213 protein-coding genes and 6 pseudogenes (2 of these 219 cut by a window edge) are annotated in these 227,435 nt (G+C 59.4%); 94 read left to right on the top strand and 125 right to left on the bottom strand.

All coding sequences use genetic code 11. From position 1 onward, the window contains the following. The 6 genes from ACA074_RS10595 to ACA074_RS10620 all read right to left on the bottom strand — a co-directional run. A protein-coding gene (locus ACA074_RS10595) for a type II toxin-antitoxin system RelE/ParE family toxin (RefSeq protein WP_083368636.1) crosses the window boundary here: on the bottom strand, window positions 1-162 show its 5' portion. Its footprint begins 108 nt before the window's first position; 162 of the gene's 270 nt are visible here — the first part of the coding sequence; its start codon is at window positions 160-162; the stop codon falls past the left edge of the window. Beyond that, the gene (relB, locus tag ACA074_RS10600; protein WP_401265770.1) at window positions 152-358 is read right to left on the bottom strand and encodes a type II toxin-antitoxin system RelB family antitoxin; all 207 of its coding nucleotides are present in this window, start codon (window positions 356-358) and stop codon (window positions 152-154) included. The genes ACA074_RS10595 and relB overlap by 11 nt, the downstream gene beginning before the upstream one ends. Window positions 359-658: 300 nt before the next feature. After that, window positions 659-2,110, bottom strand: coding sequence for a curlin (locus tag ACA074_RS10605; protein WP_497678957.1), 1,452 nt, complete (start codon window positions 2,108-2,110; stop codon window positions 659-661). A 27-nt stretch (window positions 2,111-2,137) separates the two neighbouring features. Then, window positions 2,138-2,602: a curlin gene (locus ACA074_RS10610; protein WP_497248363.1), complete on the bottom strand. Its 465-nt coding sequence runs from the start codon at window positions 2,600-2,602 to the stop codon at window positions 2,138-2,140. A 71-nt stretch (window positions 2,603-2,673) separates the two neighbouring features. Beyond that, window positions 2,674-4,905: an Ig-like domain-containing protein gene (locus tag ACA074_RS10615; protein ID WP_497678958.1), complete on the bottom strand. Its 2,232-nt coding sequence runs from the start codon at window positions 4,903-4,905 to the stop codon at window positions 2,674-2,676. Between the two features lie 35 nt (window positions 4,906-4,940). Next, complete coding sequence (locus ACA074_RS10620) at window positions 4,941-6,287, bottom strand: hypothetical protein (RefSeq protein WP_497678959.1); 1,347 nt, start codon at window positions 6,285-6,287, stop codon at window positions 4,941-4,943. Between the two features lie 398 nt (window positions 6,288-6,685). On the opposite strand from ACA074_RS10620, the gene ACA074_RS10625 reads away from it, so the two are divergent. The 5 genes from ACA074_RS10625 to ACA074_RS10645 all read left to right on the top strand — a co-directional run bounded on the left by ACA074_RS10625 (window position 6,686) and on the right by ACA074_RS10645 (window position 15,197). Then, the gene (locus tag ACA074_RS10625; RefSeq protein ID WP_497678960.1) at window positions 6,686-8,134 is read left to right on the top strand and encodes a sensor histidine kinase; all 1,449 of its coding nucleotides are present in this window, start codon (window positions 6,686-6,688) and stop codon (window positions 8,132-8,134) included. Window positions 8,135-8,299: 165 nt separating this feature from the next. Then, a complete protein-coding gene (locus tag ACA074_RS10630) occupies window positions 8,300-11,107 on the top strand; it encodes a multicopper oxidase domain-containing protein (protein WP_497678961.1) in 2,808 nt (935 codons plus the stop codon). Then, window positions 11,104-12,201: an SCO family protein gene (locus ACA074_RS10635; protein WP_497678962.1), complete on the top strand. Its 1,098-nt coding sequence runs from the start codon at window positions 11,104-11,106 to the stop codon at window positions 12,199-12,201. The genes ACA074_RS10630 and ACA074_RS10635 overlap by 4 nt, the downstream gene beginning before the upstream one ends. Before the next feature lie 103 nt (window positions 12,202-12,304). Continuing rightward, window positions 12,305-13,798 (top strand): sensor histidine kinase, encoded by a 1,494-nt coding sequence (locus ACA074_RS10640; RefSeq protein ID WP_497678963.1) that lies wholly within the window; start codon window positions 12,305-12,307, stop codon window positions 13,796-13,798. Further along, window positions 13,767-15,197, top strand: a complete 1,431-nt coding sequence (locus ACA074_RS10645) for a sigma-54-dependent transcriptional regulator (protein WP_401265752.1) — start codon at window positions 13,767-13,769, stop codon at window positions 15,195-15,197. The genes ACA074_RS10640 and ACA074_RS10645 overlap by 32 nt, the downstream gene beginning before the upstream one ends. A 12-nt stretch (window positions 15,198-15,209) precedes the next feature. Here the strand turns inward: ACA074_RS10645 and ACA074_RS10650 are convergent, their stop codons facing one another. Further along, window positions 15,210-15,560 carry a hypothetical protein gene (locus ACA074_RS10650; RefSeq protein WP_489880812.1) on the bottom strand — a complete coding sequence of 117 codons (351 nt, stop codon included), beginning with the start codon at window positions 15,558-15,560 and terminating at the stop codon, window positions 15,210-15,212. A 66-nt stretch (window positions 15,561-15,626) separates the two neighbouring features. Further along, window positions 15,627-15,935, bottom strand: coding sequence for an addiction module antidote protein (locus ACA074_RS10655; protein ID WP_187677027.1), 309 nt, complete (start codon window positions 15,933-15,935; stop codon window positions 15,627-15,629). Between the two features lie 288 nt (window positions 15,936-16,223). Between ACA074_RS10655 and ACA074_RS10660 the strand changes: the two genes are divergently transcribed. Next, entirely contained in the window at window positions 16,224-17,030 is an 807-nt protein-coding gene (locus ACA074_RS10660) for a class I SAM-dependent methyltransferase (RefSeq protein WP_497678964.1), read from the top strand. Between the two features lie 139 nt (window positions 17,031-17,169). Here the strand turns inward: ACA074_RS10660 and ACA074_RS10665 are convergent, their stop codons facing one another. The 17 genes from ACA074_RS10665 to ACA074_RS10745 all read right to left on the bottom strand — a co-directional run bounded on the left by ACA074_RS10665 (window position 17,170) and on the right by ACA074_RS10745 (window position 35,929). After that, window positions 17,170-17,862 (bottom strand): GNAT family N-acetyltransferase, encoded by a 693-nt coding sequence (locus ACA074_RS10665; protein ID WP_489880810.1) that lies wholly within the window; start codon window positions 17,860-17,862, stop codon window positions 17,170-17,172. Between the two features lie 114 nt (window positions 17,863-17,976). Beyond that, window positions 17,977-18,768 carry a ChbG/HpnK family deacetylase gene (locus tag ACA074_RS10670; protein ID WP_187677030.1) on the bottom strand — a complete coding sequence of 264 codons (792 nt, stop codon included), beginning with the start codon at window positions 18,766-18,768 and terminating at the stop codon, window positions 17,977-17,979. Continuing rightward, the gene (locus ACA074_RS10675) at window positions 18,740-19,927 is read right to left on the bottom strand and encodes a GNAT family N-acetyltransferase (RefSeq protein WP_497678965.1); all 1,188 of its coding nucleotides are present in this window, start codon (window positions 19,925-19,927) and stop codon (window positions 18,740-18,742) included. The genes ACA074_RS10670 and ACA074_RS10675 overlap by 29 nt, the downstream gene beginning before the upstream one ends. A 4-nt stretch (window positions 19,928-19,931) precedes the next feature. Next, window positions 19,932-20,621, bottom strand: coding sequence for an N-acetyltransferase (locus tag ACA074_RS10680; protein WP_497617553.1), 690 nt, complete (start codon window positions 20,619-20,621; stop codon window positions 19,932-19,934). Between the two features lie 68 nt (window positions 20,622-20,689). Further along, window positions 20,690-22,612, bottom strand: coding sequence for a hypothetical protein (locus ACA074_RS10685; RefSeq protein ID WP_497678966.1), 1,923 nt, complete (start codon window positions 22,610-22,612; stop codon window positions 20,690-20,692). Further along, window positions 22,609-23,916 (bottom strand): oligosaccharide flippase family protein, encoded by a 1,308-nt coding sequence (locus ACA074_RS10690; protein ID WP_497659217.1) that lies wholly within the window; start codon window positions 23,914-23,916, stop codon window positions 22,609-22,611. The genes ACA074_RS10685 and ACA074_RS10690 overlap by 4 nt, the downstream gene beginning before the upstream one ends. Continuing rightward, the gene (locus ACA074_RS10695) at window positions 23,913-24,914 is read right to left on the bottom strand and encodes a polysaccharide deacetylase family protein (protein WP_401265736.1); all 1,002 of its coding nucleotides are present in this window, start codon (window positions 24,912-24,914) and stop codon (window positions 23,913-23,915) included. Before ACA074_RS10695 ends, ACA074_RS10690 begins: the two co-directional genes overlap by 4 nt. 13 nt (window positions 24,915-24,927) lie before the next feature. Next, complete coding sequence (locus ACA074_RS10700) at window positions 24,928-26,064, bottom strand: glycosyltransferase family 2 protein (protein ID WP_497678967.1); 1,137 nt, start codon at window positions 26,062-26,064, stop codon at window positions 24,928-24,930. Beyond that, the gene (locus tag ACA074_RS10705; protein ID WP_187677037.1) at window positions 26,057-27,025 is read right to left on the bottom strand and encodes a glycosyltransferase; all 969 of its coding nucleotides are present in this window, start codon (window positions 27,023-27,025) and stop codon (window positions 26,057-26,059) included. The genes ACA074_RS10700 and ACA074_RS10705 overlap by 8 nt, the downstream gene beginning before the upstream one ends. Then, a complete protein-coding gene (locus ACA074_RS10710; RefSeq protein WP_497659220.1) occupies window positions 27,022-28,389 on the bottom strand; it encodes an O-antigen ligase family protein in 1,368 nt (455 codons plus the stop codon). Before ACA074_RS10710 ends, ACA074_RS10705 begins: the two co-directional genes overlap by 4 nt. After that, window positions 28,386-29,480 (bottom strand): glycosyltransferase family 4 protein, encoded by a 1,095-nt coding sequence (locus ACA074_RS10715; RefSeq protein WP_497678968.1) that lies wholly within the window; start codon window positions 29,478-29,480, stop codon window positions 28,386-28,388. Before ACA074_RS10715 ends, ACA074_RS10710 begins: the two co-directional genes overlap by 4 nt. Next, entirely contained in the window at window positions 29,477-31,069 is a 1,593-nt protein-coding gene (locus tag ACA074_RS10720) for a GumC family protein (protein WP_187677040.1), read from the bottom strand. Before ACA074_RS10720 ends, ACA074_RS10715 begins: the two co-directional genes overlap by 4 nt. 17 nt (window positions 31,070-31,086) lie before the next feature. Then, on the bottom strand, window positions 31,087-32,109 hold the full coding sequence (locus ACA074_RS10725; RefSeq protein WP_187677041.1) for a polysaccharide biosynthesis/export family protein: 1,023 nt from the start codon (window positions 32,107-32,109) through the stop codon (window positions 31,087-31,089). A gap of 21 nt (window positions 32,110-32,130) precedes the next feature. Next, the gene (locus tag ACA074_RS10730; protein ID WP_008084477.1) at window positions 32,131-32,778 is read right to left on the bottom strand and encodes a CpsD/CapB family tyrosine-protein kinase; all 648 of its coding nucleotides are present in this window, start codon (window positions 32,776-32,778) and stop codon (window positions 32,131-32,133) included. Next, complete coding sequence (locus tag ACA074_RS10735) at window positions 32,778-33,524, bottom strand: sugar transferase (RefSeq protein ID WP_497617566.1); 747 nt, start codon at window positions 33,522-33,524, stop codon at window positions 32,778-32,780. The genes ACA074_RS10730 and ACA074_RS10735 overlap by 1 nt, the downstream gene beginning before the upstream one ends. 18 nt (window positions 33,525-33,542) lie before the next feature. Beyond that, complete coding sequence (locus ACA074_RS10740) at window positions 33,543-34,580, bottom strand: NAD-dependent epimerase (protein WP_489880800.1); 1,038 nt, start codon at window positions 34,578-34,580, stop codon at window positions 33,543-33,545. After that, window positions 34,577-35,929, bottom strand: coding sequence for a UDP-glucose dehydrogenase family protein (locus ACA074_RS10745; protein ID WP_497678969.1), 1,353 nt, complete (start codon window positions 35,927-35,929; stop codon window positions 34,577-34,579). The genes ACA074_RS10740 and ACA074_RS10745 overlap by 4 nt, the downstream gene beginning before the upstream one ends. A 390-nt stretch (window positions 35,930-36,319) precedes the next feature. On the opposite strand from ACA074_RS10745, the gene ACA074_RS10750 reads away from it, so the two are divergent. Further along, on the top strand, window positions 36,320-38,017 hold the full coding sequence (locus ACA074_RS10750) for a sulfatase-like hydrolase/transferase (RefSeq protein WP_497678970.1): 1,698 nt from the start codon (window positions 36,320-36,322) through the stop codon (window positions 38,015-38,017). A 16-nt stretch (window positions 38,018-38,033) separates the two neighbouring features. On the opposite strand, the gene ACA074_RS10755 is transcribed toward ACA074_RS10750, so the two are convergent. Then, window positions 38,034-38,975 (bottom strand): YncE family protein, encoded by a 942-nt coding sequence (locus tag ACA074_RS10755; RefSeq protein WP_497617571.1) that lies wholly within the window; start codon window positions 38,973-38,975, stop codon window positions 38,034-38,036. Window positions 38,976-39,146: 171 nt separating this feature from the next. Here ACA074_RS10755 and ACA074_RS10760 point away from each other — a divergent pair, with 171 nt between their 5' ends. The 5 genes from ACA074_RS10760 to ACA074_RS10780 all read left to right on the top strand — a co-directional run bounded on the left by ACA074_RS10760 (window position 39,147) and on the right by ACA074_RS10780 (window position 44,293). Continuing rightward, window positions 39,147-39,800 (top strand): ABC transporter ATP-binding protein, encoded by a 654-nt coding sequence (locus ACA074_RS10760; RefSeq protein WP_497617573.1) that lies wholly within the window; start codon window positions 39,147-39,149, stop codon window positions 39,798-39,800. Beyond that, entirely contained in the window at window positions 39,797-42,268 is a 2,472-nt protein-coding gene (locus ACA074_RS10765) for an ABC transporter permease (protein ID WP_497617575.1), read from the top strand. The genes ACA074_RS10760 and ACA074_RS10765 overlap by 4 nt, the downstream gene beginning before the upstream one ends. Continuing rightward, on the top strand, window positions 42,258-43,325 hold the full coding sequence (locus ACA074_RS10770; protein ID WP_497678971.1) for a lipocalin-like domain-containing protein: 1,068 nt from the start codon (window positions 42,258-42,260) through the stop codon (window positions 43,323-43,325). Before ACA074_RS10765 ends, ACA074_RS10770 begins: the two co-directional genes overlap by 11 nt. Before the next feature lie 115 nt (window positions 43,326-43,440). Beyond that, complete coding sequence (locus tag ACA074_RS10775; protein ID WP_497678972.1) at window positions 43,441-43,623, top strand: hypothetical protein; 183 nt, start codon at window positions 43,441-43,443, stop codon at window positions 43,621-43,623. A gap of 85 nt (window positions 43,624-43,708) precedes the next feature. Beyond that, window positions 43,709-44,293 (top strand): hypothetical protein, encoded by a 585-nt coding sequence (locus ACA074_RS10780; RefSeq protein WP_497617579.1) that lies wholly within the window; start codon window positions 43,709-43,711, stop codon window positions 44,291-44,293. Window positions 44,294-44,628: 335 nt separating this feature from the next. On the opposite strand, the gene ACA074_RS10785 is transcribed toward ACA074_RS10780, so the two are convergent. Further along, the gene (locus ACA074_RS10785; RefSeq protein WP_497618221.1) at window positions 44,629-45,450 is read right to left on the bottom strand and encodes a glycosyltransferase family 2 protein; all 822 of its coding nucleotides are present in this window, start codon (window positions 45,448-45,450) and stop codon (window positions 44,629-44,631) included. 166 nt (window positions 45,451-45,616) lie between these two features. On the opposite strand from ACA074_RS10785, the gene ACA074_RS10790 reads away from it, so the two are divergent. Both ACA074_RS10790 and ACA074_RS10795 read left to right on the top strand, forming a co-directional pair. Continuing rightward, window positions 45,617-46,441 carry a VanW family protein gene (locus tag ACA074_RS10790; RefSeq protein ID WP_497678973.1) on the top strand — a complete coding sequence of 275 codons (825 nt, stop codon included), beginning with the start codon at window positions 45,617-45,619 and terminating at the stop codon, window positions 46,439-46,441. Window positions 46,442-46,651: 210 nt separating this feature from the next. Next, window positions 46,652-47,622 (top strand): annotated as a pseudogene (locus tag ACA074_RS10795) (IS256 family transposase). Here the strand turns inward: ACA074_RS10795 and ACA074_RS10800 are convergent. The 11 genes from ACA074_RS10800 to ACA074_RS10850 all read right to left on the bottom strand — a co-directional run bounded on the left by ACA074_RS10800 (window position 47,614) and on the right by ACA074_RS10850 (window position 64,420). After that, window positions 47,614-48,009 carry a hypothetical protein gene (locus ACA074_RS10800; RefSeq protein ID WP_497678974.1) on the bottom strand — a complete coding sequence of 132 codons (396 nt, stop codon included), beginning with the start codon at window positions 48,007-48,009 and terminating at the stop codon, window positions 47,614-47,616. The pseudogene ACA074_RS10795 and the gene ACA074_RS10800 sit on opposite strands and share 9 nt — an antisense overlap. After that, a complete protein-coding gene (locus tag ACA074_RS10805) occupies window positions 48,006-52,817 on the bottom strand; it encodes an RHS repeat-associated core domain-containing protein (protein WP_497678975.1) in 4,812 nt (1,603 codons plus the stop codon). Before ACA074_RS10805 ends, ACA074_RS10800 begins: the two co-directional genes overlap by 4 nt. Continuing rightward, window positions 52,814-53,557, bottom strand: a complete 744-nt coding sequence (locus tag ACA074_RS10810) for a DUF4123 domain-containing protein (RefSeq protein WP_497678976.1) — start codon at window positions 53,555-53,557, stop codon at window positions 52,814-52,816. Before ACA074_RS10810 ends, ACA074_RS10805 begins: the two co-directional genes overlap by 4 nt. Further along, window positions 53,547-55,589 (bottom strand): type VI secretion system Vgr family protein, encoded by a 2,043-nt coding sequence (locus ACA074_RS10815; RefSeq protein WP_497678977.1) that lies wholly within the window; start codon window positions 55,587-55,589, stop codon window positions 53,547-53,549. The genes ACA074_RS10810 and ACA074_RS10815 overlap by 11 nt, the downstream gene beginning before the upstream one ends. A gap of 132 nt (window positions 55,590-55,721) precedes the next feature. Further along, a complete protein-coding gene (locus ACA074_RS10820; RefSeq protein WP_007919523.1) occupies window positions 55,722-56,237 on the bottom strand; it encodes an Hcp family type VI secretion system effector in 516 nt (171 codons plus the stop codon). 340 nt (window positions 56,238-56,577) lie between these two features. After that, entirely contained in the window at window positions 56,578-57,966 is a 1,389-nt protein-coding gene (gene hglS, locus ACA074_RS10825) for a 2-oxoadipate dioxygenase/decarboxylase HglS (RefSeq protein ID WP_497678978.1), read from the bottom strand. Window positions 57,967-58,054: 88 nt separating this feature from the next. Beyond that, the gene (gene glcF / locus ACA074_RS10830) at window positions 58,055-59,275 is read right to left on the bottom strand and encodes a glycolate oxidase subunit GlcF (protein ID WP_497678979.1); all 1,221 of its coding nucleotides are present in this window, start codon (window positions 59,273-59,275) and stop codon (window positions 58,055-58,057) included. Window positions 59,276-59,277: 2 nt separating this feature from the next. Beyond that, entirely contained in the window at window positions 59,278-60,327 is a 1,050-nt protein-coding gene (gene glcE / locus ACA074_RS10835) for a glycolate oxidase subunit GlcE (RefSeq protein ID WP_187677059.1), read from the bottom strand. Then, window positions 60,327-61,826 carry a glycolate oxidase subunit GlcD gene (gene glcD, locus ACA074_RS10840; protein ID WP_497678980.1) on the bottom strand — a complete coding sequence of 500 codons (1,500 nt, stop codon included), beginning with the start codon at window positions 61,824-61,826 and terminating at the stop codon, window positions 60,327-60,329. Before glcD ends, glcE begins: the two co-directional genes overlap by 1 nt. A 191-nt stretch (window positions 61,827-62,017) precedes the next feature. Further along, entirely contained in the window at window positions 62,018-62,944 is a 927-nt protein-coding gene (locus ACA074_RS10845) for an alpha/beta fold hydrolase (RefSeq protein WP_497617586.1), read from the bottom strand. 21 nt (window positions 62,945-62,965) lie between these two features. Next, complete coding sequence (locus ACA074_RS10850) at window positions 62,966-64,420, bottom strand: flavin-containing monooxygenase (RefSeq protein ID WP_497678981.1); 1,455 nt, start codon at window positions 64,418-64,420, stop codon at window positions 62,966-62,968. 187 nt (window positions 64,421-64,607) lie between these two features. Between ACA074_RS10850 and ACA074_RS10855 the strand changes: the two genes are divergently transcribed. Together ACA074_RS10855 and ACA074_RS10860 are read left to right on the top strand one after the other, a co-directional pair. Beyond that, on the top strand, window positions 64,608-65,681 hold the full coding sequence (locus ACA074_RS10855; RefSeq protein WP_497678982.1) for a diguanylate cyclase: 1,074 nt from the start codon (window positions 64,608-64,610) through the stop codon (window positions 65,679-65,681). A 115-nt stretch (window positions 65,682-65,796) separates the two neighbouring features. Continuing rightward, window positions 65,797-67,036, top strand: a pseudogene (locus ACA074_RS10860) (M20/M25/M40 family metallo-hydrolase). A 444-nt stretch (window positions 67,037-67,480) separates the two neighbouring features. On the opposite strand, the gene ACA074_RS10865 reads toward ACA074_RS10860, so the two are convergent. The 8 genes from ACA074_RS10865 to ACA074_RS10900 form a co-directional block, all read right to left on the bottom strand. Further along, the gene (locus tag ACA074_RS10865) at window positions 67,481-68,350 is read right to left on the bottom strand and encodes an isocitrate lyase/PEP mutase family protein (protein ID WP_016774123.1); all 870 of its coding nucleotides are present in this window, start codon (window positions 68,348-68,350) and stop codon (window positions 67,481-67,483) included. A 348-nt stretch (window positions 68,351-68,698) separates the two neighbouring features. Beyond that, window positions 68,699-69,733, bottom strand: coding sequence for an arginine N-succinyltransferase (gene astA / locus ACA074_RS10870; RefSeq protein ID WP_497678983.1), 1,035 nt, complete (start codon window positions 69,731-69,733; stop codon window positions 68,699-68,701). A 61-nt stretch (window positions 69,734-69,794) separates the two neighbouring features. Beyond that, window positions 69,795-70,811, bottom strand: coding sequence for an arginine N-succinyltransferase (locus tag ACA074_RS10875; RefSeq protein WP_187677067.1), 1,017 nt, complete (start codon window positions 70,809-70,811; stop codon window positions 69,795-69,797). 117 nt (window positions 70,812-70,928) lie between these two features. Beyond that, complete coding sequence (locus tag ACA074_RS10880) at window positions 70,929-72,278, bottom strand: APC family permease (protein WP_497678984.1); 1,350 nt, start codon at window positions 72,276-72,278, stop codon at window positions 70,929-70,931. A gap of 91 nt (window positions 72,279-72,369) precedes the next feature. Next, window positions 72,370-73,122 (bottom strand): N-formylglutamate amidohydrolase, encoded by a 753-nt coding sequence (locus ACA074_RS10885; RefSeq protein ID WP_497678985.1) that lies wholly within the window; start codon window positions 73,120-73,122, stop codon window positions 72,370-72,372. Beyond that, window positions 73,106-74,437, bottom strand: coding sequence for a type I glutamate--ammonia ligase (locus ACA074_RS10890; RefSeq protein WP_497678986.1), 1,332 nt, complete (start codon window positions 74,435-74,437; stop codon window positions 73,106-73,108). The genes ACA074_RS10885 and ACA074_RS10890 overlap by 17 nt, the downstream gene beginning before the upstream one ends. Then, on the bottom strand, window positions 74,434-75,078 hold the full coding sequence (locus tag ACA074_RS10895; protein WP_401269205.1) for a cysteine hydrolase family protein: 645 nt from the start codon (window positions 75,076-75,078) through the stop codon (window positions 74,434-74,436). Before ACA074_RS10895 ends, ACA074_RS10890 begins: the two co-directional genes overlap by 4 nt. Before the next feature lie 2 nt (window positions 75,079-75,080). Continuing rightward, window positions 75,081-75,935, bottom strand: a complete 855-nt coding sequence (locus ACA074_RS10900) for a MurR/RpiR family transcriptional regulator (RefSeq protein ID WP_187677072.1) — start codon at window positions 75,933-75,935, stop codon at window positions 75,081-75,083. Window positions 75,936-76,265: 330 nt separating this feature from the next. Between ACA074_RS10900 and ACA074_RS10905 the strand changes: the two genes are divergently transcribed. Both ACA074_RS10905 and cobF read left to right on the top strand, forming a co-directional pair. Beyond that, window positions 76,266-76,835 (top strand): histidine phosphatase family protein, encoded by a 570-nt coding sequence (locus tag ACA074_RS10905; RefSeq protein WP_489879991.1) that lies wholly within the window; start codon window positions 76,266-76,268, stop codon window positions 76,833-76,835. Further along, on the top strand, window positions 76,835-77,596 hold the full coding sequence (gene cobF, locus ACA074_RS10910) for a precorrin-6A synthase (deacetylating) (protein WP_497678987.1): 762 nt from the start codon (window positions 76,835-76,837) through the stop codon (window positions 77,594-77,596). The genes ACA074_RS10905 and cobF overlap by 1 nt, the downstream gene beginning before the upstream one ends. Window positions 77,597-77,680: 84 nt before the next feature. On the opposite strand, the gene ACA074_RS10915 is transcribed toward cobF, so the two are convergent. From ACA074_RS10915 to ACA074_RS10925, 3 genes are read right to left on the bottom strand one after another with little or no spacing between them, the layout of a single operon-like run. Continuing rightward, on the bottom strand, window positions 77,681-78,862 hold the full coding sequence (locus ACA074_RS10915) for an acetyl-CoA C-acetyltransferase (protein WP_497678988.1): 1,182 nt from the start codon (window positions 78,860-78,862) through the stop codon (window positions 77,681-77,683). 11 nt (window positions 78,863-78,873) lie between these two features. Beyond that, window positions 78,874-79,539: a CoA transferase subunit B gene (locus tag ACA074_RS10920; RefSeq protein ID WP_221733818.1), complete on the bottom strand. Its 666-nt coding sequence runs from the start codon at window positions 79,537-79,539 to the stop codon at window positions 78,874-78,876. 24 nt (window positions 79,540-79,563) lie between these two features. After that, window positions 79,564-80,262: a CoA transferase subunit A gene (locus tag ACA074_RS10925; protein WP_401269215.1), complete on the bottom strand. Its 699-nt coding sequence runs from the start codon at window positions 80,260-80,262 to the stop codon at window positions 79,564-79,566. Between the two features lie 231 nt (window positions 80,263-80,493). Here ACA074_RS10925 and ACA074_RS10930 point away from each other — a divergent pair, with 231 nt between their 5' ends. After that, window positions 80,494-81,369, top strand: coding sequence for a LysR family transcriptional regulator (locus ACA074_RS10930; RefSeq protein ID WP_187677078.1), 876 nt, complete (start codon window positions 80,494-80,496; stop codon window positions 81,367-81,369). A gap of 24 nt (window positions 81,370-81,393) precedes the next feature. Here the strand turns inward: ACA074_RS10930 and ACA074_RS10935 are convergent, their stop codons facing one another. Next, window positions 81,394-82,236: an NAD-dependent protein deacetylase gene (locus ACA074_RS10935; RefSeq protein ID WP_497678989.1), complete on the bottom strand. Its 843-nt coding sequence runs from the start codon at window positions 82,234-82,236 to the stop codon at window positions 81,394-81,396. 54 nt (window positions 82,237-82,290) lie between these two features. Next, the gene (locus ACA074_RS10940) at window positions 82,291-83,337 is read right to left on the bottom strand and encodes a class I SAM-dependent methyltransferase (RefSeq protein ID WP_497678990.1); all 1,047 of its coding nucleotides are present in this window, start codon (window positions 83,335-83,337) and stop codon (window positions 82,291-82,293) included. Between the two features lie 406 nt (window positions 83,338-83,743). On the opposite strand from ACA074_RS10940, the gene ACA074_RS10945 reads away from it, so the two are divergent. Together ACA074_RS10945 and ACA074_RS10950 are read left to right on the top strand one after the other, a co-directional pair. After that, window positions 83,744-84,583: an HvfB family MNIO-type RiPP peptide maturase gene (locus ACA074_RS10945; protein ID WP_497678991.1), complete on the top strand. Its 840-nt coding sequence runs from the start codon at window positions 83,744-83,746 to the stop codon at window positions 84,581-84,583. Further along, window positions 84,576-85,319: an HvfC family RiPP maturation protein gene (locus tag ACA074_RS10950; RefSeq protein ID WP_497678992.1), complete on the top strand. Its 744-nt coding sequence runs from the start codon at window positions 84,576-84,578 to the stop codon at window positions 85,317-85,319. Before ACA074_RS10945 ends, ACA074_RS10950 begins: the two co-directional genes overlap by 8 nt. Before the next feature lie 59 nt (window positions 85,320-85,378). On the opposite strand, the gene ACA074_RS10955 is transcribed toward ACA074_RS10950, so the two are convergent. Next, a complete protein-coding gene (locus ACA074_RS10955; protein WP_187677083.1) occupies window positions 85,379-86,686 on the bottom strand; it encodes a sensor histidine kinase in 1,308 nt (435 codons plus the stop codon). Next, window positions 86,683-87,423: a response regulator gene (locus tag ACA074_RS10960; protein WP_187677084.1), complete on the bottom strand. Its 741-nt coding sequence runs from the start codon at window positions 87,421-87,423 to the stop codon at window positions 86,683-86,685. The genes ACA074_RS10955 and ACA074_RS10960 overlap by 4 nt, the downstream gene beginning before the upstream one ends. A 306-nt stretch (window positions 87,424-87,729) precedes the next feature. Between ACA074_RS10960 and ACA074_RS10965 the strand changes: the two genes are divergently transcribed. The 4 genes from ACA074_RS10965 to ACA074_RS10980 all read left to right on the top strand — a co-directional run bounded on the left by ACA074_RS10965 (window position 87,730) and on the right by ACA074_RS10980 (window position 90,697). After that, entirely contained in the window at window positions 87,730-87,993 is a 264-nt protein-coding gene (locus tag ACA074_RS10965) for a DUF2790 domain-containing protein (RefSeq protein WP_489879999.1), read from the top strand. Window positions 87,994-88,020: 27 nt separating this feature from the next. After that, complete coding sequence (locus ACA074_RS10970) at window positions 88,021-88,317, top strand: hypothetical protein (protein WP_497678993.1); 297 nt, start codon at window positions 88,021-88,023, stop codon at window positions 88,315-88,317. A gap of 48 nt (window positions 88,318-88,365) precedes the next feature. Next, complete coding sequence (locus tag ACA074_RS10975; protein WP_401269232.1) at window positions 88,366-89,577, top strand: cytochrome c biogenesis protein DipZ; 1,212 nt, start codon at window positions 88,366-88,368, stop codon at window positions 89,575-89,577. Between the two features lie 307 nt (window positions 89,578-89,884). Next, window positions 89,885-90,697, top strand: a complete 813-nt coding sequence (locus ACA074_RS10980; protein WP_497678994.1) for a class I SAM-dependent methyltransferase — start codon at window positions 89,885-89,887, stop codon at window positions 90,695-90,697. A gap of 132 nt (window positions 90,698-90,829) precedes the next feature. Here ACA074_RS10980 and pcsA read toward each other — a convergent pair whose 3' ends face one another. Continuing rightward, window positions 90,830-91,552, bottom strand: a complete 723-nt coding sequence (pcsA, locus tag ACA074_RS10985) for a phosphatidylcholine synthase (RefSeq protein ID WP_103306921.1) — start codon at window positions 91,550-91,552, stop codon at window positions 90,830-90,832. 259 nt (window positions 91,553-91,811) lie between these two features. Here pcsA and ACA074_RS10990 point away from each other — a divergent pair, with 259 nt between their 5' ends. The 4 genes from ACA074_RS10990 (at window position 91,812) to ligD (ending at window position 97,696) form a co-directional block, all read left to right on the top strand. Then, entirely contained in the window at window positions 91,812-92,573 is a 762-nt protein-coding gene (locus ACA074_RS10990; protein WP_401269240.1) for a tellurite resistance TerB family protein, read from the top strand. Window positions 92,574-92,736: 163 nt separating this feature from the next. Continuing rightward, window positions 92,737-94,113, top strand: coding sequence for an iron-containing redox enzyme family protein (locus ACA074_RS10995; RefSeq protein ID WP_497678995.1), 1,377 nt, complete (start codon window positions 92,737-92,739; stop codon window positions 94,111-94,113). Between the two features lie 11 nt (window positions 94,114-94,124). Further along, window positions 94,125-95,078, top strand: a complete 954-nt coding sequence (locus tag ACA074_RS11000; protein WP_401269246.1) for a methyltransferase — start codon at window positions 94,125-94,127, stop codon at window positions 95,076-95,078. A gap of 17 nt (window positions 95,079-95,095) precedes the next feature. Continuing rightward, window positions 95,096-97,696 (top strand): DNA ligase D, encoded by a 2,601-nt coding sequence (ligD, locus tag ACA074_RS11005; protein ID WP_497678996.1) that lies wholly within the window; start codon window positions 95,096-95,098, stop codon window positions 97,694-97,696. Here ligD and ACA074_RS11010 read toward each other — a convergent pair whose 3' ends face one another. The 3 genes from ACA074_RS11010 to sodC form a co-directional block, all read right to left on the bottom strand. Further along, entirely contained in the window at window positions 97,697-98,098 is a 402-nt protein-coding gene (locus ACA074_RS11010; protein ID WP_497678997.1) for a hypothetical protein, read from the bottom strand. It lies immediately after the preceding gene. Window positions 98,099-98,178: 80 nt separating this feature from the next. Beyond that, on the bottom strand, window positions 98,179-98,493 hold the full coding sequence (locus tag ACA074_RS11015) for a DUF2388 domain-containing protein (protein ID WP_187677095.1): 315 nt from the start codon (window positions 98,491-98,493) through the stop codon (window positions 98,179-98,181). Between the two features lie 139 nt (window positions 98,494-98,632). After that, a complete protein-coding gene (sodC, locus tag ACA074_RS11020; RefSeq protein ID WP_401269255.1) occupies window positions 98,633-99,154 on the bottom strand; it encodes a superoxide dismutase [Cu-Zn] SodC in 522 nt (173 codons plus the stop codon). A gap of 247 nt (window positions 99,155-99,401) precedes the next feature. On the opposite strand from sodC, the pseudogene ACA074_RS11025 reads away from it, so the two are divergent. Both ACA074_RS11025 and ACA074_RS11030 read left to right on the top strand, forming a co-directional pair. After that, a pseudogene (locus ACA074_RS11025) lies at window positions 99,402-100,157 on the top strand (MCP four helix bundle domain-containing protein); the annotation flags it as partial. Window positions 100,158-100,289: 132 nt separating this feature from the next. Further along, window positions 100,290-101,015: a methyl-accepting chemotaxis protein gene (locus ACA074_RS11030; protein WP_401269288.1), complete on the top strand. Its 726-nt coding sequence runs from the start codon at window positions 100,290-100,292 to the stop codon at window positions 101,013-101,015. 167 nt (window positions 101,016-101,182) lie between these two features. Here the strand turns inward: ACA074_RS11030 and ACA074_RS11035 are convergent, their stop codons facing one another. Continuing rightward, entirely contained in the window at window positions 101,183-101,614 is a 432-nt protein-coding gene (locus tag ACA074_RS11035; protein ID WP_401269258.1) for a nuclear transport factor 2 family protein, read from the bottom strand. Window positions 101,615-102,148: 534 nt separating this feature from the next. On the opposite strand from ACA074_RS11035, the gene mqo reads away from it, so the two are divergent. After that, window positions 102,149-103,795: a malate dehydrogenase (quinone) gene (gene mqo, locus ACA074_RS11040; protein ID WP_123529021.1), complete on the top strand. Its 1,647-nt coding sequence runs from the start codon at window positions 102,149-102,151 to the stop codon at window positions 103,793-103,795. Between the two features lie 78 nt (window positions 103,796-103,873). Here the strand turns inward: mqo and ACA074_RS11045 are convergent, their stop codons facing one another. Then, entirely contained in the window at window positions 103,874-104,302 is a 429-nt protein-coding gene (locus ACA074_RS11045; protein WP_401269265.1) for a nuclear transport factor 2 family protein, read from the bottom strand. Window positions 104,303-104,474: 172 nt separating this feature from the next. Between ACA074_RS11045 and ACA074_RS11050 the strand changes: the two genes are divergently transcribed. Then, window positions 104,475-104,642, top strand: coding sequence for a hypothetical protein (locus ACA074_RS11050; RefSeq protein WP_187677100.1), 168 nt, complete (start codon window positions 104,475-104,477; stop codon window positions 104,640-104,642). 87 nt (window positions 104,643-104,729) lie between these two features. Then, window positions 104,730-105,176: an NUDIX hydrolase gene (locus ACA074_RS11055; protein ID WP_401269268.1), complete on the top strand. Its 447-nt coding sequence runs from the start codon at window positions 104,730-104,732 to the stop codon at window positions 105,174-105,176. Window positions 105,177-105,193: 17 nt separating this feature from the next. On the opposite strand, the gene ACA074_RS11060 is transcribed toward ACA074_RS11055, so the two are convergent. The 9 genes from ACA074_RS11060 to ACA074_RS11100 form a co-directional block, all read right to left on the bottom strand. After that, window positions 105,194-105,379, bottom strand: a complete 186-nt coding sequence (locus ACA074_RS11060) for a hypothetical protein (RefSeq protein ID WP_489880008.1) — start codon at window positions 105,377-105,379, stop codon at window positions 105,194-105,196. A 149-nt stretch (window positions 105,380-105,528) separates the two neighbouring features. After that, window positions 105,529-106,917: an amidohydrolase family protein gene (locus ACA074_RS11065; protein ID WP_497678998.1), complete on the bottom strand. Its 1,389-nt coding sequence runs from the start codon at window positions 106,915-106,917 to the stop codon at window positions 105,529-105,531. Between the two features lie 13 nt (window positions 106,918-106,930). After that, on the bottom strand, window positions 106,931-108,298 hold the full coding sequence (locus tag ACA074_RS11070) for a nucleobase:cation symporter-2 family protein (protein WP_497678999.1): 1,368 nt from the start codon (window positions 108,296-108,298) through the stop codon (window positions 106,931-106,933). Window positions 108,299-108,646: 348 nt separating this feature from the next. Further along, complete coding sequence (locus ACA074_RS11075) at window positions 108,647-109,690, bottom strand: CobW family GTP-binding protein (protein ID WP_497679000.1); 1,044 nt, start codon at window positions 109,688-109,690, stop codon at window positions 108,647-108,649. 74 nt (window positions 109,691-109,764) lie between these two features. After that, entirely contained in the window at window positions 109,765-110,406 is a 642-nt protein-coding gene (locus ACA074_RS11080; protein ID WP_497679316.1) for a UbiX family flavin prenyltransferase, read from the bottom strand. An 11-nt stretch (window positions 110,407-110,417) separates the two neighbouring features. Further along, window positions 110,418-111,803, bottom strand: a complete 1,386-nt coding sequence (locus tag ACA074_RS11085) for a UbiD family decarboxylase (protein ID WP_497679001.1) — start codon at window positions 111,801-111,803, stop codon at window positions 110,418-110,420. A gap of 221 nt (window positions 111,804-112,024) precedes the next feature. Next, window positions 112,025-112,930: an amidohydrolase family protein gene (locus ACA074_RS11090; protein WP_497679002.1), complete on the bottom strand. Its 906-nt coding sequence runs from the start codon at window positions 112,928-112,930 to the stop codon at window positions 112,025-112,027. 4 nt (window positions 112,931-112,934) lie between these two features. Further along, on the bottom strand, window positions 112,935-113,864 hold the full coding sequence (locus ACA074_RS11095; protein ID WP_123535936.1) for an amidohydrolase family protein: 930 nt from the start codon (window positions 113,862-113,864) through the stop codon (window positions 112,935-112,937). 332 nt (window positions 113,865-114,196) lie between these two features. Beyond that, a complete protein-coding gene (locus ACA074_RS11100; RefSeq protein ID WP_187681328.1) occupies window positions 114,197-115,087 on the bottom strand; it encodes a LysR substrate-binding domain-containing protein in 891 nt (296 codons plus the stop codon). A gap of 118 nt (window positions 115,088-115,205) precedes the next feature. Here ACA074_RS11100 and ACA074_RS11105 point away from each other — a divergent pair, with 118 nt between their 5' ends. The 6 genes from ACA074_RS11105 (at window position 115,206) to ACA074_RS11130 (ending at window position 121,856) form a co-directional block, all read left to right on the top strand. Then, window positions 115,206-115,670 carry a (2Fe-2S)-binding protein gene (locus ACA074_RS11105; RefSeq protein WP_497617642.1) on the top strand — a complete coding sequence of 155 codons (465 nt, stop codon included), beginning with the start codon at window positions 115,206-115,208 and terminating at the stop codon, window positions 115,668-115,670. Then, entirely contained in the window at window positions 115,670-117,883 is a 2,214-nt protein-coding gene (locus tag ACA074_RS11110; RefSeq protein ID WP_497679003.1) for a xanthine dehydrogenase family protein molybdopterin-binding subunit, read from the top strand. The genes ACA074_RS11105 and ACA074_RS11110 overlap by 1 nt, the downstream gene beginning before the upstream one ends. A gap of 6 nt (window positions 117,884-117,889) precedes the next feature. Then, on the top strand, window positions 117,890-118,771 hold the full coding sequence (locus ACA074_RS11115; RefSeq protein WP_187681325.1) for a LysR substrate-binding domain-containing protein: 882 nt from the start codon (window positions 117,890-117,892) through the stop codon (window positions 118,769-118,771). Between the two features lie 178 nt (window positions 118,772-118,949). Beyond that, window positions 118,950-120,443 (top strand): helix-turn-helix transcriptional regulator, encoded by a 1,494-nt coding sequence (locus ACA074_RS11120; protein WP_497679004.1) that lies wholly within the window; start codon window positions 118,950-118,952, stop codon window positions 120,441-120,443. Window positions 120,444-120,580: 137 nt separating this feature from the next. After that, window positions 120,581-120,838, top strand: coding sequence for a DUF1652 domain-containing protein (locus ACA074_RS11125; RefSeq protein ID WP_187681323.1), 258 nt, complete (start codon window positions 120,581-120,583; stop codon window positions 120,836-120,838). Between the two features lie 889 nt (window positions 120,839-121,727). After that, window positions 121,728-121,856: a hypothetical protein gene (locus tag ACA074_RS11130; RefSeq protein WP_497679005.1), complete on the top strand. Its 129-nt coding sequence runs from the start codon at window positions 121,728-121,730 to the stop codon at window positions 121,854-121,856. A gap of 156 nt (window positions 121,857-122,012) precedes the next feature. Here ACA074_RS11130 and ACA074_RS11135 read toward each other — a convergent pair whose 3' ends face one another. After that, on the bottom strand, window positions 122,013-122,780 hold the full coding sequence (locus ACA074_RS11135; RefSeq protein ID WP_034152479.1) for an SDR family oxidoreductase: 768 nt from the start codon (window positions 122,778-122,780) through the stop codon (window positions 122,013-122,015). A gap of 22 nt (window positions 122,781-122,802) precedes the next feature. Further along, window positions 122,803-123,870, bottom strand: coding sequence for a phosphotransferase family protein (locus ACA074_RS11140; RefSeq protein WP_497679006.1), 1,068 nt, complete (start codon window positions 123,868-123,870; stop codon window positions 122,803-122,805). Between the two features lie 190 nt (window positions 123,871-124,060). Here ACA074_RS11140 and ACA074_RS11145 point away from each other — a divergent pair, with 190 nt between their 5' ends. Then, window positions 124,061-124,456 carry a DUF4280 domain-containing protein gene (locus tag ACA074_RS11145; RefSeq protein ID WP_187680231.1) on the top strand — a complete coding sequence of 132 codons (396 nt, stop codon included), beginning with the start codon at window positions 124,061-124,063 and terminating at the stop codon, window positions 124,454-124,456. 143 nt (window positions 124,457-124,599) lie between these two features. Here ACA074_RS11145 and ACA074_RS11150 read toward each other — a convergent pair whose 3' ends face one another. The 11 genes from ACA074_RS11150 to tssB all read right to left on the bottom strand — a co-directional run bounded on the left by ACA074_RS11150 (window position 124,600) and on the right by tssB (window position 137,272). After that, window positions 124,600-125,142, bottom strand: coding sequence for a toxin-antitoxin system YwqK family antitoxin (locus tag ACA074_RS11150; protein WP_401270940.1), 543 nt, complete (start codon window positions 125,140-125,142; stop codon window positions 124,600-124,602). A gap of 13 nt (window positions 125,143-125,155) precedes the next feature. After that, window positions 125,156-127,165 carry a type VI secretion system Vgr family protein gene (locus ACA074_RS11155; RefSeq protein ID WP_497679007.1) on the bottom strand — a complete coding sequence of 670 codons (2,010 nt, stop codon included), beginning with the start codon at window positions 127,163-127,165 and terminating at the stop codon, window positions 125,156-125,158. Between the two features lie 54 nt (window positions 127,166-127,219). Continuing rightward, complete coding sequence (locus tag ACA074_RS11160; protein WP_489880020.1) at window positions 127,220-128,146, bottom strand: hypothetical protein; 927 nt, start codon at window positions 128,144-128,146, stop codon at window positions 127,220-127,222. A 36-nt stretch (window positions 128,147-128,182) separates the two neighbouring features. Beyond that, the gene (locus ACA074_RS11165) at window positions 128,183-128,821 is read right to left on the bottom strand and encodes a YopT-type cysteine protease domain-containing protein (protein WP_497617652.1); all 639 of its coding nucleotides are present in this window, start codon (window positions 128,819-128,821) and stop codon (window positions 128,183-128,185) included. Window positions 128,822-128,878: 57 nt separating this feature from the next. Next, window positions 128,879-131,419 carry a type VI secretion system ATPase TssH gene (tssH, locus tag ACA074_RS11170; protein ID WP_187680235.1) on the bottom strand — a complete coding sequence of 847 codons (2,541 nt, stop codon included), beginning with the start codon at window positions 131,417-131,419 and terminating at the stop codon, window positions 128,879-128,881. 1 nt (window position 131,420) lies between these two features. Next, entirely contained in the window at window positions 131,421-132,446 is a 1,026-nt protein-coding gene (gene tssG, locus ACA074_RS11175; protein ID WP_497679008.1) for a type VI secretion system baseplate subunit TssG, read from the bottom strand. Further along, complete coding sequence (tssF, locus tag ACA074_RS11180) at window positions 132,410-134,203, bottom strand: type VI secretion system baseplate subunit TssF (RefSeq protein WP_497679009.1); 1,794 nt, start codon at window positions 134,201-134,203, stop codon at window positions 132,410-132,412. Before tssF ends, tssG begins: the two co-directional genes overlap by 37 nt. Next, entirely contained in the window at window positions 134,187-134,630 is a 444-nt protein-coding gene (gene tssE, locus ACA074_RS11185) for a type VI secretion system baseplate subunit TssE (protein WP_497617658.1), read from the bottom strand. Before tssE ends, tssF begins: the two co-directional genes overlap by 17 nt. Before the next feature lie 15 nt (window positions 134,631-134,645). Further along, window positions 134,646-135,143, bottom strand: a complete 498-nt coding sequence (locus tag ACA074_RS11190) for an Hcp family type VI secretion system effector (RefSeq protein WP_007911046.1) — start codon at window positions 135,141-135,143, stop codon at window positions 134,646-134,648. Window positions 135,144-135,217: 74 nt separating this feature from the next. Further along, complete coding sequence (gene tssC / locus ACA074_RS11195) at window positions 135,218-136,699, bottom strand: type VI secretion system contractile sheath large subunit (RefSeq protein ID WP_187680239.1); 1,482 nt, start codon at window positions 136,697-136,699, stop codon at window positions 135,218-135,220. 30 nt (window positions 136,700-136,729) lie between these two features. After that, a complete protein-coding gene (gene tssB / locus ACA074_RS11200) occupies window positions 136,730-137,272 on the bottom strand; it encodes a type VI secretion system contractile sheath small subunit (protein WP_249486702.1) in 543 nt (180 codons plus the stop codon). 227 nt (window positions 137,273-137,499) lie between these two features. Here tssB and ACA074_RS11205 point away from each other — a divergent pair, with 227 nt between their 5' ends. Genes ACA074_RS11205 through tssA form a run of 5 tightly spaced genes read left to right on the top strand, consistent with a single transcriptional unit; the run spans window position 137,500 to window position 145,004 of the window. Continuing rightward, window positions 137,500-137,946: a type VI secretion protein gene (locus ACA074_RS11205; protein WP_497679010.1), complete on the top strand. Its 447-nt coding sequence runs from the start codon at window positions 137,500-137,502 to the stop codon at window positions 137,944-137,946. Window positions 137,947-137,992: 46 nt separating this feature from the next. After that, complete coding sequence (tssK, locus tag ACA074_RS11210) at window positions 137,993-139,324, top strand: type VI secretion system baseplate subunit TssK (protein ID WP_401270965.1); 1,332 nt, start codon at window positions 137,993-137,995, stop codon at window positions 139,322-139,324. A gap of 18 nt (window positions 139,325-139,342) precedes the next feature. After that, on the top strand, window positions 139,343-140,107 hold the full coding sequence (locus tag ACA074_RS11215; RefSeq protein WP_497679011.1) for a DotU/TssL family secretion system protein: 765 nt from the start codon (window positions 139,343-139,345) through the stop codon (window positions 140,105-140,107). After that, entirely contained in the window at window positions 140,104-143,925 is a 3,822-nt protein-coding gene (locus tag ACA074_RS11220; RefSeq protein WP_497679012.1) for a type VI secretion system protein, read from the top strand. The genes ACA074_RS11215 and ACA074_RS11220 overlap by 4 nt, the downstream gene beginning before the upstream one ends. Next, a complete protein-coding gene (tssA, locus tag ACA074_RS11225; protein ID WP_497679013.1) occupies window positions 143,922-145,004 on the top strand; it encodes a type VI secretion system protein TssA in 1,083 nt (360 codons plus the stop codon). Before ACA074_RS11220 ends, tssA begins: the two co-directional genes overlap by 4 nt. Here the strand turns inward: tssA and ACA074_RS11230 are convergent. Next, window positions 145,001-145,969: a 2-hydroxyacid dehydrogenase gene (locus ACA074_RS11230; RefSeq protein WP_497679014.1), complete on the bottom strand. Its 969-nt coding sequence runs from the start codon at window positions 145,967-145,969 to the stop codon at window positions 145,001-145,003. The genes tssA and ACA074_RS11230 overlap by 4 nt on opposite strands. 172 nt (window positions 145,970-146,141) lie before the next feature. Beyond that, window positions 146,142-146,525 (bottom strand): tautomerase family protein, encoded by a 384-nt coding sequence (locus ACA074_RS11235; protein ID WP_497679015.1) that lies wholly within the window; start codon window positions 146,523-146,525, stop codon window positions 146,142-146,144. A gap of 612 nt (window positions 146,526-147,137) precedes the next feature. Here ACA074_RS11235 and ACA074_RS11240 point away from each other — a divergent pair. The 4 genes from ACA074_RS11240 (at window position 147,138) to ACA074_RS11255 (ending at window position 149,623) form a co-directional block, all read left to right on the top strand. Continuing rightward, window positions 147,138-147,503 carry a DUF6124 family protein gene (locus ACA074_RS11240; RefSeq protein WP_497679016.1) on the top strand — a complete coding sequence of 122 codons (366 nt, stop codon included), beginning with the start codon at window positions 147,138-147,140 and terminating at the stop codon, window positions 147,501-147,503. 190 nt (window positions 147,504-147,693) lie between these two features. Then, complete coding sequence (locus ACA074_RS11245; protein WP_187680249.1) at window positions 147,694-147,888, top strand: hypothetical protein; 195 nt, start codon at window positions 147,694-147,696, stop codon at window positions 147,886-147,888. Between the two features lie 22 nt (window positions 147,889-147,910). Then, the gene (locus ACA074_RS11250; RefSeq protein ID WP_187680250.1) at window positions 147,911-148,093 is read left to right on the top strand and encodes a hypothetical protein; all 183 of its coding nucleotides are present in this window, start codon (window positions 147,911-147,913) and stop codon (window positions 148,091-148,093) included. A gap of 249 nt (window positions 148,094-148,342) precedes the next feature. Continuing rightward, window positions 148,343-149,623 carry an HAAAP family serine/threonine permease gene (locus ACA074_RS11255; protein ID WP_497679017.1) on the top strand — a complete coding sequence of 427 codons (1,281 nt, stop codon included), beginning with the start codon at window positions 148,343-148,345 and terminating at the stop codon, window positions 149,621-149,623. A gap of 214 nt (window positions 149,624-149,837) precedes the next feature. Here the strand turns inward: ACA074_RS11255 and acnB are convergent, their stop codons facing one another. Then, window positions 149,838-152,447, bottom strand: coding sequence for a bifunctional aconitate hydratase 2/2-methylisocitrate dehydratase (acnB, locus tag ACA074_RS11260; protein WP_489880122.1), 2,610 nt, complete (start codon window positions 152,445-152,447; stop codon window positions 149,838-149,840). Window positions 152,448-152,857: 410 nt separating this feature from the next. On the opposite strand from acnB, the gene ACA074_RS11265 reads away from it, so the two are divergent. After that, window positions 152,858-153,328: a DUF1289 domain-containing protein gene (locus tag ACA074_RS11265; protein WP_187680252.1), complete on the top strand. Its 471-nt coding sequence runs from the start codon at window positions 152,858-152,860 to the stop codon at window positions 153,326-153,328. An 87-nt stretch (window positions 153,329-153,415) separates the two neighbouring features. Here ACA074_RS11265 and uspL read toward each other — a convergent pair whose 3' ends face one another. After that, entirely contained in the window at window positions 153,416-154,279 is an 864-nt protein-coding gene (uspL, locus tag ACA074_RS11270; RefSeq protein WP_497617674.1) for a universal stress protein UspL, read from the bottom strand. 159 nt (window positions 154,280-154,438) lie between these two features. Between uspL and ACA074_RS11275 the strand changes: the two genes are divergently transcribed. The 3 genes from ACA074_RS11275 (at window position 154,439) to ACA074_RS11285 (ending at window position 157,179) form a co-directional block, all read left to right on the top strand. Continuing rightward, complete coding sequence (locus ACA074_RS11275) at window positions 154,439-155,041, top strand: MiaE family protein (RefSeq protein WP_122607119.1); 603 nt, start codon at window positions 154,439-154,441, stop codon at window positions 155,039-155,041. A gap of 142 nt (window positions 155,042-155,183) precedes the next feature. Further along, window positions 155,184-155,891, top strand: coding sequence for a response regulator (locus tag ACA074_RS11280; protein WP_187680287.1), 708 nt, complete (start codon window positions 155,184-155,186; stop codon window positions 155,889-155,891). Between the two features lies 1 nt (window position 155,892). Continuing rightward, window positions 155,893-157,179, top strand: coding sequence for an ATP-binding protein (locus ACA074_RS11285; RefSeq protein ID WP_497679018.1), 1,287 nt, complete (start codon window positions 155,893-155,895; stop codon window positions 157,177-157,179). A 66-nt stretch (window positions 157,180-157,245) separates the two neighbouring features. On the opposite strand, the gene ACA074_RS11290 is transcribed toward ACA074_RS11285, so the two are convergent. After that, window positions 157,246-158,043 carry a MipA/OmpV family protein gene (locus ACA074_RS11290; RefSeq protein WP_497679019.1) on the bottom strand — a complete coding sequence of 266 codons (798 nt, stop codon included), beginning with the start codon at window positions 158,041-158,043 and terminating at the stop codon, window positions 157,246-157,248. A 244-nt stretch (window positions 158,044-158,287) separates the two neighbouring features. Between ACA074_RS11290 and glsB the strand changes: the two genes are divergently transcribed. Both glsB and ACA074_RS11300 read left to right on the top strand, forming a co-directional pair. Next, window positions 158,288-159,196, top strand: coding sequence for a glutaminase B (glsB, locus tag ACA074_RS11295; RefSeq protein WP_187680255.1), 909 nt, complete (start codon window positions 158,288-158,290; stop codon window positions 159,194-159,196). Window positions 159,197-159,335: 139 nt separating this feature from the next. Then, window positions 159,336-160,838: an aldehyde dehydrogenase family protein gene (locus ACA074_RS11300; RefSeq protein WP_497679020.1), complete on the top strand. Its 1,503-nt coding sequence runs from the start codon at window positions 159,336-159,338 to the stop codon at window positions 160,836-160,838. A 66-nt stretch (window positions 160,839-160,904) separates the two neighbouring features. On the opposite strand, the gene ACA074_RS11305 is transcribed toward ACA074_RS11300, so the two are convergent. Further along, window positions 160,905-161,564 (bottom strand): carbonic anhydrase, encoded by a 660-nt coding sequence (locus ACA074_RS11305; RefSeq protein ID WP_497679021.1) that lies wholly within the window; start codon window positions 161,562-161,564, stop codon window positions 160,905-160,907. A gap of 66 nt (window positions 161,565-161,630) precedes the next feature. After that, window positions 161,631-162,098, bottom strand: coding sequence for a cyanase (cynS, locus tag ACA074_RS11310; RefSeq protein ID WP_401265513.1), 468 nt, complete (start codon window positions 162,096-162,098; stop codon window positions 161,631-161,633). Window positions 162,099-162,217: 119 nt separating this feature from the next. On the opposite strand from cynS, the gene cynR reads away from it, so the two are divergent. Further along, a complete protein-coding gene (cynR, locus tag ACA074_RS11315) occupies window positions 162,218-163,105 on the top strand; it encodes a transcriptional regulator CynR (RefSeq protein ID WP_497679022.1) in 888 nt (295 codons plus the stop codon). Between the two features lie 336 nt (window positions 163,106-163,441). On the opposite strand, the gene ACA074_RS11320 is transcribed toward cynR, so the two are convergent. The 3 genes from ACA074_RS11320 to ACA074_RS11330 form a co-directional block, all read right to left on the bottom strand. Continuing rightward, the gene (locus ACA074_RS11320) at window positions 163,442-163,771 is read right to left on the bottom strand and encodes a hypothetical protein (RefSeq protein WP_497617685.1); all 330 of its coding nucleotides are present in this window, start codon (window positions 163,769-163,771) and stop codon (window positions 163,442-163,444) included. A 509-nt stretch (window positions 163,772-164,280) separates the two neighbouring features. Beyond that, complete coding sequence (locus tag ACA074_RS11325) at window positions 164,281-164,784, bottom strand: GNAT family N-acetyltransferase (RefSeq protein WP_401265508.1); 504 nt, start codon at window positions 164,782-164,784, stop codon at window positions 164,281-164,283. 47 nt (window positions 164,785-164,831) lie between these two features. After that, window positions 164,832-166,778, bottom strand: a complete 1,947-nt coding sequence (locus tag ACA074_RS11330) for a DNA topoisomerase III (RefSeq protein WP_497617686.1) — start codon at window positions 166,776-166,778, stop codon at window positions 164,832-164,834. A 221-nt stretch (window positions 166,779-166,999) separates the two neighbouring features. Between ACA074_RS11330 and ACA074_RS11335 the strand changes: the two genes are divergently transcribed. Continuing rightward, window positions 167,000-168,406, top strand: coding sequence for a serralysin family metalloprotease (locus tag ACA074_RS11335; RefSeq protein ID WP_401265502.1), 1,407 nt, complete (start codon window positions 167,000-167,002; stop codon window positions 168,404-168,406). A gap of 125 nt (window positions 168,407-168,531) precedes the next feature. Further along, entirely contained in the window at window positions 168,532-168,900 is a 369-nt protein-coding gene (locus ACA074_RS11340) for a DUF427 domain-containing protein (protein WP_489880041.1), read from the top strand. Window positions 168,901-168,947: 47 nt separating this feature from the next. Here the strand turns inward: ACA074_RS11340 and ACA074_RS11345 are convergent, their stop codons facing one another. Both ACA074_RS11345 and ACA074_RS11350 read right to left on the bottom strand, forming a co-directional pair. Beyond that, complete coding sequence (locus ACA074_RS11345; RefSeq protein ID WP_497679023.1) at window positions 168,948-170,570, bottom strand: MFS transporter; 1,623 nt, start codon at window positions 170,568-170,570, stop codon at window positions 168,948-168,950. A 146-nt stretch (window positions 170,571-170,716) separates the two neighbouring features. Further along, complete coding sequence (locus ACA074_RS11350) at window positions 170,717-172,366, bottom strand: GMC family oxidoreductase (RefSeq protein WP_497679024.1); 1,650 nt, start codon at window positions 172,364-172,366, stop codon at window positions 170,717-170,719. Between the two features lie 133 nt (window positions 172,367-172,499). On the opposite strand from ACA074_RS11350, the gene ACA074_RS11355 reads away from it, so the two are divergent. From ACA074_RS11355 to arsH, 4 genes are all read left to right on the top strand, one after another. Further along, the gene (locus ACA074_RS11355; protein WP_497679025.1) at window positions 172,500-173,387 is read left to right on the top strand and encodes a LysR family transcriptional regulator; all 888 of its coding nucleotides are present in this window, start codon (window positions 172,500-172,502) and stop codon (window positions 173,385-173,387) included. 75 nt (window positions 173,388-173,462) lie between these two features. Next, window positions 173,463-173,810, top strand: a complete 348-nt coding sequence (locus ACA074_RS11360) for a metalloregulator ArsR/SmtB family transcription factor (RefSeq protein ID WP_187680267.1) — start codon at window positions 173,463-173,465, stop codon at window positions 173,808-173,810. A gap of 26 nt (window positions 173,811-173,836) precedes the next feature. After that, the gene (locus ACA074_RS11365) at window positions 173,837-174,307 is read left to right on the top strand and encodes an arsenate reductase ArsC (RefSeq protein WP_401265489.1); all 471 of its coding nucleotides are present in this window, start codon (window positions 173,837-173,839) and stop codon (window positions 174,305-174,307) included. A gap of 12 nt (window positions 174,308-174,319) precedes the next feature. Continuing rightward, window positions 174,320-175,018 carry an arsenical resistance protein ArsH gene (arsH, locus tag ACA074_RS11370; protein WP_497679026.1) on the top strand — a complete coding sequence of 233 codons (699 nt, stop codon included), beginning with the start codon at window positions 174,320-174,322 and terminating at the stop codon, window positions 175,016-175,018. A gap of 28 nt (window positions 175,019-175,046) precedes the next feature. Here arsH and ACA074_RS11375 read toward each other — a convergent pair whose 3' ends face one another. Next, complete coding sequence (locus ACA074_RS11375; RefSeq protein ID WP_401265486.1) at window positions 175,047-175,973, bottom strand: universal stress protein; 927 nt, start codon at window positions 175,971-175,973, stop codon at window positions 175,047-175,049. Window positions 175,974-176,229: 256 nt separating this feature from the next. Between ACA074_RS11375 and ACA074_RS11380 the strand changes: the two genes are divergently transcribed. Continuing rightward, window positions 176,230-177,303, top strand: a complete 1,074-nt coding sequence (locus ACA074_RS11380; RefSeq protein WP_497679027.1) for an NAD(P)-dependent alcohol dehydrogenase — start codon at window positions 176,230-176,232, stop codon at window positions 177,301-177,303. A 51-nt stretch (window positions 177,304-177,354) separates the two neighbouring features. Here the strand turns inward: ACA074_RS11380 and ACA074_RS11385 are convergent, their stop codons facing one another. The 9 genes from ACA074_RS11385 to ACA074_RS11425 all read right to left on the bottom strand — a co-directional run bounded on the left by ACA074_RS11385 (window position 177,355) and on the right by ACA074_RS11425 (window position 185,237). Next, complete coding sequence (locus ACA074_RS11385) at window positions 177,355-177,918, bottom strand: GNAT family N-acetyltransferase (RefSeq protein ID WP_497617693.1); 564 nt, start codon at window positions 177,916-177,918, stop codon at window positions 177,355-177,357. Between the two features lie 90 nt (window positions 177,919-178,008). After that, complete coding sequence (gene fnr / locus ACA074_RS11390; RefSeq protein ID WP_497679028.1) at window positions 178,009-178,758, bottom strand: fumarate/nitrate reduction transcriptional regulator Fnr; 750 nt, start codon at window positions 178,756-178,758, stop codon at window positions 178,009-178,011. A 136-nt stretch (window positions 178,759-178,894) separates the two neighbouring features. Continuing rightward, a complete protein-coding gene (locus ACA074_RS11395; protein WP_497679029.1) occupies window positions 178,895-180,310 on the bottom strand; it encodes an ATP-binding protein in 1,416 nt (471 codons plus the stop codon). Then, the gene (locus ACA074_RS11400) at window positions 180,307-180,969 is read right to left on the bottom strand and encodes a response regulator (protein WP_047295015.1); all 663 of its coding nucleotides are present in this window, start codon (window positions 180,967-180,969) and stop codon (window positions 180,307-180,309) included. The genes ACA074_RS11395 and ACA074_RS11400 overlap by 4 nt, the downstream gene beginning before the upstream one ends. Window positions 180,970-180,980: 11 nt before the next feature. Beyond that, window positions 180,981-181,625, bottom strand: a complete 645-nt coding sequence (locus tag ACA074_RS11405) for a tetratricopeptide repeat protein (protein ID WP_187680276.1) — start codon at window positions 181,623-181,625, stop codon at window positions 180,981-180,983. After that, complete coding sequence (locus ACA074_RS11410; protein ID WP_497679030.1) at window positions 181,622-182,431, bottom strand: SDR family oxidoreductase; 810 nt, start codon at window positions 182,429-182,431, stop codon at window positions 181,622-181,624. The genes ACA074_RS11405 and ACA074_RS11410 overlap by 4 nt, the downstream gene beginning before the upstream one ends. Then, window positions 182,418-183,092, bottom strand: coding sequence for an iron-containing redox enzyme family protein (locus ACA074_RS11415; RefSeq protein ID WP_497679031.1), 675 nt, complete (start codon window positions 183,090-183,092; stop codon window positions 182,418-182,420). The genes ACA074_RS11410 and ACA074_RS11415 overlap by 14 nt, the downstream gene beginning before the upstream one ends. After that, window positions 183,089-184,570, bottom strand: a complete 1,482-nt coding sequence (locus ACA074_RS11420) for an AMP-binding protein (RefSeq protein ID WP_497679032.1) — start codon at window positions 184,568-184,570, stop codon at window positions 183,089-183,091. Before ACA074_RS11420 ends, ACA074_RS11415 begins: the two co-directional genes overlap by 4 nt. Beyond that, a complete protein-coding gene (locus ACA074_RS11425) occupies window positions 184,560-185,237 on the bottom strand; it encodes a thermostable hemolysin (RefSeq protein ID WP_401265471.1) in 678 nt (225 codons plus the stop codon). The genes ACA074_RS11420 and ACA074_RS11425 overlap by 11 nt, the downstream gene beginning before the upstream one ends. A 209-nt stretch (window positions 185,238-185,446) precedes the next feature. Here ACA074_RS11425 and ACA074_RS11430 point away from each other — a divergent pair, with 209 nt between their 5' ends. The 7 genes and pseudogenes from ACA074_RS11430 to ACA074_RS11460 form a co-directional block, all read left to right on the top strand. Then, a complete protein-coding gene (locus ACA074_RS11430; RefSeq protein WP_187680281.1) occupies window positions 185,447-186,001 on the top strand; it encodes a cytochrome b in 555 nt (184 codons plus the stop codon). A gap of 182 nt (window positions 186,002-186,183) precedes the next feature. Further along, complete coding sequence (locus ACA074_RS11435; protein ID WP_497679033.1) at window positions 186,184-186,399, top strand: DUF4287 domain-containing protein; 216 nt, start codon at window positions 186,184-186,186, stop codon at window positions 186,397-186,399. Between the two features lie 13 nt (window positions 186,400-186,412). Further along, a complete protein-coding gene (locus ACA074_RS11440; RefSeq protein ID WP_497679034.1) occupies window positions 186,413-186,892 on the top strand; it encodes a GNAT family N-acetyltransferase in 480 nt (159 codons plus the stop codon). A gap of 128 nt (window positions 186,893-187,020) precedes the next feature. Continuing rightward, the gene (locus tag ACA074_RS11445) at window positions 187,021-187,620 is read left to right on the top strand and encodes a hypothetical protein (RefSeq protein ID WP_497679035.1); all 600 of its coding nucleotides are present in this window, start codon (window positions 187,021-187,023) and stop codon (window positions 187,618-187,620) included. Between the two features lie 96 nt (window positions 187,621-187,716). Next, window positions 187,717-188,238: a GNAT family N-acetyltransferase gene (locus ACA074_RS11450; RefSeq protein ID WP_497679036.1), complete on the top strand. Its 522-nt coding sequence runs from the start codon at window positions 187,717-187,719 to the stop codon at window positions 188,236-188,238. A 451-nt stretch (window positions 188,239-188,689) separates the two neighbouring features. After that, window positions 188,690-189,052 (top strand): DUF6124 family protein, encoded by a 363-nt coding sequence (locus ACA074_RS11455; protein WP_497679037.1) that lies wholly within the window; start codon window positions 188,690-188,692, stop codon window positions 189,050-189,052. Window positions 189,053-189,191: 139 nt separating this feature from the next. Further along, a pseudogene (locus ACA074_RS11460) lies at window positions 189,192-189,671 on the top strand (DUF2235 domain-containing protein); the annotation flags it as partial. A 55-nt stretch (window positions 189,672-189,726) separates the two neighbouring features. Here ACA074_RS11460 and ACA074_RS11465 read toward each other — a convergent pair. After that, window positions 189,727-190,149, bottom strand: coding sequence for a DUF4952 domain-containing protein (locus tag ACA074_RS11465; protein ID WP_497679038.1), 423 nt, complete (start codon window positions 190,147-190,149; stop codon window positions 189,727-189,729). A gap of 74 nt (window positions 190,150-190,223) precedes the next feature. On the opposite strand from ACA074_RS11465, the pseudogene ACA074_RS11470 reads away from it, so the two are divergent. The 6 genes and pseudogenes from ACA074_RS11470 to ACA074_RS11495 all read left to right on the top strand — a co-directional run. After that, window positions 190,224-190,370: pseudogene (locus ACA074_RS11470) on the top strand (cupin domain-containing protein); the annotation flags it as partial. Window positions 190,371-191,319: 949 nt separating this feature from the next. Next, complete coding sequence (locus tag ACA074_RS11475; protein ID WP_497679039.1) at window positions 191,320-191,937, top strand: hypothetical protein; 618 nt, start codon at window positions 191,320-191,322, stop codon at window positions 191,935-191,937. A gap of 4 nt (window positions 191,938-191,941) precedes the next feature. Further along, window positions 191,942-192,691: a hypothetical protein gene (locus tag ACA074_RS11480; protein ID WP_497679040.1), complete on the top strand. Its 750-nt coding sequence runs from the start codon at window positions 191,942-191,944 to the stop codon at window positions 192,689-192,691. Continuing rightward, complete coding sequence (locus tag ACA074_RS11485) at window positions 192,688-193,425, top strand: hypothetical protein (protein WP_497679041.1); 738 nt, start codon at window positions 192,688-192,690, stop codon at window positions 193,423-193,425. The genes ACA074_RS11480 and ACA074_RS11485 overlap by 4 nt, the downstream gene beginning before the upstream one ends. 4 nt (window positions 193,426-193,429) lie before the next feature. Continuing rightward, on the top strand, window positions 193,430-193,981 hold the full coding sequence (locus ACA074_RS11490; protein ID WP_497679042.1) for a GNAT family N-acetyltransferase: 552 nt from the start codon (window positions 193,430-193,432) through the stop codon (window positions 193,979-193,981). A gap of 635 nt (window positions 193,982-194,616) precedes the next feature. Next, a complete protein-coding gene (locus ACA074_RS11495) occupies window positions 194,617-195,480 on the top strand; it encodes a hypothetical protein (RefSeq protein ID WP_497679043.1) in 864 nt (287 codons plus the stop codon). Window positions 195,481-195,635: 155 nt separating this feature from the next. Here the strand turns inward: ACA074_RS11495 and ACA074_RS11500 are convergent, their stop codons facing one another. Further along, on the bottom strand, window positions 195,636-196,742 hold the full coding sequence (locus ACA074_RS11500) for a DNA alkylation repair protein (protein WP_497679044.1): 1,107 nt from the start codon (window positions 196,740-196,742) through the stop codon (window positions 195,636-195,638). A gap of 2 nt (window positions 196,743-196,744) precedes the next feature. Next, on the bottom strand, window positions 196,745-197,350 hold the full coding sequence (locus tag ACA074_RS11505) for a glutathione S-transferase (RefSeq protein WP_497679045.1): 606 nt from the start codon (window positions 197,348-197,350) through the stop codon (window positions 196,745-196,747). 353 nt (window positions 197,351-197,703) lie between these two features. On the opposite strand from ACA074_RS11505, the gene ACA074_RS11510 reads away from it, so the two are divergent. Continuing rightward, a complete protein-coding gene (locus ACA074_RS11510) occupies window positions 197,704-198,969 on the top strand; it encodes a hypothetical protein (protein WP_497679046.1) in 1,266 nt (421 codons plus the stop codon). Window positions 198,970-199,007: 38 nt separating this feature from the next. On the opposite strand, the pseudogene ACA074_RS11515 reads toward ACA074_RS11510, so the two are convergent. Next, window positions 199,008-199,908, bottom strand: a pseudogene (locus ACA074_RS11515) (MurR/RpiR family transcriptional regulator). 401 nt (window positions 199,909-200,309) lie between these two features. On the opposite strand from ACA074_RS11515, the gene ACA074_RS11520 reads away from it, so the two are divergent. The 3 genes from ACA074_RS11520 (at window position 200,310) to ACA074_RS11530 (ending at window position 202,862) form a co-directional block, all read left to right on the top strand. Continuing rightward, window positions 200,310-200,714, top strand: a complete 405-nt coding sequence (locus ACA074_RS11520) for a TraR/DksA family transcriptional regulator (protein ID WP_003225981.1) — start codon at window positions 200,310-200,312, stop codon at window positions 200,712-200,714. Between the two features lie 607 nt (window positions 200,715-201,321). Then, window positions 201,322-202,545, top strand: coding sequence for a methyl-accepting chemotaxis protein (locus ACA074_RS11525; RefSeq protein ID WP_497679317.1), 1,224 nt, complete (start codon window positions 201,322-201,324; stop codon window positions 202,543-202,545). Window positions 202,546-202,658: 113 nt separating this feature from the next. Further along, complete coding sequence (locus ACA074_RS11530) at window positions 202,659-202,862, top strand: hypothetical protein (RefSeq protein ID WP_187681284.1); 204 nt, start codon at window positions 202,659-202,661, stop codon at window positions 202,860-202,862. 6 nt (window positions 202,863-202,868) lie between these two features. Here the strand turns inward: ACA074_RS11530 and ACA074_RS11535 are convergent, their stop codons facing one another. Next, a complete protein-coding gene (locus ACA074_RS11535) occupies window positions 202,869-203,105 on the bottom strand; it encodes a DUF2789 family protein (RefSeq protein ID WP_489880076.1) in 237 nt (78 codons plus the stop codon). Window positions 203,106-203,154: 49 nt separating this feature from the next. Continuing rightward, complete coding sequence (locus ACA074_RS11540; protein WP_497679047.1) at window positions 203,155-203,430, bottom strand: hypothetical protein; 276 nt, start codon at window positions 203,428-203,430, stop codon at window positions 203,155-203,157. A 422-nt stretch (window positions 203,431-203,852) separates the two neighbouring features. On the opposite strand from ACA074_RS11540, the gene ACA074_RS11545 reads away from it, so the two are divergent. The 3 genes from ACA074_RS11545 (at window position 203,853) to ACA074_RS11555 (ending at window position 205,652) form a co-directional block, all read left to right on the top strand. Beyond that, a complete protein-coding gene (locus ACA074_RS11545) occupies window positions 203,853-204,302 on the top strand; it encodes a hypothetical protein (RefSeq protein WP_187681289.1) in 450 nt (149 codons plus the stop codon). A gap of 8 nt (window positions 204,303-204,310) precedes the next feature. Then, complete coding sequence (locus ACA074_RS11550; RefSeq protein WP_401265437.1) at window positions 204,311-204,508, top strand: hypothetical protein; 198 nt, start codon at window positions 204,311-204,313, stop codon at window positions 204,506-204,508. Window positions 204,509-204,635: 127 nt separating this feature from the next. Then, on the top strand, window positions 204,636-205,652 hold the full coding sequence (locus ACA074_RS11555; protein WP_497617710.1) for an ABC transporter substrate-binding protein: 1,017 nt from the start codon (window positions 204,636-204,638) through the stop codon (window positions 205,650-205,652). Window positions 205,653-205,767: 115 nt separating this feature from the next. Here the strand turns inward: ACA074_RS11555 and ACA074_RS11560 are convergent, their stop codons facing one another. Beyond that, window positions 205,768-207,900, bottom strand: coding sequence for a TonB-dependent receptor (locus ACA074_RS11560; RefSeq protein WP_497679048.1), 2,133 nt, complete (start codon window positions 207,898-207,900; stop codon window positions 205,768-205,770). A 92-nt stretch (window positions 207,901-207,992) separates the two neighbouring features. Continuing rightward, window positions 207,993-208,379 carry a DUF2946 domain-containing protein gene (locus ACA074_RS11565; RefSeq protein WP_187680716.1) on the bottom strand — a complete coding sequence of 129 codons (387 nt, stop codon included), beginning with the start codon at window positions 208,377-208,379 and terminating at the stop codon, window positions 207,993-207,995. A gap of 93 nt (window positions 208,380-208,472) precedes the next feature. Between ACA074_RS11565 and ACA074_RS11570 the strand changes: the two genes are divergently transcribed. Continuing rightward, window positions 208,473-208,913, top strand: a complete 441-nt coding sequence (locus ACA074_RS11570) for a DUF3995 domain-containing protein (protein WP_497659302.1) — start codon at window positions 208,473-208,475, stop codon at window positions 208,911-208,913. A gap of 48 nt (window positions 208,914-208,961) precedes the next feature. Here the strand turns inward: ACA074_RS11570 and ACA074_RS11575 are convergent, their stop codons facing one another. From ACA074_RS11575 to ACA074_RS11605, 7 genes are all read right to left on the bottom strand, one after another. Then, window positions 208,962-209,324, bottom strand: coding sequence for a Na+/H+ antiporter subunit G (locus tag ACA074_RS11575; RefSeq protein ID WP_187680714.1), 363 nt, complete (start codon window positions 209,322-209,324; stop codon window positions 208,962-208,964). Beyond that, complete coding sequence (locus tag ACA074_RS11580) at window positions 209,321-209,599, bottom strand: K+/H+ antiporter subunit F (protein ID WP_007910754.1); 279 nt, start codon at window positions 209,597-209,599, stop codon at window positions 209,321-209,323. The genes ACA074_RS11575 and ACA074_RS11580 overlap by 4 nt, the downstream gene beginning before the upstream one ends. After that, on the bottom strand, window positions 209,596-210,084 hold the full coding sequence (locus ACA074_RS11585) for a Na+/H+ antiporter subunit E (protein WP_187680713.1): 489 nt from the start codon (window positions 210,082-210,084) through the stop codon (window positions 209,596-209,598). Before ACA074_RS11585 ends, ACA074_RS11580 begins: the two co-directional genes overlap by 4 nt. After that, window positions 210,081-211,760 carry a monovalent cation/H+ antiporter subunit D gene (locus ACA074_RS11590; protein WP_497679049.1) on the bottom strand — a complete coding sequence of 560 codons (1,680 nt, stop codon included), beginning with the start codon at window positions 211,758-211,760 and terminating at the stop codon, window positions 210,081-210,083. The genes ACA074_RS11585 and ACA074_RS11590 overlap by 4 nt, the downstream gene beginning before the upstream one ends. Beyond that, the gene (locus ACA074_RS11595) at window positions 211,757-212,101 is read right to left on the bottom strand and encodes a Na+/H+ antiporter subunit C (RefSeq protein ID WP_007910763.1); all 345 of its coding nucleotides are present in this window, start codon (window positions 212,099-212,101) and stop codon (window positions 211,757-211,759) included. Before ACA074_RS11595 ends, ACA074_RS11590 begins: the two co-directional genes overlap by 4 nt. Beyond that, window positions 212,101-215,019, bottom strand: a complete 2,919-nt coding sequence (locus tag ACA074_RS11600; protein ID WP_497679050.1) for a monovalent cation/H+ antiporter subunit A — start codon at window positions 215,017-215,019, stop codon at window positions 212,101-212,103. Before ACA074_RS11600 ends, ACA074_RS11595 begins: the two co-directional genes overlap by 1 nt. 215 nt (window positions 215,020-215,234) lie before the next feature. Beyond that, entirely contained in the window at window positions 215,235-216,173 is a 939-nt protein-coding gene (locus ACA074_RS11605) for a DMT family transporter (protein WP_489880077.1), read from the bottom strand. A gap of 85 nt (window positions 216,174-216,258) precedes the next feature. Between ACA074_RS11605 and ACA074_RS11610 the strand changes: the two genes are divergently transcribed. Then, window positions 216,259-216,822, top strand: a complete 564-nt coding sequence (locus tag ACA074_RS11610) for a helix-turn-helix domain-containing protein (RefSeq protein ID WP_401265423.1) — start codon at window positions 216,259-216,261, stop codon at window positions 216,820-216,822. Further along, window positions 216,823-218,235 carry an FAD/NAD(P)-binding protein gene (locus ACA074_RS11615; RefSeq protein ID WP_497679051.1) on the top strand — a complete coding sequence of 471 codons (1,413 nt, stop codon included), beginning with the start codon at window positions 216,823-216,825 and terminating at the stop codon, window positions 218,233-218,235. Window positions 218,236-218,320: 85 nt separating this feature from the next. Here ACA074_RS11615 and ppnN read toward each other — a convergent pair whose 3' ends face one another. Then, on the bottom strand, window positions 218,321-219,694 hold the full coding sequence (gene ppnN, locus ACA074_RS11620; RefSeq protein WP_187680707.1) for a nucleotide 5'-monophosphate nucleosidase PpnN: 1,374 nt from the start codon (window positions 219,692-219,694) through the stop codon (window positions 218,321-218,323). Between the two features lie 224 nt (window positions 219,695-219,918). Here ppnN and ACA074_RS11625 point away from each other — a divergent pair, with 224 nt between their 5' ends. Next, window positions 219,919-220,446, top strand: a complete 528-nt coding sequence (locus tag ACA074_RS11625; protein WP_497659307.1) for a DUF3087 family protein — start codon at window positions 219,919-219,921, stop codon at window positions 220,444-220,446. A gap of 6 nt (window positions 220,447-220,452) precedes the next feature. Here the strand turns inward: ACA074_RS11625 and ACA074_RS11630 are convergent, their stop codons facing one another. Continuing rightward, a complete protein-coding gene (locus ACA074_RS11630) occupies window positions 220,453-221,340 on the bottom strand; it encodes an NAD(P)/FAD-dependent oxidoreductase (protein WP_497679052.1) in 888 nt (295 codons plus the stop codon). Between the two features lie 130 nt (window positions 221,341-221,470). Here ACA074_RS11630 and ACA074_RS11635 point away from each other — a divergent pair, with 130 nt between their 5' ends. Further along, entirely contained in the window at window positions 221,471-221,917 is a 447-nt protein-coding gene (locus tag ACA074_RS11635; protein ID WP_187680705.1) for an Rrf2 family transcriptional regulator, read from the top strand. On the opposite strand, the gene ACA074_RS11640 is transcribed toward ACA074_RS11635, so the two are convergent. Then, on the bottom strand, window positions 221,914-222,297 hold the full coding sequence (locus ACA074_RS11640; RefSeq protein ID WP_497679053.1) for a DUF2784 domain-containing protein: 384 nt from the start codon (window positions 222,295-222,297) through the stop codon (window positions 221,914-221,916). The two genes, ACA074_RS11635 and ACA074_RS11640, sit on opposite strands and share 4 nt — an antisense overlap. Before the next feature lie 151 nt (window positions 222,298-222,448). On the opposite strand from ACA074_RS11640, the gene ACA074_RS11645 reads away from it, so the two are divergent. Continuing rightward, window positions 222,449-222,655, top strand: a complete 207-nt coding sequence (locus ACA074_RS11645; protein WP_187680720.1) for a hypothetical protein — start codon at window positions 222,449-222,451, stop codon at window positions 222,653-222,655. Between the two features lie 46 nt (window positions 222,656-222,701). Here the strand turns inward: ACA074_RS11645 and ACA074_RS11650 are convergent, their stop codons facing one another. Together ACA074_RS11650 and ACA074_RS11655 are read right to left on the bottom strand one after the other, a co-directional pair. Then, the gene (locus ACA074_RS11650; RefSeq protein ID WP_187680703.1) at window positions 222,702-222,974 is read right to left on the bottom strand and encodes a hypothetical protein; all 273 of its coding nucleotides are present in this window, start codon (window positions 222,972-222,974) and stop codon (window positions 222,702-222,704) included. Between the two features lie 270 nt (window positions 222,975-223,244). Beyond that, the gene (locus ACA074_RS11655; protein WP_497679054.1) at window positions 223,245-223,925 is read right to left on the bottom strand and encodes an SOS response-associated peptidase; all 681 of its coding nucleotides are present in this window, start codon (window positions 223,923-223,925) and stop codon (window positions 223,245-223,247) included. 137 nt (window positions 223,926-224,062) lie between these two features. Between ACA074_RS11655 and ACA074_RS11660 the strand changes: the two genes are divergently transcribed. The 3 genes from ACA074_RS11660 to ACA074_RS11670 all read left to right on the top strand — a co-directional run bounded on the left by ACA074_RS11660 (window position 224,063) and on the right by ACA074_RS11670 (window position 226,390). Continuing rightward, on the top strand, window positions 224,063-225,010 hold the full coding sequence (locus ACA074_RS11660) for an ABC transporter substrate-binding protein (protein WP_401265403.1): 948 nt from the start codon (window positions 224,063-224,065) through the stop codon (window positions 225,008-225,010). Between the two features lie 131 nt (window positions 225,011-225,141). Beyond that, the gene (locus tag ACA074_RS11665; RefSeq protein ID WP_497679055.1) at window positions 225,142-226,041 is read left to right on the top strand and encodes a polysaccharide deacetylase family protein; all 900 of its coding nucleotides are present in this window, start codon (window positions 225,142-225,144) and stop codon (window positions 226,039-226,041) included. Window positions 226,042-226,147: 106 nt separating this feature from the next. Next, window positions 226,148-226,390, top strand: a complete 243-nt coding sequence (locus ACA074_RS11670) for a DUF1652 domain-containing protein (protein ID WP_187680699.1) — start codon at window positions 226,148-226,150, stop codon at window positions 226,388-226,390. A 3-nt stretch (window positions 226,391-226,393) separates the two neighbouring features. Here ACA074_RS11670 and ACA074_RS11675 read toward each other — a convergent pair whose 3' ends face one another. After that, window positions 226,394-226,756: an NUDIX hydrolase gene (locus tag ACA074_RS11675; protein WP_497679056.1), complete on the bottom strand. Its 363-nt coding sequence runs from the start codon at window positions 226,754-226,756 to the stop codon at window positions 226,394-226,396. Between the two features lie 144 nt (window positions 226,757-226,900). Next, window positions 226,901-227,140, bottom strand: a complete 240-nt coding sequence (locus ACA074_RS11680) for a hypothetical protein (protein WP_187680697.1) — start codon at window positions 227,138-227,140, stop codon at window positions 226,901-226,903. A gap of 184 nt (window positions 227,141-227,324) precedes the next feature. Here ACA074_RS11680 and ACA074_RS11685 point away from each other — a divergent pair, with 184 nt between their 5' ends. Then, on the top strand, window positions 227,325-227,435 hold the start of the coding sequence (locus ACA074_RS11685; RefSeq protein ID WP_187680696.1) for a hypothetical protein. Its footprint extends 225 nt past the window's final position; 111 of the gene's 336 nt are visible here — the first part of the coding sequence; it begins with the start codon at window positions 227,325-227,327; its stop codon lies beyond the right edge, outside the window.

Below are 227,435 nucleotides of genomic sequence, written 5' to 3' on the forward strand. Positions count from 1 at the left end.
CGCTCGACCTATTCGATAGAGGTGTGGATGTTGAGCAAGGGTAACCGTAGCGCCTTCGATAGCTTGGGAAAGTCTGTCAGCCGCTACTAAGTTCCGGTCACTGATGTAATCAAGGATTTTCAGGAGTTCAGCCCGAGCTTCGGGCTGCCACTCAACCTGCATCGTATTTTTTACGCTTTGCTTCCATCAGGGCACGCATCTCGACCATAACCTGATCATTTGGAATGCTCGGTCGTGGATCATTCATTGAAGCCTGCACTTTGGCGATTAACCAGCGGTCATAGCTCGCGGCTTGCTCTTCAGGGTCAAGATCTGAAACGACTGGGCACAGTGGGTCGATTAAAGACGGGTCGATCATGGCACCTCCGGGTTTAATGCCTCGAAGTCTATTCGGTAAAGCATTTGCTGTCGTCGCTGGCTGGATGAATAGCACGTTTGTCAAGCTCCATGAGGATCAATTTGTCCCGAAGAATCCTAGACGCCGTACTTCCGACCGCCAACCGCCAGAAGTGGTAGGAAAACACCACGGATTTGGTAAAAGCATTCTTTTTTCTGTAGGACTCGGCTGGTCTGGCAAGCCGCGCGTGTGGTTACGTCAGCCCACAAAAAAACCGCGACCCTCTTCACCAGAGAATCGCGGTTCATCAACACTCAACCCTTACTGCTGCAAAACACTCGCCTGGTTAGCCGACCCGAACTGCTGAATGTTCGCCGTCTGCGTCATCCCGCTCTGATCGACATTGGCAATGTTCCCCGTCCCGCCCTGGGTTACATACGCCACGTTCATGGTGTCAGCCTGTTTGACCGTGATCATGTTGTCGCTGCCATACAACTGCGCGGTGTACGCCTGGTTGCCAGTCCCGGATTGATCAAACTCAGCACTGTTGCCGGTGCCGTTCGATGAGCCCTGGATCAGGTTGTTAGTGCCGCGCTGATCGGAGATCAGGATGTTGTCGCTGCCGTTCTGATCGAAGTACAGCTCGTTGTAGGAATCGGCCTGTTTGACCGTGGTTTTGTTGCCGGTGCCGGTCTGGCTGGTGGTCATGATCTGGCCGACGCCATCCTGGGTGAAGTTGGCGATGTTGCCAGTGCCGGCCTGGGTGATGTTGGCGCGCTGGTTGCTGCCGAATTGGCCGCCGGTTTGCGGGCCTTTCCAGTTGCTGGCGTAGACCTTGTTGTCGTTACCCACGGAGGTGGCGTTGAGCACGTGACTGTCGCCGTTCTGGTAGGTGAAGTGCACGTTGCCGTTGCCGACCTGGTACAGCGCCAGGGTCGAGTTGACCGACTCGAACTGGTCGGCATAGATGGCGTTGGTGTTGCCGACCTGGGTGACGGCGGCGGTATTGTTTTCGCCGAAGCTTTGATCGACCACGGTTTCGTTGCTGTCGCCGTACTGGTTGACGGTGGCCTGGCTGGCGAGTTGTGCGTCTTGCCAGATCTCGGTGCCGTTGAGGTTGCCGAACTGGTTGATGGTGATGTTGCCGCCGGTGCCGTCGCGCTGGTCGCCATAGGCGTAGTTGCCTTCGCCAGCCTGGTTGATGCCGATCTGCCCGCCGTTGTGGGTGACCTGTTCGGCGGTGCCGTAGTTGGCGGTGCCGTACTGGGTGATCACCGAACTGTTGCCGGTGCCTTCATAGAGTTGCTCGATGTTGGCTTCGTTGCCGTCGCCGTATTGGAAGGTTTTGGCTTCGCTGCCGTTCTGCGAGTCTTGATAGACGAACGAGAAGTTGCCGGTGCCTTGCTGTTGTTGCAGGGCCTGGTTGCCGGCGCCGAAGCCCAGCGACTGGCTGGCGTGGCTGGTGTTGAACGCGCCGGCTTGCTGCTGGGTGATGACACTGTTGTTTTCGAACAGTTGCTCGGCGTAACCGGCGTTGTAGTCACCGACCGCATCCTGGGTGATCACGCTAGTGGCGTTGTCTTGCAGGGCGGCGGCGTTGTTGCCTTGGCCCAGTTGGGTCTGGGTGGCGGTGCTGAACGGGGCCTGTGTCTGCTTCACATCCGCGATGTTGGCAGTACCGGCCTGGCTCTGGGTGGACAGGCTGTCGTCGGCCATGGCCTGGGCACTGATCATGACCAGGAGGGCGGCGGTGAGGGGCGTCAGTTTGAACATGATTAACTCTCCGATGAGTGCAGTGCTTTAGCGATATTGCTTGACCGAAACGCTCATGCCGTTGCCCGACTGGGTCACGGCGCTTTGCAGCCCCGCGCCGGCCTGCTCGATGCTGGCGTCGTTGTTGTTGCCGTTTTGCGAAATCTGCGCGCGGTTGTGGCTGCCGTTTTGGGTGATCGATGCGGCGTTGCCGGAACCGTTCTGGGTGATCAAGGCCATGAGGTCGCTGCCCTGTTGCAGGATGTAAGCCTCTTGATTGCTGCCCGACTGAACGATCCGCCCAAGCAGCGACTGACCGTTCTGTTGCAGCAGCGCAAGGTTGGCCTGGCCGATCTGCTCGATCAGGGCTTGCTGACCCACCGGTGGGGGCAGTTCGCCGAGGTCGACGCTGCTCGGCGCCAAGTCATCGTTTTCCATCAAGTCGTCGGCGCGCACGCCCGCACTGCCGCACAACAGGAGCAGGCAAAGCAGGGCGGCGGTCGGCGTGTTCATGGCGAAAACCCTGTGTTACGAAAGTGGCCCCACCCAGCCGGCCGCAATCGCCGGTGGGTGGGCGTGGGTGGTTACTGCACGGTGACCGGGACGGTGCGCACGGTGCCAGGCGATGTGCGGATCGTTGCGGTCGGGTTGGCCGACGGCACCACAGTGGTGTTGGTGACGGTCAGTCTCCAGCGGCCGGTCAGCGGCACGGTCGCGGTCCCCAACGTCACCAGTCCGGTCGGGGTGGTGACCTGCACGGTGACGGTGTTGCCGAGGATCACCGACGACGTTCCCGAGAAGTCCCAGGTGAAGCGGTTTCCGGCCCGCGCGGTCACGGTGGCGGCGGTGACGGCGAAGTTCTCCGCTGGCGCTCTCGGCGAGACTTGCACGGTGACCGTGGCCGGTGCCGAGAGAGCGCCGAAGCTGTCACGAGCGACGTAGGTGAAGGTTGTGGTGAAGGCGGTCAGGATGACGGCCGGTGGGGTGTAGGTGACGACCGTGCCATTGGTGGTGACGGTGCCGCGACCCAGCGCCGGTTGGGTGACGCTGGCCACGGCCAGCGGCACGTTGCCTTCCGGATCGGTGTCGTTGGCCAGCACGCTGATCGGCACGGTCAGGCCGGCAGTCGCAATGGCGTCGGCGACGGCCGTCGGGGCCTGGTTCGGCGCGACGGTGATGGTCACGGTGGCCGCTGCAGCCGAGGCCAGACCTTTGGCGTCCTGGGCTTTGTAGGTGAAGGTCGTGGTCAGTGGCGCGTTCACCACGGCTGGCGGGGTGTAGACCACAGCGGTCGAGCCGCTGAGGGCGACGGTGCCCTGGCCGGCAGCCGGCTGTGTCAGCGCGGTGATGCTCAGCGGCGTGTCGCCGTCGGGATCGCTGTCGTTGGTCAACAGGCTGAGGGTGATCGGCACGCCGAAGCTGGTGCTGCCGGCGTCGGTATTGGCGATCGGTGGCTGGTTTTCACCGGTGTTCGGCGCGGTGCCGACCACCACAACAGCCTCGGTGTCGCTGCCGCCGGCGGCGGATTTCACCGTCACGGTGGCGGGTGGCTGGGTCAGGTCGGCGACGGTGATCCGTTGCAGGGTGCCGGTTTTCGACAGACGTCCGTAGCCCTGCGCGACCATGTCCGGCACCGCGACTTCATCGGTCGAAGTGGCTTCGATCAGCAGGGTGTGATTAGCCCAGTTGTAGCGCGCGGTCTGTACTTTGACCACGTCGCTGAGTTTGCTCGACACCGATGTCGGGCGAGTGGTACCGGCCGGGTTGGTCGCTGTCACGACCACCACCGAAGGCAGGCTGCCCGTACCCAGGCGCTGACCGAAGAACAGGCCGTTGTTGTCACCCAACAGACCGGTCTGGCACGGCGTTGGCGGTGGGCCGGGAAGCAGCGCCACGGTTTCCCGGAAGCACAGCGTGGAGCTGCTGTCAGCCTTGGCGAAGACCTCGGCACGGATGCCGGTCGATGTGCGGCGATAGGTAGCGCGGTCGATTTCGACGTGGGTCTGTTGACGACTGTCGAGAACCTTGCCGGCGACGGTAAACAGGCTGGTCTGGATCGTTCCGGCGGGGCCGGTGATGCGTACGAAGTTGGTGTTGAACGGGCTGCCGGTTACCGCTTCGGTGAGGTTCGGATCGCCGACGAAGGTTTCAATGCCACCGGTGTCCGGGTTCACTTCGGTATACGGCCCGTTGATGCTGCGCAGGAACGGCCCGATCGCGCCATTCAATGCACCACTGAAATTGCCCGGCGCACCAATGCCGATGTCTTTGGTGATGTTGATCGCACGCCGGCCCGGGGCAGTGACGTTGACCGTCTCCACGCCATACGGGTGAGTGATGGTGTAGGTGCCGGCGGTGGGCACCGAGACCCGGATGCGAATCCGTGCAAAGCTTTGCTGATCGCCATCGGCAGGGTTTTCCGAAGCGAACGCCGCTTCGATCCCGGCCACGTAGGCGTCCATTTCATAACCGCTGTTGCCAACGGCGGGAATGGTGGTTTCAGCCAGGAACCAGAAAGCTTCCGGCGGCCAGTTGTCGGGGAACACCATCGGTTGTGTGTCGTCGTAGATGCCCGGTTCCGGTAGCAGCGTGCACATGTACGCCGGTGGCGTGCTGACAGGCACTCGCGAACTGGCGGCGCGCGACTGGCAGAGTTCCATCGACAGCAAATTGTTGTCCTGGTACCACATCGGGAATTTCCCGGTGGCGAAGGTGTAGGGGCCGGGGTCGACGGCGGCGAGTTGCGCATAGGCACTGCCGGTCAGCGAGAGAGCAAGCCCGAGCGCGTTGAGCGCAAAGCGTGGCCACTTGTTCATGATGCCTCCTGATACGGATCTGGGCATGTGAGCGTTCATTGCACGATGACCACTTCTTCGGTATCGCTGCCGCCGTTGGACGACGTCACCCGAACCTTGGCCGGTGGTATCGGCGAGATCCCGGTGGCCAGGGTTTTCACCGCGCCGTCGCCGCTCAGGGCGCCAATGGCGGCACCACTGAAGGAGCTGGCGGTGAGCACCGGCGGCGAGGTCTCGTCACTGGTCGAGGCGACCAACGTCAACTGCCCGGAGCTGAGGCTGTACTCGGCGCGCTGGATCACCACCAGGTCGGTCAGGGTCATGGGCAGGGTGGTTGGCGTGCTGCTGGCGATGGCCAAGTGGTTGTCGGCGGTCACTTGCAGGGTGGTCGGCAATGTCGGGTTGACTGCCGATTGCGCGTACCAGGCACCGGTTGAGTTGGCTTCGGTCATGTTCAGCACCGGGGTGCTGCTGGTGACGGCCACGGTGCCCGGTGCGGGCGGCGCTTTCACAAACACGTCCTGCTGGGCCACGGGTGCGCTGTCGCCGGCTTTGCGCGAGTAGGTGCTGCGCTCGGTGATCATTGGCGTTGGCCGCACTACGGTCGACAATTTGCCGGAGACGGCGAAAGTGGTCGAACGCAGATCCAGACCGTTAGGGCCTTCGATCCGCACGTAGTTGGTGTTGAACGGGCTACCGGTGACCGCTTCGTTGAGGTTCGGGTCACCGACAAACTGCTCGGCGGCGCCCGTCACCGGGTTGGTCTCGGTGTAGGGGCCATTGACGCTGCGCAGGAACGGGCCAATGTCACCTTTGAGCGCGCCGTCGTAGGTTTGCGGTACACCGATGCCGATGTCGCGGGTCATGTTGATCGCGCGCCGGCCGGGGGTGTCGATGTTGAACACGTCGACGCCGTACGGGTGGGTGATCACGTAGGTGCCGGCGGTCGGTACATCGACGCGGATACGGATCCGCGCAAAGCTGACCTGATCACCTTCCACCGGTTCTTCGGCAGCGAACGCGGCTTCGATGGCACTGACGAAACCGAGGTCGATCCCGCGTGCGGCATCAATGATGGTGGTTTCGCCGGTGAACCAGAACGCTTCATCGGGGAAGTTGGTCGGGAAGACAATCGGCTGTGCGTCATCGAACACGCCGGGAGTTGGCAGCAGTGTGCACATGTACGAAGGCGCGCCGGGAGCGCTGGGCACTCGCGAGCTGAGCGCTTTGGACAGGCACAGATCCAGGGTACGGCCGTGGGTGTCCTGATACCAACTGGCGAAACCGCCGTTGGCCGGCGTGTACGGACCCGGATCAACGGCGAATAAAGCGGCCTGGGCAATGCCCTGAGCCAAGGCGCTCACGACCAGGACGGTCGCGGTTTTGGACAGTAAAGGGTGCATGAGTTAATCCCTCTATCAAAGTACCTGCCCCTTGGGGGTGGGTCAGTTGCAGAGGGCCTGTACACCTTCCATGCCAAGGTATGGCGAAAGTGCTCGAGAGGCTTGGATTAGAGGGCTTGCGGAGCTTGGAGGTAAGTTGGAGGTTCGGCCTGGATAGGGCGCCAGTCCCCAGGATTGGGGGCGGTGGGGATGCAAAAACTGTGGGAGCGAGCCTGCTCGCGAAAGCGGACTTGTTGCGAAGAAAATGTCGACTGACGCACCGCCTTCGCGAGCAGGCTCGCTCCCACAGGGTTCTGCGGTGTTTGGCGACTAGCGCAATCGGGTAGATGGCCCCGCATCCGGGCAAAGCCCCAACCGTGGGCTATAACCCTATAGGGAAGTATCGGGACGTCGTCGCCATGAACATGCAGTCGAAATCGCTTCCAGTCGAGGACCGCAATCTACGGTTGAGCTCGCGCACGCTGCCGTTCAACCTGTTGCGCTGGTTCTCGCTGATCAGCATGGCCGTGATCGGCACTGTGGCCGTGGCGCTCGGTATGGTGTCGACACGGTTTGTGATCGACGAAAGCGTGCAGCGCGATGCCTTGCTGACGGCGCAATTCATTCAGGCCATCGCCTCGGCCGAAGTGCGTCATGTCTCGATTCCCAACGTGCGGACCATGGGCGAGTTGCTCGATTCACGCCTGGACAAGGATTTTCCCGACGTCGATCCGGCAGCCCGGGCCAATGCCCGTGGGGAATTTCTAGATCACATCGAACACTTGCCGGATGTCATCCTCGCCAATATCTACGCCCCCGATCGATTGGTGATCTGGTCGACGAACCCGGCGTTGAAAGGCACGCGCATTCATTCCGACGAAGACCTCGATCGCGCCTTCAATGAAAAGATTCCGGTGTCGGCCAGTTATCACAACGTCGACAAGGAGCGTGAGGAGCAGAAATTCGTCACCCCACCGGACTACATGTTTATTGAAAACTACATTCCGCTGTTCGACGCCGACGGCAAAAACGTTACGGCGATGGTCGAGATCTACAAGGAGCCCAAAGACCTGATTGCCCGTATCGAACGCGGGTTGACGCTGATCTGGCTGGCCACTGCGCTGGGCGGCGGGCTGATTTATCTGGGGCTGTACTGGATCGTGCGGCGCGCGGCCATTCTGCTTGCGGCGCAGCAGAGACAATTGATTGCCAATGAAACCTTTGTCGCACTGGGCGAGATGTCCTCAGCCGTGGCGCACAGCCTGCGCAATCCGCTGGCGACCATCCGCTCCAGTGCCGAACTGGCGCTGGAGTTCGACGCCGGCCCCGCGCAGAAGAACATCAACGACATCATCGGTCAGGTCGACCGCATGTCGAAGTGGGTGCGCGAGTTGCTGCAGTCGCTGCGCCCGCTCAACGATGACCCGGAACCGGTGAATCTGGTGGCGGCGCTGTACGAAAGCCTCGTCGCGTTCGAGCAACAGATTGCCAGGGCCGGCGTGCAAGTGGTGTTTCAGCCGCAAAGTACACCGATGGTGTTGAGCCAACCGGTGCAACTGACGCAGATCCTCAACAGCCTGTTGGCCAACGCACTGGAGGCCATGGACAAGGGCGGCACATTGACCGTCAGCCTCGAACCCAGCGGCGACCGCGCTGTGTGCGTGGTGCTCAGCGACACCGGCAAAGGCATGAGCGAAGAGCAGCGCAGCATGGCCTTCCGGCCGTTTTTCACGACCAAGTCCGGTGGCCTGGGCGTCGGCCTGGTGCTGGTCAAGCGCATCATGGAACGCTTCGGCGGAGGTGTCACTCTGGATAGCCGTGAAGGCGAGGGGACCACGGTTCGCCTGGCTTTTCGGCGGGTTCCATAACCTCGAAGAGTTTTCTGAACTTTCCCCATCAGTGGGTGTGAGGCCCCAGTCGCCGGGGAGTGGGGCAACCAACAGCAACCCCAAGTCGCTGTTACAACTGGAAATAATATTTTGGCGCGGTAGTTGCAAAAAACCATCACCCCTTCCTTGATGAGGTGGCTGGTGATGGACAGAACAACGCGTGAACCCGGCAATACCTTCCGACTGACGCCTCTGAGCGTCTTTCTGATGTTGACCCTCGGCACCCTGACCGGTGTGCGAGCCAGCCCCATCGATGACGAGAATCAGCCGGAACCCTCCGACCCCTCTTCGTATTACGACGAACCGGTGGATCGCGCCGGCGCGCTGAATGCGATCCTGACCATGCCCGAGGCCAACGAAGACTCCTTCGATTTGCCCGATGGGGTCAAAGGTTCGCGCATTACCCCACGCACGGAAAACATCCTGCCGCCGACGGTGCAGACCAGTTTCAACTACCCCACAAACGGCAAACCGAGCCCGTTGTACGGCGCGCAACCGTTCACTCAGCAACTGCTGTTGTTCGAAGAGTTTGGCCCGGAAAAACTCGACCCGACCACCCCGGCCGCGCCGTTGCCGTTCCCGCCGGCCGCCATCGGCCCGGCACCGGCCCAGGACCCGAACAACATCGCACGCAGTGCGCCACCCGGCACCGCGCTGGATGCGTTCCTGCGCCAACCCGGATTGACGCCATTCCCCAGCCAGTTCTCCAACGTGGTCGACCGCAACCCGTGGCAGGCACAGATCGAAGTGTTCCTCAACCGTCACATCGGCTCGTCCGCCGAAGGGCGGCCACCGGGAAAAGGCTGGTCGCATCAGCGCTGGAACGAGTTTTACCCGCAAGCGGTCTACAAAACCGTGCAGACCGGTGCACGGGTCAACGGTGGCCTGCGTGATGCCCGGCAAATGCACGGCTACGCGGTCGGTGAATTCGGCCCGGGCGGTTTGTACCACAACGTTGCCGGGGTTCCAGTGACCGATGGCACCGCCAGGGGCGTCGACCCCCGTTTCCACCCGGCCATGCCGGCGCAGAACCACAATTCGGTGTGGACCTTCGATGGCACGTTGCCGCCGAAACTGTTGATGGTGCGTTACGGCCAACCGGTGCTGATGCGTCACTACAACGGCTTGCCGATTGATCCATCAGCCAACCGCGGTTTTGGCCTGCACACCATCAGCACCCACGAGCATAACGGCCACGCGCCGGCAGAAAGTGACGGCTATGCCAACGCGTTCTTCTTTCCGGGGCAGTTCTACGACTATCGCTGGCCGATTCAGCTCGCCGGTTACGACAGCATCAACACCAAGGCTGAAGACCCGCGTGCGGCGTTTCCTTGTGCGGCGGGCGAGACCCTGTGGGTCAATGACCTGGCCCCGAGCAAGAAGACCTGCGACCACGGCACCATCAAGATCCGAGGCGACTGGCGCGAAACCATGAGCACCCACTGGTTCCACGACCACATGCTCGATTTCACCGCGCAGAATGTCTACAAGGGCAACGCGGCGATGATGAACTACTACAGCGCCCTGGATCGCGGCAACGAGTCGGTGGACGACGGCGTCAACCTGCGCTTGCCCAGCGGCAGCGCCTTGCCGTGGGGCAACCGCGACTACGACGTCAACCTTGTGTTCGCCGACAAGGCCTGGGATCAGGAAGGCCAGTTGTGGTTCAACCCGTTCAACACCGACGGCTTTATCGGCGATCAAGTGCTGGTCAACTGGCAGTGGAAACCAACCCTCGATGTACGGGCGCGCAGCTATCGCTTGCGCATCCTCAATGGCTCTGTGTCGCGCTACTTCAAACTGGCGCTGGTGCGCGAAGTGAAGGGCAGCGGCGGCGAGTTCCAGGGCCCGAAAAACTCCGGTGTGTCCTACAGTCGTGTGCCGTTCCACATGATTGCCAACGACGGCAACATCATGGAACACAGCGTGCCGTTCGACGGCAGCATGGATCTGGACGCCGACGGTGACAAACAGAACCACAACGCGATCCTGCCGACCCAAGGCATCGCCGAGCGCTTCGACATCATCGTCAACTTCGCGAAAAACGGCATCAAACCGGGGGACAAGCTGTTCTTCCTCAACCTGCAAGCCCATGACGATGGCAAAGGCCCGAAAGAGGTGATCCCGCTGGCGGATGTGCTCTCGGAGAAATACCTGCCGGTACCCAAGCAGACCAGCAAGGGCCCGCAATGGGACAAGGGTGATCCAGCGGTGGGCAAGCTGTTGCAACTCAACGTCAAGGCTTATGCCGGTCAGGATCTGGCGATGAACCCCGCGGCCTACGAACCGGCGAAACCGGGCAAGGCTGAAGGGTTGGTGATGATCCCGCTGAAGATCCACCGTGACAATGCTGCCGACAAGGCGCTATTGGCCAAGGCCCGGCACCGCACCTTCACCTTCGGCCGTTCCGACGGCACCGATGAAGCGCCGTGGACGGTCAAGACCGATGGCGGTTTCGGCTTCCACATGGACCCACGTCGCCTGAATGCCTCAACCCAGTTGTCCAGCGGCCCGACCGATGCCGGTGTCAGCGGTTTCGGCACCCTTGAGGTGTGGAATATCAAGGCCGGCGGCAAGGGCTGGAGTCACCCGGTGCATGTGCACTTCGAGGAGGGCATCATCCTCAGTCGCGGCGGCAAGGCACCACCGGAATGGGAAAAATGGGCGCGCAAGGACGTCTACCGTATCGGGTCGGAAATCGATGGTCTGGACAGCGTCGAGATGGCGATCAACTTCCGCGAGTTTGCCGGGACCTACATGGAGCACTGTCACAACACCCAGCATGAAGACAACTCGATGCTGCTGCGTTGGGACATTGAAAAACCCGGGCAATTTCAGTTGATGCCGACCCCGCTGCCGAGCTGGGACGGGGTGCGCTACGTCAACTCCGCCGCGCTGCCGACCTTCCGTAACGGCGACGGTTTTGGCCCGCAAGTGCTGGTCAATCCATGAACCGCCGGCCTGTCGACCGCCCCGTGCATAACCCGCGCTCTCGGGCGCTGGGCATGCACCTGGTGCTGATGGTGGTGGCCTGTGTGCTCGGCAGTCGCGTGCTGCTGGCGCACCAGCCCGGTGTCGGCGAGCAGTCTGTTGCTGAATCCGCCACCCCGTGGGGCGGCGATTATTTCCCCAACACGTTGCTGACTGATCAGGATGGTCGGCAGGTGCGTTTTTTTGATGACCTGATCAAAGGCAAAGTGGTGGTGATCAACTTCATCTTCACTTCGTGCAGCGACTCCTGCCCGCTGGAAACCGCACGCCTGCGCCAGGTACAGAAACTGTTGGGCGACCGGGTTGGCCAGGACGTGTTTTTCTACTCGATCAGCATCGACCCGCTCAGCGACACACCCGAAGTGCTCAAGGCCTACGCGCAACGCTTCAAAATCGGCCCCGGCTGGAAGTTTTTGACTGGCGAGTTTGAAGACGTCACCGACCTGCGCAAGAAGCTCGGGCTGTTCATCGACGGCGTCGACAACGGCCGCAGCAAGGATCACAACCTCAGCCTGATCGTCGGCAACCAGACCACCGGGCGCTGGATGAAAGCCTCGCCGTTCGAAAATCCGTGGATTCTCGCCGATCAATTGGCCAATACCTTGCAGAACTGGAAACAGCCCAGCATCGAGGAAAGCTACGCCGACGCGCCTGAGATCCGCCCGCCGAGCAACGGCGAAGAATTGTTCCGCACGCGTTGCGCGTCGTGCCACAGCCTAGGCCCGCAGGACGGCCAGGGCATCGGCATGCGCAGTATCGGCCCGGACTTGATTGGCGTGACTCGCAATCGCGATGCGCAATGGCTCAACCGCTGGATTCGCGAGCCGGATCGCCTGCTCGCGGAAAAAGACCCGATCGCGCTGCAACTGTTTGAACAATTCGAGCGAATCCCGATGCCCAACCTGCGCCTGGACGAGCAGTCCGCGCAGGCGATCATCGACTTCCTCAGTGATGAAACCGAGCGTCAGCAGCCGTCCGTCCAACCCTTGGCCGGCGGCGCATTGACGCCAGTAAAACCGGGCGATCCAGCCGCGACGGCAAGTCGTATGCAGTAGCGGCGAAATAGCATCATTGAAACCTGTGTCGCGGTCATAGCCACCTACACTGATTCATGAAGGCGGCTGTAACGGTCCGATACAAGCACTCCAGGGCACTCCCATGCAGAGTCTGGAATCTCCAAAAATACCTGCGCCGGTCGCATCGGCAGCAGCAAGCAAGGGCTGGCGCGAGCGATTCAATCTCCTGCGCTGGTTCTCGATCGCCAGTTTTCTGATCATTGCCGCCGTCGCGTTGGGGCTGGGCTATATCTCCACGCGTTTCGTCGTCACCGAAAGCGTCGAGCGTGATGCGCTGCTGACGGCGCAATTCATTCAGGCCATCGGCGATGCGGAAATCCGCCACGCCGGGATTACCCCCAAACGCACCATGGGCGAAATGCTCGACCCACGTGAGGACAATGCCTTTGCCGACGTCAATCCGGGCTCACGTGCGGCGGCGCGCATCGAGTTTCTCGATCATGTCGAGCACTTGCCGGATATTTTGCTCGCCACCGTGTATGCCGAGGATCGCACGGTGATCTGGTCGACCAATCCTGAGCTGATTGGCGTGCGCATCGAAGACGATGATGAACTGGACGAATCGTTCGAAATGAAAGTGCCGGTGTCCTCCAGCTATCACAAGGTCGATGACGAAAAGCCAGAGCAGCAATTGTTGCGTGAGCCCAAATACCTGTTCATCGAGAACTACATCCCGATGTTCAACGCCGACAAAAGTGAAGTAGTCGCGATGGTCGAGGTCTACAAGGAGCCGTCGGACCTGGTGGCGCGCATTGACCGTGGCTTCGCCTCGATCTGGGCGGCGACGTTCTTCGGTGGCGCTGCCATCTTTCTCGCGCTGTTCTGGATCGTCCGCCGGGCGGCGCAGTTGCTGCAGAGCCAGCAGCAACAGTTGATCAGCAATGAAACCTTTGTCGCGCTGGGCGAGATGTCCTCGGCCGTGGCCCACAGCCTGCGCAATCCGCTGGCGACCATCCGCTCCAGCGCCGAACTGGCGCAGGAAGTCGCCAGCGAGGGCGCGCAGCGCAATATCGGCGACATCATCAGCCAGGTCGATCGCATGTCGCGCTGGGTGCGTGAGTTGCTGGTGTCGCTGCGGCCGATGGGCGAGGAAGGCGAGGCGGTGGATCTGGTTCTGGCGGTCGAAGATACTCTTGGCGCATTCGACGCGCTGATCAAACGCAATGGAGTCGAGGTGCGCTTCAGTCCGCAACCTTGCCCGCCAGTCGTCAGTCAGCGGGTGCTGCTCACGCAAATACTCAATAGCCTGTTTGCCAACGCTCTGGAAGCCATGCCCAAGGGCGGTGTGCTCAGCGTCGAATTCGAAACACAGCAGGCCGACAGCGTGCGCATGACCCTCAGCGACACCGGCAAGGGCATGAGTGCGCAACAGCAACTGTTGGTGTTCAAACCGTTTTTCACCACCAAGCAGGGCGGCCTCGGGGTTGGTCTGGCGTTGGTCAAAAGAATCATGGAGCGTTTTCAGGGCTCGGTCGTCTTGACCAGCAAAGAGCAGGAAGGAACCCGCGTCAGTCTCAACTTCAAAGTGGCATCGGGAGGGGAATATGGAGCACAGCATTCTGCTGGTCGAGGATGATGAACTGTTGGCCGAAAATATTCAGACCTACCTGGAGCGCAAAGACTTCGAGGTGACGGTTTGCCATTCGGCCGAAGACGCGCTGGAGCAATTGGGCAGCTTCATGCCGGACATCGTGCTGACCGACAACTCGCTGCCGGGCATGAGTGGGCACGACCTGATCCAGAAGCTGCGTATCAGCGCGCCGGATCTGAAAGTGATCATGATGACCGGCTATGGCAACGTCGACGATGCCGTGGTGGCCATGAAGGAGGGCGCCTTTCATTACGTCACCAAACCGGTTGCGCTGCCGGAGCTCAAACTGCTGCTCGACAAGGCCTTGGCCACCGAGCGCATGGAGCGCACGCTGTCGTTCTATCAGGAACGCGAGGCGCAGAAGTCCGGCATTCAGGCGCTGATCGGCGAGTCGGCACCGATGCAGTACCTGAAAAACACTATCGGCCAGTTGCTCGATGCCGAACGGCGCATGGCCAACACCGATTTGCCGCCCGTGCTGGTGGAGGGCGAAACCGGCACCGGCAAGGAACTGGTGGCCCGCGCGCTGCACTTCGACGGCCCACGCAGCAAAGGCCCGTTCATTGAATTCAACTGTGCGTCGATCCCGTCGAATCTGGTCGAGTCGGAACTGTTCGGCCACGAAAAGGGCGCGTTCACCGACGCCAAGGATCGTCGCGTGGGGTTAGTGGAAGCCGCTGACGGCGGGACATTGTTTCTCGACGAAGTCGGGGAAATGGATCTGCTGTTGCAGGCCAAGCTGTTGAAGTTGCTGGAGGACCGGACGATTCGCCGGGTCGGTTCGGTGAAGGAGCGCAAGGTCAATCTGCGGGTGATCAGCGCGACCAACTGCAACCTTGAGCAAATGGTCCAGCAGGGCAAGTTCCGTCGCGATCTGTTTTTCCGCTTGCGGATCATTTCGATCAAGGTGCCGCGCCTGTATGCCCGAGGTGAAGACATCCTGATGCTGGCCCGGCACTTCCTCGCCAGCCACGGCAAACGCTACGGCAAACCGAACCTGCATTTCAGCCAGCAGGCCGAAGAGCTGCTGCTCAGTTACACCTGGCCGGGCAACGTGCGCGAGTTGCGCAACATGCTTGAGCAAACCGTGCTGCTGGCGCCGAGCGATACCATCGCCGCGCATCAGTTGAACGTGTGCATGAGCCTGGTCGACGAGCCGCCGCTGCACCTGCACGAAGTGCCGACGCACTACGAACCACGCCCGGCGAGCAACACCGAATCGATGAACCTGCCGGAAGTCGAGCGCGACATGGTGCGCAAGATGCTCGACAAGACCGACTGGAACGTCACCAAATCCGCGCGTTTGCTGGGCCTGAGCCGCGACATGCTGCGTTATCGCATCGAAAAGCTCGGCCTCGCGCGCCCGGACAAACGCCAGTGGTGAACCCACAGTGGATTAGTGTTGCACTTGGCGGCTCAGGCACTCCAGCACACAACTCGGGTCGAGCACCTCGTCATTCACATAAATCCCGCGCTCGGCATCGTACGTGCGGATAAACACCCGCACTGTCGCATCCGCCACCGTCGGCAGTTGCGAGTCGGAGAACACGCGGCGGTCGGGAATGATCACGAAATCCTGCGGCGCCGTGTCATCAAAGGGCCGCGGAGGCGTGGCGTTCAGCGAATACGGGGCAGGGTGGGCGAAGGGCTGGTTCGGCCCGTAGTAAACGAAATTGCTGTCCAGCGCTTGCGCCGAAGTGGCGGCGAGCAGACAGACGGTCAACAACAGCCGATTGAGCATTTGCATGGCGGCACCTGCGAGTGCGGTTTTCCCCAAGGCTATTAACTATAGCTGGCTCTGCCATCCACGAGCTCAAGATGTCGAGTGATTGATCAAATGCCCCGGTTGTGCACAAAGGTCAATGCCAAGGGCATGGATGACCTTCAATACGGTGTCGAAGCGCGGCTTTGCGCCTGGCGCGAACGCCTTGTACAGACTTTCACGACCCATGCCTGCGTCTTTGGCTATCTGCGTCATTCCGCGGGCTCTGAGCACATAACCTATTGCTCGAAGAAACTCCTCGTTATCGCCATCTGCAAGAACCTGGGACAGGTATTCGCTGATGGCCTCGTCACTGTCCAACAATGTCGCCATGTCGAAATTCGTCAAAGTCTGGCTCATGGTTAAACCTCCCTTGCTATTTTTTTTGCGCGCCGGATGTCTGCGCTTTGTGAGGATTTGTCGCCTCCGGCCAGTAGAACGATGACTGCACCTCATTACTGACTGTATCCAAGTAGATACAGATAAGCAGTCGGCCAAGTCTTCTATCGGTCCAGGATAATTCGTCGACACTTGTGGGCGAAAAGCGCCTGTTTTGTAGGAGCGTCGCTTACAAGTTTTCGACAATTACACCTGACAGCCTGATCTAGACTCCGACCGCTCAATCACGAGCATCGTCCGGAGTGCGCCATGGAAGTGCCGAACAATAAAAACGCCATCGAAAGCAATCGTCAGGCGTGGAACGATTCCGCCCGCCACCATCAGGAATCGCCTGACTGGCAGGCGCTGATTAACGACGTCGAACAGGCGGATTTTTGCTGCCTCGACGACACGCTGCGCGGGTTGCTGGAACAGGTCGGTGTCGACGGCAAAGACGTGGTTCAACTGGCCTGCAACAACGGTCGCGAAAGTCTTTCGCTGTTTGCCCTCGGTGCGCGCAGTGTGGTCGGTGTCGATCAGTCGAGCGCGTTTCTCGATCAGGCCCGTGAGCTGAACAGCCGCTCAGCGCACAACGCCGAATTCATCGAAAGCGATATCCATCAACTGCCGGCATCGTTGCACAACCGCTTCGACGTGGCGCTGATCACCATCGGTGTACTCAACTGGATGCCCGACATCGGCGAATTCTTCCGTCACGTTGCGTCGACGCTGAAACCGGGTGGAAAACTGGTGATCTACGAAACCCACCCGTTTCTGGAAATGGTCGACCCCGACGCCGAGGATCCGTATCGCCTCGCGAGCTCGTACTTCCGCGCCGAGCCGTTCGTGCAGGAAGAACCGATTGTCTATGTCGGCAAGGTCGAGCAGCAGGCGGCGAAGTCCTACTGGTTCGTGCATAACCTCGGCGCGATCTTCAGCGGCGCCATCGGGGCAGGGCTGAACATCGCGCACTTCAAGGAATATGCGCATTCGAATCGGGAGGAATTGTATGACAGGTATCTGAACCGGGAGGCGCAGTTACCGATGTGTTTCACCCTGGTTGCCACCAAAGTCTGAGATTCATCAGCGCGGCTACAGGGCTCTTCGCTGGCAAGCCATTTTGTGTCGTACAAAATACCGAGTACACCCAAAACCCTGTGGGAGCTGGCTTGCCAGCGATGGCGGCATCAATGCCGCCATACATTTGTGGATTGGCTCAAGTCTGCGCCGCCGCGCTCACCACCGGCCGCTCCGGTTTGCGCAATGGCTCCAGCCGCGAGCCTTCGTAGCGTGTTTCACGGAAGAATTTCCAGCGGCCGAACAGGCAGTAGACGTGAGTGATGCGCCCCTGTTCCTGGTAGCCCATGCGGATGTGCAGTTTCAGCGCCGGGATATTGTGGGTTTCGCAAACGTCCACGACCTTGTTGCAGCCCTGGGCCGCCATGGCTTCCCAGAGGGCGACTTGCACGTCCACCGACAGGCTGCTACCGAAATAGGCACGGATCATTTCGCCGCCAAACTCGAAGAACTCGCCGGGTTTTACCGGGAACATGCAGCCGTAATAGTGGCGGTCGTGATAGTCGCGAATACTGCCCCAGATAAACCCTACGGCATGACCGTCCGCATCGAGGTACATGTGCCCGGTGTGCCCCTCGGCGGCGAGCTCCGCCATGGTCTCCACGCGGTCACCAAAGTGTTTGCCGAACGCCCCGGCATTTTCCGGGGTGATGTCGACTTTGCGCAGGCCGTCGTAAGGGCGCAGCTTGTGCGGCGGCACCGGGCTGACCAGGTCGCGCTCCATCCACAGCAGTTCCCAATGGAAGAACACGTAGCGTTTCCACATCGTGCCGAAGGTGCGGCCGAGGCCTTTTTGACGGATGCGTTCTTGTAGTTTTTCGATGACGCTCATGATGTCCTCCGTGGCCGAAGCCAGGGTGCTGTGGATGGTGCTTTTGTGGGTATAGATCAAGCCTTCAATTTCATTTCAAAGTGCCATCCTGGAAAGTATTGCAGGGTATGTAAGTCAATCGAGTGCCGTGGCACCACGCACAAACTCCTTGTTCAGATCTGCGTAGGAAACCCGTGGAACGCCCTTCAGCTGCCGCTCTAGCACGCGGCTCAGGGACTCGTCAGTGGGGAGATAGGCATCGCCGAAATCCGACCCAAGCTGAGTCGGATGGGCGACGATTTCCAGCACACCGTCGGTCGGCGCACTGTCGTTGCGCAGGTCCACCGGCGTGCAGACGTAGTCGGCAGTGGCCCCGGCCAAACCTTGCAAACGCCAATTGAGCAGACCTTTGAACACGCGTTTGGGCAGGCTGAGGTTTTGCCCCAGATTGCGCGCCAGCCGAATCGGTACGCCTTGCTGCGCGGCGAAGCGCGCGACGATCTCGCCAATCGGCCAGATGTTGTGAACGTGCTGATGCGAGTCGATGTGGCTCGGGCGCACACCGTGATCGACACAGCGCTGCCACTGCGCCTGCAACTCCTCACGCACCGCGTCGCGATCCTCACGGCAAAGCCACAAGCGATGGCGCGGCAGGCTGAGGTCGAACACACCATAACCATCGCAGAACGTGCGACGAGCCAGAATCGCCTGGCTCAACGGCCGCCCGTAAGTCAGGTTGAAGTGCAGCCCGACCCGGCCCTCAAGCGACGGATGCCGCGCCATGGCGCAGGCCGCTTCGAACGCCGGCATGGTGGCCATGGCGGTGGCGGAGCTGATGACCCCGGCCTGAAACGCGGCGAAGATCACCGCGTTTTCGTTCGGGCTGAGGCCGAAATCGTCAGCGTTGACTATGACTTGGCGAGGCATGTTGTTCGCCCTCCTTGGTGATCGCGACAGGTTTGACGATGGGTGCAGGTTTGTCTGCGCGGTTGGCTCGCCACTGCTGCAGTGCAGGTTTGAACCGCTGCCATACGCGCAACGCCAGGCCGAGTGCGAGACCACTGGGCCGCCAGGAATAGAAGCTCCAGCGCCAGTGTTCCAGTTGCCCGGTCATGCGCTCATGCAGTTGATGGCTGGAGTTTTCCAGGCTCACTCGCGAGGCATCGATCCAGCGCCAGTGATCGTCCAGGCCCCAGCGAATCCACTCTTCCAGCAACACCCGACCGCTGCCCAGATCAGCGTATTGCGGCAGGAACGCGAGGTTGTAATCGTAGAGTCGACCCTGTTCGAGCAGCCCGAGCCGGTAGCTGATGCAACGCCCGTTCAACTCCAGCGTCACCACCCGCACCAGGCCTTGTTCGGCGAGCGCGGTGAACGCGCGCTCGATCAATTGGCGGCTGTGTTCGCTGGCGAAAATGCCGACGCCTTCGTCACCTTTCCAGCTCACCGCTTCGACTTCTCTGATCAGCTGCAGCAGTGGCCCCATCGAAATCGCATCCGGAATGATCCGCCGCACCTCGGCACCGCAGGCGGCAATCCGCTTGCGCGCCCGACGCAGTTTGTAGCGTGGATCGCCGGAGACTTCCTGATGATCCGCCTCGCTGATCAGATGCACTGGCACCCGACAGCTCAGCCGTCGCTCACCGGTGGAGCTGTGGGCCATCCACTCGGTGAGGGCACTTTCTTCACCGGCGGGCTCGGACAATTCGTTGAGTTGCAGCAACGCGTGGGGCAGGCGTTGGCGGATCAACAGCAAGGCCTCGCGCATGTCTTCGCTGCCGAGCAAAGAGAGCAATGCCAGCCGATCGGCCAGCGGATAGCCCAAGTGATGCAACACTCGAAGCGGTACGCCGAAAAAGCGCTCGCGACTCGCCACGAGCGGCAAGCACAGACGCAACTCGTCCGCTTCCCAACCCAGCAGAATGTGCAGATGCTCACCCTCGCCAAGTGCCTGCTCAGCCGCACACAACCAGCCAAGGTTGTTGAACGGCGTGTGATCCGTCACCCGCAGGCGCAGCGTTTCATAGGCTGCTGCCGGGAAGTCGGCGGCGCACAGTGAAGTGCGCCATTCGAATCGCGTCACCATAGGCTCAGGCCGCCGTTGCTGTTACAGGTGGTCGGGAAGGTTTGCGCAGGGCATCCAGGCGCGAACCGCTGTAGCGGGTTTCGCGGTAGAAGCGCCAGCGACCGAACAGGGTGTAAACATTCATGATCCGGTGTTGTTCGGTATAGCCCATGCGCAGGTGTAGCTTGAGTGCCGGTACGTTATGGAACTCGCAGACATCGACAACTGTGTCGCAGCCCTGGGCGGCCATGGCTTTCCACAACTCCAGTTGCAGGTCCACAGACAGCTCGGTGCCCCAATAGGCACGGGTCAGTTCACCGCCGAACTCAAAAAACTCGCCAGGTTTTACCGGGAACAGGCAACCGTAGTAATGCCGGTCGAAATAGTTCTGTGCGCTGCCCCAGATGAACGCCACGGCGTCACCCTGATCGTCCAGGTGCATGTGCCCGGTGTGACCTTCTTTGGCCAGTTCGGCCATGGTCCCGACACGGTCGCCGAAATAGCGGGCGAAGGCGTTGGCGTTGTCCGTCGTGATCTTCACCACCCTCAGCGGCGGATAAGGTTTAAGGCTGTGCGGTGGCACCGGGCTGGCCAGATCGCGCTCCATCCACAGCAATTCCTGATGGAAAAACACGTAGTGCTTCCAAATTTTTTTCACCGTGGCAGAGAGTCCTTTCTGCCGGATGTTTTCAGTCAGTTTTCGCAGCATATTCATGGTGTTCACTCCTGATGACGATGCGTCGCGCGGCCGAACGCCGGCGCGGCAGAACATCAAAAGGACGGTCATGAAGCGCTCCAACTCAGAGCGAATAGCGTTTGTCCTGGCAGCTCGAAGCGCACACGGCCGTCCTGGCAGTGAAAAGGCGCATCGCGGCTGCGGTTGTCGGCGCCGAAGTAACGCAACGCGCCGTTGTTCAGCGGGCACTTGGCACCGCTCAGATCGACACGCTGTAAACGCGTGCCTTTGTTTACGCCGAGCAGCTCACGCTGCTCGTCGCCGGCCATCGCCAGCACATCGACTTCAAACGCATCGTTTTCCAGCCACAACACTTGATGCAGCCAGTGTTGCGCAATGAACTGCTGGGCCAGCCCCACCGGTTTCAGTTCGAAGCGATTTTCGTCGGCCGACACCCGCAACATGCCCTTGGGGTACTGCGGCTCATCGGCGGCCTGAAACCAGTTGAGCATGCTCAGCAAGCCGTCCTGCGAGGCGTTGATCACCACCGAGGCCCACCATAGCGACGCGTAGTGGGTTTCCTGATCGTAGGGGCTGAGGCTGGAGCCGCTGGACATATTGGTCTGATCGAGCAGCAGCGTTTTGCGCGGTTGGCCCTGGCCATCGAGGCCGACCAGTTCAGCAGCACGACGCACGCTGTCGCGGTAGACGCGGGTGGCGAGCAGATCGCGGATCATCCATTCGTGCCACGCCAGCGCATCGACTTGATCACCGGACTCCGCGAGCAAGCGCCGCGCCCAATCGATGCCGCGCTTGTCGGCCGCATTGTTGGCGAACGGGCCATTGACCAGCCGCGAACTGGCCGGCATGGCGATGCGCACGCCTGCCTTGGCGTTGGCTGGGTCGCTGCGCACCTGCCGCGCCATGCTGCTGAAGATCGCCCGGTATTGTTCGTAGCTTGAATAGTTGAGATTAGGCTCGTCGGCGAAACCGATGTAATGCGTGCCTTTGCCACCCAGGGCGCGGGTGCCGGCGAGCCAGGCGTCGAGGCCGCTGTTGCTTTGCACATCGGCGCGCAGATCAGCCTGACGCTGACTGCCGGCGAGCAGGGTGATGTCGTGCTTGATGCCGAAACGATCCTGATAAAACTGGCGGAACGCGTCTTCGAAATGCGGTTCCTTCGCCGTGACATCGACAAAGCTGTAGTAACTCGCTGCCTTCGGTTTCAGCGCATCGAGCGCCGCATGGCTGGCTGGCGGCGGCATCACATAGGGCAGGGCGATGCCCAGATCCGGCGTGCGCCCGAGGACTTTGTCGTGCAGGGTCAAACGCGTCTGCCCGACGTCTTCGCGTACGGCTTTGAGTTGCTGCGGATTCTGCGCAAACAGATTGGCCGTGCCGTCGAGCCAGAACGCCGCTTTACCGCTGCCTTGCACGCGCATGCGCCAGACTTGTTCACGGTCGCTGACCGGCAGCGCGACCTGATCGAATTGCCAATAGGCCCGATAGGGTTTCAGCGCCAGCGTCAACGATTGCCCATCACCTGCACGCTGCGCCTGCAACGCGGTGACGCCACCGTGAAATTTGCCGGCGAGCACCGCGCGCTCGCCCGGCGCAACTCTGAAAAACAGCTCGTCGCCGTGACGGGTATCGACGCTGAAATGCACCTTGGCCGGGGCGAACAAGGCGACCGTACGCTCGTCATGTTCGACCCGGTAATTGCGGAAGCTGTAGCCGGGGATTTCCAGCCGATAACTGGCCGCGCCGGGCACCAGTGACCAGCTCTGGCTGCCACGAATTTCGTCGGCTTTGATAAACCGCTCGCCCTGCAACTTGCCCTGACCGTCGAGCAAGTACAGATGCTCTTCGTTGGCATCCGCCTGCCATGCCGGCGTCCAGCGCACGGTCACTGTGTCCGGGCGATCGGTTTGCAGATACAGGCTGCCGTCGCGGATCTCGCCCCAGCGCATTGACGCAGCAAACGCATCCAGCGACAGGCCGAGGCCGAACAGTAGGGCCAGGCCTTTCATGCGGCCTTCCGACGTTGCAGCATCAGCCACATCGGGGTGATGTCGCTGGGCAGGATGATCAGGGTTTGCCAGAGCGGCACGCCGCTCAGGCGGCAGTACAACACCAGCATCGCCACGGTGACGGCGAGATAGGCAATCGACGAAGCGGCTGCGGCGCCGACGATCCCGTAGGCAGGAATCAACACCAGGTTCAGTGCCAGATTGAGCAGGGCGCCGAGGCCCATCAGCATGGACACCGTGCCGGGACGATTTTTGCCGATCAAGTCCAGGCGCAGGATGCTCGCGTAGCACAAGCCCAACAGCCCCGGCAGCAAGGCGAGCAGCGCCGGATAGGCCGGTTGGTAAGCAACGCCGAACAGCGTGACGATCAGCCATTCGCCGATCACCGCCATGGTCAGGCAGGCACCGAGCATCACCGTGGCGGTCAGGCGCAACGCCAGCGGGGTGACCTTGTCCATGCCTGCGTCCTGCTGCAACAGGCGCTTCATCAGCGGCGTGGTCACCGCTTCCGGGACGATCAGCAGCAGTTCGGCGGCGGCGCTGGCCATGGCGTAATGGCCCAGCGCGGTGCTGCCGAGCAGGGCGCCGATAAACAGGTAGTCCGAACGCAGAATCACTTGCTGGAACAGCAGATCCGGATGGCTGCGCGCACTGAAGCGCAGCAGTTCTTTCTGGCTGGCACGATCCCATTGCAGTTGCAGCGGCTGCGCGCGTTTGAGCCAGACCCAACCGACCAGTACCACCAGACTTATCCCGGCCAGCCAACTGATCAGCGCCGCTTCCAGGGCGGCGCTTTTCCACATCCAGAACAAGCCGAGAAACAGCAGCAGTGGCGCCAGCGATTCCACCAGACGCAAGACGTTGAACGCGACCACGCCGCCGGAGGCGTTGTGCAAGGTCAGCAAACCGCTTTTGAGCACGGTCATCGGCACCGCCAGCAGCAACAGCCACGCAAGCAGACCCAGTTGCATCGTCACATCCAGTTCACTGCCAAACTCACGCGCCAGCGCCACCACCAGCAAGGTCAGTAAAGCGGCGAGCAAGCAACCGAACACCAACACTTGGCTGAGTAACAAGCCCATCGGCCGCTGCTTGGCGGCTTGATAGCCGACCGCCGAATTCAAGCCGCCGCTGGTGGCGGCACTGATCAAGTCCGGCAGGGTGCTGAGCAGGGCAAACAAACCGCGTTCACTCGGCCCGAGGATTCTCGCCAGCAGCACGTTGCGCAGCAAACGCAGGGCAATCATCGCCAGTTTGGTGCCCATGCTCAGCGCCAGATGCCTGAGGTAGTTGCCTCGACTCATGGCCGCGCCCCGCGAAAGATCCGCCACGACAGCAACTGCGGATTGCGCGCGGTACGTTGACTGACCCCGAAACGCGGCAGGTTCAGCGGATCGCCTTCACCGCGATAAATGCCGGTGCCGGTGCCCAGCGCAAACGGATAATCGTGATCGGCAATCTGCTTGCGCACGCGCTCGTCGTTGTCGCCGTTGGGGTAGCAATACACCGGCAGCGGCCGGTTGCAGCCGTTTTGCAGGGCATGGCGGCTACGGCTGATTTCTTCGTCCAAACGCACGTCATCAAGACCGGTGAGGATCGCGTGACTGGCGCCGTGCGGGCCGAACCGCACCAGACCGGACGCCTCCAGTGCGCGCACCTGATGCCAGTCCAGGGCTTGCGGTTGTGATTCCGGTGGGCACTCATCGGTCAGACGTTCAAGCTCTCGTGGCGCCAGCGTCTTCAGCCCTTGCAGGTAATGCAGCATCGACAGGCTGCGTCGATCGACATCAATGTCATCCACCAGCACGGGCACCGGATGACCGCTGGCGTGCAGGCATTCGATCAAGTGCATACGCGCCTTGTCGCCATGGCTGCCCCACAGGGTTTCGCCCAGGCTTTCCCACCAGAAGCGCTGCCGACTGCCGATGAAGTCGGTGGAGAGAAAAATGCTCGCTGGCACCTGATGTTTTTGCAGCAACGGGAAGGCGTTGACCGCGTTGTCGCGCCAGCCGTCATCGAAGGTCAGCGCCACCCGTGGGCGCTCGCTGCGCAGGGAGTTGGGCTGGAGGATTTCCATCAGCGGCACGCAGTCGAAGTGTCGGCGCAACCACACCAGCAAATGCTCGAAGGCTTTGGGCCCGACGCACAATTCGTTGCGGTGCGGCAGGTCGGCTGCGCGGTCGTTGGCCAGCACCCGGTGCAACATCAGGATCACGCCGGCGCCTTGCAATTGATTACGCCCCACGTGCGAGTTCAGATAGAGCCAGCCACTGGTGCGTTTTAGCAGTTGTTTGATCGCCATGGCTTCGGTCCTCTTAACGGTTCTGTTCAGGATTCCACTGGGCATACCGCTGGCCGCGCAAGAACTGCCAGAGGCCGATGCTCATGCCCGCCAGTGTCACCAGCAGAAAGGCTGCGAGACGAAACGGTTTGGGCAAGCGGTGTTGCGAATCCAGCAGTCCGGCGATCGCCACGGCGTAACCGAACAGTTGCGCGATCAGGCTCAGGCGATAGAAACCATGCTCGTTCCACAGCCAGAAGTTGCTCAGCAGCAACGGCAGCAGGAGGATCGGCGCCAGACGGCGGATCAGTTTGTGGCTGATCAGTGCGAGCGAATACAGGCCGTGTTTGAGTGGGTTGAGCAACTCGCTGCGCTGGGCCAGGCTTTGCAGGCCACCGACGGTGACCCGTTGACGACGGCGGAACTGTTTATCCGCCTCGTCTACACCGTGGTCGATCACCTGCGCCTCGGGCACGTAGACGATGCGTTTGTGCGCCACTGGCGCGCAGGTGCTGATAAAGAAATCGTCGTTCACTTCGGCCGGGACGTTCTGGAACAGCTCGCGGCGCAGGGCGAGCAGGGCCCCGTCGGCGGAGACCATGCAGCCGGTGCGATTTTCCACCCGGCGCAGCCAGCCTTCGTAATGGCGATAGAGGCTGTCGCCGACGCTCAAGCCGCCGCCAGTGACGGGAATCACCATGTGCCCGGCGCAGGCACCGACCTGCGGATCGCTCAACGGCGCGAGCAAGTGGCCGAGGGTGTCGCGCGACCATTGGTTGTCGGCATCGGTGAACACCAGAATGTCGCCGGTACTCAGCGCCACGCCGGCATTCAACGTGGCGGCTTTGCCCTGGCGCGGCAGGTCGAGCACAGTGATGCGCGGATCGACAACTTTCTGCGCGCACGCCACGGTGTCATCGCTCGAGCCGTCGCTGGCCAGAATGATCTGCAAACTGGCGGGTTGATAATCCTGGGCCAGCAGAGTGCGCAACTTGTGCTCGATATGCCGCGCCTCATTGTGCGCGGCGATCACGATGCTGATGTTCAGCGGCGGCGCCGGGGTGTGGCGCCAAGCCGGAAACAGCGGCGCCAAGATCGTCAGTAGCAGCGGATAACCGATATAGGCGTACACCGGCAACAACAGGCACATCCAGAACATGAATTCAGCCACGGGCGGGCCTCCTGGCGTTCCAATGACACAGACTGAGAATGAACGCGGCACCGGCCAGATGCAGGCGCAGCCAATGCAAGCCCCACAGTTGCAGGGTCAGGCCGACATCGCGATGTTTGATGCTCTGGCGAATGCTCAGCACCAGGCCCGGTAACAAGGTCAACATCACCATGATCGCGGCGTGATGCGGGAAGCCGTCGAGCAGTGCAGAAATCGCCAGAAAATCCAGAATCCACACCGCAATCGACAGCATCGGAAAACGCAGCAAACGCAGGCTGAAACCGTGGGTGCGCAGCAGTTGCAAATGACTGCCCTGACGCCATAGTTCCTTGCCCATCCACTCGCGCCAGTTCATTTCGTAACCCCAGTGCAGGGCGACGTTGTTGTTGATCGACAGCAGCACCGCACCGTGTTGGCGCAGGCGCAGGGTGAACTCCTTGTCTTCGCCGGTGCGCAGGTTTTCGTTGAAACCGCCGACCTTGTCGAACCAGCGTTGGCGCATCAACAGGTTGGAGCTCGGCAGCCAGTCCACTCCATGTGAGGTCTGCGAGGACACGCGCAGGGTGCGCCGCTGCCACGCGGTGGCGTACCAAGGCGCTTCGGCGGGGGTGTGCAGATCCAGGCCGAACACATCGGCCTGAGCACTGGCCTCCAGATCGAACAGCGGCTTCAGCCAGTCTTCCGGCATTTCGATATCGGCGTCGATGAAGGCCAGCCATTCACCCGTGGCGATGGCCGAACCGCGATTGCGCAGGGCGCCGATCAGCAATCCGGGCATGACCAGCACCTGTGCGCCGAATTGCCGGGCGATCTGCGGGCCTTCGTCGCTGGAGCCGTTGTCGACGACGATCAGCTCGCATTCGATGTCGGCCGCGTGCGCGGCTTTTTGCGCGGCCAGCAGGGTACGGCCAATGTGGCGGGCCTCGTTGTACATCGGGATGACGATGCTGATCCGGCTCATGCCTTGGCCTCCGTCAATGGGGCTTGCTCGGCTTTGAGGCGCAGGACGCTGGTCAGCGCGAGCATGATCCACACGTATTTCTGGTTCGGTGCGCTGAGGAACATCAGGAACAGGGTCAGCGACAGAAAACTCACACCCAAGTGGGTCATCAAGTCGGCCTGTTGCCAATCGCGTCGTAGCATCCACGCTGCCCGCGCGCGGATCAGGTTGTACAACCCGAGGCCGAGCATGCCGACAAACAACAGGCCGGCCGGAACGCCGATCTCACTGAAAATTTCCAGGTAGGTGTTGTGGGCGCGGCGGTAGAGGTCGCCGATCTTGCGGTTGGCGGAAAACGCCTTGGCGTAACCGGTGGTGGCGTAGTGCAGCGGGAAGGTGCCCGGGCCGGAACCGAGCAGCGGGTTCTCGCGGATCATCTGGCTGCCAACCACGATGTACGAAGCGCGGCGACCAAGGGATTCGTCCTGCGCCTTGGAGCCGGCGCTGAGGATACTCAGCGACTGGATGCGCGCCATGTAGCCGGCGGGCATCGCATAAATGGCCAACGGAATCACGATTGCCGCGCCAAGCATGGCGAAGCCTAAATGCCGAGGACGAATCCGCGTCAGTTGGGAGCGGTAATGCCAGCAGCCGATCAACAGACTCAAGGCCACCACCACCAGCCCCGAGCGCGATTCGGTCTTCGTCATGCCACCGAGTAACAGAATGCAGCAGCCGCCCCAGAACAACCGATGCAACAGGTTCGGGCTGCGGATCACCAGCAGCAGCGCCAGCGGAATGGCGAAGGCGATCAGCATGGCAAAAGCGTTAGGGTCTTCGAGCAACCCGGCGGCACGGCCCTGATCCTGGAACTTTGCCGAGAACATGGCCATGGCGCAGGTGGTGCTGATGGCCAGAGTCGCCAGTCGGGCGAACAGATCAAGGTTCAGTTCGCGACCGATCAGCAGGGTGATGACAAACAGCACCAGGCCGACACTCAGTTCGCGCAGGTGCCCGAGCGACATGCCCATGTCATCGGTATTGAACAGGCTCAGGAAGTACAGAACCATGAACCAGATCAAGTAACGCCAGATATTGCTGCGCAGGCGCTCCGAGGGCATCTGGTGCAGAGCCAGTTGCAACATCAGGATCACTGCCAGCGAAGCGCCGAGGAGTTTGCTTCCAGACAGAAGACTGTCCTTGAAGAAACCTTCGAACGGCACCAGCGCAACGATACCGAGCAGGCCCCAGGTCGGCTTGCGATACAACACCGCGAAACCCACCAGGCCCAGCACCGCTCCCGGCGCCAGATAAGGATAAGGGCTGGCCAGCAAAGCGATGCAGACCAGACCGAGCAAACTGACGATCGAGAGCGGGAAAATCATGCGCGTGCCTCCCGTGCCGTGCGGATGTACAGCTGCGACCAGCGTTCGGCCAACGCCTTGAGGTCGTAGCGATCCTGTTGCGTGCGTTTTGCGTTGTCGCGCAGTTGCCGCCCCAGTTTCGGTTCGTTCAACAGCGCGTCGAGCTGGCGGGCGAGGGCAGCACTGTCGGCCGGTTCGGCGAGTAACCCGTTGTGCCGGTGTTCCAGCACATCGGGAATCCCGCCAACACCGAACGCCACCACTGGCACACCGGCCTGCATCGCCTCCAGCAAAATCATCGGCGTGCCCTCAGTGCGCGAGCTGATCACCAGCGCATCGAGTTGCTGCCACCAGGGTTGCATCGCGATCTGATAACCGGGCAAGCGAATCCGTTGCTTCAAGCCGGCGCCGTCGATACGCGCCTGCAATGCCTCGTGTTCCGGGCCGTCGCCGAGCATCACAGCGTCCAATTGCGGATGCTGATGACACAGTGGAATCAGCGCATCAAGAAACAGATCCGGGCCTTTCTCGCTACTGAGCCGACCGACATATCCGGCGAGCCAGCGTGGCCGATCAGTGTTGTGGACCATCTGCGCAGGGGCGGCCGGCAAACCATTGGGGATCACCTGCAACTTCTCCGCCCGGACACTGGCCTGACGGTGCAACACGGCGATGCTTTCCGCCACGCAGACCACCCGGTTTACCGAAGCAGTGCGGCACAGTTGCAGGCTGAGCCAGGTGTAGAACCTTTGCTTGCGGCTACGCGGGGTGAACCCGTGTTGGGTGATCACCAGCGGCAGGCGCAACAGCGTTGCGCCTGCCCAACCGAACAGCAGCCCTTTGAAGTTGTGCGTGTTGATCAGCGGCTGCTCGTGTTGCCGTTGACGCAAGTGCCGCAGCAATTCACCCAGCCCGGCACAGCCCTGGCAGTCCACCCCGGCCTCGCGAAAGCGCGCGATCAGTTCTGGCGGCGCGTCGAGAAACAGCACCTGATGCTGCCCCGGCGTCGCCAGACAATGATCCAGCAACATCCGCTCGGCTCCATAGAACCCGCCGCTGCTGAGCAAATGAATGATCGGCAGCGCGGCGTTCGGGGTAGGCGCGGTGTTCAATTGCGCACCCAGTGCAAGAAGCTTGGCACCGTCCAGTTCTTGTGTGGATTGCTCGGCAGCACGTTTTGGTCGTTGATCACCAACAGCACCGGAATGCCCAGTTCGTGGCTGATTTGCGCCGGATGTTTGAAGCGATGATCGAAGAACTCACGCACGTAGACGAAAGCGATCGCCAGCAGCAGACCGGTGAGCATGCCGAACGGGATAATCAGCCCCGGCTTGGGAAACGCCGCTTCGGTCGGTTCGAACGGCGGGCTCAATACCCGGGCGTTGGACAGATCATCGTTCAGCGCACCGGTTGTACTGCTTTCGGCAAAGCGCTGAGCGTAGGTCGAGAACGCGGCATGCAAGGCGTCGATTTCGGTGTCCATCTGCCGCAGCTTGCTTTGGGTTTGCTGCAGGTCGCGGATGCGCGCCTTGAACTCGGTGATGCGCGCGGTTTTCTGATCGATCACCTGTTGCACCACTGCCAGATCGTTGGTGCGTTCCTGAATGCGATTGCTCACCACTTTGAGGAATTGCTGACGGGTGCGGGCGATCTGCTCGCGGGTCAACAGCATCGGTTCGCTGCTGGGCTGGAAGACGGCGAGGTCATTCATATAGCGGCTGACCTGGGTGGTCAGTTGCTCGCCCATCTGTTTGATTTCCCGATCCTCGAACGCCACGTTGTCCACTGTGGTGGTGAAGGTGAAGGGGAAGGTGTAATCGTTGAGTTTGCTGGTGCTGGCGGCGGTCATCGCGGTTTTCAGGTATTCGAGCCAGCGCTGACTTTGCAGCAGGCGGTCGCGATACAGGTTCAGCGCTTGCTCTTCGGTGTTGATCGCGTTCAAACGGAAGGTGATTTCTTCCTTCGGATCGGACGCGCCGACACTCTCCAGCAGGGCCTGACGGTTGCCTTCCAAGCCATCGAGGCGCACTTGATAGAGGTGCTTCTTCGATTCATAGAAGGACTGTGGCAGGTCGATCGATTGCAGCGCCTGGCGGCTGAACAGGTAGTTTTGCAGCAGAGCGGCGACAAACGTCGTGCCTTGATGCGGGTCAGGGAAGCTGTAGATGATCGAGATCACGTTGGAGCCGGGCAGGGTCTCGATTTTCAGGCTGTCGATGGCTTGCTGGGTCAACGCATCAAGCGCCGTGTCACGCACCGGATCGGTTTCCAGCCCGAGCATGTTGCGCGTCGGGTTGATCACGTATTGGCGCAGCGGCGAACTGATGTAACGCTTGAACGGCTCGCTCACCAGTTTGCTGAAGATGCCCGGCGAAGGCGTGTATTCGCCTTTGTCGCGCAATTCGCTGATGGTCTGGCGGATCAGTGCTGGCGAACGGAGGATATTGCTCTCGGTTTCCATGTCCGCCAGTGAAGGTGGAATGAAAGTGGCGTTGTCCACCGTCAGCGACGTGGTGGCGTCACCCTGGGAGAGTTTTTTCGACTGCACGATCACTTGCGCGGTGATATCGAAGCTCTGTTTGAGCAACAGGGGCAGCAGTAGGGCGATGACTGCAAAGGTCAGGAAGACGCGCTTCACCAGTTGCTTGTTGGCGAAGAAAATCCTGAAGAACTCATGCAGGTAGTTTTCCTTTGGGTTCATGGTCGGTCACCTGAGAGTTAGTTATCACTGTCTTTGTTGTCGACGCGGTAGCCGAAGCTGAAACCGACGCCCTGGAACAACACCACGTCGGCCAATTGCCGGGCGAGTTCGCCGGCGCTGGCCAGTTTGGTTTTCGGTACGAAGAGCATGTCGTCCGGTTGCAGATACGCGATCTGCGAAGCATCGCCGGAAAGGGCTTTCTCTACGTCGTAATGCACGGCCTGCACCTGATTGCCGTTGCGACGCATGATCACCACCGAGTCCAGCCGCGCCTTGACGTTGGTTCCGCGCGCCAAGGTCAGCGCTTCAAGCACCGAGACCGGCCGGCGAATCGGGTAGGAGCCTGGCTGACCGACTTCACCGAGCACGTAAATCTCGTTGCCTGCGGTGGATTTGAGCAGCACATCCACAGTCATCCGACCAGGCAGTTTTGCGTACCTCTGGTTAAGGAAGGTTTCCAGTTGATTGACGGTCATGCCTTGCAGCGGCACGGCACCGATCTCGGGGAAACTGGCGTAGCCGTCAGTGCCCACAGTGATCTCGCGGCTCATGCCGGTGGCTGGGTGATTCAGCGCGTTTTTCAGGTTTTGTTCGTTGGTCAGCGGGCTGATGATCTGCACGGTCAACTGATTGCGGTTGGGCTGGAACAGTTGTTTGCGCTGATACGCACGCTGGATTTCCTCACGCGCTTGCTCGCTGGTCAGCCCGGCGATTTTCACCGAGGTGTTGGCGCCCGGCAGTTCGATGGTGCCGTCCGGCAGCACCAGTTGGTTGCCGTTGAGCTGGCTGGCGGCGGTGAAGTTCAGACCGATCTGATCACCCGACTGCACGCGATAAGCGTCCGAGCCGCTGGTGCTGATGTGGAAGATCACGTCAAGCACATCCTGTGGGCGCAGGGTCTGCTCGATCTTCGGCATGTCGGTCGCCTGGGCGTTGGCCGGGGCGGCGGTGAGGATATTCACCGGCATGGTCTGGGTTTCGGAGGTGCTTGAGCAGCCCGCGAGCGGCAGCATCAGCAGCACAAGAATCTTGGCGTTCATGGCGTCATCCTTTGCGTTCGCTTACAGGTTTTTGTAAAGCCATTTAGGCATGTAGTACTTGCGCCGGTTGAACACGCTACCGACCACTTTTGCCCCGGCCTGAGTCAGGCGTTGCACGGCGGCCTGGGCGACTTCCCAGCGGGTGTCTTCGGCGCGAACGACAAACACCACGCCATCCACCTGAGTACTGATGACCAGCGTGTCGGCGGCGGAATACACCGCGTCGCCGTCAATCACCACGAAGCGGTATTGGCTGCCCAACTGGTCGAGCAACGGACTCAAACGCTCGGCGGTCAGGTGTTCCATGGTGCGGATCGGCCGGCCATTGGGCAGTACGTGAAATGGCAGGCTCGACACCTGCACCACGCAGTCTTGCAACAGTGGTGGATTATCCGGATTGAACAGCAAGTCGCGCAGACCGCGCTCTTTGCTCAGGTTCAACTGCTGGGTGAGATTGCTCGCCGACTGGCTGGCGTCGACCAGCAGCACCTGCCCGCTGCTCATTTGCGCCAGTTGACTGGCCAGCGCCAAAGCGCTGGTGGTGGTGCCGGCGCCGGGGTTGGCGGCTGTCAGGAACAGGATCCGCAGATCAAGATCCAGCACGGTCGACGTCAGGTTCGATTCGCTGGGGTTGGCAATGCTCAGGCTTTTGTTGGTTGAACCGTCCATTAGCTTGCTCCGTGGCCGCTGAATACTTTGAAGGGGGTTTTCAACAGGATCTTCAGATCAAGCAAAAGGCTTTGCTCGGCGATGTAGCTGAGGTCCAACTCAACGCGCTGGTCGAAGTCGATGTTGCTGCGTCCGGAGATCTGCCACAGGCCGGTCATGCCGGGGTAGATAGCCAGACGTGCGAGGTGGTTGTCCTTGTAGCGGTAAGCGTTGAACGAGGTCGGGCGGGGGCCGACCAGACGCATGTCACCGGTCACCACGTTGATCAGGTTGGGCAGTTCGTCGAGGCTGGTGCGCCGTAAAAAACTGCCGATGCCGGTGATGCGTGGGTCCTTGTCGATTTTGAAGTCGATGGCGTCGACCCCGTGCTTGTTGAGGTGACGCAGCGACTCTTTCAGCTCTTCGGCGTTGGCGACCATGGTGCGAAATTTGTACATGCCGAACTTGCGACCGCGGTAGCCGGTGCGTTTCTGCACGAACATCACCGGCCCTTGGCTGGTGAATTTGATGATCAGTGCCAGGCCAATCAACAGCGGCGAAATCAACAGCAGAATCGTCAGTGCGCCGAAGCAGGCCACCACCCGATTGGTACGCGACAGTTGCCATGGACGACCGCCGTCGCGCCCCGTGAACCAGCCGCGGCCCTGGCGATGAATCGCCGCATCGAGGCGCATTCGGTGCTCGGGGTCGACGCGCTTGTCACGACGCATCTCTTGGATCGACACACCTTTTTCATGTCCAGTCATGGAGTCCTCCACATAAATTCAGCCGCGAGCGGCACGTGGGCGATAGGCAGTGGGGTAGTAGTCGCGAAACCAGGCGATGAACCGCTCCAGTCCTTCATCCAGCTCTATTTGGGGCTGGAACCCGGTGGCCTGGGCCAGATCGCTGGCCTCGGCGCAGGTGTTGAGCACATCGCCCGGTTGCAGCGGCAGCAGCTCGACGATGGCTTTCTGGCCGAGGTGTTTTTCCATCAGGGCCAAGTAGGTTTTCAGTGCCACCGGGTGTTGCCCGCCGATGTTGAACAGCCGCCATGGCGCCATGCTGCTAGCCGGGTCGGGTTGCTCGCGATCCCACTCGGGCTGTGCCAGCGGCGGCATATCGGTGAGGCGGGCGATGCTTTCGATGATGTCGTCGATGTAGGTGAAGTCGCGCTGGTGCTCGCCGTAGTTGAACAGTTTCAGCGGCTCGCCTTGGCTGATCGCCCGGGCGAACTGGATCGGCGACATGTCCGGCCGACCCCAAGGGCCGTACACGGTGAAAAAGCGCAGGCCGGTGCAGGGAATGCCGAACAGATGGCTGTAACTGTGGGCCATCAGCTCGTTGGCTTTCTTGGTCGCGGCGTACAGCGACAGCGGATGATTGACCCCGTCCTTCACCGAGTAGGGCGTGTGCTGGTTGGCGCCATACACCGAGCTGGATGAGGCGTAGATCAAATGCTCGACCGGGTAATGCCGGCAGCTTTCAAGAATGTTCAGGAAACCGTTGAGGTTGCTGTCCAGATACGCCCGCGGATTTTCCAGTGAATAACGCACACCCGCCTGCGCGGCGAGGTGGATCACCACTTGCGGACGTTCACGGACAAACAGCGCGTCGATGGCCGACGCATCGGCCAGGTCAACCGTGGCGAGCTGGAAATCGCCGACCTGCCCGCGCACCCATTGCACGCGGTCGTGCTTGAGCTGCGGGTCGTAGTAGGCGTTGAAATTGTCCAGGCCGACCACCGAGTGCCCGTCGCGCATCAGCCGAAGGACGCAATGGGCACCAATGAAGCCAGCCGCGCCGGTGACCAGAATCTTCATGGTCGCAGCCCTTCGGGGGCGATGTGGCGCAGGCCGATGCCGCTGTAATGCAGACCCGCTGCGGCGAGATGTTCCGGGTTGTAAAGGTTGCGTCCGTCGACCACCACCCGTGAGCGCAGTTTGCTGGCCAGCAGCTCGAAATCCACCACGCGAAAGTTTTTCCACTCGGTGCAGATCACCAGTGCATCGGCGTCTTCGAGGGTGTCGTCGCGGGTGGCGCACAGGTGCAAATCGTTGCGGTAGCCGTAAATGCGTCGGCATTCGGACATGGCTTCCGGATCGTAGGCTTGCACGCTGGCGCCCTCGGCCCATAACGCATCCATCAGGTAGCGGCTGGGCGCTTCACGCATGTCATCGGTGTTCGGTTTGAACGCCAATCCCCAGATGGCGATGGACTTACCGGCCAGGCCTTGGGGGAACTGCGCTTTCAATTTGCTGAAGAGAATGTGCCGCTGCAGATCGTTGACGTCGGTGACGCTGCGCAGCAGTTTGAGCGGCATGCCGTTGTGTTCGGCGGTGTGCAGCAGGGCGCGCAAGTCCTTGGGAAAGCACGAGCCACCGAAGCCGCAGCCCGGATAGATGAAGTGATAGCCGATGCGCGGGTCGGAGCCGATGCCTTTGCGCACCGCTTCGATGTCGGCCCCAAGCAGTTCGGTGAGGTTGGCTAGTTCGTTCATGAAACTGATGCGGGTGGCGAGCATCGCGTTGGCCGCGTACTTGGTCAGCTCGGCGCTGCGGTTGTCCATGAACATCAGTTTTTCGCGATTGCGGCAGAACGGTGCGTACAACTCGCTCATCTGCTCGCGGGCTTCTTCGTCGCGGGTGCCGACGATGATCCTGTCCGGGCGCATGCAGTCGGCGAGGGCGCTGCCTTCCTTGAGAAACTCGGGGTTGGACACCACGTGCACCTGCAAATCGGTCTTGCCGCGGCGCAGCAACTCGCTGTTGGCGGCGGCCAACACCTGATCCGCCGTGCCGACCGGCACCGTGGACTTGATGATCAGCGTGCGATCGGCCTCCATGTGCGAAGCGATTTGCCGAGCGACATTGAGTACGTGGCTGAGGTCGGCGGAACCGTCCTCATCGGCCGGAGTGCCGACCGCGATGAAGATCAATTCGGCATGCTCGACCGCGTCGCTGGCCTGGGTGCTGAACAGCAGGCGCCCGGCCTTAATGTTTTCTTCAAGGGTGCTGGAGAGGCCAGGTTCACTGATTGGCGGTACGGCTTGTTGCAGTTGTTTAATCTTGTTCGGGTCAATATCAACGCATAAAACCCGATGACCTACATCTGCAAGTGCGGCGGCTTGTATAAGTCCAACATAGCCCGTGCCAAATACGCTCACGTCCATCTGCGCACCCTCGATAGAGCGAAAAGAAGAAGTTCGGAAGAAGACTGTAAAAGGGGTATAGCGCAGGGTTTGAAAAGCGTGTCAGCAAAATGACATGTTGCACCTGTATAACACTTGAGCGTTTTTTGGCGATTAGCCATCAAGTCATTGCTGCGATTAGATTTGTTGATTTTTTGCAGATTTGTTCAGATTTCAAATAAGCGATGGATGGTCGTAAGCCTCTAGTCTTAAGGCTTGTAGCGTTTGTGGTGTGTCAGATTTGAGTCATCTTTTTTTTGACGCTTTCTAAAAAAAACAGTCAATTCTTGCGCTTTGATGGCCGGGTGCTAGTGTCAGATTTTGACCGACAATCCCTTGACCCTCTGCCGTTTTGCACGACCGGTATTGCCCATGTTCAGATACGCCAAAGAACTGCTTTTAATTGTTTATTTGCTGCTTTATTCCGAATATTACATAGAGCGGTTAAATGCTATCGGCCTGGGTTTTGCTGTGCTTCTTTTTGGCGCGATGTTTTTGGCGCTTACTTTAGCGTTATATCTAACGGCCTATATACGGCACACTCTCGTTCGACATTTATTCGCATTGACGATGTTTGTTTCGGCGGTGTTTTTTGATGTCTATACCCGGGTCACGGCGGATTACCTGAACTACAGCAGCTTCGTCTCGCTGGTGTACTCCGGCGGCTTCATTCAGGAGGCGGCTTACCAGTATCGCGACGCGATCATCCACGGCGCCCTCAGTGGCTTGTTGCTGTTGTTTGGCATCGGTTTGAAACCACGGCATTCACTGAGGGTGCCGAATGGATTGCGTGTTGCGGCACCGATCTGTGGCGTGCTGTTGCTCAGTGCGGTGCTGTTTTTGCGTGCGGGCGAGGGCGCCCGTGGTTTGCCGATCATGTACACGCCGCTGGCCTATCTGAATCTTTTTGCCTATGAAGCACTGCACAACACCGTCGGCCCGCGTGAGCCGGTAACGCTGACACGCAACGCGCAAGCGGTCGGCCATGACATCGTGCTGATCATCGACGAAAGCATTTCCGGCAATTACCTGGACATCAACGCGCCGTTCGGCGTGCACAGCAACCTCAAACAACCGCAGGCCGGCGTAGACATTTTCAATTACGGTTACGCCGCGTCCATTGCCAATTGCAGCGCCGACACCAACATCACCCTGCGTTACGGCGGCACCCGCGCCGACTACATGCGTATCAACAGCACGTTGCCGTCAATCTGGCAGTACGCAAAAAATGCCGGGCTGCGCACCGTATATATCGACGCCCAGCGCACGGCCGGCAACCTGCAGAACCTGATGAACGACGCCGAGAAAAAGGACATCGACGAGTTCGTGCAATTCGACCAGACCAGCGTGCGCGACCGCGACATGGCCGCAGCGGCGAAGCTGATCAGTCTGCTCAACGACGATAAGTCAGAGCTGATCCTGATCAACAAGGTCGGCGCGCATTTCCCGGTGCACGATAAATATCCGGATGCCTTCATGGCGTACCGTCCGACCCTGCCGCGTGGGCAGTTCACTGAAGTGGCCGACACTGGCGAGCGTAACGGTTTCAACGGTCAGCCGGATGACTGGGTGCTGTACCGCAACGCCTACAAGAACACTGTTTTATGGAATGTCGGCGAGTTCTTTTCGCGGGTGTTTGCCCAGGCCAACCTCAACAATGCGTTGCTGATCTACACCTCCGATCATGGCCAGGATCTGCATGAGCGTGGCAATCCAGGGCTCAACACGCATTGTGGAGGCGATCCGGTGGAGGAAGAGGGGTTGGTGCCGTTGGTGGTGATTTCCGGCAGCAACCTGAAGACACTGGACTGGCCCGCTCAACTGGCGGCGAACAAGGATCGCTCCAGTCACTACAACATCTTCCCGACCCTGTTGCAGTTGATGGGTTACGACCTGGCGGGGATCGAGGCGGTGTATGGCAAGCCGTTGACGGTGTCGACGGCGGATGAGTTCACCTTCAACTATCGCTTCAATGCTCGGCTGGGGGCCAAGCCTGAATGGAAGCACATTGATCTGGGCAGCATTGTGACGCCGTCGCAGGCTGCGACCAGTGTGGCGGCGGGGCAGTAGGTTTCGAGGCAAACGCTCAGTCGGTTTGCAAGGCAAACACCCAGAGCGCATCGGCTGACGAGTCGCAGACATACAGTTGCTGACGGTCGCGACTGAACATAGGGCTTTGCGGATATTCGCCGGCCGTAAACGTGTGAATACTGCGCCGCGATACGGTATCGATGATTGAGACCGTTCGTTCGCCGGCGCTGCAGCAGCAGGCGAGACGGCCGTCCGCGCTGACGACAAAGCCGTGGGGGAATTGAGGGGTCGGGATCAAGTCAATCAGTTTGCCCATGCCCAGATCGATGACCGCAGTACTGCTATCTGCGCTGCGATAGGGCACATAGGCCAACTGATTGTCGGGACTTAGAGTCACTTCCTCAAAGGAGCTGGGGAGGGTCAAAACAATCTGCGTCTCGGCATTGCGGGTGTTCAGGAACCGCAGTTCATGATGAATGTAGTCGCAGTAGTACAACCGATCGTCGGCACTCAATGCCGCGCCACTGGTGAACGGCCCGGTATCGAAGCTGGCGACGACCTTGGCGCTCGCCGTATCGATCTCATGGATATGCCCGTTTACATGGTTGTTGCTGTGCACAAACAACCGCGCGCCGTCAGCGCTGAGCGCCAAAGAATGTCCTTGGGCAGCGCCGATGGTCTGACGGATACGTTGGCGGCGGGTATCGATGGCCAGTACCAGCGGTTGATCGAGGCCGGTTATATAAGCGGTCAAACCGCTGTTGTCGATGACGATCGCCATGGGCCGGATGGGTAGCCGTATCAACGCGCTCACCCTGTGCAACTGGAGATCAATGATCGACAGGCTGCGGCCTTCGGTATTGCACACATAGGCAACCGGCAGTTTCGGGTGCAGGGCGATGGCGCCGGGTTCACGCCCCACTGTGATGACCTCGATGACCCGGGAGGTGCATTTGAGCAAAGCAGGGAGCGATTCATACACGATGGTTGTCTTCATAATGGCATTGCCTTTTGCACTCAACTGTCCCTGTTCGACGGCCTGTCTACTGGGCGAGCCTATTAGATACCCGTGCCCTGTACTGCGCTACTGTCAGAGTTGACAGGTACCGCCCCCCAAAAATACCCACGGCCGCTATCCTTGAGCCACTTGCAACTTTTGGATGACGGCATGCTTCATGTTCTGGATGTCTTTAAAAGCTATCTCACCCCCCAAGGCCCTTTGCCGGTGCTGCAAGGCGTCGACCTGACGCTCGAACCCGGCAGCAGCCTGGCGCTGATGGGCGAATCCGGCAGTGGCAAAAGCACCCTGCTGCATCTGGTGGCTGGCCTCGACAAGGTTGACAGCGGCAGCATTCGCAGCGGCGAGCATCGCCTCGAAAGCATGAACGAAGCGCAACTGGCCAACTGGCGACGCACGGAAATCGGTCTGGTGTTCCAGCAGTTCAACCTGATCGGCAGTTTGCGCGTCGAGGACAATCTGGCGTTTCAGGCGCGCCTGGCCGGGCGTCATGAACCGCGTTGGCAGGCGCATCTGGTGCAGCGTCTGGGGCTGGGCGATTTGCTCAAGCGCTATCCCGAGCAATTGTCCGGTGGCCAACAGCAACGGGTCGCACTGGGCCGGGCGCTGGCCTCGCAGCCGAAACTGCTGTTGGCCGACGAACCCACCGGCAGTCTCGATGAAGCGACCAGCGACGAAGTGCTGCGCCTGTTGCTGGAGTTGCTCGATGACACACCAACAACCTTGTTGATGGTCACCCACAGCCCCCGGTTGGCAGCGCGGTTGGCGCAGCGGGTGGTGCTCTCCAACGGGCGGCTGACGTGATCGTCTTTTGGCAAACCCTGCGCGCGCTGCTCAGCCATTGGCGGCGGCACCCGGTGCAGTTCTTCAGCGTACTGACCGGGTTGTGGCTGGCCACCAGCCTGTTGACCGGTGTCGAGGCGCTCAACAGTCAGGCCCGTGACAGCTACGCCCGCGCGAGCCAACTGATCGGCGGCGAACCGCAGGCGAGCCTGAGCACGCCGAACGACGCGACGTTCCCGCAGCAATGGTTCATCGATCTGCGCCGTCAGGGCTGGCCGGTGTCGCCCCTGTTGCAGGGCCGCTTGAACCTCAAGGATCACGACAATCAGCGTCTGCAGGTGATGGGTATTGAGCCGGTGTCACTGCCGGCCGATTCTGCGGTGGCCGGGGAGGCGATGCCGATCGAACGCATCGTCGAGTTCTTCACGCCACCGGGCAGTACGTGGATTTCCCCGGAAACCTTGCAGGCCTTGAACCTGCGCGAAGGCGCCACGCCGCAAACGATCACTGGCCAGACGTTGCCGCCGCTGCGCGCGCAAAAGGACATGGCACCCGGCGTGTTACTGGTGGATATCGGCGTCGCGCAAACCTTGCTCGAACAACCCGGACAACTGTCACGGCTGTTACTGCCGAAGGATTTCCACGGCGAGTTACCGGCCACGTTTGAAGGCCAATTGCAGCTCAAGAGCAGTGGCGAGGAAAACAATCTGGCGCGACTGACCGAGAGCTTTCATCTCAACCTTGATGCCTTGGGATTCCTCTCGTTCCTGGTCGGTTTATTCATCGTCCACGCGGCCATTGGCCTTGCTCTGGAGCAACGGCGCGGCTTGCTGCGCACGCTGCGCGCCTGTGGGGTCAGTGCGCGGATGTTGATTGGCTGTCTGGTGGTTGAGCTGGGTGTGCTGGCACTGATCGGCGGCGTGTTCGGCGTGGTCAGCGGTTATTGGCTGGCCAGCGTCTTGCTGCCGGATGTCGCCGCCAGCCTGCGCGGTTTGTACGGCGCGGAAGTGGCGGGGCAGTTGCGCTTGAGCCCCTGGTGGTGGTTCAGCGGGATTGGTTTGAGTCTGTTTGGAGCTTTGCTGGCCGGGGCCAACAGCCTGTTGCGGGCGGCGCGTTTGCCGCTGTTGGCGGTGGCCGATCCGCAAGCCTGGCACCAGCAATATGCGCGTTGGCTGCGTCGCCAGGGTTGGCTGGCCTTGGTGTTGGGCGTGATTGCGCTGGTGGCGTTGATCTGGGGCGACAGTCTGGCCAGCGGTTTTGTGTTGATGGCGGGGTTGTTGCTCGGTGCCGCGTTGGCCTTGCCTGTGTTGCTGAGTGCGATATTGAGTCCGTTGCTCGGACGCAGTCGCTCAGTGCTCGGCCAGTGGTTTCTCGCCGACTGCCGGCAGCAACTTCCGGCATTGAGTCTGGCGCTGATGGCTTTGCTCCTGGCGCTCGCCGCCAATATCGGCGCCGGCAGCATGACCGCCGGTTTTCGCCAGACCTTCAACGACTGGCTCGAACAACGTCTGAGCGCCGAGCTTTACATCAACCCGACCAAACCGGCTCAGGCCCGCGAAATGTACAGCTGGCTGAAACAACAGCCGCAGGTCACGGCAATACTGCCCAACTGGCAGGTGTCGGTAACGTTGCAAGGCTGGCCGGCGGATGTGTTCGGGGTGATCGACCATGCTTATTATCGTCAGCACTGGCCGTTGCTAGACGCCAGCGGCAGTGATCCGTGGGCGCATCTGGCAACGGACGATGCGGTGATGCTCAGCGAGCAACTCGCGCGACGGCTGAAAGTGCGCGCGGGTGATCGCCTGACAATTCCCGCACCGAATGGCGCCTGGTCGCCGCGCATCGTCGGCATCTACGCCGATTACGGCAATCCCAAGGGCCATTTGCTGGTCAACATCAATCACCTGCTGCGCGGCTGGCCACAACTGACGCCAAACCGGTTCAATCTGCGCATCGACCCGCAAAACATTCCGGCATTCGTGAGTGCGTTGCAGGCGCGCTTCCAACTGGATGACAGTCGAATCGTCGATCAGGCGCGGCTCAAGGGCTGGTCGGTTCAGGTGTTCGAACGCACCTTCGCCGCCACCGCCGCGCTGAATAGCCTGACCTTGGCGGTCGCGGGCGTGGCGCTGTTCATCAGCCTGCTGACCCAAAGCCAGAGTCGTCTCGGCCAACTCGCACCACTGTGGGCGTTGGGCGTGACGCGACGTCAGTTGATGCTGCTCAACCTCGGCCAGACCTGGCTGCTGGCAGTATTGACGCTGGTGTTGGCGCTGCCATTGGGCATCGCGCTGGCGTGGTGCCTGGATGCGGTGATCAACGTGCAGGCGTTTGGCTGGCGTCTGCCGTTGCGAGTGTTTCCGTGGCAATTGGTGCAGTTGATGGGCTTGGCGTTGCTCGCGACTTTGCTGGCCTCGGCGTGGCCATTGTATTCGCTGTACCGCACGCAACCGGTGGATCTGCTGAGGACGTTTGCCCATGAGGATTAACCTCGTTGTGCTGATGCTTGTGCTGTTGCTCGCTGGCTGCGATCAGTCAGCGCCTGAGCAGAAGGGTTTTGCCGGGATGGGCGATCAGGCACAGGCATTTACTCCGGTGGTGCCGGGACGGGTGTTCAGCTTCCCGGCGGATCATGCTGCCCACGACGGGTTTCGCATCGAGTGGTGGTACGTCACCGCCAATCTCAAGGATCAGCAGGGCAATGAATTTGGCGTGCAATGGACGCTTTTTCGCAGTGCATTGAAACCAGTGCCGGAGCAAACAGGGTGGGGCAATCAAACGATCTGGCTGGGGCATGCGGCGGTGACTTCCAGCTCGGTGCATCATGCTGCCGAACGCTATGCCCGGGGTGGCGTCGGTCAGGCTGGCGTGCGTTTGGTGCCGTTCGAGGCGTGGATTGACGATTGGATGTTCGCCAGTCAGGCGCAGGATCCTTTGACTGACCTGCAACTGAGTGCGCGCGATAAATCCTTCGCCTATCAACTACACCTCACCTCCAGCCGTCCGCTGGTGCTGCAGGGTGATAAAGGATTCAGTCAGAAATCGGAGGAGGGGCAGGCGTCGTATTACTACAGCCAGCCGTTTTTCCAGGCCAGCGGCACCTTGCAGATCGACGGCCAGACCTACACCGTCAGCGGCCCGGCCTGGCTCGACCGCGAGTGGAGCAGCCAACCGCTGACCGCCAACCAGACCGGCTGGGACTGGTTCTCCCTGCATCTGGATAGTGGCGAACACATCATGCTGTACCGCATGCGCCAGAAGAACGGTGCGCCTTATCTGACCGGCACCTGGATCAACGCTGACGGCCAGACGCAAACCCTGCACAGCGAGCAGATCAAACTCACGCCGCAAGACACTGCCCAGGTCGCTGGCCGCTCGATGCCGGTGCGCTGGTCGATCAGCATCCCGGAAAAACACCTCGACATCAGCCTGTCGGCGCTCAACCCCAATGCGTGGATGAACCTGCGCATTCCCTACTGGGAAGGCCCGGTGCGCATCAACGGCAGTCATGGCGGGCAGGGCTATCTGGAAATGACCGGTTACTGAGGGAGTGCATGGATTGAGTTGAACTCCATTTGATCTCTCAACCTCTACAAAAGGACTCGCCCGCCATTAACGTCGCCCGCGAAATGGACGGCCCCGAAGCCCGAGGACTACCCCGATGAAACCGACATCCGAAAACGAGCCCCCCGACGAACCCCGGCCAGCGGGGGAAACCGAGCGTGACAACGATGCATTGCGGCCCACCGATCCGAAGAAACGCGAGGAAAGCGGCAAAGGCACCGCCAGTGGCGAATCCACCGCGCAAGAAACCGCCGCACCACACACCAAGGTCAAGCCCTGAACAGCGTCTATGCTCAGTGACACATCTGACGCTTGGGACGAGTCCGGCGCCGGGTGCTGCCACTCACTACAGGGAAAGTACGCTTATGAAGCTCCATGCACTGGCCAAGTCGATCACCCTTGCAACCCTTCTGTCCGCCACCAGCCTTGGCGCGATTGCCGCCGAGATACCCCTGTCCGCCACCATCGAGGCAGATCAGGTCACCACCAAAGTGGTGTCCGTTGATGCAGCCAATCATCAGGTCGTGCTGGAAGGCGCTGAGGGTCGTCAGGTTCACGTTCAGCTCAGCGACAAAGCGAAAAACCTCGCCAATCTGAAGGTCGGTGATCTGGTCAAGGTCGAAGTTCAGCGATCCGTCGCGGCCTACCTCGACACCGATGTGGATAAAGGTCTGCCTGGCACCGTCGAACGGTCCGGCGAAGTGCGTAACGCTCCCGGCAGCGATAATCCCGGCGGAGAGGCTTATCGCCAGATTCAGGTGCAGTTGGAAATCACCAAAATTGATTTGAAGAAAAATCAGGTAACCCTGAAAAACCCGGCGGGCCAGTCGAAAACCCTCGACGTGAAATCGCCTGAAAACCAAGCCAAGCTGAAAGATCTGAAAGTCGGACAGAGCGTTTTTGTCACTTACACCGATATCTTAAAAGTGACCAGTCAACACGAAAGTTGAGTATTAACTCTACAGGGTGACTGCTCTTGTACAGTTTATGTATGAGAGTAGTCATACTATTAGTTGAGTTTGCTTTTCTTGAAAGTTTCCCGAAAGCAATCGCCGATAAATATCTATTAACTTATTCGTACATAAATTTCATGTACGTCGATGACGACATAACCGCCAACTTCTATTAAAATCCCTCCCGTTCGCCCAGTGTCAGGGCTCTTTACCGGTGCATGGATTGCCAGGCCATTACACTGGGCGAACACCTCCTCGGGAGCAGATGTATACAATTTCAGTTAACAAAAATGGCGACTTTAAAGTCGCCCTTTTTGTTGCTCTGAATATTTTCATGCATGCGTCGCAGTTTTGGTTCGCTGTCCCTGAAAGCGCTTGATCGTTGCCTGATACATTTTCGTCCGACGGTGATTTTCCCCGTAGGTGCCAGCCGCAGCGACCGTTCCTGCCTGGATGTGATCGAGATAGCGGAAAATCTTGCGTGGCGACAGGAACCTGATGCCATAGCCCAGACCCTCCATCCGATCCTGCAATGTATAACCCGGCACTCGATCATCCATGCAAAAGTGCAGGCCCAGCGACTTCATCAATCGAGCATTCCACAAGGTGCAGAAACTTTTCAGATGAGTTTCTTTATAAGGTCTCGGCGGTTTGGATTTCAAACCCAAACGGACTTTTAACTGGCGAACATAATGCTTGCAAAAGCGCGAAGTTAAGCGCCAGGTATCCCGCACAACCCCCCGATTGATTTGCTCGACACAACCGACTGCCGCCATATCCGCACTTTTCGTGCATTCGCGCATCATCATCGCAAACACTTCTTTGTCGTAGACAAAAGTGTCGGTGTGCAGCAAGAAAAGGTAATCGGTTTCAACTTTTTCCAGCGCCAGATCCAGTGCCTTGCCATGGGCAATATGGCCGGCTTCTTTGCACGGCGAAGGCCGCTCAATCAGATTGATCCAATCAAGCGAACGCAAGTAATCCAGACTTTCATCTGCCGAATCGTTGTCCACCACCCACACCGGAATTCGCTGTTCAACGACGTGCTGGTGCAATAACTCCAGGCACATCCTGGTGATGTCCGGGGTTTTGTAATTGACCAAAACGAGACTGAAGTTCGGCTGTGGCTGGGTTGGCAGATCAAACGCACTCATAACAGAAAGACTCATCCGCGATTCAATGGCGACAGGGTTCATGAGCCGGGAGGGTAGCGAGGCAACCTTAGGCGAAGCTTAATTTCCAGAATCGCGCGGCAGACACGCTAAACTGCGCGCCCCTTTACGGTTCAAGGAAGAAACGGCGAGCGCCGTTGTGTCACGGATGAAAAAACCACTCTCCCTCTACCATCCAGCCCTGTACTGGCTGCGCGTATGGCAAAAAAGACTGTTCCGCCAAATCGCCTGGCACTGCTCCGGCAAACGCTACGCACGACCTGTTGAATTGGCCGAGCGGCTTCCATTTCGCTACCTCAAACACACCTCAAAACTCATCCGCAAACTCGGCGACTCCGACCTCGCCCTGCAACACAACAAAGTCATCAACCTGAAGCTCGCCGTCGCCGCCATCGACGGCGTCGTCATTGCACCTGGCGAACACTTCTCCTTCTGCCGCCTCGTCGGCCGTCCGACTCTGAAGCGCGGCTACGTTGAAGGCATGGAACTGTCTTTCGGCGAAGCACGAACCGGGGTGGGTGGCGGGATATGCCAACTGAGCAACCTCATTCACTGGATGGCCATTCACTCGCCACTGGTAGTGGTCGAACGCTCCAATCACAGCTTTGATCCGTTTCCGGATGAGGGCCGAGTGCTACCGTTTGGCTCTGGGGCGGCAATTTTTTACAACTACGTTGATCTGGTGCTGCATAACCCGACGGATCGCAGTTTTCAGTTGAAGTTGAAGGTGGGCGAGACGCAGTTGGAGGGGGAGTTGTTGTGTGACCAGGTGCGGGCGTATCGGTATCACGTGTTTCAGGAAGGGCATTGGTTTGTGCGGGACGGGGGGAGGGTGTATCGGGAGAATGAGATTTGGCGGGAGGTCAGGGAGAAGGGGCAGGTGGGGGAGTTGGTGGTGCGGGAGAGGTTGTATCGGAATCGGGTGGTGGTTAAGTATGAGGTTGGAGACGACCTGATCGAGGCGGAGCGTTGAGTCGAAACTGACCAGAGCTCTCATGAATCAGTGAGTCAGGGAGTGTCATAAATTTTGTGTTCGGGCATAACATGCTGCAGAGGTGCATGTATGCCAACCAAAAAGAAACCGGCCCGTGAGGCCAAGCGTGACCTTCCGTCCATTCCGAAAGAGCTGATCGACCAGTTCCTCAGCGAGTCGATGAGTGCCGAAGCTATTCAGGATGCTGCGATGGCGTTCAAAAAGGCGCTTATCGAACGTGCCCTTGGTGCCGAGTTGGGACTTCATCTTGGCTATCCTCAGGGCGCGGAGCGCCCTGAGGATTCGAGTAACCAGCGTAACGGCAAGAGCGGTAAAACCGTGCTGACCGAGGATGGCCCCTTGCGTCTGGACATTCCCAGAGATCGTGACGGCAGCTTTTCTCCGATACTGATTCCTAAGCATGAGCGGCGTTTTACAGGCTTTGATGACAAGATCATTGCCATGTATGCCCGTGGTATGAGCGTTCGCGAGATTCGTGCATTTCTCTCCGAACAGTACGGAACAGACGTCTCGCATGACTTCATCAGTACCGTCACCGACGGTGTTCTGGAGGAAGTCAGTACCTGGCAGCAACGGCCACTTGAGCCTATGTACCCGGTCATTTTCTTCGATGCACTGCGGGTTAAAATCCGTGATGAAGGCGTGGTTCGCAACAAAGCGATTTACCTGGCTCTGGGCGTACTACCGGACGGCACCCGAGATATTCTGGGCATCTGGATTGAGAACACAGAGGGCGCCAAATTCTGGATGAAAGTCTTCAACGACCTCAAAACCCGGGGTGTCGAAGATGTCCTGATTGCGGTAACGGACGGTCTCAAAGGCATGCCCGAAGCCTTGAGTGCAGTGTTCCCTCAGACGGCGTGCAGACATGCATCGTGCACCTGATCCGCAACAGCCTTGATTACGCAGCATGGGACAAGCGTCGCGAGCTGGCCAAGGCCCTGAAACCGATTTATCAAGCACTCAACGCTGAGGTCGCCGAGCAAGCTCTGGATGCCTTCGAATCTGGCCCTTGGGGCAAGCAATATCCAACGGTGGTTGCAGCCTGGCGACGCGCCTGGGATCGAGTCATCCCGTTCTTTCAAGAGAAAAGGGGACAGATTTATTTTCAGTTTTTAGAAAATAAATCTGTCCCCTTTTTAATGTTGGATTTAGTCTAATGGGTACTCACATGTCCATGGGGGGGTGAATAGTTCTGGGTTTATATTGTGCTCATGAAGAAAGTGGTTTATTTCTTCCTCTGTCTCTACAGTTTTGCATTTTGTGATTGTTGTGTCGTTGGCACCAATGCTATCTCTCGTCTCAAGAAGGTGGATTGGGAGGGTGAACTCTACAATTACATATTTAGAATGTTTTGCGTCCTCTAGAAAATTGTAATAACGCTCTCCAGGGAACCTGTCTTCGAAGTTTAAATGATAAACAGCGTAGATTGCGATCCACTTTCGAAGTGACTCATCCTGCGACGGAAGCTCTTGAGCAATCTCTGTATATGATTTTGTCTCCAAGCCCCACCATACTTTTCTAGGGATTATTTTGTGGGTGCTCATTTTTGTCCTTCAAACTGGTTTGGCCAATAGATTCTTATCACTTCCCCTTTCACAGGGTGAAGCTGCAAATGTGGATGAGCACCATGTGGGTCGCTTGGGTCGTGATTCGCCATTGTTACCTTTCTTGTTTTAATATCTGAAACCGGTGTGTCATCCCAGTGATAGTATTTTTCGGGTTCTTTCGTTTTTCTAAAATGCGTTTTAGCAGTCGCAGAGTTGAACTCTTCGGCGTTCCTATATCCTTGGCCGACATATTTTCCCAAGAATAGCTCCTCAGCTTCTGCTCTGCTATTTACGGTGACGGAGGTAGCACCGCGATCAAGTGCATCTGATGCTCTTTTTACAGAACCATTCGACCACGGGATCTCAGGTGCCGAAGGTTCTTTCGTATCGACTCGAGCATTTTCTGTCGGTGCCGTTGGGTTTCCTTCACCATCTCCATCTGGTGGGCATCCATTCAACCCTAGCGGATCCACCCACCCCGTAGGGTTAGGCACGTACTGGTAGTTATTCAACCCCCCCGCAAGCTTTATCGGATCCGGCGTCAAGAACCGTCCAGTACCCGGATTGTAGTAGCGATGTCGGTTGTAATGTAACCCTGTCTCGGCATCGAAATACTGACCCTGGAAGCGCAACGGGTTATCGATTTCGCTGACGTCGAGTGCCGCCAGGTTGCCATAAGCTCGGTATTTGGCCGACCACATGATCTCGCCGCCGTAATCGGTCAGCTCCTGAGGTGTACCAAGGTGGTCGAGTTGATAGTAGAACGGCGTTGCTTTGCGCGGACCTTCGCCGTCGAGCATTGCCAACGGTCGGAAGCTACCGGGTTCGTAGACATAGCTGCGATAGTGATTCTCGGCGCTTTCGGCGATCAGGCGCTCGCCTTGCCACAGGAATTCAGTGGTGTGGCCGTCAACGGTTTTTTCTATACGACGACCGAAGGCATCGTACTTGTAGGTTGCGATGCTGCCGCCCGGCAGGCTGACGCCGATCAAGCGATGCTGGCAGTCGTAGCGATATTCGGTGACGAGTTTCTGGCCGGCGCCACGACGTTCACGGCTCAAATTACCGTAAGCGTCGTAGTCGTAATGGCGGTCGCCCTGCATCAGCAGGCGGTTGCCTTTGACGTTAGCCAAATTGGCTACGGGCAGGTCGTTCTGACCGAGGAGGTTGCCTGCTGGATCGTGGGCGAAGCTTTCCGGCGTCGCACCACGCACACTGATCAGTCGATCCAACGGGTCGTAGTGATAACTGCGATTACCTTTGCGGGTGTCATCTACGCCGGCTAGGTTGCCATTCGCGTCATAGTTGTAACGTCGCTGGAACAGATTTTTGTCGCGTTGGCTAACGCTATGCGCTTGCAGGCGACCTTGTTCGTCGTACTGGTATTGGCTTAGGAGCAAACCCTGTTGTCGCTGTTGTTCGCGACCGGCACTGAACTGGTGGCCGGTGAGGCGCGAGCCGTTAAGGTCGATGCTGCTCAGACGTCCGCCGGACACGTGACGGTAATCGAGCGTACTGCCATCCGGTAGGCGGCAGTGGCTCAATTGGCCGACGCTATCGTATTCATAACGCGTCGTACCCCAGCCTTGGTGCTCGGTGATCAACCGGTCCTGCACGTCATATTCGTAAGCAAGCGGCCAGTGACCGTCGTCGACGTTGACCAGGCGACCGAGTGCGTCGTAGCTGTAGTGGATTTCCTCGCCGTCGGGCAGGGTCTTTACCAGCAGGCGGCCTGAGGTGTCGCGCTGGTACTCGCTGACCAGTTCGCTGCCGTCGTCGCCGAATTCGGTTTTCTTCAGCAACTGACCGTTGAGGTCGTACTCGTAGGCGGTGCGGCGACCGTCGAAGCCGGTTTCCTGCTGAATCAGGCCGTTCGAATAGTAGTCGAGTTGATAGCGTTCGCCGCGCTCGTTCTCAATCTCGGTGAGGTTGAGTTGTGAGTTGTCGTAGCGGTAGCGCAGTTGGCTTCCGTCCGGATTGATGCGGCGGCTGACCAGGTGCAGGTTGTCGGCGTACTCGTAGCGAGTGATGCGTCCGAGTTCGTCGCGTTCGGCGGTGACCCGGCCATACGGGTTATAGGTGAAAGCACGGGTGGCGCCGCCGGGCAGGGTGACTTGGGTCAGACGATCAGCAGCGTCCCATTGGTAATGAGTGATGGCGCCGAATTCGTCCTGCCGGGTGATTTGCCGGCCGAGTGCATCGTAGCGGTACTTGCGTTGGCCTCCGTCCGGCAGACATTCTTCGAGCAATTGGCCAAGGTTGTTCCAACCTAATTGATGACGACTCCCATCGGGATGGCGAATGTCAACCAGGCGTCCCTGACGGTCATAGCCGTAGTGGGTTTCGTTGCCGTCCGGGTCAGTTTGTTGAGTGATGTCACCCTGACGGTTGCGCTCATATTTCCAGCGCGCCTTGCCCCGCTGTACATCAATGAGTTGGCCGTTGTAATAGTTGTAACGCGTAGGCTCGTCTTCCGGGGGAATCACGGCCAGCAACCGGCCAGCATTGTTGTACTGATACTCGGTGATGGCGCCCATTGGGTCTTTTACAGCGATCAAACGGCCTTGATCGTCGTAGGCTTTTTGAGTTTCTGCGCCATCCGGAGCGGTTTCACTGATCAGACGCGCATTTTCGTCATGCACGTAAACCTGTTCACTACCATCCCCGTTGTAAACCGTTACCGTACCGTTGTCGTCCCACTCATAGCGTGTTTCCAGTGGCGAGTAGTTTGCCCAGTGGCGGACGCAACGGGAAAATTTGCCATCGCGCTCCCACTCCCAGAAGAAGCTGGCGCCGCCGGCCAATTGCCGCTCGAGAATCACGTGCTGCTGGTTGTACCGGTAATGCTCGGTTTCACCGGCGGCGTTCGTTGCCGAAACGAGTTGATGTTGAGCGTTATACGCGTATGAGACTAGCGTCTTCAGGGTTAGCCATGGATCCTGGCGTTTCCCGGACTCGTCATATTCCGAACGTTGTTGCTGTTGATCCACGGCAACGATACGCCGATCGTCATAGCGCAGCAGTAAAGAGCGGCCGGCGCCATTGTCGATGCGTTGAATGCGCCCGACCAGGTCATAGCTGATGTGCACCTGGTTTTCATACGAATCGCTGATAGTGGTCAGGCGGTTCGCACGGAAATGATAGAAACGCGGCTTTGCCCCAGCCTGCGTGAGAATCAGTTCACCGGGTGTGTCCCCCAGAAAAATCGCCGCTTGAGCGAGGCTGTTGGTGATGGCCGGACGTTGTTCGGTTGGCATCGGGAAACGCGTCTGGCGGTTTTCATTGTCTGTCCACAGCACGCCTTCATCGTCGATCTGCAAATGATGAGACAGGGAGTGGCTCCAGCCCGGCCCCATGCGATTGTCGATTTCGACGGCGCTGCTGCGGTAGAGGCGGGTCCACTCGAGCGGTAACAGACCGCCCAGTTCGCCATCTGTGAGGGTCAGCAGTTCCTCACCGGTGACCATGGACACGGGGTCACCGTTGGAGCAGGTTTTGCCGACGCATTGCGCAGGTTCGTCAGCCGGGTTTTTCGACTGTTTGGGCGCGTTGTCGATGTTCTCCTGCTGTTCCAGACGCGTTTCGTTCTGGGTTTTGTCTCGTGCGTGTATTTGCGCGTCGTTTTCGATTTTACCCCCAGTGGCAGGAGAGGGCCGCTTCGGAGCGGTTGCCGTTTGCGCTGGCGTATGGTCAGCGACATTAGCCACCGCCTTTTTGCCTGAGTTCGCGACACCGCTTCCATGGAATCTTAAAGAGGCTGCAGCGTCCGCATGGGGTTTGGAGCGAATCCTGCTGATTTCGATGAGTTTGGCAGTGACCTTCTCAACCATGCTGATCGCTTTTTGCGCTTGCAACGTGCCCTTGACCGTTTTTGCACCAGCGCGCAACGCAACACCCAATCCTCCGGTGAAAATAATCCCCAGGACGATGTAGAGGATTTCCGACTTCAATCTGGCCAGAACTTCTGTGCGGGTCTGCGGCGGCAGCATCGTCACCCAGGCCCAGACCGCAGAGACATAAACCCACAGCAATGGCTCATCACTGGCGATCAGAAAGCTGGTGCGAAGTGCTTCTGTGGAAGCATTGTAAATTTTCTTGATGTTTTCGTCGGTGAAGAACTTCTTGAGTGTTTCGTAGTTTTCACGGGGGTGAGTCACGAGATGAAACAGCGACTTGATATCGCCCCAGATGCCCATGACGAATTTCCAGAAACCATCCAGTTCGGATTGCAACTTTTGCCAGAAGCGCCCAGCGATCGACGCATCGTTATGTTCTTTCCACAGTGGCAGGCAGGTGGTTGTCCACTCCGAGGATAACCACTTGCTCAGATCGCCGATGACGTCGTCGTAGGATTTGAACAGTCGACCGTTATCTGCACTGGTCACGTCGGGGAAGAAGGTAATCCGGTAGAGCTGACGAGGCGTCAGGTCGCTAATGACTTCAATCCCGGTTGCGCCGATTGTTTTGCGCACGACTTGCCCGGCGACGGGGTTGTTCTTGGCGTCGACGGGAGTCAGGACCACTGGAGTGTTGCCAATCGGCACAAAACGCGCCGATTCAAAACTATGAATCAGCGTGAGTTTTCCATTCTCGGGACAGGTGGCGAAATAAACGGCTTTGGTCTTGCTGCCCGCCGCGACGGGTTTCTTGACCTCGTCCCCGACTTGAAACTGCTGCTCCATCTCCAGGCCTGGAATGACGCTGGCTGCGCGGTAATCTTTCAGGCAGTTTTTGAACTCGGCAATGACCTTGTTGAAGTCAGGCTGTTTAGCGGTGACATGATAGATCGTTTCGTATGGGTTCATATCACCACCTCGTTTTCCAGAAAGGCCTTCAACAGCCCGGTAAAATTTTCTTCCGTGAGCGGCGTGCGCTTAACGAAGCGCGCCACTTTTTGTTTCAGGTTTGATTCGGGAAACGAGAAATACTGATCGGCGTGTTCTTCTTGCAACCACTGCATCATGTTGCCGATGACGGTCGACGGATTTTCTTTGGTCAGTCCATCCAGCAACGGCTTCGGCACCTCCCACCACGGCCAATCCTTCACCTTCGGCTGCGCCCTCGGCCCAACCTCAAGGCCCTTGCCATTAATCAGATACCGCTCAAACATCGGCATCACTTCCCCAGCCTTGTCCCCCAGTCCATGCAGAATCGGGTAGATATGCCGCCCATCCCAGAAGCGGAAAAACACCTCGGTGCTATCCGGCATCTTCACCTGCGTCAGGCTGCGCAAATGCTCGAACACTTCGTTCGGCTCCGAGCGCGACACCGCCAACCAGCCCCAGTCGAGTGCAGCGGTTTCGGCGATCCACGGCAGGAATGCGGAGTTGGACTTGAGTTCGGTGACGTAGGGCATCACCGGTTGCCAGGTGGAGTAGGGCGTACCGCCCCAGATTGGCAGGAGCTGGGCGGTGGGTTCGGTCAGGTACAGGTTTTTCAGGGCGTCGCTGTCGCTCGCCGCGCTGATGATCAGGTACAGGCGTTCGCCAGTCTGTAGCGGCTGTTGTGCCAGCCAATCCTTGGGTGTCAGTCGATCAGATGGCACAGGCACCTGCCTTGCATTTTTCGCATTCTTCGCAGAATGGTGCGTTGCGTTTGAGGGTGTTGATCTGGGCCGGGGTCAGGATCTGTCCGGCCTTGTCGGCGTCGGCCTGTTTCAGGATGCCGGGCATCAGCGGGGCGGCGCCCGTGCCGCTGCCGGGGCTGCCGCCGGAGTTCATGTTGATCACCGGGCCGCTCATGGTCACGCCGCCGGCATCGATTTTGATGAAGCTGCCGCCGCCGACCAGGGTCAACTCGGCGCCGGCTTCCATCACCACTTTCATGCCGCTGCTCAGGTGGATTTCCTGACCCGCGTCGATGAATTGGCCGGTGCCGATCTTGATGTGCTGATTGACGCCCACGGTGAGGTGATCATTCGCACGCGCTTCGACTTTGCGGTCGGCGTAGACGGTGTGGTGCTCTTCGGCCTTGAATTCGCTGTAGCTGTTCTTTTCAACGGTGTCGTGACGTTCGTTGCCGACGCGGATTTTCTGGTCGTGCTCGACGTTCTCGTCCCAGTCGCGCTGGGCGTGCAGATAAATCTGTTCCTGACCTTTTTTGTCTTCGATGCGCAGTTCGTTGTAACCGCCGCCACCCATTGAACTCAGGGTCTTGAAGGTGCTGCGGGTCTTGTTCGCGGGCAGGGCGTACGGGACGGTGTTTTCCTTGTGGTACAGGCAGCCGCTGATCAGCGGCTGATCGGGGTCGCCTTCAAGGAAGGTGACGAGCACTTCCATGCCGATGCGCGGGATGGCGATGCCGCCGTATTGGGCGCCGGCCCAGGCTGAAGACACGCGCAGCCAGCAGCTGGTTTTATCGTCGGCCTGGCCTTCGCGGTCCCAGTGGAATTGGACTTTGACGCGGCCGTACTGGTCGCAGTGGATCTCTTCGCCTTTGGGGCCGGTGACCACGGCGCTCTGGCTGCCGAGGATGCGCGGTTTCGGGTGGCGCAGCGGCGGGCGGTTCGGCACGTCCCAAGGGGTGGCCTGAAAGCGGTTGCGGTAGCCCTGGTGGAAATCGTCTTTCAGCGCGGTGGTGTCGCTGGTCACCGACTCTTCCAGTACTTGCGGCTGTTTGCCTTCGTGGAGGACTTCGGTCAGCAGCCAGAGGTCGTTCCACTTGGCTTTCGGGTGTTGCGTCAGGGCCAAAAAGTGGCCGCTGACCAGCAACGGCTGATCGCTCTTGCCTTCAGCCAGTTGGAAGTCGCTGCGGTGGCGTTCGAGGGCGCGTTTGGCCAGGTGCTTGCCGCGTTCGCGGTCGATGAAACGACCCGGATAATCGTAGTCTTCAAGATCGGGCAGGGCGTCGCCACGGTTTTCGCTTTCGAGGGTGATGCGTGGTTTTTCGAAGTCGTAGTCGCGGCGGGTGGTGCGGCTGGTGCGGGTTTCCAGGCGCAGGTCGAAGCGCTTGATCACCGGGTCGTTGGCGACCATGCCGGAGTCTTGCTGGTAGGCCACAGGCTGGAGTTTCGGGAACACCGTCTGGTCATCGCCGAATACCAGTTTGTGTGCCGTCGCCGTGTGCTGGAAGTGGTAGTGAATGCCTTCTTCTTCGCACAGGCGCTGGATGAAATGCAGATCCGACTCGTCGTACTGCACGCAGTAGACGCGCTCGGGGTAGATGGAGCCGGTCTGGAAATCGTAGGCGTTGCTCTGGATGCCGTGTTCTTCGAGGACCATGCCGATGATTTTAGGCACGGTGAGGTTCTGGAAGATGCGCTGGTTGACGCGGTGCGCCAGGTACGACAATTGCGGGCGCAGGGTCACCGAATAACGGGTCAGGCGTTTGCCGGAGTCACCTTGCGCGGCGCGATAAATCTGACCATGGATGCCGCTGCCGTCGGGCGACAGTTGCAGGAAGGCCGGTTTGTGCAGCAGGGTTTCGAGGTCCAGCGACGGCTGCTCACTGACCAGCTCCACCTCAAAGACAAAAGGCTGGCTGATGGCTTCCCGACCTTGCAGGGTAAACACCTGAAAATCAGCGGAAAGCCCTTCGATGGTCAGGGCAAAGTGGGTTTCATTGGCCGGCGCGAACATCCCTTGTTCCTCGTGCTGTACAGCGGCGCTCGTCGACGCCCGCAAAAGCGGGTCAACGTACGCGAAATTCTGGAGGGGCGTAAACAACATCGACCAGCAGAGCTGGCCGATGCTTGTAACGATCAGCCGTAATTAAACGACTGGAGCACGCCAGTCATCGGAACCCGAAGTACCGGAGACTTCGTGGGTCCAGGTGATTTTGCGGTAGGTGAACTGCACTTCTTCCAGGTGGGTGAAGTGCGAGTTGCCTGGATCCTGGCAGTTGTGCATTTTGTTGTTGATGGCGACGATGATCGCGTCTTCCAGTTTGGTGGTGTAGTAGTGCTCTTGAGTACCTTGAGCCGAAGTACGGAACCACTGGATAACGATTTCGCTCATGCGCTCGCCGGAGGTCAGAGCGGCTTGCAGCAGAGGCGAAGCCTTGTCGTAGACCTTGGTGATCACAACTGGCTTGTGAACGCGCTGACCGGTTGGCTGACCGGATTGTGGGTCACGCGGGATGATCACGTCGTGGCTGAAAGCCTGAACCATGACCTGGTCTTCGTGGCCTTCCTGGTAGGTGTTGCCAACGGAGTCGGCGGTGAAGGCGCCGGCAGTGATCAGGCCTTGTTTTTCGCCGGTAACCGACATGTACGCTGGTGTTGCCATGGGATGCTCTCCTTGCGGATAAATTTAGGGTGCCCGGGAGGCGAAATCGCCCGGTGGGTGCCTGACTGTTATCAAGGAGCGTGCCAGGTTTTGCGAAGCCCCCGGCATGTGGGGGTTAAGCGGATGTTAGAGGCTAAACGTAGGATGTTTGGCCGTGGTTTGGGGGCGAAAGTGCGCAAGAAGTTGCGCAGTACTGCGCAACTTCTTGCGCACTTGGCTGCAGGCCATGAATGGCGTGAGCTGTAGCGATTTTAAGGGCGAAATATTACGAGCATGTGCGCAACTTCTTGCGCATCAAGGCTCCGTGCCATCACGAGGCCCTTTGTAGAGGATTTCACTATCAGTTCAACTTCAGACCTAGCACGTGCGCGCACCCTTCAATCGACCGCCGCTGCGTCTGCGCATACAACCCCAACTCATCAATCGTCGGACGTCCCAGCGCCTGTTCAAATGCCTGCCGATTGGAATGCTCGCCATAGTGTGTCTGCGCCGCATCGCCAAGATTCGACTGAAAAATCCCCGCCGCACTGACCGGCAGGAAATCTTCGTACACCAACGGCTCCGCTTTCACATAGCCGTCACGTAACAAGTCTTCCAGCGAGGCCTCATTGAGACTACCCGCCGCCAAGCCCTTTTCCGTGGCGAAATAGCGAAAGTAGGCCAGACCCTGTTCGCGCATGCCTTCGATGCTGTCAGGAAATTCGCCAAAGTGCTGAGTCATCAGCGTGTTGTAGCGTGCGGCATTGGCTTCGTTGGGGAAATCACCCAGCTCATCCCGCGCCGCATTCAACAGGCGGTCATACAACGCCCGGCCCTTGGGTGTCAGCGCCGCGCCACGTTGTTCGATTTCGCCGAAACGCGCGCTGTGACTGCCACGAGTTTCGCTTTGGTCGGTGAAGGCGATCGGCTCATCCAAGGCCTTGAAGCTGGTCTGGCGCAACAGGATCGGGCATTGCCGGCGCGGTGGACCTTCGATCACGGCTTTTGGCGTGATGCCATGGGCCGGCATCTGCTCCTGAACGGCGTCGATGTCGAGAGTGCGCGGTGTCAGGTGATTGATGTGCGGGCCTTTGAACGCCACCACATCCGCGATCAGACGGTGCTGGGCGCTCAACGTCCGGTACTGCGCAGCGGTAACGGTTGCGCTGTGATGCCAACGAAAGGTTTCCAGCGCTTGTAGGACGAATGCCTGTGCTTCGGCTTCGTTGAGTCCGCCAGCGGTCTCAGCCTGCGCGATCAAACGCAATGCCGCCGCCGTGAAGATCGAACGCTTGCCCAGCACCGATTCGGCAAAGGCGCGAAGTTCAGGATCTTCAATCAACTCCAGCCGCAACAACGAGGTAAACACTCGAAACGGACTGACTTGCAGCGCCTCTTCATGCACCGCGCGAAACGCCGTGGAATGCACCGGCACACCCGCCGGCGTCAGGTCGTAATAACCCACCGGTTGCATGCCCATCACCGCGAACAGGCGCGCGAGGGTGGCCAGTTCCGTTGCGGTGCCCACACGGATCGCGCCATGACGCTCCATGTCCAGCCGTTCGATTTCGCCTGTGCTGTTGAGTTGTCGTGCGATGTCTGGCTGACGTGAAAGCACGTCGCGGTTGGTCTGCTCCACCAGTTCCATTAGCGCGCCGTACAGCGGGACTTCTTCGCGGTACATGTCGGACATCGCTTTGGAGAAGCGTTGGCGGATCAGGTCGGGGCTGACGAAAGGCTGCACGGTCATGAAAAAAATTCCTGCCACGGTCACGAAATGGATGGAGGAAAAGATCGCAGCCTTCTCCCGCGCGGGCAAACGAAGAATCCTACGAACTTCATTCTGCCAACGACTGATCCACCAGTTCGATCCAGTGCCTGACCGGTGTCCGACCAGCACTGGCGAGGTGGCTCTGGCAGCCGATGTTGGAGGTGACGATCAGCTCGGGGCGGCCGCTTTCCAGAGCATTGAGGCGGTTGTCGCGCAGTTGCCGGGCGATGGCCGGTTGGGTCAGCGAATAAGTGCCCGCCGAACCGCAGCACAAATGACCGTCCGGCACGTTGGTCAAGTTGAAGCCCAGGCGAGTCAGCACCGCTTCAACGGCGCCGCCAAGTTTCAACGCGTGCTGCAAGGTGCACGGGCAATGCACGGCGATGCGCTGTTCGCCGGCGGCACACACCTGCTCTAGCGGTTCCTGCGCGATAACCTGTACCAGATCGAGGGTCAGTTCGCTGATCCGCCGCGCCTTGTCGGCGTAAGCCGGATCATCCTCCAGCAGATGCCCGTAATCCTTGATGAACGCGCCGCAGCCGCTGGCAGTTTGTACGATGGCTTCGGCGCCGTTTTGCAGATGCGGCCACCAGGCGTCGATGTTCTGCCGGGCGCGGTCGAGGCCTTTGGCCTGGGCGTCGAGGTGATAGTCCAGCGCGCCGCAACAACCCGCTTCGGCCACTGGCGTGACACTGATCCCGAGTCGATCAAGCACCCGCGCCGTGGCGTCATTGGTATTCGGCGACAAACCCGGTTGCACACAGCCTTCCAGCAGCAAAACCCGGCGCGCATGCTGTGGGTGCGGGCGCACACCCGAACTCGGCAGATGCTGTGGCAGTTTGCTTTCAACCATTCGCGGCAAAAGCGGTCGGAATGCCGTGCCCATCCGTAGCAAACCCTTGAACAACCCCGGGTTCGGTGCCAAGGCCCGCAGTCCCTCACGCAACAAACGCTGCGCCGCCGGACGCGGTACCGCGTGATCGACCACCGCCCGGCCAATGTCGAGCAAGTTGTGATAATCGACGCCGGACGGGCAGGTGGTTTCGCAGTTTCGGCACGACAGGCAGCGGTCCAGGTGCAGTTGCGTCTGCGGGGTGGCCGGTGCGCCTTCGAGTACTTGCTTGATCAGATAGATGCGCCCGCGCGGGCCATCGAGTTCATCACCCAGTAATTGATAGGTCGGACAGGTGGCGTTGCAAAAGCCGCAATGCACGCAAGTGCGCAGGATCTTTTCCGCCTCGGCGGCACGGGGCAACAGTCGGGATTGCTCGCTGAGGGTGGTTTGCATGGCTAGAACTCCGCGTACATCCGGCCTGGGTTGAACAGCCCTTGCGGGTCGAGTTGCGCCTTGAGTTGCCGGTGATAGCGCAGCAGGGTCCAGTCCAGCGGCTGGAACGGCGAGTCACTGGCGCCGTGAGTGAAGCACGTGGCGTGGCCGCCGAGTTCCTGAGCGTGGATATGAATGTGCGGTTTGTCGGATTTAAGCCAGCGTTGCGCGCCGGCCCAGTCGATCAATTGCTCGCCTGGCAAGTCCAGTGGGCCGAGGTTATTGGGCAGTGACAGGCGCCAAAGCGGCAGGCCTTCGTCGAAAAACGGCAAACGTTGTTCGTTCAAATCCCGCCAGAACACCGAGTCCAGCGGTTCACCGCCCAAACGTTGATGCGCCGCCGTCACAGAGCCTTCGCCGCCCTCAAGGCGCAGGTAAAGACTGTCGCCATCGTGACACGCGGCGCTGATCGGCAGCGGTTGCTGGCCCCATTCGGCGAGATTGGCCAAGGCGCGGGTGCAGTCGATATCGAGGCGGATGCTCAGGCACTGACGGGGTTTGGGCAGGACTTTCAGCGAGACTTCAGTCAGCACGCCGAGGCAGCCGTAACTACCGGCCATCAGCCGCGACAGGTCATAACCAGCGACGTTTTTCATCACTTCACCGCCGAAGCGCAGGTGTTGGCCGAGACCGGTGATCACCCTTGTGCCGAGGACGAAATCCCGCACCGAGCCTGACCATGGCCGCCGTGGCCCGGACAACCCGGTGGCGATCATGCCGCCGACCGTGGCGCCGTCGCCGAACGCGGGCGGTTCGCACGGCAACATTTGCCCGGCAGCGTCCAGCGCGGCGAGCAACTCGGACAACGGCGTGCCGGCACGCACGCTGACTACCAACTCGGTCGGGTCATAACGAACGATGCCACGGTGCGCGCGAGTATCCAGCACTTCACCGGCCACTTCGCGCCCTAGAAACGCCTTGCTGTTGCCGCCCTGGATCTTCAGCGGCGTGGCATTGGCCCGCGCCTCGTTGACCTGATCGAGCAGGGCGCTGCTGGCATCGAAATCGGCCATCAGAAGCGCTCCAGCTCAGGGAATGGCAGTTGCCCGGCATGAATGTGCATCGCACCGAATTCGGCGCAGCGGTGCAGGGTCGGGATGTTCTTGCCGGGGTTGAGCAGGCCCTTCGGGTCGAACGCGGCTTTTACCGCGTGAAACAGGCGCAGTTCGTCGTTATTGAACTGCGCGCACATCTGATTGATTTTCTCGCGGCCGACCCCGTGTTCGCCGGTAATGCTGCCGCCGACCTGCACGCACAATTCGAGGATCTTGCCGCCCAGCGCTTCGGCGCGGTGCAGTTCGCCGGGTTGGTTGGCGTCGAACAGGATCAGCGGGTGCATGTTGCCGTCGCCGGCATGGAACACGTTGGCCACACGCAAGTTGTACTCCTCGCCGAGGCGCGCAATGCCTTGCAACACGCCGGGCAATTCGCGGCGCGGGATGGTGCCGTCCATGCAGTAGTAGTCCGGCGACAATCGGCCGATGGCCGGGAAGGCGTTTTTGCGCCCTGCCCAGAAGCGCACGCGTTCGGCTTCATCACGGGCCTGGCGTACTTCGGTCGCGCCGGCCTCGGTCATGACGGCGCGCACCCGCAGGCAGTCGTCATGGACATCGGCTTCGACGCCATCGAGTTCGCACAACAGGATGGCTTCGGCGTCGACCGGGTAACCGGCGTGAATGAAATCTTCAGCGGCGCGGATGGCCAGGTTGTCCATCATTTCCAGGCCACCGGGAATAATCCCTGCCGCAATAATTTCCGCCACCGCGCGCCCGGCCTTTTCCACGGAATCGAAACTGGCCAGCAGCACCTTGGCGACTTGGGGTTTGGGCAGCAGTTTGACCGTGACTTCGGTGATGATCCCCAGCAAACCTTCGGAACCAGTGAACAGCGCGAGCAGGTCGAACCCCGCTGAATCGAGGGCGTCGGAGCCCAACGTCAGGCGTTCGCCTTCGATGGTCAGCACTTCGATTTTCAGCAGGTTGTGTACGGTCAGACCGTACTTGAGGCAATGCACGCCCCCGGCGTTTTCGGCGACATTGCCGCCGATCGAACAGGCGATCTGTGACGACGGGTCCGGCGCGTAATACAGGCCGAACGGTGCGGCGGCCTGGGAGATTGCCAGATTGCGTACGCCCGGCTGAACCTGTGCGGTGCGCGCATCCGGGTCGATGTGCAGGATGTTGTTGAAACGCGCCATCACCAGCAGCAAGCCTTTTTCCAGCGGCAAGGCACCGCCGGACAAACCGGTGCCCGCGCCACGAGCGACCACCGGAACGTTCTGTTGATGGCAGAGTTTGAGCAGGGTCTGCACCTGATCGAGCCGACGGGGCAGGGCAACCAGCATGGGCGTCGTGCGGTAAGCCGACAGACCGTCGCATTCGTAGGGTTTGAGTTCGTCTTCACGCCACAGAATGTCGAGGTCGGGCACGGCTTGCTGCAAGGCCTTGAGCAGCCCGGCCTTGTTCACGTCAGGCAGCGAACCGTCGAGGCGTTCGTCATACAAAATGTTCATCGCAAAACCCACCGTCTTATGGGTAGAAATACTTTCCTGTGGCGAGGGGATTTATCCCCGATGGGCTGCGTAGCAGACCCAACCCAGTGAATGCGATCTGTCCTGAACCAACTCAATGCCAAGACGGGTGCCGCTGCGCAGCCCATCGGGGATAAATCCCCTCGCCACAGGGATCGCGTTCTTCCGGACGTTCATCGCTGGGTTTCCAGAAACTCCCGGTACAACCGCGCGGTATTAACCGGCTGTTCGACCATCGGCATATGCCCGACGCCGTCCCACACATCCACCTGCAAATTGACGATGCCTTTGCTCCAGATCGGTACGCTGCTGACGTCGATCAGCCGATCCTTGCGACCCCACAGCAGCAGCGCCGGACATTTGATATCGGCCAGTTTCGGCTCCATCGGCGGGCTGGCGCGGAAATCGCGGAAGATCTCTTCCAGTTCATCGCGTTGCCGTTCGTAGCGCTGGGCGATGGCGTCCAGTACCAGCTTCGGCACCCAAGGCGGCGAAGCCATGGTCATGGCATAAAACTGCTGGAATTCCTCTCGGGAATTGATCAGAAACGGGTTATGCCCACGGGCCAGATGCCGCTCCATGTCACTGACCTCCGGCGCCGTGACGCCGGCCGGATCAATCAGCGCTACCGAGGCAATCCGGTCCGGATACGTCGCCGCCAACCACGCCGCAATGTAGCCGCCCATGGAGTTGCCGATCACATGGACTTTCTCCACGCCGCAAACGTCGAGCAACTGGATCATGCGCTTGGCCTGCAGCGGGATATCGTAGCCGCCGCCGGCCTTGAAGCCGGTTTCACCGTGGCCGGCCAGATCCGGAATGATCACTCGATACTGGCGCACGAAATGCCGCGAGAAGCGCAGCCACAGGTTCTTGTCGGCGCTGTAACCGTGCAGCATCAGGATCGCGCTGGCAGCTTCGTACGGCCCACCTTGCCAGGTCGAGACGGTCATCTCAGCGATCGGCACTTCGATCTTGTGCAGCTTGTACAACTTGGCTTCGGTGGCCATGTTCAGGTCATACAGCCAATGGCCGACCGCCGGGTAACTCAACCAACTCCAGGCCACGAACACTGCGAGGGCGACAAACAGCAAAAGCATCGACGTCTTCCTTTTACGTAGTCAGGACAGAATGTGATCGGCCGGTTTCAGCGCCCGGGTCAAGCGGTAATAGCTGAAACTGAAGCCGGGAAACATAGCGATCACATGACCGCTCTTGCTTTGGTACCAACTGTGGCAGCCGCCGGACTTCCAGACCGTGCGCTCCATCTCCCGGTGGATCATCTCAGTGTAGGTACGTTCTGCCTCGGGACGTACTTCGATGCTGCGCAGGCCTCTGGCCTGCACGGTGCGGATGCAGTCGAGGATGTAGTTCATCTGCGATTCGATGATGAACAGCGCCGATGTGTGGCCAATGCCCGTATTGGGGCCGGTGACGATAAACAGGTTGGGAAAGTCCGGCAGGCTGGTGCCGAGGTAGGCGCGGGGGTATTCGGCCCAGACCTCTCTGAGTTGCACGGCGTTTTTTCCGCTGACCGGGTAGGAAATAACGCCATCGGTGGCGTCGTAACCGGTCGACCAGACGATCAGATCAACATCGATGTGCTGACCGTCCTGGGTGTTGATCCCGCTTTCGTCGATGGAGGCGATGCCTTGTTCGCGACTGCGCAAGGTGACGTTAGGCCGAGTCAGCGCCGGGTAGTAAGTACTGGAAACCAGCACCCGTTTGCAGCCGATGGTGAAATCCGGGATGAGTTTTTGCTGAAGTAACGGATCGGGCACCTGGCGCTTGAGAAAGCGCAATGCCTGCTTCTGCACCAGGTGAATCGCCGGCTTCGAGTATTTGAAGGCAATTACCCGGGTTTCGAACTGCCAGTAGATCAGCCAGCGCAATAGCTTGTAGGCCGGTTTCAAGCCCAACAGCCAACGCTGAAACGGCCCGAACACGCGATCAGCGCGAGGCAACACCCAATGCGGTGTGCGCTGGAATACATGCAACTGCTCGACCTTCGGCGCAATCGCCGGGATCACCTGCGCCGCGCTGGCGCCGCTGCCGACGATGGCCACGCGTTTGCCGCGGTAGTCGTAGCTGTGATCCCAATGGTTTGTGTGAAAAGTCTTGCCCTGAAAGCGCTCCTGCCCCGGGAAGTGTGGGATCACCGGTTGGCTCAACGGCCCGGTGGCATTGATCATGAACTGCGCGTAGAAGGTGCCCTTGGTCGCGGTGTGGACGGCCCAGCGTTTTTCAGCCTCGTCCCACTCGACGCGCTCGACATTGGCCTGCAGTTCCACCCGATCACGTAGACCGAACTGGTCGATCACATGCTCGGTGTAACGGTGCAGTTCCGCCTGCTCGGCAAACATCTGCGACCAGCGGTACGGCGCGAATGACAGCGAATACAGCGGCGACGGCACGTCCACCGCCGCGCCGGGGTAAGTGTTCTGGCACCAGGTGCCACCGAAGAAGTCGCGCCGTTCCAGCATACGAAAATCGTCGATCCCGGCCTTGAGCAGGTTGACCGCCGCACACTGGCCGCCAAAACCGCTACCGATGATCAACACTTGGTAAGTCTGCATGGGCCTCCTTCTTATAGTTGTTTTTCCGTTTTCCTCCTTTCATGTATAGCCAAATATTTGCACTGTGCCCGGCGGATCAGCGCCCGTTGAGCCCGCTAGCCGGTGATGGCTATTTAACGTCGCCCTGTTAGACTCCAAGCAAGTCCGTCTGACGGTGTGCAAGTTCCGTCGAGTGATCGAGGCCCCTATGGGAAACACGGGAGGGAAGGGACTTTCATTGGCCAGGAGGCTCTACACATCGCGAACCCTCGGTCTGGTCCTGGGGCTTCTTTGCGTGAGCGTGGCGATGTACCCGCTCGATCCACCGCTGTGGGTATGGGCGCTGATGCTGATCAACGGCCTGGTCTGGCCGCATTTGGCCTTTCAATGGGCGCGCCGTTCAAGCGTGCCTTACCATGGCGAACACCGAAATCTATTGATCGACGCCTTTCTCGGCGGTTTTTGGGTCGCCGCCATGCAGTTCAATCCACTGCCCAGCGCCACGACCATCTCGATGATGGCGATGAATAACGTGGCCATCGGCGGTGTGCGCTTTCTGCTGGCCGGTTCTGCGGCGCAGCTCCTTGGGGTTGGCGTAGGGCTGGTGGTCTTTGCCCCAGCCTTCATTCCGCAAACCTCACCCTTGCAACTGTATGCCTGCCTGCCGTTGCTGATGCTCTATCCGCTGGCGCTGGGCTGGATCTGCTTTCGTCAGGCCTACACGCTGGGGCTGCATAAACGTGAATTGCTCGCGCTTAGCCGCACCGACAGCCTCTCCGGGCTGCTCAACCACGGTGCCTGGAAGGATCAACTGGAAATCGCCTTTCAGCGCTGCAAACGGCAGAAACAGGGGGCGGCGATTGCATTGATCGACATCGATCATTTCAAGGCGATCAATGACACCTACGGCCATGTGGCCGGCGACATCGTGCTGCGGCAACTGAGCAAACTGCTCAAGCAGAACCTGCGTGCCACCGACATCGCGGGGCGATATGGGGGCGATGAATTCTGCGTGATCCTCCCGGAGTTGCCGCTGTTCCATGCCGCACAAGCCATGGAAGCGTTGCGCGAGCGCTTCGCCACGCTGGGCTATGAGCAGAACCCGGCGCTGAAGGTCAGCTTGAGCATCGGACTGGCGGAGTACGACCCGGCCCATGCCGATGCGACGCGTTGGCTCAATGATGCGGATCAGGCGTTGTACGAGGCCAAGGCCAGTGGGCGCAACCGGGTTATCTGCAATTGCGACAACCTGCCCAAGCAGCCGGTACTCGACTCGGTCTGACTCCCCGTATATCACCTGTGTGAACCGGTTCAATCGGTGTCGCATCCGGGATAGAGCCTCGCGTCAATGTCAGGTACGGTTCAAGTCCCTCCCGACGCGAAACAAGGATCGATTCATGACGTTCTCATTTTCCCGCTCCCTGCTGGCCGCCAGCCTCGGCCTGACGCTCGCTTTCTCTGCCGCTACCGCCAATGCCGAACCGCATAAACAAGTCCTCGCCAATGCTGAGCAATACCAGCCCGAAGCCCTGAAACTGCTGGAACGCCTGGTTAATATCGATACAGGCTCCGGTTATGAGCCGGGCCTCAAGCAAGTCAGCGAGATCGTCATTGATGAGCTGAAAAAGCTCGGCGCCACCCTCGAACTGATACCCAACACCCCGGAAAAAACCAACCACGTACTGGCCACGTTCAAGGGCACCGGCAAGGCGAAAATCCTGCTGATGGCGCACATGGACACGGTGTTCAAGGAAGGTTCGGCGGCCGAGCGGCCATTCCACATCAAGGACGGACGCGCCTACGGCCCCGGGGGTGATGGACGACAAGGGCGGCATCGTCGCCGGGATCTATGCACTGACAATCCTGAAAAACCTCGACTTCAAGGACTATGCGCAAATCACCTTCCTGCTCGACGCTAGCGAAGAAACCGGCTCGGACGTCGCCACCGACCTGATCAAGAAAACCGCCAAACTGCATGACGTGACGCTCAATCTTGAGCCGGGTCGTCCGGCCGATGGCCTGGTGGTGTGGCGCAAGGGCAGCGCGACGGCGGTGGTCGAGGTCAAGGGCAAAGCGGCGCATGCCGGGGTCGCGCCGGAATTGGGGCGCAACGCGGCGATGGAAGCGGCGCACCAGATTCTGCAATTGGGCAAGCTGGGTGATGAGGCGAAGAAAACCACCATCAACTTCACCGTGCTCAAGGCCGGCGACCGCACCAACGTGATTCCGGATCAAGCCACGGCCAAGGCTGACGTGCGTGCGGCGGTGCCGGAGGAGTTCGACCGGATCGAGAAGGATCTGGCGCGGGTGTCGCAGGACAAGCTGATTCCTGACACCGTGGTGACCACTAGTTTGCAGCGGGGTCTACCGCCGATGCCGCAGACGGCCGAGTCAGATCGTCTGATGGCCATGGCGCAGGGGATTTACGGCGAAATCGGCCGCAAATTGACCGAGGAGGGCAGCGGTGGCGCGGCGGATGCGAGTCTGTCGGCCGGGGTTGGCACGCCGACGCTGGATGGCTTCGGGATTGTTGGCGGCAATATTCATACGCCGGAGGAATATGCGGAGGTGGCGAGTGTGGCGCCGCGGATATATCTGTTGTCGCGGATGATTATGGAGTTGTCCAAGGGGCAGTGACGGGAGTTTGTCGTTATTCATAGCGTAACCCCCCGTCCTGTAGGAACTGTCGAGTGAAACGAGGCTGCGATCTTTTGATCTTCAGGGGGAAAATCAAAAGATCGCAGCCTTCGGCAGCTCCTACAGGGGCTTCAACTCCGCGACGATCGTGGCCGGTCGAATACAGAACCTGACACATTTGGAGTGAATTCTATGACCGACCAAGTAATGCCACGTCCTCCCCATCTGTTGATGCGCGAAGGGTGTGCGATTTTGAATGTGATTCAGGCCAGGGCGATGCAGCGGGAGGAGGCTTACAAAACCCCGATTTAGCGGTGTAGCGGCAGATGCCTTCGCGAGCAGGCTCGCTCCCACAGTGGATTGTAGTGAGCACAGAATTTGTGTTCGACACAGATCAAATGTGGGAGCGAGCCTGCTCGCGAAGAGGCCGGTGCGGCCAACACATCACTCCTTTACGCTCATATATTCCTTGGCCCAGAGAATGTATTCCTCCGGCTGGGTATAGGTATGCGTCAATTCGGTCGCGCTCAAGTCCGAAGCCTGGGTAAAGATCTGCCGCTGTTCGCGCAGGCTGTCGTAGGTTGCCTTGATCGCCGCGAAGTACGCGCCATGGCCGTCGATGGTCACGCGCACGCCCAGTTCGGCCAGACGTTTGTCGTCGCGCAGTGCCGGGTTGCCGTAGGTCACCAGCATCAGCGGCACGGTCAGATGTTCTGCAATCTGCTCCAACTGATCGAAGTCCTGCACGCCAACCATGCAAATGCCATCGGCGCCGGCAGCCTGATACTGGCGGGTGCGGCTGATGATTTCCTGGTTCGGCAGGATGCCGGCGTTGGTGCGGGCGATGATCGCCATTTCCGTGTCGACCCTGGCTTCCAGCGCTGCGCGGATCTTGCCGACGCCTTCGGCAACCGTGATCAGGTCAGTGGATTTACGGCCAAATTGGGCGGGCAGCAAGGTGTCTTCGATGGTCAGGGCGGCGACGCCGGCGCGTTCCAGTTCGACGATGGTGCGCATCACGTTGAGGGCGTTGCCGTAGCCGTGGTCGGCGTCGGCGATCACCGGTAATTGGGCGACACGGCCGATGCGGGTGGCCTGTTCGGCGAACTCGCTGAGGGTGATCAGGGCAAAGTCCGGCGCGCCCAATACCTGCAACGAGGCCACGGAACCACCGAGAATCCCCACTTCAAAACCCAGGTCCGCGGCAATGCGGGCGGACATCGGGTCGAACACCGAGGCCGTGTGGTAGCAGGTGTCGGAGGCCAGCAGCTGACGGAAGTTACGGCGCAAATCTTGATGGGAAAGCCTGGTCATACGAGTTCCACCAATACAAAGGAATGGAACGGCTTGAGCAAAGGTGTCAACGCCGAAGAATGAAAAGGCTATCACGCGAATGGGTCAATGATCATGACGAATTTGCGAGGGTAGAGGTTGATGATGAATAAAGTGCTGAAAGGATTAACCTGTAATGAAGGGTTTGCCTGTCTAAGAGGACCCGACTGTGGCGAGGGGATTTATCCCCGATCGGCTGCGCAGCAGTCGCAAAACCGGTGCATGCGGTATGCCTGAAAGGAAGCGGTGTTGGCTTTTTTTGGGTCCGCTTCGCAGCCCATCGGGGATAAATCCCCTCGCCACAGTTGGATCTCCTCCATATAGGGGGGATCAGGCAGCCACGGCCTGCTGCTGTTGATTGGGCAACATCACCGCCCGCACCGAATTGCCCGGCTGCAGTTGCAGGCGCTTGGCCGTGAGGCGGTCGATCACCAAGCTGCTGCCAACTCGGCGAGCGCGGGCGACGGTGATGCGGCAGTTTTCCAGGCGGCGGTTATGGATCAGCCACAGCGGCGCCTGTTCGTCCGGGGTGCCGAGGCTCAGGGCCAACTCAAGGCTGTCGCGCACCGTGCGAATATTGCGGATTGGCGCTTCGATCACCGGCCCACCGTCGAAAATGTCGATATAGCCTTTGTGGGTGAAACCCTCGGCCTGGAGGATTTTCAGCGCCGGTTCGGTATTGGGGTGCGCCTGACCGATGGCGGCTTGCGCCTGTTCGGTGAGCAGGCAGGTGTACAACGGCTGGCGCGGCATCAATTCGGCGATGAACGATTTGTTGCCCAGCCCCGACAGGTGATCGGCGTGACTGAAGTCCATCTGGAAGAAGTGTCGGCCCAGACTGTCCCAGAACGGCGAGCAACCCAGCTCATCGGCACTGCCGCGCAGTTCGGCGATCATCTTCTCGCCAAACAGATGAGGGAACTCAGCGACGAACAGCAAACGCCCCAACGACAACAAGCGGCCGTTGCTGCCGTGGCGATGGTCATGGCCCAGAAACAACGAGCACAACTCCGATTGGCCGGTCAGTTCGTTATTGAGGAACAGCGTCGGGATCTGCCGTTGAATGCCCAGGTCCGGGGCCGAACTCACCGTCAGCCCGACCCGATAGTTGTACCAGGGCTCGCGCAAACCAACCGCGCCGGCCATTGCGCTGACACCCACCACGCGCATGTCATCGTCTTCGAGCACAAACAGATAGTCGGCATCGGCACGTTCCACCTGCTCGGCGAACGCCCGTTGCGCCCAGCGTACCCGGTGGGACAGGCGATCTTCGTTGGCCGGCAGGGTGGTGAACCCCGGGCCTGCCTGCTGTACCAGCGTCATCAACGCGGGCAGGTCGCTGACTTTAACCGGGCGGACAATCATGCTGTAACTCCTTCTTCGCGCCTGTTCGGGCACTGTCGTTGGGTGCGGAACCGGGCGCGGTTCACAGGGCAATCAGCCGGATCGGGCTGTCATCGGTCACGTTCAGCGCCGCACACATTGCAGGGGTGAGGGACAGCGGTTGATCGGGGTGGTAATCAAGTTCGGCGACGATGGCCCGGAAGCCATGCAGCGCATCGTTGCTCAGCAGATAACGGCTGCGTGCATCAATGTGCGATTGTTGCTGCGCCTGTGCGGTCCGGCTTTGAGCGACTGAACGGATGTTCGCGGTGCGTGCGTACAACGTCGGGCCAGCGTCGAACAAGTCAATGTAGCTGTTGGTTTCGAAGCCTTCGCGCTCAAGAATGTCGAAGGCTTCCTGGCCATCCGGGTGTATACGGCCGATACAGTCCTGCGCCGCTTGCGGCAGCATCGGCACGTAGATCGGGTATTGCGGCATCAGTTCGGCGAGGAACGCGCGGCTCTGCAACCCGCACAGGCGCTCGGCCTCGGCGTAGGGCAGGTCGAAGAAGTGTTTGCCCAGCGCATCCCAGAACGGCGAATGACCGTTCTCGTCGCTGTAACCGACGATTTCGGTAATCACTGCTTCGGCGAAGCGCTGCGCATGGGCCGCGATGAACAGCAGGCGCGCCCGCGAGAGCAATTCGGAAAACGGCGTTCGCACCAGCGCTGCGTCGATGTGGAAACCACGCAACAGGGTGTGATCGTTCAGGTCGTGGCACAACGAAAGCGCCGGCACGCCGTGCTCGATATTCAGCTCCCGCGAGGCACTGGTGAAATGGCGATTGCGCAGGCTGTAGAACGGCTCGCCAAAACCCGCCTTGGCGAGGATCTCCGAACAACCGACCAGCCGCTGACTGTCGGAATCTTCCAGCACGAAGAAATAGTTCTCCGGGCCGTGGGCCGCGGCTTCGCTGTCAAACGAGGCACAGGAGCCAGCGATTTTCTCGCGCAAACGCTCGCTGTCGTCCGGTAGGGAGGTCACGCCCACCAGGCTGTCGCGGGCCAATTGTTGGAGCTGGGGCAGGTCATTCTGCTCGACTGGGCGTAAGACCAGCATGGATGTACTCCTGTATCAAAAGGTTCGGCGAATCACCGAACCTGACTATCACTGTCGGTTTCCACGCGTTAAAGCGGCGGTCGCCTGATTTGTTGTCAGACGCCGCTCTTTTTCTTGTCAGCCGTTGCTCGGGTCAGGCAGCGCGGTACTGGCGCCGAACTTGTTGAGGAAAAACAGGTACACCAGGCCCAGACCAATCCAGATCAGGCCGAGTTTTTGCGCATCGACGCCCATGTTGTACATGATGGCCGCGACGATGATGAAGCCGATCACCGGGCAGATCAGATGGCGCACGACCTGACCGGATTTTTGCCGACGCCAGTAGTAGTTGATCACGGTCAGGTGCAGCAGCATGAAGCCGCTTAGCGCGCCGAAGTTCACCAGCGAGGTCAGGGTGTCGACCGAGTTGATAAACAGGTAGCAGATCACCAGCGACAGCACCGCCACCAGATAAATGCTCAGGTACGGCGTGTTGTGTTTCGGATGCACTTTGGCCAGCACTTTCGGCAACTTGCCGTCGCGGGCCATGCCGAACAGCAGGCGCGAGACAGCGGCTTGCGAAGTGATTGCCACCGCCACGCCCCAGGCCAGCGCAGTCGCTACAGCGGTCAGGGTCGCCAGCCAACTGCCAGCGGCGATTTCGGCAATTTCATAGAACGCGGTGTCGGCGGATTTGAAGCCCATGCCCGCTGCCAGATCAGTAGCAATCCAGGTCTGCGCAACGAAGATCACACCCATCACCATCAAGGTGATCAGAGCGGCTTTGCCGACGCTGCGGCCCGGGTCGCCCTTGATCTCTTCGGCGAGGGTGGAAATCGCGTCGAAGCCGAGGAACGACAGCACCGCAATCGACACCGCTTGCATCAACAGGGCGAAATTGAAGGTTTCCGGGTGATACAGCGGCGCCAGAGTCAGCTCGCCGTTACCGCCACCGTTGTGCAGGGCGTTCCAGGCGTAGAACAGGAAGATGCCCAGCACCACCAGTTGCGCCAGCAGGAAAATGATGTTCATCCGCGCGGTGAAGGTGATGCCGCGCAGGTTGACGAAAGTCGCGCTGACGAGGAACGCCAGAATGAAGCCGACTTTCGGAATGTCCGGATACAAATGGTTGAGCGCCATCGCCGCATACACATACAGCAGCGGTGGTATCAGCAGGTAATCGAGCAGCATCAGCCAACCGGCGATGAAGCCGACGTGTTGATTGAGGCCGCGTTGCGCGTAGGAATACACCGAGCCTGCGATCGGAAAAGCTTTGGCCATGCTGCCGTAGCTCAACGCCGTGAACAGCATCGCCACCATGCCGATGATGTACGCCAGCGGCACCAATCCCGGTGCCTCGGCATTCACGTAGCCATACACGCCGAACGGGGCGATGGGGATCATGAAGATCATCCCGTACACCACCAGATCCGTGAGCGTGAGGCTACGTTTCAACTCTTGCTTGTAGCCGAATTCTTCAATTTCCATGAAGCGCAACTCCTTGTCAGCCATCGATTGTCTTTTAGTTCTTCTATCGGTAATCCGTTACAGCATCAGCAGTCTTTACAGGCGTCTTTCCTTACAGCAATGGTGCGAGGTATCCAGCCCAGCGCGAGGCGGCTTCCGGGCTTTGCAGCAAGTCGTTGCGCACCTCGATCAACACCGACTCCAGGCCCCGGGCGTCACCGTGCACCGGCACGGTCATGTCGCCCAGCGGATCTATCTTGTACGGCTGGTTGCCCGCGACTTTCAGCGGAAGCTCTTCGAGGCCGTCGAGCAGCCGTTGGGCATACGCCTTGGCCTGACCGAACAACACGCCGATTTCCAGCGGGCGCGGCTGGCCGTAATACACCGGGGTGAAACTGTGAATCCCGACCACCCGCACCGGTTGCCCCTTGGCGATGCGTTCGTCGATCAGCGTCTGCAACTGTGTGTGAAACGGCTTGAACAGCGTCTGGCGCCGGTATTCTCGGGTGGCTTCGTCCAGCTCGCGGTTGCCCGGCACTTGGTAAATCTCGCTCTGCGCCGGAATGCTGTCAGGCGCATGCCGTGGTCGATTCAGATCAATCAGCAGCCGCGAATAGTTGGCGCTCAACAGCGTCGCGCCGAGGGTTTCCGACAATTGCTCGGCCAGTTGCAGCGCGCCGATGTCCCAGGCGATGTGCTCGCGCGCGGCGGCATCGTCCAGACCCAGGTTGTTCAGGGCCTCGGGGATGTAGCGACTGGCGTGCTCGCACACCAGAATCACCGGGTGCGTCGAGTCAGCGCGGCTCAGGTTGTAGACCGGTCGGGTGTACAACCCCAGCTCGGCGGATTCAGTACAGGCGTGCATAGTGCTTACACAGGTCAGCGGGCGAGAGCTGTTCCGTCAGCGCCAGTTCCTCGGTTTTCAGGGCGTAGTAAGTATCGAGCAACGGCTTGGGCAGCCATTCATTGAAGGCGCCACTGTTGCGCAGGCAATCCAGTGCCTGGGCCAGCGAGGCGGGCAGGGCAACGATGCCCCGCGCCGTGCGTTGCTCGTCGTTAAGTGAGTCGGGAATCTCATCGGTGATCGCGTTCAGCGCCAGACGCTGTTCGATGCCCAGGCGTCCGGCGATCAGCAGCGCAGCCATGGCCAGGTGCGGCGAGGCGGTGGCGTCCATGGCGCGGAATTCCAGGTTGAACTGCGTGGCCACGGATTTGCCGCCCAGCGTCACCGTCGGGCAGATGCGCAGCGCCGCTTCACGGTTCTGCTGGCCCAGGCAGGCGTAGGACGCGCTCCAGTGGTGCGGCTGCAAGCGCTCGTACGACACCGGCGTCGGCGCGGTAAACGCACACAGCGCGGGCAAGTAATGCAGGATGCCCGCGGCCCAATGCTGGCCGAGGGTCGACAGACCATTGCTGGTGCCCGCGTCGTAGAGCATTGGCTGGCCGGCCAGATCAAGCAGGCTGACGTGCAGGTGTACCCCGTTGCACACCGCGTTCTCGGCGGTTTTCGGCGCGAAGCTCAGGTCGAGGCCCATTTGCCGGGCAATCTCGCGGGTAATCTCGCGCACGTTCACCGCGTGATCCGCCGCCGCTACGCCAAGCGTCGGGCGGCAGGTGATTTCGTATTGATGCTTGCCGTATTCCGGCAGGAACATTTCCGGCTCGACGCCACCGGCACGCAGCGCGGCGAGCAGCCAGCCGCCGAATTCGGCACCTTGACGCTGCGCTTCGAGGGAAAACGCCAGGTGTTCGGCAAAACCTGCGTGCAGGTTGAATTCGTGTTCGAACGCGGCGTTGACCTGCAACCCCAACGCGTCGCGGTAGCGCTCGATTTCATCACGCAACAACGTGCGCGGGCAGGCACCCCATGGGCGGCCGTCGGTTTCGCGGATATCGCCGTGAATGAAATCCAGCGCTGGTGCATCGGCATCCGGCCCGTTGCTGACGGTGACGCGGCTGCTCAGATCGGGAATCAGGCGCAAGTCACCATAGGCGCCCCACGGGTTGGTCGAGGCAATGATGTCTTGGGGCGTCAACGCGCTGTTGGCCGGAACCCAGCCGCAACCGGCGGCCTGGTAATGCTCAAGTTCATCGGTGGGGAACGAGCGGCCACGGGTGATGCCGATCAGGTCGGTGGTGACGATGGTGGTCATCGGCAGCGGCGTCAGGCGTGCGCTCATGGCTGCATCTCCTGCAACCGAGCGAGCACGGTATCGGTGTCGGTGATCCAGCAGTAACCCTTGATCGCATTCAGGCAGGCGTGATGCCGGGCTTCGTTGTAGGTGGCGCAGGCGTCTTCGACCAGCGTCACCAGATAGCCACGGTCGGCGGCGTCGCGCACGGCCATGTCGACGCATTGGTCGGTGACGATGCCGGCGATGATCAGGTGGCGGGTTTCGAGGTTGCGCAGCACGTAGTCGATGTTGGTCGAGTTGAAGACCCCGGACGAGGTTTTCGGCAGGACGATTTCGTTTTCCACCGGGGTCAGGTCTTCAATGATTCGCGCCTGCGCGCTGCCCTTGGGCAGGTGCATGTCTGACAGCTTGTGATCCAGCGAGCGGTCGCGGCCATCAGCGGTCAGGCTTTCGATAATGGTGTGCAGGACGTTCTGCCGCGCCTGACGAAAGGCACTGAGCAACCGGCGTTGATTGGGCACCACCTGCATGTGCGCGCGGGTCAGGAAATACTCGCCGTCCGGGCCGTTCAGGTGCGGGTCGAACTGCGGTTCGAGCCAGGCACGCTGCATGTCGACCAGCAGCAACGCGGTATGGTCGGTGACAAACGGCAAGTCCCGCGGCGAGCGGTGGGGAAGGCTGAACATCCTTATTTATCCTCCAGCAGGTGGGTGTTGAAGTCGTTGCGCAGGGCGTCGATGCCTTCCAGGCGATCGGCCAGATTTTCAGTGCGCAGGGTCAGACAGGCGATCAATGCTTCGACCTGAGCCAGCGCCGGGACCATGGTGTCGAACGGCGAAGCCGATTCCACCGGGGCGCTGATGATCAGATCAGCCAGTTCGCGCAGCGGCGAGGCGTAGATGTCGGTGAACAGCACCACGCGCGCGTTGCTGTTTTTCGCGGCACTGGCGACGCGCAGGGCCTGGGTTTGATAACGGCGGTAGTCAAACACCAGCACCACGTCCTGGCGTTGCAGATCGAACAGGCGATCGGGCAGTTGCGCGTTGTCCTCCAGTGCAAAGCAACCGGGCCGCAGCAGGCGCAAGTGATTGAGCAGGTAAGTCGCCATCAGGCTGCTGAAACGGCCGCCGAAGCAGTACACCTGATGTCGGCCATCGAGCAGCCAGTCGGTGAGGATGCGCACGTCTTCGGGTTGGGTCAGCGATAGGGTTTCAACCAGCAGGCGGTGGCTGTCGCCCAGATAGTGGCTCCAGGCGTCATCCTTTTGCTGCTGCGCGCGTGGCTGCAGCAGGGTGCGCGGCGAGCGCAAGCGATGGTCCATGTCGCTGAGCAGGGCGTCCTGGAATTCGGCATAACCGCCGAAACCGAGTTTTTTCACCAGCCTGACGATGGTCGGATCGCTGACGCCGGCATGTTCGGCCAGTCGCGCCATGGGCCCCAGCCCATTGCGTGGGTACTGATCAAGCAGGGCGCGAACAACTTTGCGCTCCGACGGCGTAAGGTCGAGGCCGGGGTCGGTGATCAGATCTCTGAGAGGGGGCATCCTGGCTCCTGCTGGATGGGTGTGTCGAATTCGTTTCACAATCCGTTAAAACAGTATTTATGTAACGGACGCTACATGTCTAGCGTTTTTTTTGCCGTGTTGAAAAGGCCCTAAAATGGGGCGAGATGCCCGTGTAACAGGGGCTACATTGAGATCGACAGGTTTTGTAGTCCATTGCCCATTGTGGTGTCAGATATCGCCGCTTTTTCACAATCGCTGAGTGACACTTCGCGGCATCGGCCAGTCCGCAAGCCTCGGTTTACGGCACAATGGCCAACATATCGGCAATGCGCCGTTGAATTTTGATGTCCCTCGACCGAGTGATTGATTGTGCAAACCAGCCGTTTGACATTGATATGCCATGCACGAACCGTCGCACAAAAATTGGCGCGTTTTCCTACGAGTGAGCCTGTTGAAAATATTGGCTTGGCCTCTGAGGCGCTGGCTACGCGTTTCCAACCTCCGCGGCGTTTGATCTGCGGACCGGAGTTGCGCACCCGGCAGACGGCGGCGTGGTTTGGCGCGGATGCTCAAGTCGATGAGGCGCTGCGCGATTGTGATTGGGGACAGTGGCACGGCCAATCGATCAAGGATCTGCAAAGCACACAGGAAGCAGCGTTGCGCACCTGGCTGGAAGATCCCCACGCCACGCCCCACGGTGGTGAGTCGGTTGCGCAACTTTGTGAACGGGTGGCAGCGTGGCTGGTCAGTTTGCAAGCTACGCCGGGCCATGTCGTGGCGGTCACCCATCCGTTCATCATCCGCGCCGCGCTGATGCAGATGATGCGCGGTTCGGCCTTTCATGACATTGATGTCGAGCCGTTATCGGTTGTCGAATTGCGCTTCACGGGGCGCTGGCGGCTACGCTTGCCCGGTCTCGACGTTGCAGGAGCGCACTGATGAAACAACTGCTGGTGATCGGCATCGGTGCCGGCAATCCGGACTACATCACGATGCAGGCGGTGAAAGCGCTGAATCGGGTGGATGTTTTTTTTCTGATGGATAAAGGCGCGAGCAAGGACCAACTGATCGACCTGCGTCGCGGAATCTGTGAGCGCTACATCACGGATCCCACGTATCGTTTCGTCCAAGCCCACAGCCCGGAGCGCGAGCGTGGCGATGTGGACTACACCACCAGCGTCGATGATCTGAATCGCGCCAAACAGCAAACCTTCGAACGGCTGATCAATGACGAAATGTCTGACGGCGAGTGCGGCGGTTTTCTGGTGTGGGGCGATCCGGCGTTGTACGACAGCACCATTCGTATCCTCCAGGCGATTCTGGCGTCAGGCCGCTGTGCCTTCGAATTTGAGGTGATCCCCGGGATTACCAGCGTTCAGGCGTTGGCCGCGCAGCACAAGGTGCCGCTGAATACGATTGGCCGCTCGATAGAAATCACCACAGGCCGGCGTCTGGCGGCGGGGCAGGTGAGTGATGCCGACAGTCTGGTGGTGATGCTCGACGCCGAAGATTCCTACCACCATGTGGCTGATCCGCAGACAGAGATTTACTGGGGGGCCTATCTGGGCACGCCGGATGAGATTCTGATCAGCGGCAAAATCGGGGAGGTGGCGGATGAGATCGAGCGGGTGCGCAAGGCTGCGCGGGCTGAGCATGGGTGGATCATGGATACTTATTTGCTGCGCAAGCCATATTCGTGAACGACACAATCCTCTGTAGGTAAGCAGGTAAGCAGGTAGACAGCGGGCGGATGTCGTGGATCCGCTCGCTGTCTGTATTGCTCTTTATCCGCGTTGCAGCGCCAGGGCGACGCCTTGGCCACCACCGATGCACAGGGTCGCCAGACCCTTTTTCGCATCACGCTTGATCATTTCGTGCAGCAGGGTCACCAGCACCCGGCAGCCCGACGCGCCGATCGGGTGACCCAAAGCGATAGCGCCACCGTTGACGTTGACCTTGTCCAGATCCCATTGCAGATCCTTGGCCACGGCCAGCGATTGTGCGGCGAAGGCTTCGTTGGCTTCGATCAGATCGAGCTGGTCAATCGACCAGCCAGCCTTGTCCAGGCAGCGACGAGTGGCCGAGACCGGGCCGATGCCCATGATCGCCGGGTCGACGCCCGCGTTGGCGTAGGCGGCGATAGTGGCCAGCACTGGCAGGCCCAGCGCCTTGGCTTTCTCGGCGCTCATCAGGATCACAGCGGCGGCGCCGTCGTTCAGCGAGGAAGCATTGCCGGCAGTGACACTGCCATCCTTTTTGAAAGCCGGGCGCAGTTTGGCCAGGGATTCCGCGGTGGTAGCGCCGCGCGGTTGCTCGTCAACTTTGAACGCAACCGGGTCGCCTTTGCGCTGCGGAATCAGGATCGGGGTGATTTCATCGACGAAGCGACCGGCCTCGATGGCAGCCGCGGCTTTTTGCTGTGAAGCAGCAGCGAAGGTGTCCTGCTGTTCACGGGTGATGTCGTATTTGTCGACCAGATTCTCGGCAGTGATACCCATGTGGTAATCGTTGAACGCATCCCACAGGCCGTCGCTGATCATGGTGTCGACGATTTGCGCGTGACCCATGCGCAGACCGGTGCGCGCACCCGGCATCACGTAGTTGGACAGGCTCATGTTTTCCTGGCCGCCGGCGATGATCACGTCAGCGTCGCCGCAGCGGATCGCCTGAGCGCCGAGGTGCAGGGCTTTCAGACCCGAGCCGCAGACCTTGTTCAGGGTCATGGCCGGTACGGCGTGGGGCAGGCCAGCCTTGATTGCGGCCTGACGCGCCGGGTTCTGGCCGGCGCCGGCAGTCAATACCTGGCCCATGATCACTTCATCGACCTGAGCACCGTCCAGACCGGTCTGCTCGAGCAACTGGCGGATCACCGCCGCGCCCAGATCGACTGCGGATACCGAGGCCAGCGCACCCTGGAAACTGCCGATCGCGGTACGCGTGGCGGCAACAATGACGACGTCTTGCATTTTCGAATTCCTCACTGGGCAGCGAACTGCATTTCCGGTACATGATCAGGCACGATCAGTTTGCCGGCGGTTTTGGCCACAATCTCTTCAACGCTGACGCCCGGTGCGCGCTCTTTGAGAATGAACGCGCCGTTCTCGATTTCGAGATAGGCGAGGTCGGTCAGCACACGCTTGATGCACCCGGCGCCGGTCAGCGGCAGGCTGCACTTGGATAACAGTTTGGACTCACCATCCTTGGATGCGTGGGTCATGATAACGATGATGTTGTCTGCGCCAGCCACCAGATCCATCGCGCCGCCCATGCCCTTGACCAGTTTGCCGGGGATCATCCACGAGGCGATGTTGCCTTCGACGTCCACTTCAAACGCGCCCAGCACGGTCAGGTCGACATGGCCGCCGCGGATCATCGCAAAGGATTCGGCGGAGGAGAAGATCGACGCGCCAATGCGCGCGGTCACCGTCTGTTTGCCGGCGTTGATCATGTCGGCATCGATGGTTTCTTCCGTCGGAAAAGGACCCATGCCGAGCAGGCCGTTTTCCGATTGCAGCATGACTTCCATGCCTTCGGGGATGTAGTTGGCGACCAGGGTCGGAATGCCGATACCGAGGTTCACGTAATAGCCGTCCTGCATTTCGCGGGCGACGCGCTGAGCCATTTGTTCGCGGGAAAGTGCCATGTTTTTATTCTCCGTCAGCCTGAATTATTTGCGGATGGTGCGCTGTTCGATGCGTTTTTCGAACGTGCCGCAAATGACCCGGTCGACGTAGATGCCCGGGGTGTGGATGTGTGCCGGGTCCAATTCGCCGGGTTCGACGATTTCTTCGACTTCGACCACGGTGATCTTGCCGGCGGTGGCGGCCAGCGGATTGAAGTTCTGCGCGGTGTGACGGTAGATGACGTTACCGAAGTGGTCGGCTTTCCAGCCTTTGACGATGGCGAAGTCGCCGGTGATGGATTCTTCCATCAGGTACTTGCGACCTTTGAACTCACGCACTTCTTTACCTTCGGCGACCGGAGTGCCGACGCCGGTGGCGGTGAAGAAGGCCGGGATGCCGGCGCCACCTGCGCGCATTTTCTCGGCGAGGGTGCCTTGCGGGGTCAGGATGACTTCAATTTCGCCTTTGAGCAGTTGCTCTTCGAACAACTTGTTTTCGCCGACGTAAGAGGCGACGACCTTGCTGATCTGGCGGTCGGTCAGCAGTACGCCAAGACCGAAACCGTCGACGCCGCAGTTGTTGGAAACCACGGTGAGGTCGCGGGTGCCTTTGCGCTTGATCTCGGCGATCAGGTTTTCCGGAATGCCGCACAGACCGAAGCCGCCGGCGATGACGGTCATGCCATCTTCAAGCCCGGCGAGGGCTTCCTCGTAGGAACTCACGCGCTTGTCGAAACCTGCCATATGCACCTCTTTTATTATTTGCGGGCGGCTGGCTAGCCGAATGGTTGGAGTGTCGCGCCGGTGGATATATTTGTTAAGTTGATTTTTAAGGTTGATTGATAGATAAAACTCAACAATCCATATCGATTCACTGTAGGAGCTGCCGAAGGCTGCGATCTTTTGGTTTTTGTTTTTCAAGATCAAAAGATCGCAGCCTTCGGCAGCTCCTACATTAAAGGGCGTACAGCATTCATGACCATCAAACAGATCCGCGCCTTTCTCGCCGTGGCCCAAAGCCTGAGTTTCGCCGTGGCCTGCGAGCGGTTGCACCTGTCGCAATCGGCGCTGAGCCTGACCATCAAGGCATTGGAAGAGGGCTTGGGCGGACGCCTGTTCAGCCGCAACACCCGCAACGTCGCACTGACTGCGGAGGGTGAATCCCTGCTGCCGCTGGCCCGACGCCTGATCGCCGACTGGGACAACGCCGAAGACGAAATGCGCCAGCGCTTCAGCCTGCAACGCGGGCGGGTGACGCTGGCGGCGATGCCGTCGTTTGCCGGTAATCTGCTGCCGCCGATTCTCAAGACTTTCCGCGCGCGCTATCCGAACGTCAACGTGACGGTGAATGACGTGATCAACGAGCAAGTGCTGGAAATGGTTCGCGACCGACAGGTGGAGTTGGGCGTGGCGTTCGAGCCGATGCAGAACACCTCGATGACCTTCACGCCTCTTTATATGGATCGCTTTGTGGCGGTGGTGCCGCAGGATTCACCGCTGGCGGATCTTGCCGAAATAGATTGGCAAACCTTGTTGCAGGAACCGTTCATCACCTTGCAACGACCGTCGACGGTGCGGGTGATGCTCGAAGAACACTTGCAGGCCCGGGGCATGAAGCTGCCCGTGGAATTTGAAAGTCATCAACTGGCGACGGTCGGGCGGATGGTTGCCAGTGGGCTGGGCGTCAGTGCGGTGCCGGCATTGTGTGCCGAGCAGATGCAGGAGCTGGGTGCGCGATGCCTGACGTTGAATGATTCGGTGGAGCGGGCGATTGGTGTGCTGACCGAGCCGGGCAATGAACTGTCGGCGGCGGCGCAGGCGTTGTTCGATATCCTCAAAGCCGAACATTGATCCCTCCTACAGGGATTTATGTGCTCAGCAGGTCAGGCGTTGCGCTAACAGCGGCAACAATTCTTCGCAAGACCCCTCAATCTTTAAATCCAGCAAATCATCCGCACGGGTCTTGCCCAGATTGATCGCAATCAACGGCTTGCCACGATCCGCGATCACCCGGCACAGGCGAAACGCCGAATAGGCCATCAACGACGACCCCACCACCAGCATCCCCGCCGCATTTTCCGCCGCCGCCATGGCCCGGGCCGCCGTGGGTTGCGCGACGTTTTCGCCGAAAAACACCACATCCGGTTTCATCCGCTCACCGCCGCAATGCGGGCATTGCGGCACCTGAAACCGCGCTTCGAACGCCGGGTCGAGCAGGGTATCGCCGTCCGGTGCCTGTACTGCGTCGACGCCGGCCAGATACGGATTGTGCATTTCCATCAAGCGCTGAATTGCATCGCGCTCACTGCGCTGACCGCAATCCAGGCACAGCACGCGATGCAAACTGCCATGCAGCTCGATGACGTCGTGGCTGCCAGCCTGATCGTGCAAGGTGTCGACGTTTTGCGTGATCAAAGCGCTGATCCGCCCTTGGCTCTGCAAACCGGCCAGTGCCTCGTGCGCCGCATTCGGCCGCGCCTGACGCACCCGAGGCCAACCGAGCATCGCCCGCGCCCAATAACGACGGCGTGATTCCGGGGCGGCGAGGAATTCCTGATACATCATTGGCTGCCGGCCTCGGCGCACACCGTCGCTGTCGCGGTAATCGGGGATGCCCGATGGCGTGCTGATGCCGGCGCCGGTCAGCACCAGAAAGTCACCATCGGCCATCGCCTGTTGCAGCGTGTCGAGGTGTTCGCGGATCGGGCTGTCGAGCATGGTCAGCGCTCCGGGGAAGACGGTGCCAGCAGGTTAGCACGCGATCCGCGCGACTTACTTACGCGCCTCCAGAATCAGATTGAACGGTGTTTGCGTGGCGCGTCGGAAGTGATTGAACCCCGCCTCGCTAAACACTTTACGCAGACGCATTTCCCCCGCTTGTGCGCCGAGACCGAGGCCGACTTCCTGGGACAGCGAGTTCGGCGTGCAAATAAACGTCGACGCTGCGTAAAACAACCGTCCGACCGGGTTGATGTTGTCGTCCAGCGTGTCGTTGGCGAACGGCTCGACCAGCAACACCGTGCCGTCCTCTTTCAGCGAGTCGTAAGCGTGACGCGCCGCGCCGACCGGGTCGCCCATGTCGTGCAGGCAGTCGAAATAGCAGATCAGATCGTAGTCATCACCGGGGTAACTTTTCGCAGTGCCCTGGAAAAATTTCGCCCGACTGCCGACGCCGCCTTCTTCGGCGCGTTGCGTGGCAACGGTGATCGACGGTGCGTGGTAGTCGTAGCCGACGAAGCGCGAGTTGGGAAACGCCTGGGCCATGATCACCGTCGAGGCACCGTGGCCGCAGCCGATGTCGGCAACTTTCGCGCCGTTTTCCAGTTTGGCGACGACGCCGTCCAGCGCCGGCAACCATTCGGCGATCAGGTGCCCTTTGTAGCCGGGGCGGAAAAACCGTTCGGTGCCGGTGAACATGCACGGATGGTGATCGCCCCAGGGCAGGGCACCGTTGCCGCGCATGGCTTTGACCAGTTTGTCCTTGTCATGGAAAAACGACGCCACCACGCCCAGTCCGCCGGCGACATACACCGGCGAGTCTTCGACGGCCAGCGCCAGCGCGTGCTCTTCTGGCAGGCGGAACTGGCCATCGTGGTGCTCCATGTAGCCGGAGGCGGCGTGGGCGCTGAGCCATTCACGCACCAGACGGGGGTTGCAGGTGGTTTTTGCGGCGAGGGCTTCGGGGCTGATCGGCTGACTGTCAGCCATCGCCCGGTACAAACCGAGTTCTTCGCCGACGATGACATTGGCCAGCATCGCCGCGCCGCCCATGTCGTTGACCAGTTTGCCCATGAATTCGTTGAGTCGGGACTCGTCCATCACATGTGCTCCTGAAACAGGATCACAGTCCGGCGGCGTAGAGGGTCGAGGCATGCGCCACCGGGCGGTGGTCACGGAAACGGGCAGGGCACAACTAAAGTCCTGCAGCCCCCTCGACTGGGTCATGACAGAGTCTAGCCCCGTTTTTGCGACAAACACTGAGCAAAATGCAGGAGTGAGCCTGCTCGCGATAGCGTTGGGTCAGTCACTTCTGATTCGACTGAAATAACGCTATCGCGAGCAGGCTCACTCCTACAGGGATTTATGCCGATCAGGAGGGGGATGTATCGCTGTGTATCACGTTGGCTGGGGGATACACGTGGCTGCATATATCGGGTTGCCTGAACACAGTGGCGATACAGCCGAAGGCTCAACTGGGCAGGCCAATCACCCGAGGTCAGCCCCCATGCAAACCCCTCAATCATCACCGCCACCCAGCGTCGGCCTGGGTCTGCGTCGTGGTCTGTTGAAAGACCTGCAAGCCGCACGCACCGGCGATTTCGACTTTCTTGAGGTCGCCCCGGAAAACTGGATCGGCGTCGGCGGTGTCAATGGCGCTGCGTTGCGCGAGCTGGCCGAGCGCTATCCGTTGTCCTGTCACGGATTGTCGCTGTCGCTTGGCGGGCCGGCGCCGCTGGACATCGGTTTTCTGCATGAAGTGCGAGTGTTTCTCGACCATCACCACGTGCAGCATTACAGCGAACACCTGAGCTATTGCAGCGACGACGGCCATCTCTACGACTTGCTGCCACTGCCGTTCACCGAGGAAGCGGTGCACCATGTCGCCGCCCGCATCCGCCAATCCCAGGACATCCTTGGTCGACGTCTGGCGGTAGAAAACGTCTCCTATTACGCCGCACCGCGTCAGGACATGGATGAAGTGACCTTCACCAACGCCGTTTTGCGCGAGGCTGATTGCGATCTGCTTTTGGACGTCAACAACGTTTACGTCAACTCGATCAACCACGGTTTCGATCCGCAGGATTTTCTGGCCCGGATCGAGCCGGGCAGGGTGGTCGGCATGCACGTGGCCGGGCATTTCGACGAGTCCGATACGCTGAAAATCGACACCCATGGCGCTTCGGTAAAACCGGTGGTGTGGTCGTTGCTGGCCGAGGCCTATGCCCGGTTCGGCGCACGGCCGACGCTGCTGGAGCGGGATTTCAATTTCCCAGCATTTTCCGAACTGGTGGCGGAGCTGCAGACCATTCGCCACCTGCAAAAACAGGAGGTCAGCCGTGGATAATCTTTTACTGCAACAACAGGTGCTGACGCGCTATCTGCGTGATCCCGATCAACAGACACCTCCCCCCGAAATGAACGTCGCACGAGTCAACGTGTACCGCGATCTGGTGTTCAACAATCTCTCGCAATTGTTGAGTGGCACCTTTCCGGTGCTGATCCGGATTATCGGCGATCAGCGCTGGCGCACGCTGGTTCGTGGATTTTTGCGTGATTACCGTGCGCAGACACCGAAATTCGGTGAGATTGCCGAGGAATTTGTCGATTACCTTTCGGCAGCCTCGGCAGTGTTGGCCAACTTCCCCGCGTTTGTGCTGGAACTGGCGCATTACGAGTGGGTGGAAATGGTCTTGCAGCAGTCCGACGCCATGCCCTTGCCGTTCACGGATGCGACATTGTTGCTGGAGCGGCCGTTACAGATATCGGCATTGGCCTGGCCGTTGGCTTATACCTGGCCGGTGCAGTTGCTTGGGCCAGATCACCAGCCCTCGTCACCACCGGCACAACCGACACTGTTGCTGGTACGGCGGGAGGCGGATTTCGGTGTGAAGTTCTCTGAGTTGAGTCCGCTGGCCTGGCGGTTGTTGCAGCGCATTGGTGAGTTGCCGCAATTGACCGGGCGTGAGCAGTTGCAAGGATTGGCGCAAGAGGCAGAACAGTTAGCGGACGCGTTGTTCATGGATAACGGCTTGGCGCTGTTGCAGCAAATGCATGAAGACGGCGCCATCGGCATTCTTTAAATCACCTTAAAACCTGTGGGAGCGAGCAAGCTCGCTCCCACAGGTTTATTGCAGTGATCTCAAGATTGCAGCGGTATCCGCAGCTCCGCACACAAGCCACCACCCTCACGGTTGCTCAGGGTCAGCGAACCACCCAACGCCATCGCCAGTTGCTGGGCAATGGCCAGTCCCAGCCCTGTGCCACCGGTATCGCGGTTGCGCGAGTTTTCCACGCGATAGAACGGTTCCATCACCTGCGTAAGTTCCGCTTCGGCAATGCCCGGGCCGCGATCCATGACGGTGATCGACAAGCTGCCCTTGTTCGCCTCGACCCACACCTCAGCGGCACCGGCGAACTTCAGGGCGTTGTCGGTCAGGTTGACCAGCACCCGGCGCAACGCGTGCGGGCGGGTGTCGACCACCACCGCACTCTTGCCGACCAGCTGCACGTCCTTGTCCATGTCCTGATAGTCGAACACCAGGCTCTCGAGGAATGAATCCATGTTGGTACGCCGGCTCTCTTCGGTCGAGCCATGAATGCTGCGGGCGTAGGCCACGCCTTCGCGCACCAGGTGTTCCATCTCGCCGAGGTCGTTGCACAGTTTGTCCCGTTCCGCCGAATCGTCCATGAACTCGGCGCGCAGCTTCATCCGCGTGATGGGGGTTTGCAGGTCGTGGGAGATCGCCGCCAGCAGTTGCATGCGTTCTTTGAGGTAGGCGGCGATACGCGCCTGCATCGCGTTGAAGGCACGGGCGGCGTAGATCACCTCGTTCGGGCCTGTCTCGTCCAGATGGATCGGGTGGGCGTTGGGGTCAAGGGTTTCGACGGCGTTCGCCAGGCGTGTGAGCGGGCGGATGGCGATGCGTACTGCCAGCCAAGTGCAGGCGATCATCAGCGCCAATTGGCCGAGCAGCACCACCGGCAACCAAGGCGACAGCGGTACCATCGCCGGACGCACGTCGATGGTCACCGGGCTGCCGTCGCTCAGGCGCAAATGGCCCTGAAAGTGTTTTTTCGGACCGGGAATGTCGGTGAAGGTCAGGGGGTATTTTTCGCCGATGGCTTCAGTGATCGAAGTGACCGCAACGGGCACATCGGCAGGCTTGATCGGCGTACCGCGGTCACCTTCGCTCAGTAGATAACCGTAGTTTTTCCGCGCCAGACGCTTGAGCCAGGCCGGGCGCTCCTCGGAGGGCAAGCGATCAAGGATCGCAATCGAGGTCGAGACGTCGGTTTCCAGATTGCCCAGCATCGTGTCTTTCGCACTTTGGTAACGCTCGTAATACTGCGCACCGAACGACAGCGCCTGGGCGAGGATCAGCCCTACCAGAAAAATCAGCGACACCCGCGAGGCGAGGGTGCGCGGCCAGTGCAGATTGATGGTCATGCCGTGGCACCGAGGATCTCGACCGGCAGTGAGAACACATAACCTTCGCTGCGCACGGTCTTGATGTACGCCGGTTCACGGGCGTCATCCAGCAGGCGCTGGCGCAGACGGCTGACCAGCAGATCAATCGAACGATCGAACAGGTCGGCGTCACGGCCCTGGGTCAGGTTGAGCAATTGATCGCGGCTGAGTACCCGTTGCGGATGATCGAGAAATACCCGCAGCAAGCGATATTCGGCGCCACTCAGCGCCACCATGGTGCCGTCCTTGTCCAGCAGGTGGCGGGCCGAGGTGTCCAGTTGCCAACGGCCGAACGCCAGCAATCGACCGGCTTCGGTGACCACCAGATTCGGCGGCAGCATTCGCGTGCGGCGCAGCACGGCGTTGATCCGCGCCAGCAATTCACGGGCGGCGAAGGGTTTGGTCAGGTAGTCGTCGGCGCCCATTTCCAGGCCGATGATCCGATCGGTTTCATCGTTGCGGGCGGTCAGCATCAAGACCGGCGTGGCTTTGTGCTTGCCGACGCGCAGCTCGCGGCACAACTGCAGGCCATCGTCGCCGGGCATCATGATGTCGAGTACGATCAGGTCGACGGTATTGGATTCGAGAAAACTGCGCATCTGCCGGCCATCAGCAACGACCGTAGTGCGCAGGCCGTTTTTCTTCAGGTAATTGCCGACCAGTTCGCGGATCTCGCGGTCGTCGTCGACGATCAGGATGTGATCGACATGTTCCATGGGGCCAGACCTCTAGCAAAGTGGAGATGACGTGCAGTCTATAGAGCCTGCAACGGCTCGCCTGCCTGCCTTTGTATTGCAGTGTATCTGCCGTGATGACCGATACACGGAGACGCAAAAACACGATTTTTTCAGGGCTTTGTATCGCTGTGTATCCCCCGGTGGCAAGGATACACAACCATTTAAACCCGCCGCTTCCCGACACATACGGGATACCTCGCGAGCTTTAAATGAGCTCCATCGAGGCACACCAGACAGCCTCGGCTCAATCAACGATCTATCCATTGAAGCCTTGAGGAAAACACCATGAACAACAAATCCGTAATCGCCGCTTGTCTGTTCGCCGCCCTGAACATCTGCACCCTGTCGGCCCGCGCCGAAGCGGATGTCGCCGCGCAAACCTACACCTACGGCACCCATCTGGATATCCAGAAAGTGATCTCGCTGACACAGGACAACTCGGTGACCTGCGGCATCGTCGAAGCGCAAATGACCTACCTGGATTCGGCCGGCAAAACCCGAGTCCTCGATTACAGCAAATTCGCTGACGGCTGCAACAACGACAACTGAGTCATCACCCCTTTCAGGAGCCTCACCATGAACAATGTCTCGCGCTTTCTCACAGCTGTTGCTTTCGCTTTCGCAGGTGTTGCTACCCATGCCAATGCTGCGGTTGAACAGCATAGCTGCAACAGCGGCAGCTGTTTTCAACTGACGCAGATGGCCAAAAAGGCCAGCGACGCCTTGATCGCGGCGGATGGCTCCAGCCGCACACCACAAGGACAGATGGTTGCCGCGGATGGCTCCAGCCGTACACCGCAAGGACAGATGGTTGCTGAAAACGGCGCCAGTCACACTCCGCAGGGGCAGTGGCTTGAAAGCCAAAGTGCCTGATGCCCTCGGCACAGGATTCAGTGTTCACATTTATCCAGGGTGACCTTTATGTACCTCATCGCATTCCTCGGCGGTCTGCTGACCGTCCTCAGCCCCTGCATCCTGCCGGTGGTGCCGTTTCTGTTTGCCGGGGCCAATCGCAGCCGTGCCTCGATCCTGCTGACCCTCGGCGGCATGGCCCTGACCTTTGCCTTGATCGCCAGCCTGGCCGTGGTCAGCAGCGAATGGGTGATTCAAGCCAGTAACAGCGGCCGCCACATCGCGCTGATCGTGATGGCGTTGTTCGCCCTGTCGCTGATTTCTGCGCGCATCGGTGACTGGCTGACGCGCCCGTTTGTCATGCTCGGCAACCGCCTCGATCCGGACGCCCGGAACAAGACCGGCCCGATGGGTTCGATCATGCTGGGTGTTGCCACCGGTCTGTTGTGGGCGCCGTGCGCCGGGCCGATCCTTGGCGTGATCCTCACTGGCGCGATGCTGCAAGGCGCCAATGCACAGACCAGCCTGTTGCTGCTGGCCTACGGTGTGGGCAGTGCCTTGTCGCTGGGGACGCTGATTTTCGCCGGGCGTGGACTGGTCAACCGCTTGAAACCATCGATTCCGTTCACGGGTTGGTTTCGTCGTGGTGCCGGTGTTGCGGTGCTCGCTGCGGCGGCGGTGATTTCTACCGGTGCCGATAAAACGCTACTGGCCGGCACCTCCTCCGAGGGCGTTGCCAGCATCGAAAAAAGCGTGCTGGAAAACGTGCCGAAAGTGGTCGATTACTTTGTCAGCAAGGTGCGTGCGGATTCGATGATGGATGAGAGCAAAGGCGCGATGCCGTCCCTGGCTGGGGCGGTGCAATGGCTGAATTCGCCGGAACTGAGCGCTGAATCGCTACGCGGCAAAGTAGTGCTGGTGGATTTCTGGACCTATGACTGCATCAACTGTCAGCGCACCCTGCCGTACGTCAAGGCGTGGGAGCAGAAGTACGGCAAGGACGGCCTCGTCGTGATTGGCGTACACACCCCGGAATACGGCTTCGAACGGATCATCGACAACGTCAAGGAACAGGTGAAAAAGCTCGGCATCACCTACCCGGTAGCTATCGACAACAACTACGCGATCTGGCGCAACTTCGACAATCAGTACTGGCCGGCCCATTACCTGATCGATGCCAAGGGCCAGATGCGTTACAGCCACTTCGGCGAGGGGCGCTACGAGGCGCAGGAACAGATGATTCAGCAACTGCTGGAAGAGGCCAAGGCACCTGCTGCCTGATCGGCGAATCTCAATGGCTCATAGGTCACGCACCATGAGCCATTGTTCGTTGTCCCGGCGCGGAAAGATTCCATACGGGGAGCAGGAATGGGTGAATGCCGATTGCTCTGGGCGCTGGCAATCCCTGTGAGTGTTTCGACGGCTTTACAAAATCCCGCCATTCATCGGCGAAGCGCCTGTTTTACAGGCTCGCCGGACGATTGACAGGGACGGCAATCGGACGCGGCGCGATAGTGCAGCAGCAGGCTCAGCAGAACCTGCCACCGCCCGGTAACGTTCGATCCAACCTGTAGCGGAGCACCCATTCATGAGTACCCCGATTGATCTCACTGCCTTGAAGGAACGCCAAAAAGTCGCTTGGGCCAGTGGCGACTACGCCGTGATCGGTACCACCTTGCAGATCGTCGGCGAAAACCTCGCCGAAGCCTGCGACCTGCGCTGCGATGAACAAGTGCTCGACGTCGCTGCTGGCAACGGTAACGCGACGCTGGCGGCGGCGCGGCGGGGGTGTCTGGTCACTTCGACCGACTATGTCGCCGCTCTGTTGGAACGTGGCCAGGATCGTGCCCGAGCCGAACATCTGGACGTGACCTTTCAAGTCGCCGATGCCGAAGCCCTGCCGTTTGCCGATAGCAGTTTTGCTGCGGTGCTTTCCACGTTCGGGGTGATGTTCGCCCCGGATCAGGCCACCGCTGCCACTGAGCTGGGGCGGGTCTGTCGCCCCGGCGGGCGGATCGGACTCGCCAACTGGACGCCGGAAGGCTTCGTCGGCCAGATGTTCAAAACCCTCGGCCGCCATCTGCCACCACCTGCCGGCGCACAACCGCCATCAAACTGGGGTACGGAAGCGTGGCTGCACGAGCACTTCAACGATAAGGATTTTGTCGTGCAGGTGACCCGCCGCAGCTTCAACTTTCGCTATCGCTCGGCGGCGCACTTCATCGATATCTTCCGGCACTGGTACGGGCCGGTGCACAAGGCGTTTGCGGCGCTGCCGCCGGAAAGCGGTCAGGCGCTGGAAAATGATCTGGCGGATTTGCTGAACCGGTTGAACCGGGCGGGGCAGGACTCGCTGGTGGTGCCGAGTGAGTATCTGGAGGTGGTGGTGACCAAGCGCTAGCCCAGATTCAAAGAACATTCTCTGTAGGAGTGAGCCTGCTCGCGATTGCGGTCATTCAGTCAAAAAATCCTTGGCTGACACACCGCTATCGCGAGAAGGCTCACTCCTACAGGGGGGGGTTATGGCTCGTACCTATTTCAACTGCGAGCGATCAAACCATTCCAATGCCGTGCGCCAGATGCAGATCCCCAGAAAATATGCCGACATCAGCAACCACAAACCCATCACCATCGGGTTGATTACCGGGTGGTTGAGCACCAGTGAAAGGCTGCACAACAACCAGATCGCCGTCACGGCAATGTTGATGGGCATAAACCGGCGCACCCTGAACGGGTGCAGGAACTTCATCCGCGTCACCGTCAGCAACGCCAGCCCGATCACCGTCAGGAAGGTAATCCACGGCCCAGGCCCGATGATGTACAGACACAACGCAACCACATTCCACGCAGCCGGAAACCCGACAAAGTAGTTGTCCTTGCTCTTCATATTGACGTTGCAGAAGCAGAACAGCGATGACACCAGAATCAGCGACACCGTCAGTAGCAATGTGTAATCGGGCAGCGGAATATAGCGATAGATAAACAGTGCAGGAATGAATACGTAAGTCAGGTAATCGATCACCAGATCGAGGATCGAGCCGTCGAAACTCGGCAGCACCGATTGCACATTGACCTTACGCGCCAGTGCGCCGTCGAGTCCGTCGACGATCAGCGCCACACCCAGCCACATCAAGCAGTGGACGGGCTGGTTTTCCAGCAGGGCGAGGGTGGCCAGAAACGCCGTAACCACGCCGGTCGCGGTAAATCCATGGGCACCCCAGGCCTTGAGCCTGGCAATGTGGACGGTCGATATCACGGGGGCGTTCTCCAGAAAGTAAAACAAGCCGGGTATCACCCTTGAGCAGCAAGGGCGCCGGCAAACCGGGTCGGGGTTGCAGCTATCGACCGGTTTGGCCGGTATAAGGTTCACCATCCTTGAATCTTAGCTGGCCGCAAAAAAATACGTGGGCGAAATCTGTAGGACTTTTCTCTGTCGGCCAAACGGTGCTGGCGCAACCCGCGCAGCGGTCTATCGTTGCCAGACGCAGTCAATGCCAATGCTTGAGGATGACGTCATGAACACCAGCGATTTGCTTGAACAACTGCTGCGGGGAAGAAACTCGGCGGGCCAGCAAAGTGGCACTTCGGCCGGCGACGGCCTGGGCGGTCTCGGTGGTTTGTTGGGCGGTTTGCTCGGTGGTGCGGGCTCCACCGGTACACGTGGCGGATCTGCGGCCGGAGGGCTTGGCGGTCTGGGTGGCTTGCTCGGTGGACTGCTCGGCGGCGGTGGCGGTGGCGGTTTGGGCGGTGCGTTGGGCGGCGGCGCGGGCACGCAAAGCCGTTCAGGCGGGACCAATTACGCAGCGCTGGCGTCTTTGGGGATGATGGCGTTCCAGGCGTATCAAGCCTGGCAGCGCAGCCAGGCCAGCAACGCACCGCAACAGACGCCACAGACGGCCAATCTGCTGGCCGGCCCGGAAATCGAAGAACACAGCCACGCCGTGTTGTGTGCTTTGATCGCTGCAGCCAAGGCTGACGGGCGCATCGATGAGACGGAAAAACACCTGATCAGCAGCGAAATCGGCAAGCACACCGAGGATCCCCAACTGCAGCAATGGCTGGATGCAGAGGTCGCCAAACCACTCGACCCCAACGAGGTCGCGCAGTCCGCAAACAACGACCCGGCGGTAGCCGCCGAAATGTACCTGGCCAGCGTGATGCTGGTGGATGACCAGCAGGACGCCGAGCGTAACTACCTGGATGAACTGGCGGCGGCGTTGCAGATTGATCCTGAGTTGCAGGTGCATCTGGAGCAGCAGACCAAGGGCACGGCATAAACCAAGACCGAAATATCGCAGCCTTCGTCAGCCACTCCAAGGGCGGAGGCTCGCCGTCCGTCCGGGCAATTTTCACGTCGATTGAATTTTTGGCACGCGCCGCCTCTCTGCTGCTGTAGAGGCGTACGAAACAGCGTCCTGCCAACCGACCGAGAACTTTGCCATGACTGTCCTGACACCCCTGCAATCTGTGCCAGCCCAAGCACAAGCGATGGATCCCGCCGGAAATATCCGTGGCATTTATGAAACGCTGTTGCGGGCGGAAAACTCGCAAACCCTCGCGCAATCATTTTTGAATGAACAGTTGCAACTTGCCACAGAGTTGCCCGAAGAGCTGCCGCAAGACACATCTGCCTGGCACACGTGGGTCGCCGCGCACTGTGCCGATGTTGCCCGCCAGTACGCGGACTATCTGCAACAACGCAAGGCCGGCGGCCCCCGCCAATTCTTCACCTGCAAGGCCCACGCGCTGTATTTTCTGCAAGCGGTGGCGCCGACGAAGCTGGTTGACGGCGCCTGGTTATACGGCTTGTTGCAGCACTGGCGTGACCCGCGTTTCAGCGGTTTGCTGTGCACCTATCTGGAAGAACTCGGCGAGGGCAATCCGGCACAGAACCATGTGGTGATCTACCGCAAACTGCTGGCCGAACACGACCTTGAGCATGCCAGTCCGCTTGATGATGAACGTTACCTGCAAGGCGCGCTGCAACTTGCGCTCGGCGCCTGCGGTGATGAGTATTTGCCGGAGGTGATCGGATACAACCTGGGTTACGAACAACTGCCGTTGCACTTGCTCATCAGCAGCTACGAACTCAGTGAACTGGGCATCGATCCGTACTATTTCACCCTGCACGTGACCATCGACAACGCCAGTACCGGCCATGCGCAAAAAGCCGTGCAGGCCGTGCTGGATCTGTTGCCGCTTGAAGCGGATCGCGCTGATTTCCTGCGTCGGGTGTCGCTGGGATATCGACTCAATGATCTGGGGCAGGGCAGTCGCGCGATCATTGAAGGGTTTGATCTCGAAGGCGAATTGCTCGCGATGCTCGAACGCAAGTGCCCGTTCGCCCAGCACATGCACTCGGACTATTGCCGCTTCGAGGGCAAAACCGTCAACCAATGGCTGGCCGAGCCGGAACATTTGCTCGGTTTCCTGCAAACGATGCAGGACAAAGGCTGGATCAAACGCCACGAGGACCCACAGAACAGTCGCTTCTGGCAATTGATCGATGGCGATGGCGCGGCGATGTTCGGCGTATTCAGCGCCTACGAAAAGCAACTGGTGCACGACTGGATAGCCGGTGACTGGAAATCCGCGAAAAAAGCCACCGCATTGCGCCGACGCGCGCCGGCCAACTCACCGATCGAGGTGCCGGAACAGGATCCCGATGTGCAGCAGCTCAACGCCGCGCTGGAAGGACTGGATGGCCACGCACAAATGGCAGCGCTCATCCCCTGGCTCGCGCCAGCGCGGCATGCGCATCCCGCCGGGCTACTCGCAACCCGCCTGTTCATCGAACTCAAATCTTGTCTGCCATAAGGACATCATCCATGAATCAGGAAGAACAACTGTCCACCAATGACCTCGTACTGTTGCAATTGGGACGGCGTTTACAGGCCGACGGCTACCGTTTCACCACGCCGACGCCGCTGACCCATCAGCGAGTCAACCAGCGCGACGAGGGCCAGTTCGCCGATTCGCTGCGTGATGTGTTTGGCTGGTCGCGCCCCTTCGAACCGGGCTTGCTGTCTGCTGACGAACAACGGCAATTGCAGGATGCCCAGGTCATTGATAGCTATGAAGGCCATCTGAAAAGTCGTGTGCGCTGGTCGAGTCTGGACGACTTGCTATTCGTGCATTCGGCTTTCCCCACCGACGCGGCCGATTCGGTTTTCTTCGGTCCGGATACCTATCGTTTCGCCCAATTGATTCACGCGCACCTGCAGCAGAATTTTGCGCCAATCCATCGCGCCGTGGACATCGGTTGCGGCGCCGGTGTTGGCGCGATCCTGATCGGCCGCGCCCGCCGTGAAGCACAAGTGCTGGCGCTGGACATCAATCCCGCCGCGCTGCGCCTGACCACGATCAACGCCGCACTGGCGGAAGTGGCCAACGTCCAAGCGCACGCCAGCGACCTGTTACAGGGTGTCGATGGCGACTTCGACCTGATCGTCGCCAACCCGCCGTACATGGCCGATCCGGCCGCGCGAGCCTATCGACATGGCGGCGGAACGCTGGGGGCCGGACTGTCACTGCGTATCGTCGAGCAGGCACTCAATCGGCTCACACCGGGCGGGTCGTTGCTGCTTTACACCGGGGTGGCGATGGTGGATGGCCGTGATCCGTTTCTGGATACCGTGCTGCCGCGACTGGATGAAACGCGCTTTGGCTGGACCTACCACGAAATCGATCCCGACGTGTTCGGTGAAGAATTGTTGAACCCCGGTTATCAGCGAGTCGACCGGATTGCCGTGGTCGCATTGACCGTGACCCGAATCGGCTGAAACAAGGCAGGTGCGTCATGAGCAGGAATCTCGACGACTACAACCGCATGCGCGACTTCTCGGCAACGTCGGAACCGGCCGCCGTCAAGCGCTCGGGCAAGAAGACTGCTGCGGATCACGCCTTGCAGTTCTGCATCCAGAAGCATGACGCCTCGCACCTGCATTACGACTTTCGCCTGGAGCTCGATGGCGCGCTGAAGAGCTGGGCGGTGCCGAAAGGGCCCTCGCTTGATCCGAAGGTCAAGCGTCTGGCGGTGCATGTCGAGGATCATCCGCTCGATTACGCGACGTTTGAGGGCAGCATTCCCGAGGGGCATTACGGCGCCGGGGACGTGATTGTCTGGGATCGCGGTGTGTGGATTCCGCTGGAAGATCCGCAAAAGGCCTACGCCAAGGGCAAGCTCAAGTTCGAGTTGCAAGGCGAAAAACTCGCCGGGATCTGGAATCTGGTCCGCACGCACATGCCTGGCAAGAAGGAGAACTGGTTTCTGATCAAGCATCGGGACAATGCCGCCCGACCGCAGGATGATTACGACGTATTGGTCGCCGAGCCGGACAGCGTGCTGAGCGAGCGCACTCTGGTCGATAAACCCAAGCTTGCGGCCAAGCAGGTCAAGCCCCTGGAGAAGACCGCAGCCAAACCTCGCAAAAAGGCGTCGGGCACACTGACGGGCGCACACAAGGCAAAAATCCCTTCGCAACTGAAACCGGAACTCGCGACCTTGGTCGACAGCGCGCCGGAAGGGGATTGGAGCTACGAGATCAAGTTCGACGGCTACCGGATCATGGCGCGAATCGATCATGATCAGGTGCAGCTATTCACCCGCAATGGCCACGACTGGACGCACAAGTTGCCGAAACAGGCCGAAGCGTTGGCCGCGCTGGGCCTCGAATCCGCCTGGCTCGACGGCGAAATGGTGGTTGCCAATGAGCAAGGCGTGCCGGATTTTCAGGCGCTACAAAATGCTTTTGATTCCGGCAGCAGCGCCAACATCCTTTATTACCTGTTCGACTTGCCTTACCTCAACGGCGTCGACTTGCGTGAAGTACCGGTTGAGGAACGGCGCGCGGCGCTGGCCACGGTGCTCGGCGCCCATGAACAACCCCTGCTGCGTTTCTCCGAAGCCTTCGATGAAACCCCGGATGCACTGCTCAACAGCGCCTGCCAGATGAAGATGGAAGGCCTGATCGGCAAGCGCATCGGCTCGCCGTATGTTTCGCGCCGCAGCAGTGACTGGATCAAGCTCAAGTGCAAACACCGCCAGGAATTCGTGATCGTCGGTTACACCGATCCGAAGGGTTCGCGCAGTGCCTTCGGCGCATTGCTGCTGGGCCTGCATGATCGCGACAGTGGCGAGTTGAGATATGCCGGCAAGGTCGGCACCGGTTTCAATGAAACAACGTTGAAAAGCATTCTTGCCCAGCTCAAACCATTGCAGGTGAAGACGGCGGCCGTGGTCAATCCGCCCAGCGGTTTTGAAGCCAAAGGCGTGCACTGGCTCAAACCAAAACTGTTGGCGGAAGTGGCGTTCGCCGAAGTGACCAAGGACGGCTCGGTACGCCACGCGGTGTTTCATGGTTTGCGCGATGACAAGCCGGCCAAGGGCATCACCGAGGAGCGAGCGAAGGTCGTGAAGACACCTGAGAGCAAAACCGCCGCAAAGAAAGCGCCGAAAAAAGCCGCCGCCAGCAAACCGGCAACGACTGAGACCGCGCCATCGCAACTCGGCCTGGCCAACGGCAAAGTACGCATCACTCATCCGGATCGGGTGATCGACGCTGTCAGTGGCACCACCAAAATGCAACTGGCGGAGTATTACGCCAGCGTCGCCGAATGGATCCTGCCGCAACTCAAGGATCGCCCGGTGGCGCTGGTGCGTGCGCCGGATGGCATCGCCGGCGAACTGTTCTTCCAGAAGAACGCCGAGCGCTTGGCGATCCCTGGCATCACCACGCTGGACAAGGACGTGACCGGCCAACCGGTCATGCTGATCAACAACGCCGAAGCGCTGATCGGCGCGGTGCAGATGAGCACCGTCGAACTGCACACCTGGAATGCCACCACGGTTGATCTGGAAAAGCCCGATCGATTTGTCCTTGATCTCGACCCGGATCCGGCGCTGCCATGGAAAAGTATGGTCGAAGCCACTGCGCTGACCCTCACGGTGCTGGATGAATTGGGGCTCAAGGCTTTCCTCAAGACCAGCGGTGGCAAGGGTATTCATTTGGTAGTGCCCCTGACCCGCAAGCTGGGCTGGGATGAGGTCAAGGACTTCAGCCACGCGATCGTCAGTCACATGGCAAAGCTATTGCCAGACCGGTTTTCGGCGGTTTCCGGGCCGAAAAATCGCGTCGGGCGGATCTTCATCGATTACCTGCGTAACGGACTCGGCGCTACTACGATTTGCGCTTATGCCGCGCGCACGCGCGAAGGCTTGCCGGTCTCGGTGCCGCTGTTTCGCGAGGAGGTGGCCGAGATCAAGGGGGGCAATCAGTGGAATGTGCACAACGTGCATGAGCGCTTGGCGGAGGTTGGCGACGAGCCATGGGCGGACATGAAGAAAACCCGTCAGAGCATCACAGCTGAAATGCGCAAACGGGTCGGCATGAAAAAGTGATCAGGTGTCGCGCAGCAAGTCGTGGGCGTTGAGCAGTTCGAAGGCGATCACGGGGTTGTTGTTGAGACTACGACGAATCGCTGCCGGGATAGACTTTCGAGTCTTGCGGCAGAGCCCTGGAAGTTCCTCGATCTGAATATCGATGCCCAACATGGTGCGCACTTCGTGGAAACCTGGCGAGACTTCGACACGAATACCCAACTGCTCGAACATACGTTTTTGCAGATGCTGGAGGTCGGCGAGGTCTTTGAGTTGTTCCAGGCGCGCGAGGAGGATTTTTTCTTGCTCGCGGGTCAGCAGCAAGATGCGCAAATCCGCATCCGGCATTTCCAGCAACGGATCGCGCCCGCAATCGCAGGCGCCGGGCGGGCAGGGTGAGCGCATTGGCGCAAGAGTCGTCATGGCCTCCATCATAGAGGCCGTCGGACCGTTTTGCCTATGCGCCGTCAGTTGCCGTCCATCGGCCGCCGCATCCTTGGCAATTACTGATTCAGGCCTTCGTAATGCACCAGAATCGCATTGGCCAGGTCTTCATCGCTGGCATCGATGCCGGGATTGTCCTGACGAACCTGTTGCAGCACTGACTCAAGATAAACCCCACGAATGGCCCCGCCGCTGGCGACAAATGCAGACAAGTCGTCACGGGCTGGAATCACCATTTTGTGATCCTTGAAGGTCGAGTACAGCGACGCGGAGACACCTGCCGAGGTGGCGACATCGCCCGCATCAACACGGGCCAGCGCTGAACCGACTGGCAGGCATAAGAGTAAAGAAGAAACGAGCACTAACTTGCGCATGACGGTATTCCTCCACAAGCGCGAAGCAAAAAGGGAAGTACTACATAACGTCAGAGGGGCGCAGCGGGTGGTAGTTCCGTAGAGGTTTATGAGAGAGACGCGGGCAACGCCGTGTGGGTTGCCCGGTTGCATGGTGGAGTCAGATTACCCCGCAGGCCATGCGGTCGCCGCCACCGCCCAAGGGCTTGGGCATGTCGGAATGGTTATCGCCGCCGGCATGAATCATCAATGCATGACCTTTGACTTCGGAGATTTTTTTCAGGCGTGGGGCCAGCACGGGATAGTTGGCGATACCGTCAGCGGTTACGTAAACCGCCGGCAAATCACCCAAGTGGCCGTCAGCGTAAGGGCCCAGATGTTTGCCGGTTTTTTGCGGATCAAAGTGTCCGCCGGCTGCCAGTGCGGCGCCTTTAACGCCATCCTTTACACCGGCCTCGCAACTGCCGTTCTCATGGACATGAAAGCCATGCACGCCGGCGGGCAGGGATTTCAGGTCGGGGGTGAACAGCAGGCCATAAGGCGTCTCACTGATAGTGATAGCCCCGATTGCCTGCGGTGCGCCATCGGCGCTGACCAGGTTGATCGCAACTTTTTCGGTCGCCGCCTGGGCCGTGCCGAGGGCGAAGGTACCGAGTAAACCCAACCATAGTGCGCGTTTCATAAGCGTTTCCTTTTGCTGCACGAGTGTTCAGAAGGATCGATTCAATAGCTCTTGAGAGTTAACGGGCGATGAAGGCTGGATCCGACTGCCTTGCAAAATGAGACTCATCGCACAATCCGAAAGTTTTGCCCGGGTTGCCGCCCCGCCCAGACACTCGTTGACACGCTCTGACACGGCAGACCGGCACAAATGGGCTTAACTCAAGGTCTTGCAAGGCTTTTCGAGCGTTCCCTGGGAGGATTTCACGGTGTCGATAAAATTGCGTTTAGTGTTGCTGGTTGTTACCAGCCTGCTGACGGCGTTGATCGTAAGTCTGGTCAGTTATGTCGGCAATCTGCGGATGGCCTCGGCGGTCAGCGACAACGTGGTCAGCATGAGTGCGCTGCGCAACCACATGGAAGCCGACATGATGCACGACGCCCTGCGCGCCGATGTTTACTCGGCAATGCTGGTGGGGTTGGGCAAAAGTACCGGCACGGCGGCCGAAGTTCGCGATTCGATCAGCGAGCACGCCGGGCATTTCCATGAGGTACTTGATGAAAACCTCAAGTTGCCGATCAACCCGACTTTGCGCACGGCGCTGGAGCAGATCAAGCCGAGCCTCGAAACGTATATCAACGCAGCCGAGCGGATTGTCGGGCTGGCGCTGGACAACCCTGATGCGGCGCAGCAGCAACTTGGCACGTTCAACACCGCGTTCAGTCAACTCGAAGAGCAGATGGCGGCTCTAAGCGAACAGATCGAAACCAATACCCGACAGACCAGTGAAGGTACCGAATCGGCGATTCGAAGTGCAAATCTCGCCCTCGCGGTGGTGCTGATCGCCAGTGTGTTATTGCTGCTGGCACAGGGACGCTGGGTGATGCTGAGCATTTTGGGGCCGCTGCGGTCGGCCAGCCGCATTGCCGAGAGTATCGCCCACGGCAACCTCAGTGAACCGATTGCCGAGCCGTCCGGTAAGGACGAGGCCAGCGTATTGATTCGCACCCTGGCGACCATGCAAAGGGATTTGCGCAACATGATCGACGTGGTGCGGCGCAATGCCCATGGCGTCAGCGGCATGAGCGAACAATTGAGCCACGGCTGCCATCAGGTCGCCGACAGCAGCCAGCAGCAAAGTGTCGCCGCCGGGACCATGGCCGCAGCGGCCAGCCAGATGACCGCGAGCATCGAGGAAATCACCCGTCACGCCCAGCGCGCGTTGGGCATGGCCAATCAGGCTGAATCATTGGCGAAGAATGGCGGGCAGGTTATTCATCAAGTAGTCAACGACATGGACGATATCGCCCGCTCGGCGCAGCAGTCGGCGCAGGTGATCCGCACGCTGGATCAGGAATCCGAAGCCATCTTCAACATCATTCAGGTGATCAAGAGCATCGCCGACCAGACCAACCTGCTGGCGCTCAACGCCGCGATTGAAGCGGCCCGGGCGGGCGAGCAGGGCAGGGGGTTTGCGGTGGTGGCGGATGAAGTTCGCAGTCTGGCAGCGCGGACCAGTGCGTCCACCCAGGAAATCGCCGCGATGGTCGCGCGCATCCAGCACAGCACCCGCGAGGCGGTCAGCAGCATGGAGGCGGGTGTGGCGCAGGTCGACAAGGGCATGGCAGTGACGGCCGATGTCGAGCGGGCAATTCGCGAGATCCTCGAGGCGACGTTGAGCACCACACAACTGGTCAACGACATTACCCGCACCATTGGCGAGCAGAGCCAGGCCAGTAACGAGATTGCCCATCAGGTGGAAATGATTGCGGGGATGTCCGAGGGCAATAGCCGGGTGATCGGCCAGACGGCGAATACGACAGATGAGCTGTCGAGCCTGGCGGGGCAGTTGGCGCAGTCGGTGGATCGGTTTCGGTTGTGACAGTGGGGTTGGGCAATTGTATTTTTGGTGGCTGATCTGCCTTCATCGCGAGCAGGCTCACTCCCACAGTGGGGCGGTGCAGTTGCCTGAGTTGCGTTAACACAGCCCAACCCCCTGTAGGAGTGAGCCTGCTCGCGATTGATTAATCTGAAGGAGATTTAGTCCAATCAGAACTTGAACGCCTGCCGCCCCACCAGCAACCACTTGCCGTCCTGCTTCTGCCAGATCTGGAAGTTCTCGATCTCGGTCGGCACCACTTCAGTCCCCTTCAACGCCTGCGCGGAAAAGTGGTGACGCACCAGCGCTGTGTCGCCGGACAGGGTGATGGTCTGTTTTTGCATCTCGAGGGTCTTGAACGCGCTTTTGCCGGTTTCGATGTCGGCGATGAATTCTTTCTTGTCCTGAATCTTGCCGCTGGAATGGCCGTAGGTCAGGTTACTGGCCGTCAGCGCGTTCAACTCGGCGATGTCTTTGTGCAGCATCGCCTGGGTCAGATGATCGACCGCTTGGGCGACATCTTTTTCCGCCGGGGCGGCAGCAGCCATGGCATATCCGCTGAAGGCGCAGAGAAAACCGATCAGGAGTCTGGTCTTGGTCATGGGGTGTTTCCTTGTTGTTATCGGGTTGATGACTGATCAATTGTTTTGAATTTGTCAGTCATCGTACAACGTAGCAGATTCTTTATGGTTACGGCAGCGGCCGCACGCACTGAATCGCCAAGGTATCTATACTGAAAAAGCTCGACGGCTGCGGGCACAGCCTTCGCCGGTTCATGTTCAGCGCCGGTTGGCCGATAACGCCCAGAGCGGAAAAAGACTCTCAAGTCGGGAACAGACGCGCGGGTTTGCCCTGACGTGATATTCTTCGCGCCAACTTGGTTTGACCTTATTCAGTTTGCTTGCCTTTAGGGCGGGCCGACGGAATCCCTGTCGCTCAAGTAGCTGAGCCAATAATGATAAGAAGTCAGTTCAGAAGGGACATTAACTGGGGTCGATGCAGCATGTCGGCCTTGTGTGCCCACCCGTCAAAATTGAAGTGTGCCGGAATCTGCGACGCCAGCCTGAGCGTCATCAAAGCGGATCGCATACAGATAAAAGCGGCGGGCGGAAGGCGTTTTATCATAGGTGCAACAGATGTTTAAAAAAGTGAACACGGCCTTGCTAGGGCTGGCTTTGTCGATGGGGCTGACGTCCGTTCATGCGGCAGAGGCCAAGAAAGTTGACGTACTGCTGATCGGCGGCGGCATCATGAGCACCACCCTGGGTGTGTGGATCAATGAGCTGGAGCCAAGCTGGTCGATGGAAATGGTCGAGCGCCTTGACGGTGTCGCCCTGGAAAGCTCCAACGGCTGGAACAACGCCGGTACCGGTCACTCGGCTCTGGCCGAGCTGAACTACACCCCGGAAGACGACAAAGGCAACGTCACGATCCCGAAAGCCGTCGAGATCAACGAAGCGTTCCAGGTGTCCCGTCAGTTCTGGGCCTGGCAGGTTCAGCAAGGCGTTCTGAAGAACCCTCGCTCGTTCATCAACACCACTCCGCACATGAGCTTCGTGTGGGGCGATGACAACATCAAGTTCCTGAAAAAGCGCTACGAAGCCCTGCAAGCGAGCCCGCTGTTCGCCGGCATGCAGTACTCCGAAGACCCGGCTGTGATCAAGAAGTGGGTTCCGCTGATGATGGAAGGGCGTGACCCGAACCAGAAAATCGCGGCCACCTGGAGCCCGCTGGGCACCGACATGAACTTCGGCGAAATCACCCGCCAGTTCGCCGGTTACCTGCAGACCAAGCCTAACTTTGACTTGAAACTGTCCAGCGAAGTGCAGGACATCACCAAGAACGAAGATGGCACCTGGCGCGTCAGCTACAAAAATCTGAAAGACGGCACCAAAACCGAAACCGACGCCAAGTTCGTGTTCATCGGCGCGGGCGGCGGCGCTCTGCACCTGCTGCAGAAGTCGGGCATTCCTGAAGCCAAGGAATACGCTGGCTTCCCGGTTGGCGGCTCGTTCCTGGTGACCGATAACCCGGCCATCGCCGAACAGCACCTGGCCAAGGCTTACGGTAAAGCCTCGGTTGGCGCTCCTCCTATGTCCGTTCCGCACCTGGACACCCGTGTTCTGGACGGCAAGCGCGTCATCCTGTTTGGCCCATTCGCGACCTTCAGCACCAAGTTCCTGAAAGAAGGCTCGTACCTGGACCTGCTGACCAGCACCACCACCCACAACATCTGGCCTATGACCAAGGTCGGCATCAAGGAATACCCGCTGGTCGAGTACCTTGCTGGCCAACTGATGCTGTCGGATGAAGACCGTCTGAACGCGCTGAAAGAATACTTCCCGAACGCCAAAGCTGAAGACTGGCGCCTGTGGCAAGCCGGCCAACGCGTGCAAATCATCAAGCGTGATGAAGCCGCTGGCGGCGTGCTGAAACTGGGCACCGAAATCGTTGCTGCACAAGACGGCTCCATCGCCGGTCTGCTGGGCGCCTCGCCAGGCGCGTCGACCGCTGCACCGATCATGCTGAGCGTGCTGCAGAAAGTCTTCAAAGACAAAGTGGCAACGCCAGAATGGCAAGCCAAGCTGCACCAGATCGTTCCAAGCTACGGCACCCAGCTGAACAGCGATCCAGCCAAAGTGGCTGCCGAGTGGGCTTACACCGCCAAAATCCTCGAACTGCCGACTCCACCCGTGATCGGTCAGGCTGCTGCTCCGGCTGCACCTGCAGCTGAAAAAGCTGAAGCTCCGAAGGAAAACGCTGCACGTGACATGGCTCTGTAACTAGACGCCTGACACACAAAGCCCACTGAACCGGCGACGGTCAGTGGGCTTTTTTGTGTCTGTACCGTGGGCGGACGTTCAGGCTTTGGCGGTAGCCAGATAAGCCCCAAGCCGTCGACCCATCTCTTCACCCAGCGCCTGCAATCCGCTTAACGGGCGCACCATCACCTCGAACTCGACAATCTTGCCGTGCTCATCGAAGCGAATCATGTCGATGCCCTTGAGCTCCTTCGAGCCGACTTTGGCGCTGAACTCCAGAATCACATTCAACCCGTCAGCCGTGGACAGTTCCCGGTGATATTCAAAATCCTCAAACACCTTGAACACCGTGTTGAGGATCATCGCCACCACCTGCGCGCCGGGATAGGGCGTGTGCGCCATCGGTGAGCGAAACACGGCGTTGGCATCAAGCAGCGTGGGCAGGGCGCTCAAGTCGCCGGTACGGATCATCTCGTGCCAGCGATTCAGGGATTCGGCGGCACTGGGTTGCAGATTCAGGTCAGTCATTTGCACCTCTGGGTTTTTATTGTTCTTCGACTCTAGATCAAAGCGCTGGCAGGGCAAGCTTGTTGTCGCTGCCTGAATACCACCCTATGACAGCTCCTACAGATCAGATCCCATCTGATACGCTTTTTTCGTTTCAATCTGCCCCTGTATTCGGTTCAGATGCAGGATCAAAATGCCCCGGCAGTTCGGTCACTCGCGACAGTCCTTCATCCCGAAGCGTCCAGTGCACCGCAAGCTCAGCATTGAGGAGAGCAACATGAACAAGATGGCGTTTTTTCTGGGTGGCTTTTTGGTACTGACCATCATGATTGGCCTGCTCGCGACGATTTCTCCGGTCTGAGGTGTGCGCTTCAAATGACGGCCACAGGTGTGCCGCGCAAATCGTGTTTAAATGCCGCGCCTCACACCTGTAAATGGATTTCAGCCCATGGCCGAACCTCGTATCCGCGCCCTAGCTCTCTGTGTTTTTCACCACAACGGAAAAATTCTGGTTAACCAGTTTCGTGACCCGGCGAGCCGGCAAACCTGTTTCCGACCTATTGGGGGCGGAATCGATTTCGGCGAGACCAGCGCCGAAGCGATCGTGCGCGAAGTGCAGGAAGAGTTGGGCCTGTCCATGACGAACCTGCGCCTGCTCGGCACCCTCGAAAACCTGTTCATCTACAACGGCAAACCGGGACACGAAATTGTCCAGGTCTACGATGCGATGTTTGCCGACGCCAGCGTGTACGCGCATACGCAGATTGAGGGTCATGAAAGCGACGGCGCTCCCTTCACCGTGCGCTGGCATGACAGCTCAAGCTTCAGTGAGCAGGCACCCTTGGTGCCGAAGGGATTGGGCGAACTGCTGAAGAGCGCCGGATTGCTGGATTGATAACGGACTCACGCCCCTTATTTGCCCTGGCGGCGCTCGACGCCGTCAGGGTTGCCGATATCCAGCAACCTCCTTTCCACCAGTACATTCTCCAACGCCTGACGTTCGACTGGCTTCATTTGGTGCTCGCGCTTTTTCAGCTCCAGCAGGATCGGGCTGGACCAGGTGCGGTAGGTCTGTTCGATGTTGCGGCGGTACGTCATCAGTCTCTCCTTGATCAAGAGCCCGGTGTGGCTGGCAGGGGCTCTGTCCGATGAGGAGGTAACGTTAGTCGAGAATCCCTGAAGTCGCGAATCCACCGGTTTTGTGTAGGAGCAGCCTTCGGCAGCTCCTACACGGTTTGGCGGTGGGATCAATCTTCGACCTTCATCATTGCCTGCACACCTTCCCACGCCTCGGCGCGCATGCGTTCGATATCCAGCCCCGGAATCACGCCGTTATCCACGACCACACGGCCGCCGACCAGACTGTATTTCACTGTGATCGGTTCGCCCGCCACGACCGGTGCGACGGCGCTGTCGTGGAAACCGTAGAAGCGTGGGTGATCGAGACTGTAGATCACCAGATCCGCTGCCTGGCCGATTTCCAGCGTGCCGACCGCGCCCAAACCCAACACCTGCGCGCCGCCTGTCGTGCCCCAATGGATGACGTCTTCTGCCGTGGTCGCCGAAGCGCCTTGTTCGGCGCGGTGGATCAGCCACGCGGTGTTGGCTTCGCCGACCATGCTTCCGGATTCGTTGGAGGCCACGCCGTCGACGCCCAAGGAGATCGGCACGCCGGCCTCATACATTTGCGGTATGGGCGCGACGCCGCTACCCAGGCGCGCATTGCTCACCGGGCAGTGGGAAATGCCGGTGCCGGTCTGCGCGAGCATGCGGATTTCGCCGGGTTGCAGATGCACGGCGTGGGCGAACCAGACGTCGGGGCCAAGCCATTCGTGTTCGGCGACGAATTCCACCGGCAGGCAGTTGTATTTTTCGCGGCAGAAGTTCACGTAGTTTTGCGTCTCGGACAAGTGCGTGTGCAGACGCAGACCGAGGCCGCGAGCGGTGTGGGCCAGCTCACGCAGCAGGGTGGGCGGCAGCGAGAAGGTCGGCGTGGTCGGCGCCACCACGACACGTCGCATCGCATCCGGCGTGTCCTGGTGATACAGCGATTTCAGCCGTTCGATGTCGCCGACCATTTGCTCCAGACTTTCCGGTTGCAGGGCAGTTTTCGAGAAGCCCGGATGAGCGCTGGCCGACTCCAGTGCGCCGCCACGGCACAGGACGAAACGCAAGCCGAATTCATCGGCCAGATCGAATAGCAAATCACCGGTCTCGGTGCTGCCGTGGGCGTGGTAGAGGTAGTGGTGATCGGCGCAGGTGGTGACGCCGGACAACAGTAACTCGACCATGCCCAGCCGCGCGGCGATTCGTGCCAATTGCGGCGTGAAGCGGTTGAGGCGCGGGTAGGGCACGCTGGCGAGCCAGCCTTGCAGATCCTGATTCAAGCCTTCGGGAACGGCTTTGAGCAGGTTTTGAAACAGGTGATGGTGGGTGTTGATCCAGCCCGGATAGACCACGCAGTGGCGCGCATCGATCACCCGTTCGCCGGTATGTGGCTCAAGGTTGGCGGCCATTTCAGCGATCCGGCCATTCACCACGCGGATGTCCACGGCGCCTGCACGGGCACGCGGGCCGCGCAGGCCGGTCATGACCGCGACAGGGTTTTTGATCAGGATGTTTTGCAATTGAGTCATGGCAGGCTCCAGTTCAGAGGATGTGCGAGGCGGACTTGCTGGCGGTGGAGTCGGGCACGCTGACGCCATTGAGCGCAGCATTGAGCAGCACCGATACCAGGCAGGCGATGACCACGCTGCTGTGCAGGAACGGCTGCGACCACTCGGGTAATTGTTTGAACAGGGTGGGCGCGAGCACCGGCACCAGCGCGGCGGCGAGGGTGAAACCGACGATCAGCACGTTGTAGCGATTGCGCTCGTAGTCGACTTTGGCGAGGGTCTGAATCCCCGCCGCCGCGACCACGCCGAACATGGCAATGCCGGCGCCGCCGAGGGCTGCGGTCGGCATCGAGGCGATGATCGCCCCGGCCTTCGGCACCAAAGCAATCGAGCACATGAGCAAGCCGCTGACCGCGACCACCCAACGGCTGCGCACGCCGGTCAAAATCACCAGGCCGACGTTTTCCATGAAGGCAATAAACGGGAACGCAGCAAACATCCCGGCGATGGTGCTGGCCAGACCGTTGGCGCGCAGGCCGTTGATCACCTGCTTGTCTTCCACGGGTTTTTCGACGATGTCGCCGATCGCCACAAACAGCCCCATCGATTCGACCATTTGCACGATCATCACCACCACCATGGTCGCGATGGGGATCAGGCTGAAGGTGGGCAAACCGAAGTAGAACGGATACGGCACGGTCAGCCACGGCGCTTCTTCGACGCTGTGAAAACTGCCCATGCCCAGGCCATACGCCAGACCTGCACCGGCCAGCATGCCCAACAGCACCGCCATATTGCGCAGCATCGGGCTGCCGTAACGGTTAACCAGCAGAATGGTCAGCAACACCACCACCGCCACACCGAGAAACGCTGGAGCACCAAAGTTGCTCGTATTGCGCCCGCCGCCGACCCATTCATAGGCAATCGGGAACAGTTGCAAGCCGATCACGGTGACGATGCACCCGGTCACTACTGGCGGGAAAAACCGCCGCAATCGACCCACGAACGGCGCCATCAACATGGTGAAAACACCCGCGCCGATCACTGCCCCGCAGACGCCGGCAAACCCCACCTCCGGGTTGCTGCCGATGGCGATCACCGGGCCAACACTGCTGAACGCCACGCCTTGCAGAATCGGCAGGCGCACGCCGAACTTCCAGAAACCGACGGTTTGCAGCAGGGTAGCGATGCCGGAACAGAACAGCGTGGTGCTGATCAGCGCCACCGTTTCGGCATGGGACATTTTCAAGGCACTGGCGACAATCAACGGCACGGCGATGGCGCCGATGTACGAGACGGCCATGTGTTGCAGGCCGAGGGTGAGCATCTGTCGTACCGGAAGAATGCGGTCGACGGGATGTACGGTGGATGCGGTTTGCGATGGGGATGTGGCTGACGACATGGGGAAACACCTCTGGCTGTTTTTATGCGGTAGAGAGGGGTATTCGTCTGATGCTTGCGAACCTGGGAACACTGAAGATCGGTTGCTGGAATGAGCGCTTGGAGTGAAGGGGAGCCTGTGGCGAGGGGATTTATCCCCGATCGGCTGCGAAGCAGTCGCAAATGCTGTGCATGCGGTTTGTCTGATCAACCGCGAGTTCAGGTTTTGGGGGTGCTTCGCACCCCATCGGGGATAAATCCCCTCGCCACAAGTAACCTCATCACAGGGTTCATTCCATAGATTTACAGTGCCTGATCGGCATCAGTCATTCGTGCCCGGAACCGCCATCCACCGGCTCCGATGCCTTGTTCAGCCTGCCAGGCAGGCGGCAAAGCCTTGATTCAGTGCCGCGCGGTCCAGGTCGCGGCCGATGAACACGATCTTGCTCGAGCGCGGCTCCGTGCCCCATGCGGTCGACGCGCGGAACTCCACCAGGCTGTGTACACCTTGCAGCACGTAGCGTTGGTCTTCATTGGCCACCGCCAGCACGCCTTTCATGCGGTACAGATTGTCGGCCTGCGAAGAGCGCAGTTCACTGATCCAGCGGTGGAAGGCCATCAGATTGACCGCGCCGTCCACGGCGATGCCGACCGAGGACACGCTTGGGTCGTGTTGGTGGTCCGCTTCTTCGTGGTGATGTTCGTGGTCATGGTGGTCGTGCTCATCAGCGCCGATTTCCATCAGCTTCTGTGTGGCTTCGAAGGCGCCGATACCGAGGATTTTCGACAGGTCGATTTGCGCATGGGTGGAGGTCACAAGATCCGCCGTGGCGTTCAATCCACGGATTTTGCCGCGCAGGGTTTCCACCTCTTCAGGGCTGACCAGATCGACCTTGTTGATGACGATGCGGTCGGCGCAAACGATTTGGTCCACGGCCTGATTGTCGACGCCATCCAGTTGCAGGTCTTCCAGATGCTGGGCGATGTGCTTGGCGTCGACCATGGTCACGATGGCGTCGAGTTCGACTTCATCGGCAATCGGGTCGTTGATGAAAAAGCTCTGTGCCACCGGGTACGGATCGGCGAGGCCGCTGGTCTCGATCAGGATGTGATCGAGCCGCACCGGGCGCGCCACCAGTTCACGGACGATGCGTACCAGGTCCTCGCGAACCTCGGCGGTGCAGCACACGCAACCGTTGACCATCTCGTAGATTTCTTCGGTTTCCGAGCTCAGCACTAGATCACCGTCGATGCCGACTTCGCCGAATTCGTTTTCGATCACGGCGATCTTGCGGCCGTGGTTTTCCTTGAGGATGTAGTTGAGCAGGGTGGTTTTGCCAGCACCGAGGAATCCGGTGAGGATGGTGACGGGGATTTTGGTGTTCGGGGTTGGGGCGTTGAAGGGGGTGTTCATCTAAAGCTCCTTACCTGTGTTTTTGTCGGAGTGCGATCAACTGTGGGAGCGAGCCTGCTCGCGAATGCGGTGTGTCATTGAGCGGTGATGCCGACTGACCCACCGCTTTCGCGAGCAGGCTCGCTCCCACCGCTTTCGCGAGCAGGCTCGCTCCCACAGGGTTCGGGGTTTTCTCGCCAGCGGGTGGCAGTACCGGCATCGAGCCCGAACAGGTCGAGCACCCGGCCGAGGCTGTGGTCGACCATTTGCGCGAGGTTTTCCGGGCGGGCATAGAAGGCCGGTACCGGCGGGGCGATGATTCCGCCCATTTCGGTGACGGCGGTCATGTTGCGCAAATGGGCGAGGGTCAGCGGGGTTTCGCGGGCCATCAGCACCAGCGTGCGGCGCTCCTTGAGGGTGACGTCGGCGGCGCGGCCGATCAGGCCCGACGCGGTACCGGTGGCGATCTCCGCCAACGTGCGCATCGAGCACGGCGCAACCACCATGCCCAGACTGCGGAACGAACCACTGGCGATCCCGGCGGCAACGTCGTCTGCGCGGTGGTAATGACTGGCCAGCGCAGTGACATCGGCCAGTTTGTAGTCGGTTTCGTGGGCCATGGTCAGCAGCGCGGCGCGGCTGATGATCAAGTGGCTTTCAATGTCGAGCTCAGCGAGCAATTGCAGCAGGCGCACGCCGTAGATGAAGCCGGACGCGCCGCTGATGCCGACCACCATCCGTTGGCGGCTCACGATTGCAGCCCATTGATCAGTTGCCGGGCACGTTCGAGCACGTCCGGATCGAGCTGCGCCTTGATCCCGTCAAAACCCGAACCGCGTGTGGCATCCAGTCCCATGCGTGATGTGGTGCCGTTGACCGAAGACGACGGATCAAGCGGACTGCCGGGCAAACCGTCGATCATGAAAACATCCAGATGCGGCTGGAAGTGCGTGGCCAATGCCCACAACACCTGACTGTCGTCCGTGATGTCGATATCGCTGTCCACCGCGATCACGGTTTTCAGGTACGGGTCCCAGCCGAGCAGCGCCAGCATGATCTGCCGCGCCTCGCCGTCGCGGCTCTGATCCAGCGCCACGTAGCAATGAAAATGCGTACCGGAGTTCGGGTAATGCACTACCGTGACGGCGGGGAAACGCGCCTTGAGCTTCTCGCTCATTTCCGCTTCACGGGGCAGTCGCGCCAGCGTCAGGTGTTCGGCGTAGCGGCCGCCCATCACGTCGACGAGCCAGGCGTCTTTGCGCCGCAGCAGGGTGTCGACGCGCAGCACGTTGTTGGTCGAACGATCCGAGGAGTAGCCGCTGAACTCGCCGAACGGGCCTTCCTCGGCGTAAGCCGTCGGATCAATCGCGCCTTCGAGCACGAATTCGGCATACGCCGGTACACCGATGCCGTAGCGCGGGGTCTTGACCAGCTCCAGCGGCGCGCCGAACAAGCCGCCCGCCACCGCGCGTTCATCGCTGCCGTAGGGTAAACGTGCAGCAGCGGCGAGCATGAACAATGGGTGCGCGCCGACCACCATGGCCACCCGCAACTCTTCACCGCGCTCGCGGGCGGTTTGCAGCATCCGCCACAGATGTCCGCGTGAATGCAGGCTGGTGGCGAGGGCCTGACGGGCATGGCGCATCGAGCGGTGATAGCTCATGTTGGCGATGCCGGTGACGGGGTCTTCGGCAATGATGATTGCGTTGGTGATGTACGGGCCGCGATCGCTGTCGAAGTGCTTGAGCATCGGCAGCAGCGCCAGATCCAGTGTTTCACCTTCGAACACTTCATCCAGCACCGGGCCGCTTTCCACGAAACGTGGCGGGATTGGCTGGTTGGCACGGGTCTGGAAGGTTTCGTGCAGCTGCGCCGGAGTGACGCCAAACATTCGGGCAATGCGGGTGCGGGAGGCGAACAGATTGGTCGCCACCGGCACGCCGAGACCGCTGACGTTTTCGCAGATCAGCAGTGGATCGCGGCCCTGTCCGGCAAGGGCGTCGACCAGGGCGGTGACGTCCTGATCGGCAGAAAGCGCTTGGGTGATAGTCAGCACATCGTCCGGGTATTCACGGCGATAGGCATCGATGAACGCGTGAAAGTCCTGAGAGTCGCCGAGCGTCGAACGGGTCATGGTTTCACCTCGTAAAAAGCAGGCACGCAGGGGTGAGTTGGCAATCAATCGACAAGCCGTTGGCCTGCCGGTCGAACGAACGCCGGATCATCTTCGTGCCTGTAAAGTCGCTGTGTTGCCCACATGAAAGCTGAGGAACCCCTGTGGAATGCGATTAACTGTGGCGAGGGGATTCATCCCCTCACCACAGGGTTCTCTTGTGTCCCAGGGATCTGCATTAACTAGAGATACGTAGTGGTCAGGCGAATATCTGCCTCAACCAGATCCTTCGGCGGTGGCGTCGGTTCGATCCCGCACAACCGGGCGATGTTGTTGCCCAGGTAGTCTTCCAGATGATCCTGATCAATCCCCAACCCCTGCGGCGCCGGCGAGCACAGCACCTCCAGCTCACGCAGCCACATGCCCGGTTCGTTCGGCGGTGAATCGGTGCCGAAGACGATCTTGTTGCGCGGCAGTTCCTTGGCGAATTCGACGATCCGCGACTGGAAGCACCAACCGGATTCGCAGTACACGTTCGGCGTGTCCATGGCCATCCAGAACGCTTCGAACGAGTAGTTGCCGCCAGTCTGGATACCGAAGTGGCCGATGATGAAATTGACCATCGGGAACTCGCGGATGATCGGGTAGAACATGGTCGGAATCGTGTACGGGCCGTCGCCGGTGTGGATCAGCACGACGATGTTGTACTTGGCGCAGACTTTCATTGCCGGACGCAACCAGTCCAAGGCCCGATCCGGGCGATAGCCGTGCATGTTGGCGTGCAGTTTGAGCATCTTGAAACCGTATTCCTTGATGTGGAACTCCAGCTCCGCCGCCCCGTTTTCCGGCCCCCAGCGCGGGTTGAAATTGAAGTTGCCGATGAAGCGATCCGGGTACTTCATGCAGAGCTCGGCGATGTAGGACATGTAATCGCGCACGCCCTCACGCCCCCGGCGGTTGCCGTCGCGATAACCGGTATTGCCCGGTGGCGGCTGGATGAAACCCATGTCGATACGGCGCGGCTTGCCGTTGATCATGTACGGGCCGTCCATCAGCTTGAGCATGCGTTCGCCGGTGAACGGTTCGCCGGTGTGGCGCCAGGCCTCGTCGACCAGATTGGTGGGGTGCAGATGGGTATCGATAATCATCGCTTCAGCTCCTGGCCAATTGCGTGGTGACGGGGCGCTTGAGCTGCGCCTCTGCTTCGGAAACGGAACGCGGTGGCGGGGTTGGCTCTAGGCCGATCATCCGCGCGGTGTTGTTGCCCAGGTACTCTTCGAGGGTGTCCTCGTCGAGGTTCAGGCCTTGCGGCGGTTCGTGGCACAGCACTTCGAGCAGACGCAGCCACATGCCCGGTTCGTTCGGCGGGGTGTCGGTGCCGAACAGAATCTTGTGCGTTGGCAAGACCTTGGCGAATTCGACGATTCGCGATTGCAGGCACCAGCCGGATTCGCAGTAAACGTTGGGCAGCTCCATTGCCCATTGCATCGGTTCGAACACGTAGACGCCGCCGGTCTGCACGCCGAAGTGGGCCATGATGAAATCGACGTTGGGGAATTCCTTGATCATCGGCACCCATTCGGACGGGATGCTGTAAGGGCCGTCGCCGGTGTGCAGCTTGACCGGGATGCCCAGCTCGGCGCACTTCTCGAAGCAAGGACGCACCCAGTCCAGTGCGCGATCAGGCCGGTAGGCGTGCATGTTGGCCTGCATCTGGACCATCTTGAAACCGTGTTCCTTGACGTAGCGCTCGATCGCCTCGACGCCGTTCTGCACTCCGCAGCGCGGGTTGTAGACGAAGCAACCGATGAAACGGTCGGGGTAGGTCTGGACCATTTTCAGGGTGTAGGCCATGTAGGCGTCGATGGATTCGCGGCCCGAGAGTTCGCCGTCGGTCCAGGTGTAAATCGTGTTGCCCTGCGGCGGCTGAATGAAGGCTTTGTCGATGCGGCGAGGTTTGCCGTTGACCATGTACGGGCCATCCATCATCTCCAGCAGACGCTCGCCGGTGAACGGGTCACCGTCATGCCTCCAGGCGAGGTCCACCAGATCGGTGGGATAGCAGCTGATATCGATGATCATTGAAGTCGATCTCCTGATAGCGGGGAAGGGAGCCTTGCGGCTCTCGGCATCCACGTCCCGGGTAATCGGCCATTTCTATGCGCAAGACACGCGCATTCCCTCGCCTGGTTGCATCCGGCCCGGGTGGGTGGCTGCTGGAGGCGAGTATTGGAAAGGGGGGAGGGGTTCGTACAATATTAATTGGGCGCGGTGGTGATACTTGGGCGATATGGTTTTGGTTTTTGTGGTGATTGTGCCGAACCCTTCGCGAGCAGGGTCGCTCCCACAGGGGGATTGCATTCCAACTGGAGAAATGCGGTCAAACTGTGGGAGCGAGCCTGCTCGCGAAAGCGTCAGTGGTGTGTATGCAAAGCCAACTGCTTGATCACTTCAACCACCGGCCCAACCCGCTCGGCTTGCCCATGCGGCCACACCGCATACAGGTTGTAATGCGCTGCAATCTGCGCCTCGTTCAACGCCACTAACCGCCCATTGCGCAATGCATCGGCAGCCAACAATCCCCGCACCAGTCCGGCACCCACACCCGCCTCGGCGGCGGCAATCAGATTGGCCGCATTATCAAACACCACCCGCGCCGGGGGTTCTACCGGAGGCATCCCGGCCGCATCCAGCCACGGAATCCATGAGCGCCGCGTATACCCCAACAACGGCAGTTCCAGCACCTGCGCCGGACTCAATGGCAACTGCAACCCATAGCGCTCCAGCAGTTCGGGAGAGGCCACCGCCAACACTCGATCGCCACAGATCTGAGTCATCTCACAGTCATCCCAATCGCCATAGCCATAACGCAGCGCCAGATCGACCCGCTCGAACGTGCTGCGATCACTGCGCGGCATCGACAGCAGCGTCACCTCGTAATCCGGCAAGCCATCGAGCAGTTGTGGCAAACGCGGATTGAGCCAGCTCTGCGCCAGTTCACTGTCGACATCCAGCGTCAGACGTTGCGCCACGCTGCGATTTTTCACCGAGGACAGTGCCCGATCAATCTGCGCCAGACCATCCGACAGCACGCTGGCAAACAACTGCCCGGCATCGGTGAGATTGCTGCCGCCACCTTCACGCACGAACAACGGCTGGCCGATGAAATCTTCCAGCGCGCGGATCTGCTGGCTGATAGCGCTATGAGTCAGGTCGAGCTTGCGCGCAGCGCTGGAGAAACTGCCGCTGCGCGCTGCGTGGATAAACGCGCTCATGGACTGCACCGACGGGTATCGCTTGTACATGTTGTTAGTCCTGCTTACACCGGTTGGCAGAAATCGTCGCTGGCCGCGTTTTGCCAAGGGTTCCAATAATCGGTCACCAGGCCCGCACAAAGACGGGCCGCTCTTTTGGAGCCTGACAATGATTGCATTCACGGTTAACGGCGAACGACGCGAGCTGGATGAGGCGTCCCCCTCCATGCCCTTGTTATGGGTACTGCGTGATCAACTGAAACTCACCGGCACCAAGTTCGGTTGCGGCATGGGCCTTTGCGGTGCCTGCACCGTGCATCTGGACGGTGTCGCGGTACGTTCCTGCCAAATGCCAGTGGCCGCCGTCGCGGGCCACAGCATCACCACCATCGAAGGTTTGTCGCCAACAGAAAACCATCCGCTGCAACTGGCCTGGATCGCCGAAGATGTGCCGCAATGCGGCTACTGTCAATCGGGGCAGATCATGTCCGCGGCCGCGCTGCTCAACACCGGCGCGGCGGTGACTGACGATTCGATCCGCAACGCCATGTCCGGGAATATCTGCCGCTGCGGCACTTACGGGCGGATTAACAAAGCGATCAAACGCGCGGCGAATGCGCCGAAGGAGGCGTGATGAGCCTCATCGACGATCGCGGTATCGAACTGCCGCGCCGGGTATTTCTCAAGCAAGCCGTCACCGTGGCTTCAGGTTTGGCGATTGCCCTGTATCTGCCGTCCGGCATCGCCGCCACTGATCCGAAAGCACCAGCCCCTGCCCGCGAATTCGAACCCAATGCTTGGGTGCGTGTACTTCCTGACGGCACGGTGAAACTGGTGGTGCACAAGCACGATTCCGGTACCGGCACGCAAACGGCGCTGGCCGCGTGCGTGGCCGAGGAACTGGACGTCAACCCGATGACCGTGCAGGTGATCACCCCGGAGGATCCGTTTTTCGAAACCTACATTCACCCGATCTGGAAAGTCTTCTCGACCGGCGGCAGTACCAGTGTGTCGCTGGAATACGACCGTTTGCGCATGGCCGGTGCCACGGCGCGGGCGTTGTTGATCGCGGCGGCGGCCAAACAGTGGAAAGTCAGCCCCGACAGTTGCGCCACCGAAGAAGGCCGGGTCGTCCATCCATCGAGCCAACGCAGCCTCGGTTACGGCGAACTGGTTGGCGTGGCGGCGCACCTGCCGGCGCCGGCCAACGTCAAACTGAAGGATCCGGCGCAATTCAAATACATCGGCAAACTGCGGCATAAACGTGATGCCGCAGCCAAGGTCTGCGGACGCTTCAAATACAGCATCGACGTGCAATTGCCGGGGATGCTGGTGGCGGTGATTCAACGCGCCCCGGTGGTTGGATCGAAGGTGATCAGCGTGGATTCGGTGGCCGCTTTGCAGGTGCCGGGTGTGCGCAAGGTGATCGCGATTCCGGGGCGGCCCGATGTGCTCGGCGGCAATCTGGAAGGCGTCGCCGTGCTGGCCGATACGTTCTGGGCGGCGCAGCAGGGGCGCAATGTGCTGGAGATCAAATGGAGTGATTCGCCACTGGCCGGGTTCGACAGTGCAGAACTGTTCAAGGTACAAGCGGCGGCCATTTCTGATCCGAAAGCACAAACCGTCAAAGCCATGACCCACGGCGATGTCAGCGGACAATGGGCGGGCGCTGCGAAGCTGATCGAAGCCGATTACACCATGCCTTACAAGGTGCAAAACCCGCTGGAGCCGATCTGTATCACGGCGCAGGTCAAGGACAAGGCGATCACGTATTGGGGCGGCGTGCAGGTGCCGTCCTCGGCGCTGGAAGCGGCGAAAACCGTGTGCGGTATCGACAAGGCTAATGTCACCATCAACGAGCTCGTATCCGGTGGCAGCTTCGGTGCACGGGAGGCCAAGTACTGGTTGTTTGAAGTGGCGTATCTGGCGCAGCAAACCGGTGTGCCAGTTAAGTTGCTCAACAGCCGCGAAGATGAAATGCACGCGCTGTTCTATCACCCGGCCACGCTGCATCGGGTCAAAGGCGCGCTCGACGCCCAGGGCAAACTCACTGCGCTGCAACTGCACGCGGTGTCGCCCGCCTCGCCGGAGCAGTGGGAGCCGGGTTACTTCGAGCGCCCGGATCACATGGATTACAGCACCACCGAAGCAATCACCGCATGGGATTTCGCCTATCGTGCGCCGCATCTGGATTTGAACTGGGTCAAGCACGAAAGCGGCGTGCCTAGTGGCTGGTATCGCTCGGTGAGTTTCATTCCCAACGTGTTCGCCGTGGAGGGCTTCATGGACGAACTGGCCCATGCAGCGGGTGCCGATCCGCTCGCATTCCGCCTGGCCAATATGCAGGAGCGGCCACGCCATGTGGCGGTGCTCAAGCAAGCTGCCGAGCGCGCCGGATGGGGCCAACCGCTGCCTCCGGGCACGGCGCTGGGGCTCGCCACCAATCAGGGTTACACCAGTTTTATCGCGGTGGTGGCGAGGGTTGCCACGGTCGATGGCAAGGCTAAAGTCGAGAAGCTCACCTGCGTGGTCGATTGCGGTCTGGCAGTGTCGCCGGGCGGCGTCGAAGAGCAGATCTATGGTGGGCTGATGTGGGGTTTGGGCCATGCGTTGTTCGACCGGCTCAATATCAAACAGGGCAGCGTGGTGCAGAGCAATTTCCACGACTATCGCGTCACGCGCATGTCGGACATGCCGGCCACTGACATCGTCGTGCTGGACGGTGAACCGAGCAAACCCGGTGGCGTCGGTGAGCTGGGCAGTCCGTCGGTGGTGCCGGCCATCGCCAACGCGTTGTTCGCGTTGACCGGTGTGCGTCAGCGCTCGACGCCGTTGAGCCTGGGGTAAGCCGCCATGGACCTGCGTCTACTGCGCTATTTCATGGCTTTGGCTGATGAGTTGCACTTCGGGCGTGCCGCCGAACGCCTGCATATCTGCCAGCCGCCGCTGAGCCAGCAGATTCGCTTGCTGGAGGAGGAACTGGGCACGCCGCTGTTCGAGCGCAGTCATCATCGGGTCGAGCTGACAGCGGCGGGGCAGATGCTCAAGGAGCAGGCGCCGCTGGTCTTCGAACAGCTTGAGCGGGCGCTGGATCTGACCCGCCAGACCGGGCGTGGGCAACTCGGCGAACTGGAAATCGGCATGATCAGTTCAGTGATGGTCGGTGTGCTGCCCAAAGCCCTGCACCTGTTCCGCGAGCGTTACCCGCAGGTCATCTGGCGCCTGCACGAGATGACCCCGGCGGCGCAGGTCAAGGCGTTGAAGGAGAAACGCATCGATGCCTGTGTATTTCGCGTCGGCTATGACGATCCGTTGTTGCGCAATGAATTGCTGATCTACGAACCGATTCATGTGGTCATGCCGGCAGATCATCCGCTGGCCAGCCTAGAGGTGCTGGCCCCGGCGGATCTGGCGCAGGAACCGTTTGTGGCGCTGGAATTGAAGCAGTCGCGGTTTGCCCACTTTCTTTATCAGTGCTGCATTCAGGCCGGGTTCACCCCGCAGATTCGCCAGCAGGTGATCGAAGTGCAGACCTTGCTCAGTCTGGTGCGCGCGGGATTCGGCGTGGCGCTATTACCCGCCTCGATCGAGCAGTTGGCGCCGGCGGGGCTGGTGTTTCGGCGGCTGACCCCGGCGCTGCCGGAAGTGCCGCTGTACGCTACCTATCGCGCTGATGATGCTTCGCCGGTGCTCAAGTTGTTTCTCGATACGCTGCGTGAACTGGTCGAGCAGTGACCCCCTGTAGGAGCTGCCGAAGGCTGCGATCTGTTGATCTTGATCTTAAAAAACAGGATCAAAAGATCGCAGCCTTCGGCAGCTCCTACAGGGATGTGGGTTGTGTGAGATCGAGGCGCACGATCGCGCACGGCTGCGGTCGTAACCTTCACATGGCCGTATCACTTGTGGAGATCCAATGAGCCAGGAAGTCCTGACCCGCGAAACCAATCGTCGCCAGTTGCAGCAGATCATCGCCGGGCTGTCGGATGGTGTGATTCTGCTTGAGCTGGATCAGAGCATTCTCTGGGCCAACGAAGCGGCGCTGGCCATGCACGGCGTCAGCCGTATCGGTGAGCTGGGCGCTAACGCCGACGAATACGCCAAGCGTTTCAGCCTGCGGTATCGCAACAATCACATGGTGCCACCGGAGAACTATCCGATCAGCCGAGTGGCGCGCTGCGAAGCCTTCAGCGACGTGCTGATCGAGGTGTTCGCCGTGGATGACCCGGAGCGTGTCTGGGTTCACAGCGTGCGCAGCATGGTGCTGACCGATCGCGAGGGTCAGCCCGAGTCGCTGGTGCTGATCATGAGCGACGTCACTGATTGGGCCAACGCCGAACACCGCTTTGAAAAGACTTTCAATGCCAACCCCGCACCGGCGGTGATCTGCCGTCTTAGCGACCTGCGCTACATCAAGGTCAATCCGGGGTTTCTGGAAATGACCGGTTATACTCGCGATCAGGTGATCGGTACCTCGGCGTATGAAATCGACATTCTTGAACAGGCCGAACAAAAGGATTTGGCCATTCAGCGTCTGCGTGATGTGGCGACGATTCCTCAGATGCAGGCCGAATTGCGCCTGCCCGATGGCGGCAGCAAACAAGTGATCGTCGCCGGGCAACCGCTGTTGCTTAACGATGAGCAGTGCATGCTGTTTTCCTTCGTCGACATGGAGTTGCGGCACAAGGCGGAAGTGGCGCTGCGTCAAAGCGAAGAGCGATTTGCCAAAGCGTTCCGCCTGACCCCGGTACCGATTGTGGTTTGTAGCGCCGATGAGCAGCGGGTTCTCGACGTCAATCAGGCGTTCCTCGATACGCTGGCCTATGACAGCGACGACGTGCTGGGCAAAACCGTGACGCAGCTGGAGTTTATCGACGACAGCGGTGCGCGTGCACGGTTGCTGACGGCGCTGGAAAAGAACGGTCGGATTGATCGGGTCGACGTGCGAGTGCGCAAGCGGGATGCCGATCTGCTGGAGTGCGCGGTGTCTGCCGACACGGTCAATATTCAGGATATGCCGTGCTATCTGCTGGTGCTGATGGACATCACCGAGCGCAAGCGTACCGAGCTTGAGCTGGTCGCGGCGATTGAAGAGGTGATGAAAGACGCTTCGTGGTTCAGTCGCACGTTGATCGAGAAACTGGCCAATGTGAAGAGGGTCAACTCGCCACAATTGCCGAGTATGTCGTTCACAGATTTGACGGCGCGTGAGCGCGATGTGCTGGGCTTGATCTGCGAGGGGCTGGCGGATAAGGAGATTGCGGCGCGGTTGAAACTGGCGCCGAACACCGTGCGCAATCATGTGGCAACGGTGTATTCCAAGCTGGATGTGCACAGCCGCAGCGAGGCGATTGTCTGGGCGCGGGAGCGGGGTTTGTTTTCCGGCGGGGGGAGCAAGGGACAGCGATAGGGTGCAAATGCACTAGTTCAATCGGTGCAAATTAGTGTGTTGGTGTGAAGGGGCTGTTCTTAGTCTGTTGGGGTGCGATACGAGTCTTTTCTGGCTTGGGATCGTGTCCCTTCGAAATGGCTTAAGGAACAGTTTCAATGATGAATCTTGCGCAGTTGCGTGCGCGGCTGGAGCAGAGTTTTTCGCCGCTTGCCTGTGATTGTTCCGTGGATGGGGATCATTCGCTGACGGTGAAGCTCTATCATCCGGTGTCAGGGCAGGTGGATCTGGTGATCAGTGGGTTGAAGCTCAAAGCATTGCGTACGCCGGAGTCGGTGGACGCGTTGATTGAGGAGTTGCGGTATGAGTTGGAGAGCAATTCTTTGCGCGCATCGACTGACACTGATTTGGCTTAGATCTCTGTGGGAGCTGGCTTGCCAGCGATGGTGTCGGTTTGGGCGGTGGTGTTTTTGCTGATTGAGTAGATATCCGGTTTGAGTACATATCCGTTGCTGCGGTAACGGCTGCTTAGGGTTCCGCCCTTACGGCGGGTCACTTTTTCCAGACGCCGAAAAAGTAACCAAAAAGGCTTGCCCTGACGTACGGCCCGCTCGCTGAGGCTCGGGTTCCTTCGCTGCGGGATTGATCCGGGGGCATCGCCTCCGGTTTGCTTCGCTGCACCTCCTCTCGATGTGTTCGACTTCGTCGAACGGTCGCTGCGCTCCCACCCCCGGATCAATCCCTCCACTCAGCCTGCCGACGGGCCTTTTAGATCAAGAGCGGTACTCGAGCTTGCGCTCATTGTGTTGAGTGGGGCGGCATGCGCCGCGTGCGGGGTGTTCTTATTTCCTTGTGGGAGCGGGTTTGCTCGCGAATTCGGTTGCCTGATAATCATCTCGTGAGTCCCAACGCAAAATCGACAGCCATAACACCCCGATACGTCCGGTTTACTGGCGCTTGCAAGCGTCTCGTCTATAAAGAATGAGTGGTCAGGTCTTGCGTGGCCGGTTCGGTCGCGCAAGTTGGTCTCCCATTTATCGCGGGTCGTCCTATGAACAATCTTGGGAAACGCGTGTTGCCGTTGGCTTTTCTTGCAGTTTTATTGGCCGGTTGTGCCAGTCCACCACCACCTCCACCCGTAACGCCACCTCCGCCGCCGGAGCGTACCTGCCAAGTCATCGAGAATACCGAGGTGGCCGGCGACGCTTATGTCGATGAGCAGGTGACTCGACACATCACCACCACCCGTTGCGTCACTCAATAGCACCCGAAGGGCGCAAGTCCCGGGTTGAGCGGGTTGTGCGGGTGGCTGATCTGGTCGCCACGGCGGTGTCGCCCGTGGCGGTGGCGTTGCTGGCGGGCGCGGAGTGTCTGGCCTTGCGATGGCTCTCGGTGCACTTTGGCGGGCAATTGCCGAAGGTGCTGAATGCCTGATCCAGAATTAGCAGGCTCTTGTGTCGAGGGGATTTATCCCCGATGGACTGCGCAGCAGTTCCCAACTTTTAGGGACCGCTACGCGCTGCATCGGGACGGTGCGACGTTTCGCTAAATCCCCTCGCCACAGGTCAGTCTTGGGTCAGGAAAAGGGAGTCAGGACAGGAATCCACCGTCCACATTCAACGCGACACCCGTGGTATAGCTCGACGCATCACTGGCCAGATACAGCACCGCACCGGCCATTTCACTCGGATCGGCCACACGCTTGAGCGGAATCTGTGTCAGCGCCTGCTTGAGAATCGCGTCGTTCTTCACCAGTGCCGAGGCAAACTTGGTGTCGGTCAAGCCCGGCAGCAAGGCGTTGCAGCGGATGCCGAACTGCGCGCATTCCTTGGCGAAGACTTTGGTCATGTTGATCACCGCCGCTTTGGTCACCGAGTAGATGCCCTGGAAGATGCCCGGCGAAATACCGTTGATCGACGCGACGTTGATGATGCTGCCGCCACCGTTTTCGCGCATCAGCTTGCCGGCTTCCACGGACATGAAGAAGTAGCCACGAATGTTCACGTCGACGGTCTTCTGGAACGCGCTCAGGTCAGTGTCCAGTACGTTGCAGAACTGCGGGTTAGTCGCGGCGTTGTTGACCAGAATGTCGAGACGGCCGAACTGTTCTTTGATCCCGGCGAACACCTGGCTGATCTGCTCCATCTCACCGATGTGGCAGGCAACCGCAGTGGCCTTGCCGCCAGCCGCGATGATCGCGTCGGCGACGTGCTGGCAGCCGTCGAGCTTGCGGCTCGAGACGATCACGTGGGCGCCTTGCTGGGCCAGCAGTTTGGCGATGGCTTCACCGATGCCACGGCTGGCGCCGGAGACGAAAGCGATTTTGCCGTCGAGGTCGAACAACTGAGTCTTGGACATAAGGGTTCCTTGGTGTGGGCCGTCAGAGGCTCGATTTCGCAATGACCTGCAAGCTCATCTGCTCCAGCAGTTTGTTCATGTGAATGAACTGCGCGAAGCGTTCGTCCTGGGTCTGGCCATGGTAGAAGCGGTAGTAGATCTGCTGCACGATGCCGGCGAGGCGGAACAGGCCGTAGGTGTAGTAGAAGTCGTAATTGTCGATCTGGATGCCCGCACGTTCGGCGTAGTAGTCGACGAACTCACGGCGAGTCAGCATGCCCGGGGCGTGGCTTGGCTGGCGTCGCATCAATTGCACCGGCGCCGGGTCACCGGCCTCGATCCAGTAGGCGAGGGTGTTGCCCAGATCCATCAGCGGATCGCCGAGTGTGGTCAGCTCCCAGTCGAGCACGCCGATGATCTGCATCGGGTTGTTCGGGTCGAGGATGACGTTGTCGAAGCGGTAGTCGTTGTGGACGATGCTCGAGGTCGGATGGTCGGCCGGCATCTTGTCGTTGAGCCACGCTTTTACCGCTTCCCAGTGCGGCGCATCCGGGGTCAGGGCTTTTTCGTAGCGTTCGCTCCAGCCTTTGATCTGGCGGGCGACGTAGCCTTCGGGTTTGCCGAGGTCCCCGAGGCCACAGGCCTTGTAATCGACTCGGTGCAGTTCGACGAAGCGGTCGATGAAGCTTTTGCACAGCGCTTCGGTTTTCGCTGAATCCAGACCCAGTTCCGGTGGCAGTTCCGAGCGAAGAATGATCCCGTTGACCCGCTCCATCACGTAGAACTCGGCGCCGATCACCGCTTCGTCGGTGCAGTGCACGTAGGCTTTCGGGCAATACGGGAAACCGTCGCGCAATTGATTGAGGATGCGAAATTCACGGCCCATGTCGTGGGCGGATTTGGCCTTGTGGCCGAACGGCGGCCGGCGCAGAACGAATTCCTGCTCCGGGTATTCGAGAAGGTAAGTCAGGTTCGACGCACCGCCGGGAAACTGGCTGATCGCAGGCAAGCCGGTCAGGCCCGGTATGTGTGCCTTGAGGTACGGATCGATCAGGCTGGCATCGAGTTCTTCGCCAGAGCGGATACGGGTGGACTGGTCAGTAAGCGCCATGCTTATCCCTTCTGCTTATTTTGGAGGCCAGACATCATTGGCTAATCTAATGGCGCGCTACGGTGCTCACAAGCGCGGGTCGGTCTTATAGGTTAGCGTGTTGCCGGATAATCACCTTTGGGAATGTGCAGGGCGGGCCACAGCAGACTAAGGTTTAGCGGGTATGCCGTGTCCAACAAGGAGTCGGGAAATGGGCTGTCCGCAAGTCTGTGCCACTGCCACATTGCAATGCAGCTTCGGTGCCGCTCCGTCGATGCTCAATGTGCTGCCGGTCAATCGCACGCTGACTGGCGGGATGCCTGCAGCGAACATCATGGATCACATCCCCTTGGTCAATATCCTGCCGTTCGGCGTGTGCACGAGCCTGGCCAATCCGATGGTGGCCGCCGCGACGGCGGCTGCGCTGGGAGTGTTGACGCCGATGCCGTGTATTCCGGCCACGGCCACGCCATGGATCCCCGGCGGCGCACCGACGTTGTTGCTCGGGGGGATGCCGGCGATCGATGCCAACAGCACGTTGATGTGCACCTGGGCCGGGGTGATCAAGATTGTCGTGCCGGGGCAGATGCAGATGTTGATTCCCTGAGCCTTGTGTTGAATGTGACGGCCTCTTCGCGGCAAGCCCGCTCCCACAGGGTTTTGCGGTATCAGTGCGATTATGCGTACAGCGCCGGTCACTGTGGGAGCGAGCCTGCTCGCGAAGAGGCCAGTGCTGCCAATAGAGAACCATCAGGCTTGTTGCGGATCCGCCCAGCGCTGATACCACCACCGCACCCGCGAAATCGGCTTGCCATCGGCCCCCAATGGCCGGCCATCCTCGGCAAACCCTTGCTCTGGCTCCATCAACTGCCCATTCACATACCGCGCCTCCACCGCTGTTTTCCCGTTCGGATGAAAGCGCTGATAGCGCCCCTCACGCACGCCATCCCGATAAAACTCGGCCTCCGCCACTTGCCCGTCCGGAAAATAATTGAACGCCTCGCCATGCAACAAGCCGCGCCGATACGTCGCCTTGCGCTGTAAAAAGCCCTCGGGCGCATAAAAACTCGCTACGCCTTGCAGCTTGTCCCGCACAAACGGCATCTGCGCCGAAACCTTGCCGTTGGGGTGATAGAGCAGGGACGTACCCTGCAACTCGCCCTGGCTGTACTGCAAATCCGCCTGTTTGCGCCCGTCATCCTTGATGTTCAACGGGCCGTCGAGCTGGCCATCCTGCAAGCGCCCCTTGAGCTGCTTGTCACTCTGCTGCAAATCCAGCGGTGTGATCGCCATGACTTCTCCTTGTTCAGTTGACCTGCACCAGACCGCCCTTGATCGTCAGCATGCCGCCGCCATCGACGGTCTGCGAGGCCGCGCCCTTGTTGGTCAGGCTGATCCCTGCGTCGTTGGTCAGGGTCGTGCCGGCCTTGTTGTCCAGTGAAGTGCCGGCCTGATTGGTCATGGCGGTGCCGGCATTTTGGGTGATCGAGGTGCTGGCCGACGTCGCCAGGTCGGCGCCGCTCTTGATCGTGAAGCTGCCACCGCTTTGCAGGGTCAAAGTGCCGCTGACTTTGATCGTCAGGTTGCCGTCCACCGTCAGGCTGTAATTGCCGGTGACCTTGTCGGTGTAGTTGCCGCCAGTGCTGTGGTTCTGATCGGCACCGACTGTCACCGTGCGGCTGTCCTTCACATCGAGGCTGTCGCTGCCGGTCTGAATCGTCACGCTGCGTTTGCCCTTCTCCAGGGTGACGGTCTCATCGCCGTCCTTGACCGTGCGGGTGCGGGCATTCTGCACCGTGAGGGTTTCGTCATGGCCGACGGTGGCAGTGGTGTCGTTGAGCACGTTGATATTCAGATCTTTCTGCGCCTGCAAAAACACCTCTTCGGCGTCTTTCTTATCCTCGAAGCGCAACTCGTTGAAGCCGCCGCCGCCCTTGGACGACTGAGTCTTGATCCCGGACTGGGTCTGATTCGCCGGCAGGGCATAGGGCAGGGCGTTATCGCCGTTGTAGACGCAACCAGTCACCAGCGGCCGATCCGGGTCGCCATCGATAAACGTAACGATGACTTCCTGGCCGATACGCGGGATGAACTGCATGCCGAAGCCCTTGCCACTCCACGGCAACACCACGCGTACCCAGCAAGAGCTGGTTTCATCGTTCTTGCCATCGCGATCCCACGGGAACTGCAACTTGATCCGGCCGTACTCGTCGGTCCAGATTTCTTCGCCGGACTTACCCACCACAATCGCGGTCTGCGGGTGCATGCGCGGTTTTGGCGTCAGCCGTTGCGGGCGAAACGGTGTGGCTTTGGGGATGGCTTCGAAACGGTTGCGATAGTGCTCATGGCTGACGTCGTGGGTGACTCGCGTCACCAACCAATCGATGTTCAGACTGGCATCGTCATGCCCGCTGAGGGTGAACCAGTGCCCCGGCACCAGCCAGCGACAGTCGCTCTCGCCGACAAAGCGTTTTTCCTCACTGCGCAAGCCGTCGACCCGCTGCTTGGTCAGCGTATCGCCGCGCGCCTTGGCGTTGTAACCGCCCGGATGTTCGTACATGGACAGTGGCCCGGCCACCGCTTCTGCCTGGTCGTACAGTGAAGTGGTCGGCGTGGTGAATTCATAATCCGTCGCCCGATACACCCCGGCCACCGCTTGCAGGCAGACCTGCCCGGAACGGATACCGTGCAACTCACGCTGACCCAATCCTTGCCCCAGATACGTGACTGTCGGCCCGTTGGGGATCGGTACGAAGGCGTCGTTGCTATCCCCCAACACCAAGGTGTGCTTGCCTTCATCGTGGGTGAAAAACCAGAAAATCCCTTCCTCCTCCAACAACCGCGAGACGAAGGCAAAATCGGTTTCAGCGTACTGCACGCAGTACTCGCGTGGGGTGTAGCTACCGGTCAGGGAGAGTTTGAAATCGGTAAAACCGTGAGCCTTGAAGATCGTGGTGACGATGTCTGAAGTGGCGAGATTCTGGAACACGCGGTTGTTGCTGGCCAGGGTCAGCCACCACAGCCATGGTCTTAGCAGCAACTGATAGCGCTCGGCAGTCGCATCGGCGGGGAGTTGGCGAATTTCCGCAACGAGCGCGTCGAACGGGCGCAGTTGCGCGTCGTTGTGCAGGGTGGTGGTGACGTGGGTGGCGACGGCGCTGGTCAGGGTGAGAGACGTGCCGTCATTCAGACCGTTGAGGGTTTGTGCGCCGAGCATGTTCAACGCTTCGTCGCCGGACAGCGACTCAGGGTAAAGCGCCGACAGCGAAGTGGCGGTCAGAGACAGGCTGGTGTTGCTGTCGGTGGAGCGGGGCATCGAACGTCCTCGCAAGCGTCTTGGATGGGAAGGGCTGGCAATGGTCGCTCCGGACTATGCGCCTCTGGCGGCGAAGGTCACTCGGGCTTCAGGGAAGTGTCGTGCCAGCGACTGCGCAAAAGCCTGGTCGGCGCCATTCAGGGTTTGCGAATAGGTGATTTCCCAACTGATCGACTCATCTGTGGTTGTTATCAGTTTGGCAAGTTTGCCCATGCAACCCTCTTTATAGAGATGTGCACCCAACCAGAATCCTGAAGACGCGTCGGGACATGGCATGCGCGTTATAAACAGTTCGATATGCGAAATTTTTTCCGGGATCTGTGTGCACAGAGAACTCCAGGCCCGTATGAAATTCTCTTCCGCATGGCCGCCCAACGTGTTGTCGACTTTCGGCGAGGTATATTCCACGGGGTAAGTCAGTGAGCGTTTTTGCAACGCAATGTATTGTTCTTCAGCCATTGCCGAGATCATTTTCGAGTGCGCCCCCGCGTCATATTTTCTCTCCATTTCGCGAGTGGCAATCAAGCGTTTGCTTTCCACGTTGGCCAGTTGCTGTGCTTTGACTTTCCTGACTGCGCCGTCGTAGTCATCCAGCCCATATGCCAATCTTTCTCGATGCAGCATCAGCGCTTCATGTTCGTAACTGACCTGACCGGACTTTACGGCCCGGTGCATGCCTTCCCAGTAGTTATGTTCAAGCTTTGCCGGATGCTCATGGATGATCTCCAGCTCTTTCCTCACGTTGGCCCTGACCGGTGGAATACGCGGTGCGGGGTCGAGTTGCAGAACCGTTTCGCCCATCATCGGCGGGGTGGCAGGTGTCTCATAGCTGTTGTTATGAAACGTCACCAGGTAGGTGTCATTGCGATTGACTCTGCAGACGCCACCGACATGGTTCTTGTCATGTTCTGCCTTGGACATTTCTGCGGTGCACAACGTCAAAAAAGTAGTCATGTCAGGGCCTTGATGAAGTGATTTCAAAGACGATGCATGGAAACGCTCGTGGCGCCTTTTGCGTCAGCTGAAACCCCATATCCGATAACCTTTCGACAGACCCTGACCGTATGCTGCTGCCACGGCGGTCATGCACAGCGCGACGCCCTCACTGCCTTCCAATGAGAACTCGCCGAAATTGGGGTCGAAAAAGAAACAGCTGCTGCTCTTGCCGAAGAATGCCCAAGGCCTGAAAAAGGCCACCGAGTGCCCGCCCAGCGTGCCTTTGATCGACAAAATGAAGTAACGGCAGGACGACGTCAGCACGACCTCGCCGATGGATTTTCCGGCCGCGGCGAAGCTTTGAAAGGCTTCCGCTTTGTGGCTGGCCAGTGTTCCCACGCCACCTGTTCTCAGTGCCGTCAACGTTGCCGGTGAGGGCGACTCCGGCGTGTCGCCACTGATGTCCACGTAGTCACTCTGAAAGTCTGAGGCTTGCCGTGCGGTGTGCTGCTCATGCAGCAAGCCGGTTTTCAGCGTCGGATCGACAATTTCCTTGAGATAGTCGTTGCCTTTTTTCTTGGCGATCAGCCATGCGGTGCTGACGCCGCGACAGATGCCATCGCGATTGTCGCCAACCAGTAGCAAGAAGCTGGATTGGCCAAAGTTATAGACGCCTGCGCCATGTCCCGCAATCTTGGTACAAATAGCTTCGTAGCTCATGTTGCCTCCTTGGTTCCAGCCACACGCCTGTGCCAGGTGCCCCGTGGCTGTGCCGGACTACTCCAACACCCACTCCGCCAACTTCCCCGTCACCTGCGTCATCAACACATTCTCGACATCCCGCGCTCCCGCCGCGCTGCATTTGGCAAGCACCGCTTTGACAATTCCCGAATCGAACTCGAACTGTTTGCCCGTCGCTGCTTTATAGCGGCCACGCAATTTCTCCAGCTTCGCCAGCACAATCCCTTCCAGCGTTGCCTCATCCAGTGGTCGATAGGCAACCACGGTCATGCGCGCCAGAAACGCCGGGCGGAACGCTTGCAGCAAGACTTTATGCAGTGCTTCGTTGAAGGCCTCACTGCCGAGTTGTGCCACGGGTGTATCCAGTAAAAGCTCAGCGCCGACGTTGCTGGTGGCCAGCATCACGGTGTTCTTGAAATCCACCACCAGCCCCGTACCGTCCTCCATCAAGCCCTTATCGAAGACGTTGTAAAACGCCTCCAGCACGTCCGGATGGGCCTTTTCGATTTCATCGAGCAGCACCACCGAATACGGTTTGCGCCGCACCGCTTCGGTGAGTACGCCGCCACTGCCATACCCGACATAACCGGGTGGGGCGCCTTTGAGTTGGCTGACGGTGTGCGCTTCCTGGTATTCCGAGAGATTGATGCTGATCAGGTTGCGTTCGCCGCCGTACAACGCATCGGCCAGCGCATAAGCCGTTTCGGTTTTGCCGACGCCGGTGGGGCCGACCAGCAGGAACACCCCGACCGGTTTTTGCGGATCGGTCAGCCCGGCGCGATAGGCCTGCAAGCGCTGGGCGATGGTATTGAGCGCGGTGCTCTGGCCCATCACTCGTTGGCCCATGCGTTGTCCCAGAGTGCGCACGGCGTGGGCCTCGTCGGCGAGCATTTTGCCGACCGGAATACCCGTCCATCCGGCAATCACAGCGGCGACGGTTTTCGCGTCGACCTGTTCCGGCACCAGCGGATCGTCCTGGCGGATCGCATCGAGTCCGGCCTCAAGGCGCAGCAGTTCGCCAGCCAGATGATCGATACGGCTGTCGGTGGTTTCATCGGGTTTGTCACTGTCGGCACGCTCGCTCAGGTCGAGCAGTTCGCGGCGGGTGTCGAGCAGTTCGCGCACAGCCACGCGCTCTTCGCCCCAGCGGGTTTCCAGTTCGCGGATCGCTTGCACGTTAGCGCTGGATTCGGTTTCAAGCAGGGTGATGCGTTCGCGGTGATCCAGGCCGGTGGCCTGTTCGCGGCGCAAGCGTTCGACTTCATCCTTGAGGCTGTTCTGCCGGTGGCGCAGGCTTTCCAGCGGTGGTGGCACGTCATGCTGGCCGAGGGCGACCCGGGCACATGCGGTGTCGAGCACGCTGATGGCTTTGTCCGGTAACTGGCGGCCGGAAATGTAGCGGTGCGAGAGTTTCACCGCTTCATGGATCGCCGCGTCGAGCACTTGCACACCGTGGTGCTGTTCGAGTTTGGCGGCGACGCCTCGGAGCATTTCCACGGCTGTGGTTTCGTCCGGCTCTTCAACTTGTACAAGCTGGAAGCGGCGGGCGAGGGCCGGGTCTTTCTCGAAGTATTTTTTGTATTCCATCCAGGTCGTCGCGGCGAGGGTACGCAGCTCGCCACGGGCCAGCGCCGGTTTCAGCAAGTTGGCCGCGTCGCTGCCGCCCTCGGCCCCTCCGGCACCGATCAACGTATGGGCTTCGTCGATGAACAGGATGATCGGTTTGTCGGCGTTGCGCACCGCATCGATCACGCCTTTGAGGCGCTGTTCGAACTCGCCCTTCACCCCGGCGCCGGCCTGCAAAAGACCGAGGTCGAGCACCCGCAGACTGACTTCCTGCAACGACGGCGGCACGTCCCCGGCGGCGATGCGCAGGGCCAGGCCTTCGACCACGGCGGTTTTCCCCACGCCCGGTGCGCCGACCAGAATCGGATTGTTCTGGCGGCGGCGAAGAAGAATATCGATGCACTGACGGATCTCGCCGTCGCGGCCTACGATCGGATCAATGCGTCCGGCGTGGGCATCGGCGGTCAGATCCTGGGTGTATTGATCGAGTACCGAGTCCTGCCTTGGCGCTGGATTGCCTGAGGATGACGCACGCGCACCGACATGCTCACGAGATTTTTCCGTCCACTCCAGCAGATTCGCACGCAGGGCTTCCTTGGGAATTCGCAGCAACGAGGACGCACTGTTAAGCAACAAACTGCGGCGCTCGTCGCGGTCTATCAACGCCAGCAAGAGCAGCCCGGAACGAATGCTGTCGATCCCCAACACACTGGCCTGCACCACCGCATCTTCCAGTAACCCCAACGTGTGCGAAGACAGTGCCGGCGTGCGCGTGCTGCCAGCCTTGAACAGCTCCAGAGCCTTGTTGATTTCCGCCGTCAGCGCATCACGTTCCAACCCGAACCGTGGCAACAGAAAGGCAAAATCACCGCCCTCGATGTCGAGCAGTTCCAGCAGCAAATGCTCGATTTCGACAAAGTGATGCCCGCGTTGCAAGCAGCGTTGCGCGGCGCGTTCGAGGGCGCGGCGGTTGTCCGGGTTAAGGCGTCCGATCAGGCTGGCCAATTCCATTTCAGGTGATCTCCAGCTGACGAAGACGGGTTTCAATGCGCTGCACGGCGAGGCTGGCCTGACGTTGCAAACCGCCGTTCCAGCTCACCAGTGCCGTCGCCTGACGACTGAGTTTCATCGGCCCGGCACCGCGGATCAGCAGCACTAGCGTCACGTCCAGATCCGGGCCGAAATACAGCGCGGCAAGGCTGGCCAGTGCCGGATGGGCCTCGCCGTCCGGCAGGAAACGCCCGGCCTGCGCCGAGGGCAGGGGCCCGAGCGTGAGGCGAATGCCGGCGTGTTCATCCCACACCCGAGTACCGGCGACGGCGCTGCGCCCCAGTTGCAGATTGCGCCCGCCGGGCTTGATGACGCTGCGGCTCGTGGGTGGAATCTCGCGCCAGGCGCCTTCGTAGGCGCTCAGCTCGACCGGCACGGCAAACTGCTCGCGCACAATCGCGGCGAACCCGGCCAGCGAGCGGCGGCCATCGGCAAACAACGCTGTGCAGGCCAACACTGCGCAGTCGGGAACCGCTTGGCGTTCTTGTAGAGACTTGGGCAGCAATCCGGTCAGCGCGCGCAGTTGCGCCTGTACCGGCGACGCGCCCGGTGTGACAAAACCGAGAGCGATGCGGTGTTTGCGCATTACCTTGTAGAGCAAACTGAGCAGGCGATGCTGGAACAGATCGAGAAATTCTGCCGGTGCATGATCCTTGGCCCGCGCCCGTTGTTGCAGCCATTCCTGATACGCGTAGGGCAGGGGGCCGTCGGGGCCGCCGAGACCGAAGATCGGTGTATCGAGGGTCAGCGGTTCGCCCGGTACCTCGTGCAGGCCTTCTATCTGGCTGGCGGCGAACATCGGCGTCAGTGGGCCGCGCAGTTTCAGCGCTTCCGCTTGCGGTGCGGTGCCGCTGCCCAGGGATTGCGCTTGCGGTTGCTCGCGCTCGAGCAGCAGCAACGCCTGCAACCACTCGAACGCTTGCGGATCGCGGCGCAGACGCTGGCTCAGGGTCAGAGCGACAGGGGCATGCCGGCTTGGGGTTGCCATGCCTTGATCTCCTTGTCTTCCTGCATCAGCACCGTGCGCACAAAGCGATTGGCCGTGGCGTACACCGAAAAGAACTGCGCCAGCACCGCCGAAAACAGTACCGCGCTGCTACCGACAAAATGCTGTGAATCGAGCTGCAATTGCACTTCAAGACCATTGCGCCAACCGCGCCAGGCATCGACGCCGACATGGCCGATGACCCGTTCGCAACTCAGACTAAACAGGCCTTCGATCTGGCGCAAAGCGCTGCTTTCATCGCGCAGGTTATGCAGATGCAGGATCTCCTTGAGGGCATCGAGCGCCTGCGGCCCTTCGACCAGTGACAGATGATTGAGGGTCAATTGCGAGACCAGCCGCCAACGCGAATCACCGTCCAGGCGCGGCAAGCTTTGCGGGCTCGGCGAGTTGCGCAGGCGGGCCCAGGCCACCGGGCCGGGGCGTTCGAAACCCAGCGGGGTACCGGCGGGCAGGCTCTGGGCGAGGTGCCGATTGGTGCAAAGCAATTCGGCGGTCAGGCTGTAATCGGGCAGATCGGTTTGCGGTTCGAAACGGGTATCGACCACGCTCACCAGCAGATCGCTGCCGAGCCGGTTCGGGGTCATGCCGCTGACTCGCCGGGCATGCCAGTAACGTTGTTGATCGCCGCCGCTGTGCTGACTGCCGTAATAGGCGGGTAGCCGCTGCACGCCGGCGCTGGAACTGGCGCGCATGCCACGAATGCTGTGGATTTCGACGCTGTTCTCGCGATGGCTGTCGGCGATCAGGCGGTACTCACTTCGGGTGCCGTCCGGGCGCAGGGGCTCGGAGGTGCGCGGGAACAGGTTGATCACCGGCGCGCAGCCCAGAGCAATGTCACTGCCCTGCAAATGCAAGCGACTGGTCGGCGCACGGTCGAAAACGATGTACAGATACAGCGTCGGGCTGTCACTGGCGACACCGCTCAGCGGCAGATCGAAAAAGTGGAATTTATCCGGGAAGGCGAAGTACTCGGCCAACAGACGCATGCCCGGATGCACGCCGTCTTCGTCGGGCAACATGACTTCGTCATCGCTGAAACCGACAATTTTCGGCAAGCCTTTCAGTGCAATCGGCACACTGCCCGGCGACCCTGCCAGCACCTGCACCGCATGGGCGCCGAGCAGGTCGTAAAGGCAGGCATTGACCACCGGCGACGCGGCCAGGTGGATGCGCAATTGCTCAATCCCAAGTTCTGCCCATTGGCTTTCGCCAAGGCAACGCAGGCTCAGGCGCAATGCCGAGCGCGATTGCGCGACACCGGTCAGCGCCTGCGCTTCATCACTGCCGAGCAACAGCGCTTCGCTCACTTCGATCGGCCACAGACACACGGCGGCCGAGGTACGAAAGTGGATGCTCTCGCCTTTGTTGGTGGTCACGAACAGCGGCGTGTCGCGGGGCAGGGGGTAGCCCTCGTCGAGGTTGCCTTTGCTCGGGTCTGGCTCGAACTGGACGATGGCGCAAGACGGCAACGGACGCATGGCCAATGGATACAGCTGCTCAAGCAGCGCATCGCTGAACTCGGCGTAATCGTCATCGAGCCGTCGTTGCAGACGCGCCGCCAGCAGGGCGAAACCTTCGAGCAGACGTTCGACATGCGGGTCGGGGCATTCGCCGGGGGACAGTTGCAGGCGCCGCGCGACTTTCGGATAGCGCTCGGCAAACTGGCCGCCGGCATGCCGCAGCCAGGTCAACTCCCGTTGGTAGTAGTCGAGCAGTTGCGGGTCAATCGAGTCGCTCATGGCGCACCTCCAGCCCCTGACCGCCGGGCTCGATGACAAATGCCACCGGCCAGTGCTGCTCGCCACTGCGCATCTCGCCGACCAGGCGAATGCTCATTTTCTGTGGTTGCTCGGGCAAGGGATTGACCTGAACTTCGCCCAGTTTCAGGCGTGGTTCGAAATGGGTAATGGCTTCGCGGATGTCCCGCGCCAGCCGACGGCGATCATCGCTGCGTTGCTGTTGCAGGGCACTCCAGTCGGCGATGCCGTAGTCAATTACGCTGGGTGGGTCGGTCAGTGCGCGCGGGCCACGGCGGGTGTTGAACAGGCGTCCGAGCTCGGCGTGCACCGAGTCGAGCAAGTCCTGCCGATCGAACTCCCGCGTGCTCTCGGTCTCGCTGGAGGCGAGGCGTTCGAACAGCGGCGGGAGCATGCCGGTGCCTGCCATGGCCGTCGCGCCGGGTTAGCTGACGAGCTTGTTGGCGGCCATGTCCCACGTCGACGCGGCGGTGCCTTCCTTGGTGCCGTCGTCTTTCTGCGCGGTGAGTTCCCATTTGATCTTGGTGAAGTTCAGCGAAACGGTTTCCACCGGTTTGCCCCCGGTACCCCCGCTGACGCTGACGTTCGACAGCACCACGTTGGTCAAGGTGTAGACGATGAACGGCATCAGTTGTCCGCTGCCTTCGGCGGCGTTACGCCCAATGGTGATGATGGCTTCGGGGATCGGCTTGCCGGCGCAGCAGTATTCGTTGAGGGACGGTGTCGAGCTGTCAATGAACTTGGTCACGGTGAATTCGCCGACGTGGGGTTTGCCGGAGGTTCGCTCCGAGTTGCTGACGTCGTTGGTCACCTGCATCGCCACGTTGTGGCTGTAGGACATGACTTCGATTTTGTCCGCGAAGCCCTCGAGCAGGCTGTCGCCTTTGATGTCGCCGCCGAGGTCGAGAATGATTGCATCCATCGCTTGAAACTCCTGAAAGGTGTCGCGCTAGATAAGGGAACAGCCCCCGCCGCACGTCGGCGGGGGCGAGCAGGTCAGGCCGCTACCGGTGGTGGCAGGGTCGCGACCAGGCGGATCGACGCCGTCAGTTCCTCAAGCTGAAAGTGCGGCCGCAGGAACACCGTGGCCCGATAGGCGCCCGGCTTGCCGGGGACTTCGGTCACGTCCACCCGCGCTTCGCGCAACGGGTACTGCGCCTTGATTTCCTGCGGCGCGTTGTCGTTGATCAGCACGTAATCGGCGATCCAGTTGTTGAGGTAGGTCTGCACGTTGTCGCGGGTCATGAAACTGCCGACCTTGTCGCGCATGATCACCTTCAGGTAATGGGCGAAACGCGAGGCGGCGAGCACGTACGGCAACATCGCCGAGATCCGCGCGTTGGCGTTGGCCTCGTTGGTGTTGTAGACCTTGGATTTGTTGGTGGTCTGGCCGCCGAAGAACACCGCAACGTCGCTGTTTTTCTTGTGGCACAGGGCGATGAAGCCGAGGTCGTTGAGCTCTTTTTCACGGCGGTCGGTGATCGCCACTTCGGTCGGGCATTTGAGCGACAAGTCGCCGGAACTGGTGCGGAAGGTATGTGCCGGCAGGCCTTCGACCGCGCCGCCGCCTTCAGCGCCACGGATCGCCGCGCACCAGCCGTACTTGGCGAATGCTTCGGTAATGCGCTGCGACAGTGCCCACGCGGCGTTGCCCCACAGGTACTTGCTGTGGTCGGTGCCGTTGACGTCCTCGACGTAGTTGATGCCTTCCACCGGCGACGTGTCCGGGCCGTAAGGCAGGCGCAGGAGGAAATGCGGCAGCACCAGCGACACATAGCGCGAATCTTCACTCTCGCGGAACGAGCGCCACTTGATCAGCTCCTGGCTCTCGAAGACTTTCGACAGGTCACGCGGTACGGCCAGTTCAGTGAAGCTGTTCATGTCGAACAGCCGTGGGCTGGCGGCGGCAATGAACGGCGCGTGGGCCGCGGCGGCGACGTTCGACAGTTTCTCCAGCAGGCCGATGTCCTGCGGGTGCCGACCGAACGTGTAGTCACCCACCAGCAGACTGAACGGGTGGCCACCGAAGGTGCCGTATTCCTCTTCGTAGATCTTCTTGAACAGCGCGCTCTGGTCAAATTCGACGGCTTTTTCCAGGTCGTTTTGCAGCTCTTTCTGCGTCACATTGAGCAGACGAAGTTTCAGCCGGGTGCTGGTCTCGGTGTTTTGCACCAGCAGATGCAGGCCACGCCACGAGGCTTCGAGTTTTTGCAGGTCGGGGTGGTGCAGCACTTCGTTGAGCTGGGCGCTGATCAGCTCGTCGATCTGGCTGATTCGGTCGTTGATCATCGCCACGGTGTCCTTGTCGATGGCCATGCCTTCGTCAAGCACCTGAGTGGCAAATTCCGCGAGCATGTCGCGGGCGTAATCCTGCTGACTGTCATCGTGGGCCATGCGGCCGTCGAGGATGATCTGGTCGAGCAGTGAAAGTGTCTCGGTTGTACTGTCGCTGGCTTGATTCTTGGCGGCGGCGGGCATGACGAATTCTCCCCTCGGTTAATTGGACAATCAGGCTTGCGGTTCGGCCGGGGCCTCGGCATCAGCTGCCGGGGTAGCGGTGTCTGGGCGAGCCGATTTGATTTCCTGCAAGCCTTCGGTGTTGGCGATCACGTCGCGCAACAGCTTGTCCAGGTCATCGTTGCCGTCGAGTTTGGTCAGCAGGTCACGCAGGCGCTGACGGGCCTCGAACAGACGACGCAGCGGTGTGACTTGCTCCACCACCTTGACCGGGTCGAAGTCATCGATGTGTTTGAAATTGAGTTCGATGTTGAGCTTGCTGTCGTCGCCACTGAGGGTGTTGTTGACCTGCAGCGTTGCGCGCGGGGCGATGGAGGCGAGCACCTCGTTGAAATTGTCTCGGTCGATTTCGGTAAAACGCCGTTCAGTCAGCTTTGCCAATGGCTCAAGCGGCTTGCCGGAAAGGTCGGCGAGGATGCCGACCACCAGCGGCAATTCCTTTTTCTCGATGGCGTTGCCGATTTCGACGTCGTAAGTGATTTGCACTCGGGGCGGGCGGACCCGGTCGAGCTTGTGCTGAGTACTTTCTGCCATGACGGCGGACTCCGATACGATGGGCGGGGGCAATGCATCGGGGAGGCCCGTTCATCGCTTTCCCTTGCTGGACCGTAGGTTAGAAAGGGAGGCAGATGACCTGTCGTTCCTTTGACAAACCTTCTTGATTCGGCTGTAGGAACCGAACTACCCAAGACGCTAGAACAGGTCTATAAAAAAGCAAGCAAAAACATTTTTCGACAGACTCGAGAAAAGGAAAATTCATTTTGTCTGGACGACTTTTTCTAACGTTGGCGTTTGCGCTGCTGGCGGGCTGCTCCTTCTTCGGGCCGAAGGTGGGCCTCGACAGCCTGACCCTCGACGTCGCCCCCAAAGCGAATGACGACACGCCGATTGCCGTGGACTTCATTGCCGTCAACGACCCTGACCTGCTCAAGCAACTGTCCGGCATCAGCGCCAGCCAGTGGTTCGCCGGGCGCGAGCAGTACCAGCGCGACTATCGTCAGTTGATGAGCGTGTGGGGACTGGAGCTGGTGCCGGGGCAATTCATCGACCGCCAACCCTTCCCGCTGGAGGGCAAGAAGGCTGCTGGACTTTTGGTTTTCGCCAGCTATAACACACCCGGAGCACACCGATTACGCCTCGATGATCAGCGCGAGGCATGGCTGAAATTCGACAGTCGCGAGATGAATCTGGTCAGCCGGGAAAACTGAAAAACACCGCTCGCCGCCGGCTTGCGGCAGAGTCGAAAGGAGTCGTATGAGTCTGCTACCTGACGCGGTTTGCTGGCACGAAGGCATGCAATTGCTGCCGCAGCATTTTCAGTTGCAGGGGCTGCGCGCCGAAGCGCTCGGCGCGCATCTGGCGCAAGCCTGCAATCCGTGGTTCTGGGGCGTCAGTCATATGGAGTTCGACCCTTCGGCGCTGAGCGCCGGGGTGGTGCGGGTGTTGTCGTTGCAAGGGACGATGCCCGACGGCTTGCCGGTGGATTTGCAGGCCGGTGTCGGGCCGACACTGGAACTGGACGTCAGCGCGGCGATCGACACCACCGACGATGCCACCGTCACCGTGTTTCTGGCGATCAGCCCGATGTGGCGCGCCGGGCAACTGCTGCCGCTCAAGGGGCGGATGCAATCAGTGGTCGGCGACGCCTTACCCGATCTCACCAGCGGCGAATTCCCCGAATCGATTACCGTGTGGCGACCTAACCCACGGCTGTGTACGCAACTGAACAAGGCCGACTCGATCTGCCTGCCGCTGCTGAAAATCCGCAAGGAGGGCGGCGGCTTTCTGCCGTTGTCCTATACACCGCCGACACCGATCCTGTTGCCGGAATCCGCACTCGCTCGGCGCATCGCCGGGCTCTGCGCGCGGGCGCGGGAGAAGTGCCTGTTTCTCGGCGGCCGCTTGCGTCAGGCGCAACAGGCCGGCAACCAGGACGATGCGCTGGAAATCCGCCGTCAGTTGACCGCGTTGTGGGCGCGTCTGCCGGAAGTCGAAGGCACACTGAACAGCCGCATCGCTCATCCGCAAACCCTGTATGTGCAGTTGCTCGGCATGGCCGGGGCGTGGGCGGCGCTCGATCCGCTGGCCGGCGTGCCGGCGTTTGCGCCGCTGGATTTCCTTGAGTTGCAGCGCGGCTATGACGCGGTATTGCAATGGCTGGAAACCACCCTCGAACTGATCCGTGCCGGCTATCACAGCCTGCCGTTCGAACGCAGCGAACAGAGCTTTTCGATCCAGTTGCCGGACGAGCAGCCGAGCCAGCGTCTGGTCATCGGCCTGCGCATGCCCAACGGTGCCAGCGAGCAAGCCGCGCTTGACTGGCTGCGCGGCGCGATCATCGCTTCGGCGCCGCACATTGCCTTGCTCAGTCGTCAGCGCATGAGCGGTTTGACGCACCAGGCCATGAGCCGCAGCGAGCAAGTGGCCTACAGCGTCGGCGATGACACGCGACTGTTTGTGGTTACCGCCGAAGGCGCGTGGTTCGACGCGCAACTGCCGTTGATGATCGCCGCGCCTGCTGCGAAGCTGACCAGCAGTCCGTGGCAAGTGGTGCTGTTTGTCGCCCAGAACAGTGAAAGTGCCTGATCACACAAGGAACGCCGTATGTCGCAAGGAAGTGCCGCAAGCCTGGGGTTGCAGGACGCACCGTTGAGCAGCGCGTTCCGCCAGACATGGCAGCAATGGCAACAGGACTGGGTGCAATTGCCCAAGGACAGCGAGGACGAAGCGGCGCTGGTCGAGACTGTGGTCGAGCTGTCCACCCAGGCTTCACAACGTTTGTGGCGCACCGCGTATTCGCGGGTCGGTGACTCGGCAACCGAACAGGTCAAGGCACTGGTTTATGCGTTCGTTGCACTGGTCGACGAAACCCTGCTGTTCACGCCGTGGCCGGGGCAGGGCGCCTGGCAGGATAAGCCGCTGGAGTCGCGCCTGTACTCCAGCCGTCAGGCCGGCGAGCAACTGCCGGCAGCGATTCAAACCCTTCTCGACGAACAACAACCGACCACCCGCGATCTGGCCAACGTGTATTTGCAGTGCCTGATTCTTGGTTTCCACGGCCGTCTGCGCGGTGAACACAGCCAGGCGCAACTGGAAAAATGGCGTCTGGCGCTGTTCAACTTCGCCTGGCAAGACGAAGCCACCTATGCCGACGTCAGCCGCCGGTTGGTACAACCCTCGCTGGCCACACCGTTGCAGTTGCCGGTACGCACCGCGCTGCCGGATGGCTTTCGCCTGACCCTGGGCATTCTCGCCATGGTGTTGTTGTTGACTGCGCTCGGGCATTGGTTGTGGCGTGACGTCGGCCAGGAGCTGGCGCCGTTACTGCAAAGCGGTGAGGTGCAGAGTGCGCCGGAGCAAGACTCATGAGCCCGCTGACGATCGTTGCGTGGGTCGTCGCGTTGCTGTTGTTGCTGGTGATCATCGGCGTGGCGGTGTGGTGGTTGCGCACCCAGAGCGGCGCGGCGATCCGCAGTTTCTATGCGTCCGTGCGCCATATGGAACGCGACCAGGGCAACCTCGACCGCTATCAACTGCCGTGGCTGCTGATGCTCGGCGACGAAGTGCAGGGCACACAACTGGTAACGGAGTGGCGCCTGCAGCCGACCGACAAACCGGCGTGGTTCGGGCGCTGGTGGTCAGACCCCGAAGGCGCAGTACTGGTGGTGCCGCAGGCCTTGTTTCTGCCGGATGACGGCATGCATTTACAGCGCGGCAGTTGGTGGCGGCTGCTGGGCCTGATCCTGCGGCTACGCAGCAAACGGCCGCTGGACGCGGTGATTTGGACTGTACCGGCCAGTCGGCTGAGCAATCTTGAGCAAGCAACACAGTTGGGGCTGGCCGCGCGTCGGCGCTTCATCGATCTGCTGCAACGCTTCGGGCTGAGCGTACCGGTGTACGTGATTGTCACCGGTCTTGAGGAGTTGCCGGGGTTTCAGGAACTGATCAGCGCCTTGCCGGAAGAGGCCAGCGAAGCCACGTTGGGCTGGTCGTCACCCTATGCGCGCGATGCCGTCTGGCAGGGCCAGTGGAGCGATCAGGCACTGGATCGCCTGCACCGGGCTGTGGCTGAGGCGGTGATCGAAATCGGCACCTTGTCCGGGCAGCTGAGTGCGGATTTATATGCCTTGCCGGATCGTCTGGAGACCTTGCGCCGCGGTTTGCAGAACGTGCTGGAACCGGTGTTTCAGGGCAATGCGCAAGGTGAAGCGCCGTGTTTTCGCGGCGTGTATTTCACCGCCAACGTGGCCGGTGAAGAGGCGCAGGACGGTTTTGCCGTGGACGACAGCGGCTTGCAGCGCAGCGCGTTTGCCCGGCAGTTGTGGCGCCAGCGCCTGGTTGGCGAGCGAGGTCTGGCGCACAGCGTGCCGCGCCTGTTGCGTCTGCGCCAGCGCTGGCAACGGCTGACCGCGGGGATCGCGCTGGTGGTGGGGGTAGTCTGGGCGGTGGCGATGCTGTGGGTCTGGCAGGCATCGGTCAAGGATGCCCACGAACTGGCGCGGCAGATGCAGGGCGCACAAAAAGGCTACGTGGCGATCAGCGATGAGGCGCAGCGGATCGACTCGACCCGGCGCAACGTGCAGACCTTCTGGCGGGTACTGGAACGCGCCCCGCACTGGAACTATGCCTCGCTGGTTTTCCCGACGTCGTGGTTTTCCTCGCTCGACAACCAACTCGAGCAGGAAGTTTTGCAGTCCACTCAGCGCCATATGGTGGTGCCGTTGCATGACCTGCTGAGCGCGGAGCTGGCGCAAATCAAGGCGATCCGCAGCACCGACCGGCGCAGCAGTGTCGAAAGCGACGACCCGGCGCAGTGGCAGAACTATCTGAAAGCGACCGATCTGGTGGATCGGGCGCTGCGTCTGGAGCAGCAGAACCAATTGTTCAATCAGGTGCAAAACAATCAGCGCACCCCGCTGGACGATTTGGTGCAACTGAGCAACAACGCGCTGTCGCTGAATCTCAACACCGGCACCTTGCCCTATGCGGCTTACTACAATCGGCTGCTGGTGGCAGGGGAAGACGGCAGTTTGCAGGCGCTCGACCTGAGCGTCGACCGGCCACTGATCGTCAGCCATTTTTCCGGATTGATGCAGCGCTGGCTGGATCAGTATTTTCTCGCCGACAACTTTGTCAGCAAGGCCGGTTATCTGAAGTTGCACCTGGATCAACTGGAGGCCGGCAGTGGCAACAGCCTGCGCGATCTTGAAGACCTGACCGCGCTGGTCGACGACCTGCAAGCGGCGATTGCCCTGACCAATGCGACGTGGAGCCGTGGCAAGGGGCAGGAATTGGTGCCGGGTTATGGTGATTTCCTCGCCAAAGTGGGCAAGAGCACATTGCTGGGCGCCCAAGTCCAACAAGACCTCGACACGCAAGCGTCACGCTTGCAGCAGAGTTTCCGCGATCAATGGATCGCCCAGATCGGCTCGCGGGACAACCTGCTGGTGCAGCAAGCCAGCGGGCAACTGGCCTTGCAAGATCATGTGGTGAAGCTCGATAGCGCAATACAGGCGCTGTTCAAACGTGACTTCGTTTCGGCCGCCCTGCGTGCCAGCGAAGACAACGTCAATATGCAAGGTCAGACCGTGGACGGCGATGACCTCAATGAATCGCTGAAGTATTTCGCCGACTACAACAGCTACATCGCCGAAGAACTGCCACGCATTCCGCCGGACTATCGTGTTGCGGTGCTTAAAGCCGCCGAGCGTGCCGCGGCCCAGGTGATGTGGTTGAGCCTCAAGGATCACAACGATCAGACGCATCCTTACGCCGTGTTCAACGTTCAGGCCGAGCAAGCCATGGACTTGCAGAAGGCCTTCGTCGAGGTGCATCGCCCGGACCTCGCCACGCGCCTGCAAGCGGCCCTCAATCGCCGTGCCATGGCGCAGATTGTCGGTGGTCTGGATGAAATCACCGCGCAACCGCTGTTCGGCGGGCGTGCCGAAATCAGCCAGTGGGACGGTTCGAAAAACCTCGGCCTGGAACTGTTCGGCGCCAGCGATGTGCAGGATCTGAAGCTGAGCCTCAAGCAGCAGTTCAACACCATGCTCGGCATCACTGAACGACGGACGTCATCGTTGCAGTGGCTGATGACGCAGCAGCCCAATCTGTCGGCGCTGGATTATGAACGTGTGACGCAGTTCAGTGCGCTCAACGACGAACTGCGCAAATACAAAGAGGCCAACCCGGCCAGTTCGCCAGCGCAGATCGAGCAACTGGTCAGCCGCGATTTCATCGAAATGGACGTCAATTCCTGCCTGCAAATGTTGCAGACCGCCAACGTTGCGGGGGGACGTGGCACGTTGGCGATGCGCGCGGTGGAGTTGCAACAGGAAGCCATGCAGCGTTGCCAGATGCTGCAAGTGCAACAGGCCGCCGCAGCGTGGAATGAGCTGGCCAACTACTTCAATCAATATCTGGCGGATCGCTTTCCGTTTGCCAACGGCGTGCAGATGCAGGACGCCGACCCGGCGCGGGTTGAGTATTTTCTGCAGTTGATCGACAAACGTCTGCCGGTCGCTCAGGCCGGTCTGGCCACCAACCAGACTCCGGAACGCCTGGCGGCAGCGGATTTTCTCAACCGCCTGAAGCAGGCCAGCACCTGGTTGACGCCGCTGTTCGTGCGCGACAAGAGCGGCATCCTCGGTGTCGAGCTGGACGTGCGCTGGCGCACTGATCGAGATGATGAACAGGGCGCCGATCAGGTGATTGCCTGGGGCTTGCTCGCTGGCAATCAGCAGATCAACTATCCGGCAGCCGAGCAACCGAACCTGCGCTGGATGGTCGGCCAACCCATCCGCCTGACCCTGCGTTGGGCGCGCAACGGCAAGGAGCGCCCGGTCAATGATCCATTGCAACCGAATCTGGTGGTGCGTGATCTGGAGGCCGGTTGGGAGTACGGCGGGCCGTGGTCGTTGCTGCGCCTGATGCGCGCGCATTTCTCGGTGCAGCGTCAGCCAAATGTGGATTACACCGATTTCCCGCTGACATTGCGTTTGCCCGTGACCGGCTCGCCCGACAGTGTCACCAGCGACTTCACACGAATGTTCGTGCGCCTGTCGCTGATGAGCCAAGGCTCAAAGCTGCCGCTGTCGATAGCACCATTGCCGACTCGCGCGCCGCGTTCGCCGTTTCAGGTGACCGGCAGTACAGCCGCTCTTGAATCGCAGAAGGAGGACTTGTGAGCCTGCCATCGACTACGTTGCCGGACTTGATTGACCAGTTGCTCACGCCGATCAGCGCGGAGGCGCCTTGCGGCGTCGATCTGCGTTATGAACGCGAGTTCGACCAGTTGCGCGACCTGCGTCGTGAAGACGACGCCAGCCTGCCGACCGGCGTCTGGCAATCGACGCTCAAGCGCGCGAACTGGCCGGACGTCGAGAAACTGACCACGACTTTGTTGCTGGAACGCAGTAAGGATCTGATGCTCAGCGCCTGGCTCGGCGAGGCGTGGCTGCACCTGCAAGCGGTGGACGGCTTGCCCGGCAGTCTGGCGCTGGTCGCCGGTTTGTGTGAGCGCTTTCCCGAGCACCTGCACCCGCAGGCCGAGGATGGCGACCAGTCGTGGCGGGTGATTCCGCTGGAATGGCTGGTGCGCCGGTACAGTGAAATATTGCTCACTCGGGTGCCGTTGTTCGGCAGCCGCAACAGCGATTTCGAGGCCTACACCCTGGAAGTCTGGCGGCGTTTGCAGGTACAGCAGGTGCAGGCCAACGACAGCAAGAACGCCAAGACCTCGGCGGAAACGGCGCGCAATGAACAGAAGAAACTCAACGAGCAGATCCGCGCCACGCCGCTGGCCTTCTGGCTGCGCACTCAGGGCAATCTGCTGCTGAGCCTGCAACACCTGCAACGGCTCGACACCTGGAGCGATGCCTTTCTGGGGGCTCTGGCGCCGGGGTTGCGCCCCCTGCAGGACACCATTCAGGCGTTGCTGAAACTGGTCCAGGAGTTTATCGCCATGCACCCACAACAGCCGGCACCGCCACCCCCTCTGGTCGAAGCACCCGTTGCCGTCGCGCAGCCGGAAGAACCTGCGCCGGTGGCCTTGGCCTTTCGTGAACCGGCCAATCGCGAAGAGGCGTATCGTCAACTGCTGCTGATCGCCGAATACCTGGCGCGCACCGAACCCCACAGCCCGGTGCCGTACCTTATCCGGCGAGGGGTCGAGTGGGGCAACAAACCGCTGAGCGAATTGCTCGGTGAGCTGATCAGCGCCGACGCTGAGTCGCGGCGCTTGTGGACATTGCTCGGCGTACTTTAGTGCACGCGCTGGCTGCTGAGTTTTGGCGGTAACTGGATCGGCGTAAGCACCGGTTGCCCGGAGAAGAACGCCACCAGGTTTTTCCCTACCAGCTCCACCGTGCCTTGCGTGGCTTCCGGCGAGAGACCGGCAACGTGGGGCGTGAGCAGCACATTGCTCAGGGCTTTCAGCGCCTGCGGCACTTGCGGCTCATGGTCGAAGACATCCAGCGCCGCACCGGCAATGCGCCGCTGCTCAAGCGCGGTTATCAGATCCGCCGTGGCAATCACACTGGCCCGGGCGATGTTGACGATGAAACCTGTCGGGCCGAGCGCATCGAGCACCGCACGGGTCACTAAATGCTGAGTGCCGATTCCGCCCGGCGTGGCGACGATCAGGAAGTCCGAGGCCCGCGCCAGTTCCGTCGGTGTCGAGCAGAACGCGTAGGGCACGTCATTGCGCACTTGGCGGCTGTGATAACTGATCTCCATATCGAAACCGAGGTTGGCGCGTTTGGCTATCTCCAGCCCAACCGCACCCAGCCCGAGAATGCCAAGGCGCTTATTGGCCAGCGACGGACGCATGATCTTCGGCCATTCGCCCCGACGCACAGCGGCATCGCAGTGCGGAATATCCCGAACCAGTGCCAAGAGCATGGCCATCGCATGGTCAGCCACCGACGAGGCGTTGACCCCGGCGCCGTTGGTCACAGTAATTCCCCGGTCGCTGGCGGCTTGCAGGTCGACATGTTCGTAACCGGCGCCAATCACCGTGATGATTTTCAGTGAGGGCAGGGCGGCGATTTCGTCGGCGGTCAGGCCCAACGGGCCACGGGTCAGCACCGCGTCAATGCGCGGGCCATGGGTGGCGATGGCTTGCGCGCGTTCGGCAGGCGTGGGGGCGAGGATCAGGTGAAAGCCCTGATGCTCGAGAATCGGCAGGTAATCATTGATGGTTTCAACGAGTACCAGAACGGTTGCGGGCATTGCGCGGCTCCTGTGATCGTTGTTGGTTCGGTCGCGAAAGTCGTTGCAGAGTGCTGATTCCAGAGCGGCTTGGCAATGGCCGGGCGTTGCTCCGTTCCAGCAGTGTAGGAGCTGTCGCGGGGAGCGCGCGGGCGCTTCGTCAGAAGGCTTTCGTGAAGCTTGGCTCAGCAGATCACGTGACGTACTGCGCGATGCCATTGCCGAACGACCAGTTCTCTTTCTTCACTTCCACCAGATTGATGAGCACGTCCTCCAAGCGCACCGCCAGTTGCGTGTGCAAGCTTTCGGCGATGGTTTTGAACAGCAGTTGTTTCTTCTCCACGGTGCGCCCTTCGCTGATGGTGATCTGAATGAACACCACGCCGTCAGTGCGCGGGATGCCGAGGTATTGCGGGTCGTAGATCAAGTGCTGACTGTCGTGTTCGGCGAGGATCTGGAAATTGTCGTGCTCCGGCACATCAATTGAACTGCGCAGGGCGGCGTAGATGAGTTCGCCGACGCGCTTGGCGAAGGTGGGGTCGGGGTTTTGTCTGATGTCGACGCGAACGAGGGGCATGGGCAGAGACTCCGCGGGGCAGGGGGACTCATTCACGCTAGACCATTTGGGGCTGATTTGAAGTATCCGGTGCCTGGGTGGACGTCATCGCTGGCAAGCCAACTCCTACAGGGATTCGTGATTTGGCCACGATTGCGTGAACAGCGCATAACCCTGTGGGAGCGGGCTTGCCCGCGAAGAGGCCGGCAGCCTTCACAAAGCACAACTTTTTTACAGCAATCTGTCAGGCGATTCGTCATGTTCTTGGGTTTATAAACGCAATTTGATGCGTCTGTTTAAAGACACCTGAAGTTACGTGCCAATGCCCACAAATTCTTGCGCCGTTGCCTACGCGTACGCCAGAATCCGCCGGCTTGTGCGCCTGGAGGGCGGTCGGTAACTTGGTCTGCATCACTGATTTCCAGTGATCGGGCTTAGCGGCCCGATATGCATCCCCGGTTGTACACAAGTCCTATCAAGTCAGACTTTTGTCTGCGCTCGATGGTGGCTGTGCGCATGGCATCTTCGGATGCGCCGGGTTTGGGATGCTTACCGGTCCGCTAACTTGCGCACAGCTGCCACCCTTTTGCTTAGCGGCGGAACGGTTGCAGCCCTTACAAGAGGGAAGCACCCATGTTCAAGGTAACGCCAAACCCGCCGATCTTCGATCCGGCATCCCCCTACGAATCCCCCAACTCCAAGAAATTCCACGAAGCCGCCGAGCGCGCCCTCGACCATTACCTGGTTCCTTCAGTCGCCGAGATCATGGCCGCGCCCTACGTCCCCAATCGCCTGTACATGGCCAACCCGGCCGCCAGTAACGAAGCCTTGCTGGCCGACGCCAGCGAAACCCTCGGCTCGGCCAACGTCACGCTCAACAACTTTGCCGCTCTGCTCGAAGGTACGCATCGCCAAACGGCGCTGGGCATTGCGCAGAACGTGATGCTGGCTGAGCTGGCGGTCAATCAAGTGCTCGATAAATGGGTGCCGGAGCAGTAGACCCAAACGGTGGCGGGGCGTGTAGCTCCGCCACTGTTGCTATGGCGGCTTTGTATGAGGCTGCCTACCCGACTCCCGGATTTTGCCTACAAATCCGCCGGATTCGTCCGCTATCAGGCACGGGATGAATAGGAAATCATGAGGGTACAAAGTAGTCCCGGCAGTCATTGCCAACAGCCAAGGAAGGCGCATGCTTCAGAACGATCGGGAAAATCTGGAACTCGAAAGGCTTCAAAATGAAATTCGTAAACTCGTTGTTGAGAGACTCAAGCTCATGGCGGAGGAAGGCAAATTAAAGCGAGAAAAATTCTGGTATCCAGTCGCGGTAGGCACTGGGGGGCTGACCGCGCTTGCTGCTGTATTAACTCTTTTGATCAAGTTTTAAGTTAACCCGGAAAAGAATAATCATGACCCTAGAAGAACGTGTTGCCAGAATTGAACGTCTGTATCAGGAGGGCGCCGAACTTGCTGAAGAAGCGCAAGACCTCTCACCAGCGGAAATCCGCTCAGAGTTATTCAGGTTCAGCATGGGGGCGCTATTTGCCTTGGTAGTGCTCATCATTGGGACGATAGTTCTCCGTTCGCTTTGAAACGTCCTCGGCAAGTTCGGCGCAAGACATGTTTAAAAACGACGCCGAACATACCTGAAGCCGACAGCAATCTCCCCAAAAACGACACCCCTCTGTTCTGCTCCGCACAACCATTCCTCAGCTAAGTCTTTGCTTCTGCTCATTTATCGCGGAGAATCGCGCCCCTGTTTCGGCCGGAGCATGTCTGTCGGTTTTTTCCGACGCGTCCTGACCGAGTGGCAAGTGACCGGAATGCGGAGATCCGACCGGATGAATGATCAGGCCAAAAGCGTCGACCAACGCTTTGATGCAGCAGCACCCGCTGAACTTTCGAGCTGGAATCGCCAGGACACCACCTGGATGTTGGGACTGTTTGGGACGGCCATCGGCGCCGGCACCCTGTATTTGCCAATCAACGCAGGATTGGGTGGCTTCTGGCCGCTGGTGATCCTCACGTTGCTGGCGTTCCCGATGACGTTCTTCGCACACCGTGGTCTGACCCGCTTCGTGCTCTCCGGTCGCGAAGGCGCCGACATCACGGATGTCGTCGAGGAGCATTTCGGCATCAAGGCCGGTGCACTGATCACGCTGCTGTACTTCTTCGCCATCTTCCCGATCCTGCTGATCTACAGCGTGGGCCTGACCAACACGGTCGCCAGCTTCCTCGAACATCAACTGCACATCACGCCGCCGCCACGGGCGATTTTGTCGTTTGTGCTGATCCTGGGTCTGCTGGCGGTGGTGCGTTGCGGCGAGCAGGCGATCGTCAAGGCGATGAGCCTGATGGTCTATCCGTTCATCGTCGCGCTGTTGTTTCTGGCGGTTTACCTGATCCCACACTGGAATGGCGGCATCCTCGCCACCGCTTCGCAAGTGCCACCACCGTCGGCGTTGCTGCACACGCTGTGGCTGGCGATTCCGGTGATGGTGTTCTCGTTCAACCACTCACCGATCATCTCGGCGTTTGCGGTGGATCAGAAGCGTCGTTATGGCGACAACGCTGACCAGCGCAGCTCTCAGATTTTGTGCCGCGCCCACCTGCTGATGGTGGTGATGGTGCTGTTCTTCGTGTTCAGTTGCGTGCTGACCCTGTCGCCGGAGCAACTGGCGCAAGCGAAGGATCAGAACCTGTCGATCCTGTCGTACCTGGCCAACCACTTCAGCAACCCGACCATCGCGTTTGCGGCGCCGTTGATTGCTTTCGTGGCGATCTCCAAGTCGTTCCTCGGTCACTACATCGGTGCCAGCGAAGGTCTCAAAGGCCTGATCATCAAGAGTGGCAAGCGTCCGGGCGCCAAGGCGCTGGACCGCATGGTGGCGGCGTTCATGCTGGTAATCTGCTGGATCGTCGCAACTCTTGACCCAAGCATCCTGGGCATGATCGAGACCGTCGGTGGCCCAGTGATCGCAGCGATTCTGTTCCTGATGCCGATGTACGCGATTCGCAAAATACCGGCGATGGCCCGTTATCGTGGCCAGGCGTCGAACGTGTTTGTCACCGCTGTTGGTCTGGTGGCTATCTCGGCGCTGGTTTACAAGCTGTCGCTGTAAAGCAAGATCAATAGATCGCAGTAACAAAAGCCGCTGTACACGATGTGTGCAGCGGCTTTTTTTCGCCTGTCTGGCGCCCATCAGAGGTGTCGCCTGACATGCCGCCATCGCTGGCTTGCCAGCGATGAGGCCGGGACAGGCTCTGACTATTCAGCAGGCATAAAAAAACGCCGCTCATCTCACGATGGGCGGCGTTCTTTATTGCGTTGTAGCGTTAGGCTTGAACGACCGGAATGTTGGCGTTCGCAGCAGCTTCACGGAACTCGGCGATCTGGTCGAAGGACAGGTAGCGGTAGATATCGGCCGCCATGCTGTCGATCTTGCCAGCGTATTCCATGTACTCCTCGACGGTCGGCAGGCGACCCAGGATCGAAGCAACGGACGCCAGCTCAGCCGAAGCCAGGTAGACGTTCGCGCCGTCGCCCAGACGGTTCGGGAAGTTACGGGTCGACGTCGACACCACGGTGCTGTTCGGCTCAACGCGTGCCTGGTTACCCATGCACAACGAGCAGCCTGGCATTTCCATGCGTGCGCCAGCCTTGCCGTAGATGCCGTAGTAGCCTTCTTCGGTCAGTTGGTGAGCGTCCATTTTGGTCGGCGGCGACAGCCACAGACGGGTTGGCAGCTGACCTTTGACCTGATCCAGCAGTTTACCGGCAGCGCGGAAGTGACCGATGTTGGTCATGCACGAACCGATGAACACTTCGTCGATCTTCTCGCCAGCAACGCTGGACAGCAGACGGGCGTCGTCCGGATCGTTTGGCGCGCACAGTACAGGCTCGCTGATGTCGGCCAGATCGATTTCGATGACTTCGGCGTATTCGGCGTCGGCATCGGCTTCCATCAGCTCAGGGTTGGCAACCCAGGCTTCCATCGCTTGGGCGCGACGTTCCAGAGTACGTGCATCGCCGTAACCTTCGCCGATCATCCAGCGCAGCAGGGTGATGTTGGAGTTCAGGTACTCGGTGATCGACTCTTTCGACAGCTTGATGGTGCAACCGGCAGCCGAACGTTCGGCCGAGGCGTCGGACAGTTCGAAAGCCTGTTCCAGCGTCAGGCCTTCCAGGCCTTCGATTTCCAGGATGCGGCCGGAGAAGGCGTTTTTCTTGCCTTTCTTCTCGACGGTCAGCAGACCGTTCTGGATAGCGAAGTAAGGAATGGCATGAACCAGGTCACGCAGGGTGATGCCAGGTTTCATTTTGCCTTTGAAGCGCACCAGGATCGATTCCGGCATGTCCAGCGGCATAACGCCAGTGGCTGCGGCGAACGCGACCAGACCGGAACCGGCCGGGAACGAGATGCCCATCGGGAAACGGGTGTGCGAGTCACCACCGGTACCCACGGTGTCCGGCAGCAGCATGCGGTTCAGCCACGAGTGGATGATGCCGTCGCCCGGACGCAGGGAAACGCCGCCGCGGGTCATGATGAAGTCAGGCAGGGTGTGGTGGGTGGTCACGTCGATCGGCTTTGGATAAGCCGCGGTGTGGCAGAACGACTGCATCACCAGATCAGCGGAGAAGCCCAGGCACGCCAGGTCTTTCAGTTCGTCACGGGTCATTGGACCGGTGGTGTCCTGAGAACCCACGGTGGTCATCTTCGGTTCGCAGTAGGTGCCAGGACGAACGCCTTGGCCTTCTGCCAGACCGCAAGCCTTGCCGACCATTTTCTGCGCCAGGGTGAAACCCTTGGTGCTTTCAGCCGGTGCTTCAGGCTTCTTGAACAGGTCGAACGCTGGCAGACCCAGCTCGGCGCGAGCCTTCTCGGTCAGGCCACGGCCGATGATCAGCGGGATACGGCCGCCGGCGCGGACTTCGTCCAGCAGAACCGGGGTCTTCATTTCGAAGGTGGTCAGGACTTCGTCGGTGCCGTGTTTGCAGACTTTGCCAGCATGCGGGTACAGGTCGATCACGTCGCCCATGTTCATGTTGGAAACGTCGAACTCGATTGGCAGTGCGCCGGCATCTTCCATGGTGTTGTAGAAGATTGGTGCGATTTTGCTGCCGAAGCAGAAACCGCCAGCGCGCTTGTTCGGCACGTAAGGCACGTCGTCGCCGAAGAACCACAGCACCGAGTTGGTAGCGGATTTACGCGAGGAACCGGTACCGACCACGTCACCGACGTAGGCGATCGGGAAGCCTTGACCGCGCATTTCTTCGATCTGCTTCATCGGGCCGATGGCGCCCTGCTGATCAGGAACGATGCCGTCGCGAGCCATTTTCAGCATGGCCAGTGCGTGCAGCGGGATGTCTGGACGCGACCAGGCGTCTGGAGCAGGGGACAGGTCGTCGGTGTTGGTTTCGCCAGTTACTTTGAAGACGCGCAGGCTGATCTTGTCGGCCAGGGTCGGGCGGTTCTTGAACCACTCGCCGTCAGCCCAGGATTGCAGCACGGCTTGGGCGTGAGCGTTGCCGTTCTTGGCTTTTTCCGCCACGTCGTGGAACGCATCGAACATCAGCAGGGTGTGCTTGAGTTGCGCGGCAGCGACTGGCGCCAGTTCGGCGTCGTCCAGCAGGTCAACCAGGGTCACGATGTTGTAGCCGCCCTGCATGGTGCCGAGCAGTTCTACAGCGCGTTTTTTGTCCAGCAGAGGGGAGGAAACTTCGCCCTTGGCCAGTGCAGACAGGAAACCTGCTTTGACATAAGCGGCTTCGTCCACGCCTGGTGGAATGCGATTGGTGATCAGGTCAACGAGGAATTCTTCTTCGCCAGCCGGAGGGTTTTTCAGCAGCTCGACCAGGCCTGCTGTTTGTTCGGCGTTAAGCGGCTGGGGAACGATACCCAGGGCTGCACGCTCTTCGATATGTTTGCGGTAGGCTTCAAGCACAGTTATTACCCTCATCAGTGGTCCCAAATGGGTGTCCGGGACGCTCATCCCGAAATGGTCGTACTCATGCGCTGCGTGGCGTTGTGGGCCACTTAGCCAGAATTACCGACCATTCCTTACAGAAGCTGCTTTCAAAGTTTTACGCCTGCAGAACGGGGAGCTGATGAGGGTTGGCGTTGGGTTTTTCCCCGCTGGAAAAACCCTTCGCCAACACCGTTCTGAAGGAACGACTGTGCTCGTGACGCTTTGAAAACAGCTTCTAACGGACATTGGCGCCTTAAAAGGCTGGCTGATTCTACGGCAAAAAAAAATTAAAGGTAAGTTCGTCCCTGATGTTTGAGGGGTGATGAATGTTAGACAAAGGGCTAACATGCCGACCTGTTCCGCGTTTCAGTGCCTTTGCCTATCTTATGCCCAATCAGACCATCAAGACCCCCTGCGTCGGCCTCTGCTCCACTGTTTACGGTGATCTGGTGTGCCGTGGCTGCAAGCGTTTCCATCACGAAGTGATCAACTGGAATGGTTACGGTGAGGAGGAAAAGCGTGCGGTGTGGTTGCGCCTGGAACAATTGCTGTCACAAGTGATGGCGGGCAAGGTCGAAATATTCGATCCCGCGCGCCTTCGCCAGCAACTGGAACAGCGCAAGATCCGCTTCGTGCCGCATCAGTCGGAATATTGCTGGGCGTATCAGCTGATTGCCCGGGGGGCGCGGGTGATCATTAATCTCGAAGCGTATGGCATGGTGCTGCTGCCGGAGTTTCGTGACTGGAATCTGCCGGAGTTGCGCGATGCCATTGATCGGGAATTCTTCCTGCTGTCGGAAGCGCACTATCAGCGCTACATCGCGCCCGGCTTTTTGAAGGACGCCTTCGGCGCCTGAAAGTCAAAAGATCGCAGCCTTCGGCAGCTTCTAAAGGGGAATGCGATCTACCTGCAGGAGCTGCCAAAGGCTGCGATCTTTTGATCTTTAGTGCTTCGCCGTCAACTCCACCAGATGATCCTCAACCTCCTGCGGCTTGAGCACCAGCACATCACTTTCCAGCTCATCCAGCACCACTTCAGCGGTATTGCCGATCAGCGCCCCTGACAAGCCTGTGCGCGCCACGGTGCCGATCACGGTCACCGCCGCTTGCAGCTTGTGCGCCATAAACGGAATCAACACATCCGCCGGGCCTTCCTCGATGTGCAAATGTGCGTCGTCGACGTCGAATTCCGCCTGAAACGCCCGGCACTGTTCACGATAGCGCGCCTCGATGGTCTCACTGAGTTGCAGCGTGGGGTCTGCGGCCGACAACATCGGCGAGGGATGGGCGCTGATCACATGCAGATGCCCCTTGGCAAGGCTGGCAATGTCATAGCCATGATCAATGATGGTGGTGTGCAGATGACGGTGCTCACCGTCGACATTGCCCACGTCGACAGCGGCCAGAATCACCCGGTCCTTCCAGGAGGTGGACGTTTTCACCAACAGCACCGGAGTAGGGCAGTGGCGCAGCAGCTTCCAGTCCGCCGGGGTCAGCAGGGCTTTTTTCAGCGAGCTGTCGGGGAAATGCTGTTTGACTACCAGTCCGCAGCCTTCGGCCTGCTGCACGTCGATGATGGTTTCGTGCAGGCTCTCGTTCCACGCCTGCTCAGTGGTCACGCTGTAGCCGTCCTCCAGCAGCGCAGCTTTGAGTACGCTGAGCATGGCGGCGTGGTCGTGCTTCTTGTCGCACACCAGCAGGTGCAGATGGGCCTGGGTCACCCCGGCGATCAACTTGGCGCGCTTGAGCGCCAGGCTTTCCGAGTGTTCGGGTTCGATGACCACCAGAATGCTGCGAATGGCTTGCATGAGCGGAGTCTCCAGCAAAGAAAAGGCACGGCGTTGCACAACTATAGTTGCTGCTCCAACACCTGCGACTTGATGCATATCAACACCCGCCGCTGGTGGTCTGCGGACAGGCCGGTATAATCGGCGCCCTTCGCTCGAACACCTTTTACCGTGAGCCCCATGATCCTTCCCGAAATCCACGAATTCCTTGGCTGCCGCACACCCGACGCCTGGGTGCAGGCGGCACTGGCCGATCAGGAAACTCTACTGATCGACCACAAGAACTGCGAGTTCAAGGCGGCCAGCACCGCGCTGAGCCTGATAGCCAAGTACCATTCCCACGTCGATCTGATCAACATGATGTCGCGTCTGGCCCGGGAAGAACTGGTGCACCACGAACAGGTCATGCGCATCATGAAGCGCCGCAAGATCGAGCTGCGTCAGTTGCATGCCGGCCGCTATGCCTCGGGTCTGCGCAAAGTGGTACGCAGCCATGAGCCGGTGAAACTGGTCGATACGCTGGTGGTCGGGGCGTTTATCGAAGCGCGCAGTTGCGAGCGTTTCGAAGCACTGGTGCCGCATTTGGACGAAGAACTCGGCAAGTTCTACTTTGGCCTGCTGAAAAGCGAGGCGCGGCATTTTCAGGGTTATCTGAAGCTGGCTTATCAATATGGCGATGCAAAAGACATCGCTCAGGTGATCGAGAAAGTGCGTGCTGCCGAGCAAGAACTGATCGAATCGCCGGACGACGAGTTCCGTTTCCATAGCGGCGTACCTGCCTGAGATTGTTAAAAACTCTTAAGAGTATGAAACATCACCGAAAACCGGCCCCAGTGGCCGGTTTTTGCTGCCCGCTGTAAACGCCACAACAATGTTTGCCGCCATAATGGCGCCCACTTCACACATGGGTTGGCACATGGTCGTTATGGATAACCTGGGTTTTGGCAAAGTCCTGCTGGTGGAAGACGACGAGCGCCTTGCCGCACTGATCGCGCACTTCCTCGAACAGCACGGCTACGAGGTGCGCACAGTGCATCGCGGTGATCTGGCCGTGGCCGCGTTCCATGAGTTCAAACCGAAAGTGGTGGTGCTCGACCTGATGCTGCCGGGGCAGAGCGGTCTGCACGTGTGCCGGGAAATCCGCAGTGTGTCGGACACACCGATCGTGATTCTGACCGCCAAGGAAGACGATCTCGACCACATTCTGGGCCTTGAGTCCGGTGCCGATGACTACGTGATCAAGCCGATCAAACCGCCGGTATTGCTGGCCCGATTGCGCGCATTGCAGCGGCGGCAGGCGCCGGACAGTGGCGTGGTCAGTTCTCTGGAATTCGGTCAGCTGAGCATCGACCGCAGTTGCCGCGAGGTACGCCTGGCGGGCGAGATCATCGAAATGACCACCATGGAATTCGAGCTGCTGTGGTTGCTGGCCAGTGCGGCCGGCAATACGCTTTCACGCGATGACATCCTCAACCGTATGCGCGGCATTGCCTTCGATGGGCTGAACCGCAGCGTCGACGTGTACATCAGCAAATTGCGCAACAAGCTCAAGGACAACCCACGCGAACCGGTGTGCATCAAGACCGTGTGGGGCAAGGGTTATCTGTTCAATCCGTTTGCGTGGGAGCTGTAAGATGCTGCGGTTATTTCTCGGTCTGTTCCTGGTGATGACGGTGGGGCTGGTGTTGGCTCTGCAAACGGTCGAGCGCACATTCGACGCGCTGCTCGATTATCAGATGGAGGATTACAACCGCGAGGCGATGCGTGGGCAGGCCTGGACGCTGAGCGAGCTATTGCGTGGCCTCGACGGCCCGGCACGGGAAAAGCAGCTTGAGGCCATTCGCCCGCACTACGGTTCGGGGCTGACGCTGGTTGAAGCCGAACAACTGGCATTGAGCGACAAGGAAAAAACCGAGCTGGCTCAAGGGCGGCTGGTGATCCGCGACAAGTACACCCACTACATCGGCTCAATTGATGGCGGCTCGCAGCTGCTCAGTATCCGTCTGCCGGCCGAGCCCAGTTTGATGCCGTTTTACCTTGCGGCGGCGTATCTGATGATCGCGGTGATGATTGGTTTCGTCCTGTTCTTCTGGGTGCGCCCGCACTGGCGTGATCTGGAAAAACTGCGCCTGGCCGCCGAACGTTTCGGCGACAACGATCTGTCAGTACGCATTCAGCTGTCCAAGCGCTCGAACATCCGTGATCTGGCCGAGCATTTCAACCTGATGGCCGCACGTATCGAAAGCCTCATCGCCAATCAGCGCGAATTGACCAATGCGGTATCCCACGAACTGCGCACGCCGATTGCGCGGCTGTCGTTTGAGCTCGATCAGCTCAAGCAGTCTCCGGACGCCAGCCAGAATCGCGAACTGATTGCCGATATGTACGCCGACCTTGGCGAGCTGGAGGAAATGGTCTCCGAGCTGCTGACCTATGCCAGCCTCGAGCGCGGCGCGACGGTGATCAAGCGCGAGAACATTCAGGCGGCCAATTGGCTGGACAGCGTGGTCGGCAGTGTGGCGCTAGAGGCAGAGGCGGCGGGGGTGCAGTTGTTGATCGGTGATTGCCGGATCGAAACGGTGCGCATCGAGCCGCGGTTCATGGCACGGGCGGTGATCAACCTGCTGCGCAATGCAATTCGCTATGCCGAGCAGCGTGTGGAGGTGACGCTGGTGCGCACAGGTGATTACTACGAAGTGCGGGTCAACGATGACGGGCCGGGGGTGCCGGTGGATGGACGGGAGAAGATCTTTGAACCGTTCTCGCGGCTGGATGCCAGCCGGGATCGCCGCACGGGTGGTTTTGGCCTGGGATTGGCGTTGGTGCGGAGGGTCTCGCAATCCCATGGTGGGCAGGTCGAGGTTGGGGATTCGCCTTGGGGCGGGGCGTCGTTTCGCATGACCTGGGCGCATCTGGATTGATTGCACTGTCAGTGGCGGCCCCATCGCTGGCTTGCCAGCGATGAGGTCATCAAAGACGCCACAAAATCAAAAGCTGTACGCCACCTGCCCAACCACTGAAGTCTGCAACCTGCGGTCGACAATCGGGCTGTCCGCCGCCTCACTACTCAGGTACTGCACCGCCAGCACCGACGAAACGCTCCAGCGCTCATCAATGGGCAATGTCCAGCTCAACTCTCCACCGCGACTTATCAGCCCGCCTTTCGCCTCATAAGCGCCGAACTTGCTGCGCGCAGCCTGCGCCGAGCTGACGCCGTACCAGGTGCGCAGGTAATCGCCATCGCCAAACTGGCTGTTCAACCCGCCGATCACTTTGCCATATCGACCTTCATACAACGGCAAGTTGATACTCAGCTTCAGTCGGTTCCACGACGAGCCGGTGTCGCGGTCATCGTCGTCCTTTTCCAGCGCATGCTCGAAGCTCGCTCCAAGAATGATCGGCCCCATGTGGTAGCTGCCATCCACGCCCAACACCGGGCGTGATTTGATCGAACCCATGCCGTTCAACTCGTCAGAGCCTTTGAATCCGCTCTTGCGATCCTTGCGCACATCGCTGGCCCCGACGTAGACGCTGAGACCGAAATTGTCTTCATCAAACCCCCAACCCAGTCCCCGACCAGTGTCGAGAAAAAAGCCCTGGGGGCTGACCACTTTGACACCCACCAGCGGCGCCGTTACCCGCTCACCACTGCCGCTGTAGCGCGGCGCGTTGACCACGCCTGCATGCAGGGTCGTGTGCCAGTCTTCGGCGCGCAACGAACCGCCGGGAATCAGCAAGCAAAGGGAAGTCAGAGACAAGGAGAGTGTGCGAAACGGAACTGGCATGAGGCACCCGAGAGTAATGTGGATGCGCCCATGCTAGGTGGCTGCCGGCCAGCAATCTTTGGCAGCTTTGTCGGGAAACTGTCAAAGACTGTGAAGGCAGTCACCAGGTGCTCTCCGATAGCAAGGGTGTGCGCTTGGGCCTGGTACATTTTGCTCGACACCCGCCGGTGTGATTCGACCCGCGTCGGCAGCGTCTAGCCCCAGTGTCCCCGCAATCCCATGGGGCGAGACTTCGGAACCCGGCATGCAAGCGCTGTTGAACGAGATCCTGGACGCTGTCCGGCCCCTGATCGGTCAGGGCAAAGTGGCTGACTACATTCCTGCCCTCGGCACCGTGCCGGCCAATCAGCTGGGCATCGCCGTGTATGGCAACGACGGCGAGATGTATTTTGCCGGCGACGCCGAGACGCCGTTCTCGGTGCAGAGTATTTCCAAGGTGTTCAGCCTGGTGCAGGCGATTGATCACTCGGGTGAGGCGATCTGGGAACGCCTCGGCCATGAGCCGTCCGGTCAGCCGTTCAACTCGCTGGTGCAACTGGAATTCGAGCGTGGCCGACCGCGTAATCCGTTCATCAATGCCGGTGCGCTGGTGATCTGCGACATCAACCAGTCGCGCTTCGCGGCACCGACTCTGTCGATGCGTGATTTTGTCCGGCGCCTGTCGGGCAATCCGCAAGTCATGATCGACGCCAAGGTCGCTGATTCCGAATATCAGCACCGTGCGCGCAACGCGGCGATGGCGTACCTGATGCAATCCTTCGGCAACTTCCACAACGACGTCGAGTCGGTTCTGCGTAGCTATTTCAGCCATTGCGCGCTGCGCATGAACTGCATTGATCTGGCCCGGGCGTTCTGCTTTCTGGCCAACGACGGTTTCTGCAAACACAGTGGCGAACAGATTCTGACGCGCCGCCAGACCCAGCAGGTCAACTCGATCATGGCCACCAGCGGACTGTATGACGAGGCGGGCAACTTTGCCTATCGCGTCGGCCTGCCGGGTAAAAGTGGCGTGGGCGGCGGGATCGTCGCGGTGGTGCCGGGGCAGTTCACTGTGTGCGTGTGGTCGCCGGAGTTGAATGCTGCGGGGAATTCGCTGGCGGGGATGGCGGCGCTGGAGATGCTCAGTTCGCGGATTGGCTGGTCGGTGTTCTGACCCGATCAGTCAAACACCACAAAATCCTGTGGGAGCTGGCAAGCCAACTCCCACAGGGATAGCGGTGTTTGCGGAAGGTGTATTTCAGTGAAGAATCCTATACATTTTGCGCCCGCCCTCTGCATGGTGAATCCGCTTCATGTCTCTTGCGCTCGAACGTCTGGTTGCTGGCACGCCGATCCCTTTCGCTGGTAACCGCGTCACCGTGGTCAGCCCCGAACTGGCCGCGCGCTTTCAGCCCGGTGATCACCTGCTGGTTGAGCAGGTGAGTGGCGAACTGTTGCTGATTCCGGTCGCCGATCAACAAGCGGCCTCTGTCGCGATCGAACGTGCGGCGGCGGCATTTACCGCGCTGTCGGCGGTGTCCGATGAGGCGATCAGTCAATTCTTCGATCTGTTCGCGCAGCGCCTGGAAACACCGGATTGCTGGGCACAGATTGAAGCCGCCAATCTCGCCGATATCGAGCGGGCCAAGGCACGCGGGCGTTCCACCACGCGTCTGCTCGCCGACGAGCGTATGCGCGGCGATATGATTGCCGGCCTGCGTGCCTGGCGTGATGCGCCGGCGACGCGCGGTAAAGTCATCAGCAGCGTCGAACACGACGGCTGGAAGGTCGAGCAGGTGGTCTCGCCGCTGGGTATCGTCGCGTTTGTCTTTGAAGGTCGCCCTAACGTCTTCGCCGATGCGGCCGGTGTCTTGCGTACCGGTAATACAGCGGTGCTACGGATTGGCAGCGATGCGCTGGGGACGGCGCAAGCCATCGTCACACATGCGCTTAACCCGGCGTTGGCTGCGGCCGGTCTGCCGGCGGGCGCGGTGTCGTTGGTGGAGAGCGTCAATCACGCCGCCGGTTGGGCGATGTTTGCCGATCGGCGTCTGTCGCTGGCGGTGGCTCGTGGTTCGGGGCGCGCGGTCAGTCAATTGGGCAGCATTGCCCAGCAGGCCGGGACTGCGGTCAGCCTGCATGGCACCGGTGGGGCGTGGTTGATTGCCGATCGTGAAGCTGATGCCAAACGCTTTGCGGCGGTGGTACGCAATTCGCTGGATCGCAAAGTCTGCAACACCCTGAACGTCTGCCTGATTCAGCGCGAGCGCGCCGCCGAATTGGTGCCACTGTTCCTCGATGCGCTGCAACAGGCCGGCACCGCGCGCGGCCAAGGCTGCAAATTGCACATCGTCGAAGGCAGCGAAAGTTGCCTGCCCACTGAATGGCAGAACGCGACGGTCGAGGTCTATCGCGCCGAGGGTTATCAGACCGAAGCACTGGCCGAACCGCTGGCAGAGTCGGAGCTGGGTCGCGAGTGGGAATGGGAAGAAACCCCGGAGGTCAGCCTGATGATCGTTGACGATCTGGATCAGGCCATTGCGCTGTTCAACCGCTACAGCCCGCAATTTACTGTGTCGCTGATCAGTGAAAGTGCGCAGGTTCAGGAGCGGTTCTACAACGCGGTGAATGCGCCGTTTGTGGGCAATGGCATCACCCGATGGGTCGATGGCCAGTACGCACTGAACAAGCCGGAACTGGGGCTTTCGAACTGGGAGAGTGGGCGGTTGTTTGCGCGCAGTGCGATTCTTTCCGGGGATGGTGTGTTTACGGTGCGTAGTCGCATGAGCCAGATCGACCTGACCGTAAAACGCTGACTGCGTTGTGCAGGAACTGCCGAAGGCCCGAGCCTTCGGCAGTTCCTACAGGGGGCAAAGTGTATTTCAGGCTGCTTCGGTGGTGTTTGCCTGAACTGCGCAAGCCGCCGGTTGTTCGGCCAGCGGTACAAAGGTGCGGCGGTCCGAGGACAGCGCATCGATCGAGCCAGTCTCGATGTCATACACCCAGCCATGCAGATTCAGCAGGCCTTTCTCCTGGGCCAGGCGCACACTCGGATGGGTCTGGATATTCGCCAGCTGCGCGATCACGTTTTCGCGCACCATCGAACTCAATTTCGCCGCGTCATTGGCATGCGGCCGCGCTTCGTTCACCACTTTCGCCGACTCGGCATGTTGCAGCCAGCCACTGACGGCGGGCAGGTGATCCATGCATTTGCACTTCGCAATCGCCGTCATCGCACCGCAATCGGAGTGTCCGCAGATCACAATGTCCGTCACGCCAAGCACCGCCACCGCATATTCCACCGTCGCCGACACCCCGCCCGGATGAGGGCTGTAGGACGGCACGATATTGCCGGCGTTGCGGATCACAAACAGCTCGCCGGGTTCTTGCTGGGTCAGCAGTTCCGGCACCACGCGGCTGTCGGAGCAGGTGATGAACAAGGTGCCGGGTTGCTGGGTGGTCGCCAGGTGTTTGAACAGTTCGGTGCGTTTCGGGAAGGCTTCGTTCTGGAACTTCAGGAAACCGTCGATCAGGGCTTTCATGGGCGTGTCCTCTTCAATGGAGATCGATGGGCCCGCACGCGGGGGGGGCGGGCGGGCCGGGGCACATCAGAACGGACGCAGGGGCAGGAATTTGCCGTCGAGGGTAACCACGGCGCGGGAACCGCCTTCCGGGTCTTCGACTTTCTTGATGTCCAGTTTGAAGTTGATCGCGCTGATGATGCCGTCGCCGAACTGCTCGTGAACCAAAGCTTTGAGGGTCGTGCCGTAGATCTGGATCATCTCGTGGAAGCGGTAGATGGTCGGGTCGGTCGGCACGCCGCTGAGGCTGCCGCGCAGCGGGATGATTTGCAGGGCGGCGACGTCAGCGGCGTCCAGTTCCAGCTTGTCGCCCACTACTTGGGCGGCGTTTTCCGGCAGGGGGTGCTGGCCGAGCAGGGCGGCGGTGACGAAGGCCAGGCTGAGGCCGGTGCCGTCGGCGAGATCCTGCCAGGACAGGTTTTTGCCTGCCTTGAGGTCAAGAATGCGGGTGGTCAGGGCCAGACTGGTGTCGTTGTAGGCGTGGGACTGTTGCATGGTGTCACTCCTTTCAGGGTTGGCTTGCTGTGTGGGATTGATCTTCTGCCGATTTATCCATAGCGTCCAAGACCCATATACAATGCTTCGCATAAGCCTTTCCTATAGATGGTATGCCCATGCTGTTGCGACATTTGCGTTACCTGCTGGCCGTTGCCGATCACGGCGGCTTTACCCGCGCGGCCGAGGCGCTGCATGTCTCGCAGCCGACCCTGTCGCAACAGATTCGCCAACTGGAGGAAACCCTGGGTGTGAATCTGTTTGATCGCACCTCGCGGACGGTAAAGCCCACCGATGCCGGCGAGGCCTACATTGATTGCGCGCGACGGGTGTTGGTGGAGCTGGAGGCGGGCAAGCGCGCGTTGCATGACGTGAAGGATCTGACCCGTGGCACCTTGCGTCTGGCCATGACGCCGACGTTCATGGCGTATCTGGTCGGGCCATTGGTGCGCGATTACACGGCGCGGTTTCCGGGGATTCATTTGCAGATCTTCGAGTTGTCGATGGACGACATTGAGGCAGGGCTTGCGGATGACTCGCTGGATATCGCGATTGCATTTACTCCGGTGCGCAGCCCGGACATCGAGTGCATTCCGGCGTTTGTCGAGACGCTGGGGGTGATGGTCGGGCGCGAGCATCCGTTGTACGACAGCACGGCGGTACTGACCTCGGATGACGTTGCGCAACTGGATTTTGCGCTGCTGGCGCCGGACTTCATCACGCGGTTATCGGTGGATGAGTATTTCCGTCAGCACGGGATCACGCCCAAAGTGCGTATTGAAGTGAATTCGGTCAGTACGCTGCTGGAGGTGGTGCGACATTCGCCGATTGCGACGATGTTGCCGGAGGCGATTGCGACTGAGGATCGCGCTTTGCGCAGGCTGCGGGTAGAAAGCGAAGCGCCGCGGCGAGGGGCGGCGTTGTTGCGGCGCAGGAATAATTATCACAGTGCGGCGGCAGTGGCGTTTGTGGAACTGGTGTTGAGCATGGGAAGCCCCTCACCCTAACCCTCTCCCGGAGGGAGAGGGGACTGACCGAGGTGTTGGTGGCTAATGCGCCGACCTGAAATACTGAAGTTGGATGTAGATCGCAAGCACACTCCAGATCGACTCCCTTTCCCCGAGGGCGAGGGGATTGAACGAGGAGTTTTTGGCTAATGCGCCGACTTGAAATATTGAAGTTGAATGTAGATCGCAAGCACGCTCGAGATCGGCTCCCTCTCCCTCCGGGAGAGGGCTGGGGTGAGGGGATAGATTTAACTAACACCACAAAGCTTACGCCATACACAAAAAAAGGCCTGCTCCATAGCTGGAAGCAGACCCTCTTGTTATTTAAGTTGTAAATCAGCAGAACCGATCAATCACCCGAACTTCATTCTTGTTCTGCATCGAGTCCCACGCCTGTTTCAGCGTCTGCAGAACATTACCGATGAAGTCCTTGTCGGCCGCGGCTTTTTTGCCGACATAACCTTGGCCGCGGCGGTACATCTTCAGGCGGGCCAGCAGGTTCTGATTGTTGCGGTCGAACTCTTCTTCGCCAGCGTGGGGCGCCAGGCAGTCGATATGCACTTGGCCCGATTTGCTGATCCACAGAATATGGCTGTCGAGGCTGTCTTTTTGCGCAGCGAACATACGAGCCAGTTCTTCGATAGTGGGTTTATTGTTCAGATTCATGATTTTGCCCCTTGACCAGTTTGGTGATCTTTCAAAGTTGATTCGCTAATACAGGTAGCCCATCGGTTAGTTGATCCCTGGCACCGAAACCAGGACGTCAGCGCTCGCCCGTGTGAAGTACGGGGTCGTGCATCTGTTGCATGTAGTCGTGTTGAATAACTGCTACGCAATAGCGTCACAACGAGGAGAAGCAGCGAAAACCGGGAGGCCCTTGTCGACATTTTCAGTGTCGACCACAAGCGTCTTGAGAATTTTCGCCAGCGCTTCTCGTCCTTGTACTGGACGTTCAGGCCAGGTCAGCTTCTTCAATCTGCCTTGTGGGCAGCGTGTATCCGGAAAAAACAACTCGGCGGTCAGACGAGTTTGCTCAAGCGTATTACCAATGTTCCCGATCGGGGAACGTCTTCATCATGCAAAAGCAAAACGACGCCGTCAACGGTTTTGTAGTGATTATTTTTGTTCACTACATATTGTCGGACAAAGCTGTTTTGGAATGAGAAAGGATCCGTTCACGCAACGGAAAAGGGGCTGCGCAGGACATAGAACGTACACGGATAACCGTCTACTTCGCGCTGCAGCAAGGTGAACTCGCCGCCGCTCAATACCGGCATCAGCCTGGCCCAGAAGCGCTGTGCAGGCCGGTTGGCATCGATATGGAAAATCTGCCACTGACCCGGGATTCGGCTCAAGAGGGCAGAGACGACAAACTGCGCGACACCTTGGCCACGAAAGCGTCGGGCGAGAAAGAAGTAGCCGATGTTGTGTTCGGCGCTGGCGATGTGGGTTTCGTTATCGACGGTCACGAAACCGGCGAGTTCGTCGTCGACCCGGATCAGGAAGGGTTGGGTTGCGGGATGGCGCCAGTATTCGTCTTTCGGTTGGATGCTGAAAAAGCCATGCTCGGCGAGCTTCAAAGGCAGCCATTGGCTGAAGTCATACATGTAGAACTGCATCAGGTTTTCGAGGGTTTGCAGTTCGTCGCGCTGGGCGGGGTGCAGTTCGACGTTATGCATGCTTAGGCTTCCTGAAAGTGATGACCTTTCAGAAACAGTAGCGTGTATTACTTTTTGGCTGCGGGTTTCGCGGTGCGTTTAGGGGTACCGGCGGTTTTGCTGCGCGTCGATTTGCGTTTTTTCTTCCACGGCGCGGCAGCCTTGCCGGCGGGTGGCGGGCCGCTGATGGTCAGGCTCAGGGCAGAGCATCGGGTTACTTGTTTGCTCATCCACGCCGCTTGCTTGGTGACGAATTCTTCCAGGCTCATCTCACCGCTTTGCACCATGTCCAGTGCCTGCTCCCAGATTGCTGTAGTGCCGGGGTCGGCAATTGCACGGGGTACGGCGTCGATCAGACTGAACGCGGCGGGTGTCGCGGCGAGGGCCTTGCCGTTTTTCACCAGATAACCGCGATCCAGCAAGCCCTGAATGATCGACGCGCGGGTGGCCTCGGTGCCGATACCGGTGGTGTCCTTGAGTTTCTGCTTGAGCAGCGGGTCTTCCACCAGCTTGGCGACGTTTTTCATCGCTTTGATCAGATCGCCTTCGGTATAGGGTTTGGGCGGTTGCGTCCACAGATCCTTGAACTTCACATCTGCGACCGCGCACTCGACGCCCTGAGACAATGCCGGCAAGGTTTGCGGTGCTGGTGCTTCACGGCCCTTGGCCGGTGCCAATGCCTCGGGTAATGCGCGTTTCCAGCCCGGTTCGATGATTTGCTTGCCGACTGCGCGCAGCGCTTCTGCGGCGCAATCAAAATCGGCCTGGGTGCGATCGTATTCATGGTTGGGCAGAAACTGCGCCAGATAGCGGGCGCGGATCAACGTGTAGACCGCACGGTGCTTGCCGCTCAGGCGTTCAAGGTTCTTTGCCGCTGCGGTGGGGATTATGCCGTGGTGCGCGCTGACCTTGGCGTCGTTCCACGCCCGGGATTTTCGCTGAGGTTCGAGAAAACCCTGCAGCGCGTCGAGGCTCGGGTCGGCCTGACGCAACGCCGCGAGAATCCCCGGCGCCTCACTGTGCTGACTCAGCGGCAAGAAACCGCAATCGCTGCGCGGATAGGTGATGACTTTGTAGGTTTCGTAGAGCGCCTGGGCGATGTCGAGGGTTTCCTGCGCACCGAGGCCGAGTTTCTTCGAACAGACTTCCTGCAAGGTGCCGAGGTCGAAGGGCAGGGGCGCCACTTCACGCATACGCTCGGTGCGCAGTTTCACCACTCGCGCACTGGCGGCGCTTCTCATCGCGACGGCGGCTTGCTGCGCCAGCGCCTGATTCAGGCAACGATCCTGATCGTCACAAACATCCGAGGATGCCCGCCACTGCGCGGTAAACGGCGTGCCGTTGTGCAGCAACTCCACGTCGATCGCCCAAAACGGCACCGGCACGAAATCGGCGATGCTGCGATCACGGTCCACCACCAGTCGCAATGTCGGCGTCTGTACCCGACCGACCGGCAATACACCCTGATAACCTGACTGACGACCGAGCAGGGTGAACAGACGACTCATGTTCATGCCGATCAGCCAGTCCGCCCGCGAGCGACCCAATGCCGAGTGATACAGGCTGAACGTCTCTGCACCCGGTTTTAACGAGGCCAAAGCCTTGCGGATCGACGCCTCGTCCAATGCCGACAGCCACAAGCGGCGGATCGGCCCCCGATAGCGGCAGTGCTCGACCAGTTCCCGGGCGATCATCTCGCCCTCACGGTCGGCGTCGGTGGCGATGATCAGTTCGCTGGCCTCGCCGAGCAGGCGTTTCACAGCTTTGTACTGGCTGGCGGTGCGCGGTTTGACGGTCATTTTCCACTTGTCCGGAATGATCGGCAGATCCGCCAGCACCCAGCGCTTGTAGCGCGCGTCGTAGGCGTCCGGCGGAGCGGTTTCCAGCAGATGGCCGATGCACCAGGTCACCGTGACGTCCGTTCCCAGCCAGCAGCCGTCGCCCCGACGCTTGGCGCCGAGCACAGCCGCAATGTCTTTGGCCTGGGAAGGTTTTTCACAGAGGTACAGCCGCATAACCACCATCGTCGATCAAGGTCCGAACAGGCGCACAGAATGGCCGGACTTGGCGCCAGGGGCAACTTTTATCTGTATGGATATACAGATAAAAAGCATTGCCGCAAATGACGGGCAATTCGGGGACGCTGCCAGGAACTATCGAGAAATTGATTAGCGCGGCGGTTGCAGGTCATGTCAGGTTCAACGCGACACCTGACCACTGAACAAGGACGTGCACCATGGCTCAAGCCACATCCAAAACCAGCAGCGCCTACGATGAAGTCAATACATTCAGCCACTTGTATGACCGTGGCGAAGGACTGGTCAATGGCAAGCCCTCATACACTGCCGATCAGGCCGCTGACGAAATCCTGCGCAAGGGCCTGTCGTGGGGCGATAAAAATGCCGACGGCAAGATCAGCCTCAGTTACACCTTCCTCACCGACCAACCGGCGAACTACAACCCGAAACTCGGCAACTTCAGCGAATTCAGCGCCCAGCAAAAGGCTCAAGCCGTGCTGGCCATGCAATCCTGGGCCGACGTCGCCAACGTCACCTTCACCGAAGGCAAGGGTGGCGACGGTCATATGACGTTTGGCAACTACGACGTCAGCACCGGCGGCGCGGCGTTCGCCTACTTGCCGAGCGGCGGCAGTTATGACGGCCAGTCGTGGTACTTGATCAACGATCAATACCAGGTCAACAAAACCCCGGACACCAATAACTACGGGCGTCAGACCCTGACCCATGAGATCGGCCACACCCTCGGCCTGTCGCACCCTGGCGCCTACAACGCCGGCAATGGCAACCCGACCTACGCTGACGCCAAGTACGCCGAAGACACCCGTGGCTATAGCCTGATGAGCTACTGGAGCGAGGCCAATACCGACCAGAACTTCAGCAAGGACGGCAGCGGCGCCTATGCCTCGGCGCCGTTGCTGGACGATATCGTTGCCGTACAGAAACTGTATGGCGCCAACTGCGAGACACGCGCCGATAACACCACGTACGGTTTCAGTTCCAACGCCGGACGCGATTTCTACAGCGCCACTTCGGCGTCGTCGAAACTGGTGTTCTCGGTGTGGGACGGTGGCGGCGATGACACGTTGAATTTCTCTGGCTTCACCCAGAACCAGAAAATCAACCTCAATGAAGGTTCGTTCTCTGACGTCGGTGGTCTGGTCGGTAACGTGTCGATTGCTTACGGCGTAACCGTGGAAAACGCAGTGGGTGGTTCGGGCAACGACCTGCTGATCGGCAACGGAGCGGTCAATTATCTGTTGGGCGGCGCGGGCAACGACATCCTCTACGGTGGCGGCGGTGCCGATGTGCTGCGGGGCGGCGAGGGTGCGGACACTTTCGTGTTTGGCGCGGCCAGCGATTCGACCAATAACCAGCCGGACTGGATCATGGATTTCAAGAGTGGCCTGGACAAGATCGACCTGTCGGGCATTGCCGGGTTTGCGAATGGCGCTGCTTCGCTGAATTTCGTCAACGGTTTCACCGGGCATGCGGGGGACGCGATTTTGACTTACTACGCGCAGAGCGATCAGACCACGCTGTTGGTTGACCTGACGGGGCAGGGCGAGATTGATTTTGCCGTAGGTGTGGTGGGGCAGGCGTTGGCGACCGATATTGTTGCGTGATGCCTGAAAAGCGGCCCTCACCCTGATGGTGTGCGGGCCGTTGGCCGTTCGGCTGTGAACCTTCCATGACCGTAACACATGGGCTATACCTGAAGCGGTCTCTTTGCCGTATTCAGGAGAAACCCATGAAAACTCCCGGCCCCACTCCCGTCATTGCCCTCGAACAACTCATCGGTTGCCTGGTGGTGAAATTCCACGGCATCCAGGTCGCCGCGTCCTCCCACGTGATGGTCCTCAATGAGGCCAACTACCCGCCGGTGTACTACATCCCCCGCGAAGACATCGACGAAAAGTATTTCGCCCGCACCGATCACACCAGTTACTGCCCGTACAAGGGCGACGCCAATTACTTCAGCTTGCAGGTGCCGGGGCATGAGGGGGCGAATGCGGTGTGGACTTACGAAAATCCGAAAATATCGGTTGATCAGATCAAAAACTATGTCGCGTTCTATCCGGATCAAGTGAAGTTCGAGGTGATCAAAGCGGATGCCTGAATCAAGTAACGGTGGCGACAGCGTTAAGTCTCTCGCCACCGCTTGTCTCAGTTCTTATCGAGATCGATATTCTTTGTCTCACGCAAACAGATCATCCCCACCACCAGGCTCACCCCGGTAATCAGCACCGGATACCACAGCCCATAAAAAATATCCCCGGTGTACACCACCAGCGCGAACGACACGGTTGGCAGGAAACCGCCAAACCAGCCGTTGCCGATGTGGTACGGCAAGGACATTGAGGTGTAGCGGATGCGGGTCGGGAACAGCTCAACCATCAGCGCCGCCAGCGGCCCGTAGCACATGGCCGAGATGATGATCAGCGCGACAATCAGGGCGACGATCATTGGCTTGTTGATCTGCTGCATATCCGCCTGTTGCGGGTAGCCGGCGAGGGTGATTGCGCCGCGCAACGCCGCTTCGTCGAAGCCGTCGAGTTTCATGTCGCCAACGCTGACTTGCACCGCGCTGCCGGCCGGCGCGGCGGCGCTGGAGTAGGGCAGGCCTTGCTTGACCAGGAAGGTTTTGACCTTGTCGCACGGGCTATCGAATTTGGCTTTGCCCACTGGGTCGAACTGGAAGGTGCAGGTCGCCGGATCGGCTAGCACGGTGATCGGCGCCTGACGGCTGGCCTGATCGATGGCCGGGTTGGCGTAATGGGCGAGGGATTTGAAGATCGGGAAGTACAGCGCCGTCGCCAGCAGCAGGCCGAGCATCAGTATCGGTTTGCGCCCGACCTTGTCCGACAGCCAGCCAAAAAAGATGAAAAACGGTGCGCCGATGACCACGCTGATGATCAGCAAGGTGTTGGCCACCGCCGGGTCCATTTTCAGGAACTGGGTGAGGAAGAACAGCACGTAAAACTGCGCTGCGTAGAACGTCACCGCTTGCCCGGCGTTGATGCTGAACAGGGCTATCAGCACCACTTTGAGGTTTTCCCACTTGCCGAAGGATTCGCGGATCGGCGCCTTGGAGGTTTTGCCTTCCTCTTTCATCTTCAGATACGCCGGCGACTCGTGCAGGCTCAGGCGAATCCAGGTGGAAATGCCCAGCAGCACAATCGACAGCAGGAAGGGAATGCGCCAGCCCCACACTTCAAACTGATCGCCAGTGAAGTAGCGGCAACCGAGCACTACCAGCAGCGACAGCAGCAGGCCGAGGGTGGCGGTGGATTGAATCCAGCTAGTGTGGAAACCGCGTTTGCCGATTGGCGCGTGCTCCGCCACGTAAGTTGCGGCGCCGCCGTATTCACCGCCGAGCGCCAGGCCCTGGAGCATGCGCAGCACCACCAGAATGATGGGGGCGGCGATGCCGATGCTGGCGTAGGTAGGCAGCAGGCCGACGCAGAAGGTTGCGACGCCCATCAGGATGATGGTCGCGAGGAAGGTGTATTTACGCCCGATCATGTCCCCCAACCGGCCGAACACCAGCGCCCCGAACGGCCGCACGATAAACCCGGCGGCAAACGCCATCAGCGCAAAGATGAACGCCGTGGTGTCGTTGACCCCGGCGAAGAACTGCTTGCTGATTACCGCCGCGAGGGCGCCGTAGAGGAAGAAGTCATACCACTCGAACACCGTCCCCAAGGAGGAGGCGAAGATGACTTTGCGTGTATCCGGGCTGGTGTCCGTGCTGCGCACGGCGTCCAGCGGCTGAACGTGTTCCGACATATCGGTATCCCTCACAGTGATTGTTTTTGTTGTTCCACTGGTGTTGCGTGTCCGGGTGATGCGCGATGCCTTGAATCTGGTGCAAGTCCCCTGTGGGAGCCAGCCTGCTGGCGATGGCGGTGCATCAGCCATAGAGATGTTGGATGTCAGTCCGTCATCGCCAGCAGGCTAGCTCCTACAGGGGGTGGGTTTACGGTTGGAGAAAGGATCAGCTGTGCCGCCTTCTCGGCAATCATCAGCGTAGGCGAACAGGTATTACCCGAGGTAATGCGCGGCATGATCGATGCGTCGGCAATGCGCAACCCGGGTACACCATGTACGCGCAGTTGCGCATCGACCACCGCATCACCGTCATTACCCATGCGGCACGTACCGACCGGATGGAAAATCGTTGTGCCGATTCTGGCCGCCGCTTCGTGCAGTTGTTCTTCGCTTTGCAGGCTATCCCAGGGCAGATACTCGACCGGTTTGAACGCTTGCAGGGCCGGGGCGCTGACGATGCGTCGGGTCAGGCGGATCGCATCGGCGGCCACGCGCAGGTCTTCGGGATGGCTGAGGTAATTGGGTTGAATCAGCGGCGCTTCCTGGGGATTTGCGGAACGGATTTCGATGCGGCCACGGCTCTGCGGACGCAGGTCACAGACCGACGCGGTGAAGGCCGGGAAGCTGTGCAACGGTTCGCCGAAACGCTCCAGCGACAATGGCTGCACGTGGTATTCAAGATTCGCCGACGTCTGCTCCGGCCCGGATCGGGCGAACGCCCCCAACTGACTCGGCGCCATCGACAACGGCCCGCTGCGGTCATACAGATAACGCAGGCCCATACCCATCTTGCCCCACACACTGCCGGCGATCTGGTTGAGGGTACGGGCGTTTTCCAGTTTGTAGATCAGGCGCAGTTGCAGGTGATCCTGCAGGTTGCCGCCGACACCCGGCAGCTCATGAATCACGCCGATGCCGAGGCGTTCCAGCAGCGGACGCGGGCCAATCCCGGAACGCTGCAGAATGCTCGGCGAACCCACGGAGCCGGCGCACAACACGATCTCTTTGCGCGCCTTGAAGCTTTTCACCTGGCCTTCATGACGGGCGCTGACCTTCGATGCGCGACCGTCCTCCAGCAGCACGCGGTCAACTTCGACCCCGGTCAGCACCGTCAGATTGGCCCGGGCGCGCACCGGTTTGAGAAAGGCTTTTGCCGCATTCCAGCGCACGCCGGCCTTCTGGTTGACCTGAAAGTAGCCGCAGCCTTCGTTGTCGCCCTGATTGAAGTCATCGATGCTGGCGATGCCGCTCTGCTCGGCGGCGCTGCGAAACGCATCGAGAATCGGCCACGACAGCCGCTGTTGCTCGACCCGCCATTCGCCTTTGGCACCGTGAAAATCAGCGGCGCCGGCAAAATGGTTTTCGCTTTGTTTGAACAGCGGCAGCACGTCATCCCAGGCCCAGCCCGGATTGCCCTCGGCTGCCCAGCCGTCATAGTCGCCGGCCTGGCCGCGCATGTAGATCATGCCGTTGATGGAGGAACAGCCACCGAGCACTTTGCCGCGCGGATAACTCAGGCTGCGGCCTTGCAAACCGGGTTGCGCTTCGGTCTTGAAGCACCAGTCGGTACGCGGGTTGCCGATGCAAAACAGGTAACCGACGGGGATGTGAATCCACGCATAGTTGTCGCGTCCGCCCGCTTCGAGCAACAGCACGCGCTGCTGCGGATCGGCCGACAGTCGATTGGCCAGCAAGCACCCGGCAGGGCCGGCGCCGACCACGATGTAGTCGTATTCATCAAGGGAAGTCTGCATTCCCTGACCTCGCTTTTTGTTTTTATTGTCGGACACTCTAGTTGTTAGCTTTCGTCAAAAGAATGTTAGTTTTTGCGCAGCCGCTGTGCGTTTTTAAACAGTCCTGAATGACGATAGCTGACAAGGACACCCCATGTTCGACTGGAACGATCTGCGGTTCTTTCTGGAGTTGCAACGCAGTGGCCGCCTGCTCACCGCCGCCCGCCGCTTGAACACCACCCACGCCACCGTCGCCCGCCACATCGAGGCCATCGAAAAAAGCCTCGGCACCGCGCTGTTCGTCCAGCACGCCCAAGGCTACGAAATGACCCCGGCGGGGGAGGCGCTGCTCAAGCACGCCGAAGCCATGGAAAACGTCGCCCTGCTGGCCCAGGAGGAAATCACTCAATCCACTGCGCCACTGGGCAAAATCCGTGTCGGCGTCACTGAAGGCCTCGGCATCAAGTTTCTCGCCAGCCGCATGATCGCTCTGTTCGAGCGCTACCCCGGTCTGGAAGTGGAATTGGTCGCGGTGCCGCGCTTCGTCAGCATCCTTAACCGCGAGGCAGAAATCAGCATTCATCTGGAGCGTCCGGCGGCGGACATGCTCGTTACCCGCAAACTGACGGACTACCGTTTGGCCCTCTATGCCAGCCAGCGTTACCTCGACAACGCGCCACCGTTGCGCAGCCGGGAAGACCTCGGGCGGCATGCATGGATCGGATACGTCGATGATCTGCTGTTCAGTCAGGAGTTGATGTTCCTCAACAGCTTTTGCCGCAGTCCTCGGGTGGTGTTCCATAGCACCAGCGTCATCGCCCAGCAGGAAGCCGCTCGCTCGGGATTGGGCATTGCCGTGTTGCCGTGCTACATGGCGGCCTCTGAGCCGGATCTGGTGCCCTTGCTGCCGGACGAAAGCATCGAGCGCAGTTACTGGATCAGCACCCGGCGCGAGTTGCACAAGTCGGTGCGGCTGCGGGTGGTCTGGGATTATGTAGTGGGGTTGTGCGAGGCGGAGCAGGGGTTGTTGCTCAATTCCTGAGATCTTCTGATCTTTCAGGTTGATTAATATATGGATATCCGTATATTCGGCAGTCCATATGTACGGTGCGCCCTGATGATCACGCCCCCCGAACTCTTCAAAAGCCTCGCCGACGAGACCCGTGTCCGCGCTACGCTGCTGATCGCCGCTCAAGGCGAACTCTGCGTTTGCGAGCTTATGTGTGCCCTCAATGACAGCCAGCCGAAGATCAGCCGCCACCTCGCGCAACTGCGCAGCAACGGGCTGCTGCTTGATCGTCGGCAGGGCCAGTGGGTCTATTACCGGCTCAACCCGGATCTGCCCGATTGGGTTCATCAAATCCTGCAAGTGACGTCGAAGGCTAACGCCGACTGGCTCAAGGACAACGCCTCGCGCTTGCTAAACATGGATGATCGCCCCGTCCGCGAAGCAGCGTGCTGCTGAATTATTAACGTCCGCAGGAGCCCCCCATGCGAGTTCTGTTCATGTGCACGGCCAACAGTTGCCGGAGCATTCTTTCCGAAGCCATGTTCAATCACCTGGCGCGCCCGGGTTTCGAAGCGCTGAGTTCTGGCAGTTTCCCTAAAGGCCAGGTGCTGCCACGCAGTCTTGCCACGCTGCAACAGGCCGGTATTTCCATCGATGGCCTGTACAGCAAAGGCAATGACGCCTTCGAGGACAACCCGCCGGATATCGTCATCACCGTCTGCGACAAGGCCGCCGGTGAAAGCTGCCCGGTGTACTTCGGTCCGGCGCTGAAAGCCCATTGGGGCCTGGAAGATCCCTCCGATGTGACCGGTGACGAGGCCGCAGTGGATGCGGCGTTCAGTGCCACGCTGGCGATCATCGAGCGGCGCTGTTCGACCTTCCTCGGCCTGCCTTTTACAACGCTCAGCCGCGCAGAACTGCAGCGTGAGCTGGATCGAATCGGCTCCCTGTAAGCCGGAGGATATATGTCAGAACATCTGCCCAACCTTGATCCAACCCTGTTCGAAGGCTTTAAAGCCACGATTTCGGGCGAACACAAACCGCGCATCCTGTTGCTCTACGGCTCGACCCGCGAACGCTCTTTCAGCCGTTTGCTGGTAGAGGAAGCCGCGCGCTTGCTCGAACACTTCGGCGCCGAGACGCGCATCTTCAACCCGTCCGGTTTGCCATTGCCCGACGACGTCCCCGTCGACCATCCGAAAGTGCAGGAACTGCGCGAACTGGTGCTGTGGTCGGAAGGTCAGGTCTGGTGTTCGCCAGAACGTCATGGCGCCATGTCGGCGGTGTTCAAGGCACAGATCGACTGGATTCCGCTGGAGCTTGGCGCCGTTCGCCCGACCCAGGGCAAAACCCTGGCGGTGATGCAGGTGTGCGGTGGATCGCAGTCGTTCAACGTCGTCAATCAACTAAGCGTGTTGGGCCGCTGGATGCGCATGTTCACCATCCCCAACCAGTCCTCGGTGCCCAAGGCTTACATGGAGTTCGACGAGGCAGGGCGGATGAAACCGTCGCCGTTCTATGACCGCGTCGTCGACGTGATGGAAGAATTGGTGAAGTTCACCGTGCTGCTGCGCGACCGCCAGGATTTTCTGGTTGATCGGTATTCGGAGCGCAAAGAAACGGCCGAACAATTGATGGCGCGGGTCAATCAGCGCTCGATCTGAACCCGCCGACTTTTAGGGGTGTCTGCGTTCAGGCGGACAGCATTTGCGGCGACACCACCCAGACGCTGCAGGGCATTTTGTACAGCAGGTGTTCCACCGTGCTGCCGACCAACCGGCCGAGGCCGCGATGGCCGACACGGCCCATGACGATCACGTCGATGTCATAGGCATCGGCATAGCTGCACAGCACTTTGGCCGGATCGCCCATGATCATGTGTTGGCGCTCCGGCGGGATGCCGTTGCGTTCGGCCAGTGCGCGGAACGCGGTGGCTTGTGCATCGAACAGTGCTTTGGCGTTGCCCTGCGTGAAAAACGTCGAGGCATTGTCGAATCCGAACTCATCGGCGCTGATCGATGACAGGTCATAGGCATAGATCACTTCCAGTTCGGCGTCGCTGAGGCTTGCCAGTTTGACGGCCTCACGCAGAATCCGGTCGTTGAAGTCTTCGTACCGGGCGTCACGATGAAACGGATCCACAGCGGCAACCATTCGCCGAGGCCGGGCATTGTGCACATGGCTGACGAAATGCAGGGGGACCGGGCATTCGCGCAGCAGGTGCAGATCGAGTGGCGTGAACATCAGCCGGGACATGAATGAGGCGGGCTCCAGATCCTTGATCAGCAGGGCCATCGGCTGCTCTTTGAGGTGAATCAGGATCTCGCGCAAGGGGTGCTCGATCCAGACCACCTCGGTCGTCACCGTGACGCCAAGATGACGCAAGGGTCTGGCCTGATCTTCCAGCCACTGGCGGTGACGCTCGACATAGCCGATACGCATCTGTTCCAGCGCCTGTTCGTTAACCAGTCCGGCGGTTGCCAGACCTTCCAGATAATCGAACGCCACAATGTGCAGCGCCGCCCCCGAGGCCTTGGCCAGTGCGCCAGCCCGTTCGAATGCGGGGCTGTCTTTCATCAGGGGTGGGGCCACCAGCATGAAACGTGCTTGCTCGGACATGACAAAACTCCCGTGGGTAACGGCATGGACGCTTGTGCGCAATGGCGGCAGAGGCGTTGAGTCATCCTGCTCCGTGCCGGGTCGCACGCCTTGATCTTTGTCAATGGCAGGGGGCAGCGACGCTGACGCCCGACGCGCGGTAATCGCGCAAGCGATCCCGCAATGGTTGATCGTGATCAACCTTGTGTCGGTTAAGTCGGCGCAGTCTCCAATAGGTGCTGCACTCACTGGAACCACCCGCGCAGGAACATCGCTCATGGCCATGATGAAAGCGGCGATTTTCGTCGAAAAGGATCGCATCGTGCTGGATGACAAGCCGATCCCCGAAGTAGGCCCGTTGGACGCGCTGGTGCGCATCACCACCACCACGATCTGCGGCACTGACGTCCACATCCTGCGCGGCGAGTATCCGGTGGCCAAAGGCTTGACCGTGGGTCATGAGCCGGTGGGTGTCATCGAAAAACTCGGCTCGCAAGTGCGCGGCTTTGTCGAAGGTCAGCGGGTGATTGCCGGGGCCATTACCCCCAGCGGCCAGAGTTACGCCTGCCTGTGCGGCTGCGGCTCACAGGACGGGCCGGACACCCGGCACGGCTTTCGCGCCACCGGCGGCTGGAAGTTCGGCAACATCATTGATGGTTGTCAGGCGGAGTATGTGTTGGTGCCGGATGCGCTAGCCAACCTGTGTCCGATCCCCGACGGGCTGAGTGATGAACAGGTGCTGATGTGCCCGGACATCATGTCCACCGGGTTCTCCGGCGCAGAGCGCGGCGAGGTCAGTATCGGCGACACCGTTGCAGTGTTTGCGCTGGGGCCGATCGGGCTCTGCGCAGTGGCCGGTGCGCGGCTCAAGGGTGCAAGCGTCATCATCGGTGTCGACGCGGTGGCCGAGCGTATGACGGTGGCGCGGCAGTTGGGCGCGACCCATGTGGTCAATTTCAAGGACGGTGACGTGGTCGAGCAAATCATGGTGCTAACCGACGGGCGCGGGGTGGATGTGTCCATCGAAGCCTTGGGCACCCAAGGCACGTTCGAGTCCGCATTACGGGTGTTACGCCCGGGCGGGCGGTTGTCGAGCCTTGGGGTTTACGCTTCGGATCTGCGCATTCCCTACGATGCTTTTGCAGCGGGTTTGGGCGATTACAGCATCGTCAGCACCCTGTGCCCCGGCGGCAAGGAACGCATGCGCCGGTTGATGGCGGTGGTGCAAAGCGGTGGCGTCGATCTGTCACCGCTGGTGACCCACCATTTCAAACTGGACGATATCGAGGCGGCGTATGAGTTGTTCGGCCATCAGCGCGATGGCGTGATGAAGGTCGCGATTACACCGTGATCAGACGCGCCCCGTGCCGTTGGCCGGGGCGGGTTGCGTTGCGTTGCGGTACTACAGAGAGAGGCGATGGATGACCTGGTGGCTATCGTCGGGATCACTGTGGGTTTCAAAGCCCAAGGCTTTGGCCAATTCGCGCATGCCCGTGTTGCTGGCCGAATCCACGGAGTACAGGCGGCTGAAGTTGTTCTGTCGGGCGGCCTTGATCAGGTGCTCCATCAGCAAGGTTGCCAGGCCCAGATGCGCCCATTCATCGGCGACCGTCACCGCGAATTCGCATTCTTTTTCGGCCGTGGCGGCATAGCGGCTGATACCGATCTCGATCAATTCGCCGTTCTCGTGAACCAGCGCGATAAAGGCCGCGCGTTGCTTCTGGTCGATGTCCATTAACTGATCGAGCAACGCCGTGCCCGGCTCGCTGATCTGTGCCAGAAAACGCATGTGGCGGGACTCGGGGGACAAGCGCTTGATAAACGCGTATTCGCGTTCGCGATCCTTTTCGGCCAGCGGCCGGATCAGCACGTGTCGGCCGTCCTTGAGCGATTCGATCCAGTATTGGCCGTGGTGCGTGGCATACACAGCCGCGGCCCGATCATTGTGGTCTTTGACAGTGAGCATGATGTGACCTCCAGCGTGGAAAAGATCAACGCGCGGTGCATTGCGCTGATCTCTTTGTACGCCGTTGGTGATGCGGGCATCTGATCTGGATCAGATCGGCGACTGAGTCGGCCGACAGCCGACGATCAGTTGTTTGAGGCCTCTCATGTCGAGGATTTTCACGTTACGTCCCGAGATGTCCACCAAACCCTGATCCCGCAGATGGCCGATGCCACGGCAGATGGTTTCCAGGCGCAGCCCCAGGTAGGAGCCGATTTCTTCGCGGCGCATCTTCAGCACGAAATCTCTGGAGGAATATCCGCGCATGTTGAAGCGTTGCGAGAGATTCACCAAAAATGCCGCCAGGCGTTCATCCGAGCTCATGTTGCCGAGCAACATCAGCATGTCGTGATCGCGCACGATCTCCCGACTCAGCAGTTTGTTGAGGTTGTGCTGCAATGACGGCAAGGTCTGGGCCAGCTTCTCCAGTTGGGCGAAATGGATGGGGCAGACTTCACTGTCCTCCAGGGCAAATGCACTGCACACGTGCTCATCGCGACTGATCGCGTCGAGGCCAAGCATCTCGCCGGGTATATGAAAACCGGTGACTTGCTCCCGGCCGTCGACGGATAAAGCACTGGTCTTGAACGAACCGGTGCGCACCGCATAGAGCGAGCGCAACGGATCGCCTGCGCGATACAGCGCCGCGCCTTTCTTGATCCTGGAACGCTGCACGATCAGCGTATCCAGGCGTTCGACTTCCTTTCCGGTCAGGCCAATCGGCAGGCACAGTTCCACAACGCTGCAACTCGAGCACGCAGTCTTGAGGTATTGAATGTTCAGAGGACGAGTTTCAGGCATTAGCGAGGACGCCTTGGAAGGTTCACCAAGCATAGGTGTGTGGGCTGGTCGCATGCCGTTGATTTGCCCGATTGCCCGCTCAAGTGACGAACGGGCAGGCCGGCCAATCAGAATCGGCCAGGATTGCGCTGCGTACTCAGCCCTGTGGTAGCTCGCGGGTGATACGTTGTGCTGCGGGGCGCGATTGTGCGCCAGGCATCGACAACGTCGCCCGCAACCCACCCTCAGCCCGATTGACCAACGTAATCCGCCCACCCAGCCGCGTCGCGATGGTGTTGACGATAGTCAGCCCCAATCCCGCGCCCTGGGCATTGCCGCGACTGTAGAACCTTTCGAACAGCCGCTCTCGATCTTCCTCATCAATGCCCGGCCCCTGATCCTCGACACTCAAATGGCAGAAACCGTCGGCCTGAGTCAGCCTCACGGTGATCACGCCGTGTTCCGGGGAGAAGTTGGCGGCGTTGGTGATCAGGTTGTTCAGGGCAATGTCGATGGCGGCGCTGCTGGCCATGACGTGGAGCGGTTCGGCGCTGTCTTCGAAGGCCAGCTCCAGCTGTTTGCTCAGCAACCACGGTGTCAGTTGCACCAGGCTGTTGCGCACGGTTTCGCTGAGGTCGATGCGTTGCAGTGGCGGCGGGTTGGGTTTGGGTTCCAGGCGCGCCATGGTCAGTAACTGATTGACCAGACGGCTGGTGCGGTCGACGCCGACGATCAGAAATTCCAGGGATTCGCGGCGCTCTTGTTCGGTGCCGGCCTCCAGCAGGTTTTGCGCATGCACCCGCAGCACCGCCAGCGGCGTGCGCATTTCGTGGGCGGCGTCGGCGATGAAGCGGCGTTCGCGGCCGAGCACTTCCTGGATCTGTGCGAGCATGCGGTTGAGCGCGGCCTGCATCGGTTCCAGTTCGCTGGGCAGCGGTGTCAGTTGCAGCGGTTCCAGCGAGCCGCTATGGCGGGCGCGCAGGGTCGCGGCCATGTCCGCCAGCGGCTTGAGGCCCCAACCGATGGCCAGCCAGATCATGGCCGCGAGGATCAGGCTACCGATCACGTTTGGCCATAAAGTGTGACGCACGATGCGGTCGACCAGATCTGAGCGCACGTCGTCGCGTTCGCCGACCCAGATACGCAGGCTGTTCTGCTTGTCCTCCAGCATGAACGCCCGCCATTGCCGACCCTTCAAATCCCGCACATCGCTGAAACCCGGTTGGGTCGGCGGTGCGGTGAAGGAGGGCGCGCTGGCGGTATGCACCAGCACCTCACCCTTGGGATCCCACACCTGAAAAGCGATTTTGCTTTCGTACGGATGACCATCGACCCGGGGCTTGGCTTCGCCCAAGGCCTGATTGAACGCCTGATACAACTGCGCGTGCTCGGTACTGTCCATTGGCATGCGCATCACGCCTTGCAGCAACCGGGCGTTTTGCGCCAGTTGCGCGTCGTAGACTTCGGCGATTTCGTGGTTGCTGTCATGCACATTGAACGTGCTGAGCACCGCCAGACCGGCCAGCAACAGACCGATGATCAGCGTCAGCGTACGACGGCGGATCGAGGTCATCGACGCTCCTCCACCAGATAGCCCACGCCGCGAATGGTGCGGATCAGGTCGGTGGAGAATTTCTTGCGCAGGTGATGGATGTGGACTTCCAGGGTGTTGCTTTCCGCCTCTTCATTCCAGCCGTAGAGCAACTGAATCAGTTGATCGCGGGTCATCACCCGGCCCGGCGGCGAGAGCAATTCGTGCAGCAACTGATATTCCTTGGGCGTCAGCGCCACGGGTTGGCCCTGATAGCTGACCTGCTGGGTGCCAGGGTTGAGGCTGATGCCAGCGTGTTCGATCAGCGCCTGGGCGCGCCCGGCGCTGCGTCGCAACAAGGCACGCAACCGCGCCTTGAGTTCGGCCAGATCGAACGGTTTGACCAGATAATCATCGGCCCCGGCGTCGAGCCCGGCGATGCGATCCTCAGTAGCATCGCGGGCAGTGAGAATCAGCACCGGCAAATTCGAGCCGCTGTCGCGCAGACGGCGCAGCACTTCGAGGCCGTCCATGCGCGGCAGGCCAAGATCGAGCACCGCCACGTCGAAGGTTTCACTGAGCAGCGCATGCAACGCGCTGCTGCCGTCCTTGAGCCAATCGACGGTGTAACCCTCACGCCCCAGCGCCTGATGAATGCCTTCACCGAGCGCCACGTCATCCTCAATCAGTAATAAACGCACGCGGACTCCTGTCAGTCGAGTTTCTTGTTGACGTCCACCAGCAGGGCGGCGATCTCTTTGCGACGCCCGGCGTCGGCGCTTTCCCGGCCCGGACGCGGCGCGGCTTGCAGGGCTTTTTGCAACGCCCCTTTCGCTTCAGCGTAGCGTTTTTCACGGTAGAGGTGATCGCCCCAGAAGTACAGGCTATCGATGCCGTTGGGATTGAGTTGCAGCGCCTGCTTGAGCAGTTGCTCAGCCTTGTCGCTGTCGCCGAAACCGATCGGCCAGCCCGGCACGCGGTCATACAGCGCGGCGAGGCTGGTGTAGGCCGAACCTTGCAAGGCCTTTGGGTCGAGGGTCAGGGATTTTTCCAGATCAGCCTTGGCGTCCTTGGCTTTGCTCAAGGCACCGAGCCCACCTTCGGCACCGGCCCAACTGCTGGTGACGATGCCTTTCCAGATCCAGGCTTCGGCCACGGCCGGGCGTTGCGTGGTGAACGCCGTGGCTTCGCTGGACAGTTGCTCGAAAGCGGCGGCGCGCTGTTTCTCGGCCACTTCGTATTGAATGTGCGCCCAGCTCTGCTGGATGCCGGTGAGGCGTTGCTGATCGGCGGAGTCCAGCGCCCAGACGCTTTGACTCAGGGCGGCCAACAACAGGCATGCGGAAAGTTTTTTCATGGCTTGAGGGTCTCGTTTTCAGGTTTTTCACTGAGGCGGCGGATCAGCGGCAACTGCTTGCGCAGACCCCGATCAACCAGATGCGGCAGCAGGTTGTTGAGGCGCACGAAGAAACGTTCCGGCCAGCCCAGATACAGGTCGCGACGGTCTCCGGCAATCGCGTGAAACACCGCTGCGGCGACGGTTTGCGGATCATCGACGTTGGCTTTGAGCGCATCGTTCAAGGCTTGCGCTGCCGCGCTGTTCATCGACGTGCGGGTGGCGCGTGGCGCGACGTACAGCACGCTGACCCGGGTGTCGGCCAACTCCCGGCGCAGCGCTTCGGAAAACCCGCGCAGGGCAAACTTGGTCGCGCAATAACTGGCGTAACCGGGGTAGCCGATCGAGCCATAGGTCGAGCCAACGTTGACCACCATCGCGCTGTCGGCCTGCTTGAGCATTGGCAGCAACAGCTTGGTCAGGCAGATCGGCGCGCTGATGTTCACCGCCAGCATTGCGTTGATGTCGTTGTCGTCGAGCTGCTCAAGCATGGCGAAGTGATTGACTCCGGCCGCGTTGATCAGCAGGTTGATGCCGCCGATGGCTTCGGCGGCGGCCAGCACTTTGCGTCGGTCGCTGAGGTAGGTCAGGTCGGCGGCGACCCAGCACAGGTTTTGCGGATAACGCTCCAGCAGCGGCAGCAGCGCTTCCTGATGTCGGGCCACGGCCAGCACCCGCGCGCCGGCGGCGCACAAGGCATTGGCGATGGCCATGCCGATGCCGCCACTGGCACCGGTCAACACAACACGTGCTTCACGCAGCTGCATATTGAGCCTCCGTGTTGCGCGGCAAGCCACGGAACATGTCGGTGTACAGGCGATAGACGACTTTCGACGCGTGAATCACCGCCGCCTGATCTTCTGGATCTTCCAGTTGGTTCATCAGTCGGCGGTAAGTCTGCATGTGCTCGATGTCCAGCGAACCGTGGGAGCTCAAGTAACTGAACGCCGTTTCCGGCAACGCCAGACGCTCGCGAATACTGCCCGCCGCGTGGGTGGCCAAGGCAATGCTGGTGCCTTCAAGCACATTGACCATGCCGAACAGACCCACCGGATTGCCCCGGGCGATCAGGTCGTAGAGGAAGCTGACCATCAACTCGATCGACAGCGACGGCTGCCCATCGCGCACGGCATCGCGATCACCGCCACACGCGGCAATGTCGTTGAGCACCCACTGTTCATGGCCGTATTCATCCTCGATGTACTCGCAGACGGCTTTGCGTAACCACTCAAGACGTGTCGGCAGTCGAGCACCGCACGCCATCATCAACGGCACGGTGTGGCGCACGTGGTAATAGGCCTGGGCGAGAAATGCCCGATAGCTCTCAAGGCTGACCTTGCCCTGCAGGGCATCAAGGATGATCGGCAGGTTGAACAACTCGTGGCGCTCCTGCTGTGTGGCTTCTTGCAGGGTGTCGAAAAAATTCATGATGTGGATTCCTCGCAGACGGCAGATTCGGTCAGTTGGTCGTGGTAATGCGCGACGATGACTTCGCGGCGCGGGCGGCCATTGGCGGTGAGCAGGCCATTGGCGGCGCTGAAGGGTTGGGGTAGACGTGTCCAGCGATGCACCTGGGCGTAATCGGGCAAGGCTTCGTTGGCTTCGGCGACGGCGGCGGCCAGCTCTGCATCGCTGCATTCGGCGCGGTGCGGCCATAGCAGTGCATGGTTGTGCGGCATCGCCTCGCCATAAACAAACGCCTGGGCGATGTGGCGGCGCTGGGTCAGCTCCGACTCGACCCATTCCGGGTTGACGTTGCGCCCGAAACTGGTGACGAACTGATGCTTCTTGCGGCCCTTGAGGTAGAGAAAACCTTCCGGATCGAACTCGCCCAGATCGCCACTCGGCCACCATTCTTCGGCATGCGGCGCGTCGCCCAGATACCCCAGCAGCGGCGAGCCCTTGATCAGCACTTCGCCATCCTCGGCCAGACGCACTTCAACATGCGGCAAGGGCCGGCCAACGCTTCCCGGACGTTGCGCACCGGGGCGATTAAGGCAGACCACTGAAGCGCATTCGGACAAACCATACCCTTCAAAAACCGGCAGGCCGACCCGTTGTGCGCGGTGCAGCAAATCTTCGGAAACCCGTGCGCCGCCGACAGCGGCAAAGCGCAGTTTTTGGGGGGCGAAGGCTTTCTGTTCGGCGGCGCTGACCAGCAACAGCAACAACTGCGGCACCAGAATCAGACTCTCCGGCGCACGGCTAGCCAGATAGCCCAGCAAGCGCGGCACATCGACGCCGCTGGCGCCCTGAATCCCGAGGGTTTTCTGGCTCGGCAGGCTCAACATCGCACCGGCATACAGCGCCGCATAACAGCCGAGGTTTTCCAGCAGAATCGCCAGCGGCAGCAGGGCCAGATGATGCTCAGGATTGGTGGGTTCGCTCGCCTGATGCAGCTCACGCGCCACCCGCAACAAACTGTCGGCGCTCAGACACACGCCTTTGGGTGTGCCGGTGGTGCCGGAGGTAAACGTCAGTTTGGCGGTGCCGGCGGGCATGCGGCTCGGGCCGCTGAACGAGCGGCACCAGAACTCGCCGCTTTTCTCGTAACCGCCCGCGAGCAATTCGGCTGCCAGTTCCGGCTCGGCAATCACCCGTTCGGCCTGGCTCTGTTCCAGACAATGGGCACGTTGCGCCGGGCTGAAGAAGGGCGGCAGCGTCACACAGGTCAGGCCTTCGAACAGCACGGCCAAATCCCAGAGCATCGCGTCGACGCCGTTATCCAGCGCCAGTGCAATCACTTGCACGTTTTCATCGCGCAATCGCTCCTGGCGATACATCACCTCGGCGTACAGGGTCGTGTAATCGATTTTCAGCGTATCGCCCCACAGGGCAACCGCACCGTCATTGCGCCCGGCATGGCTGCGCAGGGTTTCCTGGAAGCGTTGCAGTTCAAGCGACATGGAAAGCTCCTTCAATCGAGGTCGGCAGCCCCAAGCGTGTGAACAGGCCGATATTGCGCAAATGGATGAACCCGGCGCGGATGTTGCCGACGTGAACCCAAGGTTTGCTTTCGTAATAACTGCCCCAATGTTGACGCTCGTCACCCAGTCGCTCCGGGTTCGCGGCGCACAATGTCACTGGCTTCAAACCGAGGCGATGGAAGCTGTTGACCAGCCCGATGTTGCCGGTGAAGGTCACCCATTCCAGACCGCCCATGGCCAGCAAGTAAGTGATGGCGATGATGCTCAGGCGCGCACTGCCGGTGTCGCTGGCGGCGAGGTTGCCGACCTCGACGATGCCGTTGCGCGTCACCGGGCGATCCGCCGCCGCGCTGATCAACGGTTCGATCGGCTCATCCAGATAGCGCTCAAGAAACAGCGGCTCCAGATGCGCGCGGCGCACACCGGCCACAGCACTCAGCACACCGTCGGCGTTGTGCATGCCGAACAGCTCGGGCATGAAGTGGCGGATATCGGCGCCGTGAGCCTTGCGAAAACGCTGCTGAATGAACGCTTCGAACGCCGTTCGTTGTGCGTCGTCGGGCAACGCATGGGTCAGCGTCATCTGCGGCGTTTCGGACTGGCCGAAATGCAGGGGCAGGGGGATGTTCCAGTCGAAATCGGGCATGGGCAGAACGCCTCCCTCAAAGATTTGAGCGAAGTATCCGAGCCATTTCTTAACGAAGTCTGAAGGTGAAAAAAGGTTAACCTGCAAGCCGATCTTCAGACTGTCTTAAGACTGGCCGGGCAGGGTGACACCGTCGGTTCGCCCGGCCAAAGGAACGTGACCGTCGACCGCATCGACCGTCACCCACGACAATCACGAGGCGCATCTTTATGACCCGCGACAACGCCGCAACCCGTTATGGAAAACTCTCGATCACGATGCACTGGCTGATGCTGGCGCTGTTCGTCGGCGTCTATGCCTGCGTCGAAATCAAAGGCTACATGCCCAAGGGCAGCGAAGCGCGCGGCCTGCTAATGGGCTTTCACGGCCTGTTCGGCGCGAGCATCTTCGCCTTGGTGTGGCTGCGCCTCATCGGCCGCCTGACCCCGCGCCCACCGATCACCCCCAAACCCCCAGCCTGGCAGACCGGCATCGCGCACCTGACGCACCTGGCCCTCTACGGCCTGATGATCGCCACGCCGATCCTCGCCTGGCTGATGCTCGCCGCCGGCGACAAACCGTTCCCATACTTCGGCTTCCACGTACCGGCGCCGGTCGCCATCGACCCGGACCTCGCCAAACGCCTCAAGTACTGGCACGAACTGATCGGCAGCAGCGGTTATTGGGTGATCGGTTTGCACGCGGCGGCGGGGTTGTTCCACCATTATTGGGTGCGGGATAACACGTTGGTGCGGATGCTGCCGGGGCGCACAGGTTCACGCTGACCCCCTGTAGGAGTGAGCTTGCTCGCGATGACGCCTGTTCAGTCAGCATCGATTTTGACTGAACCACCGCGATCGCGAGCAGGGTCACTCCTACAGTTTTTGTGTTGTCTGGCAGAGCTCGATAGTTGCCGGAACCGCACTTCGCGTCCACTCTTAGGCCTTGCCGACAAGGAGCGTGCAGCATGACCGAAGACAGCAAAGTAAAAGGCCCGGCCTCGTACTTCCCCTCCATCGAGAAAAAGTACGGTCAGCCCATCGACCACTGGCTGAAACTGCTCGCCAGTGTCACCGACAAAAAGCACATGGAACTGGTGGCGTGGCTCAAGGAAGAACATGGCATGGGCCATGGGCATGCCAATGCGTTGGTGGCGCATCATTTGGCAGCGGCCAAAAAGTGAGGGCAGGGCAGTGATGAACTTCACCCACCGGCCCGTGTTGGCCGAAGACGTCAAAACCGTCTGCGGCTTTGCGCAAGGCGAGCAAGAGCTGTTCTTCATGTTCCCGAAAGCAACCTACCCGCTGACGGAAGAGCAATTGCACACGGCGATCAGCCAACGTTTTGACTCCACGGCTTTTGAGGCTGACGGCCAGATCGTCGGCTTCGCCAACTTCTACCGAGCCGAACACAACGGCATCTGCTGCATCGGCAACGTCATCGTCGCGCCCAACGCACGCGGCCAAGGCGTGGCTGGATTCATCGTCACGACCATGACCGCATTGGCGTTCGAAAAGTATCAAGCCGATGAGGTGCAGATCTCCTGCTTCAACCAAAACACCGCCGGCCTGCTGCTCTACCCGAAACTCGGCTTCGTCCCGTTCGGCATTGAAGAACGCCCCGCACCGGGCGGCGGGCGTTCAGCCCTGATCCAGATGACAAAACGCAGAACCTGAGCAACCCACCAAACCTGTGGGAGCCGGGCTTGCTCGCGATGACGTCACGCTAGGCGCCACATCAAGGTTGAAGGGCACGCAGTGTGATCGACAGTCGCGTAAATGATCTACCAACAAAGCGAACAAGCATGAACACTCTGAACGACAGGAAGCGAGCAGTAGAAGTGCAAACAGCGTGGCAGTCGCTCACTACTCATATGCTCAACGCACAATCGGTGCACCGGGTCGAGCATCTGGTATCCAGGCATCACGCTGCCACTGTGCCGCCGAGCGCAGGCGTCTACGCATTCTGGTGGATTGGACGCCGCGACCAGCTAATGAGCGCTAATCGACATATTATTTTAAAGGGGCCGGGAGGCTCTGATGTCGATGTGCATTACCACGATTGGTGGCCGACAGATGCACCATATCCGTGCTTGTACGTAGGTAAGGCAACCAATTTAAGACGTCGGATGGGGCAGCACCTTTTGCGTGCCACTGCTGGCCGCGTTCACCCACCTCTAACGAGAAACAATAAGGCAAAGCCCAAAACGTCGTCTTGCCAGTTACGATTTGGCATCGAACACGTATTTCCAAAGGAAACTGCACCTCTGGCATTGATAGACAGCAACGTCGGTTTTTCCTGGTGCGATGAGTTTTCCGACAACGCAGTCGCCGAACGTTTCTTTGCCGAAGACAGGCTTGTAGGACACCTTCGGCCGTGGTTCAACATCGACTCAGAGCGTTAATGGTTTGTGAGGCAGGGCAGCTTTTTATTGATCTTTGCCGCGGTCTCGCCTCCGTGAAACGGCTGATTCAGAGACGTTTTCAACAAGGTTTTGAGCATGTCAGACACAACATCACGCTTGATATACAGGCAGCCGCGAGAACGCGACCTGCCTGCCGTTTTTGCGATTTTCGGTGACCCGCAGACCAACCTGTTCAATCCGTCCGGCCCCATGACCCACATCGTCCAGGCCGAAGCACTGCTGGATCGCTGGCTGCAACACTGGGCAAGCCATGGTTATGGTTGGTGGGTGATCAGCAGCACACAGGCCCCTGAGTTCATCCTCGGTTTCGCGGGCATTGCGGCTCAAGACTATTTGGGCAAGCCGGTGATCAACCTCGGTTATCGCTTCGCCGTCGAAGCGTGGGGGCACGGCTATGCGACCGAGGCCGCTCAAGCGGCGCTGACCAACGCATTCGAACACCTCGGCATACCCGAAGTATTCGGTCTGGTCAGACCTGATCATGCCGCGTCGATCAAGGTTCTGGAGAAAATCGGCATGCGCCGCTTCGGACTGCTGGACGACGTGCCGGGCAAAGCACACAGCCTTGTGTTCCGCATTCAACTGAGTAATGCCTGAGCAAAACAGGTGGGTCACAACGCGTTCCTTGTGGGAGCGAGCTTGCTCGCGAAGACGCCAGTTCAGTCACCACCTCACTCGCCGAACGAAATAAACAGCAAATAGCCACTCTGTTTAAACGAAGCCTCACGCAACGACACGAGCCCTACAACGTCTTGCGCCATCGGCTACGACTACGCCAGAATCCGCCGGCTTGTGCGTCTGGAACTCCCCCCGTAACTTGATTCCCATCACTGCTCATCAGTGATCGGGTCTGCAAGCCCGCCGAAAAACCAGTCGCATAGCCCTGCCAAGGGACACTCATTTGTGTCCGCTCAATGGCGGCTTTGTGCGGGAGACCCTCGGGTCTGCCGGGTGCCTGGTTTCCCGGTCTTGCAGACCCGCGCATAGCTGCCACCCATCATCTGCAAGTGATGTTGGTAGCTCCTAGTGAAAAATCAGGAGTTTCACCATGTTCAAACCAACACCCAACCCGCCAGAAACCGACCCCGCATCCCCCTACGAATCCCCCGATTCCAAGAAATTCCACGAAGCCGCCGAACGCGCCCTCGACCACTACCTCAAACCCGCCGACAAAATCATGGCCTGCACCACCGAACCCGAGCGCATGTTCCTCGCCAACCCGAAGTACGACACCGAATCGCTGCTAGCCAACGCCAGTGAAACCCTCGGCTCCGCCAGCGAAATGCTCAACAACTTCGCCGCTACACTCAGCAACGCTCACCGAAAAAACGCGCTAGGCATCGCGCAAGTCGTGATGCTTGCCGAATTGGCAGTCAACCAAGCGCTGGATAAGGTCGAAATCTCCAAATAACCCACCCAGCAAGACGAGGGGAAACCCTCGTCACAATCCACTGTCTCAACCGGGCTGGCACACGGCCACGCCTTGCGCCCCATAGCCTCGGCTGTCACCCTTCGGGCCGTTCTCAAGGATCAGAACAAGGAATCAAGGATTGAGCGGCTACGTCCCCAACCCCCCGAAAAACCGTCGCTACGAAGAAGCCAAACCCGTCGATATCCACGTCCAGCACTGGGCGGAATACGAAAAACACGGCAAAGAACCCGCACCCGCGCCTGAGAAAATCGGCATCGCGCTGCGGATTGGGGTTTTCTTTGATGGCACAGGTAACAACGCGAACAACGCCGCCGCTGGTTTGATATGTGGTGCGCATCATCCGATTGCACCCAACGACATCGATGCCAGCTGCAAGCCGTATATGAGCGATCCGGACAGCAGTTACGGTAATGACGTCAGTAATGTGAAAAGGCTGAGTGATCTGTATGAGGCCCCTCGAGCGGCTGAAGGTGAAGGCTTACGGAAGAAAGCCTTCGGTATGGTGTATGTCGAGGGTATTGGCACCCGATCAGGCGAAATAGACAGCACTCTCGGAGCTGGCGCCGGACGGGGCGAGACAAGTGTCGCCGGGCGTGTTCCCACCGACACATCACCTGAGGTGAGCATCGGTGCTGTCCGTTTACTAAATATGCTCAGATCTCTTCGGTATTGATGGATACAGTGATATTGAAGAATTTTATTTCTGACCACGAATTACGTTTGTTCACCGGCGTCTCCTCTGATCCCATGCCGAGCAGATACCATCGCTGCGTTTTTTTATCGCGATAAGAATAAAATGTTGAGTCCCAGCCGCAGCAGATAAACCGGAGCATCGGAAGGTTGAAAGTCCGGTTCATGTATTTTTCCGCCTCAAGGGCGTCTGAGCCTTTTACTCGGTACCGAGCAATGAGAGGCTTTCCCTGTTCATCATTGTTTTGAGTGCATTCCACGTACTCTACAAAAACAGGCTTGTCGCTTAGTTTTGCCAGAAAGTCATCGCATCGAGGTTTAGCCATCGCGCAGCTGGCAAGCATTGATAAACTTATCAAAAAAAGTAAGGAGGTTAGTCTGTTCATTTATTTTTCCACGATAAGTTTGCCAATGTATTTCCCTCTGCCTTCTTTCATACGCTTATCAATTAAGTAGTCGTGGTGAACTGTATGTGGTACCCCGTGGCGTTGAACATCGGACGGCTGCTAAAGGTGAAGCTAAACTGATGATGATCGAGCCACGAGGTATTTTGAACACCGGGCATGAAGATGGCGAAAGAACGGCCTTGAACGACGTCTGGATATAATCCAACGCCATCCTGTGCAATGTCTACGCTGAGTTGGAAATAGTTGACCTTGACCGGCAGCTATCGGCCAAAAGCGGTCACATCCAGACCTGTCTATCTACGCTAAAAACACATGTTATTGGAATGCTTTATATATTGACCACAAACTCGTTGTCTCGAAGCTGATGAGCCTTTGACCAATTGAGGCCTTTAGTCCAACTAGCGAACTGCATTCGGTCAAAGTCATTCTTGGGATAATCAGCTCGGAATACCTCATACCCAATCCAGTTGAACGACACGAAATTCTTCGCCTGGCGTGCTGCTTCGACTACATTGACCGTTGCCTCAAGGCTTCCCCGCTGCTTATGCCCTACGGAGGCTTGCACGCCACCTGGCGTCGTAGCAGGAACGGTTCTGGCTTACGGAGCAATATGCCGCAGGCTGAGACAGAATCACCGCAAGATCAAGGTCTTTCCATTGAGGCGCGAGATCCGGGATTGTATGAATTCCTCCTCGTGCTTTATCGGTAGCAGCTTTGGCCAGTGATGGGGCAAGCGCTACCCAAGCAGCCCCTAGCAAGGCGTCACGGCGTGAGAGTTTATAGCCTTCCTCGCCCTAAGTCATTGATGGATAAAACTTGTCTTCGTTAGTCAGATCAAGGCAGGGCAGGGCAGTCTTAGCCATTGCTAGCCAGCAATGGAAAGTGATTTCGAAACATTTTCGACAGTTAGACTTGACATTTTTCCGCCTGCCTTCTTAACTCCTGTGATGCCGCATTGGCATTACTCCATTTTTCTACGGCTGACTATTCTCGCTTGAGTTCCACTCAAGTGCCTACTTTGCAACAAGGATGTTATTCAAGCTAAATGAATAAATATACCAACCCAACTCTGCCGCCTATTTATATCCGGGCAGTACGAGTGATTTAAGTCGCCCCAAAAAACCAGGCTAACATAAGAGGAAATAAAATATGAGCGACAAAAAAATAGAGGAAAGCTCTGCAGCAGCAGAGGCCAAGCAAAAGACAATACAGGAACTCAGGGAGTTTGAATTAAAGAAAAAAGAAGCCGACTCAGCCTTACAAGAAAAACTAGCAAGATTTGCAAACGATTTACCAGAAACAGAGAGGGCATCTCTCAACGAGCTGTTGGGTATTGAAGAAAATCAAACCATAGATGACAGCGAAAACTACCCAGAAATCACTGTGTTTCTTAAACCTCAGCAGGCACATTTTGGAGAAGAGATATCAATTCTTATAAAGCCACAGCAAACACAGACACCTAAAGATGTGATCGTTTTCCTGAAGCCTCAGCAAGCCCATTCCGGAACCCAAATCACTGTTAGGTACAGCAATCAACAGGAAGAGGAAAAAATTTATCTAAAACCACAGCAGGCGCACAGCCTATATTCTGATGTCCATTTAAAGCCACAACAATCTCACACTACGGAAGCCGACGTTCATCTAAAGCCACAACAATCTCACACTGCTGAAGCCGACGTTCATCTAAAACCGCAACAATCGCACACTACTGAAGCCGACGTTCATCTGAAACCACAACAGTCGCACAGTACGAAAGACAACAACTAAAGCCATGAACACGGAAAATATAGAAGCTCCCAAACACAGCGACCCACTATCAGAATTCGTCTGCACCCTAACAATCGACGAGAAGAGAGTTCTAAAAGGAAAACTTAGTAAAACCATCCCCTTATATTTCGACAACAACAATAATCTGAGTTTTTCTGAAAAATTTTCAGAAAAAAACTTCAACCATCTGGCCGCAACACTAAGAGCAATCTCCCCTAATTGTAGATCTATCCCTAGAAATGGAGTTATTTTCAGAGGCTTTCCAGACTGGTTGAAAGGCAACACCCTGCTCAACCTGCAAAGAGAATCAGAAACTAGGAGGCTAGAACCTCTAGATAGAATAGATCATTACTTGGGATGCGGGGGTAGGTACGCAGATCAACTATCCGTTGATGAATCGCTAATTAAATTTGTCGAGCAAAAAGTCAGAGAAAAAATAAAAGCCACAGGAGTAGCCAGCTACCTGTATTACGACAAACCCGGACTTGGAATTAAGCCTCATGTGGATACAGATGTGTTCTCGATAAACATGATGCTAATGCTGAAACATGACTGCAAGGACAATGAAAGTAGAAGCGCAACTTTAATCTTCCCAGAAAGCAGCGCAACGGAGAGCCATCGACTCGACATTGGAGAGGTTATGCTAATGTATGGCGGCGCGGTAATTCACTCGCGATCTATTATTATAGAGGATGAAAACGTATGCCTACTTACAATCGGATTCAATATTTGCGATAAAGAAATCAGCTCATGAATAAAAATGCCACTGAGAGAGCATGCCTAATTCGATCATTTGCAAGGCAATTAAATGATAATGAAATAGACGCCCTAAAGTACAGGATCTCTTTAGAGGCAGCTAAAATTATATCGGACGATGGCGTGATTGACCAAAAAAACACCGCCAGATTCAATTTGCTACTAGAAAGCTTAGTGGAGATTCATAGCTACAAAGATCGTATACCTGAATATGGCCTCGCATATAAAGGACGCCCTAATTTCATGAGCGAACGCTTTCTCGATAAGCTTCTCTTGGAATCAGAGCAATTCCAGCCGAATTCCTATAAAAATCTAGATCAATACATTTACCAAGTTGAAACCCCAAAAGGCAATACGCACGCAGAAAAGCTCGCCACTTCAGAAGAACTCTATCAACTTGTCACCAAATATGCAGGAGCCTCGCTTCAAAGCTTCGTCACCAATTATTTATACTATAACAAGAAAGGCCAACATAGCCGCCCACATGTTGATAATGCATTCACCAGCATTACCGCCATGGTCGGCCTAAAGCAGACACCCAAAGCCGGCAATAAATGCAATCTATCATCGAGCTTTATTTATTGGCCAAACAAACCCCGATTTAATTATCAACTGAAGCCGGGAGAGATAGCGATATTCTTCGGGGCAGCTGTACTCCACGGAAGAACCAAGATTGGCGAAAGTGAGGAAACATCCTCCTTATTAATCAGTTTTCGCCCGAGCGAGGTATAGCGTCATGAACATGGAAATATTTGAAAAATCACTAGCGATAAAAAATTATATCTTAGAGCCAATAACCGAAAAACATGCCGACTTACTTTTTCAAGACCTACAAGCGGAAGAGCTCTACACCTACATCCCACAATCCCCCCCAAAATCAATATCTGATTTAAGAAAAAAATACTTGAAATGGTCTCAGAGAAAGTCCCCCTCTGAAGATGAAGTCTGGCTAAATTATGCAATTTTCGACACAAATTTAAATCGCTATGTTGGCACCATTCAGGCAACAATCCAGCATGGCGGGCACAACTATATTGCCTATGAAGTTTTCCCAGAATACCAAAGAAGAAAAATAGCAACAGATACCATTTCGCTACTAATAGAGTTCATGAGTATAAATTTTACGGCATCCGTAATCACTGCGCACGTTGACACAAGGAATATAAAATCCTACAAATTCCTAGAAAGCCTTGGGTTTGAGAGGAAAGACTTCATTAAAGATGCTGACTATTTTGACGGGTGCACTAGCGATGAATATGTTTATGAATATTCAGCGCATAGCAAATAAAGCCAGCCGCCGCCGATAAAGCTCTAGGAGTGCGCCTTCTATTGAAAGCGCGCTATTCATGACTGTTGCCTGAATCACTTGGGGCTACTACTCGGTTTTGGGAAAGCGGTCAGCAAATCCCGCTCGGGATACAGCAGGGAACTTCGTGCGCAGTCTGCCATTGATAGCAATTGCCACTGCTATTGAGCTGACACAAGGGAATCAGCACATGACCCAGACTGGGTTTTCTACGCCGTGGCGTCTGGTGTTCTGGCTTCTGGAGCAGGCTATGTGGTGTGGTAAGCGGTTGTGAAACGGCCTCAAGCTCAGACAGCTGCCACCCTACAGCTCAGTGTTCCGGTGCAGGCATCAGTTGCGGGAGTGATACTGCTGACGAACCACTCACGACTCGCATTGTGATAGCGTCACTGATCGTTCTAGGAGGAGTTGCTCTGGCCCTGTTTGGTACAAAACGTTAAGGCAGAGGGAGTATTTACTTGTCTGTCCGCTATTGGCCGAAAGCTGAAGGAGGAGAAGGGCTGCTAGTGTGGTCGTCTCTTACGTTAGACGGCAATCGGTCGGTCACTGTTATCATTGCGTCATACTTTCGGATGCCAGCCGGGTCAGATATGCAAAGTCAAGTAACGCTCCACGCAATGAAAGAGTTAGCCCTTGACTTTAACGCTGCCGTGGACTGGGTTGCGTCAGTAGGATTTCCCATCGCGCGCGGTAGAATCGCTGAGTACCGGAAGATACTAACCAAAGTGGCCGATCGTTTCGAAGTCCATCGCTGGGATGACTTTGCAGACCAAGAGTATGCAAAGCAGGTTTGCACGGTGCTGCTGGAGATACGAGAGTTGGTGTCGATCCATCGTGGTCTATCAGACATTAGCGATCCTACCGACTTGCATGCAATGCGTCATTTTCTGAAAGGCCCCTTCAGTCCCACCGATGAGTCTGTAAACAATTCATCTAACCGGCCAAGGAACATAGGTTTCGAGCTTTATCTCACTGCCCTTTTCGCCTACGCGAAGATGATGCCTATCTATGGAACGGATGCCGATCTGTGCTTTAAGCACAACGACCACACCTTCTTCGTCGAAGCCAAAAGACCGATGTTCTTTCACTCCATAAACGCAGCGATCAAAGATGCCAACAAGCAGCTTACACGGAGGCTGGAAGGCACCAAAAGCACCATGGCTAGAGGGCTAATCGCGCTAGACCTTTCCAAAATAATCAATCCGCGCGATAAGGTGATGCCAGTCAGGGATACCCATCATCTCGATCAGCTAATGAATGGCGAAACTCAGCTCCAGATAGATGCGCTTGCGCGTTACTGGCACAAGGGTAGGAACAGTAAGACTGTTGGCGTATTGCTGCATTTCAGATTGCTGACGCAATTTGGCCCCAACGGTGACCTAAATACCGTACGGTGGATTAGCTTTGTGCAATTCAGCAATGATGATGCGCTCTCCGGTCTATACACAAAGCTTCAGGATGTCATTCGGCATATCTGCTAGATCTAAATAATAGTGCTTGGGCAGACATGATCGACTGGCCGCTTTTGGCCGATAGCAGTCCTTTATGAGTGGCTGCTTATTATGGGCTGAGTCTGGCCCGTCCTTGATTTCGCACCTTTTCAACCTTTGCCAGATCTACTGAGTCTCTACGGGCGTCATCCCGCAATGATGTTGAACGCGGTAGCTGCCAACACCTCCCCATTAACCATCACTCTCACCCCATGCCCCCCAACAAAATGCTTCCGCGTCGTAAAATCCTTAATCACCTGCCTCCGTCCCACAATCACACTCTCAAACCCCGCCAACACCACCGTCTTCAACTTGAAAACCTTCCCCGAAACCCCGCCATTCGCCTTCACATAGTCAATCGCATAATCAATCACCAACCTTTGCTCTTCAGCCACGGTCGACTTCACCACAAACGACAACGTAATCGCTTCCCCAAGCCTCACCACCGCCGGTTCAACCTTCACATCCAGCAACTCAACCTCAGGCTTCCCGCCAGCGCCAATCACCGTCAGCGCCCGCAAATCCCCTTGTTTTATCAAGCTGCGCAACGCATGTTTCGCAATCCACGCCGTGTGTTTGTTCTCCAGCGACCAACCTTCAATCGTGTCGAGCACCCACTCCGGATGCACCTTGGTCACGTCATTCAAATGATTCGCCACGGACTTGCGCACGTACAAACTCTCATCCGCTTTCAACCGATCCAGTATCCCTGCGGCCAATTGCGGGTCAGCCTGCACTGCTTCCAGCCGAAACGACCATGGCAGGCGAGGGCGGCTGCCTTCGCTGGCGAGTCGGCGGACGTGGTGGTTTTCGTCTTGGGTCCAGTCGTGCATTTGTTCCAGCGAGCGTTCCAGGTCGCTGCGCAGAAAGTGGCGGATGGCGAATTCGGAGGAGCCGAAGGTAGTGAAGTATTTCAGGGCGTCCATGGAGGTATCGAAGGCGTGCGCGCCGTAACTGGCGACGTAGTGCGGCAGGCACATGCTGACGAATCCGCTGTCCAGTCGTGGGGCGAGTTCGCGCAGGACTTCGAGGGAGTCTTCGTAGTCCAGCGGCAGCACGGCATGTAGGCTCTCAGTCACCCGCGCCATCCGCTGCATCACCGACAACTCAGCCAGCCCATCATTGGCATGCTTCAAAAACGCCTTGGCCTTAAACGCCGGGTACACGGCGCTCATTTCTGTCGCGATGTGTTGCAAACGCTCAGCGTTAAAGATCTCTTTCAGTGCCGGTGCCGCGGTTTCAGGTGCGCTCATGATCAGGTCATCGGCGTGCTGACGAACGCTTCAAGCGTTTCAGCGTAGGCGGTGTATCGGGCGATGTGCGGATAGCGCGCCACATCTATTTGGTCGGGGACGACGAGGTCGGTGAAGCTCCAGGCGACGGCGAGGCTGATGCCGGCCTGGCTCAGGGTGCCGTCGGTGGGCAGGCCGTGTTTTTCGAGCTCGTGTTCAAGGGCGGTGAAGGCGGCGGCGAGTTGGCCTTCGACGCGTTCGATCCACGGTTGATATTGATTGTCGGCCGGGCGCAGGTTGCGTTCGTAGTAGAGCTGCACGGCTTTTTCGCAGGCGGCGAGGCTGAGGCCGATCAGGCGCAGGGCGTGGGCGCGCTGGCTCAACTCTTTCGGCAGAAGGCTTTTGCCCGCGACGGTTTCGAGGTAGTCGAGAATGAGGGTCGAGTCCATGAGGACGACGCCGTCGTCGAGGATCAGTGTGGGGGCCTTGACCACCGGGTTGATCTGCTGGAATTGCTCGAAGTGGCGGAACACCGAGACTGACTCGTGTTCGAGGTCGATGTCCAGGCGTTTGGCGGAGATCGCCACGCGGCGCACGTAAGGTGAGTCGAGCATTCCGATCAGTTTCATGTGCAACTCCTTGGCGTGACTGATTGCTACCGTCGATGGGTGACGAATGTAGCGGGAAAGGTTGTCGATTGACTACTGCTCGGCACTGCCGGTCTTCCCGGCACAAGCTGTAACGGTCATGAAACACCCGAAAATAAAGGGCCAAACCGGCCTTGCCAGTTGCGCCAGTGAATCTATAGTCAAAGTGCCAGCACCGACCAGGGATGGAACAGTTAAGCGAGCTCAGACCCTCTGATTCAGTACTCGTTTGTATTACTCCCTTGTAGTCCATGATCCCGAAATCGTTGAGGCGCCGACCTGTGCGCATTCAATGCGTCAGGTCGTGCTTTCGATACTGCAGGGAGGGTGATCGCATGAAAGCTTCTAAGCATTTGATGTTTTGTCTGATGGGGGCGGGGTTGGCGGGGTGTGGGAGTTCGAAGCCGGCTCCTGGAGTTGTGGCGGAGAATTGGACAACGAATACAGAACAGCTCGGGATTAAAGCGATTTATCCCCCACGGACTAACGTAGAGGTAGGGGATTTGTTCATTGCACGAGCAGTAAAAGTCGGTGAAAAAATTTCGACGGCTGACTATGTGTTGGCCTCAACAAAATTCGATTACATCAACATAGATGCGGCGATTGTCGAATCTCGGCCCAGGCACAGTTTCCAGTCGATGGCTACTTACGATGATGGGTCGGGCAGCGGTGCGGTAACGACTCGCGCCTTGATCCCTATGACGATAAACCAAAAACAAGTTAACAGTCTGGTGGCGTTTCCGGGACTCACATTTGCTTCTCTGGCGGAGAGTGATATAGGAGTCAACGTGACTAGCAGCGCGATTGGGGCCGCTTTGGGATTTGGGCGGCGCTCCAAGTACAGTGTTTCTTATTCGGTACCGAGTGCTGAAACTTACGGTGCGATGTATCTCCCTGCCAGAAAATTGTTCGATGCGGAGACCGCCAAACGCTATACCGAAGATGATCTACAAAGAATGCGCGACGCTGCCGATCAATTGCAGGCTGCACAGGTCAACAAAACTAATGCTACCTCGCCAGTTTTGGTATTTGTCACTGATGTGTTTATGACCAGGGCACTGGATGTAATGGTGTCGTCTGAAGACGGTATGAGTGGTACGTTTTCCGCCGTCACATTGTCGATGGTGGAGTTGAGTGAGAAGAAAAAATCTCTTCAAGCGCAACTTGGAAAATTGACTGGCCAAAAGCCTGAAGAGCAACCCGCTGCTGAGGAACCAGCCAAGCCTAAGCCAGAAGAACCGAAACCTGCGGTAGCCGGGGCTCAGCCCAAAGTGGAGAACGCAGCGCAATCGGGCGGCGGGAAGGCGTCAGAAATTGCCCGCATCAACGCCGAGTTGGTTCAGGTAAATGAGCAACTGAGGACGAAGGTAAGTCAGATCGTTCCCGACATGCCGGGCGTCACGGGTTCAGTCGTCAAATCATCAGCACTGGGAATCACGTTGCGACAAGCGTTTGCCGAACCCGTAGTGATTGGTTATCGGGGCATACACTTCAACATTGCCGCAATGTCCGTTACAAAACCCCCACAGACGGATAACGGCAGTGTGACCGGGCCATTGCAGTTTCCGGGAATAATGCTCAAATCGTCGAAGAAGGAGTAGCTAGTCGGTGGCGAGTACCAGGTATTCGCCACAATCCTTTATTCGTCGAATCCGGCTTGTTCGTGAATCTCATCGACATTCAATTCCAGCCGATAGGCCACGGCCACGAACAACGCCTGGCACAGGCACAACGTCGCGCTCAGCGAGCGAAAGGCGAGGGCGCTGCCTTCATTCACCAGCAACACGCTGTTCGCTCGTTTGGCCAGTGGCGAGAGGTGGCTGTCGGTGATGATCAGGGGGTTGGCCTGTTGCTGGCGGACGTAGCGCAGGCAGTGTTGGGTTTCCTTGGCGTAGGGGGTGAAGCTGATGGCGATGACCAGATCGCCCGCGCGGACGCTACGCATCTGCTCGCGATAGCTACCGCAAAGCCCGGAACCAGGTGAATACGCTTCTGCGTGTGTTGCAAGTTGTAAACGAGGTAGTCGGCGACGGCGAAGGAGCGGCGCACGCCGACGACATAGATGTTGTCAGCGTTGGTGATCAGGTCGACGCGAAGGCAATGTCGTCGAGTTCGCGGCCCAGGCGTTCGATGCCGGCGCGGGTGGCGTCGATACGTTCGCGGGCGAGGTCGCCGTCGCTGGCTTGCTGCGACTGGTCGGCGATCATGTTGCGGATACGTTGCTGGTAGTTCTGCACCGGCGAGGCTTTGTGGGTGTAGGCGGTGCGGAACAGTGCCTGCATTTCACTGAAGCCGCTGAAACCGAAGCGCTGCGAGAAACGCACGATGGCGGACGGGTGCACTTCGCACTCGCGGGCGATGTCGCTGATGCGGTCGACCATGATCCGGTCACTCTGCTGGCTCATGTAGGTGGCGATGCGTTTGAGTTGGCGCGGCAGGGCTTCGTATTCTTCGGTGATCAGTTGCAGCAGACGCTCGGCATTGATCGGGGGGCTGGCGAGGGTGGGCTCGTCGGAGGCCGGCAGATCGGGGCTTGGCATAAGTCATCCTTTGGGCGCAGCGTGCTGGTTTGGCCTGATATTAGTGGGGCTTTGCCGGGTCTGCTTTGCTGAAACGATGCACTGGCGCATGAAAAAAAGGCGATCTGATACTGTTCTGTTAGCCGTTTGTCTTCTATATACAGCCGCTCGACTGAATTTCTTGCTATAAACGCACTCCGATGACCGTTGTGAAGCTTGTGTCAGAGCAGTTTCCGGGCTTTGTCGGACAAATTCCCTGTATTTACAGTTGCTGATGCCTGAAACGGGCCTTAGACTGCCGCCCCTCGTAAATTGAGTGCCGGGTGGCGTTTGCAATAAACGATGCCTTTTCGTCGACCGGACACGGTTCGCCGGAACGCTCCCTATTTCGCCTTAATGCACGTTTTTTTATAGAGATATCAATGACAAAGGACAAGTTGCTGGCGATGCCGGCAGATGACTACATGAATGCAGAGCAACACGCTTTCTTCACTGAGCTGTTGCAGAACATGAAAGTCGAAACCCACGAGCGCATTGAGCAAAACCGTATCGCCATCGAAAGCCTGGACACCCCGGCTGACCCGGCGGACGCGGCTTCGGTTGAAGAAGAGCGCACCTGGCTGGTAAACGCGATCGATCGCGACCAGCGCATGCTGCCGCAATTGGAACAAGCCCTTGAGCGCATCAAGGAAGACAGCTTTGGCTGGTGCGACGACAGCGGCGAGGCCATTGGCCTGAAACGCCTGCTGATCAGCCCGACCACCAAGTACTGCATCGAAGCTCAAGAGCGTCACGAGCAGATCGACAAGCACCAGCGTCAGGCCTGATTCCTGAGGCGACCCGCCGATTGCGGGTCGTTCTGAAAAGATCGCAGCCTTCGGCAGCTCCTATATGGGGTTGCAGGGGCTGCGATCTTTGTTTTTGCTCGTCTGCGATATCCCGAGCCGTTCCATTGACCTGCTGCAAGACCCCACGACTAACGGACCATAGATAATGGCGTTGTAGTGGCGTTTAATGCAGTCACAATAATGAGAACAAGCGTGGGGTGTTGATATGACGAGAGACGGATCTCTGGTTGGGGCTTTGCCTGCACCAGTGCTTTTGCCAAAAAACCGCTGGGTCGCACCGACTCTGCAAAGCATCGCCCTGATGCTGTTGCTCGCCGGCATGACGCTGGGTGGATGGTCGCTTTATGTCGGCATGCCCTTGGCGGTGCTGATTGTCTGGCTGCCGCGCCTGCGCTCCCGAGCCGTCCCCGATGTAACGCCTGCCGACTCCGGTAGTGCGATTTCCGAACTCACTCGCGATCTTTCCTACACCACCAGCCATAACGCCTTGTCGGCGGCCGGGGTGGCGTTTTCGGTCAAGGAACTGGCGAGCAAACTTGAATCGCAACTCGATGCGGCAGCGCGGATTGTCAGCAATGCCGAGGTGATGATCGCCACTGAACACGCCACTTCGCAGCTCAGCCGTGAAGCGTTGGCCGCTGCCAGCGAGGCGCATCACAGCAGTGCAGCGGGGCGAACCGAATTGGTCGATTCGATCTCGCGCATGCATCAGCTCAGTCAGCGCGCCAATGCCAGCCGTGAATTGATCGAGGCCTTGAGTCTGCGCAGCGATGATATTCAGCGGGTGACGCTGGTGATTCAGTCGATTGCCAGCCAGACCAATCTGCTGGCGTTGAACGCGGCGATTGAAGCGGCGCGGGCCGGTGAGCACGGTCGCGGATTTGCAGTGGTGGCGGATGAGGTGCGCGGCTTGGCGGCGCGAACGGCGTCGGCGACGGGCGAGGTCGGCGAGATGGTCGCTGACATTCAACAGCGCACCGCCCAGGTTGTGGAGCAGATCCGCGAACTGTCCAGCGATTTGAGCAGCGGCGTCGAACAGGTCGAACACACCGGCCAGCACCTGGAGAATATCGCGCGATTGGCGGCGGGGGTGGAAAGTCAGGTCGGCGAGATCGCCCGGGGTGCGGAGACCAACCGCGAGCAACTCGACAGTCTGTTCAAAGCCATCGAGCAGATGCGCAGCGATCTGGCGGTCAGCGATCAGCAGACCCGTCGCCTCGCCGAAGCGGCGGTGCAGATGGAAGGGCAGGCGGAAACCATCAGTGAGCGTCTGGCCGAAGTCGGGCTGGATGACTATCACCAGCGCATCTATGACTTGGCGCGCGAAGGGGCGAGCCAGATTGCCGCGCGTTTCGAGGCGGATATCGAGCAAGGGCGGATCAGCCTCGACGATTTGTTCGACCGTCAGTATCAGCCGATCGCGAATACGCAACCGGCGAAATTTCAAACTCGTTTTGATCGTTACACCGATCAGGTGCTGCCGGCGATTCAGGAGCCGTTGCTGCCGCGTCATGAGGGATTGGTGTTCGCCATTGCCTGCACACAGCAGGGTTACGTGCCGACGCACAATCAGGTGTTCAGTCAGCCGTTGACCGGGGATGTGCAGGTCGATGCGGTTAACAATCGCACTAAACGCAAGTTTGCCGACCGCACCGGGATTCGCTGTGGCAGTCATCAGCAACCGGTGTTGTTGCAGACTTACACGCGCGATACCGGTGAGTTGATGCACGACTTGTCGGTGCCGATCACGATCAAGGGTCGGCACTGGGGCGGATTGCGTTTGGGCTATAAACCGGAAAGCCCGCGCTGATCGATTGTTGCGATTGATGCAATGAATCTGTGCACGGGCGTTGCTGTTTCCTCCGCGAGTAAATCATTAACATGCCTACATAGTTAGGTAGCTAATGATTTGGGGAGGTCTGCATGCAGTGCAGAGTTGATGTTGCCGTGATGATTGGCAGCGGTGTGCCCGCCGGTTTACGCGCGATGGGCCGAAGTGTTTGCTGGGTGGTTTTGCTCAATGGTGAGCGGCGCGGTACTGCGTTTGCCAGTCGCGACGAGGCCGAGGAGTGCAGGGCTGCGTGGCTCGCGCAGTTGCAGGCCGCGCCTGGTGACAGCCTGCACTGATCGAGGTTACTTGCCGTCGTGAAGGCGTACGTTCAGTTCGTCGAAGACTATTGCCCTGTCATCGTCTTTGCCAATCCACTCCTGAAGCGTTTGCTTCTGAGATTCTGACCAGAAGGGCGCATCGACTAATTTGGTGTCAGCGTCCAGTGAATGTCCATCGATGAAATCATCGATATCTGTTTCCTCTGAAGGCAGACCCAACTGATCGAACAGGGTTTTCAAGTTATAACCTTCAAGATCCATCATTTGCTCCTTCTGATGTGCGCCGGTATGGCGCAGTCGATCGCTCTCTTTATCTGAGGCAAGCACTGGCCAGGAGTTCGATTTGCATTTCGAGTGAGCGGGCGAGGGCGCACGCTTCGTTGTGATCTTCGCGGAAACCTCTTACGCGGCCGGTCGATTTTTCCTTGATGTGGAAGAAAGCGTTGCCGGCCGGTACGACTTGAAAGCGCGGAGCCATATCCTTTTGTTCGTGTTCCTGCAGATCGTTCATATCGGCGACATGCAGGATAAGGGGCGATTTGAGTCGGGCGTCAGTGGGCATGGCGAAGTGAGTCAGAGTGCACATATGAAGTCCTTTTCATCGGTTGGCCGATATTTGCAGGCCGTTTCGGGTAGTCGTAATGAGCATCGCTGCTCTAGAATCGCCAGTGCTTGGTGACGACAGGGCTTATCTAAAGCAATTTTTCGCGAGTGATATGTCGGAAAAATGCTTTTTTTCGTGAGAATTTTCCCTAAAGTTCGTAATCAGCTTTCTTTGGTCGCCGGTAAGGATTATTCCTTCGAGCTTTGGCGACATTGGCGTGAGTTTCGCGAGTGACAATCCAGTAGTCTTACGAACCTCGCGTTGAATGAGCAGTCTGCTCAGTTCGGGCTTTTATTTGTGTCATTTGGCAGTTCCATCGGCCTGGCCGTTTTTTGTCGTGCGCGTTTTCCGTGTGCGGTTTATTCAGATGTGGGGATGTTTCTTTGGCAGTCAGTAATCTCGATATGCATGCTTTGTTCGTGTTGGGTGATTTGCGTGCAAAGCTGGTCAAGCTGTTCCAATCACGTTTTGTTTACATCACCGAGCAAAACGCTGAAGGCATCTACGTTGCCGAAATCGACACTGAAAGCGCGTTGGTGGTCGATGACAAACCGGGCCTGAAGCTCAAGGTTGGCGATCATTTCAGTGCGTCGGTGTTGCCCAGCCGTGAAGGCGGCAAGATGGATATCCGTTTTCGCGAAATCAAACTGACGGTCTATGGCATCGGCGATTACGCCTTCGTCGAGACGGCGGATGGCCACGCGATCCTGTTCAAGGAAGGTCATAGCGTGGTGACCGTGTTCGCCGCCCATGCGCAGTTGCAGGAAGGTTTGACCAAGACCCTGAAAGCCGTCACCGCCAAAGCCGCGAAATGGCGCAAGGGTGAACTGGTGACTTTCAAGGCCAGCGAGTGATCGGTGGTTTGAGCCGCGCCGATTTCCATTCGCAAAACCTTGACAGTGCGCGCGATGAGGCCCGGCGGTTGTTCGCCGCGAAGGCCGAGTTACAAGGCGCCTGGCTCGGTTGGGTGGCCGCGCAGATCTACACGTTGCGCCCGGCGGAATACGCCAGCATGGTCAGACGCGAGCTGCAAAGCATGCAGGAAAAGTCTGAAACCTGACCTCGTCCAGGGTCTGGCCCTGAAAAAGCAGGAACCTCGGCTACAGTCAGTTGACTGAGTATGCAGAGGCTTGCGGTCTTCTCTCAGGCCATCCTGCCATTGCTGTGAACAGCACGAGGTGCAATGCATGAACGGATTTCGACGGTTATTGGCCGCCAGCGTGGCCACATTCGGTTTGCTGACTTCAGTGCCATCGGTCATGGCGGCACAAGCGCCGATCCATTTTGCCGACCTGAACTGGGAAAGCGGCAGCCTGATCACCGATGTCCTGCGGATCATCGTCGAGAAGGGCTACGGATTGTCGACCGACACCTTGCCTGGCACCACCATCACCCTGGAAACCGCGCTGGCCAACAATGACATTCAGGTCATCGGCGAAGAATGGGCCGGGCGCAGTCCGGTGTGGGTCAAGGCTGAGGCAGAAGGCAAGGTCGTGAGCCTGGGCGATACAGTCAAGGGCGCCACCGAAGGCTGGTGGGTGCCGGAATACGTGATCAAGGGCGACCCGGCCAAGGGCATCAAGCCGCTGGCACCGGACCTGCGCAGTGTCAGTGATTTGAAGAAATACAAAGACGTGTTCAAGGACCCGGAAAACCCGAGCAAGGGGCGTTTTCTCAACAGCCCGATCGGCTGGACGTCGGAAGTGGTCAATAAGCAGAAGCTGACCGCGTACGGATTGCAGGACGACTACACCAATTTCCGCAGTGGTTCCGGTGCAGCGCTGGACGCCGAGATCAGTTCTTCGATTCGACGGGGCAAACCGGTGCTGTTCTATTACTGGTCGCCAACACCGTTGCTGGGCAAATTCAAACTGGTGCAACTGGAAGAACCGCCGTTTGACGCCGAGGCGTGGAAGACGCTGACCGACGCCGATAATCCCAATCCGAAACCGACCCGCTCGCTGGCCTCGAAGCTGTCGATTGGTGTGTCGACGCCGTTTCAGAAGCAGTATCCGCAGATTGCCGAGTTCTTCAGCAAGGTTGATTTTCCGATCGGGCCGTTGAACAAGGCGTTGGCTGAGATGAGTGAGAAACACACCGCGCCCCGTGATGCGGCAGTGGCATTCATGAAGGCGCATCCGGATGTGTGGCAGGCGTGGTTGCCGAAGGATGTGGCGGACAAGGTTTCGGCTGATTTGAAATAGAGAGCCGCGGCCACAGGCCTCATCGCGGGCAAGCCCGCTCCCACAGGTTTATCGTCGGATGCAAAATATGTGTACGACACAAAACACTGTGGGAGCGGGTTTGCCCGCGATGCTTTTAGAATCGAGTTTGCACTGCTAGCTCAAAGGTTCGCGGCGTACCCAAATAGTACGCCGGCGAAACATGCGCAAATTCGGCATACACCTCATTGGTCAAATTGCGCACTCGCCCGGTAACGGTGGTGTGCGAATCAACCTTGTAACTGAGGAAACTGCCGAACAGCGTGTACGACGGCACTGTCATGGTGTTGGCGTTATCGGCAAACACCGACGCCACGTAACGCGCATCGACCCCGCCTTGCCACTGCGGCGAGAAATCATAGGTCAGCCACAGATTGCCGACCCGGTCCGGAACGTTGGTCGGTGTGTTGCCTTTGCGCGACACGACCACGCCAGCCGCATTCTTCTCAGTGAAGTCATCGTACTGCGCGTCGACCCAGGCGAAGTTACCCTCGGCCAGCAGTTTGTCGGTGATCCGCAACGAGCTGGCAATCTCGATCCCTTTAGACGTCTGCTGACCGACCGGGATGCTGCTGGCCGGGTCCAGTGGGTCGGTGACGGCAAAGTCCTTTCGTTCAATCGTGTAAGCCGCCACCGTCGCCGAGCCGCGCCCGTTCAGATAATCGAACTTGCTGCCGATTTCCCATTGCTTGCCGGTCGAGACGTCGAAGTCTTGCGTGCCGTTGGGCTGCTCGGCGGCGGTGCTGTATTGCACGTAGACGTTAGCCGATGGGATGAACTGATAGGTCAGACCCGCGCGACCGGTGATTGGCGCCCAACTGCGCTTGAGGTGCTTGGGGTTGGTGGCGGTTACGGTGCGGTGGTTGGTCACGTCGAGATCGATGTCGTCATAACGCAGGCCGGTGAGCAGTGACAGTTTGTCGGTGAGCGCCAGCCGGTTTTCCACGAACAACGCTTTGGTGGTGACCTCGTTGGTCTTATCGCTGATCAGCTTGGGATTGGTGCCGGGAATGTCATAGAAATGCCCCGGCCGGTAGTTGTTCGCATCCACCGTGTTCACGTCTTTGATGTTGAGCGGCGAGTTGGTGGTTTGATTGACTTTGTACTCGAAGCCCCCCGACCACGTCGTATCCAGACCCAGCAGCGTGTTGTCGTGGCGCAGTTCGAACTGGTTGCCGTTCTGCTCGCCCTGATGCCGTACCTGATACGCCGTCGAGCGATTCACCGCCGTGTTGTCGGCGTTGTACTGGTAGGTTTCCAGGTTGCGGTAATCGCGCTGGCTGTCGAGGTGATACAGGGTATTGCGCAGGGTGGTGTTGTCGTTGATCCGGTAGTCGATGATCGAGCGCACCCAGATCGTCCGCTGTTCATATCGACCGTCTTCGACGTTGTAGTTGTTGAAGCGATTGTGTTTATCGATCTTCAACTCGCCGGCCTTGGGGTTGAGCACCGGGGTGCCCCAATACGGACTGTCTTCGTGTTCGTCCTGATATTCCAGCGCCAGGGTGTGCGACAGGTTCGGCGTGAGGTCGCTGAGCAATGAGAACGCCACGCTCCAGGCATCGCGTTCCTGACGGTCGATGTAGCCGTTACTGGTGTTGTGGCTGACGTCGAGACGTGCGTAGTGCTGCATCTCGCTGCTCGGGTCGGTCAGGGCATGGTTGAGGCCGAACGCGGTTTCGGTGGTGTCGTAAGTGCCGTAGCTGACCCTGCCTTCAACAGCCTGTTCGTCGCGGGTTGCCAGTTTGGTCACGTAGTTCAACGAACCACCCACAGAGCCTGCGCCGTTGATCAGCGATGACGGACCACCGACCAGTTCCACTCGATCGTAAATCCACGCATCTACCGGGCGAGCGAGTCCGCCGGACACGTTGATGCCGTTGAACATCTGGGTGATCTGGCTGCTGGTGAAGCCGCGATAGGAGACGAAGCCGCCAAAGCCTGGCGGTGCGCTGGCATTGACGCCGGGCAGGGTGTTGGCGGCGTCCTGGAAGTTCTGTGCGCCGTGGCGTTCGATGTCGTTGCGATTGGCGATGGCCACCGAGGCGGGCGTATCGCGCACGCTCAAGCCGAGGCGCGAGGCCATGCCGCTGGATTGGTCGATGTTTAGGCCCGGTTCGGTGCCGGACTCGCCGTCGATGGTGATCGGCGCCAGATCCACAGTGGATTGCGCCCAGACGTTAACGGACAGGCAGCCGCACAGGCTCGCCAGCAGAGTGAGTTGTTTCATTGTTGAATCCTGAATGCTTGTCTAGGAGTCAGCGCACAGGCGAACGCCGCGCGTTGGCGCAGTGGGCTGACAAATCAAAAAGGCAAGAACACTCAGGCGAGCGGTGGGGCGCGAGGGTTGGCCGAGGGCCAGGTGGAGCGGGCTGGGAGGTCGGCGCTGACGATCGGCGCCAGTGGCGGACTGTGTTGTTCCGGCAGGATCGCCAGGGTCAGGCTGGAATTGAACGCCGGGCCCATGCCGCCTGTTGAGCAAAGTGGGCAACCGAAGGCTTTGGACAGGGTTGGCAGTTTTTCTTCGGACGGGTTGGCGGCGAGCGGCGCTTGCGTCGCCGGGTCCACGGTACAGAACTGGCCGCCGATACCGTTGAGCTGCATGCCGACCATTTGTCCGTGTCCGATGCTGCAGACGAACACGTTGAACAGGACGCAGCAATAGAGCATCCAGGCCAGCAGTGAGCGATCGGAACGGGAGAATTTCATGGGGCGGCACTTTACCGTACCGCTGATCGGTCGTGCACTTGAAAAAAATGCGACTAGGATGATTTGTTCAAATCCCTTTCAAGGATTTCAACCATGACCTTTGTGTTGGCTCAATGGCTGGTGACAACGTTCGCGGTAATCGCCCTGGTACATGTGTATTGGGCGCTGGGTGGGCAATGGGCGGCGGTGGCGGCGGTGCCGCAAGTGCCGGTGGAAGGTTTTGTGAAAACGGTGCGACCGGCGTTCAAACCGTCGGGGTGGATTACTTTGGTGGTGGCGGCTGCGTTATTGGCGATTGCCGCTTTGGTGTGTCTGCGGGTCGGGTGGGGAATGCCAGCGGTGCATCACAAGGCGCTGCAATGGGTGATCAGTGCGATTGCGCTGTTGATGTTTGCCCGGGCGATTGGTGATTCGAATCTGGTGGGATTCTTCAAGGAGGTGAAAGGCTCGCGGTTTGCGCGGCTGGATACGTGGGTGTATTCGCCGTTGTGTCTGGCGTTGGGGGCGGGGTTGTTGGCTGTGGCTTGGATCTGAAAAGCAGTATCAAAAGATCGCAGCCGCAGGCTGCGATCTTTTAAAGGGTTAGCTTCCGCTCTCAGTCCGCCGACTGCTGACCTCGGCCGGAACATCATCCCCAGCCATGCGCTTGCGGAACAACGCCGCCCGCGCCAGCAGCAACGTGGTCACCGGCACCGTGATCGCCAACAGAATCGGAATCAGCCACGCATGTATGACCGGCCCGGACTTCAGCGCCGAGAAGCAGATGATCGAAGCCAGCGCCACGCACCACGCTCCCAGCGTCGAGGCCAGTGCCGGCGGATGCATGCGCTGGAAGTAGTCCTTCATTCGCAACAAACCGGTCGCGCCGATCAGCGCAAAAATGCCGCTGAGTACCAGCAGGATCGCCACCGGAATCTCAACCCACAGAGACAATTCAGCGTTCATTCGATCACCTCGCCACGCAGCAGGAATTTCGCCAGGGCAAACGAGCCGACGAAGCCGAACAGCGCAATCAGCAGCGCCGCCTCGAAGTAGGTGTCACTTGAATAACGAATGCCCAGCGTCAGCATCATCAACATGGCGACGATGTAGAGGTAATCCAGCGCCAGAACCCGATCCTGAGCCGAGGGTCCTTTGAACAGCCGAACCAGCGTCAGCACCATCGCCAGCGAGAACAGAAACAGCGTCAGCAAAATTGCGTTCGACAGTAATGGGCTCATTCGAAAATCTCCATCAGCGGTCGTTCGTAAGCAGTCTTGAAGTGCTCAATGAACTGCGCTTCGTCATCCAGATCCCAAACGTGCAGCAACAAAATGCTGCGATCCAGTGCCAATTCCGACCACACCGTGCCGGGCACCACCGTGCAGATCATCGCCAGCGTCGCCAGACCGTGAGCATCGCGCAGGTCGAGCGGCACTTTGACGAAGCACGAACGAGGTGGGCGGCGGCCGGCATTGAGCACACCCCAGGCGACGATCAGATTGGACATCACCACGTCACGACCGACGAGGAGGAACAGGCGCAGCATCGTCCCCGGGCGGCGGATGCGCACTTGTTTCGGGCGTAACTTGCGCATCATCAGCGGTGCAGCAAAACCCAATATTGCGCCGAGCAGCAGATTGCCCGGGCTGATCGACAGGTTCAGCGTCAACCACAATGCCCATAGCGCCAACGACAGTAACGGTGCAGGAAATACGCGCTTCATGGCTGTACCTCCAACTGGGCTGTCTTGGCTTCCGGACTCGGTACGGCGCGGGTGCCGAGCACCGCCATCACGTATTGCTGCGGGTTGTTCAGGGCATCGGCGGTGGCCTGGGTATAGCGCAGCAGCGGTTCGGCCTTGAAGGTCAGGGCGATGCTCAATCCCAGCAGCAGGAAGATCGGCACGCATTCGAGTTTGCGCAGCAACGGTGATGGGCGCTCCTCCGGTGTCCAGAAGCGTTGGATACCGAGGCGCGAGAACGCCATCAACGAGGCCAGTCCGGACAGGATCAGCAGTGCCAGCAGCGCCCACGCCGCGTTTGAAATTTGCGCGTCGGTACCGAGGCCCAGTGGATTGAGCAACGCACCGATCAGGCTGAGTTTGCCGATGAAGCCGGACAGCGGCGGCATGCCGATGATCAGCAGGGCGCAGGCAATGAAGCTCAAGCCGAGAAACGCCATGGTCCACGGAATGACCTGACCGACCACGGCTTTCTGCTCGTCATCGAGGTTGATGCCTTTGGGCGGTTGCAGTGATTCCTGCGGACGAGGCAGCAATTCGCTTTCGTCTTCCAGCGGGATCTCATTGGCCGAGCGCGAACGTTCGATCAACTCGGAAAGAAGAAACAGCGCACTCAATGCCAGTGTCGAGCTGACCAGATAGAACAGCGCGGCGCCAATCAGGTTCGGCTGGGCGAAACCAACGGCCGACAGCAGAATCCCCGCCGACACCAGAATGCTCAGGCTGGCCATGCGTTCCAGGCGTTGGGCGGCAATAATCGCCAGTGCCGCGCAGGCCATGGTCGCCATGCCGCCGTAGATCAGCCAGTCAGCACCAAAGAACGCCGAAGCCCCTGCTTGCCCGGAAAACAGCAGCGTCCACAGGCGCAGCAGGGTGTAGACGCCGACCTTGGTCATGATCGCGAACATTGCCGCCACTGGGGCGCTGGCCGAGGAGTAGGCCGGTACCAGCCAGAAGTTCAGCGGCCACATGCCGGCCTTGGCCAGGAACGCTACCGCGAGAATTCCTGCGCCCGCGTGCAGCAAGCCTCGGTCGGCTTCCGGCACCAGCGGAATTTTCAGCGCCAGATCAGCCATGTTCAGGGTGCCGGTCACACCATAGATCAATGCCGCGCCGATCAGAAACAGCGACGAGGCGAGCAGATTGATCGAGATGTAATGCAGTCCCGACGACACCCGCGCCCGACCGGAGCCGTGCAGCAACAGGCCATAAGAAGCGGCGAGCAGCACTTCGAAGAACACGAACAGGTTGAACAGATCTGCGGTCAGGAACGCGCCATACAGACCCATCAACTGAATCTGGAACAACGCGTGGAAGCTCGATCCCGCGCCGTCCCAGCGCGCCATCGCAAAGAGCAGGGCACTGACGCCGATGATCCCGGTCAGCACCAGCATCAGTGCCGACAGGCGATCGACCACCAGCACGATGCCGAACGGCGCCTGCCAGTTGCCGGGCAGGTATACGCCGATGGAGCCGGGCACGCCGGTGGTCTGCGTCCATTGCAGCAGCATCACGGAAATGAACAGACCGACGAGGCTGGAGAACAGATTGATTTTCGCCTTCAGCGGCCGGTGCTTTTCACCGAGCATCAGCATGATGGCGGCGGTCAGCAGCGGCAGCAGAATCGGTGCGGCGATCAGGTGAGTCATCGCCATCATTCTTTAGGCTCCCGGCCGTCGACATGGTCAGTGCCGGTCAAGCCGCGCGAGGCGAGCAGAACGACGAGGAACAGCGCGGTCATGGCGAAGCTGATGACGATTGCAGTGAGTACCAGTGCCTGTGGCAGCGGGTCGGTGTAGTGCAGCAAGTCTTGCGTCACGCCGTCCTTGATCACCGGTTCCTTGCCGATGAACAGGCTGCCCATGCTGAAGATGAACAGGTTGACGCCGTAGGACAGCAGGCACAGGCCCATGACCACCTGGAATGTCCGTGGCCGCAGGATCAGCCAGACGCCGGATGCGGCGAGGACGCCGATGGCGATTGCGATGACTTCTTCCATCAGACGGCTCCTTTGCTGGCGACGGACTTGGGCAGCGCTGCAGTCTTGTGACCACGCACCGATTGGTGGGCGAGGGCGGTGAGGATCAACAGCGTCGAGCCCACGACCACCGCGTACACGCCGATATCAAAGAACAGCGCACTGGCGATATGGATGTCACCCAGCAGCGGTAGGGTGAAATGCCAGGTGTGGGTGGTGAGGAACGGGTAACCGACGGCCATCGCACCGAGACCGGTGGCGGTAGCGAACAGCAACCCGGTGCCCATCCAGCGCAGGGGCCGCAGACTCATTTGCGCCTCGACCCACTGCGTGCCGGCGACCATGTATTGCAGGATGAACGCCACCGACATCACCAAACCGGCGACAAAACCGCCGCCCGGCTGGTTGTGCCCGCGCATGAACAGATAGCACGACACCACCAGCGCAATCGGCAGCAACAGGCGCACCAGTACCGCCGGCACCATCATGAAACCGAGCGCGGTGTCGCTGGCCGAGCGCGGGTTGACCAGATCGGTGACCACGTCCGGCGCCAGCAGGCGTTGCTGGGCTGGCAGTTGCAGGCTTTCTTTCGGCGGGCGGAAGCGGCGCAGCAGCGCGAATACAGTCAGCGCCACGGCAACCAGCACGGTGATTTCACCGAGGGTATCGAAGCCACGGAAGTCCACCAGCATCACGTTGACCACGTTGCTGCCACCGCCCTCGGGCATGGCGCGGCTGAGGTAGAACGAGGAGATATTGTTTGGCGTCTGCCGCGTCAGCATGGCGTAGGACAGCAGTGCCATGCCGCCACCGACCGCAATCGAAAGCAGCAAGTCGCGCAGACGACGAATGCGCGCCTTGCGCAGGCTGCTCGGCAATGGCGAGACTTCTTCGATCCGACGTGGCAACCAGCGCAGACCCAGCAGGATCAGCACGGTGGTCACCACTTCGACCGCCAGTTGCGTCAGCGCCAGATCCGGTGCAGAGAACCAGACGAACGTCACGCAAGTCATCAGCCCGCAGACACTGACCATGGTCAGAGCGGCGAGACGGTGATACTTGGCCTGCCACGCGGCACCGAGAGCGCAGGCAATTGCCAGCAGCCACAGAGTCACGAAAACAATGGAACCAGGAATCTTCGGCCGGTCGCCCCAACTCAGGCTGCTGTGCAGCATCGGAATCAGGCCGGCGAGCACGGCCGCCAACACCATCAGGAACAGCTGCATTTGCAGGCGTCGGGTGCCGAGTCGGCGTTCTACCCGACGGGCCATGCGCATCATCACTACCAGGCTGCGCTCGAACAGGCGTTTGCCGTTGAAGCGGCCCACCAGTGGCGGATATTTGAAGCGGCCCTGTCTGAACTGATTGCGCAGCAACAGGTAGAGCACGATGCCGCCGGACATGGCGATCAGGCTCATGATCATGGGCGCGTTCAAACCATGCCAGATTGCCAGGCTGTATTCGGGAAGGGTGCCGCCGACTACCGGCAACGCCGCAGCGGCCAATAATGGTCCGACGATTTGTGCCGGGAAAATCCCCACCAACAGGCAGGTGAACACCAGCAATTCCACCGGCGCACGCATCCAGCGTGGCGGTTCGTGCGGGGTGTGCGGCAGGTCGGTGGCCGTTGGGCCGAAGAACACATCGACGGTGAAGCGCAGCGAATAAGCCACGCTGAACGTGCCGGCGATGGTCGCGACAATCGGCAGCGCGGCTTCAACCCACGCCGTGGCGTTGATGAACACGGTTTCGGCGAAGAACATTTCCTTCGACAGGAAGCCGTTGAGCAGCGGCACACCTGCCATCGAAGCACTGGCAACCATGGCCAGCGTCGCGGTGAACGGAATCAGTTTGATCAAACCGCTGAGCTTGCGGATGTCGCGGGTGCCGCTTTCGTGGTCGATGATGCCCGCGGCCATGAACAGCGAGGCTTTGAACGTAGCGTGGTTGAGGATATGGAACACCGCAGCGACGGCGGCCAATGGACTGTTCAGGCCCAGCAGCAGAGTGATCAGGCCGAGGTGGCTGATGGTCGAGTAGGCCAGCAATCCTTTCAGATCGTTCTGGAACATCGCGCAATAGGCGCCGAGTAACAGCGTACAGGCGCCTGCGCCGCTGACGATGTAGAACCATTCTTCACTGCCGGACAGCGACGGCCACAGGCGCGCTAGCAGGAACACCCCGGCCTTGACCATGGTTGCCGAGTGCAGGTACGCGGAGACGGGCGTTGGCGCCGCCATCGCGTGGGGCAGCCAGAAGTGGAACGGGAACTGGGCGCTTTTGCTGAGTGCGCCGACAAGAATGAGGGGTAGCAGAATAGGGTAGAGGGCATGTGCGCGAATCTGATCGCCGGCGGCCAGGACCTTGTCCAGGTCATAGCTGCCAACGACATGGCCGAGGATCATGACCCCCGCCAGCAGGCATAGTCCGCCAGCACCAGTAACCATCAACGCCATATAGGCGCCGCGACGAGCGTCGGCGCGGTGGTGCCAGTAGCCGATCAGCAGGAAGGAGAAAAGGCTGGTGAGTTCCCAGAAAAACACGATCTGGATCAGGTTGCCGGAGATCACCAGACCCAGCATGGCGCCCATGAATGCCAGGAAAAACGCGAAGAAACGCGGCACCGGATCATCCGGCGACATGTAATAGCGGGCATATAAGGAAACGAGTGTGCCGATGCCCAATACCAGCGTCGAGAACAGCCAGGCGAAGCCGTCCATGCGCAGGACGAAGTTCAAGCCGAGGCTGGGCAGCCACATGAATTCTTCGCGGATCACGCCGCCGTGGGCGATTTGCGGGTACAACATTGCCACCTGGACGGTGCCGATCAGAGCGACCAGACCAGCCAACAGGGATTCGGTATTACGCGCGTTGTGTGGCAGCATCGCTGCCAGACAGCTGCCAATGAATGGCAGAAGCAGTAGAACTATCAGGGACATAGGCTTCTAATCTGCGGAAGTTTGTGAAGCATCATACGTGCCAGCTCCCTGATCACCAAACGCGAGGATGTCTCAGAATCCTACAAAGTAGTCTGGATATTTGTGTTTGGCCTTGTTTCAACGGCGAAAAAAGATCGCAGCCTTCGGCAGTTCCTACAGGAAAACGCATTCCAATACAGGAGCTGCCGAAGGCTGCGATCTTTTGATCTTTGCTTTCAATTGCCGTTGTCGTTCTCCAGTGCGCCCTCAGTTTCAACGGCAGCTTTACCCTTGGTCTTCAACTCACTGACAATCACCGCCGCCACAATCAAACCGGCCCCCACCAGCGCAATCGCCGGCAGCCGCTCACCGGCGATCCGCCCGACTATCCCGGCCCACACCGGCTCACCGGCATAGATCAACGTCGCCCGGGTCGGCGAAACACTCTTCTGCGCCCAGTTCATCGCCACTTGAATCGCCGCACTCGCCGCGCCCAGGCCCAGCGCTGACGCCAGCAACAGCCAGGAGAAGTCCGGAATCGCTTCACCTGTCGGTACCACCATCAAGAATGACAACACCGAAGTCGTCGCCAGTTGCACCACGGTCACCCGGCGTACATCAACCTGGCCTGCGTAATTGCTGATCAGAATGATCTCGGCCGCAATGGCAATGGCGCTGATCAGCGTGGCAATCTCGCCCGGGCTGAAATTCAGTGAAGCGCCGGACGGTCCCGACAACAGCATCAACCCGGTAAACGCCAGCATGATCCCGATGCTCGGCATCAACCCCGGTCGACGCCCCAGCACCAGCCATTGCAGCAACGGCACGAATGGAACATAAAGCGCGGTAATGAATGCCGATTGACTGCTCGGAATCGTTTGCAGTCCGACTGTCTGCAAGCCGTAACCGAGCATGATCGCCACGCCGATGAAGGCGCCGGCCTTGAGTTCGAACAGGGTCAGTTCGCGCAAATGGCGCCACGAGAACAAGGTGACGATGGCTGCCGCCGCTGCGAATCGCAGACCGACAAAAAACATCGGCCCACTGACGGTCATCGCGTGTTGCACCAGCAGAAAGGTGCCGCCCCAGACCATGGTGATCAGCACCAGGACGCACTCGGCTTTGCTGAAACGGGAGAAACGGAGGGAGGTGTCGGGGCGATTCACTGACGTCATAACCTTGCGCACTATAAAAGGCAGGACGCACAATGCGCCCAACGTTGCGCAGTATACTGCCCAACCCCACCGAGTGAGCAATATAGTGCCCAAAGATTCCAGCCAACGAACCTCCGTCCTGCAACACGTCAGCCAAAATGTCCGACGCCTGCGCCACGCGGCCGACATGAGCCAGACCGCGCTGGCGGAAAAATCCGGGGTGAGCCGGCGCATGCTGGTGGCGATCGAGGCGGGCGAAAAGAATGTCAGCCTGACCACCCTCGACCGTGTCGCCGAAGCGCTCGACGTCGCTTTTAGCGATCTGATTCAGGCGCCCGATGCTCGTGATCCGAGCCGGATCAACGAGGTGGCGTGGGCCGGCGTGATTCCCGGTAGCAAAGCGGTATTGCTGTCGAAAGCTACCGCGACCCGTGAAGTCGAACAGTGGGAATGGTGCCTGCAACCCGGTGAGGTCTATCCCTCGCAACCGGATGCCGACGGCTGGAGCGAGCAGATCTACGTGTTTGAAGGCTGCCTGACGTTAATGCTGGGCGATCAGCCGCAGCCCATCGGTGCAGGGGAGTTCTTCATGTTTGCCAGCAATCAGCCGCATGCCTATCGCAATGACGGGGATGTCGCGGCGCGGTTTGTCCGTAATGTGGTGATTTGAATGAGTCAGCGCGCAGATATCCTGATTATTGGTGGTGGCCTCAGCGGCACGATGCTGGCGGTGCAATTGCTGCGTCTGCCCGGTCAGCGCAAGATTCTGATTATTGAACCGCGAGCCGAACTGGGGCGGGGCGAGGCTTACAGCGCTGTCGAATTGGGCCATACGCTTAATGGCAACGCTGCGCGGATGAGCGTTGACCCGGATAACCCGAATGACCTTACGCAGTGGCTGACCGAGCATATTACCGCCGGTGGCTGGCCAGAGTCGGCTGGGCAAGATGTGCCTGTCAGTGAACTGTTCCCGCCTCGTGGGTTGTTTGGCATTTACGTGCAGCAGCGGTTGGCCGAGGCGCGCAGTGTCGGTGCGCAACAAGGCTCGACCGTCGAGCATATACGCGCAGAGGTCGTCGACCTGCAAACCGACACCGATTCGGTACAACTCACTCTGAGCGATGGCCAGCACTTACGGGGCGCATACGCGGTGCTCGCCACCGGTATGTTCCCCGCCGCGCGCACGCCGCAAAAACAATCCAGTGGCGTTAATGCCGCGGCACTTGATCCGTGGGATGTCACGGCCATGCGTCAACTCGATCCACAATCGACCGTGCTGATTATCGGCTCCGGCCTGACCATGGTTGATGCCGTGGTCTCGCTGGAGCAGGCCGGGCATCGGGGGCCGATTGAAGTGTTTTCCCGTCATGGGCTGCTGCCCCATGTGCGGCGCCAACCACCGGTTTGGGTGGATTTCCTCGCTGAAGATCACAACATTCGTTCGCCCCGGCAGTTGCTGCACGAATTGCGTCGACATTGCCGCGATGCCATCGCCCAAGGCATCGACTGGCAAGCACCGCTGGACACGGTGCGCGCGCATATAGGACGGTTGTGGAGTCAGGCGACTGACGTGCAGCGTCGCCAATTCGTACGTCATGTTCGACCCTGGTGGGAAAGCCATCACCATCGTTCGCCGCCGCTGAGTGCGCAGTTGGTTGAGCGTCTGCATGACGAGGGACGTTTGCGGATTCAGGCCGCTTCTTTCAAAGGGCTTGAGCCGTGCGCGGAGGGTGAGGTGAGTATTCGCATTCGTCGGCGAGGCGAGGCTGAAACCTGCGTGGTGCATGGCGCGGCGTTGATCAATTCCAGTGGCATCGAGTACGACTGGCGTCGCGTCGCGAGGCCGTTACCGCAGCAATTGCTGGCGCGGGGGCTGGTGCGGCCGGGTCCGTTGGCGTTGGGGATTGCGGCGGCGATTGACGGCGCAGTGCTGGATGAGCACGGGCAGGCAGCGAACCGGTTGTTCGCCATGGGGCCGCCGTTGCGCGGGATGTGGTGGGAGAGTACGGCGGTGACGGATGTGGCGTTGCAGGCGAAGGCGTTGGCGGGGCGGCTGGCGAATCGAAATGGTCTGCGCGATTAAGCAGTCTAACCAATTCTTCATCAACAACCGAACCCTGTAGGAGCAGCGTGCCGCAGCTCCTGCAGGGTTATCGTGTGGCTGAAAGTTACGCCACCACTCGATAGCACGGCACATACGCCGCGCCGCCCGGCAGTTTCATCCGGTGCTGGGCGACGAAGGCTTTGAGCAGAGCATCCAGCGGTTGCATGATCACCGCATCACCACGGATCTGATACGGACCGTGTTCTTCGATCAGGCGAATACCCTTGTCCTTGACGTTGCCGGCAACGATCCCGGAGAACGCCCGGCGCAGGTTGGCCGCGAGTTCGTGCGGTGGCTGGTCGCGGTTGAGTTTCAGGTTGGCCATGTTTTCGTGGGTCGGGTCGAACGGACGCTGGAAGCCTTCGTCGATTTTCAACAGCCAGTTGAAGTGGAACGCATCGTTGCGCTCGCGGCGGAACTGCTTAACGGCTTTCAGACCCTGAGTCATCTGGCGCGCGACTTCAGCCGGGTCGTCGATGATGATTTCGTAGTGCTGCTTGGCCGCTTCGCCGAGGGTGGCGATGACGAAGGCGTCGAGCTGCTCCAGATACGGTGCGGCATGTTTCGGCCCGGTCAGGATCACCGGGAACGGCAGGCCGGCGTTATCCGGGTGCATCAGGATGCCCAGCAAGTACAGGAACTCTTCAGCGGTCCCGGCGCCGCCCGGGAAGATGATGATGCCGTGGCCAACGCGGACGAAGGCTTCCAGACGTTTTTCGATGTCCGGCAGGATCACCAGCTCGTTGACGATCGGGTTCGGCGCTTCGGCGGCGATGATGCCTGGCTCGGTCAGGCCCAGGTAGCGACCGCCATGTATCCGCTGTTTGGCGTGGGCGATGGTCGCGCCCTTCATCGGGCCTTTCATCACGCCGGGGCCGCAGCCGGTGCAGATGTCGAGGCTGCGCAGGCCCAGTTCGTGGCCCACTTTCTTGGTGTATTTGTATTCTTCGGTGTTGATCGAGTGGCCGCCCCAGCACACGACGATCTTCGGCTCGACGCCCGGGCGCAACGTGCGGGCGTTGCGCAGGAGATGAAAGACGTAGTCGCTGATGCCTTGCGAGGTGCTCAGGTCGATGCGTTGGCTGTCGAGTTCGTTTTCGGTGTAGACGATGTCGCGCAGGGCGCTGAACAGCATTTCCCGGGTGCTGGCGATCATTTCGCCATCGACGAAAGCATCGGCCGGAGCGTTCAACAGCTCCAGGCGCACACCGCGATCCTGTTGGTGAATGCGGATTTCGAAGTCCTTGTAGGCTTCGAGGATGGTCTTGGCGTTATCGACATGGGCGCCAGTGTTGAGGATGGCCAGGGCGCACTGGCGAAAGAGGGTGTAGGTGCTGCCGGATCCGGCTTCGCTCAGTTGTTGAACTTCACGTTGAGAAAGGGTTTCCAGGCTGCCTTTAGGGCTGACCGAGGCGTTGATTACGTGTCGTTGGGTCATGCAATGATCCTTAAAACGATGTCATCCCCAAACCAGGCGAATGGCATCCGAATAGTGTGTATCCATGAATGAAGATGGCACGATCTGCGCTGTACCGCCATGTCCCCGTTGATTGGTGAAAAGATGAAAAGGAGCCCCAGCATAGCTAAATCCTTGGTAGAGGCGATAATGCGCGGGCCAGTTTTTTCCGTTGCCCTTTTTGTCATTCAAGGAAGTCAGTCGTGATGTTCGAGATTCAGCCGATGGACGCCGTTACTTTTCGCCAGCAGACGCGGCGCAGCACAATGATCATCGCCGTGCTGTTCCTGGTGCTGGCGATGTTGTTTTCGACGGTGGCGGTGGCACTGTTTGGCGAGCCCGGCGGCGATAACCTGCGCTTCAATGTCGGCGGAGTGTTTGCGGCGTTCCTGCTGACGGCGGCTTTGTTGCGCGGGCGCTTCTGGAATCAGACCTGGATGGCCCCGGCTGTTTATAGCTGGCGGCTCAAGCGCAATCTTATGAGCGTCACCAACGTGATGCATCAGGTGACGGCGGCAGTGCAGAAGAATGATCCGACGGCGATGAAGGTATTGCGTTTCTATCACTTGGGACTGACGCAGATGCATGAGCTGGACGGTAACTCCAGCGATCATGCGCAACTGCACCGTGAAGTCGAAGCGCACAAGGAGCGCATGCAGGCGCTTGGTTTTGATATCGATCAGCCACGCCTTGATCCGGCGTGGCTGGAAGTTCTCAAGCAGACGTCTCGTTAGTCTGTATCAGACAAAAACCAGTGAGCGGTGAGTGCCGGCTCCCGCACGTGCGCCATCACCTACCGAGACGGCAACCGAACCGGCGGCGAGCGCCGCGTCACCGCATGCAAACACGCCCGGTATGCTGGTCTGTTGCATGGCGTCGGTTTGAATGAACGGGCCCATCGGACCGTCTTCAAAAACACAGCCCAGTTGCTCGGCCAACGGGCTGGCCATTCGAGTGCGCGGCATGGCGAAAAGACCGGCAACGCTGATCACCCTGCCATCGCTGAGCGCTACATCTGCTCGCTTACCGCTGATATGACTGACCGTTTGAGATTCCAGCGTCACGCCGCGTCGATCGAGTTCTGCCAGTTGTTCGGCGTCCGGCTCGAACACACCGTTGGTGAAGAAAGTGGTCTGGCCCCAATCCGGCAAGAGCAAGGCGTGGTGGATCGACAGCGGTGACGTCGCCAGCACGCCAATTGCGCCTTGATTCAGTTCATAGCCGTGGCAGTACGGACAATGAAACACGCTTTTACCCCAGCGCTCTTGAAGACCCTCGATGGCGGGTAATTCATCGATGACACCGCTGGCGATGATCAGTCGTCTGGCGCTGGCTTGCTGGTCGGTGGTGGTGTGCACCTGGAAGCCTTGGTCTGTCTGACGTGCTTCCAGCGCGGTATCTGCCAGCCATTGCACCGTCGGATAAGCCAGCAGTTGCTCCCGGGCATCTTGGGCGATATCGCCTGGCGCACGTCCGTCCTGTCCGAGAAATCCGTGGGAAGTTTCGGCAAATCGGTTGCGACGCAGGCCCGAATCCAGCACTAGCACTTTGCGTCGGGCGCGGGCCAATTGCAGGCCTGCAGACAGTCCGGCATAGCTGCCGCCGACGATGATGACGTCGTACACCATGATCAAATCTCCGTGTGGGTTTCACGGCACACCGTAAGTTACGTGAAATATGCCTGTCAATAGTCTCGTAACTTCAGACATTGCAAGCGATACTCGGCGCGTCTTGGCAAGGGCTTGAAAAGGATCATCGATGAGAAATGACACTCGGCTGTCGCGCATGCTTCACGTATTGATTCACATGGATCGCCACGAAAAACGTGCGACCTCGGAAACCATCGCCGGCATGCTGGGCACCAATCCGGTGGTGGTGCGGCGCACCATGGGCTTGCTCAAGGAGCAGGGGTTCGTGACGTCGGAGAAGGGGCATCAGGGTGGTTGGGCGCTGGCCAAACCTTTGGGGCAGATCTCGCTGCTGGACATTCATCAGGCGCTGGGCACGCAGTCGATTTTTGCCATCGGCTTGTCGACGGATCATCCGGAGTGTCTGGTCGAGCAAGCGGTGAATGCCGCGCTGACGCGCACCTTCGACGAAGCGCAGGCGCTGTTGCTGTCGAGATTGGGCGGCATCACCCTGGCGGATTTGGCGGCAGATTTCGATGCGCGCTTCACATCAGTCCGCGAGGGTGAGACAAGTTAAGAGTGTGCAGCGGCTCGGCGAAGTTTCCACGAGCAAATCAACCGCCCGTAGACCAGCAGGTTAACCGCCAGTACCACACTGCCCAGCGCCAGTTGAATCTGCGGGGTGAGCCCGGCGGGGTAGATGATCGGCCAGATGTAATGCTCGATGAAACCGCCGGCGTATTCGGTTTGCCCGGCGGCGTGGCGCATGAGGTTTTCCCAGTAGGTCAGCGGGCAGGTCAGGTGCAACATCTCGACCGCAAAGCCCCACGCGGCGGCGGGTATATGCAGCCACATCAGCCGCGGCCACTTGAGCACCAGCAGCCCGCCGAACAGCACGAACAGAATGAATAGCAAATGAAACAGCACCAGCCCATCGGCTGCGATTCGGTACAGCATGTCGTTTCCCTGACGCGATTGTGAATGGCGCTATGTTACGCGCAGGGCTGGGGCAATTGCGCAAGATTGTTCATGCTTTCCAACGGCATTTGCTGGCAGAGTCTTTGGCTGGTTTCTTCGCTTTGCTGCATTGGTGGTTTTAAGTGGGTCGATGAAACTGTTCTACGCTCTAAGGATGATGATTTCTTCCAAAAGCGAGGTGGGCATGGCAATCGAGCAGACACGTCCGGATGATGATGACGATGAGCCAACGGAAGCGGAGATAGAGGAGCAAAAAAGACGACAAGAACAGACCTGGAAACATGACGACAGCAGAGAGTTGTCGGATCGGGATCAGGAGCGTCCGCTGAAACCCTGAATGACCCATACAAAAAGCCCCGTATCAAACGGGGCTTTTTTGCATTTTAAAGGTCTTCCAACTGTGTGAAGTCCGGATGTGTTGCCCGATATCCCAAGGTTCTGTCGATCCACGCGTTGAGTTCGTTGACCATCACCGGCGCATGACCGGGATACCCCTCGAGGGTGGTGCGCAAGATACGTTCGATGTCAGGGACTGAACTCAGGTTTCGGGTCTTGATGTAATGGCCGATAAAACAGTCGAGTTGAAAGCGTTCTGTCGTGGACAGATAGACACACTCCAGGCCCTTGGCCTGTTTGATTGCAAAATCGTCGCGCAACTTAGTTCTCTGCAAGGCTTAAAAAGAGTTGTAGGGAATTTCCTTGTTTGTTGACTCTTTGGTCAACTGGTATACCAAATGGAAATGCGGCGCGCATGCTATCCGTAGCGCATCTAAATGTATGTATGACGGTTGAAGTGTCAGACAGGCGGTTAATTCACTCAAACGACTGTTTAGCGGGTTGCTGTTTCTTTGTTGAAACAGTCGTTGTAACGAAACGGAATCACTCTCGGTTGGTGCCTTTTGATAACGCGCCACGGCAAAAAATCTTTAGGCCACTTCATCAATCAAGCCTGCGCCTTGATTGCGTGAATTGCCCACGGCTCTGTCGACCTTGTGCCATTCGAACACCTCGGTTTTTTCACCTTCGAACAACAGCATTTGTTCGGCCCGCTCCAGCGGTGTGGCCGTGTCGAGCCATTCGCGTGCCAGTTCTGCGCAAAACACCACCGGGCGGCGGTCGTGGATGTCGAGCATGCCGCCCTCGCTGTCGGCGGTGATGATCACGAAGCCATCGTCATCCCGTGCTTGCGTATCGGGTGTCGGAAATTGACCGATGCCGGCGCAGAAAACCGGCCCGTGATCGGCCCGACGAATCAGCCAGGGTTGTCGGGTGTGATCCTCTGCATCCACCCACTCAAACCAGTTGTCGACAGGCACGATCAGGCGATGACGCCAGATCGACCGGAAGAACGGCCCGTGGGCAACTTTTTCAACGCGCGCATTGATGGGCGGTGCTCGGTCCTTGGCCCAATGCGGGCGCCAGCCCCAGCGCAGATTTTGCGCATGAACCTGGTGATTGTGTTGCTGAAGGATGGCCAGCGAAGTGGTTGGCGCAGCGTTGTAGTGTGCCAGTGGTGCGTCGTCGACATGGTTGATCAACGCATCGGGAATGCTCAGCACCGCGACGAAGTCGTGAATGCCACGGTATTGCGAGAGTCTTCCGCACATGGGCTGAATCTCCTGTAGGAAATATCAGCTTAGTTGGCTCTCGGTATTTGCAGTGATGAGCTTATGCATTAATCGAATTTAAAATTCGGTAGTTAAGAGCGTTATGGTCTATGCATCCTCCATTTGCAGGACTCGCCATGAAGCTTTCCCGTTTCCTCCGCAACGCGCTGACCGTTGCATTGCTCGCATCGCCTTTGTCCTACGCTGCCGAGCCTGTGGTCCTGCATGTCGGCGACCAGAATTACTACAACATCCGCGCCTCGGTGGAAGCATCGGGCGTGTTGAAAGACGCGCCGTATACGGTGGACTGGAAGCATTTCCAGGCAGCCGCACCGTTGGCTGAGGCCTTGCAGACAGGTTCTCTCGATCTGGGATTCCTCGGCGATTCAGGTTTTCTGTTTCTCGCTGCGAAACAGGCGCCCGTGAAACTGATCGGCGTGTCACGGCAGAACCCGGACACCATCGCGTTGCTGGTGCCAAAGGATTCGCCGGTAAAAACCATCGCTGACCTGAAGGGCAAGAAAGTCGCTTACTGGCCCGGCGCATGGAGCCAGCAACTGACCTTGCGCGCACTGGAGCAGAGTGGTCTGCCAGAGAGCTACGTTGACTTCGTCAAGCTGATGCCGATTGATGCGGCTGCTGCTTTGCCCCAGGGCAGCATCGATGCCTTTCCGGTGTGGGAGCCGTACATTTCCCAGCAGATTCTGTTCTCCGGCGCTCGTCCGATTCTGACCGCGAAGAATCTCATGCCGGGGCTTAGTGCGATTGCAGCATCAACACCGTCTGTCGATAGTAAACGTGAGGCGATAGCCGATTTTCTCGGGCGTTTAAAGCAGGCGCGCGCGTGGGTCGATAGCCATACCGACGAGTACGCTGACTTGTGGGCGAAGAAGGCCAATCTTGATCAGGAGGTTTCGCGGCACTGGCTGCGCCAGGCGCACATGACGGTCGGACCGGTCGATCAACAAGCCGCGACCGACCTGCAAAGCACTGCGGATTTCCTGTTTAAAGTTAAAGCGTTGCCGGCACCGCTGGCCACGTCGGGGATTATCGACACCTCGTTTGAGCAGGCGCTGACTCGCTGAACGAGCGCCGGAACCAAACCCTGTGTACCTTATCCAACCTCAGCTCGCAGAACCGAGCGCAGGGATGGATAAGGGCGAGGGAGCTTTGCCGATCGACAATATGACCGCAGTGGTCGGGCTCAAGGCAAAACATGACATCCGGATTCAAGCTTCTTTGTGCGGCGGCCATCGTTTTCGGACTGGCAGGCTGTATCGCCGCGCCCATCGAAATGACTGCGAAAACCGAAACACGGCTGAAGGATCAAGCCCCGGTTCGTTTTCTGCTGACGTTCGATGACGGCCCCAGCGCTTCAAGTTTCTGGAACCCATCGGCCACGGTGCTCGACAGCCTCAAGGACAATTCGCTGCAACCGGACATCAAAGCCGTGTTTTTCGTCCAGACTCGTGCGCCTCGGGCCGGTCATAGCGAGATCGGCCGTAGCATCATGCAACGTGAGCACAATGAGGGGCATATTCTCGCGTTTCATACCGCCACTCACTGGCACACCAACCATCGCTCGCTCGACCCACAGCAGCTCGAAGAGTCGCTGAGCAACGGCACAGCGGACATCGCGGCCATTACCGGAGCGCCGCCCAAGTTGTTGCGCCCGCCATTCTGGAACTACGACAAACGTACTTTCGCCGCCTATCAGCAACACGGGCTGCACGTTTTGTTGACCGACTTGAGTGCCAATGACGGCAAGATCTGGGGTTTCAATGCCAGCCCGCGTCGACGGGCGAACATGCTTCGGCAGTTATCGGAAGTCCGCGAGCGCATTGCCCAAGGCGAAATTCCAACCGTGGACGGGGTGATTCCGGTGGTAGTGACCTTCCATGACCTCAACCGCTATACCGCGCGGCATACGCGTGAATACCTGCAAATCCTGCTTGATAGCGCTGCGGCTACCGGCGTGAGGCTGGCGGACAAGCCGTTCTATGATGACCGCGCTGCATTGGAGAAGGCTGCACTGGCGCGTACTGTTCAGCAAAGCGCTGAGTCGGTGCAGTTGCCGGGGCTCTGGAACTGGATCTGGGGCCATGACGCCCACTGAGAGACAGATGGAATATGTGATCAAGTTGGCGTTTTTCGGGCGAGCGGGGCGGTAATCGCTCATCTATGCTCATCGGATCGATCCCGCGCCTGTGAGGCGTCCGCTCATGCTCGCCATTGCCGACATTTGCCGCATTGTCGAATCCGGCTTCCCTGCGCTGAAGTGCGACTGCACGCAAGTAGGGCAGGGGTTATTGCGGATCAAGGTTTATGAGCCGGACAGCGGGCGCGTCGAGTTACTGCTCAATGGCGTTTCCCCGGAACATCTCGTCACGATCCGTGACATTTCCAATTTCATCGGTGAATTACGCACGGAAATAAGCGCGGGCCGCAGGGCTTTCGCCGGCTGAACATCATAAACGTCGTTGAAAAGCCTGGACGATGCGCAAGGTCGCGTCGCTGGTATGCAGATTGTGCACGGCATTCAGCGGGTGCCAGATGCAGTCGATGATCTCGTTCTGCGGGCGTGCCTGATCAATATTCAGCACTGAGGCTTCATAGACGTGATGCCGGGTGCTGCCGCTTTGTAGTTCCATCAGGTAAAGCACGTCGTCGGCCTTCAGCCCTGTTTCTTCGCGCAATTCGCGCACGGCTGCATTCGCTCGGGTTTCACCGTGCTCGACTTTGCCTCCGGGCAAAGTCCAGCGGCATCGAGGTTTGCGCACCAGGAGAATGTGACGGTCCTGTTCGCAAATGACGGTTGCTCGTACTTTCATCTGTTACCTGTTAACTGCCTGTCACGAATTGGTAATAAAAATGCAATATTCGAGCCGAGCCATTCTTTAAAGGTTCCTGCAGGAGGCAATAATGAAAAAGCCCCGGTTTACGCCGGGGCTCGTGTTGGGTGGGGCGAGTCAGTATCAGTGGACTTTGATTCGGCTGATGGCGCGCGCCTTCACTTCTCTGGCGTACAACTGCAGTCGCTCTTCATCGCTTTGCAAAACCTCGCAGGATCTCAGGACTGTCTGGGCGTCCGCTTCGTTACCGGACTTGCGCAACTGTTCGGCGATGCGTTTAAGGTCGACTGCCGACCAGCGCAGATCCGATGCGACACTCTGCAGGTCGCGCTGAAGTTCGTGTTCGTATTCGTTGAGCCGCATGATCACCTCCTGAACATTCTCGGTAGAAAAGAGTAGCCGCATTTTTCAGCTGTCGCGCGTAGCTGGTCTGTCATTGGCCTGATCGATGTAAAAAATTGTCCTATGTTCATTGAGGGCGCGGTGCCACGATGGATGTGTACTACGGTTAGGCGTTACATTCGCTTTTTTTGATTAAGGGAACACCATGCGAATATGGATCGGGAGTCTGGCGTTGGCCATGTTGGCGGGATGCTCGCTGCCGACATCGTTGGTGCCGGGTGAGCCCAACGTGAGCAAAACCAGTGACAAGACGCCA

Source organism: Pseudomonas sp. LBUM1655, from assembly GCF_059716085.1.

Coding starts and splice junctions, on each gene's coding strand:
- ACA074_RS11265 (WP_187680252.1), top strand. CDS start 152,858: ATGCCCAATCAGACCATCAAGACCCCCTGCGTCGGCCTCTGCTCCACT.
- sodC (WP_401269255.1), bottom strand. CDS start 99,154: ATGAAACGCGCACTATGGTTGGGTTTACTCGGTACCTTCGCCCTCGGC.
- ACA074_RS11640 (WP_497679053.1), bottom strand. CDS start 222,297: ATGCTGTACCGAATCGCAGCCGATGGGCTGGTGCTGTTTCATTTGCTA.
- ACA074_RS11565 (WP_187680716.1), bottom strand. CDS start 208,379: ATGAAATTCTCCCGTTCCGATCGCTCACTGCTGGCCTGGATGCTCTAT.
- ACA074_RS11625 (WP_497659307.1), top strand. CDS start 219,919: ATGTTCGAGATTCAGCCGATGGACGCCGTTACTTTTCGCCAGCAGACG.
- ACA074_RS11415 (WP_497679031.1), bottom strand. CDS start 183,092: ATGAATTTTTTCGACACCCTGCAAGAAGCCACACAGCAGGAGCGCCAC.
- ACA074_RS11480 (WP_497679040.1), top strand. CDS start 191,942: ATGAACACGGAAAATATAGAAGCTCCCAAACACAGCGACCCACTATCA.
- ACA074_RS10655 (WP_187677027.1), bottom strand. CDS start 15,935: ATGAGCCAGACTTTGACGAATTTCGACATGGCGACATTGTTGGACAGT.
- ACA074_RS10770 (WP_497678971.1), top strand. CDS start 42,258: ATGAGGATTAACCTCGTTGTGCTGATGCTTGTGCTGTTGCTCGCTGGC.
- ACA074_RS10710 (WP_497659220.1), bottom strand. CDS start 28,389: ATGATTTTCCCGCTCTCGATCGTCAGTTTGCTCGGTCTGGTCTGCATC.
- ACA074_RS10965 (WP_489879999.1), top strand. CDS start 87,730: ATGAACAACAAATCCGTAATCGCCGCTTGTCTGTTCGCCGCCCTGAAC.
- ACA074_RS11605 (WP_489880077.1), bottom strand. CDS start 216,173: ATGACGTCAGTGAATCGCCCCGACACCTCCCTCCGTTTCTCCCGTTTC.
- ACA074_RS10755 (WP_497617571.1), bottom strand. CDS start 38,975: ATGAAGACAACCATCGTGTATGAATCGCTCCCTGCTTTGCTCAAATGC.
- ACA074_RS10805 (WP_497678975.1), bottom strand. CDS start 52,817: ATGAACCCATACGAAACGATCTATCATGTCACCGCTAAACAGCCTGAC.
- ACA074_RS11080 (WP_497679316.1), bottom strand. CDS start 110,406: ATGGTGGTCGGCATCAGCGGCGCGTCCGGCTTCATCTACGGCGTGCGC.
- ACA074_RS11655 (WP_497679054.1), bottom strand. CDS start 223,925: ATGTGCGGAAGACTCTCGCAATACCGTGGCATTCACGACTTCGTCGCG.
- ACA074_RS11600 (WP_497679050.1), bottom strand. CDS start 215,019: ATGTCCCTGATAGTTCTACTGCTTCTGCCATTCATTGGCAGCTGTCTG.
- ACA074_RS10620 (WP_497678959.1), bottom strand. CDS start 6,287: ATGCACCCTTTACTGTCCAAAACCGCGACCGTCCTGGTCGTGAGCGCC.
- ACA074_RS11490 (WP_497679042.1), top strand. CDS start 193,430: ATGAACATGGAAATATTTGAAAAATCACTAGCGATAAAAAATTATATC.
- ACA074_RS10685 (WP_497678966.1), bottom strand. CDS start 22,612: ATGAAAGGCCTGGCCCTACTGTTCGGCCTCGGCCTGTCGCTGGATGCG.
- ACA074_RS10865 (WP_016774123.1), bottom strand. CDS start 68,350: ATGACCAGGCTTTCCCATCAAGATTTGCGCCGTAACTTCCGTCAGCTG.
- ACA074_RS10955 (WP_187677083.1), bottom strand. CDS start 86,686: ATGACCATCAATCTGCACTGGCCGCGCACCCTCGCCTCGCGGGTGTCG.
- ACA074_RS11070 (WP_497678999.1), bottom strand. CDS start 108,298: ATGTCGTCAGCCACATCCCCATCGCAAACCGCATCCACCGTACATCCC.
- ACA074_RS11570 (WP_497659302.1), top strand. CDS start 208,473: ATGACCTTTGTGTTGGCTCAATGGCTGGTGACAACGTTCGCGGTAATC.
- ACA074_RS11050 (WP_187677100.1), top strand. CDS start 104,475: ATGCCCCGGCAGTTCGGTCACTCGCGACAGTCCTTCATCCCGAAGCGT.
- ACA074_RS10730 (WP_008084477.1), bottom strand. CDS start 32,778: ATGGACGGTTCAACCAACAAAAGCCTGAGCATTGCCAACCCCAGCGAA.
- ACA074_RS11450 (WP_497679036.1), top strand. CDS start 187,717: ATGTCAGACACAACATCACGCTTGATATACAGGCAGCCGCGAGAACGC.
- ACA074_RS11440 (WP_497679034.1), top strand. CDS start 186,413: ATGAACTTCACCCACCGGCCCGTGTTGGCCGAAGACGTCAAAACCGTC.
- ACA074_RS11475 (WP_497679039.1), top strand. CDS start 191,320: ATGAGCGACAAAAAAATAGAGGAAAGCTCTGCAGCAGCAGAGGCCAAG.
- ACA074_RS10900 (WP_187677072.1), bottom strand. CDS start 75,935: ATGCCCCCTCTCAGAGATCTGATCACCGACCCCGGCCTCGACCTTACG.
- ACA074_RS11380 (WP_497679027.1), top strand. CDS start 176,230: ATGGCCATGATGAAAGCGGCGATTTTCGTCGAAAAGGATCGCATCGTG.
- ACA074_RS10885 (WP_497678985.1), bottom strand. CDS start 73,122: ATGCACGCCTGTACTGAATCCGCCGAGCTGGGGTTGTACACCCGACCG.
- ACA074_RS10680 (WP_497617553.1), bottom strand. CDS start 20,621: ATGAATATGCTGCGAAAACTGACTGAAAACATCCGGCAGAAAGGACTC.
- tssB (WP_249486702.1), bottom strand. CDS start 137,272: ATGGCAGAAAGTACTCAGCACAAGCTCGACCGGGTCCGCCCGCCCCGA.
- ACA074_RS10990 (WP_401269240.1), top strand. CDS start 91,812: ATGAACACCAGCGATTTGCTTGAACAACTGCTGCGGGGAAGAAACTCG.
- ACA074_RS11345 (WP_497679023.1), bottom strand. CDS start 170,570: ATGTCGGAACACGTTCAGCCGCTGGACGCCGTGCGCAGCACGGACACC.
- ACA074_RS10645 (WP_401265752.1), top strand. CDS start 13,767: ATGGAGCACAGCATTCTGCTGGTCGAGGATGATGAACTGTTGGCCGAA.
- ACA074_RS10880 (WP_497678984.1), bottom strand. CDS start 72,278: ATGGAAATTGAAGAATTCGGCTACAAGCAAGAGTTGAAACGTAGCCTC.
- arsH (WP_497679026.1), top strand. CDS start 174,320: ATGTCAGAACATCTGCCCAACCTTGATCCAACCCTGTTCGAAGGCTTT.
- ACA074_RS10890 (WP_497678986.1), bottom strand. CDS start 74,437: ATGAGCGCACGCCTGACGCCGCTGCCGATGACCACCATCGTCACCACC.
- ACA074_RS10635 (WP_497678962.1), top strand. CDS start 11,104: ATGAACCGCCGGCCTGTCGACCGCCCCGTGCATAACCCGCGCTCTCGG.
- ACA074_RS11100 (WP_187681328.1), bottom strand. CDS start 115,087: ATGTACAAGCGATACCCGTCGGTGCAGTCCATGAGCGCGTTTATCCAC.
- ACA074_RS11075 (WP_497679000.1), bottom strand. CDS start 109,690: ATGAACACCCCCTTCAACGCCCCAACCCCGAACACCAAAATCCCCGTC.
- ACA074_RS11525 (WP_497679317.1), top strand. CDS start 201,322: ATGATCGCCACTGAACACGCCACTTCGCAGCTCAGCCGTGAAGCGTTG.
- ACA074_RS11500 (WP_497679044.1), bottom strand. CDS start 196,742: ATGAGCGCACCTGAAACCGCGGCACCGGCACTGAAAGAGATCTTTAAC.
- ACA074_RS10725 (WP_187677041.1), bottom strand. CDS start 32,109: ATGAACGCCAAGATTCTTGTGCTGCTGATGCTGCCGCTCGCGGGCTGC.
- ACA074_RS11035 (WP_401269258.1), bottom strand. CDS start 101,614: ATGACCAAGACCAGACTCCTGATCGGTTTTCTCTGCGCCTTCAGCGGA.
- astA (WP_497678983.1), bottom strand. CDS start 69,733: ATGATTGTCCGCCCGGTTAAAGTCAGCGACCTGCCCGCGTTGATGACG.
- ACA074_RS11115 (WP_187681325.1), top strand. CDS start 117,890: ATGGACCTGCGTCTACTGCGCTATTTCATGGCTTTGGCTGATGAGTTG.
- ACA074_RS10675 (WP_497678965.1), bottom strand. CDS start 19,927: ATGGTGACGCGATTCGAATGGCGCACTTCACTGTGCGCCGCCGACTTC.
- ACA074_RS11135 (WP_034152479.1), bottom strand. CDS start 122,780: ATGTCCAAGACTCAGTTGTTCGACCTCGACGGCAAAATCGCTTTCGTC.
- ACA074_RS11305 (WP_497679021.1), bottom strand. CDS start 161,564: ATGAAAGCCCTGATCGACGGTTTCCTGAAGTTCCAGAACGAAGCCTTC.
- fnr (WP_497679028.1), bottom strand. CDS start 178,758: ATGCCTGAAACTCGTCCTCTGAACATTCAATACCTCAAGACTGCGTGC.
- ACA074_RS10875 (WP_187677067.1), bottom strand. CDS start 70,811: ATGCTGGTCTTACGCCCAGTCGAGCAGAATGACCTGCCCCAGCTCCAA.
- ACA074_RS10735 (WP_497617566.1), bottom strand. CDS start 33,524: ATGACTGGACATGAAAAAGGTGTGTCGATCCAAGAGATGCGTCGTGAC.
- ACA074_RS10815 (WP_497678977.1), bottom strand. CDS start 55,589: ATGTTCGCGCCGGCCAATGAAACCCACTTTGCCCTGACCATCGAAGGG.
- cynR (WP_497679022.1), top strand. CDS start 162,218: ATGCTGTTGCGACATTTGCGTTACCTGCTGGCCGTTGCCGATCACGGC.
- ACA074_RS11280 (WP_187680287.1), top strand. CDS start 155,184: ATGGATAACCTGGGTTTTGGCAAAGTCCTGCTGGTGGAAGACGACGAG.
- ACA074_RS11000 (WP_401269246.1), top strand. CDS start 94,125: ATGAATCAGGAAGAACAACTGTCCACCAATGACCTCGTACTGTTGCAA.
- ACA074_RS11365 (WP_401265489.1), top strand. CDS start 173,837: ATGCGAGTTCTGTTCATGTGCACGGCCAACAGTTGCCGGAGCATTCTT.
- ACA074_RS11110 (WP_497679003.1), top strand. CDS start 115,670: ATGAGCCTCATCGACGATCGCGGTATCGAACTGCCGCGCCGGGTATTT.
- ACA074_RS11635 (WP_187680705.1), top strand. CDS start 221,471: ATGAGAAATGACACTCGGCTGTCGCGCATGCTTCACGTATTGATTCAC.
- ACA074_RS11255 (WP_497679017.1), top strand. CDS start 148,343: ATGAATGATCAGGCCAAAAGCGTCGACCAACGCTTTGATGCAGCAGCA.
- ACA074_RS11430 (WP_187680281.1), top strand. CDS start 185,447: ATGACCCGCGACAACGCCGCAACCCGTTATGGAAAACTCTCGATCACG.
- tssK (WP_401270965.1), top strand. CDS start 137,993: ATGAGTCTGCTACCTGACGCGGTTTGCTGGCACGAAGGCATGCAATTG.
- ACA074_RS11120 (WP_497679004.1), top strand. CDS start 118,950: ATGAGCCAGGAAGTCCTGACCCGCGAAACCAATCGTCGCCAGTTGCAG.
- ACA074_RS11615 (WP_497679051.1), top strand. CDS start 216,823: ATGAGTCAGCGCGCAGATATCCTGATTATTGGTGGTGGCCTCAGCGGC.
- ACA074_RS11465 (WP_497679038.1), bottom strand. CDS start 190,149: ATGAACAGACTAACCTCCTTACTTTTTTTGATAAGTTTATCAATGCTT.
- ACA074_RS11445 (WP_497679035.1), top strand. CDS start 187,021: ATGAACACTCTGAACGACAGGAAGCGAGCAGTAGAAGTGCAAACAGCG.
- ACA074_RS11150 (WP_401270940.1), bottom strand. CDS start 125,142: ATGGCGATCACACCGCTGGATTTGCAGCAGAGTGACAAGCAGCTCAAG.
- ACA074_RS11595 (WP_007910763.1), bottom strand. CDS start 212,101: ATGGAAGAAGTCATCGCAATCGCCATCGGCGTCCTCGCCGCATCCGGC.
- tssC (WP_187680239.1), bottom strand. CDS start 136,699: ATGCCCGCCGCCGCCAAGAATCAAGCCAGCGACAGTACAACCGAGACA.
- ACA074_RS11245 (WP_187680249.1), top strand. CDS start 147,694: ATGCTTCAGAACGATCGGGAAAATCTGGAACTCGAAAGGCTTCAAAAT.
- mqo (WP_123529021.1), top strand. CDS start 102,149: ATGTTTAAAAAAGTGAACACGGCCTTGCTAGGGCTGGCTTTGTCGATG.
- ACA074_RS10895 (WP_401269205.1), bottom strand. CDS start 75,078: ATGTTCAGCCTTCCCCACCGCTCGCCGCGGGACTTGCCGTTTGTCACC.
- ACA074_RS11530 (WP_187681284.1), top strand. CDS start 202,659: ATGCAGTGCAGAGTTGATGTTGCCGTGATGATTGGCAGCGGTGTGCCC.
- ACA074_RS11125 (WP_187681323.1), top strand. CDS start 120,581: ATGATGAATCTTGCGCAGTTGCGTGCGCGGCTGGAGCAGAGTTTTTCG.
- ACA074_RS11520 (WP_003225981.1), top strand. CDS start 200,310: ATGACAAAGGACAAGTTGCTGGCGATGCCGGCAGATGACTACATGAAT.
- ACA074_RS11155 (WP_497679007.1), bottom strand. CDS start 127,165: ATGCCCCGCTCCACCGACAGCAACACCAGCCTGTCTCTGACCGCCACT.
- ACA074_RS11660 (WP_401265403.1), top strand. CDS start 224,063: ATGAAGCTTTCCCGTTTCCTCCGCAACGCGCTGACCGTTGCATTGCTC.
- ACA074_RS10855 (WP_497678982.1), top strand. CDS start 64,608: ATGGGAAACACGGGAGGGAAGGGACTTTCATTGGCCAGGAGGCTCTAC.
- ACA074_RS11275 (WP_122607119.1), top strand. CDS start 154,439: ATGATCCTTCCCGAAATCCACGAATTCCTTGGCTGCCGCACACCCGAC.
- ACA074_RS10670 (WP_187677030.1), bottom strand. CDS start 18,768: ATGCCTCGCCAAGTCATAGTCAACGCTGACGATTTCGGCCTCAGCCCG.
- ACA074_RS10995 (WP_497678995.1), top strand. CDS start 92,737: ATGACTGTCCTGACACCCCTGCAATCTGTGCCAGCCCAAGCACAAGCG.
- ACA074_RS11535 (WP_489880076.1), bottom strand. CDS start 203,105: ATGGATCTTGAAGGTTATAACTTGAAAACCCTGTTCGATCAGTTGGGT.
- ACA074_RS10940 (WP_497678990.1), bottom strand. CDS start 83,337: ATGGACGAGTCCCGACTCAACGAATTCATGGGCAAACTGGTCAACGAC.
- ACA074_RS10975 (WP_401269232.1), top strand. CDS start 88,366: ATGTACCTCATCGCATTCCTCGGCGGTCTGCTGACCGTCCTCAGCCCC.
- ACA074_RS11425 (WP_401265471.1), bottom strand. CDS start 185,237: ATGCCCGATTTCGACTGGAACATCCCCCTGCCCCTGCATTTCGGCCAG.
- ACA074_RS11235 (WP_497679015.1), bottom strand. CDS start 146,525: ATGCCCCTCGTTCGCGTCGACATCAGACAAAACCCCGACCCCACCTTC.
- ACA074_RS10695 (WP_401265736.1), bottom strand. CDS start 24,914: ATGGCGATCAAACAACTGCTAAAACGCACCAGTGGCTGGCTCTATCTG.
- ACA074_RS11360 (WP_187680267.1), top strand. CDS start 173,463: ATGATCACGCCCCCCGAACTCTTCAAAAGCCTCGCCGACGAGACCCGT.
- ACA074_RS11230 (WP_497679014.1), bottom strand. CDS start 145,969: ATGCCCGCAACCGTTCTGGTACTCGTTGAAACCATCAATGATTACCTG.
- ACA074_RS11165 (WP_497617652.1), bottom strand. CDS start 128,821: ATGAGCTACGAAGCTATTTGTACCAAGATTGCGGGACATGGCGCAGGC.
- ACA074_RS10930 (WP_187677078.1), top strand. CDS start 80,494: ATGACCATCAAACAGATCCGCGCCTTTCTCGCCGTGGCCCAAAGCCTG.
- ACA074_RS11435 (WP_497679033.1), top strand. CDS start 186,184: ATGACCGAAGACAGCAAAGTAAAAGGCCCGGCCTCGTACTTCCCCTCC.
- ACA074_RS11510 (WP_497679046.1), top strand. CDS start 197,704: ATGAAAGCTTCTAAGCATTTGATGTTTTGTCTGATGGGGGCGGGGTTG.
- ACA074_RS11085 (WP_497679001.1), bottom strand. CDS start 111,803: ATGACCCGTTCGACGCTCGGCGACTCTCAGGACTTTCACGCGTTCATC.
- ACA074_RS11095 (WP_123535936.1), bottom strand. CDS start 113,864: ATGATCATCGATATCAGCTGCTATCCCACCGATCTGGTGGACCTCGCC.
- ACA074_RS11010 (WP_497678997.1), bottom strand. CDS start 98,098: ATGACGACTCTTGCGCCAATGCGCTCACCCTGCCCGCCCGGCGCCTGC.
- ACA074_RS11580 (WP_007910754.1), bottom strand. CDS start 209,599: ATGAGCCCATTACTGTCGAACGCAATTTTGCTGACGCTGTTTCTGTTC.
- ACA074_RS11015 (WP_187677095.1), bottom strand. CDS start 98,493: ATGCGCAAGTTAGTGCTCGTTTCTTCTTTACTCTTATGCCTGCCAGTC.
- ACA074_RS11030 (WP_401269288.1), top strand. CDS start 100,290: ATGGCCGCAGCGGCCAGCCAGATGACCGCGAGCATCGAGGAAATCACC.
- ACA074_RS11250 (WP_187680250.1), top strand. CDS start 147,911: ATGACCCTAGAAGAACGTGTTGCCAGAATTGAACGTCTGTATCAGGAG.
- ACA074_RS11410 (WP_497679030.1), bottom strand. CDS start 182,431: ATGCAGCTGCGTGAAGCACGTGTTGTGTTGACCGGTGCCAGTGGCGGC.
- glcE (WP_187677059.1), bottom strand. CDS start 60,327: ATGGCCGATTTCGATGCCAGCAGCGCCCTGCTCGATCAGGTCAACGAG.
- ACA074_RS10650 (WP_489880812.1), bottom strand. CDS start 15,560: ATGCAAATGCTCAATCGGCTGTTGTTGACCGTCTGTCTGCTCGCCGCC.
- ACA074_RS11045 (WP_401269265.1), bottom strand. CDS start 104,302: ATGACTGACCTGAATCTGCAACCCAGTGCCGCCGAATCCCTGAATCGC.
- ACA074_RS10745 (WP_497678969.1), bottom strand. CDS start 35,929: ATGGACGTGAGCGTATTTGGCACGGGCTATGTTGGACTTATACAAGCC.
- ACA074_RS10740 (WP_489880800.1), bottom strand. CDS start 34,580: ATGAAGATTCTGGTCACCGGCGCGGCTGGCTTCATTGGTGCCCATTGC.
- ACA074_RS11455 (WP_497679037.1), top strand. CDS start 188,690: ATGTTCAAACCAACACCCAACCCGCCAGAAACCGACCCCGCATCCCCC.
- ACA074_RS10625 (WP_497678960.1), top strand. CDS start 6,686: ATGAACATGCAGTCGAAATCGCTTCCAGTCGAGGACCGCAATCTACGG.
- ACA074_RS11505 (WP_497679045.1), bottom strand. CDS start 197,350: ATGAAACTGATCGGAATGCTCGACTCACCTTACGTGCGCCGCGTGGCG.
- ACA074_RS10630 (WP_497678961.1), top strand. CDS start 8,300: ATGGACAGAACAACGCGTGAACCCGGCAATACCTTCCGACTGACGCCT.
- ACA074_RS11190 (WP_007911046.1), bottom strand. CDS start 135,143: ATGGATGCAATCATTCTCGACCTCGGCGGCGACATCAAAGGCGACAGC.
- ACA074_RS11065 (WP_497678998.1), bottom strand. CDS start 106,917: ATGACTCAATTGCAAAACATCCTGATCAAAAACCCTGTCGCGGTCATG.
- ACA074_RS10790 (WP_497678973.1), top strand. CDS start 45,617: ATGAAAAAACCACTCTCCCTCTACCATCCAGCCCTGTACTGGCTGCGC.
- ligD (WP_497678996.1), top strand. CDS start 95,096: ATGAGCAGGAATCTCGACGACTACAACCGCATGCGCGACTTCTCGGCA.
- ACA074_RS10760 (WP_497617573.1), top strand. CDS start 39,147: ATGCTTCATGTTCTGGATGTCTTTAAAAGCTATCTCACCCCCCAAGGC.
- cobF (WP_497678987.1), top strand. CDS start 76,835: ATGAAACAACTGCTGGTGATCGGCATCGGTGCCGGCAATCCGGACTAC.
- tssE (WP_497617658.1), bottom strand. CDS start 134,630: ATGGCAGGCACCGGCATGCTCCCGCCGCTGTTCGAACGCCTCGCCTCC.
- glsB (WP_187680255.1), top strand. CDS start 158,288: ATGCAAGCGCTGTTGAACGAGATCCTGGACGCTGTCCGGCCCCTGATC.
- ACA074_RS10915 (WP_497678988.1), bottom strand. CDS start 78,862: ATGCAAGACGTCGTCATTGTTGCCGCCACGCGTACCGCGATCGGCAGT.
- ACA074_RS10615 (WP_497678958.1), bottom strand. CDS start 4,905: ATGAACAAGTGGCCACGCTTTGCGCTCAACGCGCTCGGGCTTGCTCTC.
- glcF (WP_497678979.1), bottom strand. CDS start 59,275: ATGCAAACCACCCTCAGCGAGCAATCCCGACTGTTGCCCCGTGCCGCC.
- ACA074_RS11395 (WP_497679029.1), bottom strand. CDS start 180,310: ATGACCTCGATCCGCCGTCGTACGCTGACGCTGATCATCGGTCTGTTG.
- ACA074_RS11285 (WP_497679018.1), top strand. CDS start 155,893: ATGCTGCGGTTATTTCTCGGTCTGTTCCTGGTGATGACGGTGGGGCTG.
- ppnN (WP_187680707.1), bottom strand. CDS start 219,694: ATGACCCAACGACACGTAATCAACGCCTCGGTCAGCCCTAAAGGCAGC.
- cynS (WP_401265513.1), bottom strand. CDS start 162,098: ATGCAACAGTCCCACGCCTACAACGACACCAGTCTGGCCCTGACCACC.
- ACA074_RS11105 (WP_497617642.1), top strand. CDS start 115,206: ATGATTGCATTCACGGTTAACGGCGAACGACGCGAGCTGGATGAGGCG.
- uspL (WP_497617674.1), bottom strand. CDS start 154,279: ATGCAAGCCATTCGCAGCATTCTGGTGGTCATCGAACCCGAACACTCG.
- ACA074_RS11575 (WP_187680714.1), bottom strand. CDS start 209,324: ATGAACGCTGAATTGTCTCTGTGGGTTGAGATTCCGGTGGCGATCCTG.
- ACA074_RS10845 (WP_497617586.1), bottom strand. CDS start 62,944: ATGCTTTTGCTGTTTGTCGCCCTCGCAGTGTTCGTGGCCTGGAGTTGG.
- ACA074_RS11630 (WP_497679052.1), bottom strand. CDS start 221,340: ATGGTGTACGACGTCATCATCGTCGGCGGCAGCTATGCCGGACTGTCT.
- relB (WP_401265770.1), bottom strand. CDS start 358: ATGATCGACCCGTCTTTAATCGACCCACTGTGCCCAGTCGTTTCAGAT.
- ACA074_RS10850 (WP_497678981.1), bottom strand. CDS start 64,420: ATGCAGACTTACCAAGTGTTGATCATCGGTAGCGGTTTTGGCGGCCAG.
- ACA074_RS11055 (WP_401269268.1), top strand. CDS start 104,730: ATGGCCGAACCTCGTATCCGCGCCCTAGCTCTCTGTGTTTTTCACCAC.
- ACA074_RS10610 (WP_497248363.1), bottom strand. CDS start 2,602: ATGAACACGCCGACCGCCGCCCTGCTTTGCCTGCTCCTGTTGTGCGGC.
- ACA074_RS10980 (WP_497678994.1), top strand. CDS start 89,885: ATGAGTACCCCGATTGATCTCACTGCCTTGAAGGAACGCCAAAAAGTC.
- ACA074_RS11420 (WP_497679032.1), bottom strand. CDS start 184,570: ATGTCGCTTGAACTGCAACGCTTCCAGGAAACCCTGCGCAGCCATGCC.
- ACA074_RS11340 (WP_489880041.1), top strand. CDS start 168,532: ATGAAAACTCCCGGCCCCACTCCCGTCATTGCCCTCGAACAACTCATC.
- ACA074_RS11560 (WP_497679048.1), bottom strand. CDS start 207,900: ATGAAACAACTCACTCTGCTGGCGAGCCTGTGCGGCTGCCTGTCCGTT.
- ACA074_RS11240 (WP_497679016.1), top strand. CDS start 147,138: ATGTTCAAGGTAACGCCAAACCCGCCGATCTTCGATCCGGCATCCCCC.
- ACA074_RS11495 (WP_497679043.1), top strand. CDS start 194,617: ATGAAAGAGTTAGCCCTTGACTTTAACGCTGCCGTGGACTGGGTTGCG.
- ACA074_RS11140 (WP_497679006.1), bottom strand. CDS start 123,870: ATGGCGCTTACTGACCAGTCCACCCGTATCCGCTCTGGCGAAGAACTC.
- ACA074_RS11585 (WP_187680713.1), bottom strand. CDS start 210,084: ATGAAGCGCGTATTTCCTGCACCGTTACTGTCGTTGGCGCTATGGGCA.
- ACA074_RS11590 (WP_497679049.1), bottom strand. CDS start 211,760: ATGATGGCGATGACTCACCTGATCGCCGCACCGATTCTGCTGCCGCTG.
- ACA074_RS11335 (WP_401265502.1), top strand. CDS start 167,000: ATGGCTCAAGCCACATCCAAAACCAGCAGCGCCTACGATGAAGTCAAT.
- ACA074_RS10775 (WP_497678972.1), top strand. CDS start 43,441: ATGAAACCGACATCCGAAAACGAGCCCCCCGACGAACCCCGGCCAGCG.
- ACA074_RS10785 (WP_497618221.1), bottom strand. CDS start 45,450: ATGAGTGCGTTTGATCTGCCAACCCAGCCACAGCCGAACTTCAGTCTC.
- ACA074_RS11545 (WP_187681289.1), top strand. CDS start 203,853: ATGCATGCTTTGTTCGTGTTGGGTGATTTGCGTGCAAAGCTGGTCAAG.
- ACA074_RS10720 (WP_187677040.1), bottom strand. CDS start 31,069: ATGAACCCAAAGGAAAACTACCTGCATGAGTTCTTCAGGATTTTCTTC.
- ACA074_RS10945 (WP_497678991.1), top strand. CDS start 83,744: ATGCAAACCCCTCAATCATCACCGCCACCCAGCGTCGGCCTGGGTCTG.
- ACA074_RS11375 (WP_401265486.1), bottom strand. CDS start 175,973: ATGTCCGAGCAAGCACGTTTCATGCTGGTGGCCCCACCCCTGATGAAA.
- ACA074_RS11670 (WP_187680699.1), top strand. CDS start 226,148: ATGCTCGCCATTGCCGACATTTGCCGCATTGTCGAATCCGGCTTCCCT.
- ACA074_RS11355 (WP_497679025.1), top strand. CDS start 172,500: ATGTTCGACTGGAACGATCTGCGGTTCTTTCTGGAGTTGCAACGCAGT.
- ACA074_RS11385 (WP_497617693.1), bottom strand. CDS start 177,918: ATGCTCACTGTCAAAGACCACAATGATCGGGCCGCGGCTGTGTATGCC.
- tssH (WP_187680235.1), bottom strand. CDS start 131,419: ATGGAATTGGCCAGCCTGATCGGACGCCTTAACCCGGACAACCGCCGC.
- ACA074_RS10750 (WP_497678970.1), top strand. CDS start 36,320: ATGTTCAGATACGCCAAAGAACTGCTTTTAATTGTTTATTTGCTGCTT.
- ACA074_RS10920 (WP_221733818.1), bottom strand. CDS start 79,539: ATGGCACTTTCCCGCGAACAAATGGCTCAGCGCGTCGCCCGCGAAATG.
- ACA074_RS11680 (WP_187680697.1), bottom strand. CDS start 227,140: ATGCGGCTCAACGAATACGAACACGAACTTCAGCGCGACCTGCAGAGT.
- ACA074_RS10665 (WP_489880810.1), bottom strand. CDS start 17,862: ATGAGCGTCATCGAAAAACTACAAGAACGCATCCGTCAAAAAGGCCTC.
- ACA074_RS11145 (WP_187680231.1), top strand. CDS start 124,061: ATGGGCTGTCCGCAAGTCTGTGCCACTGCCACATTGCAATGCAGCTTC.
- ACA074_RS11675 (WP_497679056.1), bottom strand. CDS start 226,756: ATGAAAGTACGAGCAACCGTCATTTGCGAACAGGACCGTCACATTCTC.
- tssF (WP_497679009.1), bottom strand. CDS start 134,203: ATGAGCGACTCGATTGACCCGCAACTGCTCGACTACTACCAACGGGAG.
- hglS (WP_497678978.1), bottom strand. CDS start 57,966: ATGACCGTGCAGCCTTTCGTCAGCCCCGACCTGATCCGCCAACGCTTC.
- ACA074_RS11645 (WP_187680720.1), top strand. CDS start 222,449: ATGAAACTGTTCTACGCTCTAAGGATGATGATTTCTTCCAAAAGCGAG.
- ACA074_RS11220 (WP_497679012.1), top strand. CDS start 140,104: ATGAGCCCGCTGACGATCGTTGCGTGGGTCGTCGCGTTGCTGTTGTTG.
- ACA074_RS11555 (WP_497617710.1), top strand. CDS start 204,636: ATGAACGGATTTCGACGGTTATTGGCCGCCAGCGTGGCCACATTCGGT.
- ACA074_RS11320 (WP_497617685.1), bottom strand. CDS start 163,771: ATGAATCTGAACAATAAACCCACTATCGAAGAACTGGCTCGTATGTTC.
- ACA074_RS10605 (WP_497678957.1), bottom strand. CDS start 2,110: ATGTTCAAACTGACGCCCCTCACCGCCGCCCTCCTGGTCATGATCAGT.
- glcD (WP_497678980.1), bottom strand. CDS start 61,826: ATGAACATTTTGTATGACGAACGCCTCGACGGTTCGCTGCCTGACGTG.
- ACA074_RS10970 (WP_497678993.1), top strand. CDS start 88,021: ATGAACAATGTCTCGCGCTTTCTCACAGCTGTTGCTTTCGCTTTCGCA.
- ACA074_RS10690 (WP_497659217.1), bottom strand. CDS start 23,916: ATGAGTCGAGGCAACTACCTCAGGCATCTGGCGCTGAGCATGGGCACC.
- ACA074_RS10640 (WP_497678963.1), top strand. CDS start 12,305: ATGCAGAGTCTGGAATCTCCAAAAATACCTGCGCCGGTCGCATCGGCA.
- ACA074_RS11215 (WP_497679011.1), top strand. CDS start 139,343: ATGTCGCAAGGAAGTGCCGCAAGCCTGGGGTTGCAGGACGCACCGTTG.
- ACA074_RS10820 (WP_007919523.1), bottom strand. CDS start 56,237: ATGGCAACACCAGCGTACATGTCGGTTACCGGCGAAAAACAAGGCCTG.
- ACA074_RS11405 (WP_187680276.1), bottom strand. CDS start 181,625: ATGAAAAAACTTTCCGCATGCCTGTTGTTGGCCGCCCTGAGTCAAAGC.
- ACA074_RS10660 (WP_497678964.1), top strand. CDS start 16,224: ATGGAAGTGCCGAACAATAAAAACGCCATCGAAAGCAATCGTCAGGCG.
- ACA074_RS10935 (WP_497678989.1), bottom strand. CDS start 82,236: ATGCTCGACAGCCCGATCCGCGAACACCTCGACACGCTGCAACAGGCG.
- ACA074_RS10705 (WP_187677037.1), bottom strand. CDS start 27,025: ATGAGCCGGATCAGCATCGTCATCCCGATGTACAACGAGGCCCGCCAC.
- ACA074_RS11325 (WP_401265508.1), bottom strand. CDS start 164,784: ATGCATAACGTCGAACTGCACCCCGCCCAGCGCGACGAACTGCAAACC.
- ACA074_RS10925 (WP_401269215.1), bottom strand. CDS start 80,262: ATGGCAGGTTTCGACAAGCGCGTGAGTTCCTACGAGGAAGCCCTCGCC.
- ACA074_RS11485 (WP_497679041.1), top strand. CDS start 192,688: ATGAATAAAAATGCCACTGAGAGAGCATGCCTAATTCGATCATTTGCA.
- ACA074_RS11540 (WP_497679047.1), bottom strand. CDS start 203,430: ATGTGCACTCTGACTCACTTCGCCATGCCCACTGACGCCCGACTCAAA.
- ACA074_RS10800 (WP_497678974.1), bottom strand. CDS start 48,009: ATGAGCACCCACAAAATAATCCCTAGAAAAGTATGGTGGGGCTTGGAG.
- ACA074_RS11060 (WP_489880008.1), bottom strand. CDS start 105,379: ATGACGTACCGCCGCAACATCGAACAGACCTACCGCACCTGGTCCAGC.
- ACA074_RS10780 (WP_497617579.1), top strand. CDS start 43,709: ATGAAGCTCCATGCACTGGCCAAGTCGATCACCCTTGCAACCCTTCTG.
- ACA074_RS11350 (WP_497679024.1), bottom strand. CDS start 172,366: ATGCAGACTTCCCTTGATGAATACGACTACATCGTGGTCGGCGCCGGC.
- ACA074_RS11290 (WP_497679019.1), bottom strand. CDS start 158,043: ATGCCAGTTCCGTTTCGCACACTCTCCTTGTCTCTGACTTCCCTTTGC.
- ACA074_RS11665 (WP_497679055.1), top strand. CDS start 225,142: ATGACATCCGGATTCAAGCTTCTTTGTGCGGCGGCCATCGTTTTCGGA.
- ACA074_RS11300 (WP_497679020.1), top strand. CDS start 159,336: ATGTCTCTTGCGCTCGAACGTCTGGTTGCTGGCACGCCGATCCCTTTC.
- ACA074_RS11330 (WP_497617686.1), bottom strand. CDS start 166,778: ATGCGGCTGTACCTCTGTGAAAAACCTTCCCAGGCCAAAGACATTGCG.
- ACA074_RS10960 (WP_187677084.1), bottom strand. CDS start 87,423: ATGGAACATGTCGATCACATCCTGATCGTCGACGACGACCGCGAGATC.
- tssG (WP_497679008.1), bottom strand. CDS start 132,446: ATGGCAACCCCAAGCCGGCATGCCCCTGTCGCTCTGACCCTGAGCCAG.
- ACA074_RS11090 (WP_497679002.1), bottom strand. CDS start 112,930: ATGATTATCGATACCCATCTGCACCCCACCAATCTGGTCGACGAGGCC.